Genomic DNA, 230,686 nt, shown 5'->3' on the forward strand with positions numbered 1-230,686 from the left:
GGAATACGTGTCCTAGGGAGACCCCGCAGGCGCAAGTGCGCCGAGGAGGCTCCCGGACCGCCCGCGGAAAGCGAGTGCCTGGAGTGGAAATCACCGTTCAATATCCCACCTCAAAAAAAACTGTGTCTACAGTCTGTAATCTGCCTATTGACTTCTCTCAGTTCGTAACCAAAAGAGGGTCTATCTAAATGATTAAAACAAGGTTGATTGGAACGGAGGGTACGAGACTCCTGCGGGAATACGTGTCCTAGGGAGACCCCGCAGGCGCAAGTGCGCCGAGGAGGCTCCCGGACCGCCCGCGGAAAGCGAGTGCCTGGAGTGGAAATCACCATTCAAATCTTACAATCAAAAAAACTGTAGACAAACTCAATTATCGAGTTCGTATACAGTCTGAAAAGCCCAGCCATCATATAGCTGGGCTTTTTATTTTCCTTTAAAGTGAGCGCAGCTCGATTTTAGCAGGACAATTATTTATTCTACAATCTTTTTTTCGAAACGATTGATGTCGGAATCTGCTCCAATGACGATTAAAATATCACCTTTATGAATTAAATCGCTCGCCTGTGGGGAGACATTTATTTCGTTCCCTCTTTTGATCGCGACGATATTCAGCCCATAGTGAGCACGGATATCAAGGTCAAATATCGAGTTTCCATTCATCTTTTGGCTGGCAACAATTTCGACGATGGAGTGTTCATCAGAAAGCTCCAAATAATCGAGGATATTATTGGAGACGATATTATGGGCAATCCTTCTTCCCATATCACGTTCGGGGTGCACGACAAAGTCGGCCCCGATTTTCCGGAGAACCTTCTCATGATAATCATTTTGCGCTTTAACCGTTACATTTCCGACACCTAATTCCTTAAGCATGAGGGTCGTCAATATACTAGCTTGAATATTCTCGCCAATCGCTACAATGACGTGATCAAAATTACGAATACCTATGTTTCTCAGCACATTTTCATCCGTCGTATCTCCTACAACGGCATGTGAAGCTATCCTGGCAAATTCATTCACTCGATCTTCGTCAGCATCGATGGCCAGAACCCCTAATCCTTCTTCAGCTAATGTCCTGACTATGCTGCCGCCAAAACGGCCAAGTCCAATCACCGCAAATTCTTTTTTCACAATAAGCCCTCCAACGTGATTCGTTCTCTTTTTAGAGCATGTTCTGTACTGAAAAGCATTTTTACGCTTCGCTTCCTTTAAACGTTATATATTCCGTTAAGTGATTGATCGCGAGTTCAATCGCTTTTTCATCAGGACTTAACTTGGCGTGGTGCAATCCGTATTCCGATGAAACCCCCAGCCAGAACATGAATCCTGGAATCTCTTTTAACATATATCCAAAATCTTCACCAGTCATCGCTTCAGTACAACAATGCAAATGAACAGCATTTGACTTCTCTGTAAATTCCATGAATTCCCGGGTCAACCGCTCTTCATTATATACCTGGTGATACATCGCTCCATAGTCGATATCAGCTGAGCACTCATATCCCACTTGTATACCATCCACAAGCGCTTTTATTCTTGACTTGACCTTTACCATCGATTCGGGGTTAAGGGTGCGTATTGTGCCTTCTAACCGCGCTGTCTCTGCAATAATGTTTTGAACGGTGCCTCCAGTAATCTTCCCAACTGTTATGACAGCTGAATCAAGTGGATTGACATTCCTAGAAACAATTGTTTGCAGCTGCCCTACAAGCGAGCAGGCCGCAATGACCATATCATTTGTTTCATGAGGATAGGCTGCATGCCCTCCTTTCCCCCTCAAATCGATGAATAATTCAGAGGTATTGGCAAATAGAAGCCCTTCTTTAACGGCAATCGTTCCAACTGGATACTCTGGAGCAATATGTAAGGCAAGGATCATATCCGGCTTCCATTTTTTCATGGTTTCCGATTTAAGCATAGGTTCAGCTCCTCCAGGCCCCTCTTCTGCAGGCTGGAAGATGAATAGCAAGTCATCATCAATCGGATTTTCAGTGAAATATGTCAATAACCCCAAACCTATGCTCATATGAAAATCATGACCGCAGGCATGCATATATTCCTCGTGGTTGGATGCGAACGGCAATCCGGTTTCCTCTTTTATCGGCAGACCGTCAATATCAGCCCGGTAGCCAATCGTTTTTCGCGGATTCCTTCCCTTCACTTTCACGAATATCCCAGTCCGCCAAGTTTCGATTTCCATGCGCTCCTGGGCTAGATTCGTTATGTAATTCAGTAGGTATTGCTGCGTCTTGAATTCCTTGAATCCTATCTCCGGTATTTGATGCAAATCACGCCGGATCTCGGCAAAAGGATTTATTTTCACATTATTCCCTCCCTATACAGAAAGCGTGGATATATTTATCCACGCTTCAGGCAATATTCACTAAAGAAATTAAAGTTGACGAAGTTCTTGCATGATTTCTGTTTTTGATTTTGTTTTTTCGTCAATTTGTTTAATGACCCTCGCCGGGATACCAGCAGCCACGGAGTATGGAGGAACGTCTTTCGTTACAACGGCACCAGCCGCCACAACGGAACCTTCACCGATTTTGACACCTTCTAGTACGACCGCATTGGCTCCGATTAACACATCATCTTCCAAAATGACCGGTTGTGCGGAAGGCGGCTCGATAACACCTGCTAAAACGGCACCTGCACCTACGTGACAGTTTTTGCCCACTGTTGCACGTCCGCCCAGTATTGCGTTCATGTCGATCATTGTACCTTCACCGATAACAGAACCAATATTGATTGATGCACCCATCATGATGACTGCGTTGTCTCCAATGGATACTTGGTCACGAATTATTGCGCCAGGCTCGATACGGGCTTTGATGCCTTTTAGGTCCAATAAAGGAATGGCGGAGTTACGACGATCATTTTCAACTACATAATCCTCGATTTTTGTTCCTGCTGCCTTGATTGCTTCTTCGACTTCAGACCACTCACCGAATACAACCCCTGTATTACCTGTAATGAAAGTTTTAGAAGTTGGACCAAAATCCATGCCTTCTAAATCACCTTTGACATATACCTTTACAGGTGTAGATTTTTTACTATTTGAGATAAAAGAAATAATTTCGTTTGCATCCATTTTATTCATTCCGGGTAAACCTCCTAAATATGTATCATTACTCGTTTTAAATTTACCAGACAACAGCCGGCAAGACAAGTTGAATGTCACTCTTATATATTATTCTGCCCTATTGACATTTTTGTAGGCTGACCTATAACATTCCTTGGTCGCGAATATGCTCTTTCACCACTTCCGTGAATGCCTGGACTTGCTTTAACTGAAAGGCAGATTCATAGCCGCAAAGCCATGTATCACGTTCGATTGAGTGGTTATGCCCATCCAGTAGAGGGATTTTGAATACATTCGTATCTTTATCATGTAAAGTGATGGCTGGCAGAATCGCATATCCTATACCATTAAACACCATTTGCTTGCATGTCTCGATTTGGTCCACGACTATGGTGTTTTTTGGTGTCGTTTTAAATTGCCGATGCCACCAGTCCTGGATTTCCTGGTAATAATTCGAATCGCTTTTAAACTGAATGAATGGCCGGTCCGTTTCGAACACTTGATTCAGTTCCTTCATTTCAGTATCCACCAAATAAAGCATATCCGTGAATAAGTGCTGTTTTACCCCTTTCCAATCCGGGGCCCCCCTTATGATGCCAATATGTACTTGCCCTTCATACAAAGACTTTAAAATCTCACTGCTCCAGCCAGTGATCAAGGAAATTTTGGCATACGGGTATTTTTGGACGAACTTTTTCAATACTTGCGGCAGCCAATTTTGACCGACAATCGAGGCGCAGGCTATTTTCAAAGTGCCATATACTTCATGGTCCATAGCTTGGATGCTTTCCCTGACCTTTTCTTCTTTTTCTATCACTTCATTGGCCAAACGAATTACCGCTTCACCTGCCGGCGTCAGTGACAGCCCTTTTTGTGAACGCAAAAACAGTTTCGAGCCCCAATCCTTTTCTATTGATTGTAAACGCTGAGATAAAGCCGGCTGGGAAACGAACAGCCGCTCAGCCGCTTTTCTCATATTCATTTCCTGAGCAAGCACGGATAATAAATGAAATTCTGAAAATGACATACACACCAACCTCTTGATAATCAAATCTTATCATGATGAATTAATTTATTTAAATTTTATTATCAACAAAGTCGGCTTATAATACAAGAGAAAAGAAACAGAGTGGTTAGCCTTTGCCAATCATTTTATTGCTTGCCATCAGTTTTACAGCATCCTTTGTCGGTACATTGGCCGGGAGCGGCGGTCTTATCGGCATGCCATCTCTTCTTCTGTTAATAGGTTTACCCATCCACCAGATTATTGGTTCAGTCAAGTTTTCCAATATGTTTTCTTCTTTTTCCAGTTTAATATATCACTCAAGAAGAAACAGTTAAAATTGAAGGATGCCTTCCAGTTAATCCCATTTACCCTTTTCGGTGGCTTTTCTGGCGGGCTGCTTGCTAATTCATTCTCTGAAAAGGCGATGAATCTATTGGCCATCTGTCTTTTGACTGTCGCTTTGATCATGAATTTCATAAACCGAAACCTTCCGACGAACTTGTGGCTCAAAAAATCTCCTCTCGACAATTGAAATTCATTTTACATTCGGTCACGATCGCCTTATTGATTCAATTGATCATCAGAGTCGCGTTTCCTTAAAAAAGGCAAACTCCATTTAAAGAGTCTGCCTTTTTTCCTATGCCTTCTTATTCTTTCTTAGTCGCGTAAGTAACAGGAAGCTTATTATAGAAAAGACTAGAACGATGAGATAAATGGTCTGCAGTGACAAGGTAAGTCCTTCCTGTAAAACCTTCACCACATTTTCAGGAAGCGACATGCGTTCTTCACTGTTCAACAGTTTGTTAGCCGTATTTATCGTCACTCCCGAGCCCGCAGGCGCATGCTCGTTCAAATAGGCTTGAAGTCTCATATTCATGATTCCTCCAAGTAATGCGGCACCTACCGTATTACCTAAATTACGCATGAACATATTGGAAGCTGTCGCAATACCCCTGCGTTCCCAGCTGACTGTTTTTTGAATGACGACAATGAATGAGGTAGAAGTCAACCCCATGCCTACACCGACAAAGAATGATCCCATGGCAGCAATCAGGGGCCCAGCCTCCGGCTTCATCCATACTAGGATCAAACTCCCAAGTACCAATGAGCACCCTCCAAGGAGCGAGGTTGATTTGAATCCTATTTTCATCAATAACCTCCCTGAGACCATTGATGCGATCGGCCAGCCAATCGACATGGCTGTCAATGTAAAACCAGCTACCGTGGGCGAGCGCTCCATCACGCCCTGAACGAATGTCGGGAGGAAACTAGATAATCCAATCATCATCACCCCTGTCGTCAGGGATACAAGGTTCGCAATAAGAATCGAACGCTCCTTCCAAATTTCAAATGGCATCATCGGTTCGGCCGCTTTCTTTTCTTGAAGGATGAATAAGATAAAAGTGATGATGGCCACTAATGCCAAGGATATGACCGGAGCTGAAGCCCATGACCATTTCACTCCTCCTTCTACGAGTATCACCATAAGAGTGGATATGGATAACGTCAATAGCGCTGCACCTAGGTAATCGATATCACGTTTTTTCTTTTCGATTTTTTCATGAAGGAAAAACCAAATCCCAATAAAAGATAACAAGCCCAAAGGAACATTAACCCAGAAGACAAGCTTCCACGTCAGGGATTCAACGAGCACGCCGCCCAAAGCGGGTCCCATTACCGCTGAAATGCCCCAAACGCTCGATAGATACCCTTGAACGCGGGCCCTCTCTTCATTTTTATAGATATCACCAACAATCGTCGAAGCTACAGGGGCTACAGCCCCCGCCCCGAAACCTTGTACAAAGCGATAAATGATGAGTTCCGTCATAGAATCGGCAAAGCCGCAAAGAATGGAGCCAATTAAAAAAACAACGATTCCAAACAATAGGACAGGTTTTCTCCCGAGAATATCCGATAGCTTACCATATATCAAGACTGTTACGGCGTTCATTAGCAAATAACTTGAAAACACCCAGCTGTAAAGTGAAAAACCACCTAAATCACTTACAATGGCTGGCATTGCCGTCGAAACGATCGTTCCTTCAATAGCATTCATAAACATAGCCAACATGATGGCAGCTAATATGAAGGGACGTTTCAACTTTTTATTCTGCACCTTCGCACTATTCACTTCTTGGCCCAATTTCAGCATCCTCCCCTAATAGACCCTAACTGTTTATAGGCTTTACCACTAGCTGGATCGAATATGTAAAAAACAAGAAAACTCGCCAACTGGCGAGTCTCGAGGTTAACCATCATTTTATGCCTTGCTTATTTATCAGGTGTATTTTGTTTAAATACCTTTTTCAAGATTGCCCTTCTCGTTAAGATACCTTCAAATACATGTTCGTCATTTTCTACACAGACAAACGGATGATCAATCAACAATTCCACACCTTTTGTCAATGTATCTTCAATATGAAGGCGAGGTATTTCTATATTCATTATTTCGGAAACTTTTTTATTCTCAAGATTATCAAATTCAATTCGTTCCAGTCCCAAGATTGAATCAAGAATGACTGGTGTGCTAATTAAACCATGCAGTTTATACATCGGATCTAACACAGGAATGGCCGTATAACCGCTCTTTGTTAATACCAATAGTGCATGTTCTAAATTATTGGTTACCTGCACGTGGGCCACGCGTTCAGAAGAAATCATTAAGTCTTTCACGCTGGATTCCAATAAATCCCCATCATGAGTACCGATCATGTTAAAACCCCTTACCATATGTTTTTATATACAGCTCTTTCTATAGTTTAACATATGTAAGCGGAAAAGGCTCTTTCCTAGACCAATAAAATCCCAAACGACGGGATTTCCGCAATAGACCCTTAGCCCTTACTTGTTTGGATGTTAACCTGTTTAAAACCGCATTCCGGGCATTGGTAAATCACATTTTGGTTCGATTGTGCCGTTAATACATTTTCCATTTCCCTTTCCTCACCGCATTCCGGGCATATTACCATTGGATTTTTCATTTACATCCCTCCAATTAATAAGATGTCGTAAAAATCACTACTTCATTCAAGTAAATATTGACCGGTTCACAATAAAAAAGCCGCTTCCAATGGAAGGCGGCTTTTTGTGATTTTTTTAAGATTGAAGAAGATCAAAGATTTCAATGGTAATCATATCAATATTATCGAATTGATATTTAGATGATTTCCCTTTATCACTGTATACTTCAAGCTCGAACATTTCTGTTTTGCTGAAATATGTAACCTGGCACTTTTTCACACCATCTATTTCAAAAAAACGTTGAGCAGATTCAGATTCCTTCGCTTGCTCTTGAAGACTTTTCAATCTGGTAAGGATGCCCTGTAATTGAGACATACTCCCTCTCCTTTCTGAATAAAACCTTTTCGATAGGTTTCACTATACCATACTTTTCTATCCAGTAGCCACGCTGAAATAAATTCAGAATAATTTAAAACTTCATTCTTTACATGGCACTATTAACAGAATAAAATAAGGAATGGAATTTGTACATGAAAAAATTTCTGGGGGTAGATTCTGTTGCAAAACATTAGTGAGCTTGGATATCGCATTTCATTGATTGATGGTTTTGATTTGGATAGAAGAAATCGTACAGGAACATATGTAATTGCCGATGAAGACATCACCTTAGTCGAAACTTCTGCCAGCCCTTCCATCCCCCACTTAATGAAGGGGCTCGAACATTTGGGAATCGCCCTCGAAGATATTACATATATCATTCTTACCCATATTCATTTGGACCATGCAGGCGGAGCTGGACTTTTTTTACAACATTGTCCGAATGCGAAAGTGATCGTCCACCCAAAAGGTACACGGCATCTAGAAGATCCAACACGTTTGATCGCTGGAGCTAAAGCAGTCTATGGTGAAGAATTCAACAAGCTTTTCGATCCGATATTACCTATTCCATTAGATAGAATCCTGACTAAACATGATAGGGAAACGCTAAAAACAAGTGAAAATTCCAAGTTGACCTTTTATGACACGCCAGGACACGCAAACCATCATTTAAGCATTTTCGATTCAGTTTCGAAAGGGATGTTTTCAGGTGACACCGTTGGCATCTATTATCGTGAACTTGATGAAGAAGGTTTGGAGTTTTACCTACCGTCCACATCGCCAAACCAATTTAATCCCGATGCGATGCTTGCTGCAGCGGATTTGTATGAAAGCATCGGCGTCGAACGTATATATTTTGGCCATTACGGGGTATCGGAAAACCCTAATGAAGTCTATAAACAACTTCATTACTGGCTGCCTAAATTCGTTGAGACTGCCAAATCGGCATATAGGGAATATGCTAGCTTCGAGGAACAAGTGGCAGCTACCAGTAAAAATATTTTCACGGAGGTCGCTGTTCATTTAGGTGAAAAAGGAATCACCGCCGATCATCCTGTTTTTGATATCATTGCCATGGACCTTAACGTTTGTTCCATGGGATTGATAGACTACCTGATAAAACAGGAAAAAGATCGGTAGAATGTTCCTTAAGGTTTTTTCCTATTCAAATGTCTTGGCATTCTTTATAATGAAAAAGTAAACCTTACCTAAAGCATACTTGGAGGAATGAAATGAAAGACGTTACGCTCTATACCCAACCTGATTGCCCTCCCTGCAAAATCATGAAAATGTTCTTTGATGATAATAACGTCGTATACAAAGAAAAAGATATTAAAGCAGATGGACACGCACGAAAAGAACTAATGAATAAATATGGCGCGTATTCCACACCGACGGTCGTCATCGATGAAAAAGCCATTATTGGTTTTGAACTGGACGAAATAAAGAAAGAACTGAATATATAACAAAAAGTCCTGGGAAGGCTGTAGCCTTCCCAGGACTTTTTCTTTTTAGCCTCCATACTTTTCAGCTTTGAAGGACTTTCCTCTAAATCACTTATTTCATTTTTCACTTCCATACTTAACTTCCGCTATTTTCCAAGTTCCATATTCCTTTTTCAAAGTAACTGATTCAACATGTTTTTCCATCGATACAGGTCCGTCCCCTGTGTCCTGGAATTCCTCCTGAACATAAATGAAATCACCGTTTTTGCCATATATAATTTCCGTATTTTTGTCGTAACTGAAAAATGGGATATAATATGGAGCGAAATCTGATCCAAATGCGGTATAACCGCCATCAACTTTCACTACATTCGCTTGGACGAACTTCTCGATGAAATCATCTGTAAAATGTTTATCCAACTTCCCTTCAATCGCTTCCTTAGTACGTACCTCCTCACTGATCGAGCCTTGATTCTCCATGGCATCCTGTACTAAGGATAGTATTTCCTCTCTATGTAAGCCCTCCGCTGAAGCAGTGAACCCTCCACTTAAAAATAGAATGATACTGGCAAGACATGCAACTAAATATTTACTCATTACAATCATCTCCTCGTTATAGAATTTCTCCTAATGATTCGGATTTGCCCATGTCTTTCAATACCCGTCCAGATCAAAGCCAAACTACAAAATCACATTCCCCGTTAGAACCAGAAACATTGCCCATCCTTTACAATAAAAAAGAAGATTCCATATATTGAAATCTTCTTCTTACAACTATCGAAAAGCATAGTAAAAAATAAAACCGGCAACCAAAATCGTCCCAACTAAAAGAGAAACGAATATCGGGTTCTTTAAATAAGGATGTTCTTTTACTGAATCATCGATAGTCGAATCATATTTGGCTTTCACTTTCTGTGCCCTTGCCACAGAATAAGTATAAAAGAGCAGATATAACGCCATGACTGTAACGATTATGATTAGAATCCAGATGTACGTGCTCAAAATATGTCTCCTCCAAGCGCATCATTTCTGCTTATCGTTACACATTTAAAGCGATTATATTCATGAATCGTTTTTTATAATAGAGCTTCATTTTCATATAAATAACTATAAGAAAGATCACAGAAAATGTATTCCTTATTATTCAGGGGATATGAAAAGGTCCGTATGGTTTCTCCCGTTTCGATATCACTGTATAAATCGGATAGTATTCCTGTTTTCCGATTACGCATCTTTACGATATTTTCGAGAAAATAAGGTCTCCAGCTCCAATTTTTATTCATATAGCTCGGTTGGACTAACCATTGCCCGTCCTTATGGAGGATATTGGGGGATTTTTGGTACCCTCCTTCATCACAAATATAAAGCCGGAAACATACGGAATCCAACTTTTTCGCCAAAACTCCGAGAAACTCTTCATGGGAGACGGCCCGCTTATGCTGTTTTAAGAAGTTTTGCATATTTTCGTTGAATTGCAAAGTCTTTTGATAAACTGCTTCAAGCTTCTTGGTCTCTAAAGAAATGAAAGATTGACATTCTTGATGGAATTTTTCACGAAGTAAATCTTTATTAATGAACTCGCCTTCCGGTTTCGCCAAAAAATACCCTTGATAATATCGTCCCCCATTCTTCCATGCGAAGCGAAGCTGGTATTCGGACTCAATGTTTTCAAATAGTAAATTGGCGCCGATTTTTCGTGCAAGCATGCTTAGAGAAAACAGGATGACCTGATAGGCATCTCCACCTGAAATGCGAAGCTGGTCCAGGTTAACTTTTAAAATATTCGGAGAAATCTGAGCGATTCGGTCCAATTGCGTATCTTCCCCTAAATGATCTAAAGCTATCTTAATCCCATATGTTTTAAAGTAAGCAAGCACATGCTGCAAAGGATCTAAGTTTTCCGGACTGATCGTATCTGATAATTCCAGCACGATCCGATGCATTTCCTCCGGTTGAAAATGACGATGTAAAATCTCCATGAATTCTTCGCCATGATCCAACATAAGCAAATTAGGATCTCTGTTGATAAAGATAAGAAAATCTTCACCATAGTCTTTTATTCTCTCCAAGGCAATTTCAAGTACGTAATTATCCACTTCCACCCTATACTCTTCCGGCACTGCAGAATCGTGAAAAAAAGGGCCAAGGCTTTTATATTCCGCTTGTTCCTCATAGCGCCCTAGAATTTCATACCCGATAACCTGATGTTGATCTGCACTGAAAATCGGTTGAAAGAATGGTGTCACTTTGTCTAAATTCTTTAATATCTTTTCTGTATCCATGATGCATCTTCCCCCTAATTACGAAAACACCAATATGCCAAAATTATACCATTAGTTTCTGGCATTGATAATAAATAATTTTAATTCCTACTGAACAACTCTTTTTTCAGAGCATTAAAATACCCGTTCATCTTATCTATTTGAAAAAAAATACATTGAAAAGGCATTGTCCATAAATGGAAACAATGCCTTAAGTCTGATCAAAATGGGAAGAACCACGGAATCGTGATCACCATGATAACACCAATGAAGATCTGTATGGATATCCCGATCATGATAAAATCTTTATGCTTGTAATCACCCGCCGTCATGACAAGCGCGTTGGTAGTGGCAACCCTTGGAGTGGATAACGCCAAACTGCCAGCAACGGCAAGGCATAGAAACACAGGAAGCGGATCGATTCCTTGATTCACCGCAGATGTCAGGGCAATGGGCGTCATGATTACCGTCGCGGCTCCATACGGGATGAATTGGCTCAGTATCAGTGTCAGGAGGTAAAAGACCGCCAACATGCCGTGTGCCCCGATATTACTGAATAAAACGGCCAGCCAATCACTTATCATTCTCACTCCACCCGTATTATCCAAAGCAGCCGTTATTCCGAACATGGCAGCAATCAAGAGAACAGGTTCCCAGTTAATCTTTTGGTAAGCATCCTCCATCGAACGGACACAGCCAGTGATCACCATCAACAAGGCTGCCGTCAATACCGATAGTACAGCAGGGACGGACTCCATCGATAAAAGAATGACCATCAATGCAGTGATTCCCAAGGCGATCCATGCTTTACCCCTGGAGTGGACCGGAGAGCCATCATCCGAGGTACTTCCAATAACGATGACATCTTGTAAATCCGAGGAAATCCTCTCAATGTTCTCCCATTCTCCATGTATCAGGATTGCATCTCCCGGTTTCAAGCGTTCCGTTCCGACATCCGCTTGAATATATTCGCCATTCCGATTGATTGCCAGCACATTACATTGGTATTTCTCACGAAAATGCACCTCTATCAAGGTTTGATTTTCATAATCCGAATTCGGGACGATCAATATTTCTGTCAATCCAAATCTACTGCTAAGAAAATGTTTCTTTATTTGTTCGGTATTGAAATGTTTAAACTCCAGTTCATAGTTAAGTGCCAATCTCTCAACTGCTTCCTCTTCTCCAAACACCAAAATGACATCTTCAGGATGAAGAACTTCATCCGCCCTGGCTGAAATCGTCAACTGCCTTTGCAGCAGCGGCAATTGTTTATCCTTTGGCTTCCGCTGGATTTCAATCAAAGTCAATTCATACTGAATGGGAAGCTGGAGGTCTGACAGCCTTTCTCCAACAATGTCGGAAGTAGCGGGTATATGCAGATAATGCAATCGGTCATATACTTTGTACATGCCGGCAAGCTCCCCTGCCGACAGTCCCTTGACACTGTTGTTCGCGGCAATCGTTTTCTCGGGAAGCAACAGGCGCCCGAGTGTCAACATGAAGAATAACCCTGCTGCAAAGGCGATTAAGCCAATAGGTGTAAAGTCAAAAAATTCCAAAGTGCCTATTCCGTTTTTCCGTAATACATCAGCAACGATCATATTTGAGGGAGTACCGGTAAGTGTTAATAGCCCCCCAATACTGCTTGCATAGGCAAGGGGCAATAAATACCTTGTCGGACTTGTTTTTTGTTGTAAGGCCATGCTCATAACGAGCGGAAGCAGTATGGAAACAATTCCTGTTCCGCTTAAAAATGCACTTAATATTCCTGCAGTCAGCATGACGATAAGCAGCGATTTCCATTCACTGCCCCCACATAACCGCAACAACTTATTCCCTGTTTTTTCCACAATCCCTGTATTTAACAGGCCGGCACCGACGATGAATAGCCCAGCCAGCATGATGACCACTTGATTCGCAAACCCGGCCACCAGTTCATCCAGGGTAAGAATCCCCAATAAACCCAGTATGGATAGTGCACTAAGTGCAATTAAATCAGCTCGAAATTTCCCTTGTATAAAAAGCGCAATCGCGCATAGAAGTATAATCAGTGTAATAAACATTGGTTCGGTCATCATGTTACCTCCGTATAGATGTTCAATTTCAAACCGGATACGGTTTCATCAAACCCCAGTTTACATGTTTTTCAAAGGCTCATAGAAGATATTTTCTTCAATTTATGTATATTGTTTGTTAGTATGAGGAAGTAACATTTTTATATTAGATAGGTTGATTAATTTGAATAAACCCATATCAAGAAGAACATTCTTAAAGAAAAGTCTTGGTACATTGGCTACCTTAACCGGTTTAGGTATTGGCGGAAACTATTATGCCCATAATTTGGAGCCGAAATGGTTAGAAACCAAGCATAAAATCATCAGCCACCCGCTTATCCCAAAAGGTTTTCATGGCATGAAAATGGTCCAATTCAGTGATACGCATTTAGGCTTTCAATTTCAGCTTAAAGATTTACAAGCAATTGTCAATAAGATAAATCAACTGGACCCTGATGTTATTTTATTTACCGGAGATTTAATGGACCAGCCTAATAAATACAAGGCTCATCAGAAAATCCCTCTCGTTTTGAATCAGCTCAAAGCGCCGCTTGGAAAGTTCAGCATCTACGGTAACCATGATCATGGGGGATATGGCTCAGAAATTTACAGCGATATCATGGAAAAATCCCATTTTACCATGTTGCAAAATACCTCAGCTAAGATAACCTTATTAACGGCTGAAGAAATAATCATTGCCGGGGTTGATGATGCCATGCTAGGAAAGCCGGATTTTGAAAAAGCCCTTTCCGGCATCCCGGAAGAAGTGTTCACCATTATGCTTTCACATGCCCCTGACCTTGCCGACATATCAAGGACTTACGACATCCAATATCAAATAAGCGGCCACAGTCATGGAGGCCAAGTACAAATTCCGTTTGCCGGTGCACTTGTAACTCCCCCATATGCTGAAAAGTACCGGGAAGGCACATATGAAATCGATTCATTAACGTTACATGTTAATAGAGGGCTTGGCACTACCCGTCTCCCCTATCGTTTTCTTTCACGTCCGGAGTTGACTGTTTACGAATTACAAGCCGAAAAATGAAAGAAAAAGAACACAGGGGAAAACCGCCAGACTTATTAACAAAACCTGTGCGGATAAAACTAGTTGCCATGTATCATTTGTAATGGACTCCTATGAATTATAGCATTAGAAGTATACCCGAGAAAACTAGGTTTTTTTTACCAGCATTAACGGCAATGCCATAAAGTTTATACCACACTTAAATAGCCACACAGGAAAGTGCCAATGCACCCTAAAACAGACACCGTTATATAGATCAGGCTATCTGTATAACGGTGTTTTCTAATAAGTTCAAGCGTTTCCATACTGAATGTCGAAAAGGTCGTAAAGGCACCCAGAAAACCTATCGTCAGAAAAACCTGCAAAGATAAAGCCCAGCTCTCTTTTTGCGGAATCACCAATCCCAGCCCAAAGGAACCTATAAGGTTAATCAGTAAAATGCTAATGGGTATAGAGACCGCTGGCAATAGCCTATTAAAAATAATCTGCAAGACATATCGAGAGGCCGCCCCAAAAAAGCCACCTATAAAAACTGAAAGAACCTCACTCAAAGGGTGTCACCTCTTTGTCTATTAAAAAGGCCCAGTCCGAGGAAACCAGCGACCAAACCAAATAAGAGCGTAGCTCCAAGATAGAGTCCCGCCAATGCCAGAGAAGTCTGCAGTAGATTCACCACTTCTTGGGAAAATGTGGACATCGTGGTGAAGCCGCCGCAAAACCCGCTGCCCAGCGCTAAAAAAACGAGCGACTTCTTTTTCGCGGCGAAATAGCCATTGATCATTCCAAGCAAAAAGCTGCCTACTATATTTATCAATAGGGTTCCAAACGGGAAGAAGGAATGGCCAGCAATCAAGATTACACAATATCGCAATATCGCTCCTGCCGCTCCTCCAAAACCGACTGCAAAAATGCTTTTAAATCGATCCATTAAGGTCCCCCCGAATTTTTCTCATAAGTAGACTCATTATAACAGATTAAGATGAAACAGGCTCTTTTCTTTAAAAAAACCATACTATGTAAAGAATTTGAGAAAAGGAGGCTAATTATGCAAACACAGTATTTTCCTTACTACCACTATCCACAGACCATGATGCTACAGAACGAATACAGAAATGTATATGGGAATGAATATGGACCTGGAAATTGGAATGACGAGCGCTTCTTTCCTTTCTTTCCTCTATTGGCGCCTGTAGCTTTTGTTGCAGGATTGGCAATTGGACCATTGCTATTCAATAACCGTCCACCTGTCTATCCTCCATATCCTCCTCCATACCCGCCCGCTTACCCTCCTTACCCTGCTTATCCAGCTTATCCTGCTTATCAAGGCTTTCAGGGTTACCAGCAACAACAATTCGGCGCACAGGCTGGAGTAACCGAAAATATCAATATATACACTCAATAAAGATTGCACAGAAGGCGACATTGAACGCCTTCTTTTTCTTGGACCAAAAGCCGTCAGATTGAATTTTACTTCCCTATATATTTGGAAGTGGTATAATATGAAAATGAATAGATGGTAAAGTGTTAGGAAATGATGGTCATACCCTAGAGATGCATGCATTGTTTTTCACTATTTCTGCCTGGTTGCATACACGTCTCTATTTCAACCAATATATAAGAACAGGTTTTGATTGAAGGACGTCTCTTTGTAACGTCCTTCTAACCTTATTAAGAAAAGGAGTTTCCATGATGAACCAAACGAAAGGACATTCTGAAAGGGATGAGTTTTCGATTAACTCCATTGCCCAAGCCGTGTTTATTGTCAATAAACATGCAAAGACCGCATTGGAGCCCAAAAATTTATATAATTTAAAACGGCTCGCATTAAGCAAGCTTATGCAAGAAGGAAAAGCGAAGAAGATTGGACTTCATTTCTCTGATAACCCTCGCTTTGCAGCACAACAATCCGACGTCATTGTCGAATGCGGATCATATGTTTTTCATTTACCTCCCACTAAGGAAGATTTGAAAAAACTACCCCACCTCGGCAGCAGGGCGGCCTCCATACGGAACCCTAAAGCCGCATTGTCATTATCCAAGGCAAAACAGATCCTGCAATCTTACGTTGGACAAGCAGGTGAAAAACCACCGAATCCTGCCAACACCGAGAAAAGGGCTCACGGGCGTGGGTCGGTCAAGCAACCTTTCCACAATCCATTCCCATCCTCCTTTTTAGGAAAAGGTTCCAAGTATTAATCATTGATAAACCAAACGGGCCGTGAGGTAATGCCTCACAGGCCCGTTTCCCATTCATAATACCAATCTGTCTATCAACTTTATTAGCTCTGCAATTTCAGGCTTGCTGATTTGTGCGTCAGCCCCTACGACTTGACCTTTATGACGCAGGCTATCCGTAATCAAAGAAGAGAAAATAATCACCGGCAATCCAGCGAGTTCCCCGTTTTCCTTTATTCTTCTAGTCAAATGATGCCCATCCATTTGAGGCATCTCAATATCGGTAATCACCAGTTGCACTTCTTCTTCAACCACTTTTCCTGATTCAATTAAATTCTCCAGATAATTAAATGCATCAAGTCCATTTTCATAAAACTCCAAGTACTTGAATCCAGCTTCTGACAATGTATCAAACAGCAGCTTTCTCAGTAATGGAGAATCCTCTGCTATCAGGATTCTCTTGTCTGAATTTTGCCGGATACCAAGCTTTTTAACCTGCTGGATGTTTATTCCTGATTCTGGATTGATTTCGACCACTATTTTTTCAAAATCGAGTAACAGTAACATTTCACTATTTAATTTTATTACTCCGATAATCTGACTTTCAAGGCCTTGATACATATCCGAAGGCTTTTCGATTTGTGACCAGGAAATACGGTGGATCTGTGTTACGGTATGGACATGGAAAACCACTTTTTGCTGATTGAATTCAGCCACTATGAATTTATCCTGCTCAGGAGTTTCAGATGGCGGAAATCCTAAAGCATCCGCCACATTCACAACTGGCAGGACTTCTCCGCGAAGCTCAATGATCCCCTCCACATTTGGATGCGAATGCGGGACAAGCGTGATGGGGACAGGATTGATGATTTCCTTCACCTTAATTACGTTAATGCCGAATTTATTCTTTCCGAGACCGAATTCCACGATCTCAAGCTCATTCGTTCCACTTTCAAGTAATATTCCTTTATTTGCTTCCATTGTTTCATCTCGCCCTTCTACTTTTTCATTTCATAATCCATAAATCATTTAACCGCTAGGAAAAATATCATGGTTTCATCAATGAACTCATACCTAATAATTCGGTTAAATATTTCTTTTGTTTAGAGCACAGATAAAAAAAGAATCAAGAAGTGACTATTTATCAATACCAAATAAAAAGGGACCCATCAGGGTCCCCTTTTTCCATTCTCATTTTTCACCACTGCCATTCCGGCCATCATATCGATCGTAAGGCTGTCTCTTCGATAAAAGTGATCAGCATATAACGCCTTGCGGCCCTTCCAAACCCACTTAAAAAGCAAGTCAGATGGGTCTTTTCACCTCCTTCGCGATCTTTTCTTTGGATTGAGCCAACCTTTTTTAACAAAGAATAAAAACATCATCAAGGCAATTCCGCCCATCATTCCGAGAATGAGGAAATAGCCATAATGCCAATTTAATTCCGGCATATATTCAAAATTCATCCCATATACGCCCACTATGAAGGTCAGCGGCATGAAAATGGTAGTGATGACAGTCAATGTCATCATCGTTGAATTCATATTATTAGAGTTCACAGACAAATAGCTATCTCGGATATCGGACGAAAAATCTCGATACGATTCAAGCATTTCAGTCAATTTAAGAAGATGATCGTACACATCATTAAAATAAAGGTGCTGATCTTTCAAGTAATTCAGACGCTCTGATGAAATCATTCTGTACAATAAATCACGCATCGGCAATATGGTCCGACGGAGCCTGGACATATCTGTACGTAAATCGAAAAGCTGATCCATCAATTCGTTAATCGTGTCATTTTCAGTATTTTCCTCAATGCTGCCCAATTCGCTTTCAATTTTATAAACAGGCGGGAAAAATTCATCGACGATCCTGTCAATTATCCTATGCATCAAGAAAAAGGGACTTTGCTTCAACATTTTATTACCAGCAATTTCTTCCCATACTTTTTCCAGTTCAAGCATATCTTCCTTATGAAAACTGACTATCCATTTTTCACCAACAAACATATCCAATTCCACTGCTTTAAATACCTTCTCCCTTAGAGCATGTATCACAAGAAATTGGTAGCCCTCATAAAAATCCATTTTGGGACGTTGGTTAAAATCATCCAGGCAGTCTTCGATTGCCAGCGGATGAAAGTGAAAATGATTGGTTAAAAGTTCGATTTCCTTGTTTGTGGGGTTGGAAAAATCCACCCAGAACCACTCGATATCCGGATTATTCATTTCGGTTAGCGGTAAACCAAAACTGACTTCATGATTAGAAGTTATTGCGCAAGTCCTTATCATATGTATCAACCCTCAAAATTTTCTTATCAAACATTATACCTTTAATTCATTAATCTCAAAAAGTTTTCTCCCCCCTCCAAACTAAATGATAAAATAGAATGAATGAGTCAAACATAGTACATAATTCATGAAGTTAGAAAAGGGAGGACATTCATAGATGGAACATTTAATTAACCCTCTAGTAAAAGACGTTAAAATATCAGGAATCCGTAAATTCTACAATATGGTAGCTGAACTCGAAGGCACCGTTTCCTTAACGATAGGACAGCCTGACTTTCCAACTCCGATGCATATTAAAGAAGCTGCAAAACAAGCCATCGATAATGATTATACCGTTTATACCCACAATGCGGGCTATTTGGAATTACGGGAAGCCGCTTCAAATTATGTAAAGGATAAATACAAGCTTAACTACGATCCGGCCAATGAAGTGATAGTGACCTCTGGTGCCAGCGAAGGCATAGACATTACCTTTCGGACGATCCTCATCCCAGGGAACGAAGTAATATTACCGGGTCCGGTATATCCGGGATACGAACCCATCATTAAGATGTGCGGGGCAACACCTGTTTATGCCGATACAACAAAAAACGGATTTCGTTTGACTGCAGATATCATTGAAAAATACGTAACGGAACATACTCGGTGCATCGTTCTGCCCTATCCATCGAATCCGACCGGGGTTACATTATCTGCCGAAGAATTATTGGACATTGCCGAACTTGTTAGGGGCAAGGACATCTTCATATTGGCTGATGAGATATACAGTGAACTGGTATTCGATCAGGAGCATGTCTCGATTGCCACTTTCTTAAGAGAACAAACCATCGTCCTGAACGGACTATCCAAGTCCCATTCCATGACCGGGTGGAGGATCGGCCTTCTGTTTGCGCCTGCAGCCATCTCTCAGCATCTTTTAAAGGTTCACCAATACAATGTGACCTGTGCCGCCTCGATATCGCAGAGAGCTGCCTTGGAAGCATTGACGGCAGGCAGAGATGATGCAATTCCCATGAAGACTGAGTATGCACGGAGACGGGACTACGTATTCAGCCGCTTACAAGCGATGAATCTGGAAGTAGTCAAACCAAACGGGGCCTTTTACTTCTTTATAAAGCTGCCTGAAGGCTATGCCACTTCGCTTGATTTTTGCCTAAAGCTTGTTCAACAGGAAAAAGTGGCAGTGGTTCCTGGAGATGCATTTTCTCCCCTTGGTGAAGGGTACTTCAGGATATCTTATGCCTATTCCATGGAAACCCTGGAAAAGGCTTTGGATCGTATTGAGGCTTTTTTAGCCATAAAGTAACCGAAAAAAAGTGGCCTTCAATTGAATGAACAATTGAAGGCCATTTTCCTTTTTTCAAAGATGTCCTCCCTACCGAAGGTTTCACCAAGTCAGTCAACTAATACAGCCTCCGTAAGAAACGAATTTCCCGATATCCCTCTTCCTTATTTGTCGTGGTAAGACTCACTTCAACGATTGACCCAAGTAAATCTGCCATCACTTCTTCAAATTCCTTTGCAGAGCGCGGCTTTGAAAAACCTAAACTCTTCAATTCGCGCATCAGGATCTGAAAACCGGCATTCGTTTCGATATGACTGAATTTCACCGGCAGTATCAGCGGACTTTCATTCATTAATTTCAGATCCCAACGAATAGGCTTTGTTTGATGAATGGTTTTTTCTCGCTTAAAACCTTCAATCCTTACAATATATCGACCATCTTCTAATTCCTGGAATTTCATATTGATATCATCGAATTCGCCCATAGCTTTCACTCCTTTTTGTAAAGGCTGTCGCTATCAGCTTATTCATGATATAGAAATGCTAGCACTTATTATAATGTTTATATAATGCCTGTGTACCGCTATTTTCCTCACCAGCTTCTGCCAGCCCCTCATATAGCGATTTGCTCAGGCTTAATCCAGGAGCGTCCATTCCCATTCTTTCCGCTTCATCAAGTGCAATCTTCATATCCTTGATAAAATGCTTGATATAAAAACCCGGCTCAAAATCCCCTTCAACCATTCGCGGTACAAGATTGGACAGTGACCAGCTTCCGGCAGATCCCGATGATATGCTCCTTAACACCCGGTCCGGATCCAACCCCGCCTTTTTGGCATAGGAAATCGCTTCAGTCACTCCGATCATATTGGATGCAATGGCGATTTGATTGCACATTTTCGTATGCTGTCCTGAGCCAGCCGGGCCTTGATGCACAACATTGCTGCCAATGATATCAAAAATGGGCAGGACAGCTTCAAATGCCTCACTAGACCCGCCGACCATGATCGTAAGCTTCGCATCACGAGCACCAATATCTCCTCCGGAAACCGGTGCATCCAATGATTCCATGCCTCTTTTATTGGCTTCCTCTGCTATTTTCACTGCCAAAGATGGAGTGGAGGTCGTCATATCGATTAAATGGGTTCCCTGTTTCCCGTTCTCGATAAGCCCATTTTCCCCAAGATAGATTTCTTCCACATCACTAGGGTATCCTACCATGGAAATGATCACATTAGCTTTCTGCGCAATTTCCTTTGGTGCAGATGCCCACTTCGCACCCTCTGAGAGCAGTTCACTTGCCTTATCTTTCGTCCTTGTATAAACAAACACCTCAAATCCCGCCTTAAGAAGATTTGCGGCCATGCTTTTTCCCATCACTCCTAAACCTATGAAGCCGATCACTTTGTTCGATTGCATCTTGCAGATTCCTCCCAATCATTTTATTTCAAAAATCCTTAAATGGACTTTATCATTCCTCCGTCAACTAAATACGACTGGCCCGTTAAATATGTATTAGCGCCTGAAACAAGGAAAGTAACGAATTTTGCAAATTCCTCGGGTTCCCCATAACGGCCAAGAGGGATTCTGTTAATCGATTGTTCAGTCACCTTCTCAGGAGTGATGCCTAGTTTCTCCGCATTCATTTCATCAAGGTGCTGAACGCGGTCTGTTGCGATTCTTCCTGGACCGACTGTATTGACCAAAATCCGGTCCGGTGCTAATTCTGAAGCTAACGTCTTTGACAATCCAACGATTGCCGTCCGGAATGTATTCGATAATACCAATCCTGGAATCGGTTCCTTAATAGATGAAGAAGCAATATTAACAATTTTCCCGCCCTGTTTTTTTAGATGTGGCAAGCTTTCACGGATCGTCCTTATGAAACTCAGTAAATTAAGTTCGAAGGATTGTTGCCATTCTTCATCATTGAAATCTGTAAATGAACCCCCTGGAGGACCTCCGGCGTTATTAATAAGGATGTCGATACCGCCGAATTCTTCAGCAGTTTTCCCAACCAGGCTTTTAATATCTTCAGCTTTTGTTATATCCGTTACCATATAAGAAACTTTACCCGTCCCAAGCTCGGATAATTCCCTTTGTACTGCGGCAAGCTTTTCTCCATCACGGCTTGCCAGCATGACATTTGCTCCTTCCTTAACCAATTCAGCTGCCATAGCCTTCCCCAACCCTTGACTTGAAGCTAAAATCAACGCATTTTTCTTTTCCAAATGTAATTCCATATTATATTTAACCTCCATTTTATTAAATCATAATTCCATTATATCGTCATAACCGCAAAGTGAAAAATCTGAATAATCATTATTTTGATTTTATTTGCAAAAAAATAGCCGGTTGGATAACCCAACCGGCGTCAAAGGGGGAAATGAGAATGTCAGCTGCCCTAATAGAGCTAAACAACTGTGCTTGCTCTTTATTTACCCCCATTTTAGTGCAATAAACATTTTTTCTTAAATGTTCAAGAAAAAATTACAGGAAATCACCCCATCCGAAAATTCTGTGGATGGGGTGCCGTTTTTCCTCATTTTTTTTATTTCTTCAAAGCGTTAATTACCGCTTCTTTCACATTATCATTCGTATCCAACCCTAAAACTTCCTGAGATAGGTTTTTCATCTCTTCAAGCGAAAGTTGGCTAATTAAAGAACGTGCTTTTAAAATCGAAGTGGCACTCATTGAGAATTCATCAAGACCCAATCCGATCAAAATCGGTATGGCAATTTCATCTCCAGCCATTTCCCCGCACATCCCGGCCCATTTCCCTTCTTTATGAGCTGCATCTATGACCATTTTAACCAGGCGTAGAATCGCTGGGTTATATGGTTGATATAAATAGGATACTCTCTCATTCATTCGGTCAGCGGCCATCGTATACTGAATCAAGTCATTAGTGCCTATGCTGAAGAAATCGACTTCCTTAGCAAATATATCCGCCATCACTGCAGTTGAAGGGATTTCAACCATGATTCCGACTTCAATTTTTTCAGCAACTTGAATACCATTGTCAAGCAATTCCTGCCTAACTTCAGCCAAGACGGCTTTAGCTTCACGGAATTCAGCTAGCGTGGCAATCATCGGGAACATGATTTTCAAATCTCCGTAAATGCTTGCACGAAGCAGGGCACGGAGCTGAGTCCGGAAAATCTCCTGTTCATTTAAGCAAAGGCGAATCGCGCGGTACCCAAGGAAAGGATTCATTTCCTTAGGAAGCTCTAAGTAAGGCAACTCCTTGTCCCCGCCTATGTCAAGCGTTCTGACGACTACAGGCTTGCCTGACATTCCTTCCAGCACCGCTTTGTATGCCTCGAACTGTTCTTCTTCACTTGGAAAGTCATTTCTGCCCATATAAAGAAATTCCGTACGATATAACCCGATGCCTTCACCGCCATTTTGATGTACGCCCTCCAGATCTTTAGGCGTACCAATATTGGCTGCCAATTCCACATGATGGCCATCATGTGTAACGGTTTTTTCATTAACCAGCTTCGCCCACTCAGCCTTTTGCCTACCATAGGCTTCCTGCTCCTCTTCGTAGCGTTTCACGAGTTCAGGAGTAGGATTGATGTGAACTTCACCCTTTAATCCGTCAATTATGACCAAGTCACCATTTTCAATGGAAGAGGTCACTGACTTCGCTCCAACGACTGCTGGAATTTCCAATGAACGTGCCATTATGGCTGAATGGGATGTACGTCCACCGATATCGGTCGTAAATCCTTTAACATATGCCGGATTCAACTGTGCTGTATCGGATGGAGTCAAATCCTCCGCAATGATGATCACTTCTTCAGCAATCATGCTCGGATTTGGAATATGAACACCTAAAAGATGCGACAGCACCCGTTTCGTGACGTCACGGATATCCGCTGCACGTTCCTTCATGTATTCATTATCCATTTGTTCAAACATCGTAATGAACATGCTTGCGGTTTCATTTAAGGAAAACTCAGCGTTGACGCCTTCTGATTGAATTTTATCCTGAATTGGAGTGATAAGTTCCGGATCAGCCAAAACAAGCAGGTGTGCGTCAAAGATAGCGGCCTTATCCGCCCCTAAATCCTTTTCGGCTTTATCCCTGATTATCTCCAATTCATTAGTTGACTTTTGAATAGCTTCCTTAAAACGGGATATTTCAGCCCCAACATCTTCTATGCTTCTTTTTTCGATTGATAAATCAGGCTCAGTCAGTCGATAGGCTTTAGCGATGGCTATTCCGTTTGAAGCTGCTATTCCACTAATCAAAGTGGACATTATTCTGCTAATCCTTCTCTATTCAACGTTTCAGCAAGTGTGTTTAGTGCATCATTTTCATCGCTTCCTTCAGCAGAAATCGTAATTTCCGCCCCTTTGCCAATACCTAGAGACATTACACCCATAATGGACTTAAGGTTCACTTTTTTCTCTTTATAAGCAAGGTTGATTTCTGAATCAAATTTTCCCGCAGCTTGTACAAGCAATGTAGCCGGACGAGCGTGAATTCCTGTTTCTGCAGTTACTGTAAATGTTTTTTCTACCATATAAATCAATCTCCTTTAAGATAAATTAACAAAAATAGGTTATGTAAGGGGTTTTCTCCATCCAATCAGAAAAGAAATGAAAAAAAGAAATGCCCTTTTCCTTATCAGGATAGCATTATCATTCCCAACAAACAAACCAAAACTATTGGTACCTACAAAATAGTACAAAAATATAGAAAGAACTGCAACTATTACTTTTCAGATTCTTCAATGATTAAATGGACAGCTGTGCATTTTTGGTAAAAAAAGCCCTGAAACTTAGCATAATGAAAAGGACCACCGTTAATGAAACACTTCCGAGAATCCCGATTAGTATCGCAATCTGGTACTCAATAGCGATTAGCGGGCTTATCCCCGACAGGATTTGCCCTGTCATCATTCCTGGAAGGAAGATAATCCCCATCCCGAGCATATTGTTCAAAGTCGGGAGAACTGCCGAGTCGAATGCAGCATCCACATATTTCTTCACAGCCCTCGCCGGAGTCGCTCCTAGCATCAACATCGCTTCTACCTTTTCACGATTACTGCTAATCCCATCATGGAGGTTTTTAAGCGCCAATGTCACTCCTGTCATCGCATTTCCCACGATCATTCCTGCAATTGGAATGAAATACCTTGGCTCATACCATGGAGTGAAATGGATCACGACCACATTAAAATAAACCAAGGCAGCCATGGGACCTGACAACATACTTAGGATAACCATCCTTTTGATTTTCTTATTAAGTGCTTGGGACACTTGCTTGAAAATATTATGGATGGAAAACAGGGACATTGCACATAAAAATCCTAAAGAAAGTAAAGGGTGGGGATTTTCAAAGATATATGTCAAAACATATCCGGCAAGAATGAGCTGGACCGTCATTCGCACCGTAGCGAGCATGATTTGCTTTTCCCGTGAAATTCCCCGCCACTTCACGATTATGAGCAGGATGACTACAAACACGTAGGCCGCACAAAGACGCCAGAACTCAATATCTATTATTCCATTCGCCTCCATTAATAGTCACCCTCCCTCGCCTTTTTCAGAACGATCCTCTTTTCAGCATAGGTGTCCGCAACCTGTTTTGAATGGGTTATCATGATGACCGTTCCTTTTTCCCGCTTTACTTCTTCTAAAAAACGGCTTATGACCGCCAGCTCTGCTTCCTCATCAAGAGCTGAGGTCGGCTCATCCAGTAAATACACCTCGGGTTTCAATAAAAGTAGCCTCGCCAGTGCCAGCCTCTGTTTCTCCCCGCCAGAAAGATTCTCCGCCCCCTCGTCTAAAGACTTCTGCAACTGGACAGTTTCAAGTGCTTTAACCAACTCGGATTTATCCTTATTTTCTTGTTCTGTCAATTCCAGGCCAATCTGAAGATTTTCTTCAATCGTACCCGGTAAAGTAAACGGTGCCTGGGAAAGCATTGTGACTTTACGCCGGAGCTCTATCGGGTTGAATTTATCCAGCAGCTGATCCTGATAATAGATTGAACCGCTATCCGGGTCATCCATCCTGTTCAATAATCGGAGCAGTGAGGTTTTTCCTGCACCGCTTTCTCCAGTCAAGCAAGTAACCATACAAGCGGGTATTTTCAAATCATCAATTTTCAAAATCCCCTTATACCTTATATTTTCAAGCCTAAATATCATTTTGCACGCCTGCCTCCCTTACTCCACCATATCATTATAAGAAACTATCATGATATGGGGTAGCGATGCATGTAAAAATTTTCATTTTCTTTCGCTTTTTTATGGGTTAGTATTAGTTCTGCCGAATATATCCATGACGGACGTGGAAAACACCTTAATAAATGGAGGGACTTATCATGAACGGAAATTCCTTGTTACATTCTTATCTGAATGTTTTTCTCCTGACTGCACTTTGCCTGATCACGCTGTCTGGCTGCCAGGCAGCATCAGATAACCAGATTAATCAATCCAAACAGGAAGATTCAATTTCAAATGAAGAAAAAGGCAAGACATTCACAGCCGAGATCATCAAAGTTGTTGACGGAGATACAGTAAAAATCAAAATGGCTAACGGAAATGAAGAAACGGTCAGGCTCCTTTTGGTAGATACTCCAGAAACCGTGCACCCATCCAAGCCCGTTCAGCCTTTTGGACCTGAAGCAAGCAAGTTCGCCAAGGAACTCATGCCTGCGGGCTCCGAAGTGGAAGTAGAAACCGGCATAGGTGAAAGGGATAAATATGGCCGGCTGCTGGCCTATTTTTATGTTGATGGTAAAATGGTGAATAAACTTCTCCTGGAAAAAGGACTGGCAAGGGTAGCTTATGTTTATGCACCGAACACGAAATATCTTGATGAATTGGAAGATATTCAGAAACAAGCCCAAAGAGACGAAATCGGTATTTGGTCTATTGAAAACTATGCAACTTCAAATGGGTTTGATGAGACCCAGTCAAAAGAAGTATCGGTGGAAAAGCCGACTGGATCTTGCAGTAACCCGCAAATTAAAGGGAATATAAACTCTAAAGGCAATAAAATATATCACATTCCTTCGGGCCAATATTACGAAATAACTAAACCAGAAGAAATGTTTTGTACCGAACAGGACGCCCAGGATGCCGGTTTCCGAAAATCGCAAAGTTAACATATACGGTTTTTATAAAAAAAGATCGAGTTGATTTCAGAAATCCGCTCCCTTTCCGCCGACTGTCTGAGGGGAAATCAACCACACCGCACTACTTGGTAAATAGCAGGAAATAGCAACAAAGTATTCGAAAACAGCCTTTCTTTTAAAACACAAAGTTGATTGGAACGGAAGGTACGAGACCCCTGCTTAGAAAAGCGAGTCCAAGGGAGACCCCACAGGCGCAAAGAGCGCCGAGGGGCTCCCTGAACGCCCGCGGAAAGCGAATGCCTGAAGTGGGAATCAACGTTGAACTATAAAATATATCCTTGTTTTAAATGAGGCCATTCCAAACTCCCTTGTCGACAACAGAACATCATATTTCCGCACATCCAATCTAAGGATGTGTTTTTATTTGGTCCCACACACTCAATATTTCCTTAATTATCCTTTTATCCTCAAAAAGGTTCTCTTTAGCTCCTTTAAAACCCACTTGTTATTACCGCCATTTTTCGGTTATGCCATTTGGCTTTATATGATCGATTTATTTATGGTAGAAGCACCCGGGAATACAGGAAAGTGCACTTTCTAAAGGTGACTTGCTTAATGGAAGATTTCTCAGCGCTGACGAAGGAATTCACCCCGATGATCCATCATATTATCCGCTCACTTTCCATCTATAAAAATAAGGAAGAATATTTTCAAGTAGGCTTGATTGCTTTATGGGAGTCATTGGGGAATTTCAATGAGGAATACGGAAAATTCTCCAACTATGCCTATACTGCAATCAAAGGCAAAATTCTGAACGAATTAAAGCATCATCATAAATATGAGAGTCGTACCGAACCCTTCGATTCCTTCATATTAGAGATTAAGGATCCTTTTACGATGCATGAAGAGGCCTTTGCCATCGATAATATCCTAACCTACACGGAAGGATTGACACTGAATCAGCAACGCTGGCTTTTACAGACATACCTCGAAAATAAAACGGTATCCGAAATAGCTGATATCTATCAAGTCACTGCAGCAGCAGTCAAATCATGGAGAAAGTCCACTTTAAATAAATTAAGGAAACAAGGGATTTTTCCATTGTAAATAATTAGGGGTGGCTCAAACATGAGCCACCCCTAATCATTTACATCGATTAACTTCTCGCTTCTTCTAAATACGTATAAATTATCACACCGTTATGTTGGGCATTTCCCCGAAAATGTTTAAAGTCTTCCCTTTTAACAAGAACCTCTCGAAAAGCTAAAAATTCTTCTTTTGTTATCCTGAATTCATCCATTTCCCGATTTGCCAGTTTATCGAGTACATCTTTTGCTTCATCTGCATTCATCATATTATCCTCCTTAATTATCAAATGTTCCATCATATTTAGATAGGAGAAATTCCGTTTTCATTTTAACATAAGCATGCCACTAAATATAAATCAGAATTTTTTGAAGCCCTCTTGCTATATTATTCTTTACGTATGCTTTAAAATAGTGCAAACTGTATAGTAAAATATCATATTGTAAAATGATTGGCATATTTTGTACATAGAATTACATACTGGTACGTATAACTGCGTTTTTAAGATATACCAAATTATGCCACTGCTCCATTTCAAAAATCGCACCTTTTTAAAAGTTTAGCTTACTGTACCGACATAAGGGATAACTAATTCTCTTACTAGCACTTCCCACGTCAAAATCTAAACGGCAAGATGTTCGAATAATCCAATTACTCCATAGTCACTTTTTGATCATTGGAAACAAAATGGGAAAGGATGATTACCATGAAGAAAGCGGAAGTTGGAAATATCATTGAATTTAGAGAAGGCTTAAAAGGAATCGTCGAGAAAGTGAACGAGAACTCAGTAATCGTGGACGTCACGTATATGGAAAATTATCGTGATTTGGAACTTGAACAGAAAACCGTCGTCAACCATAAAAATTATAAAATCATAGGTTAATTCAAAACGGGATGGTTTCTCAATACCATTCCGTTTTTCACTTTTTAGCAAGCGCACGAATTGATTCTCAATTATTTGTAACCATTTCCATTTTACTCCGTCTAATTCATTAAAGGGCAATACGCTTGTATGTGATGCAAAATATCAAAATTCAGATTGGAATTTCTATCAGAAAGATGAGGGAAACAAATGACTCGTTGGACATGTTTTATTGGCTGTGTCACATTCGCCGCTTTTCTGCTCACTGGCTGCGGTACGACCACAGACGAAAATGCAGGTGAGCCACAAGAAGGTTCAGTAGAAGAGGGGAACGAAGGCAATGCTTCTCAAGGAGATAATCGCAATAACAAAGTAAGACTGATGGAGCAAAACCTGCAATATTCAATTAACGGGGAAGCAAAGGAAAAAACAGCGTTCTTAAAAAAAAGTGATAATCAACCGTTCAGCCTTTATGTTTTACAACAATTCAGATTAAGTGCCGAAGAACCTGGAAAGGATATTGTGTTCCTGACTGAAGATGACTCCATTTTTATGAGAATAGAATTATTGAAGACGGATGTCAATTGGGATGAGGTGGAAAAAAATGTCCAATCCCAGTTGGAAAGCATTTCAGAAACGATTAGGGATCCTTCACTTGATATCGAGGGCGGCACGGGATTTGAAGTGGAAAGTGGGAATGATGTAATCACTTCCATATTGCTCAAGGATGAAAAAGCCCCCGTCCGCATAACTATGTTCACAAAAAAAGATCGAGATTACCGGGATGCTTTTTTAGAGATGGCTAAGACGCTGATGAAAGGATGAACATTGATTCCCTGTAACGGAGGGCTAAGTTCAGGCCCCCCGTTCTTCATCACTCCTTTCCCGCTTTGCTTTTCCAGACCAGCATTAAAAAAAGGAGGCTTATGTATCCAAAAACCGGATAAATATATCCTAGTAACCTTCCATATCCGAATTCACTAATAATCAAAGCTATTAAAAAAATGACCGCTATGATCAGCATGCTTGGCAATTTAATATAACTGCTGATTTGCCTCTGTAATCCATATATGTTTCCGATGACCGAAGTGAAAATCTCCCCGTAAATCACCAAAATGAACATCCAATATAACTGACTGGCTGCCGTTCTCATAATAACTGCTGAAGGAATTTCATAACCATTCACGTCAGGAAGTGTCATAAGTGAAAAATGCCCCGTCAATAAAATGATCGTTAGGAATATCCCACCAAGGATTGCACCTTGTTTAATGACCTTCTCATCTCGAACTTCATACGCAACCGGAACGAGCACAGCCTGAGCCAAAGCAAGGTTAAAGGCTGTATAGGCAAATGGTGACAAAATCATTTTCACGGTGATCACATCATCTGGAACCTTTGTAAGGGTCTTAAAGAAATCCCCATTACCCAAGGTAGAGAAAAAAAGGATTAAACTAAAACAGATCATGATTGGTACTACAAACGAGTTCACAGTGAAAACACCGCGCATGCCCATCATCAGGACCAAGGATGCCAGAATGATCGTAGACCAACTTCCTATACTTTTAGGCACGCCAAGTTGTTCTTCGAAAACGGCTCCTGAACCCGAAATCATGACAGCGGTCACCCCTAACAGCATGAAAAGGAAGAAGATGTTGATGATTCCTGCTATTTTCCTGCCAAAAAGAAATTGATTAAACTCTTCATAAGAAGATGCTCTGATCCTTGCGGAAATGAGCATGATTTTCGTTCCAGTGAAAATGAAAATATAACCTGCTATTAAAATCCCGATAAAGCCATAAAAGCCATATCGGGTAAAAAACTCGACAATCTCTTTTCCAGTTGCAAACCCTGCACCGACGACCGTGCCTACATAAACCGCTGCAATCTGAAAACTTCCTGACCACCTTGACAGCATACTCTCCCCTCCTCCCTACATTTATATGTAAGGAAGAGACATTTAAGACAAGCTGAGCAATATTCCTTCCGTCGGGTGTTTTTTTACTGCGCTAACATTCTCACATTCATGTAAACTGAACCCCCATATGCATTTCTTCTTGAGGCTTCAAACAGCATTTTTCATGCCCAACATTTCAAACGTATAGAAGATTTAAAAAAACGCTTGGAATGATCTCCAAGCGCTCTTTCTAGTATCCGTTTCGTATCATACAGCCTAATATTTCATAATGCCTTATCATCTACAGTGGAGAGCCATTCGTCTATCACCTTCACAACGGACTCTACAGTCCCGTCAACAAACGGGGATTTCAGATTAGCGGATTCAACGAGATCAAGGAAAGACTTGCTGCCTCCAAGTTGGCACAGTTTCAAATAATCCTCCCAAGCCGTTTCATCTTTTTCAGTCGACCTTTTCCAGAATTGGAAAGCACAAATCTGGGCCAATGTATAGTCGATATAATAAAAAGGTGATTGATAAATGTGGCTTTGCCGCTGCCAATACCCGCCATTCTCCAAGAATTCATTTTCTTCATAATCGCGATGAGGCAAATATTCCTTTTCGATCTTGCGCCAAGCCTGCCTTCTTTCAACTGGGGAGGCATCAGGATTTTCATAGACAAAATGCTGAAATTCATCAACAGCCACCCCATACGGAAGGAATATGAGGGCACCGCTTAAATGGGAAAACTTATACTTTTCCGTATCTTCCTTGAAAAATAGCTCCATCCATGGCCAAGTTAAAAATTCCATGCTCATCGAATGGATTTCACAGGCTTCATATGTGGGCCAATAATACTCAGGAATGTCAAGATCACGGCTGCGATACACTTGGAATGCATGGCCTGCCTCATGTGTCAAAACATCTATATCCCCGGAAGTACCGTTGAAATTGGAAAAGATGAATGGAGCCTTATAGTCTTCTATAAAAGTACAATAGCCTCCGCTCTCTTTTCCCTTCTTCGCCACAAGGTCCATCAGGTCATTATCTATCATATAGTTGAAAAACTGATGCGTTTCAGGCGAAAGCTCCTGGTACATCTTTTTCCCGTTCTCGATGATCCACTCGGCATCGCCTTTTGGAATGGCATTACCCGTTCTGAAATGAAAATTCTCATCATAATAGTTCAGGTTCTCCAATCCCAGACGTTCGCGCTGACGTCCCTTCAGCCGGGTGACAAGAGGTACCACTTCCTCTTTCACCTGCTTGCGGTATGCAGCAACCATTTCAGCATCATAATCAGTCCTTGTCATTCGATAATACCCAAGTTCCACGAAATTCCCATAACCGAGCGCTGTCGAAATTCCATGCCTCACCTTGACAAGTTCGTCGTATATACGATCCAATTCCTCCTGCTTTTCTTCAAAGAAACCGTAATATGCCTCACTTGCATTTTGCCTTAGTTCACGGTCCGGGGACTCCATAAAAGGCTGAAGCTGCGCTAGTGTTAATTCTTTGCCATCAAAGGGAATTTTTGCTGAGGCAATCAATTGTGAATATTCACTAGATAATTTATTTTCTTTTTGCAGCTGTGGTATGATTTCGGGCGAAAAAGTTTTGAGTTGGGCTTCTGCCAAGTCAAATAGTTGAGTTCCCCATTTCAACTCAAGCTCTTTGCGATATTTCGAGCGAACGAGTTCATTGTAAAATTTGGAGGTTAACTCTTCCATTTCAGGGGAGAAGTCATCTAAATAATCATTCTCCGCTTTATAAAAATCATCATTGGTATCAATGGAATGCCGTATATAGACCAAATTAAACATCGTACCTACATAATTTCGAATTCCATTTATTTCTTCCATGGCTTTTATTTGTGCATCGGCATTATCAGCGTCAGTAAATTTTCCCAAAGCTTTCATGAACCGGGTTTTAATTTCATCCATTTCAGGACGTTTATATTCATACTCATTAAATTTCATATGTACGCTCCTTTTCACGATATAAAAACATTTTTTCCTGTATAATCCAGAGTAACATTTTCCAATCCAGGTCACATTCATCATTATCGCGGTTATCGTAATATAATTAATTCGCCGCAGCGTTATTAAAAACCTCTATGTCCTCGAAACAAATTCAGGTTTTAACAGACATAAAAAACCAGCACCTGCGGATAAGTCCGGGTGCTGGTTCTTTAGCTAATTTTGAGCGGAATACCCAATTTTTTTAAGCAATTCGATCACGGTTGCCTTTTCATCTTGCGTAAGTACACTCATGATATCATCGATTCTTTTTTCATGCTCAGGAAATACTCCTTCAATGAAGGCCTTCCCTTTATCTGTTATTTTTGCAAACGTTACACGGCGATCCTCTTTACATGCTATTCGCTGCAGATATTCCTTTTGTTCAAGTTTATCCACGACATAGGTAATGCTGCCGCTAGCTAGCAAGATTTTTCCGCCTATTTGCTGAAGAGGCTGATCCCCTTTATGATAAAGTAATTCCAGTACGGCAAACTCAGTTGGATTCAGACCTTCTTCAGCTATATGTTTATTTACCACATCATTAATGGATCGATGAGCTCTAGACATCACAATGAACAGTTTCAAAGACTGTTGGATGTTATTATTCTCCATAACTTCACAACCTTAAAAATTTTTAATTAAAATATCTTGAATTAAAAGTTATTATATGACATAAAGGCTTTTTTGTCAATCTGCCCTGTTAGTATGCACTATTGTTTAATCAATCATTTTGATATACTTGAAAAAAAAGCTAAAGTAGTGACAATCATGAAAAAAAGGCATAAATTCACCACATATCTACTTATTGTTATTTTACCATTAATTTTTCTCTCTATCATTTATTGGATGCATTTAGAACGTTCCATTCAAAAAGAAAGACAGGAACAAGCTAAATGGGCGGGAACGTTTTATCAAGAATACATAGACCAAGTTATCAGTGAAACGAAGGAAAGCCTTGAGCTGCTTAGCCTTAGCAGCTCTGCTCTTTATATGGATGACAAAAAAAACGACCTTCTTTTGAAATGGATCAAAGATACAGATTCCAGGTATGCAGGAGTGTATTGGCTAAATCGCGACGGTGTATCCATTTCAGGGACGAATAAGAATTTCGATCATTACGATTTAATTGAACAGAATGATATTGAGCGTGCCGTAAAAACTCAAAAAGCGTTTGTTGCAGGAACAAAAGAGCTACATAACCGTAATTTAAATCATTTTTCCATTTTTGCTCCCATTCTGGATCAAGAAAGAAAAGTCCAAGGGTTTTTATTGGCACATATCAGGCTGGATCATTTGGAAAAAAGATTAAAGATCCTTAACCCCGGTCATACCTTTAAAGTAGAAACAAAGGACAAGATCCGAATTTTAGATATAAATGCCGAAGGATTCACTGGACATTCAACATGGGTGGATGTCCCTTTGACCGAAGCCGATTGGACACTGTCGGTCAAAGTCCCCGACAAGATTAACTCAAATAACATGAATGTTTTTTTAATGCTTGTCTTTTTCACCTTCTTTTTTACTCACATGATCTATATCATCGTGGAGGAACTGATCGTTCGCAGGAATACGAAAAACCAAAAGATACTAAACGAAAGCCAAAAAATAGAATTTGTCGGTACATTAGCTGCCAGTACTGCTCATGAAATAAAAAACCCACTTACTGGCATAAAGGGGCTAGTGCAATTATTGGTTGAAAAACACCCAGAAGAACAAGATCAGTTCTATTACTCTGTCATCATGAAGGAAATTGAACGGATCAATAGCATCGTCAGCGAATTTTTGATTTTAGGGAAGCCAATGGCCCAGACTTTATCCTTATATGATATTCGCAGTATCATGGCTGAATTGAGACCAATAATAGAATCAGAAGCACGTCACTTCAATATTGAAGTGGAATGGAATATCATAAAGGAGCCGATCCGGGTTCATTGTACAAAGGACCAACTCAAACAAGTCATTCTCAACATTGCCAAAAACGGTATCGAGGCCATGGAAGTTGGGAAAAAGTTAAGGATTCATATTCACCATGAAAATGAATGGGCTAAAATCATGATCATCGACACGAATTATTGAATCTTTTAACGGTACCATCAAGTTTTCAAGTAAACCTCAAAACGGTACAACCGTTACAATCAGCTTACCGCTGATAAAACATTCATAGACTTTGAAGGGTTTCATTTTTTATGAAGACTAGTAACGATTCCGATTTATTTTAAGATGTCATGCATACGGTGCATGCCTCTTGAATCTATTAATTGAATAGGTAAAAATCTCAATCAGGAAGAAGGAAATAAACAGATGGGAAGTATCGCTGCCATTAAAACAAAACCGCAAAAACAGGATATGACTCTTAAAATCATGATCATCATAGGCATATGCCATTTAATGAATGATTCTCTACAGGCCGTCGTACCGGCCATGTTCCCAATCCTCGAAAAATCAATGTCATTAACGTATACACAGCTGGGGATGATCGCATTCTGCCTGAATATCGTCTCATCGCTTCTGCAGCCGGCAGTTGGGTTCTATACGGATAAAAAGCCATTTCCATATGCATTGCCCATTGGGTTGACCAGTACTTTAATCGGGGTCATCATTCTTGCACTTGCCCCAAACTATACCATTATCCTTGGTGCAGTCATCTTGATGGGCTTAGGGTCAGCCATATTCCATCCGGAAGGTTCCAGGGTTGCCTACATGGCAGGCGGATCAAAGAGAGGCCTGGCACAATCAATTTATCAAGTCGGAGGGAATAGCGGGCAGGCACTTGCCCCGCTCATCACAGCCATCGTACTTGTTCCTTTTGGGCAACCAGGCGCGCTCTGGTTCGCCCTGGTTGCCTTAATGGCCGTTATCCTATTGCTGTATATTGCCAAGTGGTATTCCCAAAAATTAGTTCACTTCCAGCCTAAAAAGCGAGCTGCAAAAGTAATCAATAAAGAGCGGTCCCATAAAGTGGCAAAAGCCCTGGTACTGATTTTATTCATTATTTTTGCACGTTCTTGGTATGTATCTTGCATGACGAACTTTTACAGCTTTTATTTAATCGAGCAGTATTCATTCACGATAAAATCCGCACAATATTTCCTCTTTGCCTTTTTAGCCGCTGGTGCTGTAGGTACGTTTTTCGGAGGTCCGCTTGCTGATAGATTCGGTCGCAAAAATGTCATTTTCTTTTCTTTCGCTGCCAGCATGCCAATGACCGCACTTTTACCATTCGTACCTCCTACAGCCGCTTTTATCTTATTATTGATGGCGGGATTCATTATAATGAGCAGTTTTTCCGTCACTGTTATATACGCACAGGAATTGGTCCCGGGAAAAGTAGGGACGATGGCTGGCTTGACTGTTGGGTTGGCCTTTGGAATGGGTGCCATTGGATCCGTTTCATTGGGAGCCATTGCCGATATAATTGGAATCGAATCGATGATTAAACTAGTGGGATTCCTGCCATTGCTGGGAATCATAAGCATGTCGCTGCCGACTGATCAAACATTGAAAAAATGGTATGCAGAAGAGTAACTGCAAAATTGTTAATTTCTGGAACATATTTTTCATGTCTAAATACAATAAATTATTGTTTCACCCAAAAGTTTACAATGAGTAACGATAAGTACCATACAAAGGAGAAATTTATGAGTGGAGTTTTATTAGGCAGCATCCTATCTGCTATGTCTACAGGGTTTGGTGCGTTACCGATCTTGTTCATTCAAGGTTCAATCACACATCGATTCAGAGACACGCTTCTGGCATTCACCGCTGGAATCATGATGGCTGCTTCGTTATTGAGCCTGATCCCGGAGTCTCTGGCCACCGGAGGGTATATTCAGCTAGTCATCGGAGTGTTTCTCGGGGTAATGACACTAACGATCATGGAAAAAAACATTCCTCATATTGATCTCAGCCATACGAAAAGTGGCATTCAGTTCGATGAAAAGGCTTTGCTCATCATCACTGCCATTACACTTCATAATATTCCTGAGGGTCTTTCCGTCGGGGTCAGTTATGCCTCTGATACAGCTGATACAGGTAACTTGGTCGCTTTTGCCATCGGCCTGCAAAATGCACCGGAAGGCTTACTGGTAGCCTTGTTTTTAATTAATCAAAAAATCGGTAAAATCACATCGTTTCTGATAGCAACCTTAACCGGTACCATCGAAATAATTACGGGCTTATTAGGTTACTATTTAACCTCATACATTGGGTTCCTGGTTCCATACGGCCTAGCTTTCGCCGCCGGGGCCATGCTTTTCATCGTTTATAAGGAATTGATTCCTGAAAGCCATGGGGATGGTAATGAACGAACATCTACCTATTCCTTCATTATCGGCCTTTTGTTCATGGTAATATTATTGGAAGTTTTGTAATTTCCCCTACCTGCCATGGCTGGCTCCATCAAGTGAGTCAGCCCTTACTTTTTATATTATTCCACTCAGAAAAAGTAAGACCTCTAAACGAATCCCGATGCATGAAGGACACCTTCTGGTGGTCTCCCGCGTTATATTCCTCAAGTCCATGAAAAACACAAAGATATTTCTTGTATATATAAGTCTTTCTTTAATTGTTTTAAATGATTTGTTCATAAAGGTTCCTTCATGGGAAATCGCAAAAAGGGGATTATCTCCCTGCCTGCTTAAAAAGTCATGCATGCATTCAGTTCCCGCTAAAAAGTTATGTCATCATTAAAGGGCTGCTGCACTATAACAACCATTTCTTCCCGCTTATTTCTCACTTCCGATGAATGATGTTGAAGGATCAAATATTCATTTATTAGTTTATCAAGTTGCTCGCTTTGGCGCAGGGTATACTCATGACCTAGTCCATACATTTTGGCCAACTCCATCATTTCCCAACGCTTCATTCGAATCTCAGAACAAATTTCCATTGCACACCTAGAATTCATAACTACATTCACTACTCCTGCCCTTTTAAAGTTACATTATAATAAAGAAGTATTACAAAATATGCCTTATATGTAAATAGATTCGCAAAAAAAGACAAAACTTCTTAAATTGCGATAAAGCTTTACCCTCTAGCAGACAGGATATGACGGAAATTTCTAACCATAAAACCTTCTAATGATCAGAAAGAAATCATATGAATTCTGCTCGAAAAATGATTCGAAAGTTCCCCAATTTGAGGGCATTCTTCGTTTCCGCTTCCTTAATTCAGCAGCTTCCCATTAATGAAAGCACAACATTTTTAATGATCTTAATTGTGCTTCCAAAATAATAATGATGGAACAAAAAAAGGAATCCAATAAGGATTCCCCAGACTGTAGAAAATTCGAAGAAAAGCCAGTTTGTCTGCAGTTTATTAGTTTGTTTAATAAATTAGATAGAACCTTTCTTTACGAAAAACGTTTAGTTATTTTCAGAAATCCGCTCCCTTTCCCCCGACTGCCTGCCAAGTCTAATCTAACGGTGTCTCGGCTAGCCGGTAATTCGGCAGTAATGTCGCAAAAATCTTCTACTCGAAAGGCAAATAAATATGAAAGCATGTCCCTTTTCCTACTTCGCTTTCCACTTCTATATAGCCATTATGCTCTTCAATGATTTTATAGCTGACCATGAGCCCGAGCCCCGTTCCCCTATCCTTCGTCGTATAAAAAGGTTCACCCAATTTTTTTAGCATTTCCGTTGAAATCCCCATGCCTTTGTCAGTAATTGAAATGCAAACGTATTTCTCTGAAAATCGGCTTGTTTTAATGGAAACGGATCCCCCATCCGGCATGACTTCCAATGCATTTTTGATGATGTTAATGAACACTTGCTTTAACTGGTTCGCTTCACATAAAACGTTAAATTCCTCTTCTTCAAAGTCTGTCTCGAATTGAATATTTTCCAACAGTGCCTGAGCAGCCAGTAATTCCAGTGTCTCTCTCAATATGGTATGAACATCTTGTTTGAAAATTTTTAGCGCCTGCGGTTTTGCCAGTACTAAAAATTCCGTGATAATGGTTTCGATTCGCTTAATTTCGGAAGTAATTACATGAAAGTATGTGGAAAATTCCCCCTTGACACCATCCTCAAGCAACTGGATAAAACCTTTTAAGGCTGTCATTGGATTCCTGATTTCGTGAGCAATTCCGGCCGCAAGTTCACCAACGACATTCAAAGTATCCGATTTCCTGATCTGTTCCTGCATTTCGAGACTTTTACTCACATCTCGGAAAATGCTTAAATTCAGGTTCGAATATAAATTTTTCCTTGTCAAAAATTCAATATGCTTTAATCTTCCATCTTCGAATGTGATTGGAATGATGGATGAGTAGACCTCATGCTTATAAACATTTTCAATGTGAGCGTTCAAGACAGGAGCATTATCAGGGATTTTTTCGATGAATCCCTTAACAGATAAAGAAAGCAGTTTACGCTTTGAAATCTCCAATATTTTTTGACCCGCTTCATTAATATCCGTGAACCCTTCATGATTCCAGAGAATCAAGCCGTCTAATGTTCCCTCAAAAATCTTCCTGAACTTCTTCTCACTATCCCTTAATTCCTTCTCAATCAACCAGCGCTCACTGACATTTCGAAATATCGTTACGTTATACCCGTCACCTTCATGCTTTTTGGCAGTCAATTCAAGCAATTTAATTTGGTTATTAGGCATTTTATAAATCAGCTCATCCCGAACTTGGGTGTCTCTCGCAAACGTTTCCATCATCTGATCAAAATGGTGATTATTGCTGTACACGTATTTCCAGATATAACTGCCTATCAAATCCTCTCTGCTGGACTCGAATATTTTACATGCTGAATGATTGACCCGAAAAATGATTCCATCATCATTCCAGAATATGATCGCATCCATGGACTGGTCGAATAATTCCGCAAAAATCCGTTCGCTCGTCTCTAACTTTTTTTCTATTATATTAGAATCTGTGATTCTTCGAAGCACCGACATATATAATTCATTTCCTACCGTTGAACTTATGGAAAAAGTAAAGTGATGCAGTTCATCCCCAACCTTAATCTCTACCTCTCCTTTGAAGTTCGACTCATAAAAGGCTTTTTGTATGCTCTCATCCCAATATCCCCGATAATCAGGGGATATGAGGTCCCTCATATTCTTACCGACAATCTCTTTTTTCGGTATGCCCATGACATGGATGAAGGCATGGTTCACTTCCATGATTATTCCTGAACTGTCGAATAGAACGATACTTTCTATGGCTGTATCAAAAATGTCCAAAAACATCTGCCTTGACATCCTTGTTTCCCTTAACGAAGAAACATCCAATGTCACATCCCCCAAACGATAGAACTGCTGTCCTTCGGAAAGATCTCCCATACGCACAAACTCTATTTGCTTAAGGGCTCCGGTATGAAGCTGGATAATTTGCCTTTCAGATTCATTCGAGGTTTTTAGGGAACTTGACACTTCCTGATTATTTAAAGGGATGACATCGAGAAAATCAGTTATCTTCATGGACTCCAGCTGATCTTTCGATGATTCCAGCAGGGCACATGAGGCATCATTGGCAAAAGTGATACGCAGTTCCTCATCAACCCTAATATAAGGCTCTGACATTGAATTGAAAATATTCAAATACCCTTCGATTTGTTTATTCAATTTTATAATTTCCTGTTTATATCCCGTTTCATTCTCAAAACCGATATTCATATTAACCCCCTCATCAAGACCCCTACTTACCCACTTTATTCGACATCCATCTTGATTTTCCTCGGTATTTCCGAACCAAAATTACCCTATATATCAAATTATAGTATATTGAATACTATAAAACTTAGCGTTAAGCTTAATTTAAGATTTTTATAATAAATTTAATAAATATTGATTTCGTACAAGGTATTTAGGGTATAAAAAATAACAATGCTTTCTTTCTAGCTACCTTAAAAATTTATTAAATGGAGGCAATAATGAAACAACGTGATTTTTTCTTCGATAACGCCAAGTTTATTCTGATGGCTTTTGTCGTCTTTGGACATTTGCTGAATACGTATATACATGACAGTGAAACGATTTATGCATTATATAAAACCATTTATTCCTTTCATATGCCTGCCTTTATCCTGGTTTCAGGTTTCTTTGCGAAAGGTTTTTATCAAAAAGGGTATTTAGCTAAAATTACCAAAAAACTAATTTTACCTTACATCATTTTCCAATTGATATATACCGTTTACTATTATTTCTTATATGAACGCTCTGCCATCACCGTAGACCTGCTCGATCCCCAATGGTCGCTATGGTTCTTGATCAGTTTATTCTGCTGGAACATCATGCTGCTTGGTTTTTCAAAGCTAAAGCCATCAGTAGGCATAGGTTTATCTATTTTAATCGCATTAGTGATTGGATATATTGACAATATCTCCAATTACCTTAGTCTTTCCAGGACATTCGTTTTTTTCCCGATGTTCTTGATCGGATACCATTTAAGCAAGGACCATTTAAAAAAACTATTCACGCCCAAAGTTCGTTTGGCATCACTTAGTGTCATGTTAGTGATTTTTATCGGTTTTTATTTAAATACCGATATCAATTATAAATGGCTGCTCGGTTCGAAACCATATGCCGAACTCGAAGATGCGACAATCGTGTCCATGTTCAAACGCCTAGGATTTTATGGATTGAGCATCATTTCAGTGTTCAGCTTCCTTTCATTCATCCCACGCGGACAATATTTCTTTACAAATTGGGGTAAACAAACCCTTTATGTCTATCTGCTGCATGGTTTCTTCATTCGGTTTTTCCGTGAAAGCACCATACAGGAATACTTCAGCAATACAGAGAGCTTCATCATGCTCGCCGGTCTCTCTTTCTTGATTACGGTGCTTTTATCAAGTGAAATGATCGCTACGATGGCACAGCCGATCATCGAATTGAAGGCGACCAAAACAAAACGTTTCATGACTAAAACAAAAGAATATATTAAACAAGCTTTTTAAATATAACGGATGAAGCATTTTCTGCTTTATCCGTTTTTATTTCATATCAACCTTCAAGGTGTAAAGATTAATTACCCTTCAATACAATAACTCATTTTTCAAATGAAGCACGCTATGGTAAAATTACTCGTTAGTGCTTGTTGGCTTAAAAAGACATGTACACGAAAGGAGTCAGGCGTTTTTTTACGCCCTTTAACCATGAATATAATAATCAGTACTCTTAATGCAAAATATATCCATACATCGCTATCTATCCGATATTTAAAAGCTTATGCCCAGCCAGATTATGATGTACAGCTGGCAGAATATACAATAAAGGATCCGATTATGAACATAGTAGGTGACCTTCATTCCAAAAAACCTGACGTAATCGGGTTCAGCTGCTATATTTGGAACATCGAGGAAACAATGAAGGTCGTAGCCATGCTGAAGAAGATCAATCCAAAATTGGTTATCATCCTGGGCGGACCTGAAGTCACTTATGACGTTGGGGAATGGCTTGATCAGATTCCCGGGGCTGATTTCATCGTAATTGGGGAAGGTGAAGTCACCTTTAAGGCCCTTTTATCTGAAATCGAAGGTTCGAATGACTATAAGAAGGTCGGCGGCATTGCGTATCGGCAGGATGGGAAAAAAATCATCCAGCCTCAGAACGGCAAAGTAGATTTGAAATCCCTCCCTACTCCATATCGTTTGGAGGAAGACCGTGGCGACCTATCAAAACGTGTCACCTATATCGAAACTAGCCGAGGTTGCCCTTTTAGCTGCCAATTTTGCCTTTCATCGATTGAAGTGGGTGTCAGGTATTTTGATCGTGAAAAGATTAAAGAAGATATCAGGTACCTAATGTCTAATGGAGCAAAGACCATTAAGTTCGTTGACCGAACCTTCAATATCAGCAGAAGCTATGCCATGGAAATGTTTCAATTCTTAATTGATGAACATCTTCCCGGTGTGGTTTTCCAATTCGAGATCACGGCGGACATCATGCGTCCGGAAGTTATCCAGTTCTTGAACGATAATGCCCCTGCAGGTCTGTTCCGCTTTGAAATAGGCGTACAATCGACGAATGATCATACGAATGATCTAGTTATGAGAAGGCAGAATTTCGAAAAACTGACAAGGACCGTAACCATGGTAAAAGAAGGTCAGAAAATTGATCAGCATTTAGACCTAATTGCCGGTTTACCAGAAGAAGATTATCATTCTTTCAGAAAGACCTTCAATGATGTTTTCGAACTCAGACCCGAAGAGATGCAGCTTGGTTTCTTAAAGATGCTTCGAGGCACTGGCTTACGGATACGTGCCAATGAACACCAATATATATACAGCGAACATGCTCCCTATGAAATCCTGGGGAATAATGTTTTATCCTTCGATGACATTGTCCGCATTAAACAAGTTGAAGATGTCCTTGAAAAATACTGGAACGATCATAGAATGGACCATACAACGGAATATCTTGTCCAAACGGTATTTCAATCACCGTTCGACTTCTTTCAAGATTTCGGTACCTATTGGGATGAACAAGGGTGGTCACGAATCGGACATCAGCTTGAAGACTTGTTCAGACGTTTACAGCAGTTTTTGGCTTCCCGGGAATCTCCAGAACTGAAAAACATCATCGGACTCATGAAAATGGATTATTTCATGAATCAAAAATACAAACCACGTAAACCTTGGTGGGAAGCTTCATTAGATAAAAATGGGCGCAAAGAGATATATGAAGATATTCTGAATAACCCTGAACAGCTTGGTTCCTCTTTCACAGCTTTGGCCCTTAATGAAAAGGAAATACACAAACACACATTGCTCGAGGCACTTCCCTTTGATTTGGAAACGTATTTAGCTGAGGGAACAATCGTCGATAAACCATCGTTCATGCTTGCCTATTTTGATCCGAGTGGTAAGGGATCAACGATATTCCCTCTCTCAAAATCTGGCAGCATCATGCTTTAAGAATAAGGACGGACCCAAGAATTGGGTCCGTCCTTATTTACTTATCACTTTCCCGTTTTTTATTTTCTTTTGCCAAATTTTCATAAATTTTTGTTGCGTTCATATCGCCGCTGAATTCGATTCCAAATTCCGTTCGTACATGTTCTCCCAACTTTTCTTCGCTGTCCCGTTTTTCTTTATCCATTAACTTCTTCCTTTTCTGCCTTGCTTTGAATTACGGTTGGCACCTTTCATTGCGTTTTCCTCCATTGCGAACTCATTGGAAAATTCATTTTCAGCTTGGTTTCTTTTTGGTGTTTTACTTGCTTTGACAGCACCATCCACATTGGCTTTCCGTTTCATTTTTCATCCACCCTTTTTAATATAGTTTACATCATTAGAATGGGGTAAAAATGCCGGAAATTATTCAGGGATAATATAGGGACAGACGAGAAAAATAACCGTAAAACGGAAAGGGAGACACGACACTATATGAAAAAAAAATTGGATTCACCAATGATCGACGATACTCAACCACACCAAATTAACGCACCAAGCTTTAAAGGATCCGGCATAAAACCACAGGCTCCATTCGTTAATGATTATGGAGTCGTCATCGGCGACAGTAAATATGCATCCGAAAACTCACCACTCGAAAATTGGAGTGAAGATACAGATCCGGAAATCATGGCTGGAGACGAATGGATACACCCCACCAATGATATAGGCTGGAATTCAACCGAAAACCGTGAATTGTTAGAGTCTAAAAGAGCGCCGCAGCCGCCTTTCATGCATCCCGATAAAGATGTCAGCACCGATACGGATTGAATCGTTCTAGAAGGGCAAAAATCCCGTTATCATACAAGGGGGGCATCACACCCCTTCTTCTCATTTAACCTGCAAAATCAACTTCCCTTTTGTTTGACGGGCGTTCATTTCCTCATGGACGGCTGCTGCCTTTTCAATTGGATAGATGCCGCCGATGGTTAGCTTAAGTTCCCCAGACGCGACATATGCAAAAAGTTCTTGAATGCTGGGCAATAGTAAATCTGGGTGTTTCATGATCTGTGGCAGGAAAAAACCAACGACGGATTGATTGCGCCTCATTAATTGCTGCGGGTTCATCGTATAAGGCTTACGGCTGGCATTACCAAAAACAACTAGACGTCCAAATGGTGCCAGACATTTCAATGTTTTATTGAAAATATCCCCTCCAGCCATTTCCAGCGCCAAGTCTACTCCCTTGCCGGACGTGACCTCACGGACTTGCATTTCCCATCCTTCTTTCGTGTAATCGATGAGTTCATCTGCCCCCATCTCTTTAGCCAGCTCCAACTTTTCCGCTGTGCTGGCTGTGGCAATCACTTTTCCAGCCCCGAAGATTTTAGCTAGCTGGACAGCAATCGTTCCCACTCCACCTGCAGCAGCATGAACCAATACCGTATCCCCCTGTTGCATGCGTCCCATTGTCTTTAAAATATGATAGGCGCTCAGACCTTGAAGGGGCAGGGCAACAGCTTCATGGAAATGAATGGCATCAGGAAGCGGAATGGCCGAGAATTCATCAGATAGGGCGTACTCTGAATATCCCCCTGATTCAATTAAACTCACGACCCTTGCACCAGGTTTGATTTTAGTCACCTTTCCACCAACTTCCACCACAACCCCAGCCACTTCCGCACCTGGAATGAACGGAAGCGGCGTAGGTACTACATATTGCCCTTCCCTTCTGGCTGTATCTGCATAATTGACGCCGACACAATCGATTTCAATCAGAACTTCATGCCCAGTTGGCACTGGTCTTTCCATTTCAGTCAATTTCAGTACTTCCGGTCCGCCGTATTCTTCAAAATGAATGGCTCTCATCTTTATCCCTCCCTTATTAATTCCCTGTAAATTCCGGTTTTCTCTTTTCTTTGAATGCTGCAACTCCCTCCAGATGATCTTCTGTTGAAGCCATCAAGGTTTGCGTGATGCGCTCCTGTTCGAGTATTTCATCAAGTGTAGCCGTCAATGAATGACTAACGAGCCTTTTCATCATTCCATAAGCTTTTGTCGGTCCATTTGCCAGCTTTTCCGCAAGTTTCAATGATTCTTCTTCAAGTTGATTGAGTGGGTATATATAATTAATGACACCTAACTGGTATAAGCGCTCCGCAGAAATCGGTTCGGCAGAAAAGAAGAGCTGCTTTGCAAGGTGGGGCCCTACTAATTTAGGTAAAAAATAAGAACCCCCCCCATCAGAAATCAGGCCTACCTGTGAAAAACTCATGGCAAATTGACTATCATCGGAAGCCACAATCAAATCACAAGCGAGTGCCAAATTGAATCCTGCCCCTGCCGCAAATCCATGGACGGCAGCGATTACGGGAATCTCAGATGCATCCAAAGCCAATATACATTCGTTCATTCTTCCGACATGATCATACAATTGACCTGCCGAGGCCTTCCCCATCGACTTTACGTCTCCTCCTGCCGTGAACGACCTTCCCGCCCCTTTGATGATGACGGCCCTTATATGTGGTGTATGTTTTACATCCTTAATCGCTTTCGTTAAGCTTGCAATCATATCAGGACTAAACGCATTCAAGCTTTCAGGACGATTCAAAGTCAGAATCATTACATTATCAATTACTTCTGTCAATAAGTGTTCTTTTAACATGTACCCATCCCCTTTTTCTATTTGATCAACCAGCCGCCATCCACCAATAAATCCGTCCCAGTCATATAGGAAGCCTCTGGGGAAGCAGCGAACGTAATGACATTACTTATTTCTTCCGCTTTCCCCACTCTTTCCAGTGCTGTGTTCCGTTGAATGGACTTTACGAATTTTTCATTTTGCAATCCATTCTCCGTTAATGGAGTTTCAATGAATCCAGGTGATACGGAATTGACCCGAATGCCTACTGCAGCGAGTTCCAATGCCAATGATTTAGTTAAACTGATAACACCTGCTTTAGCAGAGCTGTAATGCGGGATGAATGCCCCTGCCTGATGCCCTGACAGTGAAGCCACATTCACGATTGCCCGATTGGCGGCGCCCTCATTTCCACTGCCCGCTCTTTCTTCCATCACTTTCCCCAAGTACTTGGAAACAAGAAAGACACTTTTCAAATTGACATGCTGAATCATATCCCAATCAGCTGCAGATGTATCTAAAAGCTTCGAGGATTTTGATCCACCTGCGTTATTGATTAAAATGTGAAGGTCACGATATTGTTCCTTTACATACATGGCCAGCTCTATTACATCCTCCTCGACGGTAACATCTGCAGGGAAAATGTCGGCCACGGGAATCGTATGCCTGGCATTGATTTCTGCAGCTGCTTCCTCAAGCTTTCCTTTCGTCCGCCCTACCAACAACACTTTAGCCCCTTCGTCCGATAGGCGCATCGCTGTAGCTTTCCCAATACCGGAGCCTGCACCTGTCACTACAGCTATTGATTGTGAAAACCTCATCCCCTTCACTCCTTATCTGGATTTTGAACTACGTTTCCTGCCTTTTCAATTCAGCTTCGATCCTTCCATCCACCAACTCCGGGACAAGATCGAACGAACCTTTTTGCGCTGCCAATTCCAAATCGGCGATCAAACTATGTTTGTCAAACAGCTGTCCGACATACGATGATTTCAGGATATCAAAGGCATTTTCGCTATTCGTACGATAAAGCGCATTGGCGGCCTTGGCCGCATCGTTGAGTATGAACGAGCCTTGCGATCCAGCAATCAAGCAATCTATCAAATGACCTGCACCGTAAAAATCCTCCAGACTGAATTCACCTGAGTTTCCCGAGCAAACGATGATGATCGATTCTGTTTTATGATGGTTTTTTATTTTTTCCGCAACCGACGGATTATTCAACAAAGAAGCGATATAAACCTTTTGGGCAGCGGCTGAATTTCTCAACGCAACCGTTCCATTAGTCGTGGAAAGTATTAATGTTTTGCCGCGTACCAACTTACTCAGTAGTGTCGGACTCGGATACATTAAACCTTCAACCGGTTTAGCTTTTAGTTCCCCTGCCACTACAACATCCCCATGGTCCAATTCCTTGCTTTTCACCAAGGCATCCACTGGATCCATGACAGGTATCACCTGGCGTGCTCCCTCATGAAGTGCTGAAATAATCGTAGTGGTCGCTAATAACACATCAAGTACGACAGCTACTTTCTCCCCTTCTTGAAGCTTTTTCCCATCTATCTCTTCTTTTTTTAGCAGCAAATGAATGTTTTGTATATAATCCATATATCAAACTTCCTTCGCAGCTACATTTGCTGCATGAGTGAGTAAGCTTTTAACCGTTTTTCCGAGATTGGAAAAACGGGGATCATTAGTCTGGCCCTTTTTATATCGATAATAGATTTGCTGAAGAATGACAGCCAACTTAAAGTAACCGAATGTTAAATAAAAATCGACGTATGAAACGTCCCTGCCGCTTCTAGCTGCATACATCTCGATAAATTCCCTTCGTGTCGGGAAACCAGGTAAAGTCGTGACGGACGCTTTACCCACACCGATTTTGATAAGTTCCGGATCGCCGCTTTCCGTCCAGTAGCTTAAAGCCACTCCTAGATCTGCTAACGGATCACCAACGGTGGACATTTCCCAATCAAATAAACCAACCATCTCTGTAAGGTCCTTGTTAAACATGGCATTATTGATCTTATAGTCATAATGGATAATAGAAGTCTGGCTATGTTTTGGGATATACTGTTGAAAATAATCGATAAGCGGTCGAATTTCCTTGATTTCATCAGTTTTTGCTCTCTCATAGCGGGAAATCCATCCGCGCACCTGTCTTTCAATGAACCCTTCAGGTTTGGAGATTTCCACCAACGCAGTTTTCTCATAAGGAATCGAGTGAAGATCAGCAAGCCGATTGACCATGATATGAGAAAGCTGCCGGCACTTTTCGACAGTTGGCTCGAGTTCCTCAGGAAATTCGGTATCTATTACAATTCCATGTTTCCTCTCCATTAGGAAAAAAGGGGCCCCGGCAATCGATTCGTCTTCCGAGAACAGAATAGGCTCGGGAGCCGCTTGAAAATATGGATGGATTGAGGAAAGGATATGATGTTCCCGCTTCATATCATGTGCCTTTGGAGCAACAGGACCAAGCGGTGGCCTTCTGAGAACAGCCTCCCACTCACCCATTTTCAGCTGATAGGTCAAATTGGAATAGCCCGTTGAAAATTGTTGCAATTCTAATGGTTCATTTGGAAGGTCCAATATATTTTTTCTTAGGAAACCTTCTAATGCATCAAGATTCAGTTCCTCCCCGGGCCGGACAGGAATCGTATCGTCAACCATGTTCTTCCACTCCTTCATTCTAATTATGAACAAGATGTGAAATGAGTTTTTCTTTAATCATTTCAGGAATAGGTTCACTTTTTTGATTCAAAAAATTAAAACAGACTAAAACTGCGCTTCCCTTAGCAATGATTTCCCCAGTTTGTGAGCAGAGGATTTCATGGGCCATTTCACAACTTTTCGTCCCTACCTTTTTTATAGATGAACGAATGGTCAAGAGTTGATTGAAATATCCCTGAGCAATAAAGTCGCATTTAGTGGAGGCTAACAAAAAGTTCCATGATTCAACATTCGTCGCTAGGCCCAAAGCTTCAAAAAATTTCATGCGCGCTTCTTCAAGGTAAATGAAATAGCTTGTGTTATTGATATGGCCCAAAGCATCTGTTTCGGAAAAACGGACGTCGACTTCCAATTCATGCATAAGACCCCTCCTTTTAGTTAACGATGTACAAAAGCAGGTTTACGTTTATCCAGGAAAGCGGAAACCCCTTCTTTAACATCTTCAGTTTGGAAGATTTCTTCAAAAAGATTCGTTTCAATCTCTAGACCTTGTTCAAGGGTGGCTTCACTTCCTTCATTAATCGCCTTCTTGATTCTCGAAAGTGCCTGAAGTGAGTGTCTCGTCATTCGTGAGGCCAAGATTTTCGCTTCCGATAAGCCGCAGCCTTGCTCGACAACTTTATTGACAAGCCCTATTTTTTCCGCTTCAATGGCACCTAGCGGGTCACCGGTAAATATAATCTCTTTTGCCTTTGCGTTTCCGACAAGTCTGGACAGACGCTGTGTACCGCCAGCTCCAGGAAATAAGCCTAATTTCACTTCCGGCAGACCAATTTGAACCTGTGTTTCAGCCACTCGCAAATCACAGGCCAGAGCGAGTTCACATCCGCCCCCCAAAGTCAGGCCATTTAATACAGCAATTGTAGGTTTAGGAAACTGGTCTATTTTGGTTAGGACGGCATGACCTTCCTTTACCACTCCTTTCATATTCGGGTTCCCCATCATGCTAGGGAATTCTTTTATATCAGCACCAGCCGCAAATGCGATATTGCCTGCACCTGTTATGAGGACCGCAACAGTGTCATTATCTTTTGAAAGTTCATCGAATGTTTCTCCCAAGTCTCTGAATACTTGTTTACTGATTACGTTTAATGGAGGATTATCGATGGTGATGACAGCAAGCTTATTTTCCTTAACCACTCTAATTAATTTTGTCATCGATTTTTCACTCCTTGATTTGGATAATCATACCAGCCTTTTCCTGTTTTCCTTCCTAAATGTCCCTTATTCACCTTTTCTGCTATACAAGCATTTGGCTTGTCTTCCGGATTTCCAGTTTCATTGAAGCGCTGCTGCATGACAAAATATCCCACATCAATACCTGATAGATCCATCAGTTCAAAAGGGCCGATGGGATGGCCTAAAGCTTTCCTGCAAATTAAATCGATATCCTTATAATCCACAATTCCTTCTTCATACAAATATAAGGCCTCACGCTGCAACGCTCCCAATATTCGATTGGCTACGAATCCCGATATCTCTTTCCTCAACAAAACTCCTGTCCTATTCATTTTCTCTGTCACTTCCATCGCAAGCTTGGCTGTTTCCTCCGATGTTTGTTCACTCATAACAACCTCAACGCAATCCATTACTAGAGGCGGAAAAAAGAAATGCATATTAATAAACTTATCCGGACGATTCGTTACACTCGCAAGCAGGCTATTGACGATCGTTGAACTATTCGTTGCAAAAATGGTTTCCGCGGGGGCGAATTCTTCAAGTTTAGCGAAGACCTCCTGTTTCACATCAAGTTTTTCAACTACCGCTTCAATGATCAGATCAGCTCCACTCGCAGCTTTCTCAAGATCGGTAGTATATTGAAGACGGCTAAATGCAGCCAATTTACGATCTTCAGACAATTTTCCTTTTTGAACCCATTTAGTCAAAATGACGTCCAATTTTTCTTTGGCTGTATTCAACGCGTTTTCCTGAACATCCTGAAGAATCGTTTCGTATCCTCCAAGTGCAGCAAGCATCGCAATTTGATGCCCCATCTGACCGGCCCCAATTACGGTTACCGATTGAATTTGCTTGTTGGCCATGCCTTCTATCTCCCTTCAACTAACTGGTTAGTATGTGACCTGGTCACGCTTCAATTCCCTGCAGAATCATTCCCATAAAAATGGAGGCAACTTCCCGTTCGGTTTTTTCACCTTCTGGGTCGAACCAATGATAGCTCCAATTGGCTACACCCAAAATAGCAAAAGAGATGATGGATGCATCGAGATTGGAACGCAATTCTCCGCTCTCGATGCCGCCAATCAGCACTTGCTCGATTTTATTACGGAATTCATCCCGCTTAGGAAGGATTTGTGCAAGTTTTTCGTCACTTAGATTTTTCATTTCACGGAAAAATACCGTTGCGCTCGATTTTTTGGTTTTAATGCTTTTTAAAAGCATATATACCATATCGAAAAGCTTATCCTTACAGCTTTTCCCTGGTTCCGAAATGATCGTTTCCTGCTCACTAAGCAACTCGTCTATATATGCGAGATGAATATCCATAAGCAATTGCTCTTTGCTCGTAAAGTAATAATAAAACGTTCCCTTCGTCACCCCGACCGATTCGACGATATCGGAAATCGACGTTTCACTAAAGCCTTTCTTTTCAAATAAGCGTATGCTATGTTCTGTCATTTTTTCTTTCATGTAAGCACCCTCGCAATCTGTTAAAATTTCAGCTGAATTGATATCATACGCTTTCGTACTATCAAAGCCCTCTTATTTCCTGGAAAGTTCTTCTCTTAAAGCCCGCCTTAAAATCTTTCCGACATTTGTTTTCGGTAACTCTTCACGAAATTCAACGAAATGCGGAACTTTATAGGCCGATAGGTTGGCACGGCAGTAATCGATGATTTCCCGATCATTTGCTTTTTTATTATTTTTAAGTACAAGCACCGCTTTTACCGACTCCCCTCGGTACGCATCCGGAACGCCGATGACAACCGCTTCCTGGACAGCAGGATGTTCATAAAGCACTTCCTCCACATCTCGCGGATATATATTATAGCCACTTGCGATGATCAAATCTTTTTTCCTATCGACAATATAGAGATACCCGTCTTCATCAACTTTGGCGATATCACCCGTATAAAGCCAACCATCCCTAAGGGTTACCGCCGTTTCCTCCGGCATATTCCAGTACCCTTTCATCACTTGGGGACCTTTGACGACCAATTCCCCCATTTCGCCAGTGGCCACTTCTTTTGTTCCGTCTCCAAGATCCATCACTTTATATTCAGTCGAAGGGAGACCGATCCCGACGCTCCCCGGCTTCCTTTTTGCAAATACCGGGTTACAATGTGTTGTTGGCGAAGCTTCCGTAAGACCGTAGCCTTCCAAAATCTTTGCACCTGATTTTCGTTCGAACTCACGCAGCAGTTCCACGGGCATCGGAGCACTTCCGCTGTTACAGACCTGAATTGAGCCCATTCCATATTCTTCTGCCTTCGGGTGATTCGTCAACGCTACATACATGGTAGGTACACCAGGAAAAGTGGTCGGCTGTTCACGCTTTATCGTTTCCAGCACTTCTTCTATTTCAAATCGCGGCAGCATGATCGAGTCACCCGCGATATACACGGATAAATTCATTGCGGACGTCATTCCAAAAACATGAAAAAGCGGGATGACCGACAGCGTTCTTTCAGAGCCCATTTTTAATTCATGCTTGAAGAATTCATACGATTGAACGACATTGGCCAGAATATTGCTGTGAGTCAGCATCGCCCCTTTTGAACGGCCAGTCGTCCCACCTGTGTACTGAAGAACGGCTATATCATTTTCCGGATCGATTGATACTGGATTGACTTTCCCGTCTCCTGTCTTCATGAATTGGGCAAAAGAAGCATCAGGTTTGAAATCTGCATCCGAAGGCTGAAGGCTTACGGCGATAATATTTTTCAGATTTGCATGTTGCTGAACACTTTTCACTTTCGGGTATAATCCGTCCAATACCACGATCGTTTCTGCACCGGAGTCCTGTAAAATATGCTGCAGCTCCCTTTCAACCAGCATTGGGTTGATTTGGGTGATAATGGCTCCAGTTGTCAACGAACCATAATACGCAATGACGTATTGCGGACAGTTAGGCAGCATGATGGCGACACGGTCGCCTTTTTGAACGCCTTTTTTTTGCAGGGCTGAAGCAAAGGCTTGCGACGCATGAAAAAGTTCCTGATAAGTTATCTTTCGGTCATAAAAAGTAATAGCTGTATTGTTTGGATAAGACTGACATGCATTTTGAAGGATTCTTTGCATCGGAAACTCAGGGACTTTTATTTCCTTTGAAATTGAATCAGGATAAACGGACAGCCATTTTTTTTCATTCATCATTTCATACCCTCCAGCTATATTTACTTACCTTTCATTACTTTGCATGTGAACCTCCATCGACAATCAAGATATTTCCAGTCACAAAATCAGATGCCTTCGAGGCCAGGAAAACCGCTGCCCCTTTTAAATCATCATCACTCCCTAATCTTTTTAGCGGGGTGGAATCCAAGATTGGATTCTTCCCTTGCTCAAGAACCCCTTTCGTCATTTTTGTCGGAAAGAATCCAGGTGCGATCGCATTTACATTGATATTATGCTGACCCCATTTAACAGCTAAATCCTTTGTTAAAGTAATGACCGCCCCTTTACTCGTATTATATCCGACCGTATCGAGCACCCTAGGGTCGGTCCCCCCTAATCCGGCGACGGAAGCGATGTTTATGATTTTCCCATGTCCCTGCTCAATCATGACCCTGCCTGCTGTCTGGCTCATGATGAAGGTTCCGGTTACATTGACATTCATCACCTTCTGCCACGCTTCAAGGGGCATGTCGATGGCCGGTGCCCCCCAGGATGCCCCGCTATTGTTTACTAAAATGTCGATGGCACCGAATTCACGGTACGTTTCGTTCACCACTTCCTGTACATCTGACGGATTGGTGATATCACACTTGAAGGAAAGCGCCTTGACTCCTAGCTTTTCGATTTGCGAAGCAACTTCGTCGCATGCCTCCTTATTCCTTGAACAAAGAACGACATTTGCCCCAGCTTCGGCAAAGCCGGTCGCTATTTGAGCTCCCAATCCTCTCCCTCCGCCGGTTATGATCGCCGTCTTTCCAGTCAGATCGAATAAGTCGGTCACTTTCATATTTTCACCTCATGCTTTTGTTGGTATTTTCGAAGTTCTAATTTAGCAACTTGTGAGCGGTGAACTTCATCGGGCCCATCAGCAAGCCTTAACGTCCGTGCATTCGCCCAATGTGCAGCAAAAGGAAAATCATCGGAAATCCCTGCAGCCCCAAAGCCTTGTATGGCCCTGTCCAGCACTTTCAATGCCATATTTGGTGCCACCACTTTTATCATGGCAATCTCCGCCTTCGCTTCCTTGTTCCCGACAGTATCCATCATATAAGCTGCTTTTAGGGTCAGAAGTCTCGCTTGTTCGATTTCAATCCGTGAATCGGCAACCCACTCCATGATCACACCTTGTCTCGCCAATGTTTTACCAAAAGCGACACGATTTTGAATGCGCTTACATAATTCTTCAAGTGCTCTTTCAGCAGCGCCGATCAGCCTCATGCAATGATGTATCCTTCCGGGTCCGAGTCGTCCTTGGGCAATTGCAAATCCTTTGCCTTCCCCCCATAGAATATTCGTTGCCGGTACCCTCACATTTTCAAAAGTGATTTCAGCATGGCCATGCGGGGCATGATCATAGCCAAACACAGGGAGCATTCTCTCGATTTTGACACCCGGTGTATCCAGCGGTACAAGAATCATTGACTGTTGTTCATGCTTGGACGCCTCAGGGTCTGTCTTCCCCATGACGATGGCAATTTTGCATCGAGGATCCCCTGCTCCCGAAGACCACCATTTTCGGCCGTTTATGACATACTCATTGCCCGTCTTTTCTATCCTGCATTCGATATTGGTCGCATCGGAAGACGCCACTTCCGGTTCCGTCATCGAGAAGCATGAGCGGATTTCCCCAGCAAGCAAGGGCTTCAGCCAGCGTTCTTTATGTTCATCAGAGCCGTACCTCACCAACACTTCCATATTACCAGTGTCCGGCGCATTACAGTTGAAGATTTCAGGTCCTATCGTGGACCTACCCATGATTTCACACAGCGGGGCATATTCTAGATTTGTTAAACCCGCCCCATAATCGCTATCAGGTAAAAATAAATTCCATAATCCTTCTTCCTTTGCTTTTGCCGTCAATTCAGATAATACCGGGGGTATTTCACTCCAGCGGCTCTTCTGTGCTTCGAGCTGCTTTTTGTATATTGATTCATTTGGGTAGGCGTGCTTTTCCATGAATTCCGTTAACTTCTTTTCCAAGTTTTTCACCTTTTGAGTATGTTCAAAGTTCAAATTGATTCCTCCTTTTAAACTTACTAACCGGTTAGTATGTTATTACTTTTAAAGTATATACACAACATTCTGATTTTTTCAACAATTAAACCATTTATTTTCTTATCATTCAAAGCCCTGTACATGGGCCTTTTGGTCCCCATTATTTTCCTTTTGCTGGACGGTGGGAAATATACAAACGATTTTCGTACCTTTTTTCAATTCACTTGTGATGAAAACTTTTCCGCCATGATTTTCGATGATTCTAAAACAAACGGAAAGACCCAATCCCGTTCCTGATGCTTTTGTAGTAAAAAATGGTTCTCCAACTTTTTGCAGGGAGTTTTCCGGAATACCCTCACCTTCGTCCAAAATGCTCAAAAAAACTTCCCCATTTTCCCCATTTATGCTCACAAAAATATTTCCGCCATTCGGCATCGATTCTATGGAATTTTTTATCATGTTTATTAGTACTTGCTTGATTTGGTTTTCATCAAAGTACATAAAAATAGGTTCTAAATCATAATTTTTATGAATTTGAATATCGTTCAGTACTGCGTTTGTCTCCAATAACGTCACGACGTGGTTACAGCTTTCCTTTAAATCCTTCTCAAGAAAAACCGCCTCAGCAGGTTTCGATAGCAGCAAGAGTTCATTCAGCACTTGCTCAATTCGATTTATTTCCGAAAAAATAATATCATAGTACTCCTGCTTTTCGGCACCTCCATCTTTAATCAACTTCACGAATCCCATTATGGCTGTCATCGGGTTTCTGACCTCATGTGCAATCCCTGCCGCAAGTTGGGCAGCCGTTGATAATTTGCTTGATGTGATGGCCAAATGTTCGTTTAGGCTCACAAGCTTTTCCTCCGCATGTTTACGTTCATTGATTTCCGATAATATGCCCGCCGTCCCGATGAATTTGCCAGCGTCATCATAAATAAGTTTAACGAATGCTTCAACCCAACTTGTTCCCTTTTTCGCATTTAGTTTTATGTCCGCACGAAAATATTTATTCCCTCGATGAAAGGTGTCTGCAAAGGCCTTTAAAACGTCTTGATAAGAATTGTTATCCATATGTTTAGAAAAGTGAAGCCCTAGGGATTCATTCACGGTTGCACCACTCATCGATTTCCATGCTGGGTTTAAGTACAGCCAATTTCCTTTATCATCCGTTTGGAAAATAACCTCATTGAAGCTATTGACCAGTTCTTTGGAGTAATTGGAGATAATGCGATAACGCCCTTCGCTATCCTGCAATAAAGCAATCGTTTTACGTTGATGATCAAAGATGGCACCCAAACACCAGGCTATGGTTAAAATTACGATTAAATATATTCCTGCAAAGGCGGAAAACCTCCGTTCTTCATAACCGATCCATCCTATATAGGGCAGTATCAATATAAAGAAAAGGGCAGGGACAAAGATTCTTCCTGTATATTTCTTCACTTCTTCCACCTCCTTACCAAATGATTTATACTTCATCCGATCGAATTCCAAGTAAGGGGCCAAATTAGCATATCTAAATAGAAATGGTGGAAAACTCAGTAACTCACTTATAGGTAAATTTCAACATTTTATCAAAGATTCCTGCAAACAACACAAAAAACCTTTCCACGTGTGGAAAGGTCACTGTTAAACTACAAATCATTTACCCAATGATGACACGTTCTTTTGGATAATGGAAATTTTCCGTTACTTCTTTATGGCCTATGATATATAGGAGGGAGGTTATCCCGACACGGCCAATGAACATAATGATCATAATTACAATTTTACCGGTATTACTGAGGTCAGGCGTGATTCCCATCGAAAGGCCGACTGAGCCGAAAGCCGAACATACCTCAAAAATGATTTGCATCAAAGTGAAATTTTCGGTAATTGATAAAATGAAGACCGCCATTATGCAAAGAAGGGATCCCATGATCATAACTGCTGTCGCTTTGCGGATATCATCAGGATGAATCTCCCGTTTGAACACTTTAATGGAACGCCTTCCTCTCATGAAATTCCATAAAAATAAAATCATGATGGCCAGTGTAGTTGTCCGGATTCCTCCCCCGACTGAACTTGGGGATGCCCCAATGAACATCAAAATGCTCATTAATAAAAGGGTCGGTTCCGAAAAGTCACTCACATTCATGGTTGCTAACCCGCCGCTTCGCGTATTGGAGGACATAAATAAAGAGTAAAAGAATGATTCATGCCAGCTCTTATTTTTAAAGAATCCATTTATTTCTAATAGATAAATCAGGATCGTTCCCCCTATGATAAGGGAAAAAAAAGTGACTGAGGTCAACTTCGTGAACAAAGTAAAATGAAACTTATAAGTACGGGCCCTATTGGACAAAAACTCTTTCAGCTCAATTAAAACAGGAAACCCAATGGCGCCAAGGGTAAGCAGGATAATTGTAATGAACTGTACAAAATAATCGTCTTTAAATGGAATCATCGATATACCGGTAATATCAAAACCAGCATTCGTGGTGGCACTTACGGCTAAAAATAAGCCATTTAAAAAGGCCTCTTTCCAGTCTGGAAAAAAGTTCAGAAAGTAAATGCCTAAAACGAGAGCTCCAATCATTTCAATTACGACAAATATCTGAATGATTTGGATCAATAACTTAACAAGGCCAGCGAGATTCGATTGGTTTTGATCAGTCATGATCAATTGCCTTTCCTTCAAACCGATTTTCTTGCCCACTATAAGCCAGAAAAAGGTTCCGAGTGTCATGATGCCAATACCGCCAAATTGGAGAACGAACATTAGAATGAAATAGCCTACCTCATTATACACTTCGGGCAAACTAACAACTGTCAGACCTGTCACACTAACTGCACTTACGGCTGTGAATAAAGCATCCATGAATTTAAATTCCACGCCTGGCTTCAGAGCAACCGGCAAACTCAACAGTATGGTCGAGATAGTGACGGCCAAAAAATAATAACCGACAATAAGCTGAGCTGGTGTTAACTTTGATAATATTTTTTTGATAGCAAACATAAAGAGTTTCCTTTCTTACTCCTATATAGTTATGTAAATCACATAACCATTAAAAATCTAGTTTACCCTTTTTTCATTCTTTTTTCCATTCTCTTTTAAAACTGACTTACTTACAACAAAAAGGCAGGATTACCAATAAGTTTGATGCTGCTCATATAAGTAAAACTCGCCATTCTACTTATACTATCATTACAGCGGCAAAAGCCGTTGAAAAAGTAAAGGGGAGATTCAAAAATGGCTAACAGCAGTAACAATCTTCTTGTTCCTGGAATCGAACAAGCATTAGAACAAATCAAATATGAAATAGCATCTGAATTCGGTGTACAATTAGGTTCTGATACTTCAGCACGTGCCAATGGTTCAGTTGGCGGAGAAATCACGAAACGTCTTGTACAACAAGCACAATCTCAGCTTAAAGGTCAATAATTCCTAACACAATTAAATATCCATGGCTAAGAGTCCAGCTGCATGCTGGACTCTTTTTAATGATTATGTCCATTTTCGTTTCCATTATTGCCTTTACCCTTTTTCGACTTATCCCAATCTTGCTTATCTTGTTTATTTTGCTTATTTTGCTTATTCTGTTTTGCTTGCTTATTCTGTTTTGCTTGCTTATTCTGTTTTGCTTGCTTATTCTGTTTTGCTTGCTTATTCTGTTTTGCTTGCTTAACCTGTTTTGCTTGCTTATCCTGTTTAGCCTGCTTCACTTGGTTAGCTTGTTTATTTTTATTTTCGTGCTTTAGATGATCATTATTATTGTTTTCTTTGGCTGATGAAACTTTTTTTTCATCGAACTTTTTATCATGTTTTTCATTTTTCTGCTTGTACTTTGATTGGTTGCTTTGGTCGCTATAGGGTTTTCCTTTTGACTCATTGCTTTTTTCCTTGTATCCATTTATTGCATTCCGTTTTCCAGTTGTATCTTCCCGTTCAGTTTGCTCTTTAATTTTGGTAACTTTCATACCCGCATTTTTCCGTTCAGATTCATTGGCCGGCTTTTCCTTTTTTTCCATTTCATTATTCTCTTTTTTCTTTTCTCCACCCGATTTGTTATCCGTACTCAGTGTTACGCTTTTCTCTTTCGGAATAACAACCTTTTCCTCGACTTTTCTATCTGGTGCTGGAGCTGGCTCCCTCTTATTGACTTTTACCTTATCTTTATCCTCATTCAACATCTTTTCGAGATACTTACCCGTGGATATGCCCTGTTCCCTTGCTTGCTTCCGATCGCTTTTTGTTGCCTGGATCACTTTCATTTTTGAGTTAGAAACATTATCCTGCTCAGAAATTTCTTTTATCTCTTCTTTTAAATTTTTACCCAGTTCTTTATCTTTTTCCAATATCGTTGTGGAAACGACAATTTGTTTATTTCCTTTCAAATAACCAAGTTTCTTCGTCGTTTCAACGATCCGGTTTGTAACAGTCTTTATATTCTTGCCTTTCCAGTCCTTCAGCTGACCAATCACAAGCTTGCCGTCTTCATTTAAACCGGTAAGTTTGAGAACTTCTAAATCATCGTCAAGCTCCAATTCAATGCTTGGATTCACATCTATTGTCATATATGCCGACACAGGATCGGAGAAATAAGAAGGAAGAATCGAAAAAAGAATCAAGAAGGTGGAGGCAATGCTTAGCACGGCCGTTTTTTTGAAAGATGAATGAAAATTGGAAAAGGCTAAAGTGAACTTTTGTTTAGCAGGTGAAAAAGTGATTTCCTCTCCCACTTCATATACCCGTTCCTGCCTTTTGGTTTTCAGAAATTCACCCTCGGGGGTCAATAGGGTTACAAATCGCTTATTAACTGAAAGAATAACTCCTTTTTTCATCCATCGATAGCCCCTTTTATATAATCATTCAAATACAAAAAATCTCCGTTTATTATGATTGCCACTGCAATGATGTACTTTCTGTTCCGTTCAATCGTTTTTCTGCTTACTTCCACTATTCCCTCAAGCTGTTTTACGGGCAGCCGCTTTTTTGCAAACAGGATTTCTTTCAGTTCGTCATCTTCCATTAACAATTTAGCGATCATAATAGCTCCCTTCCTGGCATCTGCATGTTTGGGAGAGTTTTCAACTAAATCCTCAAATGACAGACCAAAATCCTCTAGATGGCTTATATAAAGCAAAATTTCTTCTTTTCGTCTTTCCGATTCCTTCTGCTTCTCGTATTCATTGATGGAATTTTCATTATCGATATATATATGGCTTTGCTCATTATCATCATTCAGTGATAAATCCAATAGGACTTCTTTTTGTTTGGACTGGCTTCTTATATAATCTATAACCCTTCGTTTAACGAGGGTTTCGGCAAATGCCAATAAAGAACGGCCTTTTTCCGGGGAATATTTATCGATTGCCTCGTTAAAAGCAATCAGACCAATACTGAATTCATCATCTGATTCGTATATGTAACGTTTACAAACCGATGACACTGTTTTCGCAATAAAAGGTTTGAATGACTCTATGGTATCATTACGAAGGCTAATATCGCCTTGTTGAATTTTCAATACGGTTTCTTCTAAAGAACGCTTTTTTTTGAATGCTGTAAACAACAATCCAAGCATTTACTCACCTCGCTCCTGTTGAACATAAAATACGCATCAACATACTTATCTTAAGCGGAGGGAGTCTAAAAGACAGTACCAAAAGAACTATTTTTGCATTAAAATTGAAATCACACAATATATCAACATGATAAAATACTTAGTTTTTTCTCGTTTATTACAGTGCAATTACAGTAAGTTATCTTTTTCCTGATATTCGTCCAATACAATGGGACAATTGTCATTTTTATAACCGGAATTTAATATTCACATCTTTTAACATATCATTCGTAAACACCCCTGCGCTTTTGAGGGTCATCTCCATAAATACATGAAAAAGCAAAAAAAATAGGCGTGACCAGCACGCCTGTTTTTTAAGCTTCCTGTATTTTTTTCTCTTCTTTTTCTTTTTTTTCTTTTTTGCTTGAAATGATCCATGCACCTGCTGCAATTCCAATCAATACAACCCAGAAAATCGATTTCCAAAGAGTTGATTCAGGGAAATGATGATCGATGACAGCCAGTGAAGGGTGTGCGAGTGTGTGTACCGCCAACTTCACTCCGACCCAACCCACTATCAAAAATGCAGCCGTTTCTAGGGAAGGACGCTGATGAAGCAACTTCACGAACGCATTTGCAGCAAATCGCATAATGATCAATCCAATCATGCCGCCGAGGAACATTACAGCGAATTGCCCTCCGTCAATACCGCCGACTTTCATCCAGCCTGTTTCAGGAAGTGTAACAGCCAGTGCGACGGCTGCCAGCATTGAATCGATTGCGAAAGCTATATCAGCCGCTTCAACCTTTACCACGGTCATCCAGAAACCTGATTGCTTTTTAGGTTTCGTGATTTCCTTCGCACCTTTACCAGCGTATTTTTTGTAAATGTGCTGAAAAGCAATGAAAAGTAAGTAAATCGCACCGATTGCTTGAACTTGCCAAACCTCGACAAGAAAGGAAATAAGGAATAAACTTGCAAAGCGGAAAACAAAAGCTCCCATCAGACCATAAAACAAGGCTTTTCGCTGTTGTTCTTTTGGCAAATGCTTAACCATGACAGCCATGACGACTGCATTATCCGCAGCAAGTATCCCTTCTAATCCAACCAAGATAAGAAGGACCCAGCCATATTCCAATAATATTGATGCTTCCATGCATTCAACCTCCAATAGTTAGTATTTCCTTCCTACTGGCATTGGCAAAATAAAAAGACCTCTGCCATATAGGCAAAGGTCTTGCTGAACATGAAATCATGTCAACAAAGCCGATGAATGTTTAACATTCACGTAATGACGACTTTGTTTTAGGGCGAACCCTAACGCTACTCCCCTTTGAAAAGGAAAATCAGTTATTAAGTATATTAATAGTATACGCGCTCGTTATGAAAATAACAATCTTTTTTATAAATGAATCTCATTTTCTGGTGCCTTTGGATAATTTAATCAATCGCAAGTATTCTTTGCCGAAACGAATCCAGTTCGGTTTGGCAGAAAAGTAATTCTGAAACAGTGATAAAAAACTCGTGTATTTCCCTTCATATGGATACCATTGTATTTCTGTATTGTTTTTACCTTTATCGATCATGATCGCTTTTTCATGGCAGAAAATCTTCAATCCATGCTCGCCATGATAGCGGCCAACCCCGCTTTGTTTGGCACCGCCAAATGGTAAGTGATGATTAGCAACTGTTATCAGCACATCATTGATCGTCACCGCTCCTGTTACTAACCGAGACGCAATGTTGCTTGCTTTTTCCCTATCCATCGTCCAAACGCTGGAATTGAGTCCATATTCACTTTCATTTGCCAGGGCGATTACTTCTTCCTCCGTATCAAAAGGCACAACAGGCAATACTGGTCCGAACGTTTCTTCTTTCATGATTTTCATGGAATGATCGACATTGGACAGAATCGTCGGCGGAATGAAATGGGTCTGTCCCGTTTTCCACTCTTTCGGAGGTATTCCGGCTTCAAGTACGGCCCCCTTATTCAATGCATCCTCCAGTTGTCCAGCCACAATGTCAACTTGTGCCGGGAAAGTCATTGAACCGATATCATCCTGCAAATGCACCCCCTGCCTCATGGACTTCGTTTTTTCTTTAAGAAGCATAAGGAATTCCTTATAAACAGGACGTTCCACATAAACCCTTTCAACACTCATGCACACCTGCCCGCTGTTTGTGAAAGCCCCCCATAGGGCCCCGTTCACAGCTCGTTCCAGGTTGGCATCACGCAGAACGATCATTGGATCCTTCCCGCCAAGCTCCAAAGTAGTTGGGATCAGTTGTCTAGCTGCGACCTCACCTATCATTTTCCCAGTCCTTACAGATCCAGTAAAAAATATATAATCTGGCTTTTGCTCCGTTAACGCCGCACCCAATTCTTTTCCCCCATGGGCAAACTGTATAGCTCCGTCCGGGAAACCAGCTTCAAGAAACAGCTTTTCGATGCACACCCCAACTAAAGGAGTTACCTCTGAGGGCTTGGCGATGACTGTATTTCCCGCTGCTAGAGCATTAAGAATGGGTACCATGGAAAGCTGCAGCGGATAATTCCATGGTGAAATGACGAGAATCGTTCCACGGGGCATATAATGGATATAAGATTTTTTTCCAATTAACATGAGCGGAGTGGTGACCTTTTGCCCGGAAAGAGTCTTCACTGCATGTTTCTCGATATGCTTGATTGCATCAATGGTTGGCATGATATCAGCAACCAGTGCTTCAATTTTCACTTTTCCCGTATCTTTTGAAATGACTTCAGCTATTTCGTCCATTTTTTCAACCATCAATAAACGAAGCCGTTTTAAATAGTGCAGCCGTTCTTTGATGGGAGTATTCGACCATGCTTGGAACGCATGTCTTGATTTCTTATAAATATGAGGAATCGACTTCAATGGTGTTGGGACGATTTCTGCAATCTTCTCACCTGTTGCCGGAGAAAACACTTCCAGCTTGTCATGTATTTCTTCCATAACTACTCCCCTAGCTTTACCTTATTTTTATTGGTACTTCCTAACATTTGTATGCTTTTAATAAAGGCCTTTTCAAATTCACTAAACGTACGAGGTTTTTCGCGTTAACCCTCTTTATATAATGCCAGAGACGCAGCAGCCTGTATAATATAATCGATTGGAACCATGTTCACAACCGGATCACACTCTTCATAAAATCCCTGCCCGATACTGTGCCACATAACCGGTGCTAAATACCTCTTAAGATGGATTACTCTAACAAATTCGTTTACAGTATCCACTGCATCACAACAAGTTTTGCCACAAATAACCTTAAATAGTAATCTTCCAGACATAACAGCACCGCCAAATGGAATATATAGTAAATTTTTTCCGTTATTAAAAGGAGTATTTACGTTTGCTATCGAAGGTAATGTATAGGAATCCGAATTCGGCTATAAGCAAAATGTAAATCCGGCCGGCAAGTTTCTCGGTTTTAGTGTTTAATATTGGTTTATGGAGGATAAATTCATATTATCGAATAAAAATTATTATCTATATAACCGATTTTCCGTTACTATATAAGAAGGCGATTTTTTCGCGCATACATATTTGAGGTGAGCGCACAAGTGAAAAGAATAATTAAAGCATACGACTTCCCTATTTTCATCGCTGTCGTATTACTCTGTTTGTTTGGTTTAGTCATGATTTACAGTTCGAGCATGATTACTGCTGTTGCTCGATACGGCATGCCCATGGATTTCTTCTTTGAGAAACAAAAAACGGCCTTTCTCATTTCATTCGCGGCAATGATCGTCACGATGATTCTTCCTTATAAGATGTACAAAAACAAAATGTTCTTGATGTCTATGATGTTTGGAATGGCCGGTATCCTTTTGCTGCTCTTTATCTTCGGCCATACAGCAGGAAATGCCACAAGCTGGTTCAAATTAGGGACAAAATCGATCCAACCCGCTGAATTTTCCAAGTTAGCCATGATCATTTATCTGGCAGCCATTTACGGAAAAAGGCAGGATCGAATCAATAGTATTGATAAAGCCGTCATCCCGCCGATTTTCTTTCTCGTATTCATCTGCTTTTTAATCGGAATACAGCCTGACTATGGAACGGCAGCTGTCATTTTCTTGATTTCAAGTACCATGATCATATCATCCGGGATGTCTTTTAAGAGTATATTCAAACTCTCTTTGATTACTGCGATTTTCGTTGCCATATTTGCACTAGGAGTAATCGTGACAGGAAATTTCTCATCCGTTTTTTCTGAAAATAAGATTTCTCGTTTTACGGGGTTCGCAGATCCCTTCGGAACGGCAGGAGAAAGCGGATATCAACTCGTAAACTCATTATTCGCGATAGGATCCGGCGGCCTTACTGGAGTGGGTCTTGGTGACAGTGTACAAAAATACGGGTACCTGCCTGAATCACATACTGATTTCATCATGTCTGTCATTGCAGAAGAGCTCGGGATATTCGGTGTGGGGTTCGTTTTATTGACACTAGGTTTTATCGTTTTGAGGGGATATGTACTTTCAGCAAAATGCAAGGATCCTTTTGGAAGCCTTTTATTGATCGGCATCTCATCCATGATCGGCATTCAAGTCGGCATCAACGTTGGCGGAGTGACTGGACTTATCCCTATTACAGGGATCACGCTTCCATTCATCAGTTACGGAGGATCTTCCTTACTGCTGCTCATGCTTTCAATGGGCATATACCAAAATGTCGTTATGCGTATGAACTTGCTTGAACAGAAAGAAAAGGTCGTGTCCATCCCAAAAGATGAGATTGCGTCTTCAAAATAATCAATCAATGCCCCCTGACATTTCTGTTCATGTCAGGGGGTTCCCTTCTCTTTAAGGTTATAGAAGTTCCCATAAAAAAACAGGCAGTCGAGACCCGACCGCCTATTTTTTTCATTTATAATGGATACCGACTTTCGTAAAGCCAGAAATCAGACTGAGCAAAGGACAAAGCAGGCAAAAGAATGCAAATGGGGCATATTCAAGGGTTGATACACCCAAAACCTGTGTCAGGAATACACCGCAGACACCCCAAGGAACCAGAGGATTCACAACTGTTCCCGCATCTTCCAGTACCCTCGCAAGCGTTTTGGGCTGCAAGCCTAAATCTTCATATTTCTGCTGAAAGGCTTTCCCAGGCAGTATAACTGACAAATACTGTTCACCCACCAGGAAATTCACGCTGATTCCTGCAAATACAGTAGCGGAAATCACTTTTGCTACACTCGTCAATGAATCCTGGACCGCTTTTAAAATAGAAGGGATGACTCCCAATTCGAACAATAGTCCGCCCATGGCCAATGCCAACAACACCATCGAAACGGAGAACATCATACTTTCAATGCCGCCCCGTGATAAGATTGAGTCAAGTTGATCCATTCCACTTTTAAGTACAAATCCGCCGTATAAAATATCTGCCAGTTTTGCAACCGTCAAATTAGGCGTTTGAATGAAAGCGATGATGGCTGCCGAAATGATTCCTGCCGACAATGTCGGTATGGCTGACACCTTTTTTAAAGCCATGATCAGTACGATGACAAACGGAATCAAACTCCATATGCTTATATTCGTTTCCATTTCCAGGGCTTTCGTCATGGCTTCGATTTCCTCAACACGAGCCACTTTGACATTCGGTGAAAGGAAATAAAAGAGGATAAGTGATATTAAAAAACCTGGAATCGTAGTCCAAAGCATATTATTTATATGTTCAAATAATGGTGCTCCAACCGTTCCCGATGCAAGGTTGGTAGAGTCGGATAATGGAGACATTTTATCCCCAAGAAATGCACCGGAAATGATTGCACCCGCTGTAATCGCCAACGATAAATCCATCGCCGCCGCCATACCTATTAAAGCAACGCCGATTGTGGCTGATGTTGTAAGTGAACTCCCGATACAAAGCCCAATTAGCGAACACACCAGAAATGTGATCGCATAGAAATATTCACCAGAAATCCAATCAAACCCATAGTACATGATGGTAGGGATCGTCCCGCTTGCCATCCAGATGGAAATCAGCATTCCTATGAAAAAGAAAATATAAATGGCTCCCATACCAGTACCTGCACCTTTGACTATAGCCGCCTCCATAATTGAAAATGGCAGCTTCTTGATCTTCCCATAAACAAATAAGAAAAGGATTGCCGCTATTATTGGAATATGGGGGGCAAGTCCATAATGTATGATACCAGTTGCAATGATTAAGAATAGAATGGCCAAAACCCCAATTGCTTCACGTAAGGAGAGTTTTAGCTTTGCATCTTCAAGACGCATGATGTTTTTCCCCGCTTTCAATGTTGTATATTCTCTGAGGTAAGGATAGGACCTTTCACTCCTCACAATTACTGAAACGCTTTTAAGCACTAAAGTACTAGCTAAATATATAGGAGTTTCAGGAGATTGTCAAAGGAATATTTTAGTATACTACGATTATATCAGTGATACTTCTCTCCACTGATATAACGCAAACCATTACCAAGCTCCTTCCGATAGATTTATGTTCAATTCATTCCATCATAATGACGTTTATGTGTTTCGATAACTATTTAGGCTAATTGCAATGCCTTGGTTGTCTCATTGATTTTTACTAAATAATGAAACAGTTTTTCTCATAAGAATCAATCAGGACTTTGTAGCCTGTTTTTCCGAAAAAGGCAGAGCTTTTTCTATGACTGAAGAAATTACCTCCCATTCCCTATATGTATGGACACCCGAAAGGTACGCGATAGTTATAGCCATATGAAATTATGGTTTAAAAAATTCTCCAGACAAAAAAAGCCCGTGTTTTATACACCGGCTTCATTTTTTTAAACAAACTAAAATTTAAGACTAAGCTGATTGGAACGGAAGGTGCGAGACTCCTGCGGGGAAAACCCGTCCAAGGGAGACCCCACAGACGCAAAGGCGTCGAGGAGGCTCCCGGACCGCCCGCGGAAAGCGAGTGCGTGTAGTGGAAATCAATGTTCGAGTTTTTGCACACCAAAAAACTGTAGACAAGAGGGGTTCTTTCAAAAATTACTAAGCTGATTGGAACGGAAGGTGCGAGACTCCTGCGGGAAAAACACGTCCAAGGGAGACCCCAGAGACGCAAAAGCGTCGAGGAGGCTCCCGGACCGCCCGCGGAAAGCGAGTGCCTGTAGTGGAAATCCATGTTCGAGTTTTTGCACATAAAAAAACTGTAGACAAGAGGGGTTCTTTCAAAAATTACTAAGCTGATTGGAACGGAAGGTGCGAGACTCCTGCAGGAAAAACACGTCCAAGGGAGACCCCAGAGACGCAAAAGCGTCGAGGAGGCTCCCGGACCGCCCGCGGAAAGCGAGTGCGTGTAGTGGAAATCAATGTTCGAGTTTTTGCACACAAAAAAAACTGTAGACAAACTTGATTTTCATCAAGTTAGTCTACAGTCTGAAGCCCCTATATAACATGGGCTCCTCTATTATTTCAAATCCATTGGATTATATAATTCCACATCTGGATTTTTATCTTGGAACCAACGAAGAGCAAACTCATTTTCAAATAAGAATGCATATTTATCAAATCGGTCTTTAACAAGGATGCTTCTTGAACTATGAAGATTTTCATCAAGCTTTTCATCTTCAGCCCAGCGTGTAATCTTGCTGCCCATGCGCTCCATCACGACTTCAACATTGTACTCGTTCCTCATTCGATGCTCGAATACTTCGAATTGAAGTTGCCCAACCGCACCAAGCAGATATTCTTCCATCCGAACCGTTTTGAAGAGCTGAATTGCCCCTTCTTGTACAAGTTGGTTAATTCCTTTATGGAAATGTTTCTGTTTCATGACGTTTTTAGCTGTTACCCTCATGAATAGTTCCGGTGTAAACTGAGGCAGCCTTTCAAACTGATACATGTCTTTGCTTGTTGTAATCGTATCGCCAATTTGGTAGTTACCGGTATCATATAAACCGATGATATCTCCGCTTACCGCTTCATTTACGGTGTTCCGATCATCAGCCATGAATTGAGTAGAAGAAGAAAGGTTGATTGGTTTTCCTGTCCTGCTCAGGTTGACGCTCATCCCACGTTCGAACTTCCCGGAGCAAATTCGAAGGAAAGCGATCCGGTCACGGTGTTTTGGGTTCATATTCGCTTGGATCTTGAAAATGAAACCAGAAAAATCATTACTGACAGGGTCCATTTCACCTGACGTTGTCATCCGCGCTTGTGGAGCTGGTGCAAATTGCAGATAAGCATCCAAAAACGTCTGTACACCGAACGTAGTTAAAGCACTCCCGAAAAATACGGGACTAAGTTTTCCATTCGCAATGTTTTCTTCAGAGAATTGGTTACCCGCTTCTGTCAACAGCATGATTTCTTCCAAAGTTTGCTCATATAACTGGGAATCCTTAAGTTTATGATCCACTTCGAGTTCACCTTCGTCATTCAATGGAAGGAAACGCTCTTCCCCTTCCGTTTTGAACTGTTCAATCCGATTATTGAACCTGTCGTAAATGCCCACGAAGTCTTTTCCCATCCCAATCGGCCAGTTCATTGGATATGTTTCTATACCTAAAACCTCTTCGAGTTCGGCAAGCAATTCTAGCGGCGTTTTACCTTGTCGGTCCATTTTATTGATAAAAGTGAAAATCGGGATACCCCTCATCCGGCATACTTTGAATAATTTAACCGTCTGATCCTCGATACCTTTTGCCGAGTCGATGATCATCACAGCACTATCAACAGCCATCAGTGTACGATATGTGTCTTCACTGAAATCTTGGTGGCCTGGTGTATCGAGAATGTTGACACGAAAATCATCATAATCGAATTGCATGACTGAAGATGTAACCGAAATTCCCCGTTGCTTTTCAATCTCCATCCAGTCACTTGTTGCATACTTCCCTGTTTTTCTAGCTTTAACTGTTCCGGCATCACGGATCGCGCCGCCAAACAGCAATAATTTTTCTGTCAAAGTCGTTTTCCCGGCATCCGGGTGAGAGATGATTGCGAAGGTCCGTCGGGATTGAACCTCGTCTTTTAAAGTAGTCATAGAATGTTCCTTTCATTATTGGAGTCATCACTTAAAAAATTTATAGGGGGTTCATTTGTATTTTTCACATTGGAATGGCAACCTTTCTTTGTATGCAAAAATCCTGATCATACACAATATATGTAAGAAGAAATATATCATAAGGCTTAAACCTTGGCTACTCTGCATTCATTTCAATCAACCTTTCTATTTTAACACGATATGAAGGAAAGATGTAGAGGTGAATGAATCACCATTAGGGGATTTGTTTCCGATGGCAAAACAAAAGACGCTTAATCAGCGCCCCTTATCTTAATCCATATGGTTACCGTTCATTTATTCATGATTTAACTTATTTACCTTGCATGTTTAATCGCTTTTTGATTCTGCTTGTTCTTCCAGCGTTTTTTTACTTCCTTGAATATGATTGGAGCAGCAAAAATGAGGGCCCTTTTTAATAATTTCTTCATTTTACATCAGTCCTTTCTTTCTTATCCTATACCCGATTATTTTCGTGAAAAACTTTAATGCCAAATTGTTTTCCTAAACTCAACCATAAAGACTTTTCCTAGTGGCCCCTTCAAATTTCAATCAAGGAGACTCCTGTAAGACAATACCGTTATACTTCCCCGTGTAAAACCTGTCTAATATTATTTCCCCAAATTGGGAATGTATAAATTAATTCCACTTGTTTTATCCTTTATAAAGGTGGGTATATACTAAAAAACTGGAAATTGCCCCAAAAGGTTAGCGGGTTAATTTCCCCTGAAGGCTTTCACATATTATCAAGCATCTTCGTATGATAAATTTAACTTGAATGAGGGTGCAGGATAATGTGTGAAATTGATTTTCCATTACGGTAAAATCATCACCATTAATATTTTTTACTTTTTAGGAGGATTCATCGAATGACAGTAACAGGTAAAGTGAAATGGTTCAATAGTGACAAAGGATTTGGATTTATCGAAGTACCAAACGAAGACGATGTTTTCGTACATTTTTCCGCCATTCAAGGAGAAGGTTTCAAGAGCCTTGATGAAGGTCAAGAGGTTGAATTTGAAATCGAAGAAGGAAACCGCGGACCTCAAGCTAAAAACGTCGTAAAACTCTAAAGCATAGATACACAAACATATTGATAGGCAATGGAAAAAAGGATGCCGCCCAGATTGGGCGGCATCCTTTCCTTTATATCTACAAGCCGCATATTCACGTTATTTTTCATTAAAATGATCTAAAATGAAGCCGGGAACATGTTCGCCAGAAAAACTCTTGATGTCCACATCTCTGCTTTCTTTATAATAAAAGGCAGCTGAATACTCCCCGCCCCAATCGATTTGGGCATTATCAATGGCGGTCTCGATTTCCGAAGCGGTCTTAATTTTCAAGCGGTTTGGCTGTTGTTCAATCTGCTGTGCGATTTCACTTTCTGAATACGAATGATAAACTTTCGAATCGGTCTTCGCAACCAGGATATAAGAGACATCATCAGCCATTAACCTTGCTTTTTCCGATTGTCCGGTACTTTCCATCCATTTTGAAAACTGAGTAGATGAAGAGTCCCAATTCATATAAATGGTTTTGTCATTATGCAAGAGAATGTCGATGGAGGCATAATCACCAAAAGAAGATGTCATTTGGTCGAACGATTGATTATTCAGATCCTCCGACAATGCCTTTACGGCTGCTTCCAGCTGTTGACCGTCCGTGATTGTTAATGATTTGTCCACTTGTCCGCTCGCCGTTATCTTGATTTTAGTTACGTCTTCAGCAGAAACATTCAATAACTCATTAACCATTTTTTTATATTCATTCGACTCATAAATTTTCGCCAATAGCGGCTTATATGAGTCGTAGTTTTGCAAATGATACTCCCTTGCTAACCGTTTTCCATTCTTGAGATCATACATCAGGAATACGGATTGCCCATCATTCAATTCACCTATGGAAACCTTTTTACCCTTATCGATAATTTCCTGATGCAATAACCGTATAGCTTCTATATTTTCCTTCTCTTTTAGATAATTGGAAGCGTTATCCGATGTGTCACCATCTTCATTAAATAAAGGAGAATTGCCAATATAAATTTGGCTAATCATCTTTTCATCAGGAATTTTGGCCTTATACTGAAGGGGATCTATTTTTATAATGAGTGCAAGCACAATGATAGCCACTATAAATGCTGCATAACCTTTCAGGTTGACCCGTATTCGCCAAGTCTTTTGCAGGACCATTTCCCCTAAATAATATCCAAGCAAAGAACCGACGGTATACCCGAAGAAAATCCACCCAGGTTGGCCTGTCGTTTCACTAAAATACAGCCCTGTAAACAGCATCATGCATAATGTCAGGCCGAATTTAAATAATGGCTTAATCTTTGGATAAACAAATGCCTGCGATACATGCTCCAGCTTTCTCCTCTCATAGAGAAAAAGAGAACAAATCAAAAAAAATACGGTTAATATACTATAAATTAAAGTATTAACAGAAATAAAGTCTATTTTTTCCATATCCGTTGCTGCTAATAAGGGGGAGATGCCCTTCATATTGGAGCTTAGATAATAATCAGCAGAAAATCCTGCGATCAAATACTTCACATTGGCTGCAAACAAGACAAACAGCCCCACCGGTAAAGCAAGAAAAATATAGGTCAGCAGTCCTTGAAAGGCTGATAATCCCGTCACCATTCCAATTAAAACGGCAACAGAAAAGATCATAGCTTCCAAAATAAATGTATTCCCCATCCAAGACCATATATCAGGCATGGTATATAGCGTTTCTATATCAATTGCCGAGTGGAATAATATCAAAATTAAACCCGTAAATAATATCGGTAAACCCAAAAAGCCAATTCCCGTCCCAATCATATGAATGTAGATACTGCGTCTAGTAATCGGTAAACTATGAATAAAGTCAGAGGCTTGTTTCATTTGTAAAAACCGAAAAAGGAAGATGGCAAGTAATACTGGAATAACGATGACCAAGACGAACTGTATCATCTGCTGACAGGAAAAAAGGTTTTCGAATTCCACATATTCATTATTTTCATTCAAGATAATCGCTAACATTTCCAAAGGCAGCGCAAATATGAGGCCGACGAGATACAGGAAACCAATCCAGCCAGTGCTTCTGAAAATATAGATAATCAATTCCCTATTAAACCAGGGTATTCTGGATGACATAACCGATATCCCCCATTTCATAAATGAATATCTCCTCTAGAGTAAGGGGGAGAATATCTAATATTTCTGGCTGAAACTGATTAAAGTGCGATTTAATCATGGATTCTTTACCTTTAACGATGCAAACGATCACGCTGCCGCGTCTTTCCTTGTTTAGAATTTGAATTCCGCGGTATAAACCGTGGGGAATTTTATGTTTAAAGGCGATTTGCACTTTGTGTACATCCGCTTTTAAGTCATTCAAATCCTTTTGGATCACAAGCTCACCTTTATGTAAAATCCCTACATGATCGGCTAAATCTTCAATTTCCCGGAGATTATGGGACGAAAGTAAAATCGTCATATCCCTTTCCGATACATCCTGAATCAACAACTGCCTCACATTTTTACGCATGACCGGATCTAACCCATCAAACGGTTCATCCAGGATGAGGACTTCCGGCATCGTCGAGAGTGCGAGCCAAAAAGCAACCTGTCTTTGCATACCCTTCGATAGTTTATGTATTTTATTTTGGACGGGTATCGGAAATACTTCCTGTAATTGATAAAAACGTTCTTGATTCCATTCACTATAAATATGGCTATAAAAACCTGCCATTTGCATGATCGTATAGTTAGCCAGGAAATAAGGCGTATCAGGAAGGAAGAAACAACGATTTTTCACTTCACGGTTTTCAAACACATATGATCGATCAATAAGAACTTCTCCTGAATCCTGAATCAGATTTCCTGAAAGCATTTTTAATAAGGTCGTTTTCCCCGCTCCATTTGAACCTAATAACCCGAATATGGAGCCTTTTTGTATGACCAAGGTGACGTTTTTGATCGCTTCTTTTCCTTCATATAATTTACTCACCTGTTTTATTTCAATCATGAATCTCCCCCCTTTGCCAATGGACCGATTTCCTTTATCAATCTATAAATTTCCTGTTTATCGATTCCGATATAAAGAGCTTCTGCGAGTACCCTTGAAAGCTCGTTTCTGATCTTTTCTTCTTTTAATGAATTTTTCAAGGATTTAGGAGGAGCCACGAAATTCCCTTTGCCTGGTAATGTATATATAAACCCGTCAGATTCAAGCTGCTTGTACGCTTTCTGGATCGTATTTGGATTGATGGTCAGTTTCTGAGCCAATATTCGTATTGATGGGAGCTGATTATGTTCCTGTAAAACTTCATTGATCATTAGTTCCTTAAACTTATCCATCAATTGCTCATATATCGGCTTTCCATTTTGAACATCCAACTCAAACATCATAAACCCTCCTTGCAAATGGGTGTATTACATCTCCTAATACAGTACATTATAAAACAATATCTTCCAATTTAAAACCAATTTAAATCCATTTTCACACAATACTTTCCATAAACTCGCTTTCATTTTGTTTAACAAGGCCTACAGGAGGGAACTAATGATAGTAAGAATAAACAAAGGAGTTGTTTTACATTGAAACCATTATATACAGCTGCAGTTACCGTACATGGCGGTCGTGAGGGACATGTTAAATCAGAGGACGGGATTCTGGACTTCGATGTGAGATCACCTAAGGAATTAGGAGGTTCCGGCGAGCGCGCCACAAACCCTGAACAATTATTCGCAGCAGGTTACGCGGCTTGTTTTGACAGTGCCTTGAATCTTGTTCTGCAAAAAGAAAAGAAAAAAGTCGATACTTCCGTGACGGCAAATGTCACGATCGGTAAAGATGAGGAAGACGGCGGCTTTAAATTGGCTGTAAGATTGGACGTTTCCATTCCCGACCTAAGCAAGGAAGAGGCTGAAGACTTCACCAAAAAAGCACATATGATCTGCCCCTATTCAAAAGCTACTCGCGGGAACGTCGATGTCACCTTGATTTTGGTATAAGATTATACAAGGGAATGGATACGGCATTAAGGCCGGCTCCATTCCTTTTTTTCTTAGTTCACTTCTTCCAATCCCTTCAATTTTAAAAGAAAGCCCAGACCTATTACCGCCATGATAATCAATGACCCCAATGCCATCCTGCTCGCCAATGTACCGAGGTCATGGAATACCAACGTTATCGTTCCATATAAAAGCGGACCGATTATGGAAGAAACTTTTCCTGAGAAGGCAAATAGTCCAAAGAATTGCCCCCTCTTCTCATCCGGGGTCAATTCAATGATATATGTCCGTGATGTCACCCACATCGAACCTAGCGAAATGCCGAACATACTCCCTGCAACCCAGAACCATAAATCGGTTTGTGCAAAGACCGCTATAAATAAAGCAACCAAAAGCAGAACTCCCACATATGTCACAGCTAGCCGCGGCCCCTTCGACTGCGTGATGTATCCAAACAGAAACGATCCGGCAATACTCGATACTGTCGAAACCAAGTAAAGCAAAATGAATCCGCTTGAGGAAAATCCAACAACAGTCTTGGCATATACGGCCATCATGCCGATAGTGGTCGCAATCGCATCATTTAAAAAGAAATAAGCAATCATGAATGTAAAAACCGATCGATAGGATTGCATCTCTTTAAATGTGGATTTAATTTCCTTATAACCGGATAAAAAAGGTTGTTTCGCTTTTTGCTGTTTTGGAGACTCTTTTAAAAAAAAGAACAATGGAAGGGAAAAAACCAAAAATAAAATGGCCGTGGGAATAAAGGCTTCATGGGAACTCCCTTTACTTATGAATGGATAGATTGACAGGCCCACTAACGTTCCAAGGTAGCCTACCGCCACACCAAATCCTGATATAAGCGGCAATTGCTGTTTCGTGCCTAAATCACTCATCATCGTATCATAGAAAACAAGACTCGAATGATAGAAAAACTTTGCTATCACGAATAAAAGAATGACGATCGCTAAGGAAATTGGAATGCCTAGCAGCTTCCCATCGAACTTCGCCCCTCCAAATACCCCCATTAAAAATGTACATACAACAGAAATGAGTGTGAAAATCATAATGTATTTTTTCATTTTTCCCGTTCGATCGATCATGACACCGAACAGCGGGGAAAACAAAACAAGAAACAAACTGGCAATCGCATTTGCGTAGGAGATGAAGGTACTGGCAATCTGATCAAGAACGGCATTTTCCCCAATCTGTTCCTGAAGGAAGAATGGAAAGAAAATCGTATTGATATTAGAAGAAAAAATCGTATTGGCAAAATCGTAAAAAGCCCAAGAGAGAATGGGCAGGGAAAAATATAAACCAAAATTCCCCCTCCATTTTTTAGACTTCGGTTTCACCTGCAATTCCATCTGCTTTCCCCCCTTATTGATACTTAAATTATATGTATTCCATACCTTTCCAATAAATCCTTTAAGTTGGGATTATAACATTGTGTAAAACATGATTTTTCCCTGGCTAACATGTAAAATTGTGAAAGGAGGCTATCCTGAGAACTTCTTTTTATTCTTTTTAAAAATATTTAAGAATTTTAATTAATGTGCCTAATAGGAGTGTGAAAGATGATTGAATTTTTTCTTATTATCTTGGTAACCATACTTGTCCTGTTCGCCATCTATTCTAATCGAACAAAGGGTGTATTCCCTGAGGACTTCAAAATGCAGCATTCCCCTCTTAAAATTGGACATCGCGGTGCATCTGGATATTGCCCCGAGAATACAATGGCATCTTATAATAAAGCTATTGAATTGGGCGCTGATTTCCTGGAAGTGGATATCCATCTCAGTAAAGATGATGTACTTGTGGTTCATCATGACCCAACTCTGGATCGAACCACGAACGGCAAAGGGAACATCCGTGATTACTCGGCTGCCGAATTAAAGGAACTGGATGCAGGAAGCTGGTATCATTCCCGTTATAAAAACGAAAGGATTCCTTTACTAAGTGAGGTATTGGAGAATTTCGGGTCTAAAGTCGGAATCTTAATCGAATTAAAACATCCATCTGCTTATCCCGGCATTGAACAGAAACTTGCAGAGGAATTAGGAAAATTCCAGGAATATTCAACAAGTGAAAATAGGATAATGGTTCATTCGTTCGATATGGAATCCATGAAAAGGTTTCATCAATTAATGCCGGACATACAAGTGGGCGTTTTGATAAAACGGCGAATTACTGACCAAAAATTAAAGGAGATTGCCGAGTATGCATCATTTTTGAATCCAAAGCAAACGATTTTGAGTACGAAGCTGCAAATGCGAATCCAAAAGCACGGGATGAAAGTATATACATGGACCGTCAACAATAAAAAACAAATCCGCATGTTCAAAAAGATGCAGTTAGATGGGATCATTTCTGATTTTCCTGATTATTTTTTTGATTGAATCTTTGAAGGAATTTACCTTCTTTAATAATGTGACACCTGATTTTATAAATCCGCTCCCTTTCCCCGACTGTCTGCCAAGTCGCTTCAAAGCTATGGGAGTTTCGGTTAGCTATTCGGCAGGAGTCTCGCAAATTTCTTCAATCTAATAAGGGTTACAGTAAAAAAACATTAAGGATAATCTAGTCTCGATTTATAATCATGGTTCGGGGTGAGACCATTCCGAACCTCCTCCTTAAAAAAACTTTCCCGTTGTTTTCAGCCAGAGTCTTTTTTGGGGCCGTTCACGCATTTTCGACCCACACCGCACTTTATTCGACCGTTCACGCATTCTATTCGACCTACACCGCACTTTATTCGACCGTTCACGCATTCTATTCGACCCACACCGCACTTTATTCGACCGTTCACGCATTTTATTCGACCCACACCGCACTTTATTCGACCGTTCACGCATTTTATTCGACCCATCACCACACTTTATTCGACCGTTCACGCATATTCGACCCACACCACACTTTATTCGACCGTTCACGCATTCTATTCGACCCACACCGCACTTTATTCGACCGTTCACGCATTTTATTCGACCCACACCGCACTTTATTTAACCGTTCACGCATTATATTCGACCCACACCGCACTTTATTCGACCGTTCACGCATTTTTACGACCCACACCGCACTTTATTCGACCGTTCACGCATGTTCGACCCACACCGCACTTTATTCGACCGTTCACGCATTCTATTCGACCTACACTCAATTAGTTCGATTACAGCGTACTTTTTCGCCCCTTTTGTCCGTAACTGAACAATCCGCTAATGCGAATTTTAATAACAATGAAAGAATTGTATCTCATGCGCGTCCGTTCCATAATAGGCCCATCGCTGTTGACTTCGTCGCCATCGATAACCTGCCACGGCATTATAGCCAACATATGTGGGGTAAAACCAAAATGAGCGGCCATTTTTAAGCCAAACATACGTATGCTTGTATAAACACCCTTTCATTGAACCAGTGTCCATTGCCTTAGACATTCCATCGTGAAGTTGTGGAGTGAATAATGGCGGAGCTATATGAGGCGGGCCTCCTCCGTGCGGCGGCCGCGGGGGCGGCTGGTCCCCGTAGGACGGGCCAGGCGGGCCAGGAGGAGTCCTTACATCCATTATCTGATTTTCACATGAATATGGAGCTGCCAAGAAATCATTATCCTTTCGGAGATGTGCATTCTGATATTTATTTTCAGTACCGTTATGGTGGTTCTGTTGATTGAATGAATTGTATGGTTTCATACTTTTTCACCTCATAATTGAACTTCATTTATCCGTATGTAGACGAACGACCATATGTGCCTCTTCATTCCGAATTACTTGTCTTGACTCTGGTGTTCTATAGAATCTCTAATCGGAAATTTATGTACCAGTAAATATTCCCTGTTTATTTTTTGAAAAAATCCCTATATTTTTTGGCTTTCTTGTACTAGAATTTGATATAGTGTTCTTAATGATTTAAACTTATTTCAGTCCTTAAATCGTTTTTGGGGCCAACCGAACTACATTTTCTTATCTTAGAAAAAACGAGGGATTCCTATGTGGGAATTATTATTAGAATTCGATTATCAGACCGTTCGCCATGCGGTATGGGCAGGTTACTTATTTACCTTTGTCTTTCCACTGGCTGCGTTTTACTTCTTAAATAAAAAGCAATCGCTCTTGAACGACAAATATCAAGCTTCCGTTCATTCAGATAAAAGTAAATCCCCTGTTCAGAATGGCAGCACTTTTGACTGGCGCGGTGCACAGCGCTTTTTCACATTTATCCGGCAAAAGGATTCACCAGATGATTCCGATGAGCCAAGCCTCCTTCTTATTGTTTAAACAATAACAATTCGAGGAGGAAATTATATTGAAGAAGAAAAACATGTTACTAATTGCCGTCCTATTTCTGGCAACTACCCTTTTGACAGGTTGTTCAGCAGCAACGAGCGGTCCATTTCATACCGCTTTGGTTAACCCCATGACAAAAATGCTAGAATTTAATGCTAATTTATTTAATGGCAACTATGGTTTAAGCATCATCATGATGACATTTTTGATTCGCCTTGTCTTGCTTCCACTGACTGCCAAGCAATATAAAACACAGCTTAGCATGAAAACGAAGATGAATGGGCTGAAACCGGAAATGACTGCAATCCAGCAGAAAATCAAAGAGACGAAAGATCCAGCTAAACAAAAGGCCCTTCAACAGGAAATGATGCAGCTTTACCAAAAGCATGGAGTCAATCCTTTAAACATGGGCTGTTTGCCGCTCTTAATTCAAATGCCGATTCTAATGGGCTTTTATTATGCGATCCAAGGCTCCCATGAAATTGCGACCCATAATTTCCTTTGGTACAGCCTTGGTCAACCGAATATTGCCATGGCGATTATTGCTGGTGTCATTTATTACTTCCAATCGGTCATTTCCATGAGACAAATGCCGGAGGAACAGCAGAAACAAATGAAGATGATGAGCCTGCTCTCACCAGCAATGATTTTATTCATTTCTTTCTCTGCTCCTGCTGCTTTGCCGTTATATTGGTCAATCGGAGGTATATTCATGATCATTCAGTCCATCGTACTTAAGCGAATATATAAAAAAGATCATGCCGTTGTTCCGGCAGCAAATGAAACGGTTATGAAAAAAAGCTAATCCACTTGGATTAGCTTTTTTTTTCATACAGTGAAATTTTCGTGAGTAATGGCTAGCCTTGATGGAAAGTGGATTTTCAGTGCGACATCCACTTTTTTTATTTCTTCGGCAATGGATTTGTTGAAACCTTTTCGAAAAACTTCTCTACATATTCGAAATCCGTGTAAAAGAACAATAATAGGTCACCCGGTTGTGATGCTTCCCAGGCCTTTACGAAAGCATCCAATTCATTAGGTTCGATTATGGTCCGATCTTTTTGTAACCCTGCATCAATGGCAGCTTCCTGAAGCAGCCTGGCTACTTCTAACGGCTCCCTGCCCCGCAAATCATCGTCTTCTTTAATGATGAACAGGTCAGAATTCATGGCCGCCGCCTTGGAGAGCCTGGTAAGCTCTTCATCAATACGGTCCCCAGGTCCTGCCAAAACCGTGATAAGACGATTTTTGTTATAAGCACTGACCGTTTCGAATATGGCCTTCAATCCTGCTTCATTATGGGCATAGTCGATGATGATCGTGCGCTCTTTCAACTTCTTTAAATTAAAACGTCCTTTGGACAAATTCGTATCCGGCATAAATGTGGCAGCCTTCCTTCGTAGTTCCTCCATGGAAATGCCTTGAGTTTCGGCTGCAGCTAACGCCTGAAGTAAATTGGCGATATTATGTCGTGCCATGCCGGAAATCGTGATTGGAATTTTGGCGCAATCCATAAATTGATGGATGTCATTATCAGATGAATAACAGATTACACCTTGTTCATTGACGTACCAAACTTTACATCCCCCATTTATCGCAGCCTTCACGTGAGGCTGGGTGGCATCAGTAGAGGTGTAAATGACCTCTCCATCTGTATGAGCGTTCATGGCGGCTACATTCGGATCATCTGCATTCAGCACACAATAGCCTGTTTTCATTACGACTTCGGCTACAAGCCTCTTTAATTTAATGAGATCATCCAAAGTATCGATTCCATCACGGCCGAGGTGATCCTCGCTTACATTGGTAATGATCCCCACATCACATTTACGGAAAGCAAGACCTTCTCGAAGAATCCCTCCCCGGGCCGTTTCCAATACGGCTACATCAACTTCAGGATGGGCCAATACCATTCTTGCACTGACCGGACCACTGCAGTCACCTTGATCCAAAACCTCATCGCCGATATATACTCCATCAGAATTCGTCATACCCACTTTTGTATTTTCATTAGAAAGAAAATAATGAACCAATCGGGTCGTTGTCGTCTTTCCATTTGTTCCGGTCACTGCGATGATTGGTATAGCTGCCTCTTCCCGAGTCGGAAATAAATAATCGACAATGGCCTTGCCTACATTCCTTTTTTTCCCTTCGCTAGGATAATGATGCATTCGAATTCCCGGAGCAGCATTCACTTCAATAATCGCAGTCCGTGAATGTTCGATTGGTTTTGATATATCCTCACAGATAAAATCGATTCCAGCTATATCCAAACCGATCGCTTTCGCGGCAGCAACCGCCATATTCTTAATGGTTGGATGAACCTGATCCGTTACATCGATTGCCTTTCCACCAGTTGAAAGATTTGCATTGCCGACAACTTGAACCAATTCCCCTTGATCCGGAATGGTATCGAGCGTCCGATTCGATTTTTCCAAGTAACAGGTCACGGTATGTGTAAGTGGGATTTTTGACATCGGCTTCTCATGTCCTTCTCCCCGCAAATCATTATAATTTTCCTTTTCTATCAATTTACGAATTGATTCCTTACCGTTGCCAATAACATAGGGAGGAAGCCTCAAACTAGCGGCTATAAGTTCACCGTTGACTATCAGTAACCGATAATCATGTCCTTCAATATGCCGTTCGACTATGTACTTCTCCACATGCGACTCCAAACAATTGATTACATTGAATAGTTCATCCTTATTTTTGATATGGGTGATGACACCCTGCCCCTGCCTCCCATTATACGGTTTAATGACCAGCGGAAAACCCAGCCTGTCCGCCGAGGCAAAGATATCTTCGATGGAATGGGCAACTTCCCCTTCAGGTACAGGGAGGCCACACCCTCTTAAAATCGATTTGGTCAATGATTTGTCACATGAATTCTCAACGGCAATATTGGAAGTCTGGCTGGAAATTGTCGCCTGGACATACTTCTGCCTTGTACCGGTTCCTAAACGCAATAAGCTTTCATCACCCATCCGCTCGACAGGGATACCTTTTGCTTGTGCTGCCTTAAAAATGGCTTCAGTACTTGGCCCCAGTTTATTCTTATAATATAGCTGCTCTATTTGTTTTACATAAGATTGTACATTTATAAGCTTTTCACCATTCAGGATGGCTTCCGCTATATCTTTTGCTGCTAAAAAAGCTTGAAGACCTGAGTGAGGCTCTTCATAGTCAAAGGTCACATAATAAAAACCCTTCTTTTCCATCATTATCGTTTTTCCACGAATGGCTTCGATTCCGGCCAAGTTTTGAAGCTCAATCGTCATATGCTCCAATATATGTCCCATCCATGTTCCTTTTCTCAACCTCTCGGCAAAACCGCCTCGATACCCTTTTGAACATGTATGGCTTCCCAGGTTCGGGAGCAACTTTAACAATTTTTCATTGAATCCAGGTATTGAATCAGATGGTTTCTGTTCCAGTTCCCCTATATCCAATTCAATGCAAATCGTCGGTGTATAAGCAAAATAATTAGGTCCTTTTAAATAACGGACTCGATTGATTATCATTGTTGGATCCCCTTTTTCATCAACAATTTCCTTTTAAGCAGGTCAAAACGGTATCCCCTGGTTAGTGCATGAAGGTTAAATCCCGAAAGCGTCAACTCTTCACTGCCATTATCAGAAGATGTGATATTGATATAATCACTGGTGCTGCCATCAAGAACCAATACTTGATGTTGGCCAACTACTTCAAAATGACCGTCTTTAACTAAAATTGCTGTATTTTCATCAATGCCAATACCCATAATTTCCTTGTTCCCTGCTATCGCACTTAACAGGCGGTCAAAGCGGCCACGCTGAGAAAAATGTTGATCGATTATCAAACCGTCAAGGAAGCCGAAACCCAGCCCAATCTCAACCTTTAACTTATTGTCATTCAGCATCGTGTCAGCAGCAATGATCATATGCTTACCTAAAATGGAAGCGCCAGCACTTGTCCCTGCTATCACCATTCCTTTATGCCAGGCTTTAGAAAGGGCATCGTGGAATTTGGTTTTTCCAATCAGCTCAAACAATCGGCTTTGGTTTCCCCCTGAAATGAAGATGGCGGAAAAAGATTTCAGCTGTTCACAAATTGCCGGGTCATCTGCATCCTGCCTTGAATCCAGCTTGATCACTTCCACCCTGCCCACGCCTAAATCCCTGAAAATCTTGATATACTCTGTACTCACTTCCTCAGGAATTTCACTCGCTGTAGGCAATATTCCTATTCCGCCATCCCTATTACGGGTTGCAAGCTCGACAAATTTATTTAATACTTCACCTTCAAGGCACTTATCCTCTGCCCCGCCAATGATAAGTAATTCACCACAATTCATTTATCATACTCACCTTTACAAATGGATTAACATCATGAAATTGCTCAAAATAGAACACATAATGACTAGTATGGCAACTTCTATCAATCTTCATTCATAAAAATGGCAAACTGCAGAATTTTGTTTAACTTAATGAAAAGAGAGGAAAAGTAATAGAGTAAAAAAAATAAAAGGAGTGTGCAAAAATGAGCCAAAGCCAAATAAAAGAAAAAGTATTGAACATCATCCGTGATCATAAAATAGGAGTTTTATCCTCAGTTGAAAATAACAAACCACATTCACGCTATATGACATTCTTTAACGATGAGTTAACTTTATACACACCAACGAGTGGAAAGACGGAAAAAATTGAGGAAATTGAAAAGAATCCAAATGTTCATATCCTGATCGGCTATGATAATAATGGATTGGGCGATTCTTACCTGGAAATCTCAGGTACCTCGAAAATAAACGATTCTCAGGAGCTGAAGGATAAATTATGGAATGAGTCCTTTGAAGATTGGTTTGAAGGTCCGAAGGATCCGAATTATTTAATCCTGCAAATTAAGCCGGAAAGCATCCGGTTAATGAACAACAACGGTGAACCTCCACAAGAATTATCATTGTAAATCTTTATATTTTGTACTTACGTCAATTCACGAGTATTACGCTCAAACTCACGAGTAAATGGCCCAAACTTACGAGTAAAACGCCAAAACTCACGAGTATTTGATCAAAATTCACGAGTATTACGCCAAATCACGAATAAATGACCGAAATTCACGTGTATTACACTAAAACACAGTACTACACTAAAAATATCGCTAAAAAACAGTTAAAAGCCCGCACATGAGTGCGGGCTTTTTTCACAATTATACTAGCTCTGATTGGATATAGTGCAAAATCAGATTGGCTGTATGCTTTAATGAAGAGACATGTGTCCGCTCGAAGGCGTGTGAAGCATCGATTCCCGGTCCGATCAGACCATGTACGACATCATAGCCTGCCCGGATTGCAGCGGAAGCGTCCGATCCATAATATGGATAAATATCGACGCGGTAGTCGACGGCATTTGCTTGGGCAAGTGAAACTAAATGCTGACGCAGTTTATAATGATATGGACCTGAGGAGTCTTTTGCGCAAATGGAAACGCTGAATTCATCCGTCGTTTGTCCATCACCGATCGCGCCCATATCGACAGCTAGATATTCGACTGTTTTCTCAGGGATATTGGAATTTCCGCCATAGCCGATTTCTTCATTGTTGGAAATCAAGAAATGAGTCGTATATGCCAGTTTTATCTTTCCTGCGGAAATGAGGTCAATGATATGAAGGAGGATGCCAACGCTAGCTTTATCATCCAAATGCCTTGATTTCAAAAAGCCTGTATCCGTCACTTCCACTCTCGGTTCAAAGGAGACAAAATCTCCAACAGAAATGCCAATGGCCTCGGTTTCCGCTTTAGTTTTCACGACAGCATCTATCCGGACCTCTATTGTCTCATCATCACGCTTGGCATCGCCGGCATTTTTATATACGTGGACAGAGGTCTGATTGATTAAAATGGTCCCGGTGATAATAGCTCCGTCAGCTGTATGGATTTTACAATACTCCCCTTCCACTGAGTTCCAGCGGAAACCGCCGATCATCGTCAATTTGAGGCGGCCATTCGCTTTGATTTCCTTTACCATGGCTCCCAGAGTATCGACATGGGCAGTCAGCAAGCGATGTTTGCCATCATCTTCGCCCTTTAATGTAGCAACCAATGCTCCTTTATTCGTGATGTTGTAAGGAACCTTCCTCTGCTCCATGAAATCGGCAGCATATTTAATGGCTTGCTCAGTATAGCCGGAGGGGCTGGGTATGGACACCAATTCTTTTATGTAAGATACGATTTCTTTTTCTTCGATTACGCTCAAGCATATCTCTCCTTTCCTCTTTGTTCATTATATCTTTTCATGGCAACTTTTAACATATTAAAAGACCGCCAAAAGGCGGTCCTTTAATCGATTTAACTCATAAAAGCCAGGACAGGCAACATGGCCATAACTAATGTTGAAATTCCATATAACGCTAAATTCTCCATATTCACTTTCCTTTTCCACTTATCGCGCCATACTTTGTATCTGTCCATATCTTCGTTCCTCATAAAAAAAACCTCCTTCATGATGAAAGTTCAACTTACTTCAACTGTCTTTGTTTGTTGGACATTTCCTTCATATATTCTAAGAAGGCAATTCTCTTTTCGTCTGGATAGGCTACAATGTCTGCAATGATTTCCTCTTCGAGAGGATTCAGTAAACGGCCAACCGATTCAGTAAACAATATTTCTAACTCTCTCTTTGTTTCATTAGGATTTCTCACTTCCATCCATATCACCCTTCCAATTACTTACTATTATCTATATAACCTTTATCCTCTATATTGAAACTCAAAAAAATCGACCGCCCATAAAGGCAGTCGATTATCATCAATTAAATTATTTCGTTACCCCGACATTATGCCACTGATATTGGCGGCCTGCGAGATAATCATAACCTGTAACGCGTTCATTCACTCCAGCCAATTGATAACGGAATAATGTCGGAATGACCGGAACCTCTTCATGGATCAATTCCTGCCACTCATTATACGTATCGATTCGATATTGATCATCGAAGGCTTCCTCTGAAATCCCTTTAGCAAGGAGCTCATCATTTTTTTCACTTACCCAGCGGGTATAGTTAAATTCTGCAGATCTGGACCAAATTCCAGATGGATCAGGATCGGAAGCGACACCCCATGCAGCGGAATATACATCAACCTCGTCATTATCCTTTTTCAGCAGGTCATAGAATGAATTGAACTCATGCAGCCTTCCATCCTGCAATTCGACGTCCAAACCTACTTGTTCCCATTGCTGGATATAATACTTTGCTAGTGGCTCAGAAACATCGGAACCGCTCATGGAAGCAAAATTGATCTTGAACTCTTTTCCGTCTGCATCTTCACGAATGCCATCATTATTCGTATCTACAAAACCTGCTTCATCCAAAAGTTTTTTTGCTTTTTCAGGATTATATTCATATGCTTTTAAATCTTTATTATTATATTTAAAGTTCGGTGTAATGACAGAGTTGGCAGGGAAGCGAAGGCCCTTGAACATCTTTTCTCCAACTTCTTCATTATTGATGGCATATGCCATTGCCTGACGAAGGCGTTTATCACCGAATTTCGGGTTCTCATCCATAACGTTTTCTTCTTTTTCCTTATCATAATGGCCGAAGTTGAAGCCAATATAGGAATAAGCCAATTCAACTTTCCCCAATAATTCAATGTTATCCAATTCCTTGGCCTGATCATATTGCTCAGCCAGGACCTCCGCTACATCGAGGTCACCATTTTCAAGTGACTTGACAACAACGGCCGGATTTACGACTTTTAATGTGACACTGTCCAATTTAGGTTCACCGCGGTAATAATCTTTATTCGCTTCGAATTCAACCGCTTCCCCTTGAACGATTTTCTTCACTTTAAATGGTCCAAAGCCAATCGGATTTTTACGGATTTTATCCGAAGATTCCAAATCTGCAATCGGAACATCTTTTAAGTATTCTTTATGAAGCGGGTATGTCCATAATCCAGTCGTGACGGAAGGATTCGCTTTTTTGAAAGTGAAAGTGATTTTCTTGCCATCGACTTTAATGCCTGAAATCTTATCCGCTTTCCCTTCATGATACTCCTCCATACCCTCGATTAAAGCCATTTGCTCATCATAGCGTACACCTTTGTAATCTTTGCTTCCCATGACAAGGTATGCATATTCTAAATCAGCACCTGTCACCGGCTTTCCATCATGCCAATTCACATTATCCTTAATCGTCAGCGTAACCGTTTTATGATCATCCGAAATTTCATAGGAAGCGGCACCTTCATTTGTGAAAACATAGTTTTCGTCTGTATCCAATAAATCTTCATCAAAGAATGTGATAACTTGGTTATCAGGCTCGCCTTGATAGAAAACTTTGTTTAATATCCCTTCAAACGGGGTATCGGATACCAATCCATATGTCAAATGGCCGCCTTTAATCGGCTCTCCTTGATTCGTCGTCTTTGTCGGGAATTTAGAGGTATCGACCTGTTCGACATCTTTCCCTTTTTTCTCTTTCGTTGATGATTTCTCCGTATCATCCGAACATGCAGCAAGCAGTAGAGACGAAATGGCCAATGCACTTAATACCTTACTGTAGCTTTTGATTTTCATATCATACACTCCCCTTTTTTATCCTCTTCTTTGTCTTGCATCGGCTGCGCGTTTTAACGCTTGACCAACGAAATTTATACTCAGCATCAACACTAAAATCATGAGTGATGCGGGTACCCATATCCACCACTTGTTTTCCAGAACATCTGGATTTCGAGCATAACTGATGAGCGTCCCTAAACTCGGTGTGCTCTCCGGGAGACCGAATCCTAAGAAAGTCAAACTGGATTCTAGGCCAATATTGCCAGCAAGGTTCAAAATGAAGTTAACGATGATCAGTGAACTGACATTGGGCAGAAGCTGAAACAGAATGATTTTCCAATGTGGCGTCCCGAGTGTCTGTGAGGCGTGGATATAATCCAGCTCACGCTCTGACAAAGCCTTTGAACGAATCAGCCGGGCCTTGCCTGTCCATAAAAACATCGTCATGATTAAAATGAAAACATATACATTGAAGATCGGTACAATCACGACTACCACGATGATGAACATCAATTGCGGCAGGGCAATCACGAAGTCGATAATACGCATGATCACATTATCGGTTGCCCCGCCGAAGTAGCCAGCCAGAAGCCCTAATGATAAACCGATGATAGCGGTGAATAATGTTATGAATAAACTGATCGTGAATGAATTTCTCGTACCCACTATCAATTGTGCAAATACATCCCGGCCGCCATAATCGGTTCCAAGCCAATAGTCTGAAGATGGTTCCATATAAATGGAGAGAAAATCAACCTTGGCTATTTCCTTGGCGTCCATGAAGAGGGACGCACCGTAAACAAATATCAATATGGCTGCTAATATAATCAATGAGCCCATGGCAAGCTTATCCTTTTTGATTTCCTGCCAGATGATTTTGATTCCTGAAGGGCTCACATCTTTCACTTGTATGTTCTTTCCGGTTTCTACTTTCATTTCCATACGACTCACCCCGCTCCTATTCTATCCGTATGCGCGGATCGACCGCACTAAGTATGATGTCCGAAAGAAGAGTGCCAAGCAGAGTGGCAAATCCCGTCATCATGACGATGGCCGTGACAACACTGAAATCCCGCAGACTGACTGAACTAAGGAAAAGCTGCCCAAGTCCCGGATAACTGAAAATGGTCTCGATTATGACCGCACCGCCGATCAATCCAGTAATTTCATAACCTAAGAATGCCGCTATCGGTAAAAAGGAATTTCTCAGGATATGCCGTGAATATACTTTTGATTCAGGCACTCCCTTCGAACGCGCTGTCCTAACGAAATCCTTGATTTTATTATCGATGATTTCGTTTCGCAAATATTGGATCGTACTTGTTGTTGCAATTAAAGCTGTACTTAATGCTGGTAAAATCAAATGATTGATCTTGCTTACAACATAGGCGAATGTTCCTTCATCCACCTTTGAATCGACACTGCCGCCAGACGGGAACCAATCCAGGGCAAATCCGAAAACGAATAACATGATTAAAGCAAAAATGAAAATCGGCGTGCCAAATCCTACATAGCTATAACCCGTAACGGTTTTATCCACCCAGGTATCGTTATACCTTCCGCTAAGTATGCCTAATGGAATCGCAAGCATATATGTAAAGATAAGCGTGACCAACGCCAGGAACACCGTGTTCCAAAGCCTGTCTTCGATAACATCCATGACGGGCGTCTTATGTGTATAGGAAATACCGAAATCCCCCTGTACTGCATTGGATGCCCACCTTATATATTGTTGGTACCAAGGGTCATTCAAACCCAGTTCTTCCCTGATCCTATCAAGCTCGGCCGGGTTGGCCCTAGGATTGATTTCCTGACCTGACAGTGCATCTCCCGGCATTGCTTTTGCCATCATGAAAACGATGATGCTCAATAAAAAGAGCTGCGGGATCATAACTAATAAACGCCTTAGGATAAACTTCCACATATTCCTTACACCTCCTTATTGTAATGCGACTCTATGTGTCGATGAGATTGGCTTCAAATCGTAGGCACGTCCATCCTCATCGAAATATTTTGAGTAGGTAGACTCATATTCCGAGGTGAGTTTTTTTCTAAGCTGCACTTTATCTTCGCGAGCTTCCGGCTCTAAATCCGGAATGGCGGCAATCAGGCGCTTCGTGTATATATGTTGCGGATTTTCATAGATTTCCTCGCTTTTGCCTTCCTCTACCAATCTACCGCGATACATAACGCCCATCCGGTCACACATATGCCGGATTACACCTAAGTCATGACCCACAAATAAATAAGTCAAATTGAACTCCTGTTGGAGATCCTGAAGGAAATTCAATACCTGTGCCTGAACGGAAACATCCAGTGCTGACACCGGTTCATCCGCAATGATCAGTTTAGGTTTCAATGTCAAAGACCTGGCAATCCCAATCCGCTGGCGCTGCCCCCCCGAAAATTCATGAGGATACTTGTGAATCGATTCCGGACTGAGTCCGACTTTGTCCAAGAAGTCCTGGACGATTTTCTTTTCCTCTGAAGGTGATAAACGTTCAAAGTTCCTCAGCGGTTCGGCAATGATGTCCAGTACCCTCTTCTTGGGATTCAATGATGAATACGGGTCTTGGAAAATCATTTGGATATCTTTTCTAAATGGTTTAATTTCTTTTCTACTTAAGGATGCTAAATCCCTGCCTTCAAACAGGATTTGTCCGGATGTGACATCATTCAGCTTGACCACTGCCTTGCCTGTCGTGGACTTGCCGCTTCCGGATTCCCCGACCAAACCATATGTTTCCCCTTGCTGCAACTCAAAGGAAACACCGTCCACGGCCTTTACGTGATCAACCACCCTTCTGAAAAAACCGCCCCTTATTGGAAAATGCACTTTCAGATTATCTAATTTGAGTAATGTCATGGGCCGATGCATCTCCTTCAGCTTGAAAATAAAATTCTTTATAGCACGTACAGCGCACAAAATGATCGTTGCCCACTTCGTGAAGCCGGGGTGTCTCTTCATGCGCATGCTTAGGTATCCAAGGAATCCTATCTTGGAAGCGACATCCTATCCGATCCATTTTCGCTATCGATGGAACGATTCCCTCGATAACGTGCAACCGATTTTTCTCGTTTGCAGCCGAAGGAATCGAATTTAATAACGACCTTGTATATGGATGTAGCGGATTGTTGAATATCTCTTTAACACTTCCCGTTTCCACTACCTGACCTGCATACATGACAACGATCCTGTCAGCGACCTCTGCAACGACACTCAGATCATGTGTAATTAAGATGATCCCCATTTTTGTCCTGCTTTGGATATCCTTCAGCAGATCAAGTATTTGTGCTTGAATCGTAACATCCAGTGCCGTGGTGGGTTCATCGGCAATGATAAGTGCAGGGTTGCAAGCAATGGCAATCGATATCATTGCCCTTTGCCGCATTCCGCCCGAGAGCTCATGCGGATATTGCTTGTACGTCCGTTCAGGATATGGAATTCCCACTTGTGTCAAAAGTTCGATCGTCCTGTTCTTTTTTTCAGCACTGGAGAGTTCCGTATGGTAATCAAGATTCTCCTCGATCTGTTTTCCTATGGTCATGAGCGGGTTCAAAGCCGTTAATGGTTCCTGGAATATCATACCTAATTCCTTACCACGGACTTTATTCATTTGCACATCATTCAACTTTAGGAGATTTTGTCCTTTATAATTGATATTTCCTTCGGATTTCGTTCTCTGCTTATTATGTAATTGCATGATAGATAAGGCCAAGGCACTCTTTCCACAACCTGATTCTCCAACAACGGCTACAATTTCATTTTCATTCACCGTAAACGAAATATCATCCACCGCTGCATGATATTTGCTACCGATGCGAAATGAGGTAGTTAGGTTCTCTATTTGTAAAATAGCTTTCTTCATCCTTGCTCCCCCTAAACTATTTTATCGGGAAAATAATTAATCTTCTGATAATTAGTTAAAATTTTAATCAATTTTTTACATTTATACAATAGTTTTTATAGAAAATAATCACATTTTTTTCAAATTTTGTAACTTAAGGAATAATTTTCTGCAATAAAAAATCGTTTCCTTTACACCTGTTATACAGTAAAGTTTTGAAGTCCGATTAAATATATAGAATCAATAATTTTGAATTTATTATTTCAAGATATCTTTTTTGAAGATATTGCCCATTTATTAACCTTGACCTTTTACGTACCGCGGATTGGTTCCGAATGAAGTATTTTAATATTTCAGAAAAATTAGTATATTTGTAAGAATATCATAGAAAAGGTAATTACTTCATATATATTTCAATACTTTTAAAAAAACACCAAATTTTCACGTAATGCAATGAAACCTTTTTAAAACAGATTCGTAGAAAATGGTAGAAAAAAATGATGAGGTGATTGAATGTATTCACAAACTGTACAAACATATATGCCGTCCGTCATGCGGACGTTCGCTTTATCACTTGCCGTTTCCGTTTTAGGGATGGCTCTCGGCACTCTTGTACCGCCATCGTTGTTTCTTCCCTTGGCGATACTTGAGATCGCCATGTTGATTGGAGCATTCATATTGCGGAGGAAAAAAGCCATCGGCTACACATTTTTGTATAGTTTCACGTTGATTTCTGGAATTACAACCTATCCGATCATCGCACACTACCTAGCTGCTGCAGGGGCAAATGTGGTGATCCTGGCAGGTGTTACGACTACAGTCGTATTTGGAGGACTGGCGGTTTATGCTTCAACCACCAAAAGGGACCTTTCTTTCTTGGGAGGAATGTTATTTGCAGCCTTGCTAGCTTTAGTGGTCATTAGTATTTTCAACATTTTCTCTCCATTAAGCTCTACAGCCATGCTGGTCTTTTCCTTTATCGGGATTTTAGTTTTCAGTGGGTATATTTTATATGATTTCAATAGAATGAAGCATTACGGGGTAACAGCCGAAGAAGTACCGCTCATGGCCTTGAATCTTTATCTTGATTTCATTAACCTATTCATTAACATCTTGCGTTTCTTTGGTATTTTGGCAAGCGATGACTAAAGTGCTACTATCAAACCTAACAAGATAACATAAGAAAGACGCTTGGACTTATCCAAGCGTCTTTTCACATTTCTTTCCCATACGGTTAAGCAGTAAAATGTGAGTACCGATTTTCCCAAAACCCCTGGCGATGAATAAAAGACCAAATCACAATGAATTTGGTCTCAATCATTAATTAGAACAGCAGAAGGGGTGCGTATCTTATTTATATAATCCTGGATTTGATTGATCGGTCCATGGCAGTTTCACTCCGAAAGTGCTAGCAATGAACTGTGTATCTTCCCTTCGTTTTTTCCTTATTTGGGCCCGTTGTTTTGCTGATTCATTTAAATTCATTTCCATCTCTGTTTCAGGAACCAAACGCGGAACCGGAATTGGTTTACCTTCTTCATTAATGGCAACAAATGTCAAGAATGAAATAACACATAAATTCCGGGCTCCTGTAACTAAATCCTCTGCAATCACCTTTACGATGATTTCCATTGATGTTCTTCCTGTATACGTCACGAAGCTTTCAAGGCAAACTGCATTTCCTTCGTGAATAGGATGCAGGAAATCGACAGAATCAGTTGATGCAGTAACGACGTTGCTTCGCGCATGACGCATGGCTGATATAGCCGCTACATCATCAATGTATGCCATTAATTTGCCTCCGAACATCGTACCAATATTATTTGTATCCGGCGGGAGGACAAGGCTTGTTTTTATGACCAAAGAGTCCCGGCAATTTTTTGTTTCTTCCATGGTGACTGCACTCCTTTATGTCTGATTTCTCACTAGTCCACTTTATCGAATTCTTACCTGTAAAGCAATTCACATGCTTATTTTCCTGCTTTTAGTCAAAATTATGCGGCTTATGACGAAGCCAAACACTTTCATTGCCCTTTTGGCTGCTTGCCTTGCTGCAGCTCACGCAGACTCAAGCCAAATGTCATTTGTAAATGGGGATAATCCTTGAATCCTGCCCAATCCCCTCCCCAATCAAACCCTAACCCTTTAGCGATGGTTACGACTTCCATCCAATCCGACTTTCCATTATCGTTGCCGTCATAACTCATGTCCCAAATGGCCTCGCCTTGTTTGTTAAGGAGGGCAAAATCTATAGCCAAACCGAAATTATGCAGCGATTCGCCACCTCTTGCATTCGTTACGATGTTGCCCGAGTCTGATCTGCCCTTTTCATAGAGTTCATTTTGCTCGGCTAATGATCGGAACCCCGCCGTAATGATAACCGGGATGCCTTTGTCATTAGCCAGTTGAATGAGCTCTTCTTTTTTTTCGGCGACAATCGGATTCAGCTCGTCAGTCAGTTCGATTTTATTTAGATCAGGAGGAAGCATATACTTGAACAAGAGCCCCAGTAACAATCCAAAAAAGCCCAACACCAAACATGTCCTTACCCAAGTGGCTTTCACTGAAAAATCCTTCCTTTACGAATAACTGTCTGAAAGTGAAAAACTCAACCAAAGACGGATGAGTTTCTTCTATTATAACTTTGCTTTCAATTCTTCAATTTGCAATAAATGCCGTTTTTCATGTAGTCCCACGAACGGGATCCATTGCTTCAAGCTTAAATCTTTAAATAAAGGATGTGGAAAAGACTTTTGTTCGAGATCAATTTCCTTTGCATGGTCAACGACCTGTACAAAAGCTTTTCGGGAATTGGACAACTTTTCCTTAACCTCACTCAAAGTTTGGTATGATTCTGACGGAATGACAAATGGCGGGGCCTGGACCTTCACTTCACGATTTAAGGTAAGCTCGATCGGTTTATCCACAGTTGGAACGCTATCGTCGCTTTTCAATTTATCGGATATGCTCTTTGTTATGGCCATCTCCATTAAAAATAAATGATCCAAAACCTGGATGATGCTCCATCGTCCTGTTTCAGGATGGGCGTTCAGCTGTTCATCCGATAGTCCATTGACCGCATTTAAAAGCTCTTCCCTGATTTTTTCATTTTCATTCATTTTTAGCATCTCCTCTAATAAGCATCGCTAATCTCCTTTAATTATTCCATGTCCTATAGGAAAGTGTAAAATAATAATACTTTTTGACAGAAACGAACCGATTAAAAGTTGTCTATTTTTCGAAAAGCTCTATGATAGTCATTAAGGTAAATTTCAAAAGACTTTCTCAATACATCATGGATCGTCTAAATAGGAGTGATCGCTATGAGTGGAGGACATATTCCATTCAGCCACAAAGGCCGCAGTGCCATGCATGCAACACCCTCAAAAGGAAGCATCTGGTTGATGCTCAAACAAATGTTCAATCGGGTACCATCCAAATGGAAGTTTTGTGCTTTGATAGTAAGTATCATGCTCTTCATTTCATTGCTTGAGTTTTCCATCCCCCAGTTGACGCAGATTACGATTGATCAAGTCATTCCCGAAAAAAGATATGATTTGTTAATCTGGATTGGCACAGGAATTCTTTGTGCTAGCATCTTATTGGCTTTACTGAACTACTTTAACAGCTATATTGTTTCCAAGGTCGGTCAAAAGGCAATTATGGATATACGGAATAGCATGTATGACCACATTCAAACACTGGATATGAAATTCTTTGACAAAAACCGTACTGGTGACTTAATGTCCCGGTTGACCAATGATGTCAACTTACTGCAGCAGCTCATCTCTTCGAGCATGCTCCAAGTCTTGACAGACACGGTGACCTTCATTGCCGTGGCGGTATATATGCTTTTCATTAACTGGAAGCTGACCATTGTCCTTCTTTTTACATTCCCTTTCATGTTCTATATCACAAGGGTATTCGGGAAACGCATCAGGATGTCCTTTAGGTCTGTGCAAAGTTCCGCAGGAGATGTCAGCAATCAGTTACAGGATTCCATTTCAGGAATGCGGCTCATTCAATCCTTTACAAATGAAGAATTCGAATCAAGGCGGTTTGCCGAGCGTAATCAGGAAAATATGGCTGCAAACGTTAAGTCGGTTCGGCTACGTTCCATGTTCGGTCCGATTATTGATTTATTGAACAATATCGGTCTTGTAGCTGTCATTGTGTTCGGTGCTTGGCAAGTAATGGAAGGTGAATTCACAATAGGATTAATCGTGGCCTTCCTCGCCTATTTGAGGTTGCTGCAGAGTCCCGTTCGCAATTTTAGCCGTGTCATTAGCATTGTCCAGCAATCAGCCGCCGCCTTTGAGCGGATAACTGAAGTATTGGAAACACAACCTGAAATATGTGACAAGGGAAATGCCATTGAACTCCCTTCCATAAAAAAGCAAATTGAATTTCAATATGTTAATTTTTCTTATGATGAGAGTGTTCCTGTGCTCAGCAATTTAAACCTGACCATGAAAGCTGGTCAAGTAACCGCCCTGGTCGGCTCCTCTGGTGCAGGAAAATCGACCATCACGAGCCTTTTGATTCGATTTTATGATCCGCAAGATGGAACAATTAAAATGGATGGACATGATATCAAAAATGTATCACTGAAATCATTAAGGGGACAAATGGGAGTTGTCTCCCAGGATATCATTTTATTCAACGGATCCATCCGGGATAACATTGTGTATGGCAAACTTGATGCTACAGATGAGGAAATCATCGAATCCGCCAATGCGGCAAATGCGCATGACTTTATCAGTGGCTTTCCTGATGGGTATGATTCTCAAATTGGAGAGCGCGGAGTCAAGCTTTCCGGCGGACAAAAACAACGCATTGCCATTGCCAGAGCACTTTTGAAAAACCCGCAAATCATCATTCTCGATGAAGCAACGGCGGCCTTGGATACAGAATCCGAACATTTAATACAGGAAGCTTTGTCACGTTTATTGATAAACCGGACTTCAATCGTCATTGCACATCGTTTATCGACCATTCATGATGCCGATCAAATAATCGTTCTGGAAAAAGGGCAGGTTCATGAAAAAGGAACACATGAACAGTTATTGCAAAACAACGGCAGATATAAGCAGCTCCATGACTTGCAGTTCCCTCAACTAAATGCCATTTTTAATTCCTAGCAAGCAAAAATGCACAGAATGCCTTTCTGTGCATTTTTGCTTTCATTTGAAATCATAACTTTCCAAAACCCGATTCGCAATGAGCTGGTACCCTTTTTCATTCGGATGTAACTTATCACTGAAATACTCTGTTTTCTTTTTACCTTCAAAAAGATCATTCGTAGGAATGAATAACATCCTATTGTCTTTATCCGCTATTCCCTTTATTGACTGGTTATAATCGCGAATGTGATTTTCAAGTTTTCGATTTCCTTTATTTGGGTTATATAGTCCTACTACCAGAATATCCGCTTTATCATTTGCCTTTATCAGTGTTGACGTAATCTTTTGCAGATGGTTGATATACTCCCGTTTACCCTCATTGATTTTTCGATCACTGATTTTCTCCAAGTCCCCGCCATTACTATTGATCAAGTCATTCGTTCCAATATAAACGATGAAAGTATCGGCTTCATCAAGTTTCGTTTTAATGCGGTAATCATCAATCTGTTTCATCACCCCATCCGTTTCCTGGCCTTTTATACCGTAATTCCAAAAACTCACCTTTTGTTCCGATTCTGGGTTATTCAATTCATCCTCCAGGCCTTCTATATATCCTTCCCCGTCCTTATCCCCTTTTCCATAGGTTAACGAATCTCCAAAAGCCATCACCCTTTGCACATCTTTCGACTCCGAGGCCTGAAATTCATATGCAGCAAAACATATAACCAGTACTATAAACAAAAAAACTGTCAACTTTTTCATTTGGTTCTCCTCTGTCTTTTTACTAGAAGTATTTAATCCTTTACATACCCCAAAAATCTGCAGACGTAACATAAAAAAGAATTGTCAGATAAAGAGTAAAGAGTGTATGATAATAAAAACTTTCAATGGATTGGGTGTCATTCACCGTCCCTTAAACAAAAAACGGGATTACCCTTCATTCTGGAGATTGAATAAATGATAGTCAGGAGTTTAAATCATGGAAGAGCACATAGAGTTCAGAGAGGCAGAACTATCTGATCTACCCAAAATTGTTGAAATATATAATTCGACAATTGCTTCAAGAATGGTCACGGCGGATACGGAGCCTGTATCCGTCCAATCGAGGGTTAAATGGTTTGAGGAACATCATTCAGAAAGTAGACCGCTATATATCATTGCTATAGAAGGGAAAACTGCTGGATGGATGAGCTTTCAATCCTTCTATGGCCGACCGGCGTATAATTCCACTGCCGAAATCAGCATTTATATGGATGATTATTTCCGGGGAAAAGGAATCGGACAAATTTCGATTCAAAAGGCAATTGAATGGAGTCCAAAATTAGGTATTAAGACTTTATTGGGTTTCATTTTCGCCCACAATTTACCGAGCCTTAAGCTTTTTTCCAAATTCGGGTTTGAAGAATGGGCACATTTACCTCAAGTTGCCGAGCTGGATGGCATTGAGCGGGATTTGATCATTCTTGGTAAACGTGTCGATTTTTAAGATAATTCTTTAGAGCTATTGCCTTGAGCAGTAGCTTTTTCAAATTAATGCAGTTCGAATTGGCTAATTTAAAAATACCTATATGCTTTTTGGAGAGAAAAGTATTCAGACTCTCTTTTACTTGCTAACGCATTTAATAGCGTATCCAATTCTTGACTGGCTTGAACAGTTAGCAGACTTGTTAAGCCGTAACTTGCTGCCAATTTGATCATTTCCTGTCTCTTTTCTTCTACTTTTTCTATAGTTACCTTACGGCAAGGCATTATATGTCACCTCCCATTTATTCAATTTTTTTACACTTTCATCATAATGAAACCACTAGTTAAAATCAACTATTTTTTAGAAATAAAATGTGTAATTTTATAGGTTAAATGTGACAAAACACCTACTTTATTCTTTAATTATGTATATTTTATGTCATTTCCTATTAAACGCAAAAAAGCACCCACTGGTGTACTGTGAATGCTTAATCATATCCCCTATCCAAGAACCCAAAATATAGTCCATCGCTTACTAAGTCATCCATTCAGAAGGTGACTCGTTATTAGGTCTATTTATTACAATCTTATATTCATCTTCAAGCACTTTTAATGGGGCATCATAAAGGTGCCTTTCATCAGAAGTTTTGTATACTCCATTGGCCAATAGCTCTTCAATGAGCATTGCCTTCCTCTGTTCAATCCTCTTAAATAATTCTGCCATGTAAATGGCTCCTTTCCTAGTCATCCTAGAGCCTGCTTCTAGTTAGCTAACTTTATCAACTTATTTGATTTTCACCAAATTATATATACCTTTTCTATTATGTCACTAAACGTTATTTCCCAAAAATAAAAGCCCCTTCTAATTCAAGAAGAGGCTGACAATGTCCGTACGGCTCTTCTTATCTTCCAAGCATAAGCTTGTTGGATTTAGCACAGTTCCCAAAACGGGTCCGCTGCCGAGGTTTCTTAGGGCCAAGTCCCTCCACCTCTCTGGATAAGAATTCGATATATAATTGTTGTAGAAATGATTCTATCCTAATAATCATCAAAAGTCAATTACCTGGTTCTCCCTTTTTTCCTTGACATAAAGTTTATCCCTCTTTTAAATACGGGTTGCAATTTCTTGTCTTTCTGATATGATGTCAGTAATTACATACAATTCACACCACTAGGGGAGTCTTTTTTTAGACTGAGATGGAATTAATTCCGGACCCTTTGAACCTGAACCGGCTCATACCGGCGGAGGGAAGTGGATGATATCGTCCATTCACAGACTATATCCATCTACCCCGTTCCGTATTCAGGAACGGGGTTTTTCATTATCAAAGGGAACCATTATGAAGGAGGATGAACAATGGAGAATATTAAAACAAAAACATTCAGTGATAGACTTCATTCACGGGCAAAAGAGATTTGGAAAAGGAACCATTCACATCCCTTTGTCCAGGCAATTGGAAACGGCACGCTTCCTGAAAAGAAATTTGCCTATTACCTGAAGCAGGACTATATCTATCTCATGGATTATTCCAAGCTCTTCGCTTTAGGTGTCATCAAAGCTCATAACATCGAAACCATGGCAAAGTTTTCGAGTATTTTAAATGAAACCCTTCAAGTGGAAATGGATATCCATCGGCATTATGCTTCCGAATTCGGAATCAGTTCCAAAGAATTGGAAGATACAGAACCTACTCCCACCACTCTAGCCTATACAGGTTACATGCTAAATGCAGCTCAGCATGGGACTTTGGCAGACTTGATCGCCTGTCTCCTGCCCTGCGCTTGGGATTATTATGAAATCGGTTTGCTATTAAAAGAACAAAATGGAGCAGCATTGGAAAACAATCGCTACGCAGATTGGATAAGGTCCTATTCATCGCCTGAATTCGGGGAAGCACACAAGTGGCTGATCGCATTGTTGGAAGAATTGACGGAGGGCATGCCAGAAAAGGAACTTCTTAGATTAGAAAAGCACTTTTTGGTTACGTCCCGATATGAATATTTATTCTGGGATATGGTTCAAAATGAGCAGGATTGGCCGCTGTAGGTCGCAGACATGATGAATCCTATCAAGAAACTGACGTTGACTGCCATGATCACGGCTATTACGACGCTGACCAGTTCATTTATTTTCATCCCTGCAGGATTTGCAAAGGTCTTTCCTGTTCAGCATCTGGCAAATGTCCTCACGGCCGTTCTATTGGGGCCTGCTTATGCTGTGACACAAGCTTTCTTAGTTTCCATCATTAGAAACATGTCTGGTACCGGTTCAATATTCGCCTTTCCCGGCAGCATGATCGGTGCACTTTTGGCTGCCATCCTTTATCGAAAAACACAAAGCTTAAAATTCGCTTGTTTAGGTGAAGTGATCGGGACCGGCATTCTCGGTTCCCTGGCCTGTTATCCACTTGCCATCCTCCTATTGGGAGAAAAAGCTGCTCTTTTTGGTTTTTTACCGGCTTTTATGCTCAGTTCATTCGCAGGTTCGATTTTAGCTTTCATATTACTTAAAATACTTCTAAAAAATAATTATATGAAGGGGTTTTTTTATGAAAACAGCATTAACCATCGCCGGCTCTGATTCAGGGGGCGGTGCTGGAATACAAGCGGATTTAAAAACATTTTCTGCACATGGGGTCTTTGGAATGTCTGCCATCACAGCCGTAACCGCACAAAATACAATGGAAGTCCGTTCTGTACAGCCAATAGAAACAGCTATCATATCGGACCAAATTGCAGCTATATTTGAAGATATTCCTGTCGATGCAGTAAAAATAGGCATGCTCGGATCAAAAGAAATCGTGGAAACAGTCGCAGCGTCCCTTAAAACCTACATGCCTGCCATCGTTATCCTTGACCCTGTCATGATTTCCAAAAGCGGCCACCATTTGCTCGACGAAAAGGCTGTCTCCGCCTTAAAAGCGGATTTGCTTCCGCTTGCAACACTTGTAACACCAAATGTACCGGAAGCGGAAGTACTTACTGGCTTGTCGATACGGACGAAACAAGATTTCTATAGAGCATGCATTTCAATACAAGAAATGGGTCCCAAATCCGTTTTACTTAAAGGCGGCCATGCAGCGGGAAATCCAAATGATCTTTTTTATGATGGGACTGACTTCCACTGGATCAAGGGAGAGCGCATTCATACAAAAAACACTCATGGTACGGGCTGTACCTTATCATCCGCCATTACATCAAACCTGGCAAATGGACTGCCATTGCCAGAGTCGATCGAACAGGCCAAGACTTATATTTCTGAAGCGATACGCAAAAGTTTTTCAATCGGTAAAGGTCATGGACCTGTCCATCATTTTCATTCATATTCTAAAAAAGAACGGAGTGACACTTAACATGAAGGTTTCCGCAGCCGATTTATTCGTGAAGGTAAGAGAAAGCAAACCACTCGTTCATCAAATCACCAACTTTGTTACGGTCAACGACTGTGCAAATGCCACCCTTGCCATCGGTGGTTCACCAGTGATGACATCGAGCCCAAGAGAAGTGGCGGATATGGTCAAATTGGCGGATGCATTGGTCCTGAATTTCGGTACGATCGATGATAAAGCCTTGGAAGCAATGGAGATTGCCGGTTCGACTGCAAATGACCTGGATATCCCTGTCATTTTGGACCCGGTGGGAGTTGGTGCCACCGCCTATCGTACAGAGCAAGTGAAAGAGCTTCTAAGGAAGGTCACTTTCCGAATCATTCGCGGAAATGCAAGTGAGATTCTTTCATTGATGGGTGGGGATACCGTTACTCGCGGGGTGGATTCGGAGGAGCTTGCGGTCAGCAATGCAGAGCTGGCCGCTCAAGCGGCAAAAAAATTTAATTGCATCGTCGTGGTCAGCGGAGCGAAGGATGCGGTCAGCGATGGAACACATACGTCCATCATCGATAACGGGAACCTGCTTTTAACTAATGTTACAGGTACCGGTTGCATGTCCACAGCTCTTATCGGCACTTTTTCCGGAGTCACCGATGATTTCTATTCTGCGGCGATTGCCGGTATCTCAACCATGAGCATTTCAGGGGAACTAGCTGCCAAAAATCTTCAAAAGGATGAAGGAACAGGAACGTTTCGTGTGCGATTAATCGATGCAATATCAAGAATGGATAAGGAAATCTGGATGCATGAGGTGAAAATAAATGAAGAAGTCCCAAATTGATTTTAGCCTGTATTTAGTTACAGACGAGTCCCTGGCAATAGAAGAATTGACCAAAATCATTGCAGAATCGGTTTCAGGAGGAGTCTCGATCGTACAGCTTAGAGAGAAAAACAATTCCTCCCTCTCCTTTTATAATAAAGCTTTTGCATTAAAACAGTTATTGAACGAGCTGTCCATACCCCTTATTATCAATGACCGGGTTGATATAGCCCTTGCTGTTGCAGCGGATGGAATTCATATTGGGCAAGATGACCTACCACTGCCTGTCGTCAAAAAAGTGGTTCCCGAAGATATGATTGTCGGTGTATCTGTCTCCACTCTTGAGGAGGCTCTAGAAGCCGAACGAAATGGAGCGGATTATATCGGAGTCGGCTCCGTTTTCCCTACAAAGACCAAACAAGATGCAACCTTAATGGCCATTGGGGATCTGGAGGAAATTTGCCGCAGCGTATCCATTCCCGCCGTAGCCATCGGGGGTATAACGGCCGATAACATTTCCGACCTTTCTGCTAGCGGGCTGTCTGGTACCGCAGTCGTATCGGCCATCATGAATGCAGAAAGTCCAAAGACTGCCTCCGAATCCCTTTTAAAAATCATAAAAAACTTTAAATAACAAAAGGATGGGGACTGAATACAGTCCCCATCCTTTTGTTTATGTCAAAACGGTATTCTTTGTTTCCTTCCCAAACGCTACGGCAACTGCCCCCACTAAAATAGCCATTGTAAAAATGGTGAAAATCGATGAAATCGGGGTGCCGGCAGCTACTAAATAGCCTACAAGCAACGGTCCCAGGACACCGCCGATCCTGCCGATCCCTGCGGCTAAACCAGCACCTGTACCACGAACTGCTGTTGGATACTGCTCAGGAGTATACGCATAAAGTGCACCCCATGCACCTAGGTTGAAGAAAGATAGGAACATTCCGGAAACTATCAGCAGTGCCAGCCCCTCTGCTGATCCAAAGAAAAAGGCACTGACGGCCGTTCCGATTAAGTATGTGATTAAAACGAATTTACGTCCCAACTTCTCTATCAGCCATGCAGCTGAAAAATAGCCCGGAAGCTGTGCAAGCGTCATGATCAATACATATTCAAAGCTTTGAATCATGCTGAATCCTTTTAGGACCATCACACTTGGAAGCCATAAAAACATCCCATAATAAGAAAAGACGACGCAAAACCATAAAACCCACAACACAAGGGTCTGACGGGAGTATTCCTTTTTCCAGACACTTTTCATATTGCTTAATACAGATGGTCTCTGCTTTTTTTCAAGTTCCGTATACTTCGGTGAATCCGGCAGTTTCAAGCGCAGATACAGCGCATATAAAGCGGGTACGGCGCTCAATAACAAGGCAACCCGCCAACCATAAGCCGGTATGATGAAATAGGATATGAGTGCTGCCAAAATCCAGCCAACCGCCCAAAAGCTTTCAAGAAGGACGACGACCCTTCCCCTTTTACTCGCTTCAACACTTTCAGAGACCAATGTCGAGGCAACCGGAAGTTCTCCTCCCAGTCCCATTCCAATCAAAAATCGCAAGACCAAGAACAAGCTGAGTGTACTGACTGCTGCAGACAGGCCACTTGCGATTGAAAACAATAATAGTGTAATGATAAAAACATTCTTCCGTCCGACCCTGTCGGCCATCGCACCAAAGAATACAGCTCCAACAGCCATTCCTATGGAGTTTATGCTTCCAATCCAGCCAACCTGCTCACTGGTTAAGTTCCATTCCTGTCTTAAAGCAACTATAATGAAAGAAAGCATACCGACATCAAGTGCATCGAACATCCATCCAAGACCCGCAACACCAAGTAGCTTACGCTGCGATATCATTTTCGCATCATTTCCCATATATTCCTCCTGAAGAACTTTCGACCTTCTTGTTATTTTATCCTTATTCATTTTAACTATTAACTTTCATTTTTGCTATAGTAATTACAGATGTCATGACAAAAAAATACTTCATTTTTAAAATGATGAAGAATTCTTGGATATTCTGTCGAATGTTATAGATTGAATATTCCCTTTTTTTCATTTATCATAAAAATTGGCAATCATAGCGTTAACAATAAGTCATCATGTTTAGCCCAAGATAATTATTTTATTCAGGAGGGTAATTAATGACAAATCTAACGTTAGAAGTAAGTGGAAAGCTGCAAAAATTTTTAACAGGACCAAAAAAGCTCTATATTAATGGTCAGTTTGTAGAAAGTGCTTCAAAAAAAACCTTCTCCACTCCCAATCCTGCCACGGGACAAAAGCTTGCCGATGTTTATGAAGCGGATAAAGAAGATATTGACTTAGCCGTCAAAGCAGCTCGCAAAGCATTCGATGAAGGTCCTTGGTCAAGGATGAGCGCGGCTGCACGCAGTAGACTTATGTATAAACTAGCCGACTTAATGGAAGAAAATAAAACTGAACTTGCTCAATTGGAAACGTTGGATAATGGAAAACCAATCAATGAAACGACCAATGCCGACATTCCTTTAGCGATAGAACATATGAGATATTTTGCTGGCTGGTCCACCAAGATTGTCGGGCAGACCATTCCGGTAAGCGGAAATTATTTTAACTACACAAAACACGAGGCTGTTGGTGTTGTCGGCCAAATCATCCCATGGAACTTTCCGCTTCTTATGGCGATGTGGAAACTCGGAGCGGCACTTGCTACAGGTTGTACAGTCATATTAAAGCCTGCTGAGCAAACACCGCTTTCCGCTCTTTACCTGGCTGAATTATTGGCTGAGGCCGGTTTCCCTGATGGTGTCGTCAATATCGTACCCGGTTTTGGTGAAACCGCTGGACAAGCACTTGTCGACCATCCGCAAGTAAATAAAATCGCATTTACCGGTTCGACCGAAGTGGGAAAATTGATCATGCGCTCCGCTTCATACTCATTGAAACGGGTCACATTGGAACTTGGAGGGAAATCGCCAAACATCATCCTGCCTGATGCTGATTTCTCAAAAGCCATCCCTGGAGCTTTGAATGGGGTCATGTTTAACCAAGGTCAGGTATGCTGTGCCGGTTCAAGGGTTTATATTCAAAAGAAACATTATGATAATGTGGTTGCCGATATGGCCAGCCATGCAAAAAACATCAAACAAGGGATAGGTCTGGATCCAAGTACACAAATTGGACCGCTTGTTTCCGAGGAGCAGCAAAATCGGGTAATGGGTTATATTGAAAAGGGGAAAAACGAGGGTGCGGAAGTACTTGTCGGCGGAAATAAACCGGGTGAACAAGGCTACTTTGTTTCTCCTACTATATTCGCTGGTGTTGAAGAGGATATGACGATTGCCAAAGAAGAGATTTTCGGACCGGTCATAGCGGCCATGCCATTCGATGATTTAGATGATGTCATTAACCGTGCAAATGCCAGTGAATATGGATTGGCTGCCGGCTTATGGACAAGCGATATAGCCAATGCCCATTATGTTGCAGGGAAACTCCGTGCCGGTACAGTATGGGTGAACTGTTATAACGCGTTCGACGCAGCTTCCCCGTTCGGCGGCTACAAACAATCCGGAATCGGACGTGAAATGGGATCTTATGCACTGGACAACTATTCTGAAGTGAAAAGCGTCTGGATTAATTTGGGTAAATGATGTATTGACTATTAAGAAAGAGGGTCTCAAAGAGACCCTCTTTCTTTCAGTCCATTGATTCGCTGTACAGAATCATTGAATTATTCAACTAATCAAACCTTTTCAATAGTCTTTCCTTCTTTAGTTTTGGTAAAATGCATGATAGACAAAATAGCTGCTGGAGCAGCTCCTTGCCAGTTATGATGAACTCCTTCGTATACTATTAATTTTCACAATCGTTGTAAAAAGTTTCTTTTTTATATCACAAAAAGTACAATTATAAATGTAGAAAATGGAAAAGGAGATTTAAAATGATGAGTGATTTTCAAACGAATTTAGAAAAATATGCAGAACTTGCCGTAAAAGTCGGCGTAAACATCCAGCAAGACCAAACCTTGGTCGTAAACACAACATTAGATGGCGCTGAACTTGTGCGTCTCATTGTAAAAAAGGCATATGAGAACGGTGCGCGCAATGTCATCGTTAATTGGAATGACGATATCGTTTCACGTACCAAATATGAACTGGCTCCGGACGAGGTGTTCCACGAATATCCAAAATGGCGTGCAGAAGAAACGATCGAACTTGCAGAAAACGGAGCTGCCTATCTATCCGTCATCTCCTCCAGCCCGGACTTATTAAAAGGTGTAAAGCCTGAAAGGATTGCCAACTTCCAAAAAGCATCGGGGACGGCTCTGAAGAAGTGGCGTCAGTATATGCAATCCGATAAAGTGAGCTGGTCCATAGTTGCCGTCCCTTCAAAGGCTTGGGCTGATAAAGTATTCCCTGAAGAAGCAGAAGGTAAACGCGTTGACCTGCTATGGGATGCCATTTTCAAAGCAGTTCGTGTTGATGTGAAGGATCCTGTAGAGGCCTGGAAAAAACACGATGATACCCTTCATGAAAAGGTTGATTACTTAAATGATAAGCATTACCAAAAATTGCATTACACGGCACCTGGAACCGACTTGACAATTGAGTTACCCGACAAACATCTTTGGGTCGGAGCAGGAAGCGTTAACGTACAGGGCCATGAATTCATGGCTAACATGCCAACCGAAGAAGTGTTTACAGTTCCATTGAAAACAGGCGTTAACGGTACGGTTTCCAGTACGAAACCACTTAGTTACGGCGGCAACATCATCAATAATTTTTCCGTGACCTTTAAGGAAGGACGGATCATTGAAGTAAAAGCTGAAGAAGGGGAAGAAATCCTAAAGCAATTGGTTGAAACGGATGAAGGTTCACACTATCTTGGTGAAGTGGCACTTGTTCCATCCAACTCACCAATTTCCCAATCGAATGTTTTATTCTTCAATACATTATTCGATGAAAATGCATCAAACCATCTCGCTATCGGCAGCTCCTATGCTTTCTGTATTGAAGGCGGAAAAAACATGACACCAGAAGAGCTTGCAGAAAATGGACTGAATGAAAGCCTTACACATGTCGATTTCATGATTGGATCGGAGAAAATGAACATCGACGGCATCAAACAGGACGGCTCTTCAGAACCTGTCTTCCGTAACGGGGATTGGGCGTTTTAATTAAAGCGTTGATATAGAAGGCTTGAAGGTCTAAAACCTTGAGTGTACACAGAAATGGTCACTATTCATCAGCCACGTGTTTCTGCATACTAGGAAGCACGTGGCTATTCATATAACGTAATTTTGAATAGTTGTATAACCAGCCCGCTTAGAAAATATTCTTCTAGGGTTAATACAACATTTATTAAAGCTAATATAAGTTTTGATATGTACTACCGCTACAAATCGACAAATCTTGAATAAATTAATCAAAAGGTAATGTAATCGGATTAACACCAGCTAGAAATTCATTAAGATTATGTTCCGCTACCTACTTAAAAATCCTGTATTAGTTGATAAAACCGCCAATCTTAATGACTGGTGGTTTTTATGTATGTATAAAAAAGACAAAGTATTTTAAATCAAAATACTTTGTCCCCCCATTAATATCCTAGAATAAACGGATGAACACGGCAACTCCGTTTCGCCCGAAGTCAAGGTTCAATACTTGTACAAATCTATTTCCAAGTAAACAACGTACAGCAGCTCTGTAGGAATCACCACGCTCTAAATTGGCAGTACAAGGAGCAGCACTTCCAATCATTGTAGCTTGTACAATTGTACGCTGAGCTAAAGGTATTAACGTAGCTCTTTCCCAAAGAATCGTAACTACATCAACAGATCTAGAACCAGAACCAGACATATAATTCACCTCTTTTCATTGTTAATATATTTAATGCAATTTCAGACAGCTTGGTTCATTCTTTTGTCACGCTACACACAAAAAAGGCAAATTTACTATCTAATTATTCAAGAAAAATTCTAGCCACTTATTCAAAAGGAAACGAGCGCCAATAGGGAAATCCAGGAACACTTTGAAATCCACCAAGTCGTCGAAGCCACTGCCCAGATTATTGAGCAATACATCTGAAACCGAGCTGCGAATGAAACATGGCAGTACATTTGTCAAAGGACTCATAAACGATTTCAGAGATAGATTCCATTTAAGGAAATTAACAAGAAGAATCTATTGATGATAGAAACTGATACAATTCATTTCGATTTTCGCCGATTGAATTTCATAGTCCTGATGATTTAATGGAGATTGTGGCACGGATTAGTAAGAAGGCTTAGGTTATTTGGGGGTTGTGAATGAGAATATGACGTTATCAAGACGTTTTCGCCTATTTTAGTGACCGCTTTTGAAACCCAAAAACATGCGTTATTAAAGGAGTTGTGACCAAAGGTGTGACCGCTCCTGTAACGAAATAAATAAGACTAAAAAATCTGTCTGAAAGTTCGTGATTCCATTCATATAAAAAAGAAGTTCCAAAAATAAATGGAACTTCTTTTTTATATGAATTTTTGAATAAGCCAATATATAGATAGTAATCAGTTGTATAAACCTATTAAATAGCTTCCGTTTTTTTTGTAGCCAATTTGCCATATAGTCTATCAAAATCTGGATGGGACGTCATTACCAAGCTTAGCGAAAGCTTGACCCATTTTCTTTATACAATTGCTCTACCGCTTTTCGCTCTCCAATCCGCTCACCATATGGAGGATTCTCACCAGATTATTTCTTTTCCAATTGCTTCTACAATGGCTTTGGATAAAGAAATACAAATAAACCTCTCTCTAAGAATGGAAGAGGCTTATTATAACTGCACTTTCTCTGGTCACACAGTGGTCACATGTGGTCACAAAAAGCAGCTTTTTTTTATCCTCTTAATCAAAAAAATTCCAACGTTTCCAACCTACATCGACGGCACTTCCGAACTGACATGGCATGCCCCTTTATATCATTGGAATATCTTGAATACATCTTTCATCGCCAAATATGTTATACTATTATTAAAGAGGGTGGCTAAATTGAAAAGCAATAAGTATAATACTGGTGAAACAGTAACTATTCAGGATACTAATGAATCAGTAACCATTAATAAATGGGCATATGTAAAAAACATGAAGAGATATTCTTATACTGTAAAAGAACATCCGACTACTTTTTTCTTTGAAGAAGAATTAAAAAAAGCTTAATGACAAGTCACTAAAAACCTACTCAGTCAGAGTGGGATTTTTTTTTCATTTTTTAGCACAATAAAAAACAGACTCCCATCGAGGAAGTCTGTTCATATAGGTTACGATTTAATTTTAAAATTAAGCTTTTTGAACGTTAGCAGCTTGAGCTCCACGAGCACCTTGCTCAACGTCGAAAGTTACTTTTTGACCTTCGTCTAAAGACTTGAAGCCTTCGCTTTGGATAGCTGAGAAATGTACGAATACGTCGTCTCCGTTTTCACGTTCGATAAATCCAAAACCTTTTTCTGCATTAAACCATTTAACTGTACCTTGTTCCATTGTTGTTGCCTCCTAGTGCATAACACACATGTATTACTATTTTCAATCATTTGGAAAATAACGAGTATCCTCTGCCACAATCAAAAACAATTCTATATTAGATTAACATGAATTGATGCAGATAGCAAATTATCCAGTGATATTTTAAATGGGCTTCACATTTTTTTCTTTTTATTTTCTTTATTTATCCAATTTAATGATTCAGATAGTAATTAATGGGTATATCAGAGTAATAAGAAACCGTACGATTTTCACTTAAAGAAGGATCAACAAGGAGGTCACTTAATGAAATATTACAAAGTTTCTAATAGCGGTTTTGACCGTAAGGTTATTGTAGCCTATAGCGGGTATGAGGCACTCGGATATTATTTAATGGAAATCGATGATCAACTTGGTTTTGTTGATGATATAGATGTGGAAGAAGTGGATGCTGATGAACGGGTCGAGATTTCTTATACTGGGTACCCCGTTTATAAAACACTTAAGGAGCTTTATCAAGAGAAAGATTTTTGGGAAGTTCCTTATGTTGTCGTTGAAGTCGAATAATGAAAGCACCCCACATCTTTAAAATCATACACATTTACCTCCCAATCAACTCAATCGAATAGTATTTGATAATGGCCAGATATTCACGGATGTATGATTTCAATAATGACACTTTTGGTGTCTTTGCCGGCATTCCCTTCATGTCCAAGCCTTCTCTTTTTGCTATTTTGACTGCCCGGTAGATATGAAAGTCATTACTAACGATCAATCCTAAAGCTGCTGTATCAGGAATGAGGTCTTTTGAGAAAACAATATTTTTCGTGGGTTGTTGTAGATTCGTCTTCCATCATGATGCGTGCTTCTTCAATTCCTTGGGCGATTAGCCCCTGTTGCATTGCTTTTGCTTCCGATATTTCTTCTCCCGGTCCTTTGCCGCCAGATACAATGGCCACTGTATGTTTATTAGCCTATAGATATTCTGCGCTTTAATAATCCTGTATTATAAGGATATTGATGGCACCGAGCCTTTGACCCTTGCTCCAAGAATAATGAGATAATTGGCATTTTACGGAATTTTCTGGTGAATGATTTCTTGAATTTTCATGTGCAAAAAACCAAAATACCCCAGTACTGCAATGATACTAATTACACAAAATTTCTTTAAAGTTTTTCCCTGTTCTTTTCCCTTTCCTTATATAACATGCTTTCCCACTGACTCCCTCATAACTAAGATCGAAGAGCGGGAAATCATGAAAGACTTCCCGCTCTTCCAAAAGTATTTAAATAAACAGCTTATTCTGTAACCATATCATCATATATCAGTTTTCCAATTTTACTGATTACTTGACGGCTTTCTTCCTCTGATTTCATATCTTCAGTAAGAACTGCAGCATAAACAGTTTGTGTTTCTGACCGAATGATTGCGCAATCATGGGCAACTCCCCGAATTCCGCCCGTTTTGCTTGCGACCTTGACCCCTCTGCCCATCAGTGATGGAAGTTTATCCCTTAATTGCTGATTGTCAAATACACGCAAGATTCTTTCCTGGCTTTCTTTCGTTAAAAAATTGCCTGTATGTATGGCTTTTAAGCAGGTAATCGTATCTTCCGCCGATATGGTATTGTCGCGCCCTTCTTTTAGTGCCTTAAAATCCTGCATTTTTCGTTCAAGGACAGTATTTTTCAAACCAAGTTCCTTGATGCATTGATTGATTTCCTCAAAGCCGAGCAGGTTCATCATCATATTCGTGGATGTATTGTCGGAAACGGTTATCATCAATGTCAATAAATCCTCTACGGTTAAAAATACCTTGTTCGATAAGACATGCAGGACCCCGGATCCCCCTGTCACTTCATTAGGCGGGATGGTCACTGGTTGGTTCAAATAGATTTTCTTTTGTTCACTTTGACGATAACCTTCGATGATCATTGGTATTTTGATCAAACTCGCGGATTGAAAGGATTCATGCTCGTGATATCCAATCATGTCCCCAAGTCCATTCTCAATTTTATATGCGATTCTCCCATTATATGTTTCAACTAATGCCAAGATATCATGTTCTATAGTCTGTAAGGTCATCTATCCCCTGTTCCTCCCTTAAATATCATTTAATTCCTATAAAAAAATCCCTTATCCCCTAACTTATTCTACCATGTTAAAAGCAGTACAATCTTCTTATAAATTCCAAGTTGAATAAATTTTTGTATAAAAAAAGAGCCTTCATATTGAAGGGTACCCATTTTATACATGACCACGTGGCCATCTTCTTTACATTAATGACAGCGAAAGTAAGCATCGCTTGCATCGACAATTTTTTAAGTCCCCTTAAAGTAATCCAACGCATACCTTGCTTTTCTTTTGCATCTGCGAATACACGCTCAATCGTTTGTTTTTGCGTTTCGCATATATAGGTATTACATCTTGATGATGACGCAGATGATCTGCTCTCCCACATATGCTTGCCAGATATGCCGTGTCACTATTTTTTGATGGTCTTTGCTTTCTGTACACCGTGATAAATATGAGCATGTTTCACAAATTTGTTTTGGCGATTTGTACTCGCGATAGCCCTCTTTATTTGTTGTTGAGTACTTTAAAGTTTCTCCTGAAGGGCAAAGATAACAATCAAAGTGTTCATCTTAAACATATTCATGGTTGCAAAAGAATCCTTCTTTTTTCGAGGACGAGTATAGGGTAAAGCAGGTGTGATTTCTTTGTTAAATAGGTAGATTGTAATCGCTGGTGTTTTGTAAGCTGCTTATCCACCTTTCTCAATAACTTGCTCAACTAGTCGCTCCAAAATATGACTGTCATGTGTAATAACAGATGTTACAATCGTTCCCAATACAAATCCGTTGCGGTCTGCGGCCGCGTGGAATGAATAGGCAAACTGTTTTGTTGGTTCATCTTTCACATAGTAGCCCCTCTCAGGATCCGTAGTACTTTCTTTAATTGCTCTGGTTTCTTCCTTATCACATTTATCTGGTGGAAAAGGCTTCTTTCCATGGTTTTCACGACCTTGATTGATTTCATCTTGAAGACGTACTTGATATGCTCGTGTGCGAATAAGCGCAAATTTGAAAAGAAAATCGTACGGCAAAGAAAAATTTTAAACATAGTTGATTGGAACGGAAGGTACGAGACTCCTGCGGGAAAAGCGCGTCTAGGGGAGACCCCGCAGGCGAAAGCCGAGGAGGCTCCCCGACCGCCCGCGGAAAGCGAGTGCCTAGAGTGTAAATCAACGTCCAAATTGTACAAGCCATAAAAATAGACAAACTCGATTTTCATCGGGTTTGTCTACAGTCTGAGAGCCTTCCTATCGAAAGCTCCCTTAATAACAGATATTCACCTGGCATTAACTGTCCGGCTCTTCGCTAATGGAAATCGTTTCTTCTCGGTTGTATCCACCTGTGTGATTTTACCGTCATGCACGGTTATTAAAACTGATCCATATTGCAGATCGTCCAAGCTTGAAATGATATGCCTGATTTTCAATTCTTCTTTCTTTTCCATAATATCTCTCCCCTTCACTACTGGTAATAAAGCTTCGTTTCATGCCTAATGTTAAAAGTGATCGCATGAAAAGCGCAGGTGCTTCCCACTTTCAATGTTTTCTTGAGGAACTTGGTTTACCTATCATATCCTCATCACTTTACTTTCCGAATAAGAATAACCAGTTAATAGGAACTCCATATTCCCCTCCCTTCACTATAAAAAGTAAAAGGCACCCGCCATCTAATCAGATTAGATGTAAGGGTGCCTTTAGTTGACTAATCGGCAATATTCGGGAGTTGCTTATGTTATAGAAGAATACGATTCAAGCCACAAACCACATTATTCTTACCAACTAACTTGGTATTTACTAATATAATCCATTTTTCTCCTATTGTCAATCATCTGTTTAAATTTTCTGATTAGTCCGCGTTTTACATTTTACTTATTTACCACTTTACCAAACTAAACTATTTGAGATATACTATTTTAGTATAAGTTCTCGGTATAAACACACACTTTGTATATAAGAAAGGTTCGATATAAATGGTAAATAAAAAATGGGGTTTATTGATTTTGACCACTTTCGTAATTGGAAATATGGTCGGCGGCGGAATTTTCATGCTCCCTGCTCAATTAGCACAGGTATCCAGTCCATTAGGGGCCACATTGGCATGGATTGTTACTGGACTGGGAGTATTTCTAATAGCTTTGGTGTTTGGTAACCTGGCAGTCCGGAAACCGGATTTGAAGGCTGGACCGCAAAGTTATGCTCAATCATTATTTAAATCTCCTGCTAAAGGAAGGGTTTCAGGATATAGCATGGCTTGGGGCTATTGGGCTGCGAATTGGGCTGCGACAGCTTCTGTCATCATCTCATTTGCTGGTTACCTATCAACGTTTTTCCCGGTGATGCATAGTACGAAAGTGATTTATACAGCGGGTTCGTTTCAACTTGAACTAGGTAAAGCATTAACGTTTGCGGTATGTTCCATTGCCCTTTGGGGGATTCAGGCAATCTTGGTAAGAAGTTTTAACAGTGCTGGGAAAATGAATCTTTTTGCTACAGTTACCAAAGTGCTTGGATTCTTATTCTTCATCATTATCACGATATTCATCTTCGATACTTCCAATCTAGGAAACGGAGCTGAATTTTATGATAAAGCGGGTTCAGCCATCTCTTTAGGTGATCAAGTGAATGCTGCTGCAATTTCAACATTATGGGCCTTCATCGGTATTGAAGCTGCCGTCATGCTTTCAAACCGTGCCAAGTCACAAAATGATGTAAAGAAAGCGACGATTCTTGGTTTACTTATCGCTGTTGCCATTTATATCGGCATTACTTTATTGACGATGGGTGCCATCTCACAAGACGATTTGAAAATATCACAAAAACCGCTTGTTGACGCACTACAAGCAGTTGTTGGTTCAAGCGGCACGTATTTAATGGCTGCACTTGCCGTCATTTCCTTATTGGGATCGACAATCGGATGGATTGTCGTTGCATCTGAGGTTCCCTATCAGGCAGCGAAATCGGATCTGTTTCCGGCCTATTTTGCGAAAGCGAACAAAAATGGCACACCCGTCCGTTCTATGACAATAACAAATATCATGACACAGATATTCTTATTCTCCACTATTTCGGGTACGATTTTGGAGGCTTATAAATTTTCGATGATCGTCGCTACACTCGCTTACTTGATCCCGTATCTTGCATCCGTTCTGTATCAATTGAAACTGGTCATGACTGGGGAAACCTATGACATCATGAAAGGTTCAAGGGTACGTGATGGAATTATTACCATCCTGGCGTTAATCTACTCGATTTGGGTCATCAAGACAGGTACAGCCGATATGAATACATTCATACTTGGCATTGCCTTATATGTATTCGGAATCGTCCTATACCCAATCTGGATGAGAAAAAAAGCATAACCTTAAACACCTTGGCATCAATAAGTGCCAAGGTGTTTTTTTATATATCCTTTATTGACAATAAAGTTCTCAGCTGAACCGTTTCACCTGATCTTAACTCCCTCAATCCAGTCAATTTTGCTGACAAATCCAAATTAGGAGCATTCGTTACCCATGTATATGGTTCAGGACAGACGTACCCCTCCTGGTTGAATAATACCCAAAACTTAAACTGTGGATCAGCATGATAGATGACCTGTATGCCAGCCTCTTGGTCAGTGAGAATGCACTCGTTTTCGAGGGCTCTTTCCTCATCATAGCCAAATAGGTCATCAAACAGCCGGCCCTCCAAGCTAAAGCCGTTTTGGATTTCAAATGTATTGGCCGTTTCATGAATTGCACCAGTGGGCAATGACCTTTCATTCAACTCCCAATGTTTATTGACGGGAAGAGATATTCTGCAATGCTCCAATTTCCCCCCTCGTCCAAATGGAAAATTGAAAACTGTATGATAACCTGCCCCCCAAGGAAAGGGTTCAATGCCCTTGTTGGTGATTTCCAATTTTATATCCAATGTTTCAGCCCTTAAAGATAAAGACATATTCACAGTGATATCTTGTGGAAAGCTATCTTTTAGATCAAATTCGCTGCTTGAAAATTCAGTATTAATGACGATTTCTTTCCCGTTCACTTCCCTTTTGCAGACTTGCCAAGGCTTGTCATGTAAAAAACCATGTATATGATTGAATTTTTCCCTTTCATTGACCGGAAACCTATACTCAGTGCCCTTATATGTAAATTGACCATCTTCAATTCGATTAGGAGGAAACAGGATAGGCATTCCGTATAAAATGGGAGCCTTTTTATACTCTTCCAGACAAACTGGAGTTCTCAGCACCTCAATGTCCTTTTGCTTGTACTTAAACGAAAGCAGATTGCTTCCTAAAGATGGCGCAAGTATCGCTTCCACTTTTTCATTGCCGAATTTTAGGGCCTTTTCATTTAAAAAAGTGATATCTTCTATGTAACCTGTCACTTATTCTCCTCCTTTGACTTGAACATATACTAATCCTACTTCCACCGGCCATTTTTTGCAACAAATGGAAAATATAATTCATTATATTATATGTATGTTGGCAATCTAGCATTCGTACCGATCTGCTTATACCTTATTAAATAAAAAAAGGATGCCGTTAAGGCACCCTTTTTTACTTATCTATTACTTTCACTTACTAATGCCACTATTCCTTCTTCATCATCCAAAACAAGTTCAATACCCGAGTATGGATCTTTATTCATGTATTCATCCAGCCATAAACGTAGCGCTTCTATCAAGTTGATGGTAATTAACACTTGTTTCCGGCCATCGACAAACGCTTCCGCCGAAAAGCCATACTCATCATCATACATTAACTCCACTTCTACCTCATTGGGTTGTACCTGCTTTTTACGGGAAATGTAAACACAAACCGCATTGATGATATCTTGTTCGGAAATCTTTAGCCTCTCCATGGATTTGCATCCTCTTTCTTCTTCTTATCCTTGAAATATGTGAATATTTTACGGATTACAACGATTAATACCACAACCGCCAACACGTTGATTAATAGACCAAGTATAGAGCCAAGCATTCCCATATTGGCGAATAGGCTGCCAAAAAGTAAACCTGCCAGTCCACCTAACATAAGTCCTTTCATTAAGCCGCCTTTTGCAAATGTGTTTCCAGTCTTAGCTTTATTGGCAGTAGTAGCATCGGATTTCTTCGTTTGTTTATTTTGGAAATTCGAATTATTATTGTTGTTGCTGTTAAAGCTTCTTTTACCGGACTTGTAGCCCCTTGCATCGACAGACTCCGCATGATCCTGGAATACATAAGTGCCGACAGGCGAGAATGCTAGTGTAATTGTAAGTAATGCAGCCATAAGTTTTTTCATCATGTTTTTATTCCTCCGTTTAATAGTATGAAATGTTGTTTCTTATATGTTTTCCCAGATTTACTGAAAGTCCACATCACCTATCCTTGTTTTATCTTATAGTATTTACGTTGAAATTCAAAATAAGTTTCATTTTTTTTTGATTTTTTTCAAAAAAATAAGCAGGGGCATTTTCCCCCTGCTTATTTTTGAACTATTAGTTTACACGAACGACACGGCCGTTGTATACACCTGCCCAATATCCACTTTCCATATTGGCAATTGCAACACCTGTTGAACTTTGGGAACCGATAAACTTGCCGCCGCCGACATAAATTCCGACATGCCCATCAGTTTTATACGTATTGAAAAATACTAAATCTCCAGGTTGTTTTTGACTATCAGAAACTTGACGTCCTGCATTTTTCAATGCATCCGTACTTGCTGGAAGGTTCACACCAGCTTGTTTATAAGCCCATGCAACGAATGCTGAACAATCGAAAAGACCGTTAGCGATATCGGATGCCGTTCTTCCGCCACCAAATTTATATGTGGAGTTACCGATATATTTATAACCTGCTGTAATGGCAGATCCTGTATTTGCACTGCTTGGCTTGCTTGATGCTTCCGTTTTACTGGCTGCAGGTTTAGCAGCAGAACTGTTTTTAGCTGAATTTGAAGACGATTCAACTTTAGAAGAAGCTTTTGCCGAAGCTTCGCCTTTGGACGAACTTGATGATTCTTCGTTAGAAGAACTTGATGATTCTTCGTTAGAAGAGCTTGATGATTCTTCACTGGAAGAATTTGAAGTATTCACTTCTTCAGCAGCACGGTCAAGATCTGCTTTCTCTGCTGCTTTACGTTCTTCCTCTTTTTTGATATTTTCACGGATGGAAGCTATTTGTGCTTCTAAACCGGCATCTTTATTCTCTAAAGATTGTTTTAGCGCTTCTGTTTCCGATTCTTTCTTTTCAATCTTAGCCTTCATGTTGACAGTTTCAGCTTTTTGATCTTTAATTTGAGATTGCATGCCTTTAAGCTCTACTTCCATATCCTTAAGGCTTTGCAATTTTTTCTCAACGGTCGCTTGTTTTTTCTCTAAGTCAGCTTTATCCGCTTCTTGCTCGCTAAGAATCTGTTGGTCTGCTTCCACGATAGTGGCTACAGCTCCAACACGATTAACGAATTCACCAAAGCTTTTAGAGCCTAAAACAACCTCTAGGTACTCAACGTCCCCGCCGCTCTCTTGGAATGAAAGCGCGCGCTCTTTCAGGACTTCCTCGCGTTTTGCGATTCTTTCTTCCAACGCGTTAATTTCTTTCTTTAAAGAATCTATGTCTTTTTCGGTGTCTTTAATTTCTAGTTTAGTATCTTTGATTTTTTGATCGTTTTCTTTCATTGCCGATTCGATTTGGGCAATTTGGGCATTCATTTTCGATTGTTCTTTTTTCAATTGCTGAATAACTTGTTCCGCCTCTGAAATATCTGATTGTATTCCCGTACGTTGCGATTGAATGTCCGTGACGTCCGTGGCGGATTCAGCTTTTACAGACGGTATGGCAAAAGCGCTTCCTAATCCAAGCATAATTGTCGTGTTCAATACGATAAGTTTTTTCTTCAAACTCATTTCCCCTGCTTTCCTCCCCTTGCATTTCCATCGACCCACTTCTTTTTCTCTATGAAAAATACTTAGTCAAAACAAATTGCTGGGAACTCTTCTCTATTTTTTTTACTCATTATGTAATCTTCTAAGGTTGAGATAATATTAAATACATTTCTTAAACTCTACTATGTTTTCATCTAAATCGTAGTATATCATCACATTTTGTCAAATGCGTAATAACAATATTACAATTATATTTCAATTTTAACATTAAACATAAAAATTCGACTTTTCCATGTGATAAAACATCCAATATCTTACATAAATAACCTCGTAATTTGATGCAAGACTTTCTATCTAGTGTTTGGCACCAAGGGACCAGAGACTATTGGCAGGCAAAACTAACCACTTGCGAATGCATGGAAGCCCTTTTGTAACAGATTGCTGCTCCTTTACCTTTCGTATTGGCAGGTCCGCTGGCATTCCCATAAAAAAAACCGCTCATCAGCGGTTTTTTCGTCAATATTCGACCCATCCTTAAATTCCAGCCATAAAGTCGACAAAAACTTTCAATTCTTTCGGTCGGACGAATACCCTTTCTCCTTTGCTTATTTCCAGATTCAAATATTGTTCTTTCGTCAGTTCGATTTCCAGCGGTTCGTTTGTATCCTGACGAATGACTTCTATCCGGACGATTGGACCAATTGTATGAATGTGCTCAATTATGGATGCGATCGAATCCTTTTCTGTTGGTTCCCTTTCTATGATAAAGTTATGAGCCCTTACATAACCAGTGCCCGCTCCATCTTCACTGCCCGGGGCATTCATTTCCACATTCCCAGTTACCAATTTCCCTTGGTGGACGTTGCCCTTGAAAAGATTGACACTGCCGAGAAAATCATAAACGAATGGATTTTCCGGGTGATCATATACTTCTTCCGGAGTTCCAATCTGTTCAATTTTCCCTTCATTCATAATTACGACCCGATCAGCAACATCCATCGCCTCTTCCTGATCATGCGTCACGAATACACTTGTAACATTGAATTCATCGTGAAGTCTTCTTAGCCAACGCCGAAGTTCTTTGCGAACCTTGGCATCCAATGCCCCGAATGGTTCATCAAGCAAGAGGATATGCGGTTCAACGGCAAGTGCCCTTGCCAATGCGACACGCTGGCGCTGGCCGCCTGATAATTGCGCTGGATAACGATCTTTATATCCTTCCAGCTTGACGAGTTGAAGCAATTCGGTAACCTTTTGTGCAATAACTTCTTTACTGGGCCTTATTTTTCTAGGGCGTACCTTTAATCCATAGGCAATATTATCAAAAATGGTCATATTGCGAAAAAGGGCATAATGCTGAAAGACGAAACCAACATTTCGATCTTTTACATGTTTATGCGTGTAATTCTCTTCATTAAAAAGGATCTTTCCGTTCTCAGCCTGTTCAAGACCCGCGATGATACGCAGCAATGACGTTTTTCCTGATCCTGAAGGACCAAGCAGGGCAACAAGTTCACCGCTCTTTATTTCCAAATCGATGTTCCGGAGTGCTTGATAGGACCCGTAATATTTTGTAACATTTTCAATGATGATACTCATTTCATTCCTCCTATCTCGCTTTGGTTGATTTAAAGTCAGTTTTCCACTCAATGAAGCTTTTAATGATCAAGGTTATGATTGCAAAAATGGACATCAGGGATGCAACGGCAAAAGCGGCCGAAAATTGATATTCATTGTATAAGATTTCAATATGAAGCGGCATCGTATTGGTCATGCCCCGTATATGGCCCGATACGACCGATACAGCTCCAAACTCCCCAATTATCCTTGCATTGCAAAGGATGACTCCATATAGAAGTCCCCATTTTATATTGGGGAGCGTCACATACCAGAATGTCTTAAACCCTCCTGCACCGAGCGTGAGTGAGGCCTCTTCTTCAGACGTCCCCTGGCTTTGCATGAGCGGGATCAATTCGCGCGCAATGAATGGAAAGGTAATGAAAATGGAGGCGATGACAATCCCTGGTATTGAAAAGATTACTTTAATGTCCAGAGATTGCAGCAGCGGACCAAGTGTTCCATGCAAGCCGAACAGAAGGACAAAAATCAACCCGGCAATGACGGGTGAAACGGAAAAAGGCAAATCTATCAATGTTATTAAGAAGTTTTTTCCCTTGAAATCATATTTTGTTATGGTCCATGCGGCAACCACTCCAAATATGGCATTGAGTGGCAAGGTGATAAGGACAACGATCAATGTTAACTTAATCGCAGCCACGGCATCAGGATGCACAATGGCCGCAAAATATGCTTCGGCACCTTTTTCAAAGGCTTTTACAAAGATCGCGATTAATGGGACAACTAAAAACAAAGTGAGAAATAGCAATACAATGGAAATAAGGATCCACTGAATGGATCTAGGCTCTTTAGTTGCGTTTCTCGTAATCATGACTGGGTGATTCGCATTTGCAACAACGGAATTATCATGTTCCATCATATCCCTCCTACTTCCCTGAATATCTTTTGCCGGTCCACCATTGTAAGATATTGATGGTGAATAAGATTATAAATGTAATAATGAGCATGACAGCGGCAACTGCTGTAGCACCTTCATAATCATACTGTTCAAGCTTTGTCATGATGATCAGCGGGGAAATCTCCGTTTTAAACGGCATATTTCCGGCAATGAAGACAACGGATCCATACTCTCCAAGTGCCCGCGCAAAAGAAAGTGCAAAACCTGTCAATATCGCTGGAATCAATTCCGGGAAGATAATTTTAATGAATGTCTGCATTCGATTCGCCCCTAAAGAGGCAGATGCTTCTTCCATCCCTTTTTCAATATTTTCAAGCACCGGTTGAACCATCCGCACCACGAATGGCAGACCGATAAATATAAGGGCGATGATGATCCCGGCGGGAGTGAAAGCGACTTTAAAGCTGAAAAATTGCCCGATCCATCCGTTCGGTGAATACAAGGTGGTCAACGTAATCCCTGCCACGGCCGTCGGGAGGGCAAATGGCAAATCAACCAGTCCATCGATGATCCGTTTGCCGGGAAACTCATAACGAGTAAGCACCCAGGCTATTAACACACCAAAAACTGCGTTCACAAAGGCCGCAGTTAACGCTGTCATGAAACTCAATTTATAAGAAGCGAGAACCCTTGGTTCAGTTATGGTCGCCCAAAAATCCTGGAACCCCATTGAAAATGTGTTTAGAAAAACCATCGATAACGGGATCAAAACGATGATGGAGAGATACAGCAGCGTAAAACCCATCGTCAATCCAAAACCGGGTATGGTCCTCTTTTTCTTCTGTTTACCTTCTGTCACTATATTCATCGCTTCGCCCCAGCCCTTTTTCTGATTTATGAAGGAGAAGATGGTAAAGCCATCTTCTCCTTCATGCTTATTGCGGTTGATAAATCTCGTCAAATGTACCACCATCATTAAAATGTGTTTCCTGGGCTTTTTTCCAGCCGCCAAACGTATCATCAACTGTCACCATATCGATATTGGCGAATTGGTCTTCATATTCAGCAAGAATCTTCTCATCCCTTGGACGATAGAAGTTTTTCGCGGCAATTTCCTGACCGGCATCCGTATAGAGGTATTCCAGGTAAGCTTCAGCCACTTCCTTTGTTCCTTTTTTCTCGACCACTTCATCGACAACAGCTACTGGCGGCTCTGCTAATATACTGATTGAAGGATTGACGATTTCATATTTGTCATCACCGAATTCTTGCAGTGTTAAATAGGCTTCATTCTCCCAAGCGATTAGTACGTCACCAATTCCCCTTTCCACAAAAGTGGTCGTTGCACCGCGGGCCCCTGAATCCAGGACTTCAACATTCTGATAAAGTTTTTTCATGAAATCCTTCACTTTTGTTTCGTCATTATCGAAATTTTTCTCCGCATAAGCCCAGGCAGCCAGGTAATTCCACCTTGCCCCTCCGCTTGTCTTTGGATTTGGGGTAATGACGGATACATCCTTTTTAATCAGATCATCCCAATCTTTAATGCCTTTAGGGTTATCTTTTTTCACCAAAAACACAATGGTCGAAGTGTATGGTGTCGAGTTCTCCGGTAAACGTTTTTGCCAATCCTTCGCTAACAAATTACTAGCTTCATAAATGGCATCAATATCATAAGCCAATGCCAATGTAACGACATCAGCCTCCAATCCATCAATAACTGCCCTGCCCTGTTTACCAGATCCGCCATGTGATTGCTGAATCGTTACATCCTGACCAGTTTCTTCTTTCCAGTGCTTCACGAACGCTTCATTGAATTCCTGGTACAATTCCCTTGTCGGATCATATGACACATTCAAAAGCTCGACTGACTTGGATGTCCCGTCGCCTTCCGTTTTTTCCGAGTTGCATCCCGCAAGTACACCGAATGCTAAAATCAAACTTATCAATAACATTACCTTTTTCATGAGCTTCCCCCTTTTTTTACAACAAAAAAGGCATGCTATTTCCCTTTCAATTATTCAGGAGATAGTATGCCTTCAGTTCTCTGATCAGCAAGTATTTTTATTTTTTGTATATCATTACCATAAAGCAAAGTTAACCCAGTTGTCAACTAGGTTTTTCTCGTCCTTTTATTTAAATTCATTCACGTTTTGCAAGTAAAAAAATTCCACCAAACGAAAAGGGCTCGATCCAACGGGGAGATCGAGCCCTTTTTAATACCTTTTTATGAATTTGATGCTTTTTGATACAGCTTATTGTCCACGATATACTGATAACACTGATCAGGCAGTAAATATCTTGGTTCCCCGCCCATCGCGAATTCATCCCTTATATATGTAGAACTGATTTCCATGGAAAGACCTTTATCAATAAGGTGAAATGTATTGCCATCATCATAATTCCTTAGCAATGGACTTTTGGATATGATTTTCAGCATATCAATCCCATCCCGTGCCATGACGATGAATTTATGATTCGCAATCAGCTTTTCCCTGAATTTCCATCGTAAGTGCACCGGCAAATTCTGATTATCAATATCTTCAAGTAAATCTGCACCCATTATGAAGTAAACTTCGTCCTTTGGAAATCGTGATTTAAAATATTCCATCGTATACCAAGTATATTGTTTACTCGTTCCGGCACGTTCATTAATTTCATAATCACTGACTTCGAATAACGGGTTGCCCCCTATTGCCAGCTTGAGCATTTCCCAACGGTGTTCATTGCTCGTTTTCATCTGTTTATCGATACGGCCATTTGAGCAAGGTAAAAAAATCACCTTGTCAAGCTTAGCACGATGAGCAATGGTGGATGCTGTCCATAAATGCACATTCGTGATTGGATCGAAGGAAGATCCATAAACTCCAATTTTGCCCATTCTTATATCCCCCTCTTCAGCCTTTCTTTTTCACCACGGCCCTGACCGGCCGGCTTCTAATGCAAGCGGCCATGCAGCCAATTCGTACAGCCAAGACTCCCGGACCAGCCCTTCGTGGGTATGAATCCCACAGCCTGACAGTTTATTGCGGACAGGCAATTCTTTGCTGCCGAGACAAATGACGGAAGGTAAATCTTGCCCAAGGAGCCTACCCTTTATTGGCAAGGAAAAGAGCTAAATCTGATTCAACCGGTGGAACCCATTCCAGAAATCGGCTGAGGTCCTTCCATTGACCTGTTGCCAGCTACAACCGCCTGATTCCTGCCAATATGACGTATTTTCATTAAGACGCTGGGAAATATCTAACCATTGATTCATGATATTCCCCCCCTTCAAAGCTTACAGTTTGGTCCTTAAAGTCCAAAGCTCAGGAAAAAATGGCCGTTCAACCACTTTCTTCAGATAACTTACACCGGACGATCCGCCAGTTCCCTTTTTATTACCGATGATCCGTTCTACAGTGCTCATATGATTGAATCTCCAGAATTGTTGTTGACTTCCAATATCAACGAGTTTTTCGGCCAGCTCATACAAATCCCAGTAGTTATGCACATCACGGTAAACAGTCAGCCATGCTTTTTCAACACTTGCATTTTCCTGATAAATTAAAGACCAATCCCGCTTCAGGACCGATTGATCAATGGGAAGCCCTCTTGCAGCCAAAGCCCCTATAGCCGCATCATAAATACTTGGTTTATTCAAGGCTGCCATCATCGACTCATAAAGCTCGGGCTGATGACGGAAAACGGCCAATATTTGCGAATTTTTTTGACCCATCGCAAATTCTATCAACCTGTTCTGAAATGATTGAAACCCTGAAGAGTTTCCTAGTTTCTCGCGGAATTCCATATAATCGGATGGAGTCAAGGTCGAAAGCACATTCCAAGATTGAACCAGTTGCTGTTGAATCCTGGCCACTCTGGATAGCATCTTAAAGGAAGGCTCCAATTGTCCAGCCTCTATATGATCAGTTGCCGCAGTCAATTCATGGATGATCAATTTCATCCACAATTCACTTGTTTGGTGAATGATGATGAATAGCATTTCATCGTGATGGCCGGAAAGTCGATGCTGACTTGATAAAATTTGATTTAAATGCAGATAGTCCCCATAGGACATATCTTTTTCAAAATCAGTTACCATCCTTTCTTCCAAGCGATGTTCATCTCTTGGGCCCTTATCCATACTATCCCTCTTTCCCTTTACTTTCTTTTGAATTTCGACATCAATAAATAAACGATGCAAAGAAAGATCAGCCAAGGAACCCCGAACTGGAACACGATTTTAAATGGGCCAGTGAACCAGGTAGATACAGTCAAAGCAAACAAAAGAAATGCTCCAAGAATTGTTAAATATGGAAATCCATACATTTTAACCGGTAATTTGCGGCCCCCTGATTTCTCCCATCTCTTCCTGAAATATAAATGGGAAATGAACACCATAAACCAGGTTAAAATGGCTCCGAACATCGATATCCCCATCATGAATGCATATGAAGTATCCGGAAGCAGGACCTTTACTCCTGCAGCAAGAAATATTCCTAAAGTGGATATGAGAAGGGCCCTTACCGGGACACCTTTCCTGCTCACTTTTTGAAATAAGGCTGGAGCCTGCTTTTGCTCGGATAACGAAAATATCATTCTGGTGGAGGCATATAATTGACTATTCATAGCGGATAAAGCAGCGGTTAAAATAATGAAATTCATGATCCCCGATGCCCCGGGAACATTCAGGATTTCCATTACCTTAACAAATGGGCTTTTATCAATACCGGCAGATTGCCAGGGAACAATCATTAACATGATCCCGATAGTCAATACATAAAAAGTGGCAAGCCTGAAGACAGTTGCCTTCAAAGCTTTAGGGACGGCTATATCCGGGTCCTTTGCTTCTCCCGCCGTCACCGCAATCAACTCAGTTCCTAAAAAGCTGAAGAGCGAAATGAATATGGCGACCCAAAGCCCCCAAAATCCGAAAGGCATGAATCCTCCATCATTGGCATAGTTCTCTACACCGATCCCGCTTGAAGGTCCGGCACCAATCACTACATAGGCACCCAGTAGAATGAATATGACAATGGCGCTTATCTTGATCATTGAAAATACATACTCAAAATTCCCGAATGTATTGACACTTGTCGCATTTACATAGATTAGCAGTGCAGCAAAAAGAAAAATCCAAACACTTCCAGGTACAGCAGGGAACCAATATTTCATATAAACAGCGATGGCACTCACTTCGACACCGATGGCAAGAACATTCGCTATCCAATATGAATACCTCACAACAAAACCCGCAAATGGACTTATATATTTTTCAGCAATGGTTCCAAAGGATCCCGATGTTGGATAGGCTACAGTCATTTCAGCCAAACAGCCCATCAGCAGAAGGACAATGAATGCACCTATTGCATAGCTGATAAGTACACTTGGACCTGCCGTTGAAATCGCAAGGCCGCTGCCTAAAAATAACCCGGTGCCAATTGCACATCCCATGGCTATCATTGTGATTTGATTCGATGATAATTCACGATGCAGTTTATTTTTCTCCATATGTTGCTCCCATTCTAGGCAATGATTCCCCTTTTATTTTCATAGTTCTCATATAATCTGCCGTCCATGATCCTCTTAAGCACCTGTACAGTTTCATAGACATCCTGAAAAGAGGTATAAAGAGCAACAGGTGCTAAACGAATCATATTCGGTTCACGATAATCGGGTATGATGGCCTCTTGTTTCAATGCTTTACATATTCTTGCAGCTTCTGGATGTTCAAGGATGATATGACCGCCCCTTTTCGCTTCATGCCTTGGGCTCCCAATCTCAAATCCATATCCCGTTAATTCCGAATGTATTAAATCCATAAGATATTGAGTCAGCTTCAAGGATTTCTTCCGGACTTGTTCTATCCCCGCTTCCGCAAACATTTCAAGCGAGCCTAAAAGCGGAGCCATGCTTAATATATCGGGAGTTCCAATTTGAAAGGCACCTGCGGAATTCGCCTGGGTAAAGGCATGTTCCATATCAAACTGCTTATCTTTCCGCGAGCCAAACCATCCAGCCAACCCGGGCAGCCTTGCAAAATGCCTACGGTTCACATATAACCCCGCTACACATCCTGGTCCGCCATTCAAATGCTTATAATTACACCAAAACGCGAAATCCACTTCCCAGTTGTCAAACAAATGCGGGATGGCACCCACGGAATGACAGGCATCGAATCCTATGATGATTCCACGCGCATGCGCTTCCTTTGTTAACCTCTCCATATCAAGGATCTGACCGCTTCGATATAAAACCGTCGGAAGTACAATCAGCGCTATTTCCTCGTTCATCTCGGCAATGATATCAGCTTCTTTAAGGAAGTTACCATCTCGGCTTTTCACCTGAACCAAGTGTGCCGAAGGGTCAAGCCCATGCAATCGGAGCTGGCTTTGAAGTGCATAGATATCACTCGGGAAGGTTAATTCATCCGCCAAAATCTTATTCCTGCCAGCTCTCGGTTCAAAAAAAGTGGCGGCAAGCTGATGCAGATTAGCTGTAGTCGATCCTCCCATTATCACTTCATCCTCTAAAGCACCTACCAGGGGGCACTCAATTCACCCAATCTCTCAGAAAAGTAAAACCAGGGCTCGGTGCCTTTCGTCCACCCATCGATTCCAAACCTTTTCCAATCTTCCAATGACTTCATTAAACTTTTCTCAGCCCGCTTCGATAAAAGTCCCAATGAGTTGCCATCCATATAAATCATCCCGGGGTTTAAGTAGAATTCCTCTCTGTAAGAAACTAATGGATCTTCCTGATCCAAAGATTTCGCATACTCTTTCGTTGACATGAAATTATGGATATCCATGTTCTCCCCGCTTTCTTCCAAGCCGCTATTTTTCACTTGTAAATCCCTACCCCTTCCCATGCCAACCTTATCATTCCGTCAGGATCTTTTTCAATATAATCCTTTTTATCAAAAATCATTGTGTAGTGATTTCTTTCATCATATTTCGGCCAGATTTCGCCTTCCGGGGGATTGGGGTTTCCATGTTTCGCAAAGTTGATCCAATGGCCCTGCATTCTATGGGAAACCTTTAGGGCAGCTGACCTTGAACCATATGAAGTAATCCGTTTCCCAAATGCCGAGTCGAAAGTCTGGAAGGCAAAAGGAATTTCCATACCATGTGTCGCCCCTAATTTACTTATGCGCATTGCCGCCGTTTTATAATCAAAACGGTACATCCATGTTTTATCAAAGCGGCTGTATGCCTCCGCATACCAAACCGAGGGAATATGGAAAGTCGCATCACGGCCAATGCCAAGTGCAGCTTCCTTTTCTGGGTAGTTTACATAAGCATTCGTAATTCGCTCTTTCGCCTCTGGGTCAGTGTTTTCGAACATTTTCTGAATCATCGTCGCATTAGTTGGAATTAATGGGGGATCCATCTGGTCGAATAACGTCGCTTCGTCCCTATTTGTTCCTATAAGCAAGGGTATTCCCTTCGCTTTTCCGGATCGAATCGAATCTAGTGGATAATCGGGCAGGAAGTCACCATCTACGACAGGTGCAAATGATAGTGAGCCCGGCATGGCCTGTGAATTTTCCTGCAAGAGTTGGTAGGAGGCCGCGACAATTTCTTGAACAGGAAGTGTCTTTAAGCGGTGGATATCACTCTTTCCAATACCCAATATTTCAAGAAACCTTTCACTGAATTGGCGCGCAAATCCTTTTCCGTAAACGGATGTCGGAGCGGGACTTTCCGCAATGGCCTGTTTGAAAAGACCTCTTGCTGAAGGAACAGTAAGTAAAGTCGTCACCGCATTGCCACCAGCTGATTCACCAAATATCGTAACATTATCAGGGTCGCCCCCAAACGCTTCTATATTTTCTTTTACCCATTTCAGAGACGCAACCTGATCACGTAAACCTAAATTGGTTTCAAATATTTCCCCATCACCTGCCAACTCGGAAAAATCCAGATATCCCAGTGCCCCCAGCCTATAGTTGATGCTTACTACAACTACATCTCCATTCTTAGCCAGTAATTGTCCATTGTACATATCAAGGGATCCAGCTCCCGTTACATATGCCCCTCCAGGAATCCACACCATGACCGGGCGTTTTTTATCATCGGCTCTAGGCGACCAAATATTCAGGAACAAGCAATCCTCATCCATTTTTTCATTTCCGGCCATTCCTGTCCTTACCGCCCGATCCATCGGCTGCGGGGGAATCGGACCATAGTCCACTGCATCCAGGACACCGCTCCACTTATCAACCGGCTCCGGTGAGAGGAAACGCAGACTCCCAATCGGCGCTTTCGCATACCTGACTCCACGCCAAACGCATATATCATTTTCCATAGTACCTTGAAGATGCCCTTTTACCGTCGTAACTATCGACCCAATCATTCCCTTTCACCTCTTCATATAGTAGTAGATACTTATGTTCTTCTTTTTCCAATCACTTATATCCTTCATCTTTATTGAAAAAAGATCTATAGACTCCGTTCTTCCAAATTAAAGTACCGCTATCGTATATAAAGTAAGGTTCCCTCATGAGTTTGAAGTTTTCATTAAATGACCAGTTAACAAAAAAAGACCCAATCAGGTCTTTTTTTTGTTGAACTTGGCAAAAAGCTTAGGCGAGCATGGCAAGGATACTCAATAAAGAGCTGCCCCGAACGGAAAGCTGTTGTGCAGCATATGTTAATTGCTGTTCATCGAGCTGTTCCAATAAAGGCTTTAATTCTAGCAATTCATTCTCCAGTCCTTTAAGGTCTGTAGAAAGCTTGTCCACCATCAAGAGCACTTGCTCGGAATCAACAGTGGTTTCCGACCAGAGTTGTAACCGTTCCTTGATTTCAGTCAAAGGCATATTCTGTTCTTTATACCGATTTATCATTTGAAGACGATTTAAAGCATCTTCTGTGTAATACCGATATCTTGACCCAGTTTTTTCATAGTTCAGCATTCCTAATTGTGTGTAATAGTCAATGGTTCTTCTCGAAACATTCGCAAGTTCAGCAAGCTGGCCAATCCGATATACATTCACCCAGATAGTCACCTTCTTTTAAAAATCTACTGTTAACGATACTATAACATAACTATCCAAAAAGGTGACTTCGAGGATGAAACTATTAGACTACTTTATCCGAATTGCCCTTCAACTGCTTCTTGGCAAAATACAGCGCCTCTTCCTTCGATTTAAAAAAGTGCTGTTTATCTATTTTATGATACAACCCAGTGCTGAGTAACAATTCCTTTGGTTGCTGCTGAATTCCGGAAATGATTAATTTCCCCTTATATTTTCCGATGCGATTAACAATCGCCAATAGTGCTGCCTCTGCTGAAGTGTCCATATATGTTACTCGGCGCATGCTTAATACCAACACTTTCGTCTTATTATCCAAGTTCTCCAATATCGATGACTCAAGGACGTCTATCGAACCAAAGAAGAGGGGACCTTCCAAGTTATACACATTGATTTTTGAGTCCGAATTATCAATTGGAACAATCTCGGTAATTTCATGACTTCTTTCCCTGACTTTTAACGTGTGGCTCATTTTTGCAATGAAGGTGATGAAGGCAATCAATAAACCGATTCCCACTCCCATAATCAAATCAGTGAAGACTGTGACGAGGAAGGTGACTAGCAAAACCGCAGAATCTGCCGTCTTCGTTTTCAATACATGAGCAAATTCCTTTCTTTCACTCATATTCCAGGCAACAAACATCAATATGGGCGCCATGCTAGCCAAAGGTATATGCGCTGCATATGGAGAAAGCACCAGCAAAACCAGTAAAACGACAATTCCGTGAATGACTCCGGACATCGGGGAGACTGCCCCGCTTTTTATATTGGTAGCAGTCCTGGCAATGGCACCTGTTGCAGGTATCCCGCCGAAGAATGGGGTTGCGATGTTCGCGATTCCTTGCCCAACCAATTCCTTATTACTATCATGCTTGGTTCCCCCCATGTTATCGGCCACGGTAGCGGATAACAACGACTCGACACCGCCTAACAAGGCAATCGTAAAAGCAACGGGAAGGAGTGTGATAATGACTTCCACTGATAGCTCCGGCACTTGGAATTCCGGAAAACCTTTCTGAATCGCTCCATACGTGGAACCAATCGTAGCCACCTTATCGGGAAATAAAAAGTAAGCTGCAATTGTGGAAATCAGCAGACCCAGAAGCGGTCCTGGCACTCGTGGCAAAAGTCTAGGTGCTAGCAATATGACGACAAAACATAAAATCGCAACAATCACACTATATAGATTGATCGTGTCTGCTTTATTCACAAGTTCCATCATGTTATCCATGAACGCTTCATGTTTTTCCACTTTCATACCAAAGAAGTTGGCAATTTGTCCTGAAAAGATTATTATCGCAATTCCCGTTGTAAATCCAATGATGACGGGACGGGGAATGAACTTCATCAAATTGCCTAACTTAAGCAGACCCATCAGGACTAACATAATCCCCGCTAAAAACCCGGCAATAAGCAGGCTTTCATACCCATATTGCATAACGATTCCAAATAATAAAGGAACGAACGCCCCGGTTGGCCCCCCAATTTGATACTTGGAGCCACCTAAAATCGATATGAGGATTCCTGCGATGATGGTCGTATATAACCCGTATATCGGTTCGACGCCTGAAGCAATTGCAAAAGCCAATCCTAAAGGGATGGCTACAACACCTACGACCAATCCTGCCGTTACGTCCTTTTGAAAACCCTTCATATTATATCCTTGAAATCTAGAATCTTTTATCATCTTTTTAAAACTCACATCCTTAGTCGTTTTTTAGTTTGGATCTACCATCATCAGGAAAAATGGCATTCTTTCATTTTAGAGGGAGTTGCTTGATCGAAATGAATCTAACTATTGTAGGTTTTTTCAACGGGACAAACCATGCGGGGGGACTTTTCAAAGCTAAGAAATAATCGTCATATGCAACCTCCTTATGTTAAGTTATTTCACATGAACTCAACCACGCTTCAACATTATACAGTAAAACGTAAAGCTGTACATTATTAGTAACATTAACATTTGTTTACAACTTCTTTCATATTTTTACATTTACATTACAATCCGGGACCATACTTCCAGTCTAGTTAATTTGAGGCCGGAGATTCAGACTACGAATCAGGAGGTTTGAACTTTGGACTAATTCCCCATATCAGAAAACTTGATTAATGCCCAATAGAAAAAGCATGTTTTGAGATAGATCGCTCAAAACATGCTCTATATACGTTTTCTTTCAGTTTACAGCTCTTCTCCTCTCGTCTCGATTATATGCTTATACCAATGAAAAGACAGCTTCTTTTTCCGGTTTAATTGATCATGATGATCCACGTAAATAAATCCGTATTGCTTCTTATACCCGTTTAACCAACTTAATAGATCAATAACAGACCATGCGTAATATCCTTTTAAATGGATGCCTTCTTTGATTGCCCGCTTAATCACTTTTAAGTGCTCCTCAATATATTTAATACGGGGAACATCCACTATTTCACCATCGATAATCGGATCCTCATCACCAAGTCCGTTTTCTGTAACATACATTTTAATATCACCATAACGGTCTTTTAACATATGCAGCCCATCTAAAAATCCTTGAGGTGAGATTTCCCAGCCCCATTTTGTATATGTTTTATCTTCCATTTTTACGGTCCGATAAAATCCATCAAAAGAAGGGTTTCCTGGTGCTAGAGTAGATGTTTCTCTTGAATGCTCCATGTTTGAAATCGCTTCCCGGTTTTTTTCCACGCGAATGGGCTGGTAATAATTGAGTCCAATAAAATCATTTTTCCCCGCATTTCTTTTTAGCGTATCCAGTTCTTCTTCAGTCCAACTTGGCGTCCAGCCTTTTTCCTTTAATTGCTCAACCACATAAGCTGGATATTCACCTTTTAAAATTGGGTCATAATACCAAAATGTTTCATATTCATTGGCATGCCGAGCAGCTAATACATTCTCATGTTTGTCATCGATACTATATGCCGGCAGGAATACATGGGTAATCCCAATTTCACCGTAATGATTCAGTCCCTTGTATACCTCTACCGCTTTGGCATGTGCATAAAAAACGTAATGTGTCGCTTGGAAGTATTTATTTTCATCGTTCTGGATTCCAGGCGGGTGCGCTCCTTTTAGATACCCCAAACCGCAAAACATAACCGTTTCATTAAACGTGATCCAATGTTTGACGCGATCTCCGAATGCGCGAAAACAAATCTCCGCATACTTGACGAAAGCTTCAGCTGTTCGCTTATTCGTCCATCCCCCATCTTGTTCAAGCGTTAAAGGCAAATCCCAATGATACAGCGTAACAAATGGAACAATCCCATATTTTAAGCATTCATTAATAACATTATTATAAAATTCCAAACCTTTTTCATTGATTTCTCCGTCCCCGGTTGGCAAAATACGCGCCCATGAAATGGAAAACCGATATGATTCAAGTCCCATCTCTGCCATTAATTTAATATCTTCCTTGTAACGATGATAATGGTCGATCGCTACATCCCCGTTTGTACCTTCATATGTTTTCCCCGGAATCTTTGAGAAGACATCCCAATTCGTTATACCTTTACCATCTTCATCCCATGCTCCTTCTATTTGAAAAGAGGCGGAAGCTGCTCCGAATAAAAAATCGTGTGGAAACTTCAATTATAACCCTCCATTTCATACCCTCTTATTAAATTTATAATAATATATTTTATTTATTGGCACAAATATTAATTTTTAATTCAAGTAAAACATAAGCCTTCATGATATTATTTACTATCATGGAATGATTAAATCCAGATTCAAGAACACATACAAAAACCCGTCCACCTAAGGAGGACGGGTTACCATATATTCAAGATGTTACTCATTACCCTACAACCGGGAGCCAACCTTTTATCCCAATCAACTTTTCCCAAAGCGGATCTGGAATGACCAGTTCATCCTGATCTTTTTTTGAAAGGGTGGTCCGTATTTCCGCTTCTTTTCCAGACCTGATTTTCTCAATCCAATGCGGTTCCATAAGAAGTTCGCGGCCTAGGGCGATAAAAGGGACACCCGTTTCCATAGCTTCTGCAACTTCATCGGGTGTATGCAGTGATCCTACACCGACAACAGGGATACGATTACCTACTTTATCGTAAATTTTAACGATGCGCGACTTTGTCCTATCACTTTCGCGGAATGAGCCATTCCAGAAGTGGCCTACCGATATATGTAGATAATCCAGGTTTTGATTCGCTAATCTATCAACGAATTGAATCGTATCATCTAATGTGATTCCAGGATTGCTGCCTTCTTCAGGAGAAAGGCGGTAGCCGATGATAAACGGCTTTTTCGCATGCTCAGCAACCGTTTTCTCAACTTCATTCACAATGGTAAGCGGGAAAATCAATCGTTTTCCCAGTGTTCCACCCCAGTTATCCGTACGGCGGTTGGAGTGTGGCGAGAAGAATTGCTGCAGCAAGTACGTATTGGCACCATGGATTTCCACACCATCGAATCCTGCTTCGATTGCCCTTCTTGTTGCTTCTCCAAATGCTTTAATAATGTCTTGAATTTCATCTTCACTCATTTCCCGCGGTACAGGCGCTTCCTCGCTGGAAGCAATGGCACTTGCAGAAACAGGTTGGTTATCAGGCAATAATTCCGGCGGACTTTGCCGGCCTCCATGATATATTTGCAGGATCGCTTTTGAGCCGTTGGACTGAATCGTTTCGGCTAGTTTTCTCAAGGATGGGATAAAGAAATCGTCACCTGCACTAAGTTGGCCTGGGAATCCCTTGCCTCCAGCAGATACATAGGCACATGCCGTGACCACCGCACCTACACCAGCCGACCTTTCTGCGTAATAGGCCAGTTCATCATCGGTTACAACGCCTTGAGCATCCGAAGAATAAGTGGTCATAGGAGCCATCATGATACGATTTTTCACTTCGACACCTGATGGAAATATATATGGTTGAAAAATCTTTTCGTATTTTTGATTCATGCCAATCCTCCCCCTTTACTCTTAGTGGTGATGATGTCCGTGAGGTTCTTTAGAAGGATTTGTGATTTCAAAGCCTTCTTCAGGTACATAAAAATATTTAATCCAGACACCATCAAGAAATTCTTCACGTGAATCAAGCAAAATATCGATTTCTTTATCTGTTTTGACGATTTCATCATGCTCTGCCGGTGTATCCAGCTTCATTTCATAATGGGCATGATCGCCATGCATATGGGTGATATATACCCGAATCATTTTCCCTTCGGCTTCTTCAGTGCTCAGCATTTTTTGTAAGACTTTTGCTGCATTGCGATTTATTTTGCAATTCATGTCCATTCCTCCAACAATTAAATTATCCCTCTACTGAATTCTACCCAATTAAGGGTTATGAGTAACATCCATTTTTCCCCTTCATGATTGGCCATGACCTCGGTCTGAAGGAAAGACGATCCCAATTTGCTTTCTTGCTTCATCCATGATTTCCATAGTCAACAGTGAATTCGCATATGAATTTATATCGGATTCCATTTTCCCCTGCTGTATCAAGCCTACAAATTCTTTCGCTTCATAATACATGGAAGGCATATCCTGTTTAACAGAAATATTTTCAGTGGTTCCATCCCGATACTGAATATCCACCGCTTGCGGTCCTGAAATTTTCTGAATGATGATGGTTCCAAGTTCACCTTGAATTTCCGATGGCAAATTGGATTCAGTAATCTTGGAAAACATGATGACTGCCTCCATTTCATCATAAGAAAGCAGAATCGTCCCCTGCCCATCAACTCCTGATTCAAGCAACGTTCCTGATGCCTGCACCTTATTCGGTTTACCGAACAGTATAACAAGTGGATAGAGGACGTAAATGCCTAGATCCATTAAAGAGCCACTGGAGAATTCCGGATTGAATGCATTCAGCACAGTTCCTTTTTTATATGAATCATAGCGTGATGAATATTGGCAAAAGCTTCCCGAGAAACGCCTAATCTTCCCGATTTTATCCAGATTCCCTTTTATACTTTCGAAATTCGGCATGATGGTCGATTTCATCGCTTCCATCAATAGCACATCATTTTGTTTTGCTGCCTCAATCATTTCCCTTACTTCTGCCGCATTCGAGGCCATTGGTTTTTCACATAGTACATGTTTTTTATTTTGTAAAAACAACACGGCTTGCCTGCAATGATGAGAGTTAGGGCTTGCTATATATACAGCGTCGATTTCATCGCTGGCAGCCATTTCTTCTAAATTCGTAAAAGTGGTATGTACTTTGTATTTATTGGCAAATTCCTTGGCTTTCTCTTCTGTACGTGAATACACGGCGGTTAAAGATAACTCCTCTACATGCTTTGCAGCCTCCAAAAATCGTTCCGTGATCCAGTTTGTACCTATTACTCCTAATCTTATCAACATCCTATCCCCTTTCAAGCTAACTTAATTATGTCCTCAATATACAGACATTTCACTGAAAAACAAAGTATAATGAACACTCACAATTGTTTAAATTGGATTTTTTAGGCAATATTCGTTTATAATTTTTCTATATAACCACTGCCATGATGTTTCTACATACTCCCAAATTGGGAATAGAATACTTAAAAGGAGCGTGTGAAGTTTATGACAGAATTAATGAAAAACAAAGTTGCCATCATTACCGGTGGAGGATCGGGAATTGGCCGGGGCGCTGCACTGAAACTAGCTGAAAACGGTGCGAACATCATCTTTTTTGACCGTACAGTCGAAAATGCCGAAAAAGTGAAGGAAGAAGTGGAGAACCTTGGTCGAGAGGCTTTAATCATTAAAACGGATGTATCCAAGGCCGAGCAAGTTGAACATGCCTACAAGACGGCCTATGAACATTTTGGGAAAATTGATTTTGTATTTGCAAACGCAGGCATTAACGGAGTGATTGCCCCTATAGAAGACATAAAGCCAGAAGATTGGGATCAGACACATACAATTAACCTCAAAGGTACCTTTCTCACCATCAAATACGCCATTCCTTACATGAAGGAAACGGGTGGCAGCATCGTAATCAACAGCTCCATCAATGGAAACCGATATTTCAAGAATTTTGGTTTTTCCGCTTATAGTTCATCCAAGGCAGGTCAAGTCGCTTTCGGTAAAATGGCTGCACTCGAATTGGCAAGATATAAAATCAGGGTAAATACCATTTGTCCCGGCTCGATTGATACGAACATTCACGATAACACATTCCCGGAAGATGAAAACTTAAAAAAAATCACGATTCCCATTGAATATCCGCAAGGCTCCCAGCCCCTCGCGAGGAAAGCAGGGACTACCGAACAAGCTGGTGATCTCGTATTGTTCCTAGCATCAGACATGTCCTCCCATGTTACGGGCACGGAAGTTTATATCGATGGAGCAGAATCACTATTATGATTCATACTTACCCCTTAAAAGAAAAAGCTGAAATCCACATCAGGATTCCAGCTTTTTTCCTTTTTAAGCAACTCGCCTTAATCCGCGACGGGCAAGGAGTAAATAAGCGAACATGGCGATGACATGACAACTTACCATCACAATTCCCATCGGCAAGGGGGACTCACCTGAACCTAATCCCACCAGTGGAGCCATTAGTGATCCTAAAATGAATGGAAGCAGGCCAATTAAAGCCGAAGCACTGCCTGCAGTTTTTTTCTGATTTTGCATCGCTAAAGAAAAACTCGTTGTACCGACAATACCTACGCTGGAGACGGAGAGGAATAAAGCGACCAAAATTCCTGCCAACCCCATTTCAAGAAGGACTGAGGCAAGAAGTAATGTTCCCCCAAACAAAGCTAGACATAATCCCATTTGAAGCAGTTTTTCTTCTTTGACCTTCCCTGCCAGCTTCCCGGCAACTTGTGAAGCGATGATGATCCCGATTCCGTTTATTGCAAAAATCAGGCTAAAGGTCTGTGGGGAAACCCCATAAATGTTCTGGAGAACAAAAGGTGATCCGGAAATATAAGCGAACATAGCGGCACTTATGAATCCTTGTGAAAAAGCATAGCCCATAAACACACGATCCCTCAATAAGTTCCCAAATGTCCTGATTGTATCATTCACCCCACCGGCACTCCTGAAATTAGACGATAAAGTTTCCTTTATCCCAAAAAATGCAGCCGCAACCATCATGGTACCTAATACTGAAATGACAATGAAAACTCCCCGCCAAGAAGTGAACTGCAAAAGCTGACCGCCAAAAACCGGTGCCAATATCGGAGCCGCCCCATTCACCAGCATTAACATGGAGAAGAACTTGGTCAAATCCGTTCCTGAAAAAAGGTCACGAACTATGGCCCTTGAAATGACAATGCCTCCCGCTCCCGCAATACCTTGGATAAAACGTAATAATAAAAGCAATTCAATGGTTGGAGCAAAAGCGCATAACAGAGATGAAATGCAATAAATGGATAAAGATATGATTAACGGTGTCCGCCTTCCTTTTGCATCACTTAGAGGCCCTAAATAAATTTGGCCCAAAGCCAATCCTAATAAGCAGGCCGTCAAGCTCAGCTGCGCTAAAGACGTACTGCTATTCAGATCCTCTGCCAGTGTAGGGAGGCCAGGTAAATACATATCAAGTGACAGTGGTCCAATCGCTGCAAAAGATCCCAGCATAAGAGCCATCAACAGCCTTTTGGATTTAGTCATTTCGTTGCCCGATGATATCGTTTCCTTCATTTCAATCATTATTACCCTATCCCTTTCAACTAATTGTTTCTCCTAAATAAAACCCGACTTTCTTTATTTTACAAAAGATTGGCATAATTTACGATAAGTATGCTTCACTTGAATTCGTTACTTCCTTTTCGCACTCAATTAAGCATTAATGTGAGGATAAAGGAAAACGTTTAAAGGTTAATACGATTCTTCGGATGCAAATCCTTTTGAGCATCATTTTCAGCTTCGGCTAAAAAAGCCAATAAAAAATGACCCCATTTTGGAGTCACTATATACTGTAGACAAACTCGAAGTAAAGTCAGCTTGCCTGCCGTTTTTCATTTGAAAAACGTTGCAGACGATTTCAGTTAGGATCATTTTTATTCAAAAATACTAAATTACGGGGAGTATCACCAGATAACCCCTCTATTAAGTTTTGTACAGCCAAAGCTGCCATTTTCAATCTTGTGGCAATGCTAGCACTGCCGATATGCGGCAATGTAACCACATTGGGCAATGTTAGCAGCGGGTGGTCCACAGGGACGGGCTCTTCTTCGAATACATCCAATCCAGCCGCCCAAATTCCTCGACTTTCCAGCGCCTGGTACAAAGCTTTTTCATCGATAATCCCGCCTCTTGCGGTATTTATGAGCACAGCCGTCCCTTTCATTAATGCAAGCTGCTCCTTGCCAATCATGTAATTGGTTTCCGGTGTGAGCGGAAGCATGACACAAACGAAATCCGAGATTTGGAGCAATTTTTCAAGAGGCTGATATTCGATTCCTAATTTTTTTTCCTGTTCATATTTACGGCTTCGATTAAAATAAACTATATTCATATCGAATCCCTTAGCTCTTTTGACAAGGGCTTCCCCAATCCTGCCTAACCCGATGATACCCAGCGTTGCACCGTATACATCTTGTCCGGTCAGCTGCATCGGCGACCAGGTTTCCCACTTTCCACTCCTTAAATAATCTTCAGCCTCCATCATCCTTCTCGCCGTTGCAAGCAGTAAGCCGAAGGTTAAATCCGCTGTCGTTTCCGTTAGAACCCCTGGGGTGTTCGTTACCATGATGCCCCTTTTTGTTGCACTTTGAACATCGATATTATTATGGCCCACTGCCATATTCGCGATGATTTTAAGATTAGCCGCCTGTTCAATCAGTGACTCATCGATTTGTTCCGTCAATAAGCACAGCAGCCCGTCGACTTCTTTTATTTCTTCTTCAAGGACTTCTCTAGGGACCGGTATATCCTCTTGTTCCCACATCCTGACTTCATAATTTTGACTAAGACCTTCGATGATTTGTTCTGGCAATTTCCTTGTAATATAAATTTTTCGCTTCAAACCATAAACCTCCTATACCGTTTCGTTCCATGAAACGCATTTTTGCACCTTTTGTCGCCTTCAGTTTTTCATTACACAAAAAAATCAAAAGAATATTGGCTAAATTACTGGCTTGTTTATTCAATTTTAAAATAAACTAGATAAATAGACCATTCATTTCCAATCAATCTTACTATTAAATTTCTCGATTGCCTGGAAGCTTCCGCTTGACAGTTTCAGTTCATTCAACTAATCATAGGATAATAACCCTTTAAATCTATTCGGTCATTAGTAATTTCCAGATGAAGTTTATCTCGATTTAGGAGGATATGGGACGTTCATGAAAATGAAAACGAATACAACATTTAAAATTTATCCAATTATAGCTCCAAGCGCTTTATCTTTAAAAAGTATAAACTTTTATTTAGTTAAACAGGATGAATCTTTAACATTAGTCGATGCAGGTATGAATGATGACGTCTGCTGGAATGCACTGCTGCAAACATTAAACGAAAATGGATTTACCCTTGGAGATATAACGGAAATTTTATTAACCCATCACCATGGAGACCATGTTGGTTTGGTCAACCGGATTACCGAACACCATCCGATTCCCGTTTATGCCCATTCTAAATCCATTCCCCGTTTAAAAAGGGACCCTGACTTCTTAAGTATGAGAATTGAATTTTATAAGCAACTTTACCATGAGATGGGCTGTGGTGAACTTGGAGATAAACAAGTGGCTTACCTATTCAACGCGGTCGATAATAATAAAGATCAAAAACTGAATGGCGACATCATCGCAATCACGGAAAAGCAATGGCTGAATTTTGAAGTGATCGAATTTCCAGGACATGCCCCTGATCAAATTGCATTCCTTGACCAAGAAGGGAAACGGCTTCTTGCCGGTGATTTATTGATTGAACATCTATCAAGCAATGCCTTGATCGAACCTGATGAAAACGGTAATAGAATGCTGACTCTTGTAGATCATATTGATTCATTAAAAAGATGTTTAGCATTACGGGTGAATCTCCTCTTTCCTGGTCATGGTAACTTCATTGAACAACCTGGTCATACGATTGAAAAAAGACTCAACAGCATAGAGAGAAAATCACAAAAAATACTAGCCTTGATAGAATCCGGAATTTCTACAGGCAATGAACTGGCAAAGGAGTTTTACAAACATAAGTATATAACGGAATTCCCGCTCGTCATGTCAGAAATTATCGGCCATTTGGATTATTTAGAATATCAGGGGAAGGTCACGAAAAAACTCGTTGAACACGTCGTTCATTATCAAGCTAAATGACATCAAAAAAGGCTGAAAATAAAATCGTCCCCACTTAGTGGGGGCTTTACTTTTCACGGAAAAATATACTAAATAATTGAAACTGAAATACATAGGCCTTTTTGGGTGTATTAATTAATCTAATAGGAAATCGATTAGCAAGTGAAGAATTCATTATCTGAATATTAAATATTTTCAGAACAGGAGAATGGATATGAAAAGAAAATTTTTAAAGGTTTTATGTTCAACAGTAGTAGCGGCAGCATTACTTGGCCCAAATGTCAGCTTAGCTGAACGAGGACCAAATACTACAGGCGGAACGAACCTTTCCACCGAAGCATTCCTAAGTCATGATGAACTTGTAAAAAAATTAAACCAACTTGAGCAAGTGAGTGCAGGGAAAGTCAATGTAGAAGTGGCTGGACAAACAAATCAGGGTCGTTCCATTCAAAAAGTGACTGTCGGTCATGGTGACAAAGTCATTCTTATTCAAAGTGAAATTCATGGAAATGAAAAAACAGGAACTGTTGCGTTATTGAACATTCTTAAAAACCTTGGTCAAAGTAACTCGCCTGAGGTAAAGAAGGTCCTTGATGAACTAACAATTGTTGCTATTCCTATGATGAACGTAGACGGCTCAGAGCTTGATCGTCGTGGAAATGAAATGACATGGTCTGAGGTTGTAGGGAAATTCCCCCAGCTTTCTAATGTGAAACCTACTTGGAACTATTACACCACTCCGAGATCAGGAGACGACTATGCTAGCAAACCGGGGTTTGATGTTAATCGTGACTTTAATCCTAATCTAAACTATGTACCGAAGCCCGAAGACTTCCCGGGGGCATCTGAAAAGCCGGGCTGGTTTATTACGCCTGAAGCGCAAACGGTACGTGACACATATAAAGAGTTAAAGTCGAAATTCGGGAAAGTGGATGTTTTTATCGACCTTCATCATCAAGGGTTTCCATATATCGAAGGAACTGATGAGCGTGCAACTATGTCAATATCAGGAAAATTCGTTCCTAACCCAAGCACTCCCGAAGGGGCTAAATATGCAGAGTATGCAGATCATTTTAAATATGATTTCTCCCGTCAGTTGACACTTGCTGCGTATAACTCACTGCAAGCAAAAGGAAATTCCGTGTTTACAGATATTTCATTATACGATCAATCTATCAACCTGCCAGGAACTGCTTTAGGGACGTTTGCTTTAAACGGAAGTGGGACGGTTCTATTTGAAGTTAGTGGTCAAACACAAAACTTTGGGCAAAAAGAGAATGGCCAGCTCGTAAAAACGGTTGAAACGGGGCTAATGGGTATTATCGATGGAGTAACAGATGGATCGGTTCATAATCTTAATCCATCAGACTATGAAAATATTCCTGAAAGTTCATCTACACCGGGAATCTAGTCAAGTTTGAAATGTAATTGTAAAGGGGGCTTGTCCGCCATACGGCAAGGGTTTAATATCGAGCCAGATGGCGGACAAGCGTTTTTTAGTTGTCAACTTGACAGGGTAAGTCCATATCGATTAAAGATTTCAGCCTTTTCTTGCTGAAGAAACTCACACACACACTACAATCTCTCTGGAAAAAATGCCTTTCCTGGCTACACAGCGATCGGTGATTTCAAATCCTGCTTCTTCAATCATATGATCCATCGTGTCGATCGTTACGACGACGACCTTGTCAGCAAAGCTCCTGGCATGTTTAAGGATCGATAGCTGATCTTCCGGTGTCGCATGTGTATATAAATTGTAGGGCATATCAATAATCGCTACATCATATTTATTGGTGACCTCCGAAATCGGACCTGTAGTTACATCACCTTCGAGTCCGAAATAAGCAATGTTCTCCCTGGAACCGTCGGTAACAAGCGGGTTGATATCCCTGCCGACAATATTGATTCCCATCGACAGTGCTTCTACCAATACCGTTCCAATTCCGCAGCATGGATCAATTGCCTTCACCCCATCCGGATGCGGAACGGCTATATTGGCAATGGCCCTCGCCACTCTTGTGCTAAGCGCTGTTGAATATTCACGGGGCTTTTTCAAATGTTTTAACCAAACCGCTTCAGGTTTGACATACTTCCCAAAAAACCAACGTCCTCCAAGGGTCACGATCCCAAAGACCTGATCAGGATTACGCACATCGGCATTTCCCTGAATGTGCCAGCCAATCTCTCGTTCAATTTCACGCTGTCCATCATAATCTATTTTTGCTTCTTTATTCAAATCGTTAATTTTCACGAATAATACTTTGAACGTCGAATCTGGCAAATGAATATCCTTCACTTGCTCAACGATTTCGGATATGCTTTCCCCTTCAAACATGACGTCGACCCGCCCTTTTATGAAAGGGCTCCTGCTCGGTTCAATTGCGATATCACTTTTCAAAATATCCCCTGAAGTCTCAAAGCCAAAGAACGAGCGCATCTCCATTTTAGATAATGAGCGTTCGTCAGGGGTGCACGTAAACGTATATATATATGCCGGTTTGCGGCTATGATTAGTCAATCCATTCCCATCCTTCATTACTTTAGATTATATCTTTCTATCAAACATAGCTGTAATAGTTGAGAAAAGCAAATGGAATCATGCAGAAAAAAGCAGGAGTGCTTTTCTTTCAACACTCCTGCTATTATATTTTCCAAGGTCCCATCACTAAAGGGTAGGAATTATTAATCCAATTTATGCAGACGGCTATTAATAAACTTTGCACGGGCCTCAATGAATTTCAGGATGAATTCTGGCTCATTATCAAATTTCTCAATATTTTCCTTAATATATGGATCTTTTAAAACATAAGGTCTTATTTGATCATGCATTTCCTGAATGATAGGTTTCATATAGCCCACGTTAAAATGATTGATCAAAATTTCCTTAAGAAGTTCTTGGTACCGGACACGAAATCCCCTTACATCAAGGATTCTGGCAGTCAATGTATTGAATCCCTCGATTCCCACATAATCCTCTTCCATCACTTTCCCGTTAACATCCCTGCCCCATGTCGCATCATAATCCCATGGAATCATTTCAAAGAGTCCAGTATCTCCATTTCGATACAAGGCATAGTTATGAACGAACCCATCATAGTTTTGCGTAAATATGACACCGGCCAGCCAGCGCAGGTATTTTTCGACATCGACATATTTTACGATTTCCTTTTCAAAATCCACTCTTGAAATTGTATTGATTTGAAGAATCAGTTCTTGTAAATATAATTCATCCTTTGCTGTCCCGCATTTTTTTTGATAGCCCATCTCCAATGATTTTTTGATTCCTTTATCCAAATCGCTCATCAATGAGAAATTGGCATCACCATCCACTGCATAGAAAATGGCACCCTTGGGCAGCCCCCTTGTCTTCAAATAATATTCATCCACCGATTCCAATTCCAGGTATACCCCTTCGTCCTTTCCGTTCAGATTCAGGAAAATGAACTGGGAGTTCGGTGATAATGTGCCTATATCCGCAAAAAAGTCTAAAGATAATTTATTTCTTAGTAAAGATTTATCTTTAAATTCGGCATTTAAATGAACTTCCTTGGCATTCTTAAAAGTTTTAGGTTTATAAAAGACAACATTATAGGATTTTTTGCGAAAACCGCGAATATGGGAGCCACGGTAAACAATATCAATATCAAGTTTTTTTCTGTTAAGTGTTAACTTTGCCGGTAAAGGATCATTGCACCATATATCTCTGCGAAGTTCCATTAAATTAACTGGCGGAATAAAAAGCTGGTACACGGGCAGCTTCTTATCAGAATTCATATAACCCTTCCCTTCCCTTTCACTTTCCTATTAAATTATGGAAAAAAGCGAAGGGCGTCACCCCCAAAAATTTTTAATAAAAATGTGCTATTATCTCTGGCATATTACGTACAAGCGAATAGTTTAACGTATAGAAAGGAGATAAATAAATATGTCTGACATCATTCGAAATATACAAAATGCGGTGGATAGAGCCAATTCCTTCGGGTTAAGCGATTTCATGCATAATGACCCATGTTCAAGAGGCCGTTCTTCACGTAAAAACAACAATAACAGGCGAACTACCCGCAGAAGCACTAAACGTTGCACGAGCAGGAGGAGGTCCACTTCCGGCACGCAAAGGCACTCTTGCTGGAAACGGAGATCTACATGCAGCACTCAAAGGCGCACGAGCAGGAGGAGGTCCACTTGCAGCACCCAAAGGCGCACGAGCAGGAGGAGGTCCACTTGCAGCACCCAGAGGCGCACGAGCAGGAGAAGGTCCACTTGCAGCACCCGAAGGCGCACGTGCAGAAATCGGTGTTCTTTTCACAACTGCAGATGCCGCGGCTGCAACAGAAACTTCCGTAGGAATTGGAATTGGGGCTTCTAGGTTCATGAACCCTTTTAATGTATTTGTACAAAAATATATTGAAGGTCAAAGAGGTGTTTTCTTCAACACCTCCTTTTTATATCCCTAAATCGTTACAACAAAAATAAATGATTATTTAAGATCCACAAAAAAAAGATCCTACCCTTTTACATACGATAGGATCCTTCCAGTTTCACTTATTATTTAACGGAGACCAATTCGAACTGTGCATACACATCCTTCAGCCCTGCTTGAACGGCTTGACTAGCCTTCCCACGATAATGCATTTGCACACGATCAATCAATTCTTCGATACCATCTTTCAGGTAATAGCCCCGCAGGAGCTGCCGAATGAACTCCCTGCCATGTTCTGTGGCAAGTGTGCAGGAAGCTTCGACTATTACACCATATTTAAAGTCAAGCTCTACCGTGATGGTGATGGAATCATATAGATTTCTCGCTGCCATCCCTTGTGGAAGTTTTGCATGCCCTGCAATAAAATATGTGTTCATCATCTGATCTCCTCAATCTATAGTTAATGTACGGAAACCTGCTCGAAGGGCCATGCAGGCAATTGCTTACGAAGCTCTTTATCTTGTCTGTAGCCAAGTGCGTATTCCCCCTGCATTACAGTATGAATCTCACGGGTTCCTTCGTAAATGACCGGAGCTTTTGAATTCCGCAGAAAACGTTCCACTGGATATTCATCCGAGTAGCCATAGGCACCATGAATTTGAACAGCATCATTGGCAGCTTCGTTTGCAGCATTACATGATATCCACTTGGCAAGCGATGTTTCCTTCGTATTCCGTTTTCCTTGATTTTTTAACGTACCCGCTTTAAAGACGAGCAATCTGGAAATCTCTAAATTTGCGGTCATCTTGGCAATCATCTGTTGAACGAGCTGATGCCTGCCAATCTCTTTTCCGAATGTGCTTCTTTCATGGCAATACTTCAAGCTTGCTTCCAGGCTTGCTTCAATTAACCCTACAGCACCTGCGGCCACTGTAAACCGACCGCTGTCCAATGCCGACATGGAAATTTTAAAGCCCTCACCTTCTTCACCAAGCCTATTCTCCACTGGAACTTTTACATCCGTTAAAAAGATTTCGCCTGTATTCCCGGCACGAATTCCCAATTTCCCTTTAATGGCTTTCGACTCCACTCCATCGAAAGTCCGTTCCACAATAAAAGCAGTGATTCCCCTTGAACCGGCATCATGATCCGTCTTGGCGAAAATGAGGAAATGATCTGCATAATCACAGAGCGAAATCCATGTTTTTGACCCGTTCAAGATATAATGGTCCCCAACACGTTTTGCCGTTGATTTCATTGCCGCAACATCCGACCCTGCATTCGGTTCAGTCAACCCAAAAGCGCCAATCTTGATCCCTTTTGCCTGAGGTACTAAATATTTCTGTTTTTGCTCTTCCGTTCCCCATTGCAGCAGGGTCATGCTATTCAACCCTGTATGTACCGAAACTGCAGTTCGGTAAGCCGTATCGCCTCGCTCCAGCTCTTCACAAACGATGGCCAGGGTATTATAATCCATTCCTACTCCGCCATACTCTTCTGGTATACAAACGCCCATCAACTGCAATTCCGCTAATCTTTTTAAAATATGTGACTGGAATTGACCTTGCCTATCCCACTCTTGAATGTAAGGGATAATTTCCTTATCGACAAATTTCCTTACCACTTTCTTCACACTTTGCTGCTCTTCTGTTAATTCGAAATTCATCATTAAAATTCCTCCTAAATAATTTTATTTTCCTTGAATTTGCTTATTTGATCTGGACTATATCCAATATCAGCCAAAATGGAATCGGTGTGCTCACCATAGAGCGGCGGATGCTTTCTCATCGCAACCGGCGTTTTGGAAAGGTTCAGGGGCGATCCCGTCACTCTAAGATCTTCGATTGTGGGATGCTCCATGCTCACCAACATGTCTCTTGCGATGATTTGCGGATCCTCGAACATCTCTGCTATATCATTGATCGGACCATTGGGTATCCCTGCATCATCAAACAACCTTTTCCATTCCTTCTTTGTCTTTCCTTTAAACAAATCCTCTATTATCGGTATTAATACTTCCTTGTTTTGCAAACGTTTTTCATTATGCTTAAACTGTTCCTGCTGGGCTAAATCAGGTCTGCCTATAACGGTTGAAAATCTCCTGAACTGATCATCATTTCCTACTGCCACGACAAGCTCTCCATCGCTTGTCCGGAATGTCTGGTATGGAACAATATTGGGATGCTGGTTTCCCATTCTTTCAGGGGTCAAGCCACTGAATAAATAGTTGCTGGCGACATTCACCAATGAAGAAACCTGACAATCCATTAACGAAATATCAATTTCCTGACCTTCCCCCGCTTTATCCCTATGATGTAAAGCGGATAAAATGCCAATGCATGTATACAGGCCAGTCAATATGTCAGCAATGGCCACCCCGACCTTCACGGGACTCCCATCTTTTGCTCCTGTGATGCTCATCAAACCACTCATCGCTTGAATGATATAATCATAGCCAGGCAAATCCTTATAAGGTCCGGTTAAACCAAATCCCGTAATCGAGGCCATGATCAGTTTGGGATTGAATTCCTTTAAATCCTCATATCCCAGCCCCATTTTTTCCAATGTGCCCGTCTTGAAATTTTGAATCACGATATCCCCTGAAGACACCAACTTCCGGAAGATCTCTTTCCCTTGTTCCGACTTTAAATTCAAGGTCATGCTTTGCTTATTTCGATTGGCACATAAATAGTAAGCGCTTTCCCCTTGGGCGAATGGCGGACCCCATCCTCTCGTTTCATCCCCTGATTCATGATGCTCGATTTTAATAACATCGGCACCCAAATCACCGAGAATCATTGAACAAAAAGGCCCCGCCAAAACACGGGATACATCGATAATCCTGACTTTCTCCAAAGCTCCATTCATATCATCACCCCTTTCAAACTGTCGGGATACACAAAAAAGAGCCAGTAAAACCAACAATGTCATTACATTGAATGTTTCACTGACCCTTATCCACGAACTGTCTTCCTGCAAAGGAAGATCAAGTGAACCAAGTCAATTTTTATGGATTCCAGTTTTATAACAAGCCGGCCATGCAACAAGGTAACTTGTTGTCATCGGTTTGGTAAATTAAGTATAATTCCATTTTTTGAATTTTGCAATAATTTTGTTTGGGTGTTTTTATTACTTTCACTGAAATACTCTGTAGTATACCTCCCGTTAACATCAAAATACTTCCAGTAGTAATCGGAATTGCCTTTATTCGTGAGGCATGTGATGATTGAATATACATAACTGTCAATATATGAATTATACATACTATCAATTATAGCTCGACAGACAAGGGAAAATTAAAAGGGAGATGGCGATATGGACAATAAAAAAACGGAAATAATCGAAGCGATCAAGAAATACCACACAATCATCATTCATCGCCATGTTAATCCGGATCCGGATGCATTGGGATCACAAATCGGTTTAAAGAAGCTATTGAAGCATTCCTACCCTTCCAAAGAAGTCTATGCGGTAGGCGAAGAAGTGGATAAGCTTCTATTCATTGGTGATATGGATGTCATTTCCGATAACAAATACAAAGGTGCCTTAGTGATTGTTTGTGATACGGCCAACATTTCACGGATTAGTGATTCCCGCTATGATCAAGGGGACATGCTCGTCAAAATTGACCACCACCCTGAATATGAACCATTCGGTGATCTTTCTTGGGTCGACCCCTCTTATAGCTCCGCAAGTGAAATGCTTGTTGATTTATTCTTGGAATTTCCGGTGGGATTTATCATGAATAAAGATGCGGCTAAATCATTTTATGCAGGAATACTTAGTGATACCGGGAATTTCATGAATGGGAATACCTCACCGAGGACATTAAAAATGGTTTCATACTTAAGAACTTATCATATTCAGCCAGAAAGAATCCATAACAGTCTTAATGTAAAGAAAAAAAACGCTTCAAGACTTCAAAAAGACATTCTCATAAGCTTCAAGGTAACCGATAAAGGTGTAGCTTACTTCATTATTACGGAGGAACTTTTAAATATGTATGGTGTGGATCGAATCGAAGCTTCGAATCTAGTCAATACGCTAAGTGCCAGGGGAAATAAAATCTGGGCTTTCTTCATCGAATATCCTACTGAAATCCGTGTCAGGATACGTTCACGGAATATTCCCATCGCTTCAGTCGCACGTCAATTCAATGGAGGAGGACATTCACTGGCTTCAGGAGCTACCATCCATTCCTGGGAAGAGGTTGATCATGTTATCCAAGCATTGGATCAAGTCTGTCCATAACAGGGAGTTCATGAACTGCGGTGTTTATATGTATGATATTATTCCAGGCCATTAAAACGGATTAATTCGATCTATGACGGATTACAGAACTTAGCACCAGACCAAGAATGGCTGAGGAGCTTCAGTCCGTAGACAAATTTGAAGAAAGCGGGTTGCCTAAGTTTTTTTCTTTAAGAAGTTCAAGTTGATTTCAGAAATCCGCTCCCTTTCCGCCGACTGCCTGCCAATTCTCCTCGACGCAAGCGTCTGCGGGGTCTCGGCTAGCCAGTTATTCGGCAGGAGTGTCGCAAATTTCTTCAATCGTTTAGGGTGATACCAATCCGAACTCCCCTTTTTCGACAAACTGAAGCGCCAAAGCCAAGATGGCTGAGGCGCTTGCTTGTTTCAAGTTATTTGGACACTTCTTGAAGAATTGATAAATCGATCATGCCTTTTATATCATTGCTAGGGATATAACCAGCTTCTTTGCTTATATCGGCCATTTCCTGAATGACTTGCTCATTAACTTCGGTTGTCACTTCAAGGCGTGAAAATGCTGAAGCCACTTCTTCTTTACTTAATTCTTTTCCAGTCAGTTTCTTCAAATGCTTAATAACCAGTTCTTGGCTTTCTTCAGGGTTGTCTTTTATAAACTTCACCGCTTTTTCATGCGCTTTCAAATAGGAAGCAGCGAGCCCCTTTTTATCCAAGAACTTCTGGCTTGCAGCCACTACCGTGTTAGGTGAATCTTTCCCCCATGCAAATTGATCCCAGTCAAGCAGTAACTTTCCTTTTGCCTGGTTTTCCAAAACATACCCCCATGGTTCCTGGGTGGCTGCTGCATCGACTGATTTTTGGACAAAAAGGGCGGTTGTGTCTGCAGGTGCTGCAGCATACAGCTCAACTGTGCCCCCATTTGTAGTCGGTTTTAAGTCAACATCTTGAAGGGCCTTCCTAAGCATGACATCCTGTGTGCTTCCAATGACGGGAATCGCTACCTTTTTACCGCCCAAATCTTTTAAATCCGTAACCTTGCTGCCCTCGCTGGCAACAAGTACGGCACCTCCATTAACAGCCCCGGAGATCAAGTGGTATTCAGGGTTTTTTACGTAAAAGTTAAGCAACGGACCAGGACCGACCGTTCCGACATCAATGGCGTTTGTAGCCATCGCTTCCATGAATAATCCGCCATTGGCTACTGTTTTGGTTTCAATTTTAACATCTTTACCAAACTCTTCTTCGAAAAAGCCTTTTTCAAGCGCAATGATCGTTGCACTGTGGGTTAAGTTAGGAAAATACCCAATTTTCACGGATTTCCCCCCGGACCCTTCTCCTTCTTCATCATTACTGCTGGATTGAGTGCATCCGCTTACTATTCCGATTAACAATACAGACAGTATAAGGGCAAAAAATGATTTTTTCAGCATATTTCTCTCTCCTTTTTACTATTATTTTATTAAACTACCGTTACTTCACTCCCCATTTCAGTTGAACATTGCGTTCAAGACGGGAGAAGACGACATTATCCACGATTGTTCCGATGATAGCGATGATGATCATCACGGAGATGACCAAATCCATTTGTCCCAGTGATCTGCCCATTTCCAGCAACTGTCCAAGACCGCCTCCCCCGCCAAGTAATTCACCGGCCATCAATGCACGCCAGGAAAAGGCCCATGCGATACGGAGCCCGGATATTATTTGCGGGACGGATGCTGGTAAAATCACGGTGCGAAGAAAATGTAACCCGGTCGATCCATATGTTTTTGCAACCCGCTGATATAACTGTGGCACATTTCGGAAGCCACTCGTTGCATTAACCGTCATCGTCCAAGTTGCGCCGATGGTGACGATGAAGAGGATCGAAAAATCATTCAATCCAAACCAAATGATCGCTAAAGGGAACCACACGATACTCGGGATGGACTGTAATGCCGTCACGACGAACCCTAAAGTGTCTTCGACCAATTTAAAGCGCCAAATGAAATATCCTAATATCAGACCTACTATAATGGCAATCATAAAGCCAATCAGGATACGGCCAAGGCTTTTTCCGATGGCTTCGGTTATTTGTCCGCTCATCAGTCCATTAAACAGAGTTTCCAAAACCTGAGTCAGGCTTGGGAACATGAAATCCGGAAGACTGGAAAGTCTAGATGTGACTTCCCATATCCCCGCTATCATCGCGATGAATATGATTCGTCTTAAAGCTGTAATCATTCCCCATTTCCTCCTTCAGCACTTTTTCAATTTCCTCCTGCAAAATCGATAGAACCCTTTGTTCTGTATGCAAAGTTACACTATCCGGCATAACTCCATCTTTCATGGAAGGGACGGAAATCGTCTCTTTGATTTTCCCGGGACGGGTAGCAAAGACGATAATTTTTTCGGAGAGCTGAACAGCCTCACGAATATTATGGGTTACGAAAAAGATCGTCACTTTAGTTTTTCTCCAGATTTCAAGCAGCTCTTTATGCAAGACCATCCTCGTTTGCTCATCAAGCGCGGAGAATGGCTCATCCATCAATAGGATATCCGGTTCCATCACCAACGCTCTTGCGATGGCTACCCTCTGTTTCATGCCCCCTGAGAGTTGATGTGGATAGGAGTCAACATATCGACTGAGGTGAACCATCTTTAAAATGTCCAATGCCTTGGCTTTAGCCTCTTCATTGGGAATTTTCTTTAACTTCAATCCGTATGTAACATTTTCAAGTACCGTCAACCAAGGGAATAATCCCGCCTCTTGAAACACTACAACTCTTTCCGGACCTGGCTTCACCACTTTTTTCCCAGCTACACGTATTTCACCTGTATCTGCCTTATCAAGGCCGGCAATCAGATAAAGGAGCGTAGATTTACCACATCCAGAAGGACCGACAATCGAAACGAAGCTTCCTTTCTCGACCTCTATATTTATCTTATCGAGCACCTTTATGCTTTCTTTCTTTTCATTCTTAAAACTTTTTTCAATTCCATCTATTGTTAAATACATAAAGTCACCCCACTTTTAAATCGCATCAATTTACTAAACATTATTTCTTAATAATGATTAATCCAATGGTTTTTGTCAACTATAAAAATGCAAAAATTCTAATTTATCGGTATCTTTCTATTTAATTGTCAATGTATTGATAAATATTCCAGCCTTACACAAAAATACATATGGACAAATCGCAAATAAAAAAACCTGAGCCCTTTGTAAGGGTTCAGGCTAATTTTATTATCCATCTTTTAAAAAATCCTGCTTCCATACAATTTATCCTTCATCTTTTGTGTCCTTGCATGCAGAGGCTTTTTCAAAATGATACCTAAGATGAGTGTGAATATTAAAAAGAGTATCAAGATAAAAATGTCCTTGCCCGCTACGCTCCAAGTTATTCCTCCAACAGATTCACGAAGTAAACCCACAGCATAGGTGAACGGCAAGAACGGGTTAATATGCTGAAAAAAGGGCGGTGTGACCTGAATCGGGAAGGTGCCTCCTGAACTTGATATTTGAAGGACCATCAAGACGACACTTATCCCTTTTCCAACATTTCCAAGAACGGAAACGAAGGTGTAGACAATGAGTGTAAATACTGTACTTATCAGAACGGAAAACAGGATGTACTCAAATTTATCCGCTACATAAACACCGATAAGGACGATATTCCCAATGGAAACACTAAGAGCCTGCATTACCCCAATGATGAAAAATATAAGATACCGCCCGATATAAATTTGATACTGGCTGTAGACTTTTTGAGAAACACCCACGCTAAGCATGGAAATCAAAATTGTGCCGCCTACCCAAAGGGATAGCGCCGTAAAAAAAGGAGACATGGCGGATCCATAGTTCGGAATCGGAAAGAGACTGTGTTTATTGAGCAGCACTGGTTCTGAAAAAAATTCACTTTCTTCTTCAATATCATTCCTTAGGAAATCGATCACTTCTTCCATATTATAAGACTTATCGAATTCCCGCATTTTAGAAGCTAGAGCCTTTATTTTCGTTTCGATTTCCGGAAACTTATTCTGTAACTTATCGATATCCCCTGTACGTGTTTCCAATGTTCGATTGGTCCCATTCAACAGCGTTCTCACCTCAGGAAGGACCTTGGCGCCCTCCTCCATCGTAAGCTGGACATTATTCAATATTGCTTCCGTTTCATTCCAGATTTCAGTGAATTTTGGCCCTGTTTCCTTTGAATAGCTCTCCTGGAATCTTGCCAAGACTTTATCATTGTTCCCAGCAAGTTCGATAAGGTTGCCAAAGGCTCGGTTATTCAGCGCTTGAAGCTGGTTCGAAGCATTATCCCTTAGTTCATCAACCAGCCGTATTTCTGGCTGAAGCAAATTTTGCTCATTAAATTGATTGACCCTCACCAATAAATTATACATACTGTCCAAAAGATACAGCTCTTTGCTTATCCTCGTTTTCCCTTGTTCCACTAGCTGATCATACTCATTGCCAGGCAAACCCTGACCCGTTAACCGGTTCGCCAGCACTATAACGGAGTCATTATCGCTCCTGATGTTCACAATATCATTTTTCAAAAGGGGATTGATTTCTGCGAATGCCTGCCTTGTTGAATCTACATAACTAGAAACGTCCGATACCAATTTGTCCTTCTGCGATGTTATTCCTTCTATTGAATCCAGGCCATCATGAACCTTCTTAATGATATCTTCAGCCTGTTTGACATGTGTTTGAACGGTTTTGATATTTTGCTCAAGCTCAGGCAGTTCACCCTCTAATAAATACACCATATTCTTCATTTTTTGAATCGTCGGCAACTCGTTTTGCAAGGTGATTCCAAGTTCATTAAAGATTGTAAGGATACTGCCACTGGCTGATTTGATAAAGGTTTTGCTCACATTGTCCACAATGCTGTTGGCACCCGCTGCCGTTATTTTAGGAGCAATGGAATTGATCTTTTCATTAACATAGTAATCAATTTCCGCCTTCTTAGGTTCATCGGTCATGATCGTCGCAATATGTTCGGAAAAGTTCTCCGGAATGATGATGGATGCATAATAATCACCCTTTTCCACCTTTTCTATCACTTCTTTTTCCGATGTGAATCTCCAGCCCAGATGCTTATTTTCCTTTAGCCCTTCCATTACTTCCTTGCCTATGTTCACGGCTTCGCCATTTAACTCCGCCCCTTTATCATTATTGGCAACACCGACAAGGATTCCTTCCGTATTTCCATATGGGTCCCAAGATGCGACAATATTAAACCACGCATAAATGGAAGGGATGAACATGAGAAAAACAACTACGATACAAACAAAGAAATTTTTATAAATGCTTTTTAAATCGTCAATGAATATTTCCTGAATATTTCTCAAAACATACCCCCGTGCAAAGTATTTTGATACTATTATTCGAAGAAATTTCTTTAACGATACAAGTAAACATATCCATCGTTTTTTTTAGACTAAATAAAAGAAACCAAGTAACGAACTGCTTGCTTCCTGAGATTTCACGAATCTTGATTTCTTGGTTATTAAGGTGGCCCCCAATTCAAGGACGTTTCCTTGTCTTTTTCCTTTTTTAGTTACATAAACGGCAAGGTGTAAGAACATACTATCACAAACGAACTGTCGGGAGTTTTGCAAGGGAGAAATAGTCATGTCAGAATCTGTTGAAATCATCTTTCGAACATTGACCTCTTTTATTTTATTATGGGTATTTGTCCATCTCCTCGGTAAACAGACGATTGCCCAGAGGACCTATCACCTTTATATCGCTTCTATTACGATGGGGACAATTGCAGGGAATCTAGCATTCAATATAAAAATTAAATTCCTGTATTTTATCATTGCAATTATTATTATGGGTACCGTCGTTTATATGCTGAACCTTCTATCGATTCGACATCCGCGCTTCGGGAAATGGATCGCTGGAGAACCTGCTACCTTCATTCAAAAAGGACAAATTCTCGAAGAGTCAATGGAACGAATGGGGTATTCACTGGATTCTCTTAAACAGGCCTTGCGAGGAAAAGATATCTTCAACATTGAAGAAGTGGAATGTGCCATGTTAGAGACAAATGGCTCCCTCTCTGTATTAAAAAAAGAACAATACCAAAATGCCGCCAAGCAGGATTTACCTTTACTTTCCTCAGCAGCAACTGTACCGATAGAACTGGTCTACGACGGAAAGATTCTATATGAAAACTTATCCAAACATACCTACGATTACGAATCGTTAATCGCTGAACTCAAAAAAAGAAACCTTGCTGTTTTTGATATCTCGTACGCTGTTGTAGGAACAAAAGGAAATTTGTATATTGATTCGATTAAGGATCAATCAAGGGAATAATCTTTTGGTTTTACAATAATCCGACCCATATCATGATTTGACCGGCCATACCCTCTCCATTTGATTTAATAAAATTAAACTGGATTAAATGAGTGAAGATACTCTTTTTCATTTTAATAGTTCATAAATAAAAAGTGGTTTTTCCAGAAGGAAAAACCACTTTTTCTGCCTAACTCTTTTCAATCACGTTTATCAATTCCCTTAAATAATCCGGTAGATCAGGCGGACGCCTGCTTGATACAAGGTTTCCATCTACTACGACGGGCTTATCTATCCAAGTTGCCCCCGCATTTTCCATATCATCCTTAATGCCCGGTGTACTCGTTACATTCTTCCCCTGTAAAATTTTAGCGGAGATCAATACCCAACCAGCGTGACAAATTTGCCCGATCGGTTTTTTACTTTTTTCCATGCTTTGGATAAGTGATATCACTTCAGGAAACCGGCGAATTTTATCTGGTGCCCAACCCCCCGGTACAAGAATGGCATCATATTCTTCTGCTTTAATACTGCCATAGTCATAATCAGATATGGCTGGTACACCATATTTTCCAATGTATGTTTCATTCGCATTTTCTCCTGCAAGGTGAACAATCGCTCCTTCTTCTTTTAATCGTAAAATCGGATACCAGAGCTCTAAATCTTCAAAATCATGGTGCACAAGACTGATTATTTTCTTTCCTGCTAATCTCATGAAAAACCTCTCCTTCTTTCGTTCTATTGCCCTTTACCATTCTTCCCTATTACTTCCCTTTTTCTACTGCCTGTACACTTTACATGCATTAACCGATCATCAATATTTGACCTAAAAATCAACCTTTACCAAGTACAACCCAGCTGCCTCCGCCATACGGCCCGTCTGGATTCTTTCTTTTGACTCTAAAATACTTGGTATATTTTCAGCATCTATTTCATTTAACCCTACTTCTATCAACGTCCCGACAATCTTCCTAACCATATTATAAAGAAATCCATCGCCTCGCACCGTAATTTGGATGAAGCCGGCATTTTCTTCTATATCAATGGAATATATCTCACGCACCATGGATTTTTTCTTGGACTTTGCATTTGAAAAAGCAGTGAAGTCATGTTCACCTATAAAAAATTGACATGCTTTTTTCATTCTTGTGATATCCAGCTTTTTCTCTACATGCATACTGTACTTTCGCATGAAAGGATTTGTATATTGCTCGTTCCAGATCTTATACAAATAGGTTTTATCCTTAGCATTATAACGGGCATGAAAACGTTCAGGAACTAGCCTAACCTCGACAACGCTGATATCTCGGGGTAAATATCTATTCAAATAATTCATGATTTCAGCTTCAGTCAGATTTTCACCAAGCTTAAAATTGGCGACTTGAGCAAGGGCATGTACACCGGCATCCGTTCTGCTGCAACCGATGATTTCAATTTTTTCCCCTGCCATTTCCGTTAATACATTTTCTATTTTCCCTTGAATCGTATCATCACTATTACCTAGTCGCTGCCAGCCTTTATAGCGCCCGCCATCATATTGAATGGTCAATTTATAATTGTACATTGCGTCCTCCTTATTTTATTCCTGTTAAGTCATCTAAACAGAAAATTCTTGATAAAATACAAGCCCCCATACAACTCCTGCTGTATGAGGGAATAGATGGTCCTTTCTTAGAAAAACACTTAAATTGTTAAGTTGTTAATGGGTTTTGTAACGGCCCCACAAGTCTACAGTAAAACGATTTCCATTTTTTAAGGGTTCGTTTAGGATACCCCCCACAGCCTCATGGTACAGATTTATGTAAAGAGCCTGCAGCTCATCCATGCAATTCGATAGTAAATACCAGCAATCAAACTAAAAAAGCACTTCTGCATAGTGTACCAAAGTGGCCAACTTCATGCAACGAACGAACCGGCGTCACATATCCAGTTCCGTGCAATGCAGAATCACACAGAAATAATAAATGGAAATCAAAAAAAACTATAAACGAACAAAAGCTCTATAAAAGACAGAAAAAAATTCTTTCCTAAATAAGTTCAGGATAAAGAAACTCTAATAAATAGCATCGTTGATTTTTGAACGCACCCGTTAATCCACAAGGTTTACTAGAAGCTATATTTGGTATTCAAAGTAGTATTAATTTTGACATATCAAATAACTCCTTTATAAGTTGAAAGTCGGTTTTAAAAAAGGAATTTGGGATACATTAAAACCCTTTTTTTTCGTTGCATTCATACTGAAGATTATCGAAAATCACTTCCTCCACCCCATAATTCCCGACCGCCAGTATGTGCAGTATTAGCGTGAATATCTTGATTTACTAGTTGTAATACTCCTGGTTCTTCATTATGGTGCCACGTAAAGCCATCAGGAGTATCGCCGTGGGATAGTCCAGCAACTTCTTGGGAAGATAGTCCTAAAACGTCTGCTAATTCAGGTTCAGCTTGAATATGATCGTATAGTTCCTGATTTGCATAACTGAATTGTACATAGTCAGTTTGCAGGTATAAACTTTCATCGATATTAACTTCATATTCATCATTAAATGAAGGAAACACACCGGTTATATCTTGTCCATTCGGCAACTCAACTGTTCTTTCAGTGAATGGAACACCGGTTTCAGGGTGTTCAGAACCAACTAAATGGTCATTTGTAGTCTCAATTCTTACAGATTCTTCAACATCTAAGTTGTTAAGGTTAGTATGAGTTGTATCTGCCGCTTCAGCTGTATCGGCTCCATCCACCCCGTCAATGAAATCAACCACACCAACCGCAAGTGCTCCGATTGCGACGGTTTTTACTAGAGACGTTGCTCCTTTTTTAACTCTATCGTTATCCCCATCTATCATTCCGACAATTACATCTCCACCATTTTGTATTGTGTTCTTTGCTGTCACAACTACTCCCTTTGCAGTCCTCGTTACAGCAGTACCCATTTCTCCAATTCCCTTGTCACGCTTTGTAGAATCATCATTAATAATGCCTGATACAGTATCAACCGCTCCGGCTGCAACTTGCCCAACTGTATCACCCGCGAATTCAGAAGCATTCCTAACACCTTTTCCTATGTCCTCTATTATCTCAACCCCTGTTAATTCTCCGACAAATTGAATCGGCTTACCTACTACGAACCCAGCGGCTTTTCCCGCAAATTTTCCTACACCCCTTATTAAACTCATAGTGCCCACTCCTCCTATTTTCCTATCATCCAGTATATTGAATTTATCGGAGATTTCCCCATAACTGTTTAGAATAATGAGGAGTGAAATGTTACGTTAGATCTGGCAGTTAAGCATGCGTACATTTTTTTAGTATCTTTCTAATTCAAGCTTGTTGAAGGATTTCCAAATAATAGCGGAGTAGACCAAACCTATCTAAATTATAAAAAAATAACATACTTGAAAGTTAATATTCTAAAAAATTTTCCTTAAAAAGGAAAGAAAAAATACGATATAATAAGGATATTAATAAGTTGATAAATCAAGAAGGAACTCAGATAGACATTGTGTCACTGGGGTCATCTGTTTTGCCATTTACTCTAGGAGGTACATTTTGAAAGAATCTAAATTGAATAAAGGATGGTTAAGTTTGGGGGCAATCGGATTATTTTTCCTAGGAAAAATGAAATGGTTGTTTGCGCTATTGAAAATAGCAAAAGTAGGTTCTCTGATTTCTATTTTCGTTTCTTTAGGAGCGTATGCCTTGGTTTACGGTTGGAAATTTGCCGTAGCCCTAGTCTATCTAATTTACATCCATGAAATGGGACATTTATTAGCTGCTAAGAGAAAAGGCATCAAAACATCCAATGCCATTTTCATCCCTTTTGTCGGAGCATTAATTGCCCTTAAAGAAGAACCCAAGAATGCAAACCAAGAAGCTTATCTTGCTTTCGGAGGTCCTTTACTAGGTACATTAGCATTTCTACCAGCCATCCCCCTATTTATGATGACGGAAAATCCATTTTGGCTTTTAGTTATTACACTTGGAGCCATGATTAACCTATTTAATCTAATGCCTGTGCATCCTCTTGATGGAGGACGTATAGTGGGAGTCATCTCCACAAAGCTTTGGGTATTAGGGATTATCGGGATGGTTGTATATTTGTTTCTTCATCCAAATCCATTTTTAATTCTTTTCTTATTATTGGGTATTTCTAAGTGGTGGAAAGAATTCCGTAGCGAGACAACCAGAAATCAAAGAGACAACATCATTGAATTGAATCAATTTGGTTTAAGGCAACTAGAACAATTTGCAGGTGCAACAGATGAAGAGAAAATTCGCCTGGTTAATATTTGGAATATGGAATTTAGCCAACTACATGAAAAGTTTAACAACATGAAGAGTTGGCATATCCCGCTATTTGATGATAATAAGCTAAAAGAAAAACAGCTGACCGAGGCAAAATTAAATATTTATAGATCCTTAATGGATGCTGCTAATTCGAATGAATACCAGTACGGACAGACCGATTTTGACAATATAGGTGCGTATGAACGAATAAAGACAACATTCTTTATGGAAGTGCAAGAACAAACTGAAATTAGGGATAAAGAGAAATCCTATTATTCATCGAGTCTCAAAACAAAAATCATCTGGTTCACATTATACATTGGGCTAGCCATCTTCTTAATGATAACAAGCTTGTATGCAGGTGATTTAATGGAACAATATAAAACTTTATTACCGTAATACATTATGAAAAAGGGACCTCAATTTATGAAGGTCCCTTTTGTTTGTCCCATTTATCATAGTTTAGGATACTAATCAAAATAATTCTGCCATTCCCTACAACGTGTGTACATTGTTCATTGATGGAAGTTCTATCCCCATTTTCGTTTATGTAATAATATTATTGTTCACAGTACCGTAGCCCATATCTTTTGTCCAAGTAAAATACACGCCATATTGATGGATTTCGGTACCTTCCAATGCCTTTAAATATTCTAATTTCACTCGAATAGTTTTTTGGAACATCATAAAAAGCTATCTTCGATATGGAAATACATTATGTATCATCGAAAATGAGAAAGACAATTAGACGCGAATCACCAGCTTTGGACTGAGATCTTTTAATTTGTATGATCGTTAATCCATTTTCTGCTCTTGCCGCTCGTATTTGGCTACTCTTTGCAATTTATCTAAATCCACCTTGCGATCCCATACTTTTTTTGCATTTTCATTGATTAAATTCAGTGGATTTCTTACTAAATCGATATTCCGGATATTCTTAATTTAAACTGTACCTTTCTTCGACTTAATCGTACCATTTTCACCTTGTACTATCATTCTTTTACAAATCTGCCCTGTGTTTTAATATGAAAGAATCGCACTATATAGATAATTAACGAAGTGAATTAGTGGTCTTTTTTTTAACTCCTTTAATTGTTGTATAAATAGGATATAACAATAACAAACTTCCAAGTAGCCATATCCCATATTCTTTTCTAGGAAGATATTTATCCAATAAATCATTCAAAAATAGATTTCCTGTTATGATGAAGATTAGCCCTGTTGTGAAAAATGTTAAAGACATTTTGAAAAAACTTTTTCTTTTTAAATTTCTTGTCCTTAAAACCATTGATTAAACCTAAACCCACAGAAAAAATAAGTAAATCAGTGACATTCATACGCCTTAACCTTTTTTTTATTTTCAGCATAAGCGAAAAAAATCCTATTTCATATATGAAATTATTTCCACATTATTGAACGATCCTGCCCCTTTAGCTTAACAAGATTTCCTCCCAATTTATTAAAACTTTAAAAAAATCACAGCCTCTAGAGGTTGGTAATTTTGCTTACACCGTTTTACCATATATTTGAATTAACAATTGAACTTCCGGGTCGCAAAAATAAAAGAACCGCCGCAGCGATCCTTTGATGTTATATATGCTGTTTGAGTAATACGAGTCACCTATGATAATGGTTCGCACTGCTCGACTACTTTTTAACTAACTTACCCATTATAGAAGAACCAATTACCTAATATCTTGTAAAGCTTGTTGAAGTGTGGCATAAGTTTTAATATTCGAAAAATTGATGTCTGAGTTGATAATTCTTGATACTAAATCCGTTCTAATCCCTGTAAATACCGCATTGATTCCTAGCAACCTAAGAACATCATATATTGTAAAGATTCGAGCCGCAATTTCGGTATCGATAGAGGCGATGGCTGAGAAGTCAATAATAACGCATTCAATTTTCAACTCAGTGACTCTGGGTATGACTCTATTCATAATAAATTCACTTTTTTCTACATCAATATCTCCAATTATCGGGAGAACCGCCATGCCATTTTGTATAGGGATTATGGGTGAAGATAGTTCTGTGATCTTTTGGTTCTGCTTTTCTTCGGTTTTCTTTGTTTTTCTTTCTCGCTTAAGGATCGTTTCAGTAATACTTATATCGAGAAAATAACTTAATCTACTGGTAACATTGATAACTTCCTCAGTAGTTAGTCCATGGTCCATGCATAATTGAGATAAAATTTTTATTAATAGCTGTCTAGTATCCGCATAGGGTTTTATAAGACTCGATAATTCCTCTATATATTGAGCATCTTCCGGAGTTTCCTGTTTGATGAGCCATTCAATGTATCTAGGTTCAACCTCTTCATTCGAAAATTCAAGCGTACTCCCTAAAAATTTAAGAAATTCAGCATTAGTATCAATTGATTTATCTATTATTTCTTGTGGGAATGCTATTTCTATCTTACTCACACTATAATTAACAATTTCCCTGCTTATTGATTCAGCATTCTTACTTAAATATTGTGCAAATTCTTCAATTGTATTTACCTTTTCAAATCCCATAGAGCAATACTCCTAAGTGTCTATATTTTCTTTAAGTATATTGGTTGCAAGCACACTTGTCTATCAACGATAAACATCAGAAAAAAATAACTCCGGTTAACGAATTGGAATGCAAATATAAGCATGGCGGTTGTATTAAAAGTGTGCAGTTCTTCTTAGTTAAACTAACGCTCCCTTACGATCATATTCATCCTGAAAAATAAGGCAAGATTTCTACAATAAATACTTCTAGCGAAGGCTGCTTCAGCAGCCTCCAATACTTTAACTAATGCACCCGTTATTGATTAAGGATTAATTAAAAGATAAATAATCTAATAATAATTTTTGAGCTTTTTCATTATTTATATACTCTTCATAAAATGTTGGATAATCCGCCATTTTTTCTTCTAAAAAGCGATATTGATGAAATATATCAAAGAAAGATAAATGAAGCCATTCTAATTGATCCTGGGGAATTCTTTTTGAATTTCCTCTCAAGACATAGCTCAGGCTTCCTGCAATATTCGTCCAATATGTGTTTAAATCACCTGTCAGACAATCCTCCTCGGAAAGTTCCTTATTGAAATCTTCTTGTATTTTATCAGTATCTCTGTATGTAAAAGGGTTATATAGACTTGCCTCTAAATTTTTCAATTCTTCATATTTTTTCAATTTATCTATGTTTAACACCACCAAGTAAAAATGATTTTATTATATTTTATTTTACCATTCTTTCTTCAACTATCCTGCCCCTTTAGTTTAAGTTCATTCTTTCACAATCTCAATAGTGTAGAGCCTTTACCCTTCATTGATAGAAGATTCAGTTACAAATCCGCAGGGATCCAAATGAGTTCGAGGAAAGACTTAAAGGTACGCCCTACCACTTTCATAAAAAATCACTTTTTTACCTATAATAACGTGTGAAGGTCAGGATTCTATGAACGTCCCAGAACGCGGTTTGACCGTGAACTTTAAAAATCTAAATCTTTACATTTTCAAAGGAAAAAACACATAAAAAAATGTTATGTTATGGAATATCCCAGAAGGAGGAATGGTTAAATGAAATATCATTATAATTTTATAATTGATGGAAAGCTCATCGAAGTTGAGGAAAGAAATTATGAACGTGCTAAACAGCGTGCCAAAGAAATTCTGGAAGAAATGAATCAGATAAAAAACAAAAAGTAAAAGCCTAATCGAGACTGAAAATCTTGGTTAGGCTTTTTTTTCTTCCAAAATGGATCTTAATCTTTTAATGGATTGGCAATGGCGGCTTACATAATCATACTTTAATCCAGACGGTTTCCTTTAGATCTATTTTTTTGTATACATAAACACGCCCTTGTCCTTAATTGGATTGGGGTGTTTATGTATGCCAACTATTAGCTCGAGCAATGTGGAATTGTTGGGCAATATCTACGCCAACAACAAGATGCCGAACAGAAATTCTTACTATTAGTTGATTTTGTTTATCTTGCAATTTAAACTTCATATTAGGGTTCCTCCTACGGTTTTGAGTTAGATTGGTGACTTACTCATATCTTACTGAGGAGCCCTATTTTTTTCAAAGCCGATAATGAACGCTCTACAGGAATGCTATCCTGCCCCGATAGTTGCATAAAGAAATAGGCTGCCTTAGCAACCTGCCTTATTGAAGTAAACCACCCGTTAGTTCATTAAGAAAAGCGATTCTTATTAAAGAATCGCGCCCAATTGTGGAATACACTCTGTTAGATTTCAAGAATATACTTATTTCTCTTGCTTTATTTTTTACGACCAATAAATTTCGGTTGCTAAAAACCTCCTCCTAACTTCAACGTTAATGATAGTTTGTATTATCATGTAACTTTTTAAGCTTGGAATTGTTTTTTCTGAATATCTTTTTGAACGTTTATTCTTCTCACGATAAAGATGAGGACAAATGCACCCAATAAGCAGGTTGCTCCTCCTGCTCCTATCAAGACGAAAGAAACTCCAAGCCATTTGGCAAGAAGGGAGCCCACAGCAGGTGCAATAAGCATAGAGCAGGTTTGTAATGATGTGGCTGCAGCAGATACTCTGCCCATCATTTGCTTGGGTGTCTCCGATTGTAAGGTAAATCCATAAGGGACCGACTCACCGGAGCCCATGAAACCAAGGAAAAATGCGCCAATCACCCAGGCTAATGCAGAAAGATTTACAATCTCCATACTACCAAGCCCCATTACAATGATTAATGAACCGCTAAAAAGTAATGCACTTGACATAAAGTGAATAGGTTTTCTTTTCCAGTGTGTCCAGTTGCCCATTAAAAGAGAGCCTACCACGCTTCCTAGACCTACAGCACTAATCAGTAACCCAAAATTCCCTTCCGTGAAGCCAAGGTTTTGAGCAATAAATACGAATAGTCCATCGTACAGGAAAATGATAAAAAACGCTACAGAGGATAGGATAATTGAGATTTTTAATAATGGGGTATATGAAATGTGCTTAATACCATCTAATAGTTCTTTCCAATAGTTACCGTTATCCCTATTTTTCTTTTCAGATTTAATGTCAGCATTCATTTCTTTTTCATCCATGTTGGGAAGAGTAAGTAAAATTAATATAGCAATGAAAAAACCTGCAGCTTCAAATAAAAATGGACTTTTTGCTCCAAATAAAGCTATGACACCTCCACCAAGTGCAGGACCAATAATTTTCATCGTATTAACAGAAAGCTGGCTAAGTGTTACCGCCTCAGGAAGGTGGTTATCACGGACCGTAAACCTAATCATACTTTGTCTTGCTGGGTCGTAAATTGCTGAGACTGTTCCCTTCAAAAACACAAACAATAAAAGGATATAAAGGTTAGGAGCAAAAAACAGTCCTCCTACAAACATGATCCTTAAAAATAAACAAATGATCATCATTTTCTTTTTGGGAAGTCGATCCACGAATACACTTGCAAAGGGACCTATGATGACCCAAGGTAGCCCAATTACAATGATCACTGAGGCAATGGCTGTTTCATCTAGCCCCCAATGATAAGCAACAATAACCTGTAAAGCAATAAAATCGAGCCAATTACCCAGATCAGAAAATAGCTGCGCGCCAAATAATGAACGAAATGGACGGAATTTTAAAGGCTCAAATATTCCAACTCTCATGAGTTATTTCTCCTTTTCTCCTTGGGTTGCCTCTCTTCGTCTTGCTAGCAGTTTTTCTGTATTCCCATTTGAATCCTGCCCTTTTGGAAGTTGATTATTTTCCAATGCATTTATCGATTCTTCAATCCATTTCAACTCAGCCTCCAGTCGCAATTCGGCATAGCGGATGGTTAGCATACCCACTTTACTGATGTAAGAGATTCCGTTTGTTGGCCAGTCTTTTACAAATTCAAGTAAATCTTCGGTTGTCTCTTTTCTTTTTAGTAGATGACTTATTAATACAGAGCTTTCCATATCTTCGTGCCAAGTGGACATCTTCATTAATAATTCGTCTCTAATAATTGGATAGGCAGGAGGGATTCGAAGCCAGTTTTCAAATTCCTCCCACCCTTTTGGGGTAAGTTCATAAAGTTTCTTTTTACGCCCCTCTTCCTCTTGTTCAATAGGATAAACTAATCCTTCTTCTTCAAGCTTCTTTAATTTCGGATAAATACTCCCATAACTCATTCCCCAGTATAAGCCGGCAGCTTTATGCTCAAACTCTGCTTTAATATTGTATCCAGTACTGGGCCAAAAGCTTAAAATAGCTAGAATAGAACTTTCAATTGACAATGTAACATTCCCCTTCCACACATAATGATATATCAAATTGATATATCATTATGATATGTGTAGGAACAGGAAATAACAACCATAAATTAATAAATATTCCATAATTTAGAAAGTTATTTTTCAGTGATTCAATTTTTTAGAGTTATTGTTTATAATCCGGCCCTATTGTTGATTTAAAATTCAAACAGCACAGTTCGAGCTGCTCGGTCACGGACATGGTCACGATCAATGGGGTCTAAGATGTAGGAGAGTATGGGTTCATGGATTTGGATGGACATGGATTTACAAGTGAAAATAAGACAGCTAAATGCTTTTTTTAAATTCTTGGCTCTGTTAAAGGAAGTTGAAAAACTTGTACCCATATACTCCTTCATATGAAAAGACTTATTGACAACTATTAATAAAGAATGTATAGTTTCTATAGATATAATTGATAATGATTTTCATTACTGATTATAAAAATTATTTTTACATAACAAGGGATACTTTTCATTCCATAGGGGGCCTTTATGAAAAGCAAGTTAGTTACGACTTTTTTAATTTTACTCACAGCTTTTGTCATTTTACCAATACACAGTTTTGCAGCTAATGCATCCGATGATATGAAAAAAGCAAATGAGATAATTATAGAAACTATCCAATCTGTGAATAAGGGCGACACAAAGGCAGCTTTTAAGCAATACAAAACCTTTACATCTACTTGGATTTCAATTGAAGATGGAGTGAAAAACCATTCTCAGCTCGCCTATCATGATATTGAAGATAACATGGGTCAAGCTCAGTTTGCTTTTGCTCAGCAGCCTGTGGATAATGAGAAATTAAAAAATGCACTTAGTAGATTAAAAGAGACCAACCAAAAGTTTATAGAGGGTAAGTATTCATCTTCATCTAAAAGTGATAAAAATACAGGTACCACTGGAAATATAGCAGAACTTGTGACACTGCTCAATCAGTCTCTTTCCAAGATTAATGATAATGATATTGAAGGCGCAAGAAGGGACATAGAGAAGTTCCGAAAATCATGGTTGAATGTCGAGGGAATTGTCCTTACTCAGTCCTCAAAGTTATATGGTAAAGCAGAAAGGGATATGGTTGCTAGCTACGCCCTGCTATCCTCCAATCCCCCAGATGTGCTAGGTGCAAAAAAAACGATTGAAGGTATGCGTGATTACCTCTCTCCACTGGTAGCTAAGACAAGTTATACGATGCTGGATGCAACGACCATTCTTCTTCGCGAAGGATTGGAAGGATTGCTTGTAGTGGTTGCTTTGCTTGGATTTTTGAGAAAAGCAGGCCATGAAGCGAAAAGTAAATGGATCTGGTACGGAGTAGGATCCGGACTTGGAGTAAGCCTTGTACTTGGCGTAATTGTAAACCTATTATTTTCTGCTGGTACATTCGGAAGTAACAATTTCTTGATATCCGGTTGGACAGGGATATTTGCAGCAGTGATGCTTCTATATATGAGTTATTGGCTTCACAGTAAATCAAGTCTTGCTGAATGGCAACGATATATTCGGACACAAAGTACAAAAGCACTTGATACCGGTAGCTTGTTCTCCCTAGCCATTCTTTCGTTCCTTGCTGTTTTCCGTGAAGGAACAGAGACTGTCCTATTCTTTATCGGGATGGCTGCTTCCATTAAGTTAGCATCGCTTTTACTAGGGATTGCCATTGGGCTGCTCATCCTTGTAATTGTTTCATACCTCATACTCAAAGTAGGTTTAAAAATTCCAATGCGTCCATTCTTCCTCGTATCAAGCATTTTGATGTTCTACCTATGCATTAAGTTTGCTGGCATGGGGATTCATGGGTTGCAGCTTGCCGGGTTATTACCCGCGACTCAAGCACCCATCCCTAGCATTGACTTTTTCGGTGTATATTCAACCTGGGAAAGTTTTATCCCTCAGGTGATCTTACTTGTAATCGCTGTTATTACAGCATTTTTAAATAAAAGAAAAGCTAGTAAAATAAAAGTAAATACTGGAGGTAACAAAATTGAAATCTCGTAAATTACTAGTCCCTATCCTCGTAGTAGCTGCTTTAAGCTTAACTGCTTGCGGAACCAATAATGAAAAGACAGCAGAGGAAACCAAGAAAACAGAACAGTCCTCTCCAAAATCAGTTTCCATTAGTGATGGCGCGAAGGATATGAAACAAACGATTGCTGACCTAAATGCACAACTAAAAGCCAAGGATGCTACAAAAGTAAAAGAAAGTGGATCGAAGCTTGAGGAATCTTGGCAAACGTTTGAAGACGACGTGAAAGCTAAAAACCCTGAACTATATGGTAAGGTCGAAACTCCCCTTTCCACAATTGAAGCTGGTGCAACGTCTTCACCACTTGATACACCAACACTTACTAAGGCTGCAAAAGAGTTAGATGGTGTTTTATCTGACGTTCAAAATATAAAATAACAGGTAATTCATTTTATATTAGTTAAACTTCAGTAGACCCTACACCTAAACAATAGTGCTTCAGTAAACTCCCATTTACAATGTATGAATATTTACTTTAAAATTAGGGTATGTTATCCTTATATTAACATAAACTAAAAACACCCCCATGCTGGTAACATGAGGGTGACAACTAGCAAGAGTGAGCGATCACTTTTCTAACAATTTAATCTTGGTCAGAAGAAGAACCACTACTATCTTGTGAGGATGGGTGGTTCTTTTTCCGTTTCTTGGCGAACGCAGACAGGATAAGACTGGTTGCTACAGCAACAAATATCTCTTTACCCATATCTGTAATTAAGTTCAATAAGAAATGTATCATGCGGTCACCTCCTTCCCCATCTATAATTAGATGGGGAAGCAAAACTCTTCTCAATCGAATGTAAAGGCATCTAAAGAAAAGACTTCTAAAGAAGAAACTGAACTAAACGATCCCGCAGACGTTATTTATCAAACAAACAAAAACAACAACAAACAAACAGTGATACTTGAATTCGAGTCGAAATAATATTAAAAAGAGCGACTGCATTTAATAAGCAATCGCTCTTTTTGTTTATTTACCTGGTCTCATAGTAGTTTTCAGCTGTGTAAATGGGCCAGTCCCAAAACACTACGCCTTGTGAAATAATATAGCGGTCTAAGAAAATTTCGAAATTAAGATTTGGAGATGCAAGTTCTGTAAACTCCAAAATATTAAGGTAATTTGGATCCCCAACCTTTAGTTTTTCTGTATCTATTATGAGATAACAATCACCCAATAAATGCCCAATCGGAATCCCTAATCCCTCCATTAACTCAAGCTCTTGAGCTTCCTTTACTTCATCTAAACTAAATAAATGAAGTCCGCCACCTATGTTAATATCGTCTTCTGCGATCAATTCATATATTCCTGCCCCATTATGGAGTGTTAAGAAGGCCTTATAGTCTTCAGGAAGCTTAATGTTATTTTCGCGTTCAAACATTTCAATTTCAGTTGTTTGTATTGGAGTATTAAAAGAACAAGAAACGATACCAACTTCACCTTCGTGTGATATTGTCTTCATTCGATTGTTGTTATTCAACAATTTTTTAAGTCCAGATAGGGTGTTATGCACGAAATGACTCACTCTACTTATCCCTCCAAATTTAATTAATATGATCTCCACCAAGGAGATGCTGTTTTTCGATGGAGATCTTCTGTCAACGGAAAGACATTGGACATCGAATTCGTACCGCCATATTCTAATGGTAACTCATGATGTGCTTCAAAAAAGAAACGCTCAAAGAAACTTTAGATACTAAACACTAATTCCTATGTCCAATTATGTGTAAAACTGAAATTTTACGCAAAGATAAATTGCTACCATCTCCCAAATTATCTAGGTGTACTCATCCGTACAACCTCCTAGGGCCGATAAGTTGTTTCAAACAAAAAAGGAGACCGACATTCCCCATTGCAAGTTAACTATTTTGTTCGCTAATCAACTGATGATTTAAAAGTAATGAGTTAAGAGCAAGCGTTTAGCATTCAGAAAGCCAAAGCCGGATTCAGCAATGAATCCGGCTTTGGCTTTTCTACTATTTTTCGAAAATTGCATTTGATAGAAGACGGAACAAGTAATCCGGGTGGTCGCGGAAACCTGCTTCTAACCCAATAAGAATTACATCTTTATTCTGTTCTTTTACGATTACAGCTTGGCCTTTGGCGGTTATGTTATTTTTCCAGTGACCAGCTACGAAGAAATTATCTGAATCTGCAAGGGTCGCGACGACTTCATCATTATCCGTACCAGTGAACCATGTTGGACGATAGACAAAGCCGATATCATCCTCTCCATATCCCGCTGTTAAACCATTTCCCTCATAATCGACTTTTACGATACCATTACTGTTGGAACCTCCTACATTAATGATGTCGTCTGTAAGACCGAGTGTTTTAGTTGCTCTAGATGCACCAGCACCTACAGCTATATATTTGCCTCCTTCATTTAAGAAGCTTGTCACATTGTCTTTAAACTCATTAAGTTGCCCGGCGTTTTGTAACCCAAATTCTTTATTAGCTTCAGATAGGTTGGTAGAGATGAGACTTTCCGTTCCACTATAGACAAAAATATCAAAACCGTTAAGGGTATTTTTAGCCACTTCGACTGGCGTAACTTCTGTCACATCAAAACCTAGTCTTTTCAAAGCGAGCTTTGTTCCTGCGTGTGATTTCTGTTTACCCATACCTCCATCCTTTAATATAGCCACTTTTAAAGACGTAATACCCACTGCATCTGCTGGTACCTCAGCAGTTCCTATCTGTAACCCAGATTCTTTCACCGCTGCTGATACCTGATTAGCTACTGCTTTTGCAAAGAAGTTGCCTTGTGCATCACGCACTATAGGTATTCCTTGCTTAAGCAATGCATTTACTAAATTTACCGATTGGACAGAGCTGTTCGGAATCAGAAACGGTCCTTTTCCTGAAACCGTTCCTTGACCTGTAATCTGGTTTACTTTCTTTGTATTGACTTTAATAGGATTTTGTGTAGCTACTGCCTCGAATCCCCAAAGCTCCGGTAAACTCCATGCAGAAATGTCGTACATTGCTGGGGTATCGTTCGTGATGTCTTCCCCATCCCAGAGCATCGTGTTTGCTAATCCTGCCTTCGCCTGATCCATCTCAACGAGATACGTTCCTTTTGGATAAGACACTCCATCCGCTTCAAATGCATTCACGGCTTGAACAACTTCAATATCATTATTGATCAAATGATTTACAGCCTTATTCGTAACAGTCGGATCCTTAGAGTCTAGTGGAAGTACGTAGGCTTTTGGAAATAACCCTTCCTGATGAAAAGGATGGTCAAAGTTAATTCCTCTTTTAAAAACTTCAATTTGATCAGTAATCATGGATTGCTTGTTAGCTGTTGCAAATTTCAGTGCCCCCATAATCGAATTATACATCCATCGTACGCCATCCCAATCATTTGTTGGAGCTTCTAATGTATGACCGTAAGCACCATGATACATCGCATACATTGGTGTGAAAATTGGTGGGTAATCATCCCAGCCAGCGGAGTCATCGCGCAGCGGAATATATGTACCTTTCATGTTTTGATACAAGGATCCTGAATAGTTCTCATGATCCTTCATTATTTCCGCTTCCATCGCTTCTGCCTGTTTATAGGCCCATTTTCCGTATAAGTCATACTCGTAATTAGGATTATGCGGTGGCGTACAAGGCTCAATTAACCCCTGCAGATTTGGCTGATAATTCTTCACATAACCATGAGTATCAAGGAACACCATCGGGTTCCATTCTTTAATGAGCTCAACCATCTCTTTTGTTTCTGGCTGTGATTGGGTGATAAAGTCACGATTTATGTCAATTCCTTCGCCATTAAAACGGGTGGCATCAATACGTCCATCAGGGTTTTGTACGACATTGAAAATAAGAATATTATTCTCTAAAACGTCTTTGGTCGTTGCATCATTTTGGGTAGCAAAACGTTCAATTAATTGAAGAATTGCATCGCTTCCGACAAATTCAGTCCCATGAATAGAACCATTAATCATGATTGGAACTTTAAAGTCAGGATTATTGGCAACCCATTCTTGAGCTTTGCCTGGATTCTTAAACATTTGCTTTCTAAGTGCCTTCACTTTTCCGAACTTCCCTTGCGTTGTTGGGTCAGCAATCGTGACAACGTAGAGCGGGTTTCCATCAGCTGATGTTCCACGGACTTCAACTTTCACACGGTTTGAAAGTTTTTCAATCTCTTTTAATTTGGAACCAATTTGTGAGAATTTCACAAAGTCATAGTTTTCGCTATTAAACTTGCTTCCGTCCTGTTCCTCATATGTATTCACATTTGTCCATTGAGGTTTCTCAGCATGTCCAGAACTCAACGGAATTACTGTTAGTAAACTTACAGCCATCAGGCCGGATAATGCTTTTTTCTTTTTCATCCCAAAACCTCCAGTATGTGTATATAGTGATTTTTTGTATAAATCCCACCAAGTCTTTCAATGTTTATTTTATTGGAATTCGCTCCTTTTGTAGCACTAGGTTTCGGAAGATCAACGTTATTTAGCGTTACTTGCTGGGGGAGCTTATCAAATTTTATAAAGAATATTTTAACGATGTGGTTTGTTCAACGTTATAAAATAGGATTTGTTCAGCCCTTTATTAGGAAGTCATTTCATGTTGTATTCAATTAAAATAGGTATTAATTAATTAACGCAAAACATAAACCCGCATTCCCAGTGGCTACTGTAGCTGATTAAATTCCTTTCTAGACTAATAAATTTCTTCTTTTCTGCACCGTACTAATATTTTAAATTTCCATACATGTTTAAGAGAATCGCCAAGAAAAAGTAACCCCACAAACTTAGATAACTGTTTTATAATATTATACACCGAATTAAGAATTTTCAGTTAATAATAACTGGATTTTTATCCTATTTTCATTACTTCAGAAGCATAAAAGTATTTACAAATAATTTCTATACGCTAAATTGGTAAAAATCTCGTTTAACTGTTTTGTAGTTTGTCCACAACGGTCAGTTACATGGAAAAATTCAATTGACCTGTACCCAATGAATGGCTTCTTTTCTGGTTTCACGACTGGTTCCAGGTATATCATATATATCTAGCAAAGGCATATCCATTACAACTATATCTGCTTGAATATTTTTCGTGATGTCATTCGATTCCTGAAGGATCTCTTCTTTGTTTCGGCCAAAGCGATCGAGTGAATGAATATATAGGACATCCCCTTTCCGAATCATGCGTTTTAATAGTTGATATTGTTCTCGGTCAAAGTTTTTCCCACTTTGTTTATCTAGAAAGATATCTCGTTCATCTAATCCTTTTTCTTTCATGGCCTGAAGTTGACGTCCTTCATTTTGATCTTTGCTACTCACTCTTATGTATCCAAATTTACGGACATCCTTTTTTTACTCCTTCTTCTACTTTTTTCTCTCTTATTTTATCAAAAACGTTCGTAAAAGTGTATGCAAAATCACGAACGTTCATAAAGTGTTTTCAGACTTTAACGAACGTTAAAACAAGGTAATTCTGCATAAAAAAGAACCGTTCGTAAAAGTGTACTTTTACGAACGGGATTTAAAATGATTATTTTGAGTAGAAAGAAGAGATTTTGCAGGAATTGAATGATAGTTCGAAAAACATGTCGAGTAATTAAAATCAATTTGAATATCAATAATGACAAAGGTCTGGCGTTTTTGAAACGCCCAATGTACGAAACTGGAAAATTCTAATCCTCCTCTACCTATATCACGCCCGTTGAGTAGAAATAAAGTTTAATACATGTCGTTTTCCAGGTGCTGCCTGAATAGCTCCTTTTACGGAAGCAGTGAGTGCTCCACTTGCATTTGCAAAAGTAAGTAAACGTTGATGATTTTCACTCACTCTTTCACATAGATTTTCATTAGATACTTCAAGTGACACTAGTTCGGATAAGAAACCTCCCATAAATGCATCACCTGCCCCTGTTGTATCCGAAACAATTACTTTAAATCCTTTGTCTTCATATTCCTCTCCATTTTCCAAATAAATTTTTGCGCCATCGCTTCCTTTTGTATATACGACTACTTTCACGTTACCGACAAAAAGGGATTTAATCGCTTCTTTTTCCTTACTAATATTTGTTATAAAATATAATTCTTCATCGGATACTTTTACAATATCAGCTAGAGGCAAGAAGTTTAGTATGGTACGCCGACAGCTTTCTTCATCAGGCCATAAAGGAAGCCGGACATTAGGGTCAAAACTTACAATTCCACCTATTTTATTAAACCTGTCTATCACTTTTATATGAGTTTGTTTCATTGGACTTTCAACTAAATCCACTGAGCAAAAGTGAAGAAGATCTCCTTGATTAAACCACTCTGACTTCACCTCTTCTGGTGAAAGTAATAAATCAGCTGTATTCTTTCGATAAAAATTAAAACTTCTTTCTCCGAAATTATCTACAGATACAAATGCTAATCCAGTTTCTCCTTCATCGCTTCGAATAATATAGGAAGTGTCTACATTATTTCCTCGAAGCACGTCCATTAAATAATCACCAAAATTATCATTAGCTATCTTGGTTAGTATGGCTGAATTTCCACCATATTTTGCAATTGCAATCGCAACGTTCATAGGAGCTCCACCGGCAACACGTTCAAAACCAGTAACCTCTTTTAATGATTTTTCTTTTTGAATAGGAATAAAATCAATCAATGTCTCACCAAGACAAAAAACCTTTTTCAATGTATTCACCCCTAAACAAGGAACAAGTGCTAGACACTTGTTCCTTGTTATTTTATTTCCAAATGTCTTTTAGGTTCCAATAAGTTATTTCCTTGACTTGTACATCACCCTTCTCAGTAAATAACTCAATACCTAGTCTATCTTCATTCGGATAGATCCGACTTGTCATGGTCGTTTGTCCATCATTCGCAAAGATTTCAATGGAAGATCGATCAATAAAAACACGTAGGGAAAGCTCTTGATTTGTCTCAAGTATTGTGTTTCTAACACCATCTTCCACTTTTCCTGACTTGGAGCAATCAAGTGTTAGCTGTTGTTTATCTAAGTGATACGTTAATACTGTTTCTTCTTGGTTAACTCCACGAATCTTTAGACCTACAGATTGAGCACTACAATTAGTTAAGTCAAACACAGCTTTCACTTCAAGTAAATCCTCTTTCGTTTCTACCAAATAGCTTTCAGAAATGGACTGATTTGAACACTCATTGTGTTCAGAATCACGTAATAAGATTAATTCCTCAACAGGATTCATTAAAATCTTGTTATGATCCCCTAGCGTTAATTCGCGTGGTAATGTTAAGGCACCACACCATCCATCTGCTTTTGTTGGCATGTTTGACTCCCACATATCCATCCAACCAATCGCAATTCGACGGCCTTTATCATCTAATAGTGTTTGAACTGCATAAAAGTCATGTCCATTATCCAGTTCAGTAAATGATCCATGAACAAACTCGTTTGTTTCGTAATTATAATCCCCAACCAAATAACCTGTTTGGAATAGATTATTATATAAATCTCCATTTGATTTAATACCTTGAGGAGAGATCATTAGAATATATTTTTCATCTAATTCAAAGAAGTCCGGACACTCCCACATATATCCAAGCGAGCCATCACTTTGTGCAAGAACACCAATGTATTCCCACTTCAATAGATCAGAAGAACGGTATAAAATAACTCTTCCGACATTCTCCTTCGTCGAATTTCCTAAAACCATGTACCAGGCATCATTGTGTTTCCACACCTTTGGGTCACGGAAGTGATGTGCACTATCTACTGGTGGTTTAGCAATAACCGGATTTTCTCCAACTTTCTCAAATGTAATGCCATCGGTACTGACCGCAATATTTTGATTTTGATAGAAGAGATCTTTTTCCTTATCTGTATAGTGATGTCCTGTATAGATTAGGGTTAGTTCACCATTATTATCAACGGCACTTCCTGAGAAACATCCATCTGTATCACAAGCATCCCCAGGAGCTAAAGCAACAGGCAAATGCTCCCAATGAATGAGATCTTTACTTTTAACATGGCCCCAATGCATAGGCCCCCAATTTGCATCATATGGATGGCATTGATAAAATGCATGATATTCCCCTTTATACTGCGTGAAACCATTCGGGTCATTAACCCAGTTAGCTGGAGCCATGATATGGTAACCTAATCGATAACGATTATTTATTTTTTTCTTTGCATTCTTCAGTGCCTCTTCAGCCTGTTTAATTCTATTAATTGTTAACATCCTAACATCCTCCTATATTATCTTTCGTAACCTTTCCACATTGCTATTTAAGCCTTTTCTTTTTTTAGAACCTTTTAAAGTAAAGATTGAAATAATGGTAAAACAAAAAACCATGATTCCCATGATGAGATAGGTATGACGAAATCCTACACTGTCATATAATCCACCTGCAAGTGGTGAAAGAATAGATGCACCTACCTGAGAGGCAAATTGAAAACCAACTAGATAAAGCACAGAAGATAAACGGGTATCGAAATTCGCTGCTAAATATTTAAAAATAGCAATTAGCATAATAGGCAATTCTAGAGCATGAATTAATTTCATCGAAGAAATCCCGATTGGCCCAACAACAATTCCAGAACCGATGATTCGGAAGGCCATTAAAAATCCTGCTAGAATTAAACTATTCTTTACACCAAACTTATTTACGATAAACGGAGCAAGAAACATCATTCCAGCCTCTAAAAATACTTGGAACGAGTTTAGATATCCAAATACTTGATTGCCTAAAGATTCAGTCGGAAATAAAGATGCGTAATAAATAGGAAATTGCTGATCATAAACACTGTAGACGCATGTCACCCCTATAATGTACATCATGAAAAACCAGAAATCTTTTAATAAAAAAAGTTGTCCAACGTCTTTTAATTTAATAGAATCGGCTCTATTCATATCTTGATCCGTCATTTCTATTTTCACAGACATAATAATGACCACTAATATGATTGCTGAAACAGATGCAACCCAGAAATTGATATTTGGATTAATATTAAACAGCTGTCCTGCAAAAAATGTAGCTGCGGCCCACCCTAGAGAGCCCCACATTCTCGATTTTCCATACTCGAAATCATATTTACGGCTAATCTTCTCAATATATGATTCGATCGCTCCAATACCAGCTAGAAAAGCAACTGCTAAATAGATTCCTCCAACAATCGCGCCCCAAAAGACATTGTATTTTAATAATGGTCCATAGATGAAAATATAAAATGGTCCTACAAATACGAGTAGCAAACTAATGAAAGATAATATTTTTTTCTTTAAACCTATTTTGTCAGATATATAACCATATAGTGGCTGCATACATAAGGCGAAGATAGCGTTTACAGAAAAGATAATACCTGTAGCTGATCCACTTAAATTTATTTCTTGTCCTAACCAAATGGAAAATAGAGAGTAACTAGAAGACCAAGTAAAAAAGAAAAAGAAAAAATACGCACTTAACATCCAATACAGATTTTTTGAAACTTTCAATTTAATTACTCCTTTTACTAGACATGTGAAAAGAAATGAATAACTAGTTAACGATTTGAAAAAGAAGAAATAGAAATGTGAATTTAAGTCCATACATGGTTGTTAATGATGTTACACTCTCTATTTAATGCCTGTACCTGAACCACCAATCCCCTCTAAAATATAACGTTGAGCCACAATATAGATAATTATCAATGGAACGGTGGATATCGTCAGTACAGCCATGACTTGGTTAGTATAAACCGGATCCGTACTATTAATTGCTGTAATCGCTACTTGGATCGGAAATTTCGACTTGTCTGTCAAGACCATCAGAGGCCAGATATAGTCATTCCAACTTCCGATAAATGCCAATGTCCCAACAGTGGCAACGGCTGGTTTAGACATCGGTAGCATGACCCGCCAGAATACTTGCCATGTATTTGCCCCATCCAATTTAGCCGATTCAATAATCTCTGTTGGAATAGCCATAAAAAAGTTCCGGAACAAATAGATATTAAATGCCCCTGCCAACGCTGGCAAAATAACCGCAAGACGTGTATCCACTAATCCAATTTTATGAATAATGGTAAATTGAGAGATTAAGATGGTTTCAAAAGGCACGATCAAAATAGCCAATAAAAGACCAAACAGCACTTTTTTTCCACTAAAATTAAGTTTAGCAAATGCATAGCCCGCCATCCCATTGATAATTATGGAACCAACTGCTACACACAAACCATAAAACAAACTGTTGCCGATATAACCTATTAAATGAAATCGTAACAGAACTTGCTTGTAGGATACAAACCAATCTGATGGATGAAATGATGGCAGGAAAGCCTTAATGTTGCTCATATCGTTATAAATTTCCGCTTCTGGTTTCATCGAGGATGCGACCATCCAAAACAGCGGAAAAATGAATAGCACTGCGAGCAAAACCAGGCAAATGTATTCTAAAATCGTTAGAGGCCCGAATTTCCGTCTCATCAGTCTTCATCCTCCTTCACCAGTTTACGTTGCGTAATCGTAACCAGTCCGATAATCGTTCCAAACAAGAGAGCAATTGAGCTGGCATAACCAACCATGCGGTCCGTAAAACCAGTTTGATAAATATAATAGACAACCGTCATGGTCGAATTCACTGGTCCGCCCTGCGTCATAACCATTGGTTGAACCAACAGCTTGAATGCGCCAATTAATGTGGTAATAAATATAAAAATTGAAGTTGGTTTCAACAAAGGTAACGTAATGTAAATAAATCGTTGCCATTTATTCATCCCGTCTAACTGTGCCGCCTCATAAACATCACCAGGGATATTCTGCAGTCCTGCTAGAAAAATCAGCATCTGAAAGCCAGCTCCTTGCCAAGCTGAAACCACAACAATTGTAAATATCGCCTGCTTAGGACTTGTCAAAAACGGTTGCGCTGAAATGCCGAAGTAAGTGAGTACGTTGTTAATCATCCCTTCATTTGGATTCAACAAATACAACCATAGAACAGAGATAACGACAAGTGACATGACAACTGGACTAAAGTAAGCTATTTTAAAAAACGTGTTTGCTTTACGTTGTTTATTTAACAGGAGGGCCAGCCCAATAGCTGCCCCTATCTGTAACGGAATCACCCAAACGACAAATACCAGTGTGTTCACCAAGCTTTTCAGAAAAATTGGGTCCTGGAATAGATTAATAAAATTGTCCAATCCGACAAATGTACGCATATCGGGTGTCAATAAATAATAATCCGTAAACGAATAATAGACTGACATAATAGACGGAATAACAAGGAAAATCGATAAAAGTAACAACGCCGGTCCCAAAAACATATATGCAATTACATTTTCTTTCCACCGAATTTCATTCTTGATTCTTCCCTCTGGTCTCAGAAATGTATAGACATTCCTATTTTCTTTCCATCCAATTTTACTCATAGTTCCTCCTTCTAATTGGCCTTATCGATAGCTGATTGCATTTCTTTCGCATGTGTTTCCAATACTTTTTGGATATCTTTATTTTGATCATAGAAGCTGATGTCATCGATTGTTTGTTGGAAAGCACGCGTGACTTGCGGATAAGCCGGTGTAACGGGACGTGCGTGTCCTGTTTCTTTCAATTGCTTCAGGAAGACATTCATTTGAACTGAAAACTCTTTTTCCATCACTTTTTCAGAAGAGTATCGGACTGGTAGTGCTGCAATTGTACGGCTCAGTTCCACATTCGAATCTTTGTTTGTCATCCAGTCAACTAATTTTGCAGCCCATTCTTTATTTTCGGATGTTTGTGTCATCGCAAATTGCCAACTACCTGAAGGTGAAACTAGTTTCTTTGTTTTTGGTGATACAGGATATGGCATAACGCCATAATCTACCTTTGGGTAGTTTGTTTTCATATCAGTTACTGTCCATACTCCACTAAACTTCATTGAATATTTTTCCGTTTCAAACGCTTGTTTAACTGGCGTTCGTGTCGTATAACCTTCTTTCAACATTGTTTGAATAAAAGTCATCGCTTCAACAGTAGGTTTTTTATTGAAGACACCATCTGCTTTCTTTCCATCTTTCGAGATGATATCCCCATCAGCTGACCAGACAAAAGGAGTTAGCGCATACGTCAACATTTCGTCTTTCGACTGTAATTGCATATCAATAGCTGGTTTGTCGTATTTTACTTTCAACGTTTTACAAAGAGCAAGGAATTGGTCCCATGTCCAGGGATTGTCAACTGTTGGTAGCGTATTCAAATCTACGCCCGCCTCTTGTAACATTCTTTTATTGTAGTAAATCCCCACAGATGATTCACTAACACCAATTGCATACAGCTTGTCTTTATAAGTTCCTTGTTGCTTAATACTTGGCAGTAAATCCTCTTGATCTTTTACATACTCATCCAATGGTGCAATGACACCAGATTTCGCATAAGCAGCTGTATTGGGTCCGTCCAAAGTAATAACATCCGGCAACGTGCTGGTTGTAAGGGCCGCGTTTACTTTGTCTTCATAACCACCGCCATTTCCGCTACGTGGAATAAATTCAATTTTAGCTTTGATATTGTCAGAAGAATACTTCTTATTGAAGGCTTCAACCCGTTTTTTATATACTTTTCCTTCTTCATTATCATCAGACATGTGTACCCACATCGTAATCGTCTTTTTACCATCACTATTTACGCTTTCGCTTTTGCTGCAGCCCACCGCAGCGAACATCAGTAATAAAGATATACTTACTACTAGCCATTTTTTCATACCTTTCACTTCCCCCTCATATGTCGTTCGTCTAATAAAAACTTATAAAAGCGCTTTCAACAGTAGTTTATGTCAACCGGTTACGTATGTCAACCGGTTGACAGTTATTTTTTGAAAAATCAGACATTAATTTTGTGTATTTGACTCTAACTCTTGCACATATTAGTACTTTTCACTAAAATAGGTGCGTGATCAGACTAATCTGAAATTATTTTATTATAGGGTTTTCCTAGTAGGTGACAGATTATGATATGCTATTAAACAGTTTATTATTGAATTTTTCATTTTTATCACCTTTGCTCTTTATACAATATTGATTCCAATGTTTAATATCTCTGTGAACCAACTGAGAAAAATTCAGTATTCAATCAATGGACAAAAATATGTAAACTTTATTCAAATGAGTAGTTAAAAAAGTTAAATAAAATGGATGTTTCTTAATAAGGTAGGAGGACATGAAATGAAGCCTAACATTCACGATGTGGCAAAAATAGCAGGTGTTTCATCAACAACAGTTTCCCGTGTATTAAATAACCGCGGTTACATAAGTGAAAAAACAAAAGAAAAGGTTTATAAAGCGATGGAAGAGATTAATTATTTTCCAAACGATTTAGCCCGTTCTCTATTTAATAAACGAACTAATTTAATAGGACTAATTATTCCAAATTCAAGTAACCCATTTTACGGTGAACTAGCCTTTCATATTGAAAGCATTTGCGCTTCATTAGGCTATAAATTGTTACTTTGTAACAGCTTAAACCGTATAGATAAAGAAGAAAAATATTTAGAAATGCTCATACGTAATCAGGTAGATGGAGTAGTCGTTGTGACATATAATCGAGGTATACTAAATTATGAGAAGCAGAATCTTTCTGTTGTAGCGATCGACCACTATTTATCGAAAAACATCCCTGTTGTTGGTTCTGACAATTATGGCGGAGGAAAACAAGCTACAGAATTATTATTAATGAAAGGTTGTCAGTATATTGTTCATATAAATGGACCAATTGAGCTTCAAACACCAGCAAACTTAAGACGAATAGCGTATGAGGATGTTATGAAAGAACAGAGTAGACTTCCAATTACATATGAAGTTTCACCTCGTCAAAGTCATCAAGAAGTAATCTCTAAGCTTTTTGATGAACATCCAGAAGTAGATGGAATCTTTGCAAGTGATGATTTAATCGCGGCATCTGTTATAGCTGAATCTAAAAAACGCGGAAAAGTTATACCAACGCAATTAAAGGTTGTCGGTTATGATGGAACAGAAGCCGTTCAAGTTTTACTGCCAGAATTGACAACCATACAACAACCAATTGATTTAATTGCCAAGACAGCAATTGATATTTTATTAAAAGAAATAAAAGGTGATTTTAACGATTTTCCGTTGGAGACATATCTGCCTGTTAAACTTTTAGAAGGTGGAACGACTTAAGTTCACTAATAATTGGAATCAGAATGGAACGATGAATAACCCGGTCGTCATTCGTTTCAAATCTTGAACCCTGCGGACCGATCCACTCCATCGATCAAGTAGTCAACCACCCCCATGTGAAGGCTAGGGAGATGATTCTGGAGGTCGAACATCCAAAAGTCAACAATTTAAAGATGCCAGGATTCCCCGTAAAATTGTCTGACACACCAGCAAGTTTGAGAAAATATCCTCTTCTGCTTGGGGAACATACGGATGAGATTCTAAATGAAACGGGGGTCCTCAACTGCACAGATTGAAGGGCTAAAATTAAGCGCGTAATCGGTAAATTCGATAAGAAGTCATACTGTTTGTTCTAAAATTTCGGTTCATCATTACAGTCTTCATAATTTTAGATGTTTCTTATTCTGAAAACCACAAATATTTATTTGGTTTCTAAACTACAAAGGCGATCTCTTTAGCTTTTTTAAGTGAAGTAAAAAAATATGGTTCTGGTATGAAAATATATTACTAGAAACTGAAATGAACCCAAAAAGTTAGACACTTTATTTAATTAGGCAACCTTGAGGGCATGAACCCGGTAATCTACTGGGCTCATGCCATTTAATTTCACTTTGATTCGTCGGTGATTATAATATTGGATATAATCTTCTAGGGGTACCATCAGGAAAATGCGGTTTTACAACGATAAGGAAATCCAATACTAAAAAGCCCAACTTCTCTGTGAATTATAGAGAAATTGGGCTTTTTCATTACTTCATTAAAGCGCCTTTTATTGAAGATCGTTTAGCAATGATTTTAATTAATTAGCAGTCATTGATAAAGCCATTATAAAAATTGGCGTTCACCGGTTTGAGCTGCTTTTTCCACTGTCTCCAGAAGCTGATGAAGCTTCACCGCATCCTCAAAAGTAGGCATTCTGGAGGTTCCTTCTTGTATATCTTTAGCAAACTTACTGTGCGCCTGAGCGACATTCAGAACAAACCCTGCATCGTTTTTTAGGGAATCCGGTACACAGTAATAAGCATCTGGGATTGATAATTCATGAAGCTCTTTATCAGTAGGTCCTGCACCCCTTAATTGGTGTGATCAAAATTGAATGGAAGCAGGTGCATTGAGTACGATTGTTCCCTTGTCTCCGAAAATTTCATGAGTAAGCCCCGTTTGATGCTTAACTCCCCCTTGTATATGAACGCTAGCTGTTGCGCCGTTGGTCAATTTCCCTGTAATCAGCATTTGATCATCTGTCGTTTTTTCCATGACTTTATGGATATCCAATAATTCGACTTCAGGGAATTGTTGCACTGTGACGGCTGAAAGTTCCTTAAACTCTCCAAGCATGTAGGTAAATGCAAAAAAGGCTGCCTCAGCAACCTCTGTCATTGAAGTAAGTAAAGTACCTGTTAGTTTAAGCTCTTTTTATCGTGCCTTTGATGGCTTTTTTGCCATAATGAACGATAAAATTGCAAAACAAATTAAAAAGACAGAGAGAATCCCATAAGCCGCCCCTTCAAACCCCCTTATGTTTACGTAACCAATGTAAAATAGAATAATAGCAGCTATAACTGTTAAGAATCCTGGTAGAATTCGCACAAATAGGGGAAGGTTTAATTTTTTAAACCACCACGTAACTAACAATATAATGACTCCAATCACAAAAGCTACAAGAAATGGTACAAAAATCATTATTTGCCTCACCACCTTTTTATGAATGAAATTTAATAAATGCTCTTTTAATTATTACTCTATATGTCTATTTAACTTTAGCATAACCACTGATGAATTGGGTGATGTTTCCATTTTCTTGTGGAACTATCCTGTCCCGTTAGTTGAACAAGTAAAAATACACACTAGAGTCATTTAATGCTTTCATAACACAAAACCACAATTACGCAATAATAAAATGTCACAATTAAAAAGTGTAAATAAAAAAAGACACTTTCCAAACTTCGGAAATTCCCTTTGATATTTAACGGCTACTAAAACAAAAAAAGAACCTCTAAAGAGATTCATTAAGGTATATCCACTAATTTATCCACTACATTTCCATTTTCATCAAAAAGGTAAAGATATGGAGGCCAAGTCATCCAATCTTCGGATGCAGGAATCAAAAAATATGCACAGATAAGGATTAACGATAACTTTGATAAAATTTTCATTTACACCCCCCTATTTAATTTTTTCCTATATTTTACTATATACTAAAAAAACTTCCGGCAGGGAGCTTTCTAATACCAAAACAAAAAAAATCCAATCTTTCAAAATCCACGTTTTCCTTCCATCTCTAAACCTTACTATGTAATATTGATCATTTCCGATACCAACGATTATTCCTACTGCGAAACTGTTCCACCTGTTCTTAGTCTTGCCAACATAAATTTTCATATTTAACATTTAAATTCCCCCTCTTACTTAATGGAAGTGGAGTATATTCTATTAAATTAAACTCCCCTTACTTATTCAGGTGGAATTTATTCTATTAGGGGTACCACTAGCAAAACGCGGATTTACAACGTTAAGAATATTCCAATATTAAAAATCCCAATCTCTCAGCGATCAAATGAGAAATTGGGATATAATTATTCAACAAGGGGTAGCGTCAGGAAAAATGCGGATTTACAACGTTAAGGAAATTTCAATATTAAAAAGCCTAATTTCTCAATTTAATGATAAGAAATTAGGCTTTTTTCATTGCTCCATTAAAGACCCTGTTTGCTGAGTAAAGGTTTTACATTCATTTCATGAGATTATCCATTACTTACTAATATTGAATCTTTTTATTAAAGGTAACTTTGTTGCACAATATGTAAGTGGTTTTTAATCATTTACCTTTAAACGTTTTTTGATAGCGTTTTTAATTCTAAAGATTTTTTACCCTTATCCTCTGTTTTTTTTTCAAGAGTTTTATCAGCCTTAAATAAATTACTTTTAAAGAACCCAAAAGTTAACGTAACGGTGATGATAAATGTTATGGCCATCCCAATGAAATAGACGCTCCATTGTTCCGGATAAACAGAAAGGAAAGATAGAACTCCTCCCACTCCGACAGAAGTAGCTTTCACACCTTGTGCTGCTAGATACGCACTTCCGAATGCACTTCCTACCATAACGGCAATGAAAGGATACCTGAATCGAAGATTGATCCCGTAAATCGCTGGTTCAGTAACCCCAAGCCATGCGGATAACGTTGCAGTAAGTGACACACCTCTTAATTTTTGATTTTGCTTCAGAATAAAGAACATAGTCAACGCAGCAGCGCCTTGAGCTAGTGTAACCGTTTCCCCTATCGGCCATAAAGTAACATAGCCAAGTGTACCGGCCATTTGCAAATTCACTCCTAAGAAGATGTGGTGCATTCCAGTAATGACAAGAGGACCGGAAATAAATCCATACACGCCTCCGGCAAACGCAGGGGATACTTCAAACAGATAAAGAATACCATCCGTAATCCAGTTTGAACCTGTCATCGTAATCGGCCCGATGACTCCGAATGTTAATAGGCCAGCGAAGACTAATGAAATCGGTGCCACAAATAACATTTGTAAATTATCTGGAATGAAGCTTTTCAAACGTTTCTCAGACCATGTTAAAACCCATGTCGCAAAAATAACAGGAAGAACCTGTCCTTGATAACCGATTTTGGCAATGTCCCATCCAAATAGACTCCAGTATTCCACTTCACTTGGATTTTCTGCATACGCATAAGCAGACATTAATGAAGGATGCACTAATAATAGACCTAACACGATTCCTAATAATGGATTCCCACCAAATTTCTTAGCAGCAGACCACGCGATGAGTACAGGAAGGAATGTAAATGCCGTATTGGCAATGACATTGATAAATTCTGCAAATCCTGTCCAGCCCGTATACACATCCAACAAGGATTTTTCGTCATAGAAAATACCAGAGTTTGCCAGAAGGTTATTTAATCCTAATAAAAGACCTGCAGCAACGATTGCCGGTAGGATCGGAATGAAGATGTCTGCCAAGACCCGGACACCTTTTTGAATGATGTTCCCTTTTTCACTAGTAATCTTCTTCATTTCATCTTTACTTACTTCTTCTGTACCGGTCTGATTTACAAACTCATTGTACACTTTCTCTACTAGCCCTGGACCAATAATGACTTGAAACTGGCCATTCACTGAGAAAGTCCCCTTCACCAGTTCATTTTCCTCTAACTCCTCTTTATTGATCAGGCTTTCATTTACTAATACCAGGCGTAGCCTTGTCACGCAGTGGGATGCATTAATGACGTTTTTTGACCCGCCGATATTATTTATGATGCTGGATACATGATCTTTAAAATCCATTTGATAACCTCCTCTACTTAAGCGTTTACATAATTTTTTTAACTTGTTTAAACAAGTTTATTTTAGTACAGTATAAATTGTCAAGAAAAATTGTAAAAAGGAGTGCTCACTTTGGATATACGAATCACACCTATGAGTCATTTTGGTTCTTACATGGCTCTCACTTACCAAGAAAGCCAGACCCCAGAGAAAAATGGGCTCTATATTAATTCAGTAAGAGGCAAATCAAAACAGCATCAAAATGCTCTTAAAATCATCCCAACAATAAATGGGACTCCAGTTGAGTACACCTATGAAGCCGATGAATTTAAGATTGTCCTGACATTTAATGGTGGGGAAATCTTTGTATGCTTTGAAGATGCTGAAAGAATCTTTGTAAAAGGCCGAGGGAAAAAAGTAGGTCTAACACTTGATTCCCAGCCAATCTTCAATTTCGAATATAACTATCTTTTGGGAAAAACCGGTGAAGACTACTGCATTGTCAATAGCTACAAGAATCTGACCAAATACATGATTTTTGCACCTCAAGGATCAGTCATGCTTCAACAAAACGTATTTATGGATACGACAGGCAGCACAAACAAAGCAAATAACCTGTCGAGTATCCAAATCACCTCAACGGATGAGTCAGATAAATTTTTATGTGTCATTGAAGACATTCCTACAAGTGGGGCAATTCCAGTAAAAAGGGAGTATAAATTTGAAGAAGCATTGGATAAGAGCACGAATCATTTTCTAGAATTCTTATCTAAACAGCCTGCTGTTCCCGAAAGGTATCAAAAAACCCTAAGGGAAGCTGCTTATCTGAATTGGACATGTATTGTGAATGAACAAGGGCTGTTGAAGAGAAAAGCCTTGTATATGTCGAATACAAATTTCCCAGGTGTTTGGAGTTGGGATAATGCCTTCAACGCATTAGCACTTGCTGGTGTTGATAATGAGCTCGCATGGGATCAAATTCAGTTATTATTCGATTATCAGGACGTAAACGGACAAATTCCAGGTTCCCTCAGCGATTCGACCATCCGTTGGAATTTCTCCAAGCCTCCCGTACAAGGGTTATTCGTGTTGAAAATGATGAAAAAAATGACATTGACTACTGAACAATTAAAGAGAATATATACTCAAATCAAGAGACATGTAGAATTTTATCTTCAGTACAAAGATTTCAATGGCGACGGGATTTGCGAGTACCATCACGGGAATGATTCCGGACAGGATAACAGCACGGTGTTCAGAGATGCAAACATCATCGACTCACCAGACTTAACAGCATTCTTGATTAAGTCGATGGATATGCTGGCTGTTGTGGCAGAAAAACTTGATAAAGTAGAAGATAAGAAATATTGGGAAGAACAATCCACAAAATACATGCAGAAATTTTGCGACTATTTCCTCATTGAGGACCTTCCATTTGCTCGCTTTACAAGAGACGGTAAAGTAATTGAGAGCCAAGGAATACTGCCTTTAATGTCAATTATCTTGGGAAACAAACTTCCTGAAGCTGCTAAAAAAAACATCCTCAATCTTCTAAAGAGCGAAAAGTATTTAACAAAGTGGGGGATTGCGTCGGAAGCCATCGACAGTCCTTATTATGAGGAGGACGCTTACTGGAGGGGACCAATATGGGCTCCTACCACTCTCTTGTTTATAGAGGCATTTGAAGAATGCGGCGAACAACAATTAGCAAATGAAGTAACCGAGAAGTTCCTAGAGCTTTGTAAACATGGAGGGTTTGCGGAAAACTTCCATGCTGAAACGGGGGAAGGATTGCGAGACCTTGCCCATACGTGGACGTCCAGCGTGTTTATCCATTTAGCATCAAAACTGGCAAATTAATTAAAAAAGTGTATGAGAACTTCATCTCATACACTTTTATTATTTTCGCTGTGTTTGATCAAAGAACACAAAGTTACCCGGAGTATGCCTTGATTGAGTATGTTCAAACATCACTCCATCCGCATTAAAAACATGACTGGTCACAACGACAACACTATTAAATCCATCTAATTTTAAATATTTCTCATCCATCTCAGTAGTTCTTTCTACCACCATTTTCCGCTTTGCAGTGACCGCCCGTTGGTTCAGCTCTCTATCTAAGTATTCATAAATGGAATCCTCTGCTACCTCATTCGTTAATCCTTTAGCAATATCTTTCCTAAAATAATTATAATCCATAATTACGGGATTACCTTCTAAATAACGGACACGCTTCAGGTGATACACTTCAACACCGATTGGAAACCTGGTATGCTCATTAATGCCTTCATCTACAACCAATTCCTCAAAGACGGTGACGTCTGTCCGATGTTTCTTATTGTTTCGAATAGCAAACTCCTTAAACGTTTCCGTCTCACCAAACATATATTCATTTCCCTTAAAATCTTGATAAATCACGCGGGCACCTTTCCCATGCTTGGTTTGTACATACCCTTCGTTTACAAGATTTCCGATTGCTCTTCGTAATGTGTTTCTTGAGCAGTCATACTCTATGATTAATGTATTCTCTGAAGGAAGGAGTTGTTGATACTGATAATCATTCTGTTCAATTTTCTTTTTTAAATCTTCATATATTTCTACGTACTTTGTTCTTGGCATGACAACCTCCTATGCCCTATTTGTATGTAGTAAGTTTGGAGTACACATAATATCTCCCCACTTTCCTTTTTTAAGTATATCATTAAAACTTTATACATTACTTTTCTTAAGTTAATGATGCCTGTTTATTCAATAAACCTTATTTAATTAATTGGCCCTGATCTACAGTATCAGCTCAAAAAAGTTGAAAGCTCCATTGGTATGGGAGCATATCAACTTTCTTGGAGAGTATCGTTTTGACCCAAAAGGAGTTACTACCATAGAGTCAAAATAAAATTTAGAGATCTCTTTAGAGGTTCTTTTTTTGTTCATAATTAAAAATTTTATAGGCTAGACCCTAGAAACGTTTTAGTTTAATAGGGGTACCACCAGCAAAACCCGGATTTACTACGTTAAGGGAGTTCGGATACAATAATAGCCGGTTTTCACCACGATAAAGTGTAACCGGCTGATAGCTATCATTGGTTTAACTGTCGTAAATTATAGGGCGTACCTTTCTTACTAAATCTGTAATGTCATTTTCTCCGTTGTAAACAACACTAACAATTTGAAAGTCGCCTGGATAGCGAACAGATCTTTTTATCTTTTGTATCCACTCATAAGCTGATACAGCAGCTGCCCATTTCGGTTCTTTTCTAAAGTCAGTTGTAATTACTGAACAACTGCCAGACTGTAAGAACTTAGCACCATTCGCAAACAATTGAACCTCAATCTGAATTTCCATTTGTATACTCCTTAATCTCTGTGCCTTTTCCTTCCTGAATTTAAAAAGGACTTTATTTAATCCTCAACGATCACACTAATAATTTCATTAAATTTAATTTTCTCGAAGGAACTATCTTTCTTCTGAATACTTAACTCTTTCGTGACAGGATCAATATACACACAGTATCCATGCAGTTCAATTGGATTTCCCTCGTTATGCAATCTAAAGCTTATCGGTAAATGATATTCCATTGCATAATGAATGTTGTTTTCAAATTCTTCAACCTGGTATTCATCAAGGACAGGTTTTTTATTTTAGAAATAATCGTTCTTATCCTTTTTTTATTTAATGCTTTATGTTCTGGTAGAATCAATGCTGCTTGCCATTTAATGATTCCTCTATCACGAATTGTACCCATTAGAAAGATCTCTCCTTTTTATTTATTATATACGAACTAATATTCCTATAAAAGACAGAAAAAAATACCTATTCCAGAGAAGGTCTTTTACTTTTAGTGATCCTTAATGAACTAACGCACCCTTTTGAGAAACATTCAAAATACCTCTAAATTAGGCTTTATAATGCCTCATAAGATGCTTATCGTTGTTAAGTACGCATTTTCCTGACTCTCCCCTATAAGCACTATTAAGTATTTCTCCCTCGGTTCTAAAAGAAAAAGCGATTACCTGGTATAGGTACCGCCTTCATTCGCTCTCAACTATCTTCGCAAAGTCATCAAGAGTAGTTGAATACTTGATATAAATTCTTGGTAAAAGATAAAGTTCGTCTTTAATGCCCTTCTCAGAAAATTGTTCAGGAGTTGTCGTAAGTCCATACAAATAATATTTCTTCGTTTCTGCTACGACTATGTCATTAAATTTTCCGTATGGATACGCAAGAGCATTAACTGGTTTGCCTGTTATTTTTTGAATGTTATCTTTGGACCCTTTCAGTTCATATTCATAATTTTCTATTTTCGTCAAATCAGGATGTGTAGCAGTATGAGACTGGATCGAGATTATACCCGAATCAGCCATCATTTTTAAATCCGATTTCGATAATCTGTTTGAGCGACCGATAAAGTCAGAAATAACAAAAATGGTGCCACTTGGTTTAAAACGTTCGTTTTTAAGTTTTTGAAAGATAGCAAAGGCATTCAGATTGTTTTTGTATCCGTCATCAAAGGTAATGAAAATGGGTTTGTTTTCTTTATAAATGTCATGCCACCGATCAAAAGTTAATAATGTGTAGCCATGGTCTTTTAAATAAATCATTTGTTTCTCGAAATTCTTCGGGGTTACATATAGCTCCTTAGAACCCTGCCCAGTAAACTCGTCAATCGAATGATAAATTAAAATAGGTACTTTTCGTTGAGCAAAAACTTGTGATGGAAGTATTAAGATAAGAAGACATAGGAAAAACATAGTAACCTTTTTCATAAAACCCCTCGCTTTGTATCCTTTTTATTCTTTTCAATTTATTGTGCCTCAAAAGTATAGTTCTATTATGATTTCTCCCATAGACTTGGCTTAAAGGAAATGATGATTTTATCAAGGGCAACATTATTAGTCGGTGTTCTACTCACCTAATCATCATTTATGATTAAGCTTTTCTTATATGAATGAACAACAATTAACTCAGGGTGTGACAGCCATTTGTAACCTCCTTCAATCTGCAATTGAGTTAAAAATAAAACAGAATAGCTTGCCACATTTTTGAATAAAGACTGTGGAGCTAAAAAATAAAACCCCATTTAGTAAAATGGGGTTCGGTATTTCTCATCAAATATTACTGTGTTTATTCAACTAACCTGCCCCGATAGTTGCATTAGAAAAAGCTGCCTTAAAGACAGCTCTGATCTTCAGCTAACTCACCCGTTAGTTGAACAAGACTTCTCTTTTTTACACATTATTTTCGAATGGTGTCGATTTATTTTTCGACATATTCTTTTCTTGAAAGGAATTAACACTTAGAAAAGCGAATATAGGTATTTAAGTTTATTAGAAGGGGTGATTCAAGTGAGTATTAACATGGCTGAACACAGACTTGTCAAAGAAATAGCGATTTCAATCATCTCTACCCGTTTAGAAAAAAGCTTGGATGAAATAGAAAATTTATTTGGTGTTATTCTCGATACTGAACCGGCAGATGTACTGGCTACAAAAGCTAAACAGTTAGCCACTGCTACAACTGTAGAACAATGCATTGATATTTTTATATAGAAGATTGAAACATAAAAGGCATAACAAAAAAAGGTACTCACTATTGTTGTGAGTACCTTTTTGCCTAAAATTTTTGCTTCAAAAAATGAACATGAAACGATTATTTCACTTCCATAATCCATTTTGCTTTGCTACCCGTAATATAATCTGTGTAGAAGATTTCATAAGGTGCATTACCGGTTACTTCGAAAGCAGCAGGTCCGTTAACGTGCTTACCAGCTTGAACACTCTCGGTTAATGTATCGAGAGCATATACCTCCATCTTTTCACCTTTGCTGTCATACACTTCAAAATCTCCCGCGCTTACTACTTGTTCTTCTTTTGTCCCATTTTGGTATTCAATATCAAATCCCAATACTTCTTTGGGCTGTGTTTCTTCAAATTCGTTTCTTTCCTTTGTATAATGTGCATTTGTTAATGTAATGATATGACCTTCTACATTTACCTTTTCACATAGTTTAAAGGTTCCAAGCTCTTTAGGTTTTTGTTCGGAATCCTCACCATCTTCTTCGAATTCAATTGGCTTCTTGTTTTCCGCAACAACTGTATTGCTCAAATCAACGGTACGGATAGTTGGTTCTTTTTTATCATCATAGAGCTCAGAGTTTCCCCCTGTATGGTGTCTCTTTAGCACGGTTTATTATCTCTTGTAACAACATATTAATCCATAGTTGTTTTTACAAATGAAAACAGGAAAGGTAAATAAAAGTGGGAAGTACAGATTTCAAGAATCATATAGTAGATTGTTTGGTGGATGTAATTTAATGTAAACGTATACATTGTAAAGAAAACGATATTTGGTTAAGAAATTGAAAAGAAAATCGATGGCGATATGATTTTTTCACAACCTATGGGACCCGCTTTTTAGGCAAAGGAAATAATAAAAATTAGTCGTCTACCAAATGGAGGATTAGACGTCGTTCTCTATCAGAAGAATGATTAGAATTGTAAGCAGCAGCTTCTTTTTGTGTTAAAAGTGAAGCAGTTCTATTTAGGCTAGTGTACCAACATTATTGTTTAATAGAATATACAAAAAAGAAACGGTAATACTCAGAGAAGTATTACCGATGTTGATAGTATCTTTGATTAATTAGCTTACCTTCATTGTTTTACTTTTACTCTTGTTACCTGATTTATCTTGAGCGTATACCTTTATAATAGATCCCTTCTTTTGTGCCTTGATTTTCACTTTATAATTTCCCCGGCTATCTACTACACCTTGCCCAATTTTCTTACTTCCGTTATACATTAAAATCGATGCACTCTTTTCACTCTTACCGGTAACCGTTACGGTCTTGCTCGTTATTTTATTAACCGTTGGGACAGGTGGGGCTGTTTTATCGATTACCTTAACGATTCTGTTGGAGCTTTTATTCCCTGAAGCATCTTTGGCATAAACGGCAATGGATGTTCCGGCTTTTTGCTTCGAAATCTTAAAAGTATACGAACCGCTTTTAGATGTGGCTTCTCCTATTTTATTGCTTCCCACCATCGCATATACTTTTGCATTCGTTTCCGCTTTACCCGAAATAGTCGTCGCATTATCATAAACTGGACTAACACTTGGGGTAGTTGGAGCTGTTTTATCGATTACTTTAACTGACTTACTTGCACTCTTATTTCCTGCTACATCAACCGCATAAACAAGTATGGATGTACCGGCTTTCTGTTTTGCAACCTTCATGGAATAAGCACTGTTTTTCGCTGTTGCTTCCCCGATTTTATTTCTTCCCGCCATCGCATATACTTTTGCATTCGTTTCCGCTTTTCCTGTAATAACCGTAGCATGATCATAGACGGCATTCACGGTCGGTGTGGATGGAGCTGTAACATCTTTAACCGTCATCTCCTTTGCTGCACTTGTGTTTCCAGCATCGTCTGTTGCTGTCACGGTTACTTTTGTTCCGGCTTTTTGTTTGGATATTCGGACGGTGAATTTACCATCGGCACTTGTTGTAGTATGCCCTATTACTGGTGTACCGGCTTTAACCATAAGGATGGAACCAGGTTCGCTTTCCCCTATTATATTCGTCGTTTTATCTGTTACTTCATTCACTTTTGGTAATGCAGGAGCTGCGTTATCTACAGGTGGTGTCCAAGACGAATCTCTCTTTTTAATATAAGCAGAGGAAATATAACCAGTTGATTTCCCATCTTTCGTTTTAACATGAAACCAGACAAACTGATTTGCATTTGCTGTTTCCTCTGTTTTTAAGGTATATGCCAATTCTCCTGTGATTTCCAATAAAGTATTTTTTGGAGCTATATAATTTATCTCACTGGAAGCAGCAGGCTTTGCTCTTAAATACCGATTCCCTCCTGTTACGACTACATCTTGCCCGTTTTTTACAAAGTAGACAGAAGTATGCAATGGGTCCACTAGTGTAAAGGTTTTCTGTAAAAAATTAATATTGTTGGTTTTAGGGTCGTATGAGAAGTGCTCTTTCTTAAATGGAAATTGTGCTAATTGAGTATCTTTTAAGAAACTGTCATTTTCAATAGAAGAAAAGACTATTTCTTGATAAGCTTTTGTATTTTTCGTCCCATCGCTTTGGTATACAGGACCGTTAATAGATACTGTTCCATTGTATGCCATGATAGGGAAATACCAATTTTCTATTTCCTGTCTCCCCGCACCTTGTATTTTTGGAAGAGTATTGTTATCGAGATAATCGTACTTTTCGTTGAGGATTTTGACGCCCTCCTCGATATTGAAAGTAATATCGTATGATAATTTCTCTACATATTTTAATTTCTCTTCCTTGCTGTAGTCCTCTGGTATATCTGTAACCTGCATGATACCGATTCCATCATCAAAGGAAATTTTAGGTTTGCCCGGCGCTATGAATTGCACCCAATCACTTTCTTTCCAAGCCACAGCCTTTACTACTTCAGGAGGGATTTCTGCATCCAAAGCTGCATTCGTCAGTAAACAGTTAATATGCTGAAAAGAGGGATTTTCATTTTCCTTAATTACACCAAACAACGGTAAACATTTGGAGGACCATTCTGACGCGGCGGAGGTTTCATCATAAACCAAACCGAGTAATAAACACGTTAATAATCCCGCCCTTAAAAAGATAGATTTCATTATTCCATTCTCCAATTCTACTTAGTTATTAATCCATCTACATTTTACCATAATTAGTTTTTATTAATAGATTCTCCAATGTTATTTAAATAATAGAATGAAGACTTGAAACGAAAGACACAACAACCAGGGTTGCATTAATAGAATTCTAGTTAAAACCGAACAAAAAAGAGTTAATACTCATACAAGTATTAACTCTCGAATGTAAAGCCTATTAATTGTTGGTCCTACACTATCCAAATATTAAACCCAACTCACTTTTACCTTTTTACTCGTACTCTTGTTGCCTGATTTGTCTTGACAAACCCTTCTTTTGTGCCTTGATTTTCACTTTATAGTTTCCTCTACAATCCACTAATCCTTGTCCTATCTTCTTACTTCCATTGTAAATATAAAGATGCGCCATTTTTACTCTTACCCGTTACTGTTACTGTTACTGTTACTGTCTTATTTGTTATTTTATTGACTGTTGGAACTGATCGTGCTGTTTTATCGATAACTTTGACTGATTTGCTTCCCCTTTTATTTCCTGCTGGATCAACCACATAACCCACAATGGATGTGCCTGCTTTTTGTATAGCAATGTTAATGGAATAAACGTTGTTTTTTGCTGTTGCTTCCCCGGTTTTCTTGTATTTATGGGGTAAATAGGCAGTAGATTGCTGCCTATTTTTATTGATTCGGGCTTCAAGTAAGAGAGGTTACAAGTGACTTCAATAAATTCTCTACCTACTTAATAGGACTTTTTCACGAGAACAGGTCAGGTATTTTCGGGAAACATCATTAAAATATCCTACATCAATAATTGATGCATTTTCTCCTTTATCCGGGCATTGAATATGCTTAAGCTGAAGTGATTCATTGATTATTACCAAGTCTATTGCACCCAATTCTTTTTTGCACCAAGAACATTTTACAGGTAGTAAGTTTTCTTTTCCCATTAAAGAAGCCCCCTTTTTGATAAATAGGTATTCTCTATGTCTAGTTGCTAATCCTACCTGTTCACATAACTGTCAAAAATCCCTTTTTTCATTACATAGTCAGATGGTGTCTACATCGCTTGTTTAGCTAACCTATTAATTTATTAGCATTTTATCTAATTCACGAACTTTATCATATGACTCCAATAGTTGTTCAGGTATTAATGTTCTCCCATAATCCCAAGCATTAGTTTCTATTTCGGATTTTAGCTTTTCTATTTCTTCTTCGTGACCATACATTAAAATCCTTAAATCATGTTTGTTTTTCTTAAAATCCAAATAATAACCAATCATACGATAAAGAATAATTTTAACAAAGTCTTCCTCTGTCTCTTTAATTCTAATTTTCCCTTTATACCCGTTAACTTGAAGGTAATTGAATTTTATAGTATTGGTCGATACGTTATAACTCATAGGTGCACTTAGATTATTGTCAAATTCATAAATAATATCCAAATTGTGCTCATTTAATGTGTTATTAATTATCTTTTGGATATCGCTTATATAAAGCATTTAACTATCACTTCCCTTTTAAAGACTGACTTCATTATAGTAGTAGATTAAGTTATTCTTCCTTTATCAATATCATAAACTGTTGCGATCTTAAAATCACACATTTAAAAATGAAGGAAATATTTACTATATTGATGGTAAATCAGACGAGAAGTGTGATTAATCCCCTAATAGAACCCTAATAGGAAAGGAATTTACTTTTCATTACTCTTCCATACTTTCCTCCTTCTATTTTATTCCACTTTATAACTTTCTATCATTGGTGATAATTCTTCTTCTTGATTTTGTTCCCATCATTTCAAGTGAAGGCATTGTATTATACTTTTCAGGCCAAGAAACGTAATGAAGTGCAACATTATGCGCAATATCAAAGTAGGGGGACAGGTTCGTTGTAACCACTCTCTCTGTGAGCTGAAAATTCATCTCTGAAGTCTTTTATCGTTTGCCGATATTTTGCTCTTCATGCGTCATGTTCAGAGCTCCCAAGAAGTATTCCCGTGCAGAATATGATTATGTACCTTTTATAGTAAAGCCAAAAATACGGTCTTATTTTTACCCTCCATCGTGAGCTGAATAAGCAAAAAGCTTTACCCACGGTTCCTTGAAATATTAATTATTACAAATAAATTGTCCTGTAATGCGTTTTAATCCTTCTCTATCCGCCACCAATTGAGTAAATCATACATAATGAACTATATCTTTAAAAACAAAAAAAAGGCCCAAATCCTTGTTATATCAAGGATTTAAGCCTTTGTTAGTTGATGACCTGTGAGGGATTTGAACCCACGACCCCTTCCCTGTCAATTTTGTTTCATATAATCAAACTGGCTTAACTGCTTTAAATAAGTGTAAAGAAGGGTGATTTCTCAAGGTTTTTTAATGTCTTTATATCAGCTCAGTAAAATAAATAAAGCTCAATGAAATAATTATGTTAGCAAATGTGTGAGCATTTTGGTTAGCAAGTGGTCTATTATAATTAGCTTATACATTACCTACTTTTTTAAGTTGGATTCATTTTTTAATAACCGGTCAGATAGGATATTAAACACTTTATGTTTTTACTACGCTTTTAATGAGCACACATTCAATTTGTGTGGACTGTAATTGACAACACAATAGATGTTGGTGGGTTTATCAACACACATATTTTAATACACAGTCCACAAAATTATTGTTGCGTAATTGACCAGGTAGAGACTCTTAATATTTCATTATTGTCTCCCAAAGAATTACATCCTTAAAACCTTTTTGCCTTTCCACTTTTCAACGCAAACGCAGGATTGAAACTAAAATAAGTAAAATAGACTATCCATCCATATTAATTTTTGGGTCTTAATTGTAGTTTTCTATATACTTCTAAGCACTCGTACAAGTATAATTCTTCATCATTGCTCACGGTTAGAGTGGATTCATTGCTGACTTGACTTTTTTCTATATCTACTGGAAGAAACATTTTTATAATTTCATCTTGAGTCATTTCATCGTAGACGCTTCTCATACTTTCATAATTTATAAATTGCAAAACACCCTCTCTATTCCCCTCGATTGAGTCATCAATGTGTTTCATATACTCGTAAAACTCTTCTCTGTAGATATCTACAATAGTGCTTATTAAGCCAAACAGTAAATTTGAAAAAACATTAATAAAACTTTCTTCACCCTTTGTTTCATTCTCTCTAAAAGATTCTACCAGGGGAGTAAGAATTAATCTAACAGGATCACCCCCAATTATCTCTGCTAGTGCAACACTAACCTCTGGTGAGGGAGGATCAGTTTTTCCATTTTGAAGATTACTTAGGTAGGATTTGTTTTTATTAAACCCTTTTTTGCGTAATTCTGTTTCTATCTCACTTAGACTTAGGTTAGATTGTTGTATGTATTCTTTAAGAATTTCAGAGTATTTACCCACTACGTTCGCCCTCTTTATAATATTTTATAACAATTGTTATTGTTTTTTATAACGAAAATTATTATAATTAATTGTAACAAACGTTGTTTATTTTTACAACACAACATAAGATGAATAGGAGGAATAAAAAATGAAAGGTTCATTTATTAACCCTGAGACAGGTAAAAGAGTTTCTGGGGGTGCTGCTCAGTTAATGATTATCAAGCATAACGGAGGGTGGGAGAAGCATCATCAGAAATATACAGAGAAAGTGACAGAGATTATTTTGAAAGATTTTGAAAATGATTTCAGGAGATCTGGAATACGAAGAGTTAAATAAATTAGAGTAAAAAATTATGTTTTTGATTAAAGTACAAATTATTAGTACAATTATCGATTAGAAACATAGGGCGGTTCTTGCGTATCATTCAAGAATCGAATCATTTCAATAAGTAACTTCTCTATACTAAAAAGCCTTATCCGCCAAGGATAAGGCTTTCATATTTTTATACACCTACAATTTTCTCAAAGCCTCATAGTGTGTGGAATGTAATTGACAACACAATGGATGTTGGTGGGTTTATCAACATTCTTAAGACCTTTTCTCTCAAAAGACACACTCACTAACACAACAATATAGTTTAAATACAATTCTTCACACTAAATAATTTTAAATTATATTGCTTGAATAAGTTCTTGCGTTTGTTGAACAAAATATCTTAATTCACCTTCACTAAATATATCTGATTCATATGGAGAATCACTATGATGAAAACGCTTTGAATAATCATTGACATCTTCGAGAGATTTCAAATTATTTTTTAGCCTATAAAATGCGGAACCTTCACCGGCATCTCTTATATATTCTATGAAGTTGCCTAACCAATCAGTAGATTTAATTTGATTATAAAACTTAATGCGGAATAGTCCTTCTAGAGTTGGTCTAATACAGCGAGCTATTTGAAAACGTGAAGTTTATTTCAATACTCACAGTGACATTTGGTTAAAGCAAAAAAGAGCGTTAACCCTTCGTGGATTAACGCTAACTTTAGCTTAAAAGCTCTCCTCACTTACTGAAACTAACTCTAAAGTCAAACCATTTGCTTTGTTGCATTACAAGTCTTGTTTCCTCTTGATAATACCAATCCTCTAATGGAGCATCATCTGGAACAAATGGGAGTTGGCCCAACATTTCGATTACTAGTAACAAAACTAGTTTTGAATATTCATTAAATCATTCCAAGTACCGATGCTTCGATCTTTAAACGAATGAATTGCATTTCGATAATCTCTAATCTTTTGAAGTTCCTTTTTCTCATAAATACTCCCGTTATAAATTACCTCTTCAGAAAAGTAAAAATCAATTAAATTTGAAAGTGTAATATCGGCTAATTTGGGCATTACAGCCTTTTCTTGTATAAGTTGTTGTACTTTCTCCAAAAAGCGTTTTCTCCTTTTCCCATTTAAACCACCATCGTCAGAAACTTGATTACTAGTGACTACTTGCTTCAGTTTATCATTAAATACAACTAGTGATTCTTCTAGTTGCCTTATCGTTTTTTCATCCCATTTGCCCCAATTACTTTTTAAAAAGTCTTCGTGATAGAATGCTAAAAACATTTGTAGCGTACTTTCCAATAAGGAACCTAAAGAAGACCAGCTTTGTATTAATAATCCCTGTTCAACAGAATTAATTTCTTCTTTAGGATTTTCAAATTGTTCACCGACAGGAACATACCTGCGAAAATTTTCAATTGGAAAAGAAAGTGAAAGGGCTAATCCCTTATAACGTCTAAAAGTCTCATCTGTTAAATAATCTACATTACTTAGTCCTTTATACTGCTTAAGCATCTCAATTATTTTTGCCATATGAATACAGTATTGACCTAACCATTTTATTGTCTCATTAAGTTCCATTTTTGAAAAATCAGCTTTTTGTTCTTTTAATAAAACTGTTTTAATTTTTTCTCTTGAATCCATCTTAAGACCTCCAGGATTTTAACGTTATATCGTATTTCGTCCAACCTTACACTAAATGTGATCACAGAAGAGTTACCATATTTTGTTTAAAGTACTAATGTCCTTTTACTCCACTATTCTGCCATACTATCTTTAATAGCAGAAAGAACTGAAACTCTTACAACCGTCAGTTCAATAAGAAAAGCTGACACATTGGCAACTCGATTTCAATATCAGTAATCGGCGATTCCTTGCATAGCCATTCTGGCAACCCACATCTTTTCAGCAATTTTTTCAGGATGATCGTCATATTCCATTAGGGATCCGTAAATTTCTTTGATTACTTTTACATTCAATCTTGTTTTCTCATTAATTCCATTAGTAGAATTCCTTTGCAATGTCATATAAATTAATATTTTGGCCATCATTAGCTGTCAATGACAACAAGTTTATTACATTTCCATAATCTTCATCATATAAATCATAATCAAAACCTGGCTCCCTGTCTATTAATCAATGAGTAAATTTTATTTTTGAGTCCCTAAACTCGCCATAATTATATTATTGATCCATTGATGAAATTGTTTAACTCCTTTACGTATAATTCCTGATCTTCTGTCATCTTTATCCTCCTACTTTATTAGCTGAATAACCCACAAAATTACCTTAATCCTTAACTGCTTACTGTTTACAGTTTTCTTTGTAACATCAAGCGTTTTTGTAACATTCTCAATATCCAAGAGGATTTCACTGACCTCTACCCAGCAAATTGGGTAATTTCTACAATCTTCTTAACAAAAAGAGTCTCCCCAACTGGAAAGACTTCTTGTGATATATATTCAACAAATGACGGAATTCTTAAACCCTACTTTAAATTTCATAACTCCAGCAGGCTTGATTAGGCCGTTCTCCTCAATACCTAATAAAAGCCCACCCCTTGGAGGACTACTCCCTCTAATCTATGCTGCTGGATTAAATCAAAATATGCTTTACCGTTGCCTTGGATCCACTGAGCTTTCACAATATAATAATCATCTACCAAGAAAGAAGCCAATAATTCCTTACGCTCCAACATTGGAAGATGCACAACCTTCTTTCCTGCATAATAAATAACACCAAATACGCAGAATTGCACCTAATGCATCGATTTCTTAGAATGAAATCTTTCCATCATAGCCTCAAAATCCTGCTTTCCGTCCTGGTCGGAGACAATTAACTCACCGTCAAGAATAGTACCGTCAGAAATGTCTATAGCACAGTTCCGGAAACATTGCAGTTACCTCATTATTACCGTATATCTTTATTTGATCATTAAATTTAGACAGGATAAGCCGAATACCATTCAATTTCAATTTCGTAATAAATTCATTATCATAAAAAGGCTGCTCAGATTTATGCATTGGAGTTAAAAACAAAAACACAACCTCAATATAAATAGTAACACGGTTAGCGTGTAATGGCACATAGCCGTTACCTATTTAGATGGTGGTATTTAGCGTTGATATAAGAACAGTTATGTTTGTCCTTATTTTCCGGTATCTTTACTACTAATATCCCGTTAATTCTTTGTATTTTCTATGTTTTCGCTTAATATCTTTTCAAGCAAACCTTGTTGAAAGATTATACTTTTTACTTTTATTACTACTTCTCTGGTTGATGTTCCAGTATGGGCACTTCCATTACGAATATTAATTACCTCACTTAAATATCCCAACAACCAGCTAACCCCTACTAATTTACCTTTTTCCAATTGGTGTTTAATTTGTCCAAGTGTTAACTCTTTTTTATTTCCCCACTCCATCCTTTTAAGAAGACGGTTTAATTCAACTTCTATAGACTTTGAATATGAAACTATAATTGGAGCAAAATCAATTTCACTAGTAGAGTGTAAACTAAATAAGTATTCACCAGTAGACAAAAATTCTAAGCTTTTTTTGCTTAAATTAGGAAACATTTGAATAAGTGAATTTTTTACTTCTTGAAAACCTAATTCTTTTATATTAGATTCAGATTTCATCAAATCTGAGATATGTTGCATTTGAATCGAAAAAGATTCCCAGTTTTTCTCATCATCCAATAAATTACTTTCATCTAAAGAGCTTTTATTCTGTAGTTTTAATAATTCCAAAGCCCATTTCTGAATTTTATTTATATCTTTCTGGTGTTTTTCCCTTTGTGCATTTATTTCTTTCTTGAGTTCCTGTAATTTTGTGTGGGTTTCTTTATCACTTAACTCATATTCAGAAAAAAGCTCAATATTTCTATCTAGTTGAATTACCTGCTCTTCATAAGGCCACTTTGCTTTTATCTCGTGTAATACAGCTTTTGCCATCGAAAACTGTCGTAAAGCAATATAACAATTGACTAGAGTAATGTAAATAGACTTACGAGAAAAAGGTATATCAAGATTAATAGATCGAAGTGTTTTTTTATTGTGTTCAACGAAAGTTATAGGAGAATCTACTTCATCTATAAAAGCAGCAGCTTTAAGGAAATAATTTAATGCTTGTTCGTACTGCTTTTTAGCGTAATAAATACTACCCTTTAATACAAAGCCCATTTCATCTTTTGATATATATAATGCTTTATTAATTTGTTTAATGGCATCATCATATTTACCTAATTTATAAAAAGCACTAGAAAGATTTTGATAGTCGGTATTACTTGGATTCCTTTTTATTTTTGGCTCTAAAAGCTTTATTGCCTCAAAATATTGGTCGCTCATTAAATAAGAGGCAGCTAGATTAGACTCTAAAAGTTCCAATTTATCGTAGTTTCTTTTTCTGCTCTTTGTGCCCATCTTAAAAAAACTATCTAATCCCTGTTTTGCAAACTTTGCTCCTTCTAATGGACTTTTCAAGAGAAACGTACATTCATAAGAAAAATTAATACAATCATCAATTCTTAATTTAACGGGAACATCAAAAGAGCTTAATTCATCCATAATGTAGTAAGCCTTTTTAAACTCCTGTTTTGAGGCATATATTCGGATTAATATATGGCCTAACTCGTGATGTGTTTTTTTATCCCGATCATAAATATTCTCCAAAAAATGAGCATTGTCAGATAGTATGGCTGGATTTTCCATAGAAAGTCTATGAAGTTCATTGTATACCCATTCATCAAAATTATATTCGTTATATTTTTGTGAAATAGGGTGGTCTAATTGTGAAAAGTATTTAAGGCAGGTCTCATAGTCTCTGCGAAACAAGGCAATTAATGATCCTATATATAAAGCAACTTGATTAGTCGGCTTAATTTCTAGTGCTTTTTTGATATAGTTTAATGCTTCAAGTTGAATTTGGTCATCTTTAGGATTTGGATTCCAAATACATTGAGCTAGATTAACATAAGCACCAGTCTCAAAATATGTACCTTTTATTTGTACTACTTTTTTAAAAATATCCGCGGCTTTTTTATATTTTCCACTTGCAGAATATGAATTCCCCTCATAGTACAGCTTCTCTGCTTCTTCTTCCGATAGTAATGTTTCTCTCGACATTAATTCCCCACCATTCTTGTTGTTATATATAAGAATATCGGAATTATTTAGGAAATGGTTTAGCAGATAACAGAAAATATTTTGTTCTTAACAAGATTATCCTTCCTTATATAAAAGGCTTGTCTTATTAGCAATTTTATTTTTACAATTTGTATTTGATAATTTAATATTGATTTACCGAAACTATGACAAATTTATGTTTTTGAAGATTCTTATGAGACATTTTTTTTGATTTAGACTTTTGGTTGTTTTACTAAACTAATACTTTATTTTGTATAAGAAAATACTTTCCTCGTTAATTCAGCAATGCATTCATTTACTTTAAAAAATTTATGATTACATATAAAATAAATGATAATAGAGACAAATTATTTATAGGCCTTTTAAATTAAATGATATTGGAGTTAACTCTTTTTTTGCATATAGTGGATGCTTGGGTTGACCGCACTTTAAAATATCCAAACAGTAAACAGGTATATTTGCAACCTTAAACAATTTTAAGACTTCTATATGTCGATTCCTATATATCCCCTTTTCTCCCCAGGCAATAACTACTAAACTAGCATTCCTCACAGCATTGAGTAAGTACTTATCATTTTCAATCCCAATGGGATTATCAAAATTTTTTAACATATCAAAATCCGTTGAACGATATGAAAACAAATTTACCATTTCCAGCGATCCGTATTTACCGTTATGCCATCTTTTAGCAAAATTAATACATCTCTTTAATGTTGGGTCATCCTTTACCTCGTCAGCCGTACTTGGATTTAATCCGATAAAGACTACCTTTTCTTTTTTGGAATCCCATATTCTCGTTAGGGAATACCGAAAGGTTCTAGTTTCATCAAAACTGGCTCCATTTATTGGTTCAGACAGAATAACAATCTTATTTCTTAACCAATTTTCCGCTTGCTTGGCTATGTATCTTTCGAATTCCGTTTCCCCAATCTTTGTTAGTTTTCTGAAAGCTTTAAGAATATCGAACCAAGTAAATATACCGATACCTTTGAGATTGTTTAAGGAATCAATTCGATTCGTAAGACCCCTTTTTACGCAATTAAAAGAATTCCTATATGAGCTTGTGATAGAAAAGCCTTTTGAAGAGTGTTTTTCATCCAAAATTAGCAATGCAAAATAAAAGTCTCTACCGTTAGCATAATCTAAACCAACATCTATATTTCGAATCACCTGATTTCGTGATAGATCATTTGAAGTACTTAAACTAATATCACTCTTATATTTGGCTTCAATACACCATATAAATTCTTTGGATTCAATTATGATATCTACTTCCGTTGATCCTTCTTTTATAGAAAGATTTGAAGGCGGGTTAAGTTTTTTCCACAAACGTAAATCTATAGCATCTAATGGATAGGAAAATTCTTTTTGAAACGATTTTTTGAATAAACTAGGCAACCAAAAAACCGGGTTGATTTGCTTTAAGGTCCTAAATACATTCCAAGTCATTGCATCTTCACTGTTTTGACTTTTTAAATGTTCTAATTTTTTACCTCTCCACTGTTGAAATTCGGAATCGTATTTATCAATTATCAGTGCATCTCTAAAATTTTGATGTAGTAAAACTCCACTTTTGGACATTTCTTTCATTTTTTCCCTCCTATAACCAATTAAATTTGTTCCTATCTCTAACTTCAAAAATAAAGGTTCTTTGCTATTTTCATTTCACTTCATCTTTTAAAAATATTGCACTATTTTGAATTGTGTATTATTAGAAGTAGAATTTTCAAAATTCAGAGATTAATTCACAGAATGTTTGACTAGTTTATAATCCAAGAACCGTTTCGTCTAATATATGCCTTCTTTAAACAGTTACGTTAGTTCAAAAAAAGTCACAAATCAGCTCTTTAATTAACTTTTGCGAAAGCCGGTAGCACAATCATACCGGTAAACCTGAAGCTGTCTTATGGACCTCAAATATTTGCCAAGATACACCTGGAGTTAAACTTCATATCAATAACCCCAAAAATCCTTTTACATTGCTATATTATCACTAAACAACTCAGTAACGATTCCTAGAAGCAATTATAACTATTCATTTGTAATCTCTACTTCTTCCATAGTAGCTCCAACTTCTGCTAATGCTTGCTGATCCTCTGTTGCTACTTCGGTTCCAACTATTTTTTTGGTTTGAATAAGTTCTATTTGATAATCACCCATCATCATATCGAAATGAGCTTTATGATCTTGAATATAAAAAATCTTCTTAAAAACATCGAAGTATCTATCCGCTACGTCTTCGTTATCTTCTACATACAAGTCTTCGCTTATATAATGTGATCCGTCATTTATCCACGAAATCAAGGAGCGACATATCACTTTTTCTTCATATTCAAATTTATCTTCTAGATCATCAATATTTATATTTCCGAAGAACTTAAAATAATTTTCTAGAATTCTCCGCATAACATTTTGAATTGAGACTATACTTTGGTTCTCTCTAATTTTTAATTCCTTCCAAAGCAGTTCATATGAGGTCTTTATCGGGTTTTCTTGATACCTTTGAATGTAGGATTTATTATTTCTCTTTCTAACAATCCAGAAGCTTCCTTCACCGTAACTTTTCTTTCCTTGATTAAAAGTAATTTCTTTATGGAAATAAATATTGTGGGTAAAAATAAATAATTGCTTAATATCTATGGAGTCATTTTTTATATCGAACATTATTTGTCTGACTAAGCTGCTCACCATAAAGAGAACGTTACTGTCTAGACTGGAAATAGGATCATCAATAACGACTACTTTATCTGTAACAATATCTTCTTTATTATTACTACCTTTCAAAAGTTGGTAAAAATATAGGAATGTTATAAATGTCTTTTCCCCTTCACTTAATGTATCTTTAACATCTTCACCATCTTCTCTTACAATTTTATAATTTCCTTTTTCAGAGGTTGTTGCCAGTTTAAAGTTTTTAAAGCCAAAAGATTTCAGGATATTATTTATCTCATTGACTGAGTGCTCAACACTAGTGACTTGCTCTTGATATTTTAGTAGTTCGTCCTCAAATTGTCTCTTATAACCATTTTTTGTTTCCCGGCTACGCTCCAAACCAGTCATAGCCTTTTCAATCCTGGACTTTTTCCGGTTAAAATCATCAATGTTTGGTTTATTTTTTTCCACAATATAACGCCACATATCATTAATTAGGTTTTCTTTTTCTACCTTTACATTCTCAATCAAACGATTATATTCATTAATTTTATTATTTGCATATGTTATCTCTGTATTTACCTCTTTTAAAAAACTTGATAATTCGACAAGCTCAATCGATCTACTTGGTTCCTTCTTCTTTTGCTGGATTAAGAGCTTATTTTCTTCATACTTAGATTGAATTAAACTAAGTAATTGTTGAATTTTGTCTTTATTAATAAACGAATTTTGTTGGTCAGCTAATACACTTATCTCTGCTAATATGGATTCGATTCTCTGTTGATATTTCTCAGAAACATTTGTTAAAACTTCCATTTGTTTTATGTAAGTTTGATCAAAATAACTATTTATTTTTTCTTCAAATACACTAGGAAGCGTTTGTTGACAAAAAGGGCATATCCCTTCTGTCTCTTTTAAAATCATACTTCCTTGTTGAACCCAGTCACTGATGTTTAATTTAGATATTAAGCCCGCAATATCAACATCCTCCTTACCTATAATCCTTTGTTTTAAAATGGAGTTATTTTCCAATTCCTCATCATAAGAAATACTTTTTAATAATTGCACTTTTTCAACCGGCCGATCAAAAATAGACTCCTTCTTTAGTTTAATCTCTTCGATTGTTTTTAACTCTTTATACATATTGCTAGATTCCTTTAAACACTTTTGCATAAATCTATCTTTAGAATTTCTATACCCCTCAATTAAATCTTTAAATTCCGTATCTAATTCTCTTTTTATATCCCAACATTTTTCTCTGAATCCATCTATTACACCTTCTTTTTCCCTTTTCTTTTCATCATATAAATCACTTAATCTTTTTATATCCTCCAGGTGACTACGTACCTTTTCCTTTAAATCATCTATTTTTGTTTTTAAATCGACCGAGTCCTTACCAAGCGTGAATATTCCTTTAATTGGATTATCTAAGCGGAAATTCTCATTTACAAAATTACGGTTATAAACATACGTAACCATACTTTCATCTTTCCATTCTAATGAGCAGTTTGGAAAATTTTCTTGGTTACGAATAAACTCAGTAATTGTTGTTTTACCGGTGCCATTGTTACCGTATATAAAATTTATCTTCTTTAAATTATCTAGATTAGCACCGTCTTCATCGTAAGTGGCAACGTTTTTTAAACTAATTCTACTGATCATTTTTTCACTCCCTAATCCTACTAGAAAATATAAGTCTCTCATATACTAATTAAACATTACCATAAAATGCCACACAAAGACTGTGGTTTTATTATAATTTAAAGAATATAATCCATTTGAAAAATTTAAGTAAAGAATTTAGAAAGTAATTTAACCAATAATTAAACACTTACATATAAGAATCAGTATTGAGCTTTAGTTACTTCCTATATTCTGCTATATAAATCACTAATACAAGGAGAGAGAGTTTTGAAAGTCATCCGCTACTACGATTCACAAGATAATGCACTTAATGCAAGAACTATTCTCCAAGATTTATTAGTTTCTGAATTAGAAAGAATGATAGATCAATCAGCTAAAGAGAAAAATCTAGATAAGAATAAAGAGTTAGGAAGTGAATGTGCTTGAGACATAGAGATCAAGATTTTCCATTAAGGAGATTAGAACATAACAACTTCTCAGAAAAATTAGTAAGGCTTCAGGAGGAAGGCTATTTATCACCATTCCTAATAGAGAAATTTCTAACCTGTAAATACGGGAGGATAAATAATGAAAGAAAATAACATTAAATCTTTCCCCGGTCAGGAGAGAGGAATTATCCAAATACTTATTAAGCACACAGATACAGAAGAATCTGTACAGTTAAGATTTGATTGGGAATTTGACGAGCAAGGTACTAGCAAAAGTGATGTTTACTTAACCGTATAAAACACACCTATGAATTTTGACGGCATTCATTACTGCATAGATATTAAGCTCGAAGAACGATATCCGTTTCACTTCTCAATAATTTCTAATCAATTATCGCTTTCATTTGACCGATTATTAAAACCATAAAATAAAGAGATTAACTTTACTATTAGAGGAAAACAATACAAATGAAGAATATTATGTAACAAAAATTTCTGTGCATTTGAGAGACCACTGACTTGTGAGGTATTGAAACTTTCTAGTTTCTCGAAGGTGACTTTACTTTCTTTATTTGAGATGTTGTAATCGTAGTTAGGTAAATTGATTATTTATTTTCTCCTTGTGGAATCCTTAATCAGTACGTGTGGACTGTAATTGACAACACAATAGATGTTTGTGGATTTATCAGCACTAATTTCCTTGTAAAGAGGGGATATCTGTCCTAATTATAATATGTATTTATTTAATAAAGCTTGTATGTTCCTTTCATTTTTTCACCTCACCTCACCTCACTTCACAACAACAGCTTGTAGGGAGAGGAATTCTACAATTGACTTTTTAATTCATAGATGCAGCATATTCACTTTAATATAAATAAAGTTATATTAAATTACATATACAGTAATTTTATAAAGGGAGCAATAATTATATTATGCGTATTACAGAAGCAATGCTGCGTGGTTATTTATTAGAAGAAGCTTTATCTAAATTAGTTGAAAATAGTGGTTATAATTTGATTACTACAAATGTCTTAAATAACCCCAATTTGAATCCTGAATTCACTTTACGTGGAAATGGTTTAAATATTAAAGGTCGAGGGGGAATACATCAAGCTGATGTTTTGGGACAATTTTCATTTTCATTACCTTTCACATATCCAGTTCGTCTATTTTTAGAAGCTAAATTTAAGAGTAATAAAACAGGGATTGATGTTGTTCGATCTGGGATTGGGATTCTACAAGATTTAAATTCTAATTATCAAACTATAGACTTAAATGGTGAAGACTTATTAGCACAACGATATAACTATCAATACGCTATTTTTTCAACAAGCGGGTTTTCAAACAACGCTATTAAATTAGCTATTGCACACAAAATTCATTTAATAGACTTAAGCGGTTATGAATATGAAGATTTACGATTTGTGATTAGCGAAACTGCATCTCGAATTAATAGAGCATTTAAAAAATATTCATTAAATGAAATAAGACAAATCATTCGTAAAGAATTCTTTGGGTTAAATCTAAATAGAAGCGATGAGCAAAATCGAGAAATGCGTAATATACTAGAAGAATATTTTATGTTTATTCGTAAGTTTGGCGATCTATATTTAGCTTCTACAAATTCACCTTTTACTATTTTATTAAAGCCATTTTCTAGCGAATACTTTAAATATTTATTATTTGATACTAGAAAAACAACATTTGATGTAAATATCACTTGGAATTATGCCGCAAATAAAAATTACTGGTATATTACTATTGATGACACTATTGATTATTCAGATAATATAACCTTTTCATTCGTCCTACCAACACTATTAGCCGAATATATTTTTAATCAACAAACTAGAGATCTTCAACTCTCATCAGCTTTAAATGCTAAAAAACGATATTTTAATAACATAATTTTTTATTTGAAGGATATGGAGCAATTTATTACTTTAAAATATATAATGCCAGATTTGAATCAGAAGGATTCATAAAACTTAATTTACCTGGAGAATTCAAGATAAAAATTTCTAAAAGAATTTCTAATATACTATGGAAAATTAATAAAGGGAAAAATCCAACTTCAGTATACCCTCTAAAATAGGGTATACTGAAGTACACGTGTTTATAAAATAATTGATATCACAGAAGATGTTTTGATTAATTAAACTTCATAATTATTCCTTAAAAATCTATGTTGCCTTTCATCTTCAGCACTTTGAATTAATTGTTCTATTCTAGTTGCTACGAATTTTTTTATAGGTATTAATTTTATTCCTAAATCGATTTGATTTATTATATCTAAGATATGTCTCCACTCAGTAGCCTCTACATCGCTTACTAACTGAACTCCACTAAAACTTCTACTTCTTTTTATCCACCAAATCTTCTCACTTCAACTGTTTTGTGTATGGAGTGTAATTGACAACACAAGAGATGTTGACCGGTTAATCAACTTCCTATTTTTTAAGATTAAGATTTCACCATAGAGGTATAATATTTGTCATTATCCAAGAAGAGTGAACAGTTGCAATTTTTATAGCATCACCAATATCCCTCTAATATTTTTATTTCCAATGCTTAATGTTTTTGGAAACAATCATTTCTTCATTAACATAAATAAAATCTATGATATTTGTTTTATCTTTTATCTTTTCATAATTAAGAACAGTAATATTGTATCCTCCATTAAATCGAACACTAGGATAACGTATGGCTTCAAACCCAGCAGACATTGCTACATCTGCGACAAACCTTGTAAAAACATAATGGGGTTTAAACAAACCATCTCCTTCATCTGGGGAACTCAGTAAGGATGAAAGCTTTATCGCTTGAATAATGCTATTTTCCTCCAAATTTTCGTCCAATAAGTTCAGAGTTTTCAAACGTTCCGTAATTTCGATTTTTGCGAGCATAATCCCGTCTTTAGGATTTCTCATTTCAAAAAAACAAGTTGATTCATCCTCTGCTAAATAGAGGACCTGCCTGCCTGCGTGGTTGTACCTTCCTTCTTTTATATCTTTCTTATTTGGAGCTAAGAAGTCACCTTCATTATAAGAATTTCCTCTTTTGTAGACTCTCGCTCGAAATAAAGGGTTGCTAAGCTTTGATTTATTAATTGTTTTTGATAACTCACTTATTTCGTTATAGACTTGTTTAGCGAAGGGGTGACTTAACAATAGGAAAGGTGTCTTCTCTGCAAGTAACGCAATATCATTTAAATAATTTTTAAAATTATCCGGGACATCAAAACTCATATCGTAAGGCCATATATTACCAGAAACTTTATCACCACAATTTGGACATTCCATATCTCTAAGTAGATCTAAAAACTCTTCTTTTGTGAAAAAATCATTTAAACGGCTACCGTCAAAAAATGTATCAAGTGGTATGGAATTTCTCTGGAAATTCTCATCCCAGCTATATATACCTGGCCACTGTCTTATAAAATCATCAACACAACTGTCACAATAGAAAGTACTTGAGTTGAACCAAGAATCCAAATCGCGATAGAAAAGTTCATCTAGAGCGTCAAGCAGCTCAACTCTTGTTAGTCCTTCTTTCCAATCAACCATTTTCCTAATCCCCTTTTATTTTTATAATATTCTGTAATTAACTATCGCAAATTTTCTAGCAGATATAGAAAGTCCTGCCCAAACTAATTTGAAAAATGAATTTATTTTAAATCTTAATGAAAGAATAATCAACAATGAAGAACTAAGTGTGTTACCTATTTCAAATTTTGATGAAAGAAAAAATGTATTATTTGAATATAATTTAGATCAAATTCCAGTAGGATTGAATATCTTAGAAGAACTCCAAAGAACAGAAGATTTCCCTCTTTTTTCGTTTAAAAATGATCGTTTAGATGATATTACTGGAATAATATTCCTTATACATTATAACGACAGTACATTAATATCCTATAAAAGGAACTATCCAATAAATTTACATAAAAGAGATAGAAATGGTATTCCTTTAATAAAATGGGGAAATGAAACTCGATTTAAAGAAATGCCGGATGATATTTTAAGAATATATACAGATTTTGATCTCTTTCGTTTAAATGATGTGTTATTTATAAGAAATATTAATATGTTAGAGAAATTTTTTAGTTTTCACGAGATAATAAAGGCCACTGCGATTAGAGCATTAGGTGAAATTGGCTCTGCAAATTTAATCGAAGATATTAATTCACTTGGAGAAATGATAGAAGACATTACTTTTGCTCGTAAACTTACTAAAGTCGGCTCACATTCTCCAGTTCTTAATAGAATTCCTTCTAATACGATCATTGAATTTGTTAAAACCTATCCAACATTAAAAGGTAAATTTGGATTTAATAATGATAATTCAAAGATTAAATTATCAACAAAAAAATCAAAAAAACTATTTTTAAAATTACTAAATGATGACTTTCTTCAATCTCGATTAACTGAACTTCACTATGATAGTCTAGCAAAAGAAGAAGTTGAGATATAGTTATCAACAACTTTTTCACTAAAAAAGGCCTTGATAATATTCAAGGCTTTAAATATTTCATTATGTTAGGTTAAATGAAAAAACTAATTTTATATTAATAATTTTTTTCTTCCTTTACTTATCTATACTTTTAATTGTTAATGAGTAATAGGTATTTAAATTTATATAATAAAGAGACAACATCAAAAAAATTATAAATAGTCTACAATCAAAGAAAAAGTTATATAGGATAAAATATATATTTATTAGTTGGAAGAATAATCTTTATAAAACATTCCTTCTTCCGCTAAGGTTCTAACCTTCCACCATATCATTTCTTTTATATCAATATTTCGTTCCAAACAAATTACAAGCTCTTGAATGGTCATTAAAACGATATTTACATTTCTCCCTTTATCAAAGGTAGTAAGTGCTTCCTTTGTATATCCTGCATAGCTAATAAATAATCCTCTTGTAAACCTAGATTTAGATCCTACTTTATCATTAAAATTTACTAAATCAGGCTTAGATATTCGCTTATCAGTCCATTTTGCCTCTAAAAGGTAAATCTCATTATACAAAGTAAAACTACCATCAATTTGTTCTCCTTCTAATTTAAAACTCCCTCGAGGGTCCATTCCACATTCTAAAAATAAATTTTTTAAATATTTTTCAAATGCAAATCCTCTTTTTTGAGGATTGGAATAAGATATAAGTTCAATTAATTCTTTTAAAAACCTTTCACTATCAAATATTTTTTTTGATAGCGGGCGATCATTTTTATTATAATTTTCTTTAGGTTTTGTTGATTGATATTTAATAGATTTTCCAATTAATCTATTACCTATTTCAGCACATTTTCTAAAGGTTTCTTCATTTTCGCTATTTATCATTTTATTTAATCGCATATAACTAAGTAATTCTAATAGCAATTTTCCGACGATGTTATTATTGTGAATTTTTATAATTTCCCTAAGTATTTTAGCTTTGGATAATCCTGAATAAGTTTTATATATATCAATTTGAATAGCGTCATATACGAATTCCTGAAATTGTCTATTAGTAAAGTCTAAAACATAGCCCGACTGCATATTAAATAAATCTTCAAAATAACTTTGTTCAACATAATTTAAGGTAGACATTATTACCTCCATCGTTTGTAAATAAAACTCAAAATCAATGTACATATTATACCATCACTTATATATTTTCACACTTTTTGTAGTTAGTTACAGTTGACAAGAGGCATTTTCAAAATACCCTCATCCTCCACAATCATCATAAATCCTTTCCTCCACCCATTATTGTATTTACATATACATAGCCAGTACTATCGCAAGTCTCACAAACTTTTACAGTATTTTTTTCCTCCCCACTTATATTTATACAATGAATAATATTCTCTTATGTCCTTTATATTCCTTCTCAAATAGGGTTCCGGACATATCTTCTTTTGGAAATATAGCTTAGTCAAAGTCTTTAGTATTAATACCTATTTCAAGAAAAATGGACCACCTTAGCTATGGTTTTTCTATTGGTAAATTTCCTTCAAAGACTAAACTAATATCTCAGCTTACTTTTTCTGTTCATTATCATCATCTAGTATTTTTTATACCTAAGATACGTAAACTGTTCGATCACGATTAGGGATTTATAAAACCACCTGTACAGCATATTTCCCAGACTTTTTCTTACTTTGTGCTTTAATTCTCCGGTAATCATCTATGCACCTCATTCAAAATAAAAATCATAAAACTTAAAATGCACCTAGATTATTCTATATTTTTATAGGAAATAAGTTAGAAATAAAAAAAATTAAATACCCCTATTTAATACTTTCTCTTTCTTCAGCAATGAATATTTTAAAAAAATTTTATATTTTTTCTTTATAACCTTGTTTTTTTAAAATTTTAACGAATATAATTCGTTGGTAAAAATTCAAGACGAAAAAATTGTAAATAATTAGACGAATAAGATAGCTCTTATCCCAATGATTATTTTCCTCTTATTAAATATAAACAAAGGAGAGTACATAATTGAAAGTTATTCGTTGCTACGCTTCATCGGAAAATGCAGTTAATATTCAAAATGTCATCCACGACCTCTTAGTAGCAGAACTAGATGGCTTAATAAATACTACCAGCAAAAAGTAAATAAAGAACTTCCTAATCAGAGTAAAGGTCGTGAGAGTGCTTGATTTTTAAAAATTCAACCAAAGAGATATTCATAAGTACGTTACATCCCGATCAGCCTACAAACTTAGTTGAGAAAATTAAGAAGCTTGAATTAGAAGGGCATTTGTCACCATTCCTTGTTCATAGTTTCCTAGAACATCTACAAAGGAGCGACGATTATGAAAGAAAAGGAGCGTGAGGATTTTCCTGGACAGGAAAAGGGGATAATTAAAATTTTCATCAAGAATTCAGTGGAAGAAGAATCTGTTCAATTACGATTTGAATTAGATTCGGAGGAACGTAATTCCAATACATAAGGAGATAAATGATTACATTTTGTATAAAATACCCCTCCTAACGTCAATGCTGAAAAACGGAGGTGTACATTTATGCGTAGAAAAATTAATTTACATACCGGATCAGATGTTAATTCTGTTACGGATGTATGGTTTGAACATCTTATTCAACGGATCATTGTAGAGCAATTAGATATTCCTTATCGTCTTAAAGCTAAATTGCTCCATCAAACATTACTAAAAAAAAGTGAGGGTAAGTAAATTGCTACAAAATAAATATAAAGATTTTTTTAGGAGAGTAAGTTCAATTAGTCAAGATTTAGCTATGCAACAATCTGCGGATGCAATATACCGTAAACAATATCTTTCCAAAGAGATCGTCATTATTGATGAGAACGCAATTTCTGCTAACAAATTATCAATGGTAAATCGGCCAAATATGATGAAAATCATCCATATGATTGAAAATAACCAAGTTGATATAATTTATGCTTTTGACCGAACACGTTTATTCCGTGACTTTTATGAAGCAAATTATTTCGTCTCGTTATGTAGAAAGAAAGAAGTTCAAATTATCTATACTTCTACTGGTAATGGTCATCAACAGTCCACAGGTAACATTCTCTTAGAGGGAGTAATGAACATTGTAGGAGATTTTGAAGGGAAAAATATCGCTAGAAGATCGGAGGAAGCAAGAAGAAGATATCCGGCTCAAAAGTTAGGCTATGTTAAAGATAAACAAACAAAACAATTTCATAAGGATCCAATAAAAAAAGAGACCCTTATTCATTTCTTCTTAGATCTCTCAAAAGTACAAACATATATCGAGTTGGAAAAGTTATTGAAGACCTATCAAAAAAAAATTGGAACAAAAAAAACTCAACTCCTTAGGGTAGCCAGGGATCCATTTTATGCCGGTTATGATCTTAGCAAAGGAAAAAATAAACTGAGTCACGTTGAGCCCTACCTAACTTTAAGTGAATTTAGTGATTTACAAGATAAAAATGCGATTGTAGAAAAGTATTTGGAGAAGGATCAACACCTTCAAGAACAAAATATTTTCCAGGTTTACTGCGGAATCTGCGGAAAATCACTTATTTTTCATTGGGATATAGTAAAAGGAGCTGCTTGGTATTCTTGTGCAAGAAAGCATCCAAAAATTCAAATCTTGACGGATAGTCTTACTTCTATTATTGATTGCACCCTTGAACAGATTGTTAACCATCTTGACATAGATCGGCTATTGTTTGATTCATCGTTTTATTTTCGGAATATTAGACAATCATTTATACATAATCTTGACATTCTTAAAAAAGATAAGAATCAAATTCTTCAGAATATCATTATGGAGGATGATAACTTACAGAATTGGCGAAAGCATCCGCTTTACGAAGAGCTTTCTATTTTAGAAGAAAAACAGGAGCAGTTATCAGCTGAAACTCTTGCCAAAGAAGAACTCTTATTAGCTAATAAGCAGCTATCAAAGCTGGTAAAGGAATATCTAAATAGTACACGTACTACAAATTCATTTTTTCTTAGTTCATTACTCATTCAAAGCCTATCCATTCATCCAAACGAGGTAAATATTGAAGTCAACAAATTTGATTATATTCACGATATTCAAACTCATTTTATATTTGAAGGAGATGAATTTCAATGAGGTTAGCCTTTGGCTATATCCGGCGTTCTTCCTATAAACAACAAAAAAATAATAGTGTAGAAATTCAAAAACAACATATTCTTGAATTTGCGAAACGGAACCAACTCAATGTACCAGATGAATTTATCTTTATTGAAGATGTTACAAGTGCATTCTCCAAAAGAGCCAACCAACGTAAAGAACTAATGCGAGTTGGACAAAAAATGCTTGAAATGCAGGTGCCAATTCTCATTTTTTACGATGTATCTCGAATGGATCGGACAGGCTACTCATTTACCATTGACTTTTATCGACCTATGCTTGAAAAATTACCAAATCTTGAAGTCTATACAACTGAATCCAATAAGCCAATAAACCCTGAAAATATGAATATGAAAATCAATTTTCTCTTGCAACAATATGAATCAGTACTTAAGTCAGAACGAGCGATAGGTAGTTTAACTACTGATTTGGAACAGGAAACCAAAATACGTCCCGGCTCTCGAACTCCATACGGTTATAACCAAATAAATAAGCAATTGACTCCAAACGAAAATGCTGAAATTGTCTCATTTATCTTCTTTTTATATAGCTGGGGGCAATCTTTAAAAAAGATTGCTTTTCTGTTAAATGAAGCAAATATCCCTTCACCTAAAGGTAAAGAATGGCGTTCTAGTACCATTGAAAACATTTTGAAAAACCCTGTTTACACGGGAGATTTAAATTGGAACGTTCATAAAGGAGAAGAAGGTCCAAAAACATTTTTGTTTAAGGAGACTCACGATCCAATTATTAATGAATTTCAGCTTCTATTTCATAAACAGAACAAACACCTTTTAGAGTCATTTGGACGATTTGATACACCTTTTTTATTTCTTAACAAAATCAAATGTTGCAATTGCCAAAAGATCTTAGCCACACAGAATGGTTCAACCAAACGCAATGGGGTGTCTTACCAATACCATTACTATGTATGTAAGATTTGTCATTACAAAGTTAACACAGAAGAAGTTCACGAAAAGCTTTTCCCTAACATCTTAAAACGTGTTCAACAGCTTAGTTCAACAGAACAAACAAAGCTACAAACTATTCAATACTTAAATCAAATGACCAACACTATTGAAGAACTTATCTCGAAGGTAGGAAATATGATCGAAGTTTTCACTAAAAAGTTAACAATCGCAAAAGACAATGGTGATCGTGAATTAGAACTTCAAATAGCAGAATTTCTTGAAAGCCACCGGCATACATTACGTCAATATCTTGAGTGCCTTGAGTATATAAATGAATCTTATCAATCAGTAATGAGCGATCAATTCTTTACTCATTTTAGTGACATTTTGTTGTATCAACTAGGTGATTCAGAAAAAAGACTTATTCTTTTATATTTTGTTGACTATATCCTTATATCACCGGAGTATCACACACAAATTCTGTATAAGACCAATATATTTAATGGTTTATTACCATTTTCAAATGGATTAATTACCGAACAATAAGTTCACTAATTGGATATAAAACCGAACATCAGATATCTGTACCTACTTCAAATGGAAAGATGTGAGGTAAACCCCTTGTTATGAGGGACTTCTTCTGGATCTCGTTCGGTTATATGTCCATAATGGGATACCAATTTGGATATATTACCGAAAAATTATTATTAGTATGGACAAACTACCGAATATTATACATACCTCGAAAGTGCACTTTTACTACTACTTTATAACCTTTTACTGCTCGACTTATTTTAACCGGTAAATATTCTCCAATTGTTCCAGTATTGGTTGAAACAGCAAATAACTTCCGCTTTATCGCCTTTATAGGTAAAGCTCTTATTGGGTAAAATTACGAGATCCATTGGTATGTTACCGATTACGAGTCACCCAAATTCGATTACGAGACAGGGGCGGCATAGTAAGTTGATTTGCGAGTAAATCCCCCTTTCCGACACCGGTTGGTTTTTCTTTTGCTCTCTCCCAGTAAAGACCTTTAAACCAAGAGGCAAAATACCTTTCTTAAGGGTTATAATGGTACTAATCTCATTATGAGCCATCTTAATAAACTATCAAATCCTTAGCAACTTTCTTAATCCACTTTTATTTTTAACATTATCTAAAAGCAAATGAGATAGCTTCCCTAACATTTCTGTTAATTCGATTTCAAATTCAATGGTGTTATCATCTGTTCCTGTAAATGCGTGCACAAGTTCGTGTATAAGTGTGCCGGCAAATGCTTGTATACTGCTCAGTTGGCTTCGTTTAATAAGAATACGTTTATTGGATTCGTCCCATAAACCCAAGGCGTCTCCACCACTATAATTATCCGGCCGCATCGTTTCAGAAATCACTATACTCTTCAGAACACCCTTTTTGTTGGGGAACCAACCCACAATGGTATCTTTATAAGCGAATATTTCTTTCTCTTTTTTGCTCAAATTTTTAACATCCACAATTTGAAACTCGAAATTTTCATTCCATTCTACCGCATAGGTTTCTAAATTTCTAAAAGTATTTCCATTTAAATCTTTATTACTCTGTAATTTGGTGGCCAGGTTGTCAGGGATAGTAACAATTCGCATTCCTTCATCTTTTGCATAACTGAGGTATTTGCCTCCATCCATCAAATCATATGCTGTTAAAAACATTACTTTTTCCTGACTGTTTAATATTTTACAAGCGTGTAGCTGAACGTCAACCCATTGCAATTCGTCGTGAGCATTTCCCGTTTGGATCCTTTGCAAATCATCTACTAATTTCCCCGCAGAAACCGGACTGGAGCATTCTAATAAAATCGATTTCACTCGATCAGAGTACGCACTTCTTCCTACATTTGTCCGCTCTCTATTCAGGGACTGGAGCAGCTTCTTCGTCATAGAGGTAATATTATAAGAAAACAACCAATTATCTTCTTCTGCTACACATATTCCGTTCACATAAATTCTAGCCGGTTTCTCTTTATTTTCGATGAGAGAACCATACTTTGTTTCTTCTATAACTTTCTCTCCTGAATACAATAAAAAGAAATCTTTGGCCTTTTCAATATCATCATCCTCAAGTCCCATAAATATAAAATCTGTTCCTATTGCGTTTGGGATTGATGGTTTATTAACAATAGCGTGTAGGGTAACTACATCATCAAAATCACCTTTAGGTAACTTTTTGATCGTAATATCACTGAATTTAGATTGAATGATGATCTCTATTTTTCTTCTATCGAACGTAGCCAGAGCATCTTTTAATCCCACTCCAAACTTCCCTATTACTTTATTAGGGTTTTGGGTTTTCTCTATATTTTCATTTTGAGTTAAATGCTCATACTTTAAACCTCTTCCAAAGTCTTTGATATGCCACTTACCTTCTTCATCTTTGAAAATAATGGGTTCCTCAGTTCCGGACAGATTCGATTCATCTAAAGCATTTGCAATGATCTCCCGCAATGCGTGCGGAACGGTCCAGTGCTCCAAAACCTTTTCAATATTTAGGTCGAATTTTTTCATTGGTATAGAACCCCCTTTATAAAAAATAGATATATTTGTGTTTAATTGAATTTTAAACCATTTTAATAAATAAATAAAAAGAATCTTTTCAATTGTATGTATACATCTTTATGCCCATATTTGAATTGCATACCTAGTATTGAAAAAACGGTAAATCCCGTATAAGATATTTTGTTGATGAATGAAGTTTTATTATGTTTAGTGCATTAAAAAAGAGCAACTCATAATAAAATTGCTCTTCATTCCACTATCTTGGCTATTCGAACAGCTCTTTGAGATGTACTTGTTAGTTCAACAATAGGTGATTGGGATTACAGTGATTCTAATCCTCCAATTTTAAATATTCTTGAATTTCTTAGAATGAAATTCATTTTTTTGTGTATTGCGTTAACTGACTCTTCTATATCTTCCACATCATCGTTGTCAACAGTATGGAAGTTGATGTCTATCCCCCCACCATCCTTTAGAGCTTTAATAACCATAGTAAATTGTTTACCTAAATCCTGATCATTCACTAACGACTCCCACTCATAATCATTAATTTGAGTGTTTCTTTGAGATCTAAACCTTCCTTCAAATAAAGTGCTTACCAATTTTTTTACTTCCTTCCCTACCTCTTCTGTTTCTATCCTGAATTGTTCGCTCATTTCCTATCCTCCCTTTTATAACTTAAACTACATATATTAGATTCGAGAGGTTAGTGTTTTAGAACAAACAAATTAGTTTATCTAAAAGGACATCATTCAATCAATACATATTTAACGACATTCTAATTTAATTTTCAGGTCGGTTGGAAAGCAATCGCAATAAGGTTACATAATAAGCTGCACTTTGCGGTTTATAAACATAAGTATTAAAGTCATTTTAAACTTCATCAGCCCTCTTAAAAAAATTCATTTTATCTTTTAAAGCTTTTTGAGATGGATAATATCTTTTTTCTTTTGGTAAATTTATTTTCTTTCCATTAAATGATTTATAGTAATCAGATTTTAGTAGAGAACTCACTCGCACTATATAATTTTCATCAATGATTATATAACCATCATCAAATAATTTATGTATATCAGCTCTGAGCAATAAACCATTCTGAATATGATTGCTTTCTTCCTTAACGTAAGGTTGTATGTGACACCCTTCTAGGACACCGGAAAAACTTTCATCTGTGATTACACATTTATCATAAATCTTGATTAACGAATCCTTAAAAGCAGGACCATCAATTCTTTTCTTTCTTTCAATTGTTTCAACATCACTTTTATCGTTCTCTACTAATTCAAAATCTTTAACTTTATAATCCACTAACTCTCCATATAAATCCTTAACATCTTCACTATTTATATTGTCTGTTACACCTTTATATATCCCTTTATAGTGATTTACGTTAAATCTCTCGGCCACTTTAGACCAATGATCCTTATGATTAAATTTTTCCACCGGAACGTTATTTGCCGCACTAATATCGACTGCCAATTTTACCATTCCACTGTATCGTAATGTAGCAGGAGTTACTTTACTATATTTAAAAACTTCTTTTATGATAGCTACCCTTCTGGATACTAAAAATTTACGATATCTATCCTTTATTTCTACATTTCTTAATCCAGGATCTACACCTCTTATAACATAGTCACTTTCTATAAGTGGACGTTTTTTAATATACCCTTTAGATTTACCATTCTTATCAAAATAATTTTTTTCCTTGATTGCTCTTTTTAACAAATCTATACACTTTCCAGATACTTTTAATTCTCTTTCGCCTACTCCATCGTTTAAATACAGTGAATTTTTTTCCCAATTAATATCATTTTCTTTCAAATTTAACAATTCGCTATATGCAGGTCCTTCACCTCTCCATAAGCCTTCAAATAGTAACCTAAAAGTAAGTGCGTCCTGAGCATTAACACACTGCTCTATAATTTTATCTAGCTCTGTTTCTGTTAAAATACTTCGTTCAGTTTTATCAACAAACTGCTCGTGCCAATTAGGTTCAACCAATAAAAAAGGATTGCTTTTGTCTGCCCTAAAATGTTTATAAAAATTAATATAGTTAAACATCACATAATATTTAGTTCTAGAAGCATTCACGGTTGTTGTACCCAATTGTCCCATTAATTTACCTAAATCCACTAAATTGAAATCATACATATCCTTTCCCAATTCTTCTTCCATAGGAGAACTGGCAGCAAAAATACTACGACTTTGCCCTCCATAACTATTTTTCATATGCTCTATAAAATCCGTTTTAACTTTGTCGTTATAAAACATCAAATCCCCCCAATTTTAATTCTTCATTACAACTAAAAGGCTCCCAATTATTAAGTATACATAGACTTTCGAACCCATTGGTTTGCTTTACAGAGTATTTACCAGCCTTACGATACCTTGTCTGCTCCCATCATTTCATATCATTCATATGGTGAAAATTATACTTTCCGGACCCGAAGCGATCATACATAAAATTTCATTCAATCGATTCTTTCACCGTTTAAAGTTTTATTGATAAATGCCATCATATAAGCTCCTTACCCTTGGTTTAGCATTGCAAATAAAGCTTGAACAATTTCAGGTAACCAACGATATTGCTGATAAGCAATAACAAAAAGGCTCGCCCCACAAACAACTAAAGCACCTACCTTGATTTGCTCCAGTAATTCGGGATCAATATTTAATTTCTTCAATAAAAACAGCTCCCTATCCCCTTTATTTGTATATTTTAACAAATACCACAAAATTGAAGCAGTACGTTAAATAAGAGATTGGGGGCAGAATCCAAGTCTCTATCTTTTTACGCAAATCCAAAGCCTATCTTAGATAAATAGTCCATAAAACCCATTATATGACGTACCAATCCGAAGTATAATAGGTTAGAAGAATCACGACTATTTTACAATAAGAAGAAAATGCCAACCATAACTAAGTGATTATACCCAAAATGGATAATTTCATTTCGGTTTATAACGGTTTCAAAGAAAAGCAGGATAATTAATTCTTTTTTACTAGATAGATATGAAGTAGCTGAGGATGAAAAAAGACTCTTGCCAATAGACTTTGGAATCGCATATCGGTTAAGCATTGGATCTATAGGAGGGTCTTAAAAAATGAAGAGGATATTGTATAGCCTGATCGGTCTTGTTGTTCTTATTATTCTTTTGGTGCCAACTAGCGGTATGGCGGCAGCAGATACCAAAAAACCAACGATTTCAGGTGCTGCCAATACTACGGTTTATTTGAATCAAACTTTCAATCCAAAAAAAGGGGTCACAGCCAAGGATAACGTTGATGGAAATATCACCAGTTTGATTGGAATTTCAGGTAAGGTGGATACAAAAAAAATAGGGAAATACACGCTAACATATAAAGTAACCGACTCAGCGAAGAATACAACTACTACAAAGCGAGTTGTTACCGTCAAAAAAGACACGACCGTTCCAACTATCACTGGGGCCACTAATAAAACAGCCTATCTTGGATATTCCTTTGACGCGAAATCCGGTGTGAAGGCAACGGATAACGCAGACGGTACCATTACTTCTAAAGTCAAGATTACCGGACAGGTCAACACAAAAAAAGAAGGAACCTACAAGTTGAAATATTCTGTGACGGACAAAGGAAAGAATACAAGAACGGTCACTCGTGTCATTACGGTTAAGAAGGATAAAGAAAAACCAAAAATCACAGGAGCTACCAATAAAACTGTTTATAAGGGATATTCATTTAACACCAAAACAAGTGTATCAGCTACAGACAATGTTGATGGAAACATTACGAGCAAAATCACCGTCAGTGGTAAAGTAAATGTTAACGAAGTGGGAATTTACAAGCTCCAGTATACCGCAAAAGACAAAACCGGTAATAAGACGACCGTGACACGTACCATTACAGTTAAAACAGATACGACCAAACCACAAATTACCGGTGCAGGAGATGCTACCATTAATTATGGTACGTCCTTTAATTCAAGGACCGGTGTGAAAGCTACGGATAATTTAGATGGAACGATCACCAGTAAGATGACGTTAACCGGAAGCGTAAATGTGCTGAAGGTTGGAACTTATAAGCTGGTTTACAGTGTAAAGGACAAGACAGGCAATACAACAACTGTAACACGCACTATTAATGTAGTCGATAAAGTAAAGCCTACGCTGATGGGTACAGGACTTAAGGATACAACGTTTGCAATCGGTAGTTATGATTATTTCCCCCTTTTATACGGAATCACATCTTATGATAATGCCGACGGGAACCTTACCTCAGAAATCAAAGTAGAGGGTACAGTGAACGTTGATAAGGCTGGAATCTATACTTTAATTTATTCCGTCACTGATAAATCAGGGAACAAGACGACCGCTGAACGTAAGGTTACGGTTATAGACAATATCGCTCCAAAAATTAGTGGAGTCGCTGACCGAAAAGTCTTATATTTTGATCATTTTGATCCGATGGAAGGGGTCACTTCTTCAGATAATAATGATGGAGATCTCACCTCCAAAGTGGTTGTTAAAGCTATCGGCGAGAAGTTAAATACTTCAGATTTATCTCTTTCGGGCACTTTCACATATGAGTACTCTGTGTCTGATGAAGCTGGCAATACCACAACCGTAAAGCGTCAAGTAATTTTAACGTATCGACAAGCGGAGTTTTTTGGAACAGATGATGTGAAAATAAATATAGGTGAAACGTTCAACCCGTTAAAAGGAGTAACTGCTACAGATTACGCGAGTGGAGAAGATGTCACCTCTTTAATTAAAGTGAGTGGAGATGTAGATGTAAACTACATAGGTATCTATACAATAATCTACAATATTTCAGAGAAAGGAATAAGATCGGGAATTTACCGCAGAGTAACGGTCGTTGATAACATCCCTCCAGTTATTACCGGGGTACAGGATTGGACAGTTGATCAAAATTCTAGTCTGCCAAATTTACTAAAATGGGTTGAGGCAAATGACAACATTGATGGGGATTTGACAAGAAAAATCACTGTTGATACGCAAAATGTGGATACTAAAATCGAAGGAGAATATATCGTTACGTATTCTGTTACGGATAAAATGGGGAATAAGGCAGAAGTTCAATCTACCATTACTGTCAAGAAGGTTCCAGTGACAGAAGTAAAGATTTCTGATATTGATTACATCGTAAAACCAGGAGCTGCATTTTACCTGCATATCGATGCCTACCCAAAAAACGCTAGCTTTCCAGAGGTAACTTCTTGGGAATCTTCTGATGAAACTATTGCTACTGTTGATGAAGAAGGCTACGTAAAACCCTTAGCGGACGGAACAGTTACGCTTACCGCTACAGTGGATGGTGTCAAAGACTCAATCACAATTACTGTTTCCGGGAGACCCGATCTCCGTTTCTTTACCGGGGGGTGGGAAGCCGATCCTAGTACTAGGTATCTGCGAATTGACAAAATGGATTTCGATGCTATTAATGATGGCGAAGTACCAGTCACTATAGATAGCGTTAAAGTTTATGATCCTAACGGTTCTTCTCCAGAGGAGTTAGTTAAGTTGGATTTTGTTACCAACCTTGCACCGTCATCCAGGACGAATGTGAGTATCGATTTTGAAGAAGGGAAAGGCCCCCTTATAAAGGACGGTAGGCTTTCTATTTTTGCTACAATACCAAACGGCAACACCTATGAATATTCAATAAAGTTTAGAGACTAAATGTCAAAGCATTTCAACAAGAAGGAGCAACAGATTGTATATCTGTTGTTCTTTTTATATTGTTTGGACCTACTGCAAAATGGAGATGCTGATCTTCAGCTAGCGGACCCGTTTGTTCTATAAAGAGATTTGTAACTGTTTATTTAAAAATACAATAAATACTCTTTGAGATTTTCCCTTTTTTATAATTCTTTTTACACGTAGTGTACTTTGTAAATATTGCCTAACATTTCTATTTACAAAAAACAATCGATGATATTTTTCATCTTCGTATATATCTTTAAACCAAGTATGATTCTTCAGCATTTCTATATTTCGATCAATTTTTCGAGTATCCAAAGAATTATCACCGAATCCTGCGGAAAGAACCCCTAAAAGAAAATCTAACATAGCTTAATTATCCCCCTAAATATATTTAACTACTTGTACAAGTAATACATAGCACACCCCCTTAACGGTTCATTCGATTGTAGGGTGTTAAATCTATCTCTTCAGCAATTCGTTTAAATATCACCCTATTATCCTCGATTCGATCCCATTGAAAAATACCGACAAATTGATACTTATAAGTTCCAAATACGGGGTCTTTAACCTTCATAAAAGTAATTCGATTTCTTTGGGTACCCTCAGGGAGATTATAAGGTGTATAATCACTTTCCATTCTTTTTTCTTCAATTTCTGTCCAATTTTGATTAAAAACGTTAATCCAACCCCGAGCATTTGAAACTTTCCCTTTCCCAGTATCAAAAGAAAGCTGGGGGAACCACATCATATACTGTTCATTAAACTTCCAATAAGCTCTTTGTATACCCTTATAATTCTTCCCTAGGCAACGCATTGCCTCAGTAATTGTACTGAATGTGTACTCATCATAAATGGATAATACCCCATTCTTGATCGCTAACTCTGCATAATCTACATCTTCAGACCAAGAAATAATCTTGCTGTTAGAAGCCATTTTATTGATTAGTTGAACGATTTCTTCAATTTTTGTATGTATCGCTTCTATTGATTCGGTAGCATCTACTCGTTCGATTCTGATTTCATTTTCCTTAACTGCTTGATACATTTTCCCAATTTCTAAAGTTCGGATTTCATCATTAAGTTCGTTCCTTATGTGAAATCCCTCGTCACATTCAATCCCTAAATGAATCTGTGGAAAATATAGATCAATCAAAGCATATTTACCATCAGCCCTTTTTATATATTGTTGCGTGACAGGTTTTAAATCTAAGCGATTTAACCTATTCCAAATTCTGTTTAAAATATAATTCTCATAGTCTTTTCTTTTAGTTCTGGAAAATGTTCGAACTAAATATTCTCTTTTCGCAACCATCATTTTCCCCCACGTTGTTCATTCTAGTTTGTTTGTATCAGACATTTGATAAACCTTAATGGAATCTCCTAAATTGCACACCGGAAAAATAAAAGAGATCGTTTACCGGCATCATATCACCACAAAATACACTTTTCCCTTTAGTCTCTCAGAAAAAAAGAACCTGAAAAGCTGCAAATATTGAAGAAAAGCCCTACAAGTTATAACCATTTTTCCTCTAAATGACTGTTATTTTTAGTATATCAGTCATTCTTCAACTAGTCTGTTCCCTTAGTTTAAAAAAAAAATCTACAGCATTCTTTTACAAAGCCGTACATAAATAAATTGGACTGAGTTACAATCCTTCCTTTTTTGCTTAATCTGATTTATATACGAAAAAGAAAAACCACCCCGCGTCGCAAGCACAGGTGGTTAATCTCGCTAAAGTCTTTATTTTTATTATATCCTATTTTTCCCCACGCTATAAACTAACTGTTTTAAGAAGCTGTAGTACGGATCATTCGATCTTGATTTGGAGATAGCTAAGACCACCTACCTTATTACTTAGCTCGATAAATTTCCCCTTCCAACTCATAACATTAATTCAATCTTAATAACGTTTTTTCGGATAACCCTTGAAAACGGAAAATCTAAAAAAATATAATGTCTCTGAATTAAATAAGTTAATCTCAAATAAATGAATATTAAACTAATAACTTAAAATTAAGGAGAAATAAAGTATTCCTAAAAAACATCGAATTATTTTTAAATACCTTACACTTATCTGCAATCTATATTCCGAGACAATAACCGGCAGTTTTTTCACTTTTTTATTTTTTTAGAGTCTCCTCTTGAAAAAGACAGTTTTTTAAAAATATAATGTGTCCGAATTAAATAAGTAAGTTCAAATTAATTACTATTAAACTAATATATTAGAACTAAGAGGAGAAAAAAATTATGCCTAAAAACATCGAAGATTATCCAATGATTCTAACAGCCGTACATTTATCTGAAATTTTGATGGTATCTAAGCCAACCGCTTATGAGTTAATGGAACAAAAATCATTTCCACTTATTAAATTAGGCCGCAGCAAACGTGTGCTCCGTGATGAGTTTTTTAATTGGCTGACCCAACAACAAGTGAGCAGCTTATAAAACTGTAAGTGCGTAGTCATATCACCGAACTACCTACTTCCCTTACATAATTTTTATCAAACATTTACGGAGGTTAGCATAATGAGAGGTAGCTCAAAAAAGAGCGAAAACTCTTGAACATATAGTAGATTTTGAGAAAAATTCGCTAACGGGTGAATGTAGACAAAAAAGATAAAGCAGACTCACACGCCAAAAAGATGCACAAGCAGCACTATTCAAGCTGCTATCTGAAAACTAGAGGAAAAGAGTGGCTTATAGAACCGAAAGTAAGTGGTCAAACTGATATTAGACCACTTGCTTTCCATTGTTCTAACACGAACTACAATAGGATATGGGGGCAAGCAATATGAAAGGCACTGTTAAAAAAAGGGGAAATACTTGGTCATATATTGTAGACATAGGAAGAGACCCTATTACAGGTAAACGTAGACAAAAAACGAAGGGTGGTTTTCCTCGTCAAAAAGATGCAGATGCTGCTCTTCGAAAGATTCTAAATGAGCTGGATGCAAATCGATATCTGGAACCGAGCAAAGAATCATTTTCATCCTATATGGATTTTTGGTTTACGTCACATTATCAAAAAAGGATTAAAGAAACAACGGCATCAAGCAGAAAGTATTTGATGGATAAGCACTTAATACGAGAAAATCCTTTTGCCAACAAAATGCTTTCAAAAATTACGACCGAAGATATCGATGTTTTTTATAACCTCAAATTAGATGAGGAGTATAGTACGAGTACCATA

223 protein-coding genes, 6 pseudogenes and 2 riboswitches (1 of these 231 cut by a window edge) are annotated in these 230,686 nt (G+C 38.9%); of the genes and pseudogenes, 65 read left to right on the plus strand and 164 right to left on the minus strand.

From position 1 onward, the window contains the following. Positions 1-471 precede the first annotated feature (471 nt). The 4 genes from ACFVS1_RS14225 to ACFVS1_RS14240 form a co-directional block, all read right to left on the minus strand. Positions 472-1,134 carry a potassium channel family protein gene (locus ACFVS1_RS14225; RefSeq protein ID WP_284702805.1) on the minus strand — a complete coding sequence of 221 codons (663 nt, stop codon included), beginning with the start codon at positions 1,132-1,134 and terminating at the stop codon, positions 472-474. A gap of 58 nt (positions 1,135-1,192) precedes the next feature. Continuing rightward, positions 1,193-2,317: an N-acetyldiaminopimelate deacetylase gene (locus tag ACFVS1_RS14230; RefSeq protein ID WP_387549359.1), complete on the minus strand. Its 1,125-nt coding sequence runs from the start codon at positions 2,315-2,317 to the stop codon at positions 1,193-1,195. A 75-nt stretch (positions 2,318-2,392) separates the two neighbouring features. After that, complete coding sequence (gene dapD / locus ACFVS1_RS14235; protein ID WP_101224529.1) at positions 2,393-3,103, minus strand: 2,3,4,5-tetrahydropyridine-2,6-dicarboxylate N-acetyltransferase; 711 nt, start codon at positions 3,101-3,103, stop codon at positions 2,393-2,395. A 124-nt stretch (positions 3,104-3,227) separates the two neighbouring features. Next, entirely contained in the window at positions 3,228-4,112 is an 885-nt protein-coding gene (locus ACFVS1_RS14240) for a transcriptional regulator CcpC (RefSeq protein WP_063231999.1), read from the minus strand. 167 nt (positions 4,113-4,279) lie between these two features. On the opposite strand from ACFVS1_RS14240, the gene ACFVS1_RS14245 reads away from it, so the two are divergent. After that, positions 4,280-4,426, plus strand: a complete 147-nt coding sequence (locus ACFVS1_RS14245; protein ID WP_352922631.1) for a hypothetical protein — start codon at positions 4,280-4,282, stop codon at positions 4,424-4,426. Here ACFVS1_RS14245 and ACFVS1_RS14250 read toward each other — a convergent pair. The 5 genes from ACFVS1_RS14250 to ACFVS1_RS14270 all read right to left on the minus strand — a co-directional run bounded on the left by ACFVS1_RS14250 (position 4,362) and on the right by ACFVS1_RS14270 (position 7,427). Next, positions 4,362-4,568 carry a hypothetical protein gene (locus ACFVS1_RS14250; protein WP_387549430.1) on the minus strand — a complete coding sequence of 69 codons (207 nt, stop codon included), beginning with the start codon at positions 4,566-4,568 and terminating at the stop codon, positions 4,362-4,364. The genes ACFVS1_RS14245 and ACFVS1_RS14250 overlap by 65 nt on opposite strands. 160 nt (positions 4,569-4,728) lie before the next feature. Beyond that, positions 4,729-6,162 (minus strand): MDR family MFS transporter, encoded by a 1,434-nt coding sequence (locus ACFVS1_RS14255; RefSeq protein WP_387549361.1) that lies wholly within the window; start codon positions 6,160-6,162, stop codon positions 4,729-4,731. 200 nt (positions 6,163-6,362) lie between these two features. Further along, the gene (gene cbpB / locus ACFVS1_RS14260) at positions 6,363-6,803 is read right to left on the minus strand and encodes a cyclic-di-AMP-binding protein CbpB (protein WP_063232001.1); all 441 of its coding nucleotides are present in this window, start codon (positions 6,801-6,803) and stop codon (positions 6,363-6,365) included. Positions 6,804-6,925: 122 nt separating this feature from the next. Then, a complete protein-coding gene (locus tag ACFVS1_RS14265; protein WP_241590437.1) occupies positions 6,926-7,072 on the minus strand; it encodes a hypothetical protein in 147 nt (48 codons plus the stop codon). Positions 7,073-7,187: 115 nt separating this feature from the next. Beyond that, entirely contained in the window at positions 7,188-7,427 is a 240-nt protein-coding gene (locus ACFVS1_RS14270; protein ID WP_034314086.1) for a YkuJ family protein, read from the minus strand. A gap of 183 nt (positions 7,428-7,610) precedes the next feature. On the opposite strand from ACFVS1_RS14270, the gene ACFVS1_RS14275 reads away from it, so the two are divergent. Both ACFVS1_RS14275 and ACFVS1_RS14280 read left to right on the plus strand, forming a co-directional pair. Further along, positions 7,611-8,570 carry an MBL fold metallo-hydrolase gene (locus tag ACFVS1_RS14275; protein WP_387548230.1) on the plus strand — a complete coding sequence of 320 codons (960 nt, stop codon included), beginning with the start codon at positions 7,611-7,613 and terminating at the stop codon, positions 8,568-8,570. A gap of 92 nt (positions 8,571-8,662) precedes the next feature. After that, positions 8,663-8,896, plus strand: coding sequence for a glutaredoxin family protein (locus ACFVS1_RS14280; protein ID WP_352921658.1), 234 nt, complete (start codon positions 8,663-8,665; stop codon positions 8,894-8,896). A gap of 96 nt (positions 8,897-8,992) precedes the next feature. On the opposite strand, the gene ACFVS1_RS14285 is transcribed toward ACFVS1_RS14280, so the two are convergent. The 4 genes from ACFVS1_RS14285 to ACFVS1_RS14300 form a co-directional block, all read right to left on the minus strand. Further along, positions 8,993-9,472, minus strand: coding sequence for a DUF3993 domain-containing protein (locus ACFVS1_RS14285; RefSeq protein WP_387548233.1), 480 nt, complete (start codon positions 9,470-9,472; stop codon positions 8,993-8,995). A gap of 177 nt (positions 9,473-9,649) precedes the next feature. Beyond that, positions 9,650-9,877 (minus strand): hypothetical protein, encoded by a 228-nt coding sequence (locus ACFVS1_RS14290; protein ID WP_241590441.1) that lies wholly within the window; start codon positions 9,875-9,877, stop codon positions 9,650-9,652. A gap of 74 nt (positions 9,878-9,951) precedes the next feature. After that, positions 9,952-11,157, minus strand: coding sequence for an EAL domain-containing protein (locus tag ACFVS1_RS14295; protein WP_352921661.1), 1,206 nt, complete (start codon positions 11,155-11,157; stop codon positions 9,952-9,954). A 200-nt stretch (positions 11,158-11,357) separates the two neighbouring features. Next, positions 11,358-13,214 carry an SLC13 family permease gene (locus ACFVS1_RS14300; RefSeq protein WP_387548237.1) on the minus strand — a complete coding sequence of 619 codons (1,857 nt, stop codon included), beginning with the start codon at positions 13,212-13,214 and terminating at the stop codon, positions 11,358-11,360. 163 nt (positions 13,215-13,377) lie between these two features. Between ACFVS1_RS14300 and ACFVS1_RS14305 the strand changes: the two genes are divergently transcribed. Further along, positions 13,378-14,241: a metallophosphoesterase gene (locus ACFVS1_RS14305; RefSeq protein WP_387548240.1), complete on the plus strand. Its 864-nt coding sequence runs from the start codon at positions 13,378-13,380 to the stop codon at positions 14,239-14,241. Between the two features lie 167 nt (positions 14,242-14,408). Here the strand turns inward: ACFVS1_RS14305 and crcB are convergent, their stop codons facing one another. Both crcB and ACFVS1_RS14315 read right to left on the minus strand, forming a co-directional pair. Continuing rightward, complete coding sequence (gene crcB, locus ACFVS1_RS14310) at positions 14,409-14,771, minus strand: fluoride efflux transporter CrcB (RefSeq protein WP_387548243.1); 363 nt, start codon at positions 14,769-14,771, stop codon at positions 14,409-14,411. After that, positions 14,768-15,148, minus strand: coding sequence for a fluoride efflux transporter FluC (locus ACFVS1_RS14315; RefSeq protein ID WP_387548246.1), 381 nt, complete (start codon positions 15,146-15,148; stop codon positions 14,768-14,770). The genes crcB and ACFVS1_RS14315 overlap by 4 nt, the downstream gene beginning before the upstream one ends. 162 nt (positions 15,149-15,310) lie before the next feature. Here ACFVS1_RS14315 and ACFVS1_RS14320 point away from each other — a divergent pair, with 162 nt between their 5' ends. Together ACFVS1_RS14320 and ACFVS1_RS14325 are read left to right on the plus strand one after the other, a co-directional pair. Next, positions 15,311-15,622: a hypothetical protein gene (locus tag ACFVS1_RS14320; RefSeq protein WP_387549363.1), complete on the plus strand. Its 312-nt coding sequence runs from the start codon at positions 15,311-15,313 to the stop codon at positions 15,620-15,622. A 287-nt stretch (positions 15,623-15,909) separates the two neighbouring features. Beyond that, complete coding sequence (locus tag ACFVS1_RS14325) at positions 15,910-16,416, plus strand: YkyB family protein (protein ID WP_352921672.1); 507 nt, start codon at positions 15,910-15,912, stop codon at positions 16,414-16,416. A gap of 54 nt (positions 16,417-16,470) precedes the next feature. Here ACFVS1_RS14325 and ACFVS1_RS14330 read toward each other — a convergent pair whose 3' ends face one another. Both ACFVS1_RS14330 and corA read right to left on the minus strand, forming a co-directional pair. Further along, a complete protein-coding gene (locus ACFVS1_RS14330; RefSeq protein ID WP_323599437.1) occupies positions 16,471-17,376 on the minus strand; it encodes a chemotaxis protein in 906 nt (301 codons plus the stop codon). Positions 17,377-17,714: 338 nt separating this feature from the next. Continuing rightward, on the minus strand, positions 17,715-18,689 hold the full coding sequence (corA, locus tag ACFVS1_RS14335; RefSeq protein ID WP_352921673.1) for a magnesium/cobalt transporter CorA: 975 nt from the start codon (positions 18,687-18,689) through the stop codon (positions 17,715-17,717). Between the two features lie 157 nt (positions 18,690-18,846). Here corA and ACFVS1_RS14340 point away from each other — a divergent pair, with 157 nt between their 5' ends. Then, positions 18,847-19,995 carry an aminotransferase A gene (locus ACFVS1_RS14340; RefSeq protein ID WP_387548251.1) on the plus strand — a complete coding sequence of 383 codons (1,149 nt, stop codon included), beginning with the start codon at positions 18,847-18,849 and terminating at the stop codon, positions 19,993-19,995. 97 nt (positions 19,996-20,092) lie between these two features. On the opposite strand, the gene ACFVS1_RS14345 is transcribed toward ACFVS1_RS14340, so the two are convergent. The 7 genes from ACFVS1_RS14345 to ACFVS1_RS14375 form a co-directional block, all read right to left on the minus strand. Further along, positions 20,093-20,458, minus strand: a complete 366-nt coding sequence (locus ACFVS1_RS14345) for a hypothetical protein (RefSeq protein ID WP_034314117.1) — start codon at positions 20,456-20,458, stop codon at positions 20,093-20,095. Positions 20,459-20,516: 58 nt separating this feature from the next. Beyond that, the gene (locus ACFVS1_RS14350; RefSeq protein WP_352921677.1) at positions 20,517-21,392 is read right to left on the minus strand and encodes an NAD(P)-dependent oxidoreductase; all 876 of its coding nucleotides are present in this window, start codon (positions 21,390-21,392) and stop codon (positions 20,517-20,519) included. Positions 21,393-21,430: 38 nt separating this feature from the next. Then, positions 21,431-22,216, minus strand: a complete 786-nt coding sequence (locus ACFVS1_RS14355) for an SDR family oxidoreductase (RefSeq protein ID WP_387548254.1) — start codon at positions 22,214-22,216, stop codon at positions 21,431-21,433. 308 nt (positions 22,217-22,524) lie between these two features. Next, the gene (gene ptsP, locus ACFVS1_RS14360) at positions 22,525-24,243 is read right to left on the minus strand and encodes a phosphoenolpyruvate--protein phosphotransferase (RefSeq protein ID WP_192203870.1); all 1,719 of its coding nucleotides are present in this window, start codon (positions 24,241-24,243) and stop codon (positions 22,525-22,527) included. Further along, positions 24,243-24,509: a phosphocarrier protein HPr gene (locus ACFVS1_RS14365; RefSeq protein WP_034314127.1), complete on the minus strand. Its 267-nt coding sequence runs from the start codon at positions 24,507-24,509 to the stop codon at positions 24,243-24,245. Before ACFVS1_RS14365 ends, ptsP begins: the two co-directional genes overlap by 1 nt. 214 nt (positions 24,510-24,723) lie before the next feature. Next, the gene (locus ACFVS1_RS14370) at positions 24,724-25,509 is read right to left on the minus strand and encodes an ABC transporter permease (protein WP_352921679.1); all 786 of its coding nucleotides are present in this window, start codon (positions 25,507-25,509) and stop codon (positions 24,724-24,726) included. Then, a complete protein-coding gene (locus ACFVS1_RS14375) occupies positions 25,509-26,141 on the minus strand; it encodes an ABC transporter ATP-binding protein (RefSeq protein ID WP_352921681.1) in 633 nt (210 codons plus the stop codon). Before ACFVS1_RS14375 ends, ACFVS1_RS14370 begins: the two co-directional genes overlap by 1 nt. A gap of 176 nt (positions 26,142-26,317) precedes the next feature. On the opposite strand from ACFVS1_RS14375, the gene ACFVS1_RS14380 reads away from it, so the two are divergent. Then, positions 26,318-27,103 (plus strand): thermonuclease family protein, encoded by a 786-nt coding sequence (locus ACFVS1_RS14380; protein WP_352921683.1) that lies wholly within the window; start codon positions 26,318-26,320, stop codon positions 27,101-27,103. 585 nt (positions 27,104-27,688) lie between these two features. Continuing rightward, positions 27,689-28,180: a sigma-70 family RNA polymerase sigma factor gene (locus ACFVS1_RS14385; protein ID WP_387548260.1), complete on the plus strand. Its 492-nt coding sequence runs from the start codon at positions 27,689-27,691 to the stop codon at positions 28,178-28,180. Positions 28,181-28,229: 49 nt separating this feature from the next. Here the strand turns inward: ACFVS1_RS14385 and ACFVS1_RS14390 are convergent, their stop codons facing one another. Next, positions 28,230-28,424 (minus strand): hypothetical protein, encoded by a 195-nt coding sequence (locus ACFVS1_RS14390; RefSeq protein WP_352921687.1) that lies wholly within the window; start codon positions 28,422-28,424, stop codon positions 28,230-28,232. 441 nt (positions 28,425-28,865) lie between these two features. Between ACFVS1_RS14390 and ACFVS1_RS14395 the strand changes: the two genes are divergently transcribed. Both ACFVS1_RS14395 and ACFVS1_RS14400 read left to right on the plus strand, forming a co-directional pair. After that, a complete protein-coding gene (locus tag ACFVS1_RS14395; RefSeq protein WP_064505160.1) occupies positions 28,866-29,042 on the plus strand; it encodes a YkvS family protein in 177 nt (58 codons plus the stop codon). A gap of 189 nt (positions 29,043-29,231) precedes the next feature. Then, positions 29,232-29,846: a hypothetical protein gene (locus ACFVS1_RS14400; RefSeq protein WP_387548264.1), complete on the plus strand. Its 615-nt coding sequence runs from the start codon at positions 29,232-29,234 to the stop codon at positions 29,844-29,846. A gap of 49 nt (positions 29,847-29,895) precedes the next feature. On the opposite strand, the gene ACFVS1_RS14405 is transcribed toward ACFVS1_RS14400, so the two are convergent. From ACFVS1_RS14405 to ACFVS1_RS14415, 3 genes are all read right to left on the minus strand, one after another. Beyond that, entirely contained in the window at positions 29,896-30,936 is a 1,041-nt protein-coding gene (locus tag ACFVS1_RS14405; RefSeq protein WP_387548267.1) for a YkvI family membrane protein, read from the minus strand. A 263-nt stretch (positions 30,937-31,199) separates the two neighbouring features. Further along, positions 31,200-32,894, minus strand: a complete 1,695-nt coding sequence (locus ACFVS1_RS14410; protein ID WP_387548269.1) for a M3 family oligoendopeptidase — start codon at positions 32,892-32,894, stop codon at positions 31,200-31,202. Between the two features lie 216 nt (positions 32,895-33,110). After that, on the minus strand, positions 33,111-33,548 hold the full coding sequence (locus ACFVS1_RS14415) for a MarR family winged helix-turn-helix transcriptional regulator (protein WP_034314147.1): 438 nt from the start codon (positions 33,546-33,548) through the stop codon (positions 33,111-33,113). A 156-nt stretch (positions 33,549-33,704) separates the two neighbouring features. On the opposite strand from ACFVS1_RS14415, the gene ACFVS1_RS14420 reads away from it, so the two are divergent. From ACFVS1_RS14420 to ACFVS1_RS14430, 3 genes are all read left to right on the plus strand, one after another. Further along, positions 33,705-35,012 carry a histidine kinase dimerization/phospho-acceptor domain-containing protein gene (locus ACFVS1_RS14420; protein WP_387548273.1) on the plus strand — a complete coding sequence of 436 codons (1,308 nt, stop codon included), beginning with the start codon at positions 33,705-33,707 and terminating at the stop codon, positions 35,010-35,012. Between the two features lie 225 nt (positions 35,013-35,237). Beyond that, a complete protein-coding gene (locus ACFVS1_RS14425) occupies positions 35,238-36,461 on the plus strand; it encodes an MFS transporter (protein WP_387548276.1) in 1,224 nt (407 codons plus the stop codon). 113 nt (positions 36,462-36,574) lie between these two features. Further along, positions 36,575-37,306, plus strand: a complete 732-nt coding sequence (locus ACFVS1_RS14430; protein ID WP_387548279.1) for a ZIP family metal transporter — start codon at positions 36,575-36,577, stop codon at positions 37,304-37,306. A 296-nt stretch (positions 37,307-37,602) separates the two neighbouring features. Here ACFVS1_RS14430 and ACFVS1_RS14435 read toward each other — a convergent pair whose 3' ends face one another. Together ACFVS1_RS14435 and ACFVS1_RS14440 are read right to left on the minus strand one after the other, a co-directional pair. Continuing rightward, positions 37,603-37,842 (minus strand): aspartyl-phosphate phosphatase Spo0E family protein, encoded by a 240-nt coding sequence (locus tag ACFVS1_RS14435; RefSeq protein WP_101224501.1) that lies wholly within the window; start codon positions 37,840-37,842, stop codon positions 37,603-37,605. A gap of 566 nt (positions 37,843-38,408) precedes the next feature. After that, positions 38,409-40,568: a PAS domain S-box protein gene (locus ACFVS1_RS14440; protein WP_387548282.1), complete on the minus strand. Its 2,160-nt coding sequence runs from the start codon at positions 40,566-40,568 to the stop codon at positions 38,409-38,411. Between the two features lie 257 nt (positions 40,569-40,825). Here ACFVS1_RS14440 and ACFVS1_RS14445 point away from each other — a divergent pair, with 257 nt between their 5' ends. Together ACFVS1_RS14445 and ACFVS1_RS14450 are read left to right on the plus strand one after the other, a co-directional pair. After that, a complete protein-coding gene (locus ACFVS1_RS14445; protein WP_241590467.1) occupies positions 40,826-41,851 on the plus strand; it encodes an acyltransferase family protein in 1,026 nt (341 codons plus the stop codon). 198 nt (positions 41,852-42,049) lie between these two features. Then, positions 42,050-43,810, plus strand: coding sequence for a B12-binding domain-containing radical SAM protein (locus ACFVS1_RS14450; RefSeq protein WP_352922634.1), 1,761 nt, complete (start codon positions 42,050-42,052; stop codon positions 43,808-43,810). Between the two features lie 37 nt (positions 43,811-43,847). Here the strand turns inward: ACFVS1_RS14450 and ACFVS1_RS14455 are convergent, their stop codons facing one another. Next, positions 43,848-43,994: a hypothetical protein gene (locus tag ACFVS1_RS14455; RefSeq protein ID WP_387548284.1), complete on the minus strand. Its 147-nt coding sequence runs from the start codon at positions 43,992-43,994 to the stop codon at positions 43,848-43,850. Continuing rightward, positions 43,994-44,152, minus strand: a complete 159-nt coding sequence (locus ACFVS1_RS14460; RefSeq protein ID WP_094246584.1) for a hypothetical protein — start codon at positions 44,150-44,152, stop codon at positions 43,994-43,996. Before ACFVS1_RS14460 ends, ACFVS1_RS14455 begins: the two co-directional genes overlap by 1 nt. Positions 44,153-44,281: 129 nt before the next feature. Between ACFVS1_RS14460 and ACFVS1_RS14465 the strand changes: the two genes are divergently transcribed. After that, on the plus strand, positions 44,282-44,617 hold the full coding sequence (locus ACFVS1_RS14465) for a DUF3905 domain-containing protein (RefSeq protein WP_352921705.1): 336 nt from the start codon (positions 44,282-44,284) through the stop codon (positions 44,615-44,617). 60 nt (positions 44,618-44,677) lie between these two features. Here ACFVS1_RS14465 and ACFVS1_RS14470 read toward each other — a convergent pair whose 3' ends face one another. The 14 genes from ACFVS1_RS14470 to ACFVS1_RS14535 all read right to left on the minus strand — a co-directional run bounded on the left by ACFVS1_RS14470 (position 44,678) and on the right by ACFVS1_RS14535 (position 58,512). Next, positions 44,678-45,655 carry a quinone oxidoreductase family protein gene (locus ACFVS1_RS14470; RefSeq protein ID WP_387548287.1) on the minus strand — a complete coding sequence of 326 codons (978 nt, stop codon included), beginning with the start codon at positions 45,653-45,655 and terminating at the stop codon, positions 44,678-44,680. A 16-nt stretch (positions 45,656-45,671) separates the two neighbouring features. Then, entirely contained in the window at positions 45,672-46,451 is a 780-nt protein-coding gene (locus ACFVS1_RS14475; RefSeq protein ID WP_387548290.1) for an enoyl-CoA hydratase/isomerase family protein, read from the minus strand. A gap of 17 nt (positions 46,452-46,468) precedes the next feature. Next, a complete protein-coding gene (locus ACFVS1_RS14480) occupies positions 46,469-47,248 on the minus strand; it encodes an SDR family NAD(P)-dependent oxidoreductase (RefSeq protein WP_387548292.1) in 780 nt (259 codons plus the stop codon). Between the two features lie 28 nt (positions 47,249-47,276). Next, complete coding sequence (locus ACFVS1_RS14485; RefSeq protein WP_387548295.1) at positions 47,277-48,035, minus strand: 2-phosphosulfolactate phosphatase; 759 nt, start codon at positions 48,033-48,035, stop codon at positions 47,277-47,279. 3 nt (positions 48,036-48,038) lie between these two features. Next, positions 48,039-49,100, minus strand: coding sequence for a phosphotransferase family protein (locus tag ACFVS1_RS14490; protein WP_387548297.1), 1,062 nt, complete (start codon positions 49,098-49,100; stop codon positions 48,039-48,041). A 19-nt stretch (positions 49,101-49,119) separates the two neighbouring features. Further along, positions 49,120-49,521 (minus strand): acyl-CoA thioesterase, encoded by a 402-nt coding sequence (locus tag ACFVS1_RS14495; RefSeq protein WP_387548299.1) that lies wholly within the window; start codon positions 49,519-49,521, stop codon positions 49,120-49,122. A gap of 17 nt (positions 49,522-49,538) precedes the next feature. Further along, a complete protein-coding gene (locus tag ACFVS1_RS14500; protein ID WP_352921719.1) occupies positions 49,539-50,318 on the minus strand; it encodes an enoyl-CoA hydratase in 780 nt (259 codons plus the stop codon). Beyond that, complete coding sequence (locus tag ACFVS1_RS14505; RefSeq protein ID WP_387548303.1) at positions 50,315-51,202, minus strand: 3-hydroxyacyl-CoA dehydrogenase family protein; 888 nt, start codon at positions 51,200-51,202, stop codon at positions 50,315-50,317. The genes ACFVS1_RS14500 and ACFVS1_RS14505 overlap by 4 nt, the downstream gene beginning before the upstream one ends. 43 nt (positions 51,203-51,245) lie before the next feature. Further along, a complete protein-coding gene (locus ACFVS1_RS14510) occupies positions 51,246-51,809 on the minus strand; it encodes a TetR/AcrR family transcriptional regulator (protein ID WP_387548305.1) in 564 nt (187 codons plus the stop codon). A gap of 72 nt (positions 51,810-51,881) precedes the next feature. Further along, positions 51,882-53,492 carry a long-chain-fatty-acid--CoA ligase gene (locus ACFVS1_RS14515; protein ID WP_387549366.1) on the minus strand — a complete coding sequence of 537 codons (1,611 nt, stop codon included), beginning with the start codon at positions 53,490-53,492 and terminating at the stop codon, positions 51,882-51,884. A 37-nt stretch (positions 53,493-53,529) separates the two neighbouring features. After that, complete coding sequence (locus ACFVS1_RS14520; protein WP_387548307.1) at positions 53,530-54,303, minus strand: SDR family oxidoreductase; 774 nt, start codon at positions 54,301-54,303, stop codon at positions 53,530-53,532. Then, entirely contained in the window at positions 54,300-55,529 is a 1,230-nt protein-coding gene (locus ACFVS1_RS14525) for an acyl-CoA dehydrogenase family protein (protein WP_387548310.1), read from the minus strand. Before ACFVS1_RS14525 ends, ACFVS1_RS14520 begins: the two co-directional genes overlap by 4 nt. 105 nt (positions 55,530-55,634) lie before the next feature. After that, complete coding sequence (locus ACFVS1_RS14530) at positions 55,635-56,957, minus strand: ATP-binding protein (protein WP_387548312.1); 1,323 nt, start codon at positions 56,955-56,957, stop codon at positions 55,635-55,637. A gap of 202 nt (positions 56,958-57,159) precedes the next feature. Continuing rightward, entirely contained in the window at positions 57,160-58,512 is a 1,353-nt protein-coding gene (locus ACFVS1_RS14535; RefSeq protein WP_352921731.1) for a TrkH family potassium uptake protein, read from the minus strand. A 234-nt stretch (positions 58,513-58,746) separates the two neighbouring features. On the opposite strand from ACFVS1_RS14535, the gene ACFVS1_RS14540 reads away from it, so the two are divergent. After that, positions 58,747-58,938, plus strand: a complete 192-nt coding sequence (locus ACFVS1_RS14540) for an alpha/beta-type small acid-soluble spore protein (protein ID WP_034314196.1) — start codon at positions 58,747-58,749, stop codon at positions 58,936-58,938. 56 nt (positions 58,939-58,994) lie between these two features. Here the strand turns inward: ACFVS1_RS14540 and ACFVS1_RS14545 are convergent, their stop codons facing one another. The 5 genes from ACFVS1_RS14545 to ACFVS1_RS14565 all read right to left on the minus strand — a co-directional run bounded on the left by ACFVS1_RS14545 (position 58,995) and on the right by ACFVS1_RS14565 (position 64,368). Continuing rightward, positions 58,995-60,338, minus strand: coding sequence for an anti-sigma factor domain-containing protein (locus ACFVS1_RS14545; protein WP_387548315.1), 1,344 nt, complete (start codon positions 60,336-60,338; stop codon positions 58,995-58,997). Continuing rightward, a complete protein-coding gene (gene sigI, locus ACFVS1_RS14550) occupies positions 60,335-61,078 on the minus strand; it encodes an RNA polymerase sigma factor SigI (protein ID WP_387548317.1) in 744 nt (247 codons plus the stop codon). Before sigI ends, ACFVS1_RS14545 begins: the two co-directional genes overlap by 4 nt. 353 nt (positions 61,079-61,431) lie before the next feature. Further along, a complete protein-coding gene (locus ACFVS1_RS14555) occupies positions 61,432-62,214 on the minus strand; it encodes a TerC family protein (protein ID WP_352921736.1) in 783 nt (260 codons plus the stop codon). A 259-nt stretch (positions 62,215-62,473) separates the two neighbouring features. Beyond that, positions 62,474-64,033: an aldehyde dehydrogenase family protein gene (locus tag ACFVS1_RS14560; RefSeq protein ID WP_352921738.1), complete on the minus strand. Its 1,560-nt coding sequence runs from the start codon at positions 64,031-64,033 to the stop codon at positions 62,474-62,476. Positions 64,034-64,137: 104 nt separating this feature from the next. Further along, positions 64,138-64,368 (minus strand): hypothetical protein, encoded by a 231-nt coding sequence (locus tag ACFVS1_RS14565; protein WP_387548321.1) that lies wholly within the window; start codon positions 64,366-64,368, stop codon positions 64,138-64,140. Between the two features lie 273 nt (positions 64,369-64,641). On the opposite strand from ACFVS1_RS14565, the gene ACFVS1_RS14570 reads away from it, so the two are divergent. Then, positions 64,642-65,835 carry an FtsW/RodA/SpoVE family cell cycle protein gene (locus tag ACFVS1_RS14570; RefSeq protein WP_387548324.1) on the plus strand — a complete coding sequence of 398 codons (1,194 nt, stop codon included), beginning with the start codon at positions 64,642-64,644 and terminating at the stop codon, positions 65,833-65,835. A 111-nt stretch (positions 65,836-65,946) separates the two neighbouring features. Here the strand turns inward: ACFVS1_RS14570 and nhaC are convergent, their stop codons facing one another. Both nhaC and ACFVS1_RS14580 read right to left on the minus strand, forming a co-directional pair. Continuing rightward, the gene (nhaC, locus tag ACFVS1_RS14575) at positions 65,947-67,326 is read right to left on the minus strand and encodes a Na+/H+ antiporter NhaC (protein WP_387548327.1); all 1,380 of its coding nucleotides are present in this window, start codon (positions 67,324-67,326) and stop codon (positions 65,947-65,949) included. Between the two features lie 1,162 nt (positions 67,327-68,488). Then, the gene (locus ACFVS1_RS14580; protein ID WP_352921744.1) at positions 68,489-70,063 is read right to left on the minus strand and encodes a peptide chain release factor 3; all 1,575 of its coding nucleotides are present in this window, start codon (positions 70,061-70,063) and stop codon (positions 68,489-68,491) included. 887 nt (positions 70,064-70,950) lie between these two features. Between ACFVS1_RS14580 and ACFVS1_RS14585 the strand changes: the two genes are divergently transcribed. Then, the gene (locus ACFVS1_RS14585; protein WP_061462203.1) at positions 70,951-71,154 is read left to right on the plus strand and encodes a cold-shock protein; all 204 of its coding nucleotides are present in this window, start codon (positions 70,951-70,953) and stop codon (positions 71,152-71,154) included. Positions 71,155-71,253: 99 nt separating this feature from the next. On the opposite strand, the gene ACFVS1_RS14590 is transcribed toward ACFVS1_RS14585, so the two are convergent. From ACFVS1_RS14590 to ACFVS1_RS14600, 3 genes are read right to left on the minus strand one after another with little or no spacing between them, the layout of a single operon-like run. Further along, positions 71,254-73,221: a DUF6449 domain-containing protein gene (locus tag ACFVS1_RS14590; protein WP_387548330.1), complete on the minus strand. Its 1,968-nt coding sequence runs from the start codon at positions 73,219-73,221 to the stop codon at positions 71,254-71,256. After that, on the minus strand, positions 73,196-74,095 hold the full coding sequence (locus ACFVS1_RS14595; protein ID WP_352921749.1) for an ABC transporter ATP-binding protein: 900 nt from the start codon (positions 74,093-74,095) through the stop codon (positions 73,196-73,198). Before ACFVS1_RS14595 ends, ACFVS1_RS14590 begins: the two co-directional genes overlap by 26 nt. After that, entirely contained in the window at positions 74,092-74,475 is a 384-nt protein-coding gene (locus tag ACFVS1_RS14600) for a GntR family transcriptional regulator (protein ID WP_352921750.1), read from the minus strand. Before ACFVS1_RS14600 ends, ACFVS1_RS14595 begins: the two co-directional genes overlap by 4 nt. A 192-nt stretch (positions 74,476-74,667) precedes the next feature. On the opposite strand from ACFVS1_RS14600, the gene ACFVS1_RS14605 reads away from it, so the two are divergent. Further along, positions 74,668-75,084 carry an organic hydroperoxide resistance protein gene (locus tag ACFVS1_RS14605; protein ID WP_352921751.1) on the plus strand — a complete coding sequence of 139 codons (417 nt, stop codon included), beginning with the start codon at positions 74,668-74,670 and terminating at the stop codon, positions 75,082-75,084. Between the two features lie 53 nt (positions 75,085-75,137). Here ACFVS1_RS14605 and ACFVS1_RS14610 read toward each other — a convergent pair whose 3' ends face one another. Next, complete coding sequence (locus ACFVS1_RS14610; RefSeq protein ID WP_387548333.1) at positions 75,138-76,454, minus strand: MFS transporter; 1,317 nt, start codon at positions 76,452-76,454, stop codon at positions 75,138-75,140. A gap of 210 nt (positions 76,455-76,664) precedes the next feature. Here ACFVS1_RS14610 and ACFVS1_RS14615 point away from each other — a divergent pair, with 210 nt between their 5' ends. Then, the gene (locus ACFVS1_RS14615) at positions 76,665-77,486 is read left to right on the plus strand and encodes a glycerophosphodiester phosphodiesterase (protein ID WP_387548335.1); all 822 of its coding nucleotides are present in this window, start codon (positions 76,665-76,667) and stop codon (positions 77,484-77,486) included. 831 nt (positions 77,487-78,317) lie between these two features. Here ACFVS1_RS14615 and ACFVS1_RS14620 read toward each other — a convergent pair. Next, the gene (locus ACFVS1_RS14620; RefSeq protein WP_387548338.1) at positions 78,318-78,779 is read right to left on the minus strand and encodes a hypothetical protein; all 462 of its coding nucleotides are present in this window, start codon (positions 78,777-78,779) and stop codon (positions 78,318-78,320) included. Positions 78,780-79,076: 297 nt separating this feature from the next. Here ACFVS1_RS14620 and ACFVS1_RS14625 point away from each other — a divergent pair, with 297 nt between their 5' ends. Both ACFVS1_RS14625 and yidC read left to right on the plus strand, forming a co-directional pair. Beyond that, positions 79,077-79,364 carry a hypothetical protein gene (locus ACFVS1_RS14625; RefSeq protein WP_387548341.1) on the plus strand — a complete coding sequence of 96 codons (288 nt, stop codon included), beginning with the start codon at positions 79,077-79,079 and terminating at the stop codon, positions 79,362-79,364. A 28-nt stretch (positions 79,365-79,392) separates the two neighbouring features. Then, positions 79,393-80,178, plus strand: a complete 786-nt coding sequence (gene yidC / locus ACFVS1_RS14630; RefSeq protein WP_387548344.1) for a membrane protein insertase YidC — start codon at positions 79,393-79,395, stop codon at positions 80,176-80,178. Between the two features lie 97 nt (positions 80,179-80,275). Here the strand turns inward: yidC and cphA are convergent, their stop codons facing one another. Both cphA and ACFVS1_RS14640 read right to left on the minus strand, forming a co-directional pair. After that, a complete protein-coding gene (cphA, locus tag ACFVS1_RS14635) occupies positions 80,276-82,897 on the minus strand; it encodes a cyanophycin synthetase (RefSeq protein WP_387548347.1) in 2,622 nt (873 codons plus the stop codon). Beyond that, a complete protein-coding gene (locus ACFVS1_RS14640) occupies positions 82,894-83,709 on the minus strand; it encodes a cyanophycinase (RefSeq protein WP_352921763.1) in 816 nt (271 codons plus the stop codon). Before ACFVS1_RS14640 ends, cphA begins: the two co-directional genes overlap by 4 nt. 185 nt (positions 83,710-83,894) lie before the next feature. On the opposite strand from ACFVS1_RS14640, the gene ACFVS1_RS14645 reads away from it, so the two are divergent. Then, complete coding sequence (locus ACFVS1_RS14645) at positions 83,895-84,317, plus strand: pyridoxamine 5'-phosphate oxidase family protein (RefSeq protein ID WP_387548350.1); 423 nt, start codon at positions 83,895-83,897, stop codon at positions 84,315-84,317. A 243-nt stretch (positions 84,318-84,560) separates the two neighbouring features. Here the strand turns inward: ACFVS1_RS14645 and ACFVS1_RS14650 are convergent, their stop codons facing one another. The 8 genes from ACFVS1_RS14650 to ACFVS1_RS14685 form a co-directional block, all read right to left on the minus strand. Next, complete coding sequence (locus ACFVS1_RS14650) at positions 84,561-85,607, minus strand: M42 family metallopeptidase (RefSeq protein WP_387548353.1); 1,047 nt, start codon at positions 85,605-85,607, stop codon at positions 84,561-84,563. Between the two features lie 92 nt (positions 85,608-85,699). After that, complete coding sequence (locus ACFVS1_RS14655; protein WP_241590503.1) at positions 85,700-85,837, minus strand: hypothetical protein; 138 nt, start codon at positions 85,835-85,837, stop codon at positions 85,700-85,702. Between the two features lie 32 nt (positions 85,838-85,869). Then, positions 85,870-86,058, minus strand: a complete 189-nt coding sequence (locus ACFVS1_RS14660) for a hypothetical protein (RefSeq protein ID WP_352921767.1) — start codon at positions 86,056-86,058, stop codon at positions 85,870-85,872. Between the two features lie 109 nt (positions 86,059-86,167). Continuing rightward, positions 86,168-87,931, minus strand: a complete 1,764-nt coding sequence (opp4A, locus tag ACFVS1_RS14665) for an oligopeptide ABC transporter substrate-binding protein (RefSeq protein WP_352921769.1) — start codon at positions 87,929-87,931, stop codon at positions 86,168-86,170. Between the two features lie 18 nt (positions 87,932-87,949). After that, the gene (locus ACFVS1_RS14670; protein WP_387549368.1) at positions 87,950-88,849 is read right to left on the minus strand and encodes an ABC transporter permease; all 900 of its coding nucleotides are present in this window, start codon (positions 88,847-88,849) and stop codon (positions 87,950-87,952) included. Positions 88,850-88,871: 22 nt separating this feature from the next. Further along, entirely contained in the window at positions 88,872-89,837 is a 966-nt protein-coding gene (gene opp4B, locus ACFVS1_RS14675; RefSeq protein WP_137018948.1) for an oligopeptide ABC transporter permease, read from the minus strand. A 15-nt stretch (positions 89,838-89,852) separates the two neighbouring features. Next, on the minus strand, positions 89,853-90,779 hold the full coding sequence (locus ACFVS1_RS14680; protein WP_387548357.1) for an ABC transporter ATP-binding protein: 927 nt from the start codon (positions 90,777-90,779) through the stop codon (positions 89,853-89,855). Continuing rightward, on the minus strand, positions 90,757-91,782 hold the full coding sequence (locus ACFVS1_RS14685; RefSeq protein ID WP_387548360.1) for an ABC transporter ATP-binding protein: 1,026 nt from the start codon (positions 91,780-91,782) through the stop codon (positions 90,757-90,759). The genes ACFVS1_RS14680 and ACFVS1_RS14685 overlap by 23 nt, the downstream gene beginning before the upstream one ends. A 492-nt stretch (positions 91,783-92,274) precedes the next feature. Here ACFVS1_RS14685 and ACFVS1_RS14690 point away from each other — a divergent pair, with 492 nt between their 5' ends. After that, positions 92,275-92,910 carry a Bax inhibitor-1/YccA family protein gene (locus ACFVS1_RS14690; RefSeq protein ID WP_352921774.1) on the plus strand — a complete coding sequence of 212 codons (636 nt, stop codon included), beginning with the start codon at positions 92,275-92,277 and terminating at the stop codon, positions 92,908-92,910. A gap of 201 nt (positions 92,911-93,111) precedes the next feature. On the opposite strand, the gene ACFVS1_RS14695 is transcribed toward ACFVS1_RS14690, so the two are convergent. The 3 genes from ACFVS1_RS14695 to ACFVS1_RS14705 all read right to left on the minus strand — a co-directional run bounded on the left by ACFVS1_RS14695 (position 93,112) and on the right by ACFVS1_RS14705 (position 94,880). Beyond that, complete coding sequence (locus tag ACFVS1_RS14695; protein ID WP_034314279.1) at positions 93,112-93,654, minus strand: acyl-CoA thioesterase; 543 nt, start codon at positions 93,652-93,654, stop codon at positions 93,112-93,114. Between the two features lie 131 nt (positions 93,655-93,785). After that, the gene (locus ACFVS1_RS14700) at positions 93,786-94,325 is read right to left on the minus strand and encodes a M15 family metallopeptidase (RefSeq protein ID WP_387548364.1); all 540 of its coding nucleotides are present in this window, start codon (positions 94,323-94,325) and stop codon (positions 93,786-93,788) included. A 72-nt stretch (positions 94,326-94,397) separates the two neighbouring features. Then, entirely contained in the window at positions 94,398-94,880 is a 483-nt protein-coding gene (locus ACFVS1_RS14705) for a DinB family protein (protein ID WP_387548367.1), read from the minus strand. A 204-nt stretch (positions 94,881-95,084) separates the two neighbouring features. Here ACFVS1_RS14705 and ACFVS1_RS14710 point away from each other — a divergent pair, with 204 nt between their 5' ends. After that, the gene (locus ACFVS1_RS14710; protein WP_387548370.1) at positions 95,085-96,902 is read left to right on the plus strand and encodes an ABC transporter ATP-binding protein; all 1,818 of its coding nucleotides are present in this window, start codon (positions 95,085-95,087) and stop codon (positions 96,900-96,902) included. A gap of 42 nt (positions 96,903-96,944) precedes the next feature. On the opposite strand, the gene ACFVS1_RS14715 is transcribed toward ACFVS1_RS14710, so the two are convergent. Next, complete coding sequence (locus ACFVS1_RS14715; protein ID WP_387548373.1) at positions 96,945-97,646, minus strand: GDSL-type esterase/lipase family protein; 702 nt, start codon at positions 97,644-97,646, stop codon at positions 96,945-96,947. A gap of 217 nt (positions 97,647-97,863) precedes the next feature. On the opposite strand from ACFVS1_RS14715, the gene ACFVS1_RS14720 reads away from it, so the two are divergent. After that, positions 97,864-98,370, plus strand: coding sequence for a GNAT family N-acetyltransferase (locus ACFVS1_RS14720; RefSeq protein ID WP_387548375.1), 507 nt, complete (start codon positions 97,864-97,866; stop codon positions 98,368-98,370). A 68-nt stretch (positions 98,371-98,438) separates the two neighbouring features. On the opposite strand, the gene ACFVS1_RS14725 is transcribed toward ACFVS1_RS14720, so the two are convergent. Then, positions 98,439-98,633: a Spo0E family sporulation regulatory protein-aspartic acid phosphatase gene (locus ACFVS1_RS14725; protein WP_352921784.1), complete on the minus strand. Its 195-nt coding sequence runs from the start codon at positions 98,631-98,633 to the stop codon at positions 98,439-98,441. Positions 98,634-98,883: 250 nt separating this feature from the next. Then, on the minus strand, positions 98,884-99,072 hold the full coding sequence (locus ACFVS1_RS14730; RefSeq protein ID WP_207437698.1) for a Fur-regulated basic protein FbpA: 189 nt from the start codon (positions 99,070-99,072) through the stop codon (positions 98,884-98,886). 175 nt (positions 99,073-99,247) lie between these two features. Further along, a riboswitch (SAM riboswitch) is annotated at positions 99,248-99,352 on the minus strand. Between the two features lie 159 nt (positions 99,353-99,511). Further along, a riboswitch (TPP riboswitch) is annotated at positions 99,512-99,616 on the plus strand. Positions 99,617-99,705: 89 nt separating this feature from the next. Here ACFVS1_RS14730 and tenA point away from each other — a divergent pair. From tenA to thiE, 5 genes are read left to right on the plus strand one after another with little or no spacing between them, the layout of a single operon-like run. Then, positions 99,706-100,395, plus strand: coding sequence for a thiaminase II (tenA, locus tag ACFVS1_RS14735; protein ID WP_387548379.1), 690 nt, complete (start codon positions 99,706-99,708; stop codon positions 100,393-100,395). Positions 100,396-100,407: 12 nt separating this feature from the next. Next, positions 100,408-100,929, plus strand: a complete 522-nt coding sequence (gene thiW, locus ACFVS1_RS14740; protein WP_352922645.1) for an energy coupling factor transporter S component ThiW — start codon at positions 100,408-100,410, stop codon at positions 100,927-100,929. Beyond that, positions 100,898-101,701, plus strand: coding sequence for a bifunctional hydroxymethylpyrimidine kinase/phosphomethylpyrimidine kinase (thiD, locus tag ACFVS1_RS14745; RefSeq protein WP_387548382.1), 804 nt, complete (start codon positions 100,898-100,900; stop codon positions 101,699-101,701). The genes thiW and thiD overlap by 32 nt, the downstream gene beginning before the upstream one ends. A 1-nt stretch (position 101,702) precedes the next feature. Next, positions 101,703-102,518, plus strand: a complete 816-nt coding sequence (thiM, locus tag ACFVS1_RS14750; protein WP_387548384.1) for a hydroxyethylthiazole kinase — start codon at positions 101,703-101,705, stop codon at positions 102,516-102,518. Then, complete coding sequence (gene thiE, locus ACFVS1_RS14755; RefSeq protein ID WP_387548387.1) at positions 102,499-103,131, plus strand: thiamine phosphate synthase; 633 nt, start codon at positions 102,499-102,501, stop codon at positions 103,129-103,131. The genes thiM and thiE overlap by 20 nt, the downstream gene beginning before the upstream one ends. 39 nt (positions 103,132-103,170) lie before the next feature. Here the strand turns inward: thiE and ACFVS1_RS14760 are convergent, their stop codons facing one another. After that, positions 103,171-104,376 carry an MFS transporter gene (locus ACFVS1_RS14760; RefSeq protein WP_352921793.1) on the minus strand — a complete coding sequence of 402 codons (1,206 nt, stop codon included), beginning with the start codon at positions 104,374-104,376 and terminating at the stop codon, positions 103,171-103,173. A 269-nt stretch (positions 104,377-104,645) separates the two neighbouring features. On the opposite strand from ACFVS1_RS14760, the gene ACFVS1_RS14765 reads away from it, so the two are divergent. Together ACFVS1_RS14765 and ACFVS1_RS14770 are read left to right on the plus strand one after the other, a co-directional pair. Beyond that, a complete protein-coding gene (locus tag ACFVS1_RS14765) occupies positions 104,646-106,133 on the plus strand; it encodes an aldehyde dehydrogenase family protein (protein WP_352921795.1) in 1,488 nt (495 codons plus the stop codon). A gap of 293 nt (positions 106,134-106,426) precedes the next feature. Beyond that, a complete protein-coding gene (locus ACFVS1_RS14770) occupies positions 106,427-107,659 on the plus strand; it encodes an aminopeptidase (protein WP_387548390.1) in 1,233 nt (410 codons plus the stop codon). A 430-nt stretch (positions 107,660-108,089) separates the two neighbouring features. On the opposite strand, the gene ACFVS1_RS14775 is transcribed toward ACFVS1_RS14770, so the two are convergent. From ACFVS1_RS14775 to cspC, 3 genes are all read right to left on the minus strand, one after another. Continuing rightward, entirely contained in the window at positions 108,090-108,341 is a 252-nt protein-coding gene (locus ACFVS1_RS14775; protein ID WP_387548393.1) for a hypothetical protein, read from the minus strand. Between the two features lie 783 nt (positions 108,342-109,124). Continuing rightward, on the minus strand, positions 109,125-109,184 hold the full coding sequence (locus ACFVS1_RS14780; protein ID WP_387549371.1) for a hypothetical protein: 60 nt from the start codon (positions 109,182-109,184) through the stop codon (positions 109,125-109,127). Positions 109,185-109,798: 614 nt separating this feature from the next. Continuing rightward, positions 109,799-109,999 (minus strand): cold shock protein CspC, encoded by a 201-nt coding sequence (gene cspC, locus ACFVS1_RS14785; RefSeq protein WP_010331195.1) that lies wholly within the window; start codon positions 109,997-109,999, stop codon positions 109,799-109,801. A gap of 285 nt (positions 110,000-110,284) precedes the next feature. On the opposite strand from cspC, the gene ACFVS1_RS14790 reads away from it, so the two are divergent. Beyond that, a complete protein-coding gene (locus ACFVS1_RS14790; protein ID WP_387548396.1) occupies positions 110,285-110,545 on the plus strand; it encodes a hypothetical protein in 261 nt (86 codons plus the stop codon). A gap of 34 nt (positions 110,546-110,579) precedes the next feature. Here ACFVS1_RS14790 and ACFVS1_RS14795 read toward each other — a convergent pair whose 3' ends face one another. The 5 genes and pseudogenes from ACFVS1_RS14795 to ACFVS1_RS14815 form a co-directional block, all read right to left on the minus strand. Next, positions 110,580-110,753, minus strand: coding sequence for a hypothetical protein (locus ACFVS1_RS14795; protein ID WP_483878251.1), 174 nt, complete (start codon positions 110,751-110,753; stop codon positions 110,580-110,582). 16 nt (positions 110,754-110,769) lie between these two features. Beyond that, positions 110,770-110,880 carry a hypothetical protein gene (locus ACFVS1_RS14800; RefSeq protein WP_387549375.1) on the minus strand — a complete coding sequence of 37 codons (111 nt, stop codon included), beginning with the start codon at positions 110,878-110,880 and terminating at the stop codon, positions 110,770-110,772. A 397-nt stretch (positions 110,881-111,277) separates the two neighbouring features. Further along, positions 111,278-112,063 carry a serine hydrolase gene (locus ACFVS1_RS14805; protein WP_387548399.1) on the minus strand — a complete coding sequence of 262 codons (786 nt, stop codon included), beginning with the start codon at positions 112,061-112,063 and terminating at the stop codon, positions 111,278-111,280. Positions 112,064-112,232: 169 nt separating this feature from the next. Then, a pseudogene (locus ACFVS1_RS14810) lies at positions 112,233-113,045 on the minus strand (transposase); the annotation flags it as partial. Positions 113,046-113,329: 284 nt separating this feature from the next. Further along, a complete protein-coding gene (locus tag ACFVS1_RS14815; protein ID WP_352921805.1) occupies positions 113,330-113,497 on the minus strand; it encodes a YezD family protein in 168 nt (55 codons plus the stop codon). A 525-nt stretch (positions 113,498-114,022) separates the two neighbouring features. On the opposite strand from ACFVS1_RS14815, the gene ACFVS1_RS14820 reads away from it, so the two are divergent. Further along, positions 114,023-115,411, plus strand: coding sequence for an amino acid permease (locus ACFVS1_RS14820; protein ID WP_387548403.1), 1,389 nt, complete (start codon positions 114,023-114,025; stop codon positions 115,409-115,411). Between the two features lie 40 nt (positions 115,412-115,451). Here ACFVS1_RS14820 and ACFVS1_RS14825 read toward each other — a convergent pair whose 3' ends face one another. The 21 genes and pseudogenes from ACFVS1_RS14825 to ACFVS1_RS14925 form a co-directional block, all read right to left on the minus strand. Further along, the gene (locus ACFVS1_RS14825) at positions 115,452-116,426 is read right to left on the minus strand and encodes an aldose 1-epimerase (protein ID WP_387548405.1); all 975 of its coding nucleotides are present in this window, start codon (positions 116,424-116,426) and stop codon (positions 115,452-115,454) included. Positions 116,427-116,602: 176 nt separating this feature from the next. Further along, entirely contained in the window at positions 116,603-116,902 is a 300-nt protein-coding gene (locus tag ACFVS1_RS14830; protein ID WP_387548407.1) for a YxcD family protein, read from the minus strand. Further along, positions 116,890-117,324, minus strand: coding sequence for a hypothetical protein (locus ACFVS1_RS14835; RefSeq protein ID WP_352922651.1), 435 nt, complete (start codon positions 117,322-117,324; stop codon positions 116,890-116,892). The genes ACFVS1_RS14830 and ACFVS1_RS14835 overlap by 13 nt, the downstream gene beginning before the upstream one ends. A gap of 196 nt (positions 117,325-117,520) precedes the next feature. Beyond that, positions 117,521-118,930, minus strand: a complete 1,410-nt coding sequence (locus ACFVS1_RS14840; protein WP_387548410.1) for a C40 family peptidase — start codon at positions 118,928-118,930, stop codon at positions 117,521-117,523. Positions 118,931-119,291: 361 nt separating this feature from the next. Continuing rightward, the gene (locus ACFVS1_RS14845) at positions 119,292-119,429 is read right to left on the minus strand and encodes a hypothetical protein (RefSeq protein ID WP_387548413.1); all 138 of its coding nucleotides are present in this window, start codon (positions 119,427-119,429) and stop codon (positions 119,292-119,294) included. A gap of 14 nt (positions 119,430-119,443) precedes the next feature. Then, positions 119,444-120,508 (minus strand): sulfate/molybdate ABC transporter ATP-binding protein, encoded by a 1,065-nt coding sequence (locus ACFVS1_RS14850; RefSeq protein WP_387548415.1) that lies wholly within the window; start codon positions 120,506-120,508, stop codon positions 119,444-119,446. A 10-nt stretch (positions 120,509-120,518) separates the two neighbouring features. Next, a complete protein-coding gene (gene cysW, locus ACFVS1_RS14855; RefSeq protein WP_241590580.1) occupies positions 120,519-121,358 on the minus strand; it encodes a sulfate ABC transporter permease subunit CysW in 840 nt (279 codons plus the stop codon). A gap of 55 nt (positions 121,359-121,413) precedes the next feature. After that, positions 121,414-122,253 carry a sulfate ABC transporter permease subunit CysT gene (gene cysT, locus ACFVS1_RS14860; protein WP_387549378.1) on the minus strand — a complete coding sequence of 280 codons (840 nt, stop codon included), beginning with the start codon at positions 122,251-122,253 and terminating at the stop codon, positions 121,414-121,416. A 67-nt stretch (positions 122,254-122,320) separates the two neighbouring features. Continuing rightward, positions 122,321-123,352: a sulfate ABC transporter substrate-binding protein gene (locus tag ACFVS1_RS14865; RefSeq protein WP_352921818.1), complete on the minus strand. Its 1,032-nt coding sequence runs from the start codon at positions 123,350-123,352 to the stop codon at positions 122,321-122,323. A 260-nt stretch (positions 123,353-123,612) separates the two neighbouring features. Beyond that, positions 123,613-124,266 (minus strand): nicotinate (nicotinamide) nucleotide adenylyltransferase, encoded by a 654-nt coding sequence (gene nadD, locus ACFVS1_RS14870; protein ID WP_387548418.1) that lies wholly within the window; start codon positions 124,264-124,266, stop codon positions 123,613-123,615. Positions 124,267-124,500: 234 nt separating this feature from the next. After that, a complete protein-coding gene (locus ACFVS1_RS14875; protein ID WP_387548421.1) occupies positions 124,501-124,644 on the minus strand; it encodes a hypothetical protein in 144 nt (47 codons plus the stop codon). A 21-nt stretch (positions 124,645-124,665) separates the two neighbouring features. Beyond that, positions 124,666-125,511, minus strand: a complete 846-nt coding sequence (gene kynA, locus ACFVS1_RS14880) for a tryptophan 2,3-dioxygenase (protein ID WP_387548424.1) — start codon at positions 125,509-125,511, stop codon at positions 124,666-124,668. 17 nt (positions 125,512-125,528) lie between these two features. Beyond that, the gene (locus tag ACFVS1_RS14885; protein ID WP_387548427.1) at positions 125,529-126,878 is read right to left on the minus strand and encodes an amino acid permease; all 1,350 of its coding nucleotides are present in this window, start codon (positions 126,876-126,878) and stop codon (positions 125,529-125,531) included. Between the two features lie 14 nt (positions 126,879-126,892). Then, positions 126,893-128,178: pseudogene (kynU, locus tag ACFVS1_RS14890) on the minus strand (kynureninase). A 32-nt stretch (positions 128,179-128,210) separates the two neighbouring features. Further along, positions 128,211-129,725 carry a carboxylesterase/lipase family protein gene (locus ACFVS1_RS14895; RefSeq protein ID WP_387548429.1) on the minus strand — a complete coding sequence of 505 codons (1,515 nt, stop codon included), beginning with the start codon at positions 129,723-129,725 and terminating at the stop codon, positions 128,211-128,213. 229 nt (positions 129,726-129,954) lie between these two features. Continuing rightward, positions 129,955-130,368: a MerR family transcriptional regulator gene (locus tag ACFVS1_RS14900; protein WP_352921830.1), complete on the minus strand. Its 414-nt coding sequence runs from the start codon at positions 130,366-130,368 to the stop codon at positions 129,955-129,957. Between the two features lie 85 nt (positions 130,369-130,453). Beyond that, entirely contained in the window at positions 130,454-132,094 is a 1,641-nt protein-coding gene (locus ACFVS1_RS14905; RefSeq protein ID WP_387548433.1) for a SulP family inorganic anion transporter, read from the minus strand. A gap of 492 nt (positions 132,095-132,586) precedes the next feature. Further along, positions 132,587-133,996 (minus strand): glycoside hydrolase family 1 protein, encoded by a 1,410-nt coding sequence (locus ACFVS1_RS14910; RefSeq protein WP_387548436.1) that lies wholly within the window; start codon positions 133,994-133,996, stop codon positions 132,587-132,589. A 208-nt stretch (positions 133,997-134,204) separates the two neighbouring features. Beyond that, the gene (locus tag ACFVS1_RS14915) at positions 134,205-135,326 is read right to left on the minus strand and encodes an NADH-dependent flavin oxidoreductase (RefSeq protein ID WP_387548439.1); all 1,122 of its coding nucleotides are present in this window, start codon (positions 135,324-135,326) and stop codon (positions 134,205-134,207) included. A 21-nt stretch (positions 135,327-135,347) separates the two neighbouring features. Continuing rightward, positions 135,348-135,656: an iron-sulfur cluster assembly accessory protein gene (locus tag ACFVS1_RS14920; protein WP_352921835.1), complete on the minus strand. Its 309-nt coding sequence runs from the start codon at positions 135,654-135,656 to the stop codon at positions 135,348-135,350. 81 nt (positions 135,657-135,737) lie between these two features. Beyond that, the gene (locus tag ACFVS1_RS14925) at positions 135,738-136,736 is read right to left on the minus strand and encodes a Gfo/Idh/MocA family protein (RefSeq protein ID WP_387548442.1); all 999 of its coding nucleotides are present in this window, start codon (positions 136,734-136,736) and stop codon (positions 135,738-135,740) included. Between the two features lie 207 nt (positions 136,737-136,943). Here ACFVS1_RS14925 and ACFVS1_RS14930 point away from each other — a divergent pair, with 207 nt between their 5' ends. Further along, the gene (locus tag ACFVS1_RS14930; protein WP_350301801.1) at positions 136,944-137,729 is read left to right on the plus strand and encodes an SDR family oxidoreductase; all 786 of its coding nucleotides are present in this window, start codon (positions 136,944-136,946) and stop codon (positions 137,727-137,729) included. 63 nt (positions 137,730-137,792) lie between these two features. Here ACFVS1_RS14930 and ACFVS1_RS14935 read toward each other — a convergent pair whose 3' ends face one another. Continuing rightward, positions 137,793-139,025 carry a multidrug effflux MFS transporter gene (locus ACFVS1_RS14935; RefSeq protein ID WP_387548446.1) on the minus strand — a complete coding sequence of 411 codons (1,233 nt, stop codon included), beginning with the start codon at positions 139,023-139,025 and terminating at the stop codon, positions 137,793-137,795. 334 nt (positions 139,026-139,359) lie between these two features. Beyond that, positions 139,360-140,343 carry a 2-hydroxyacid dehydrogenase gene (locus ACFVS1_RS14940; RefSeq protein ID WP_387548449.1) on the minus strand — a complete coding sequence of 328 codons (984 nt, stop codon included), beginning with the start codon at positions 140,341-140,343 and terminating at the stop codon, positions 139,360-139,362. Positions 140,344-140,662: 319 nt separating this feature from the next. On the opposite strand from ACFVS1_RS14940, the gene ACFVS1_RS14945 reads away from it, so the two are divergent. After that, positions 140,663-141,634 (plus strand): MBL fold metallo-hydrolase, encoded by a 972-nt coding sequence (locus ACFVS1_RS14945; protein ID WP_387548452.1) that lies wholly within the window; start codon positions 140,663-140,665, stop codon positions 141,632-141,634. Positions 141,635-141,827: 193 nt separating this feature from the next. Beyond that, positions 141,828-143,024: a M14 family zinc carboxypeptidase gene (locus tag ACFVS1_RS14950; RefSeq protein WP_387548455.1), complete on the plus strand. Its 1,197-nt coding sequence runs from the start codon at positions 141,828-141,830 to the stop codon at positions 143,022-143,024. Positions 143,025-143,177: 153 nt separating this feature from the next. Here ACFVS1_RS14950 and ACFVS1_RS14955 read toward each other — a convergent pair whose 3' ends face one another. Both ACFVS1_RS14955 and ACFVS1_RS14960 read right to left on the minus strand, forming a co-directional pair. Further along, complete coding sequence (locus ACFVS1_RS14955) at positions 143,178-144,131, minus strand: TRM11 family SAM-dependent methyltransferase (protein WP_387548458.1); 954 nt, start codon at positions 144,129-144,131, stop codon at positions 143,178-143,180. A 164-nt stretch (positions 144,132-144,295) separates the two neighbouring features. Continuing rightward, positions 144,296-145,387 carry a CotH kinase family protein gene (locus ACFVS1_RS14960; RefSeq protein WP_387548461.1) on the minus strand — a complete coding sequence of 364 codons (1,092 nt, stop codon included), beginning with the start codon at positions 145,385-145,387 and terminating at the stop codon, positions 144,296-144,298. Between the two features lie 151 nt (positions 145,388-145,538). Between ACFVS1_RS14960 and ACFVS1_RS14965 the strand changes: the two are divergent. Next, positions 145,539-145,592 (plus strand): annotated as a pseudogene (locus ACFVS1_RS14965) (hypothetical protein); the annotation flags it as partial. A gap of 22 nt (positions 145,593-145,614) precedes the next feature. After that, the gene (locus tag ACFVS1_RS14970; protein ID WP_387549432.1) at positions 145,615-146,067 is read left to right on the plus strand and encodes a hypothetical protein; all 453 of its coding nucleotides are present in this window, start codon (positions 145,615-145,617) and stop codon (positions 146,065-146,067) included. A gap of 91 nt (positions 146,068-146,158) precedes the next feature. On the opposite strand, the gene ACFVS1_RS14975 is transcribed toward ACFVS1_RS14970, so the two are convergent. From ACFVS1_RS14975 to ACFVS1_RS14985, 3 genes are read right to left on the minus strand one after another with little or no spacing between them, the layout of a single operon-like run. After that, the gene (locus ACFVS1_RS14975) at positions 146,159-146,470 is read right to left on the minus strand and encodes a DUF3870 domain-containing protein (protein ID WP_387548464.1); all 312 of its coding nucleotides are present in this window, start codon (positions 146,468-146,470) and stop codon (positions 146,159-146,161) included. A 23-nt stretch (positions 146,471-146,493) separates the two neighbouring features. Further along, entirely contained in the window at positions 146,494-147,699 is a 1,206-nt protein-coding gene (locus ACFVS1_RS14980; protein ID WP_352922660.1) for an acyl-CoA dehydrogenase family protein, read from the minus strand. A 14-nt stretch (positions 147,700-147,713) separates the two neighbouring features. Then, positions 147,714-148,901: a CaiB/BaiF CoA transferase family protein gene (locus ACFVS1_RS14985; protein ID WP_352921852.1), complete on the minus strand. Its 1,188-nt coding sequence runs from the start codon at positions 148,899-148,901 to the stop codon at positions 147,714-147,716. Positions 148,902-149,348: 447 nt separating this feature from the next. Between ACFVS1_RS14985 and ACFVS1_RS14990 the strand changes: the two genes are divergently transcribed. Continuing rightward, a complete protein-coding gene (locus ACFVS1_RS14990; RefSeq protein ID WP_387548468.1) occupies positions 149,349-150,284 on the plus strand; it encodes a DHH family phosphoesterase in 936 nt (311 codons plus the stop codon). Between the two features lie 156 nt (positions 150,285-150,440). Here the strand turns inward: ACFVS1_RS14990 and ACFVS1_RS14995 are convergent, their stop codons facing one another. From ACFVS1_RS14995 to ACFVS1_RS15015, 5 genes are all read right to left on the minus strand, one after another. After that, on the minus strand, positions 150,441-150,626 hold the full coding sequence (locus ACFVS1_RS14995; RefSeq protein WP_387548471.1) for a hypothetical protein: 186 nt from the start codon (positions 150,624-150,626) through the stop codon (positions 150,441-150,443). 47 nt (positions 150,627-150,673) lie between these two features. Then, positions 150,674-151,690: an aliphatic sulfonate ABC transporter substrate-binding protein gene (locus tag ACFVS1_RS15000; RefSeq protein ID WP_352921858.1), complete on the minus strand. Its 1,017-nt coding sequence runs from the start codon at positions 151,688-151,690 to the stop codon at positions 150,674-150,676. Between the two features lie 40 nt (positions 151,691-151,730). After that, entirely contained in the window at positions 151,731-152,483 is a 753-nt protein-coding gene (locus ACFVS1_RS15005; protein WP_352921860.1) for an ABC transporter permease, read from the minus strand. Then, positions 152,416-153,258, minus strand: a complete 843-nt coding sequence (locus ACFVS1_RS15010) for an ABC transporter ATP-binding protein (RefSeq protein WP_101224077.1) — start codon at positions 153,256-153,258, stop codon at positions 152,416-152,418. The genes ACFVS1_RS15005 and ACFVS1_RS15010 overlap by 68 nt, the downstream gene beginning before the upstream one ends. 239 nt (positions 153,259-153,497) lie before the next feature. Further along, positions 153,498-155,600, minus strand: coding sequence for a YhgE/Pip domain-containing protein (locus ACFVS1_RS15015; protein ID WP_387548476.1), 2,103 nt, complete (start codon positions 155,598-155,600; stop codon positions 153,498-153,500). Between the two features lie 283 nt (positions 155,601-155,883). Here ACFVS1_RS15015 and ACFVS1_RS15020 point away from each other — a divergent pair, with 283 nt between their 5' ends. After that, positions 155,884-156,576, plus strand: a complete 693-nt coding sequence (locus ACFVS1_RS15020; protein WP_387548479.1) for a DUF421 domain-containing protein — start codon at positions 155,884-155,886, stop codon at positions 156,574-156,576. Between the two features lie 169 nt (positions 156,577-156,745). Here the strand turns inward: ACFVS1_RS15020 and ACFVS1_RS15025 are convergent, their stop codons facing one another. From ACFVS1_RS15025 to ACFVS1_RS15035, 3 genes are all read right to left on the minus strand, one after another. Further along, positions 156,746-157,270, minus strand: coding sequence for a type 1 glutamine amidotransferase domain-containing protein (locus ACFVS1_RS15025; RefSeq protein WP_387548482.1), 525 nt, complete (start codon positions 157,268-157,270; stop codon positions 156,746-156,748). A gap of 111 nt (positions 157,271-157,381) precedes the next feature. Continuing rightward, on the minus strand, positions 157,382-158,119 hold the full coding sequence (truA, locus tag ACFVS1_RS15030) for a tRNA pseudouridine(38-40) synthase TruA (protein WP_352921868.1): 738 nt from the start codon (positions 158,117-158,119) through the stop codon (positions 157,382-157,384). A 680-nt stretch (positions 158,120-158,799) separates the two neighbouring features. Next, positions 158,800-159,735, minus strand: coding sequence for an HNH endonuclease (locus ACFVS1_RS15035; protein WP_387548485.1), 936 nt, complete (start codon positions 159,733-159,735; stop codon positions 158,800-158,802). A 373-nt stretch (positions 159,736-160,108) separates the two neighbouring features. Between ACFVS1_RS15035 and ACFVS1_RS26900 the strand changes: the two are divergent. Both ACFVS1_RS26900 and ACFVS1_RS26905 read left to right on the plus strand, forming a co-directional pair. Then, a pseudogene (locus ACFVS1_RS26900) lies at positions 160,109-160,701 on the plus strand (site-2 protease family protein); the annotation flags it as partial. A 70-nt stretch (positions 160,702-160,771) separates the two neighbouring features. After that, complete coding sequence (locus tag ACFVS1_RS26905; protein ID WP_483878252.1) at positions 160,772-161,245, plus strand: hypothetical protein; 474 nt, start codon at positions 160,772-160,774, stop codon at positions 161,243-161,245. A gap of 1,286 nt (positions 161,246-162,531) precedes the next feature. Here the strand turns inward: ACFVS1_RS26905 and ACFVS1_RS15045 are convergent. Both ACFVS1_RS15045 and ACFVS1_RS15050 read right to left on the minus strand, forming a co-directional pair. Beyond that, positions 162,532-163,365 carry an STAS domain-containing protein gene (locus tag ACFVS1_RS15045; protein ID WP_352921875.1) on the minus strand — a complete coding sequence of 278 codons (834 nt, stop codon included), beginning with the start codon at positions 163,363-163,365 and terminating at the stop codon, positions 162,532-162,534. Between the two features lie 291 nt (positions 163,366-163,656). Continuing rightward, positions 163,657-164,016 carry a YxiJ family protein gene (locus tag ACFVS1_RS15050; protein ID WP_387548491.1) on the minus strand — a complete coding sequence of 120 codons (360 nt, stop codon included), beginning with the start codon at positions 164,014-164,016 and terminating at the stop codon, positions 163,657-163,659. A gap of 387 nt (positions 164,017-164,403) precedes the next feature. Between ACFVS1_RS15050 and ACFVS1_RS15055 the strand changes: the two genes are divergently transcribed. Beyond that, on the plus strand, positions 164,404-164,532 hold the full coding sequence (locus tag ACFVS1_RS15055) for a hypothetical protein (protein ID WP_387548494.1): 129 nt from the start codon (positions 164,404-164,406) through the stop codon (positions 164,530-164,532). Between the two features lie 178 nt (positions 164,533-164,710). On the opposite strand, the gene ACFVS1_RS15060 is transcribed toward ACFVS1_RS15055, so the two are convergent. From ACFVS1_RS15060 to ACFVS1_RS15070, 3 genes are all read right to left on the minus strand, one after another. Continuing rightward, positions 164,711-164,836, minus strand: a complete 126-nt coding sequence (locus ACFVS1_RS15060; protein ID WP_387549434.1) for a hypothetical protein — start codon at positions 164,834-164,836, stop codon at positions 164,711-164,713. Between the two features lie 358 nt (positions 164,837-165,194). Beyond that, positions 165,195-166,472: an MFS transporter gene (locus tag ACFVS1_RS15065; protein ID WP_387548496.1), complete on the minus strand. Its 1,278-nt coding sequence runs from the start codon at positions 166,470-166,472 to the stop codon at positions 165,195-165,197. Between the two features lie 3 nt (positions 166,473-166,475). Continuing rightward, positions 166,476-167,084, minus strand: a complete 609-nt coding sequence (locus ACFVS1_RS15070) for a PadR family transcriptional regulator (protein ID WP_387548498.1) — start codon at positions 167,082-167,084, stop codon at positions 166,476-166,478. A 509-nt stretch (positions 167,085-167,593) separates the two neighbouring features. Between ACFVS1_RS15070 and ACFVS1_RS15075 the strand changes: the two genes are divergently transcribed. Both ACFVS1_RS15075 and ACFVS1_RS15080 read left to right on the plus strand, forming a co-directional pair. Beyond that, a complete protein-coding gene (locus tag ACFVS1_RS15075) occupies positions 167,594-169,096 on the plus strand; it encodes an FTR1 family iron permease (protein WP_387548500.1) in 1,503 nt (500 codons plus the stop codon). After that, complete coding sequence (locus ACFVS1_RS15080) at positions 169,083-169,502, plus strand: hypothetical protein (RefSeq protein ID WP_387548502.1); 420 nt, start codon at positions 169,083-169,085, stop codon at positions 169,500-169,502. The genes ACFVS1_RS15075 and ACFVS1_RS15080 overlap by 14 nt, the downstream gene beginning before the upstream one ends. Positions 169,503-169,707: 205 nt before the next feature. Here the strand turns inward: ACFVS1_RS15080 and ACFVS1_RS15085 are convergent, their stop codons facing one another. The 10 genes and pseudogenes from ACFVS1_RS15085 to ACFVS1_RS15130 form a co-directional block, all read right to left on the minus strand. Continuing rightward, positions 169,708-169,863, minus strand: coding sequence for a hypothetical protein (locus ACFVS1_RS15085; protein WP_387548504.1), 156 nt, complete (start codon positions 169,861-169,863; stop codon positions 169,708-169,710). A gap of 235 nt (positions 169,864-170,098) precedes the next feature. After that, positions 170,099-170,647, minus strand: a complete 549-nt coding sequence (locus tag ACFVS1_RS15090) for an SMI1/KNR4 family protein (protein ID WP_387548506.1) — start codon at positions 170,645-170,647, stop codon at positions 170,099-170,101. Between the two features lie 451 nt (positions 170,648-171,098). Beyond that, the gene (locus ACFVS1_RS15095) at positions 171,099-173,474 is read right to left on the minus strand and encodes a M14 family zinc carboxypeptidase (RefSeq protein WP_387548508.1); all 2,376 of its coding nucleotides are present in this window, start codon (positions 173,472-173,474) and stop codon (positions 171,099-171,101) included. 681 nt (positions 173,475-174,155) lie between these two features. Beyond that, positions 174,156-174,437, minus strand: a pseudogene (locus ACFVS1_RS15100) (recombinase family protein); the annotation flags it as partial. Positions 174,438-174,804: 367 nt separating this feature from the next. Then, positions 174,805-175,785 carry a carbohydrate kinase family protein gene (locus ACFVS1_RS15105; RefSeq protein WP_352921899.1) on the minus strand — a complete coding sequence of 327 codons (981 nt, stop codon included), beginning with the start codon at positions 175,783-175,785 and terminating at the stop codon, positions 174,805-174,807. Between the two features lie 52 nt (positions 175,786-175,837). Beyond that, entirely contained in the window at positions 175,838-177,301 is a 1,464-nt protein-coding gene (locus ACFVS1_RS15110) for a glycoside hydrolase family 32 protein (protein WP_387549380.1), read from the minus strand. A gap of 21 nt (positions 177,302-177,322) precedes the next feature. Then, positions 177,323-178,564, minus strand: a complete 1,242-nt coding sequence (locus tag ACFVS1_RS15115; protein ID WP_352921901.1) for an MFS transporter — start codon at positions 178,562-178,564, stop codon at positions 177,323-177,325. Positions 178,565-178,684: 120 nt separating this feature from the next. Further along, positions 178,685-179,533: a carbohydrate ABC transporter permease gene (locus ACFVS1_RS15120; protein WP_387548510.1), complete on the minus strand. Its 849-nt coding sequence runs from the start codon at positions 179,531-179,533 to the stop codon at positions 178,685-178,687. Further along, positions 179,533-180,477 carry a carbohydrate ABC transporter permease gene (locus ACFVS1_RS15125; RefSeq protein ID WP_387548512.1) on the minus strand — a complete coding sequence of 315 codons (945 nt, stop codon included), beginning with the start codon at positions 180,475-180,477 and terminating at the stop codon, positions 179,533-179,535. Before ACFVS1_RS15125 ends, ACFVS1_RS15120 begins: the two co-directional genes overlap by 1 nt. Before the next feature lie 11 nt (positions 180,478-180,488). Further along, positions 180,489-181,787, minus strand: a complete 1,299-nt coding sequence (locus tag ACFVS1_RS15130) for an ABC transporter substrate-binding protein (RefSeq protein ID WP_387548514.1) — start codon at positions 181,785-181,787, stop codon at positions 180,489-180,491. 460 nt (positions 181,788-182,247) lie between these two features. On the opposite strand from ACFVS1_RS15130, the gene ACFVS1_RS15135 reads away from it, so the two are divergent. Both ACFVS1_RS15135 and ACFVS1_RS15140 read left to right on the plus strand, forming a co-directional pair. Beyond that, positions 182,248-183,222 (plus strand): LacI family DNA-binding transcriptional regulator, encoded by a 975-nt coding sequence (locus ACFVS1_RS15135; RefSeq protein ID WP_352921908.1) that lies wholly within the window; start codon positions 182,248-182,250, stop codon positions 183,220-183,222. 80 nt (positions 183,223-183,302) lie between these two features. Further along, positions 183,303-183,518: a CoA transferase gene (locus ACFVS1_RS15140; protein ID WP_387549382.1), complete on the plus strand. Its 216-nt coding sequence runs from the start codon at positions 183,303-183,305 to the stop codon at positions 183,516-183,518. A gap of 254 nt (positions 183,519-183,772) precedes the next feature. Here the strand turns inward: ACFVS1_RS15140 and ACFVS1_RS15145 are convergent. From ACFVS1_RS15145 to ACFVS1_RS15170, 6 genes and pseudogenes are all read right to left on the minus strand, one after another. Further along, positions 183,773-183,874, minus strand: a pseudogene (locus ACFVS1_RS15145) (IS3 family transposase); the annotation flags it as partial. Between the two features lie 434 nt (positions 183,875-184,308). After that, positions 184,309-184,602 (minus strand): Gfo/Idh/MocA family protein, encoded by a 294-nt coding sequence (locus tag ACFVS1_RS15150; RefSeq protein WP_387548516.1) that lies wholly within the window; start codon positions 184,600-184,602, stop codon positions 184,309-184,311. Between the two features lie 36 nt (positions 184,603-184,638). Continuing rightward, positions 184,639-184,905, minus strand: coding sequence for a YesK family protein (locus ACFVS1_RS15155; protein ID WP_387548518.1), 267 nt, complete (start codon positions 184,903-184,905; stop codon positions 184,639-184,641). Between the two features lie 326 nt (positions 184,906-185,231). Continuing rightward, entirely contained in the window at positions 185,232-185,378 is a 147-nt protein-coding gene (locus ACFVS1_RS15160; RefSeq protein ID WP_387548520.1) for a hypothetical protein, read from the minus strand. A 25-nt stretch (positions 185,379-185,403) separates the two neighbouring features. Beyond that, positions 185,404-185,613 (minus strand): hypothetical protein, encoded by a 210-nt coding sequence (locus tag ACFVS1_RS15165; protein WP_387548522.1) that lies wholly within the window; start codon positions 185,611-185,613, stop codon positions 185,404-185,406. A gap of 437 nt (positions 185,614-186,050) precedes the next feature. After that, on the minus strand, positions 186,051-187,535 hold the full coding sequence (locus ACFVS1_RS15170; protein WP_387548524.1) for a PTS transporter subunit EIIC: 1,485 nt from the start codon (positions 187,533-187,535) through the stop codon (positions 186,051-186,053). Positions 187,536-187,646: 111 nt separating this feature from the next. On the opposite strand from ACFVS1_RS15170, the gene ACFVS1_RS15175 reads away from it, so the two are divergent. Further along, positions 187,647-189,374 carry an amylo-alpha-1,6-glucosidase gene (locus ACFVS1_RS15175; RefSeq protein WP_387548526.1) on the plus strand — a complete coding sequence of 576 codons (1,728 nt, stop codon included), beginning with the start codon at positions 187,647-187,649 and terminating at the stop codon, positions 189,372-189,374. Between the two features lie 39 nt (positions 189,375-189,413). Here ACFVS1_RS15175 and ACFVS1_RS15180 read toward each other — a convergent pair whose 3' ends face one another. From ACFVS1_RS15180 to ACFVS1_RS15200, 5 genes are all read right to left on the minus strand, one after another. After that, a complete protein-coding gene (locus ACFVS1_RS15180) occupies positions 189,414-190,133 on the minus strand; it encodes a UTRA domain-containing protein (RefSeq protein ID WP_387548528.1) in 720 nt (239 codons plus the stop codon). 466 nt (positions 190,134-190,599) lie between these two features. Further along, positions 190,600-190,857 (minus strand): hypothetical protein, encoded by a 258-nt coding sequence (locus tag ACFVS1_RS15185; protein WP_387548530.1) that lies wholly within the window; start codon positions 190,855-190,857, stop codon positions 190,600-190,602. A 56-nt stretch (positions 190,858-190,913) separates the two neighbouring features. Further along, positions 190,914-191,090, minus strand: coding sequence for a YolD-like family protein (locus ACFVS1_RS15190; RefSeq protein WP_387548532.1), 177 nt, complete (start codon positions 191,088-191,090; stop codon positions 190,914-190,916). Further along, on the minus strand, positions 191,069-191,257 hold the full coding sequence (locus tag ACFVS1_RS15195; RefSeq protein WP_387549436.1) for a hypothetical protein: 189 nt from the start codon (positions 191,255-191,257) through the stop codon (positions 191,069-191,071). The genes ACFVS1_RS15190 and ACFVS1_RS15195 overlap by 22 nt, the downstream gene beginning before the upstream one ends. Before the next feature lie 286 nt (positions 191,258-191,543). Further along, the gene (locus ACFVS1_RS15200) at positions 191,544-192,278 is read right to left on the minus strand and encodes a polysaccharide deacetylase family protein (protein WP_387548534.1); all 735 of its coding nucleotides are present in this window, start codon (positions 192,276-192,278) and stop codon (positions 191,544-191,546) included. 579 nt (positions 192,279-192,857) lie between these two features. Here ACFVS1_RS15200 and ACFVS1_RS15205 point away from each other — a divergent pair. Beyond that, positions 192,858-193,061 carry a hypothetical protein gene (locus ACFVS1_RS15205; protein WP_352921918.1) on the plus strand — a complete coding sequence of 68 codons (204 nt, stop codon included), beginning with the start codon at positions 192,858-192,860 and terminating at the stop codon, positions 193,059-193,061. Positions 193,062-193,161: 100 nt separating this feature from the next. On the opposite strand, the gene ACFVS1_RS15210 is transcribed toward ACFVS1_RS15205, so the two are convergent. From ACFVS1_RS15210 to ACFVS1_RS15235, 6 genes are all read right to left on the minus strand, one after another. After that, entirely contained in the window at positions 193,162-193,695 is a 534-nt protein-coding gene (locus ACFVS1_RS15210; protein WP_387548536.1) for a hypothetical protein, read from the minus strand. A 456-nt stretch (positions 193,696-194,151) separates the two neighbouring features. Further along, entirely contained in the window at positions 194,152-196,152 is a 2,001-nt protein-coding gene (locus ACFVS1_RS15215) for an Ig-like domain-containing protein (RefSeq protein ID WP_387548538.1), read from the minus strand. Between the two features lie 374 nt (positions 196,153-196,526). Continuing rightward, entirely contained in the window at positions 196,527-196,706 is a 180-nt protein-coding gene (locus ACFVS1_RS15220) for a hypothetical protein (protein ID WP_387548540.1), read from the minus strand. Between the two features lie 171 nt (positions 196,707-196,877). After that, positions 196,878-197,093, minus strand: a complete 216-nt coding sequence (locus ACFVS1_RS15225) for a hypothetical protein (protein ID WP_387548542.1) — start codon at positions 197,091-197,093, stop codon at positions 196,878-196,880. Positions 197,094-197,228: 135 nt separating this feature from the next. Continuing rightward, complete coding sequence (locus ACFVS1_RS15230) at positions 197,229-197,645, minus strand: hypothetical protein (protein WP_387548544.1); 417 nt, start codon at positions 197,643-197,645, stop codon at positions 197,229-197,231. A gap of 1,318 nt (positions 197,646-198,963) precedes the next feature. Beyond that, the gene (locus tag ACFVS1_RS15235) at positions 198,964-199,554 is read right to left on the minus strand and encodes a hypothetical protein (RefSeq protein ID WP_387548546.1); all 591 of its coding nucleotides are present in this window, start codon (positions 199,552-199,554) and stop codon (positions 198,964-198,966) included. 130 nt (positions 199,555-199,684) lie between these two features. On the opposite strand from ACFVS1_RS15235, the gene ACFVS1_RS15240 reads away from it, so the two are divergent. Then, on the plus strand, positions 199,685-199,873 hold the full coding sequence (locus ACFVS1_RS15240; RefSeq protein ID WP_387548548.1) for a hypothetical protein: 189 nt from the start codon (positions 199,685-199,687) through the stop codon (positions 199,871-199,873). A gap of 872 nt (positions 199,874-200,745) precedes the next feature. Here the strand turns inward: ACFVS1_RS15240 and ACFVS1_RS15245 are convergent. The 5 genes from ACFVS1_RS15245 to ACFVS1_RS15265 form a co-directional block, all read right to left on the minus strand. Next, on the minus strand, positions 200,746-201,513 hold the full coding sequence (locus ACFVS1_RS15245) for a hypothetical protein (RefSeq protein ID WP_387548550.1): 768 nt from the start codon (positions 201,511-201,513) through the stop codon (positions 200,746-200,748). Positions 201,514-201,725: 212 nt separating this feature from the next. Next, positions 201,726-201,848 carry a hypothetical protein gene (locus ACFVS1_RS15250; protein WP_387548552.1) on the minus strand — a complete coding sequence of 41 codons (123 nt, stop codon included), beginning with the start codon at positions 201,846-201,848 and terminating at the stop codon, positions 201,726-201,728. Positions 201,849-203,050: 1,202 nt separating this feature from the next. Next, positions 203,051-204,994, minus strand: coding sequence for a tetratricopeptide repeat protein (locus tag ACFVS1_RS15255; RefSeq protein ID WP_387548554.1), 1,944 nt, complete (start codon positions 204,992-204,994; stop codon positions 203,051-203,053). A 372-nt stretch (positions 204,995-205,366) separates the two neighbouring features. Beyond that, entirely contained in the window at positions 205,367-206,605 is a 1,239-nt protein-coding gene (locus ACFVS1_RS15260) for a DUF1643 domain-containing protein (protein ID WP_387548556.1), read from the minus strand. 441 nt (positions 206,606-207,046) lie between these two features. Then, a complete protein-coding gene (locus ACFVS1_RS15265; protein WP_387548558.1) occupies positions 207,047-209,329 on the minus strand; it encodes an AAA family ATPase in 2,283 nt (760 codons plus the stop codon). A 249-nt stretch (positions 209,330-209,578) separates the two neighbouring features. Between ACFVS1_RS15265 and ACFVS1_RS15270 the strand changes: the two genes are divergently transcribed. From ACFVS1_RS15270 to ACFVS1_RS15280, 3 genes are all read left to right on the plus strand, one after another. Continuing rightward, positions 209,579-209,737, plus strand: a complete 159-nt coding sequence (locus ACFVS1_RS15270; protein ID WP_387548560.1) for a hypothetical protein — start codon at positions 209,579-209,581, stop codon at positions 209,735-209,737. Between the two features lie 141 nt (positions 209,738-209,878). Continuing rightward, the gene (locus ACFVS1_RS15275; RefSeq protein ID WP_387548562.1) at positions 209,879-210,037 is read left to right on the plus strand and encodes a hypothetical protein; all 159 of its coding nucleotides are present in this window, start codon (positions 209,879-209,881) and stop codon (positions 210,035-210,037) included. A 634-nt stretch (positions 210,038-210,671) separates the two neighbouring features. After that, on the plus strand, positions 210,672-211,724 hold the full coding sequence (locus tag ACFVS1_RS15280; RefSeq protein ID WP_387548564.1) for a hypothetical protein: 1,053 nt from the start codon (positions 210,672-210,674) through the stop codon (positions 211,722-211,724). A gap of 573 nt (positions 211,725-212,297) precedes the next feature. Here ACFVS1_RS15280 and ACFVS1_RS15285 read toward each other — a convergent pair. Further along, positions 212,298-213,305, minus strand: a complete 1,008-nt coding sequence (locus tag ACFVS1_RS15285; RefSeq protein ID WP_387548566.1) for an RES family NAD+ phosphorylase — start codon at positions 213,303-213,305, stop codon at positions 212,298-212,300. A 64-nt stretch (positions 213,306-213,369) separates the two neighbouring features. On the opposite strand from ACFVS1_RS15285, the gene kwaB reads away from it, so the two are divergent. Then, a complete protein-coding gene (gene kwaB / locus ACFVS1_RS15290) occupies positions 213,370-214,212 on the plus strand; it encodes an anti-phage protein KwaB (protein WP_387549384.1) in 843 nt (280 codons plus the stop codon). Positions 214,213-214,457: 245 nt separating this feature from the next. Here the strand turns inward: kwaB and ACFVS1_RS15295 are convergent, their stop codons facing one another. Next, complete coding sequence (locus tag ACFVS1_RS15295; protein ID WP_387548568.1) at positions 214,458-215,333, minus strand: restriction endonuclease; 876 nt, start codon at positions 215,331-215,333, stop codon at positions 214,458-214,460. A gap of 1,211 nt (positions 215,334-216,544) precedes the next feature. On the opposite strand from ACFVS1_RS15295, the gene ACFVS1_RS15300 reads away from it, so the two are divergent. The 4 genes from ACFVS1_RS15300 to ACFVS1_RS15315 all read left to right on the plus strand — a co-directional run bounded on the left by ACFVS1_RS15300 (position 216,545) and on the right by ACFVS1_RS15315 (position 219,799). Then, positions 216,545-216,682, plus strand: a complete 138-nt coding sequence (locus ACFVS1_RS15300) for a hypothetical protein (protein ID WP_387548570.1) — start codon at positions 216,545-216,547, stop codon at positions 216,680-216,682. 72 nt (positions 216,683-216,754) lie between these two features. Next, the gene (locus ACFVS1_RS15305) at positions 216,755-216,922 is read left to right on the plus strand and encodes a hypothetical protein (RefSeq protein WP_353871899.1); all 168 of its coding nucleotides are present in this window, start codon (positions 216,755-216,757) and stop codon (positions 216,920-216,922) included. A gap of 1 nt (position 216,923) precedes the next feature. Further along, positions 216,924-218,321, plus strand: a complete 1,398-nt coding sequence (locus ACFVS1_RS15310) for a recombinase family protein (RefSeq protein ID WP_387548571.1) — start codon at positions 216,924-216,926, stop codon at positions 218,319-218,321. Beyond that, entirely contained in the window at positions 218,318-219,799 is a 1,482-nt protein-coding gene (locus tag ACFVS1_RS15315) for a recombinase family protein (RefSeq protein WP_387548573.1), read from the plus strand. The genes ACFVS1_RS15310 and ACFVS1_RS15315 overlap by 4 nt, the downstream gene beginning before the upstream one ends. 566 nt (positions 219,800-220,365) lie before the next feature. Here ACFVS1_RS15315 and ACFVS1_RS15320 read toward each other — a convergent pair. The 4 genes from ACFVS1_RS15320 to ACFVS1_RS15335 all read right to left on the minus strand — a co-directional run bounded on the left by ACFVS1_RS15320 (position 220,366) and on the right by ACFVS1_RS15335 (position 224,474). Beyond that, complete coding sequence (locus ACFVS1_RS15320; RefSeq protein ID WP_387548575.1) at positions 220,366-221,796, minus strand: C2 domain-containing protein; 1,431 nt, start codon at positions 221,794-221,796, stop codon at positions 220,366-220,368. 311 nt (positions 221,797-222,107) lie between these two features. Continuing rightward, on the minus strand, positions 222,108-222,443 hold the full coding sequence (locus ACFVS1_RS15325; protein ID WP_387548576.1) for a hypothetical protein: 336 nt from the start codon (positions 222,441-222,443) through the stop codon (positions 222,108-222,110). Between the two features lie 217 nt (positions 222,444-222,660). Then, entirely contained in the window at positions 222,661-224,061 is a 1,401-nt protein-coding gene (locus ACFVS1_RS15330; protein WP_387548578.1) for a phage lytic cycle repressor MrpR family protein, read from the minus strand. A gap of 257 nt (positions 224,062-224,318) precedes the next feature. Beyond that, on the minus strand, positions 224,319-224,474 hold the full coding sequence (locus tag ACFVS1_RS15335; RefSeq protein WP_387548580.1) for a hypothetical protein: 156 nt from the start codon (positions 224,472-224,474) through the stop codon (positions 224,319-224,321). Between the two features lie 420 nt (positions 224,475-224,894). Here ACFVS1_RS15335 and ACFVS1_RS15340 point away from each other — a divergent pair, with 420 nt between their 5' ends. Next, positions 224,895-227,471 carry an immunoglobulin-like domain-containing protein gene (locus ACFVS1_RS15340; protein WP_387548582.1) on the plus strand — a complete coding sequence of 859 codons (2,577 nt, stop codon included), beginning with the start codon at positions 224,895-224,897 and terminating at the stop codon, positions 227,469-227,471. A gap of 117 nt (positions 227,472-227,588) precedes the next feature. On the opposite strand, the gene ACFVS1_RS15345 is transcribed toward ACFVS1_RS15340, so the two are convergent. Both ACFVS1_RS15345 and ACFVS1_RS15350 read right to left on the minus strand, forming a co-directional pair. After that, positions 227,589-227,861, minus strand: a complete 273-nt coding sequence (locus tag ACFVS1_RS15345) for a hypothetical protein (RefSeq protein WP_387548584.1) — start codon at positions 227,859-227,861, stop codon at positions 227,589-227,591. Between the two features lie 61 nt (positions 227,862-227,922). Continuing rightward, positions 227,923-228,807 (minus strand): AbaSI family restriction endonuclease, encoded by an 885-nt coding sequence (locus tag ACFVS1_RS15350; RefSeq protein ID WP_387548586.1) that lies wholly within the window; start codon positions 228,805-228,807, stop codon positions 227,923-227,925. 936 nt (positions 228,808-229,743) lie between these two features. Here ACFVS1_RS15350 and ACFVS1_RS15355 point away from each other — a divergent pair. Beyond that, the gene (locus ACFVS1_RS15355; RefSeq protein WP_100533856.1) at positions 229,744-229,941 is read left to right on the plus strand and encodes a helix-turn-helix domain-containing protein; all 198 of its coding nucleotides are present in this window, start codon (positions 229,744-229,746) and stop codon (positions 229,939-229,941) included. A 346-nt stretch (positions 229,942-230,287) separates the two neighbouring features. After that, positions 230,288-230,686 carry the 5' portion of a site-specific integrase gene (locus ACFVS1_RS15360; RefSeq protein WP_387548589.1) on the plus strand. Its footprint extends 735 nt past the window's final position, so 399 of the gene's 1,134 nt are visible here — the first part of the coding sequence; the start codon lies at positions 230,288-230,290; its stop codon lies beyond the right edge, outside the window.

Source organism: Peribacillus sp. NPDC058075 (assembly GCF_042885195.1).
Lineage (GTDB): Bacteria > Bacillota > Bacilli > Bacillales > DSM-1321 > Peribacillus.

Bases quoted from the DNA above. Each gene is read 5' to 3' on its own strand.
- dapD (WP_101224529.1), bottom strand. From the start codon at position 3,103: ATGAATAAAATGGATGCAAACGAAATTATTTCTTTTATCTCAAATAGT.
- ACFVS1_RS14240 (WP_063231999.1), bottom strand. From the start codon at position 4,112: ATGTCATTTTCAGAATTTCATTTATTATCCGTGCTTGCTCAGGAAATG.
- ACFVS1_RS14250 (WP_387549430.1), bottom strand. From the start codon at position 4,568: ATGAAATTCATGATCAAAGCGACAGTCAAAAGACAGATGGCCAATAGA.
- ACFVS1_RS14255 (WP_387549361.1), bottom strand. From the start codon at position 6,162: ATGTTGGCTATGTTTATGAATGCTATTGAAGGAACGATCGTTTCGACG.
- cbpB (WP_063232001.1), bottom strand. From the start codon at position 6,803: ATGATCGGTACTCATGATGGGGATTTATTGGAATCCAGCGTGAAAGAC.
- ACFVS1_RS14265 (WP_241590437.1), bottom strand. From the start codon at position 7,072: ATGAAAAATCCAATGGTAATATGCCCGGAATGCGGTGAGGAAAGGGAA.
- ACFVS1_RS14270 (WP_034314086.1), bottom strand. From the start codon at position 7,427: ATGTCTCAATTACAGGGCATCCTTACCAGATTGAAAAGTCTTCAAGAG.
- ACFVS1_RS14280 (WP_352921658.1), top strand. From the start codon at position 8,663: ATGAAAGACGTTACGCTCTATACCCAACCTGATTGCCCTCCCTGCAAA.
- ACFVS1_RS14285 (WP_387548233.1), bottom strand. From the start codon at position 9,472: ATGAGTAAATATTTAGTTGCATGTCTTGCCAGTATCATTCTATTTTTA.
- ACFVS1_RS14295 (WP_352921661.1), bottom strand. From the start codon at position 11,157: ATGGATACAGAAAAGATATTAAAGAATTTAGACAAAGTGACACCATTC.
- ACFVS1_RS14300 (WP_387548237.1), bottom strand. From the start codon at position 13,214: ATGACCGAACCAATGTTTATTACACTGATTATACTTCTATGCGCGATT.
- ACFVS1_RS14315 (WP_387548246.1), bottom strand. From the start codon at position 15,148: ATGGATCGATTTAAAAGCATTTTTGCAGTCGGTTTTGGAGGAGCGGCA.
- ACFVS1_RS14320 (WP_387549363.1), top strand. From the start codon at position 15,311: ATGCTACAGAACGAATACAGAAATGTATATGGGAATGAATATGGACCT.
- ACFVS1_RS14325 (WP_352921672.1), top strand. From the start codon at position 15,910: ATGAACCAAACGAAAGGACATTCTGAAAGGGATGAGTTTTCGATTAAC.
- ACFVS1_RS14330 (WP_323599437.1), bottom strand. From the start codon at position 17,376: ATGGAAGCAAATAAAGGAATATTACTTGAAAGTGGAACGAATGAGCTT.
- corA (WP_352921673.1), bottom strand. From the start codon at position 18,689: ATGATAAGGACTTGCGCAATAACTTCTAATCATGAAGTCAGTTTTGGT.
- ACFVS1_RS14340 (WP_387548251.1), top strand. From the start codon at position 18,847: ATGGAACATTTAATTAACCCTCTAGTAAAAGACGTTAAAATATCAGGA.
- ACFVS1_RS14345 (WP_034314117.1), bottom strand. From the start codon at position 20,458: ATGGGCGAATTCGATGATATCAATATGAAATTCCAGGAATTAGAAGAT.
- ACFVS1_RS14350 (WP_352921677.1), bottom strand. From the start codon at position 21,392: ATGCAATCGAACAAAGTGATCGGCTTCATAGGTTTAGGAGTGATGGGA.
- ACFVS1_RS14355 (WP_387548254.1), bottom strand. From the start codon at position 22,216: ATGGAATTACATTTGGAAAAGAAAAATGCGTTGATTTTAGCTTCAAGT.
- ptsP (WP_192203870.1), bottom strand. From the start codon at position 24,243: ATGTCCACTTTGATTAGTGGAATAGCAGCTTCAAACGGAATAGCCATC.
- ACFVS1_RS14365 (WP_034314127.1), bottom strand. From the start codon at position 24,509: ATGGTAGAAAAAACATTTACAGTAACTGCAGAAACAGGAATTCACGCT.
- ACFVS1_RS14370 (WP_352921679.1), bottom strand. From the start codon at position 25,509: ATGGAGGCGAATGGAATAATAGATATTGAGTTCTGGCGTCTTTGTGCG.
- ACFVS1_RS14375 (WP_352921681.1), bottom strand. From the start codon at position 26,141: ATGATATTTAGGCTTGAAAATATAAGGTATAAGGGGATTTTGAAAATT.
- ACFVS1_RS14380 (WP_352921683.1), top strand. From the start codon at position 26,318: ATGAACGGAAATTCCTTGTTACATTCTTATCTGAATGTTTTTCTCCTG.
- ACFVS1_RS14385 (WP_387548260.1), top strand. From the start codon at position 27,689: ATGGAAGATTTCTCAGCGCTGACGAAGGAATTCACCCCGATGATCCAT.
- ACFVS1_RS14390 (WP_352921687.1), bottom strand. From the start codon at position 28,424: ATGAATGCAGATGAAGCAAAAGATGTACTCGATAAACTGGCAAATCGG.
- ACFVS1_RS14395 (WP_064505160.1), top strand. From the start codon at position 28,866: ATGAAGAAAGCGGAAGTTGGAAATATCATTGAATTTAGAGAAGGCTTA.
- ACFVS1_RS14400 (WP_387548264.1), top strand. From the start codon at position 29,232: ATGACTCGTTGGACATGTTTTATTGGCTGTGTCACATTCGCCGCTTTT.
- ACFVS1_RS14405 (WP_387548267.1), bottom strand. From the start codon at position 30,936: ATGCTGTCAAGGTGGTCAGGAAGTTTTCAGATTGCAGCGGTTTATGTA.
- ACFVS1_RS14410 (WP_387548269.1), bottom strand. From the start codon at position 32,894: ATGAAATTTAATGAGTATGAATATAAACGTCCTGAAATGGATGAAATT.
- ACFVS1_RS14415 (WP_034314147.1), bottom strand. From the start codon at position 33,548: ATGGAGAATAATAACATCCAACAGTCTTTGAAACTGTTCATTGTGATG.
- ACFVS1_RS14420 (WP_387548273.1), top strand. From the start codon at position 33,705: ATGAAAAAAAGGCATAAATTCACCACATATCTACTTATTGTTATTTTA.
- ACFVS1_RS14425 (WP_387548276.1), top strand. From the start codon at position 35,238: ATGGGAAGTATCGCTGCCATTAAAACAAAACCGCAAAAACAGGATATG.
- ACFVS1_RS14430 (WP_387548279.1), top strand. From the start codon at position 36,575: ATGAGTGGAGTTTTATTAGGCAGCATCCTATCTGCTATGTCTACAGGG.
- ACFVS1_RS14435 (WP_101224501.1), bottom strand. From the start codon at position 37,842: ATGAATTCTAGGTGTGCAATGGAAATTTGTTCTGAGATTCGAATGAAG.
- ACFVS1_RS14440 (WP_387548282.1), bottom strand. From the start codon at position 40,568: ATGAATATCGGTTTTGAGAATGAAACGGGATATAAACAGGAAATTATA.
- ACFVS1_RS14445 (WP_241590467.1), top strand. From the start codon at position 40,826: ATGAAACAACGTGATTTTTTCTTCGATAACGCCAAGTTTATTCTGATG.
- ACFVS1_RS14450 (WP_352922634.1), top strand. From the start codon at position 42,050: ATGAATATAATAATCAGTACTCTTAATGCAAAATATATCCATACATCG.
- ACFVS1_RS14455 (WP_387548284.1), bottom strand. From the start codon at position 43,994: ATGGATAAAGAAAAACGGGACAGCGAAGAAAAGTTGGGAGAACATGTA.
- ACFVS1_RS14460 (WP_094246584.1), bottom strand. From the start codon at position 44,152: ATGAAACGGAAAGCCAATGTGGATGGTGCTGTCAAAGCAAGTAAAACA.
- ACFVS1_RS14465 (WP_352921705.1), top strand. From the start codon at position 44,282: ATGAAAAAAAAATTGGATTCACCAATGATCGACGATACTCAACCACAC.
- ACFVS1_RS14470 (WP_387548287.1), bottom strand. From the start codon at position 45,655: ATGAGAGCCATTCATTTTGAAGAATACGGCGGACCGGAAGTACTGAAA.
- ACFVS1_RS14475 (WP_387548290.1), bottom strand. From the start codon at position 46,451: ATGTTAAAAGAACACTTATTGACAGAAGTAATTGATAATGTAATGATT.
- ACFVS1_RS14480 (WP_387548292.1), bottom strand. From the start codon at position 47,248: ATGAGGTTTTCACAATCAATAGCTGTAGTGACAGGTGCAGGCTCCGGT.
- ACFVS1_RS14485 (WP_387548295.1), bottom strand. From the start codon at position 48,035: ATGGATTATATACAAAACATTCATTTGCTGCTAAAAAAAGAAGAGATA.
- ACFVS1_RS14490 (WP_387548297.1), bottom strand. From the start codon at position 49,100: ATGGTTGACGATACGATTCCTGTCCGGCCCGGGGAGGAACTGAATCTT.
- ACFVS1_RS14495 (WP_387548299.1), bottom strand. From the start codon at position 49,521: ATGCATGAATTGGAAGTCGACGTCCGTTTTTCCGAAACAGATGCTTTG.
- ACFVS1_RS14500 (WP_352921719.1), bottom strand. From the start codon at position 50,318: ATGACAAAATTAATTAGAGTGGTTAAGGAAAATAAGCTTGCTGTCATC.
- ACFVS1_RS14505 (WP_387548303.1), bottom strand. From the start codon at position 51,202: ATGGCCAACAAGCAAATTCAATCGGTAACCGTAATTGGGGCCGGTCAG.
- ACFVS1_RS14510 (WP_387548305.1), bottom strand. From the start codon at position 51,809: ATGAAAGAAAAAATGACAGAACATAGCATACGCTTATTTGAAAAGAAA.
- ACFVS1_RS14515 (WP_387549366.1), bottom strand. From the start codon at position 53,492: ATGAATGAAAAAAAATGGCTGTCCGTTTATCCTGATTCAATTTCAAAG.
- ACFVS1_RS14520 (WP_387548307.1), bottom strand. From the start codon at position 54,303: ATGAAAGTGACCGACTTATTCGATCTGACTGGAAAGACGGCGATCATA.
- ACFVS1_RS14535 (WP_352921731.1), bottom strand. From the start codon at position 58,512: ATGTTTGCTATCAAAAAAATATTATCAAAGTTAACACCAGCTCAGCTT.
- ACFVS1_RS14540 (WP_034314196.1), top strand. From the start codon at position 58,747: ATGGCTAACAGCAGTAACAATCTTCTTGTTCCTGGAATCGAACAAGCA.
- ACFVS1_RS14545 (WP_387548315.1), bottom strand. From the start codon at position 60,338: ATGAAAAAAGGAGTTATTCTTTCAGTTAATAAGCGATTTGTAACCCTA.
- sigI (WP_387548317.1), bottom strand. From the start codon at position 61,078: ATGCTTGGATTGTTGTTTACAGCATTCAAAAAAAAGCGTTCTTTAGAA.
- ACFVS1_RS14555 (WP_352921736.1), bottom strand. From the start codon at position 62,214: ATGGAAGCATCAATATTATTGGAATATGGCTGGGTCCTTCTTATCTTG.
- ACFVS1_RS14560 (WP_352921738.1), bottom strand. From the start codon at position 64,033: ATGGAAGAAATACATGACAAGCTGGAAGTGTTTTCTCCGGCAACAGGT.
- ACFVS1_RS14565 (WP_387548321.1), bottom strand. From the start codon at position 64,368: ATGTCTGGAAGATTACTATTTAAGGTTATTTGTGGCAAAACTTGTTGT.
- nhaC (WP_387548327.1), bottom strand. From the start codon at position 67,326: ATGCGTCTTGAAGATGCAAAGCTAAAACTCTCCTTACGTGAAGCAATT.
- ACFVS1_RS14580 (WP_352921744.1), bottom strand. From the start codon at position 70,063: ATGACTACTTTAAAAGACGAGGTTCAATCCCGACGGACCTTCGCAATC.
- ACFVS1_RS14585 (WP_061462203.1), top strand. From the start codon at position 70,951: ATGACAGTAACAGGTAAAGTGAAATGGTTCAATAGTGACAAAGGATTT.
- ACFVS1_RS14590 (WP_387548330.1), bottom strand. From the start codon at position 73,221: ATGTCATCCAGAATACCCTGGTTTAATAGGGAATTGATTATCTATATT.
- ACFVS1_RS14595 (WP_352921749.1), bottom strand. From the start codon at position 74,095: ATGATTGAAATAAAACAGGTGAGTAAATTATATGAAGGAAAAGAAGCG.
- ACFVS1_RS14600 (WP_352921750.1), bottom strand. From the start codon at position 74,475: ATGTTTGAGTTGGATGTTCAAAATGGAAAGCCGATATATGAGCAATTG.
- ACFVS1_RS14610 (WP_387548333.1), bottom strand. From the start codon at position 76,454: ATGGAATTGCAGGTGAAACCGAAGTCTAAAAAATGGAGGGGGAATTTT.
- ACFVS1_RS14615 (WP_387548335.1), top strand. From the start codon at position 76,665: ATGATTGAATTTTTTCTTATTATCTTGGTAACCATACTTGTCCTGTTC.
- ACFVS1_RS14620 (WP_387548338.1), bottom strand. From the start codon at position 78,779: ATGAAACCATACAATTCATTCAATCAACAGAACCACCATAACGGTACT.
- ACFVS1_RS14625 (WP_387548341.1), top strand. From the start codon at position 79,077: ATGTGGGAATTATTATTAGAATTCGATTATCAGACCGTTCGCCATGCG.
- cphA (WP_387548347.1), bottom strand. From the start codon at position 82,897: ATGATAATCAATCGAGTCCGTTATTTAAAAGGACCTAATTATTTTGCT.
- ACFVS1_RS14640 (WP_352921763.1), bottom strand. From the start codon at position 83,709: ATGAATTGTGGTGAATTACTTATCATTGGCGGGGCAGAGGATAAGTGC.
- ACFVS1_RS14645 (WP_387548350.1), top strand. From the start codon at position 83,895: ATGAGCCAAAGCCAAATAAAAGAAAAAGTATTGAACATCATCCGTGAT.
- ACFVS1_RS14655 (WP_241590503.1), bottom strand. From the start codon at position 85,837: ATGAGGAACGAAGATATGGACAGATACAAAGTATGGCGCGATAAGTGG.
- ACFVS1_RS14660 (WP_352921767.1), bottom strand. From the start codon at position 86,058: ATGGAAGTGAGAAATCCTAATGAAACAAAGAGAGAGTTAGAAATATTG.
- opp4A (WP_352921769.1), bottom strand. From the start codon at position 87,931: ATGAAAATCAAAAGCTACAGTAAGGTATTAAGTGCATTGGCCATTTCG.
- ACFVS1_RS14670 (WP_387549368.1), bottom strand. From the start codon at position 88,849: ATGAAAGTAGAAACCGGAAAGAACATACAAGTGAAAGATGTGAGCCCT.
- opp4B (WP_137018948.1), bottom strand. From the start codon at position 89,837: ATGTGGAAGTTTATCCTAAGGCGTTTATTAGTTATGATCCCGCAGCTC.
- ACFVS1_RS14680 (WP_387548357.1), bottom strand. From the start codon at position 90,779: ATGACATTACTCAAATTAGATAATCTGAAAGTGCATTTTCCAATAAGG.
- ACFVS1_RS14685 (WP_387548360.1), bottom strand. From the start codon at position 91,782: ATGAAGAAAGCTATTTTACAAATAGAGAACCTAACTACCTCATTTCGC.
- ACFVS1_RS14690 (WP_352921774.1), top strand. From the start codon at position 92,275: ATGTATTCACAAACTGTACAAACATATATGCCGTCCGTCATGCGGACG.
- ACFVS1_RS14695 (WP_034314279.1), bottom strand. From the start codon at position 93,654: ATGGAAGAAACAAAAAATTGCCGGGACTCTTTGGTCATAAAAACAAGC.
- ACFVS1_RS14705 (WP_387548367.1), bottom strand. From the start codon at position 94,880: ATGAATGAAAATGAAAAAATCAGGGAAGAGCTTTTAAATGCGGTCAAT.
- ACFVS1_RS14710 (WP_387548370.1), top strand. From the start codon at position 95,085: ATGAGTGGAGGACATATTCCATTCAGCCACAAAGGCCGCAGTGCCATG.
- ACFVS1_RS14715 (WP_387548373.1), bottom strand. From the start codon at position 97,646: ATGAAAAAGTTGACAGTTTTTTTGTTTATAGTACTGGTTATATGTTTT.
- ACFVS1_RS14720 (WP_387548375.1), top strand. From the start codon at position 97,864: ATGGAAGAGCACATAGAGTTCAGAGAGGCAGAACTATCTGATCTACCC.
- ACFVS1_RS14725 (WP_352921784.1), bottom strand. From the start codon at position 98,633: ATGCCTTGCCGTAAGGTAACTATAGAAAAAGTAGAAGAAAAGAGACAG.
- ACFVS1_RS14730 (WP_207437698.1), bottom strand. From the start codon at position 99,072: ATGGCAGAATTATTTAAGAGGATTGAACAGAGGAAGGCAATGCTCATT.
- tenA (WP_387548379.1), top strand. From the start codon at position 99,706: ATGGAGAATATTAAAACAAAAACATTCAGTGATAGACTTCATTCACGG.
- thiW (WP_352922645.1), top strand. From the start codon at position 100,408: ATGAATCCTATCAAGAAACTGACGTTGACTGCCATGATCACGGCTATT.
- thiD (WP_387548382.1), top strand. From the start codon at position 100,898: ATGAAAACAGCATTAACCATCGCCGGCTCTGATTCAGGGGGCGGTGCT.
- thiM (WP_387548384.1), top strand. From the start codon at position 101,703: ATGAAGGTTTCCGCAGCCGATTTATTCGTGAAGGTAAGAGAAAGCAAA.
- thiE (WP_387548387.1), top strand. From the start codon at position 102,499: ATGAAGAAGTCCCAAATTGATTTTAGCCTGTATTTAGTTACAGACGAG.
- ACFVS1_RS14760 (WP_352921793.1), bottom strand. From the start codon at position 104,376: ATGGGAAATGATGCGAAAATGATATCGCAGCGTAAGCTACTTGGTGTT.
- ACFVS1_RS14765 (WP_352921795.1), top strand. From the start codon at position 104,646: ATGACAAATCTAACGTTAGAAGTAAGTGGAAAGCTGCAAAAATTTTTA.
- ACFVS1_RS14770 (WP_387548390.1), top strand. From the start codon at position 106,427: ATGAGTGATTTTCAAACGAATTTAGAAAAATATGCAGAACTTGCCGTA.
- ACFVS1_RS14775 (WP_387548393.1), bottom strand. From the start codon at position 108,341: ATGTCTGGTTCTGGTTCTAGATCTGTTGATGTAGTTACGATTCTTTGG.
- cspC (WP_010331195.1), bottom strand. From the start codon at position 109,999: ATGGAACAAGGTACAGTTAAATGGTTTAATGCAGAAAAAGGTTTTGGA.
- ACFVS1_RS14790 (WP_387548396.1), top strand. From the start codon at position 110,285: ATGAAATATTACAAAGTTTCTAATAGCGGTTTTGACCGTAAGGTTATT.
- ACFVS1_RS14800 (WP_387549375.1), bottom strand. From the start codon at position 110,880: ATGCAACAGGGGCTAATCGCCCAAGGAATTGAAGAAGCACGCATCATG.
- ACFVS1_RS14805 (WP_387548399.1), bottom strand. From the start codon at position 112,063: ATGACCTTACAGACTATAGAACATGATATCTTGGCATTAGTTGAAACA.
- ACFVS1_RS14815 (WP_352921805.1), bottom strand. From the start codon at position 113,497: ATGGAAAAGAAAGAAGAATTGAAAATCAGGCATATCATTTCAAGCTTG.
- ACFVS1_RS14820 (WP_387548403.1), top strand. From the start codon at position 114,023: ATGGTAAATAAAAAATGGGGTTTATTGATTTTGACCACTTTCGTAATT.
- ACFVS1_RS14830 (WP_387548407.1), bottom strand. From the start codon at position 116,902: ATGGAGAGGCTAAAGATTTCCGAACAAGATATCATCAATGCGGTTTGT.
- ACFVS1_RS14835 (WP_352922651.1), bottom strand. From the start codon at position 117,324: ATGAAAAAACTTATGGCTGCATTACTTACAATTACACTAGCATTCTCG.
- ACFVS1_RS14840 (WP_387548410.1), bottom strand. From the start codon at position 118,930: ATGAGTTTGAAGAAAAAACTTATCGTATTGAACACGACAATTATGCTT.
- ACFVS1_RS14850 (WP_387548415.1), bottom strand. From the start codon at position 120,508: ATGAGTATCATCATTGAAAATGTTACAAAATATTACGGGTCCTATCAA.
- cysW (WP_241590580.1), bottom strand. From the start codon at position 121,358: ATGATTACGAGAAACGCAACTAAAGAGCCTAGATCCATTCAGTGGATC.
- cysT (WP_387549378.1), bottom strand. From the start codon at position 122,253: ATGAATATAGTGACAGAAGGTAAACAGAAGAAAAAGAGGACCATACCC.
- ACFVS1_RS14865 (WP_352921818.1), bottom strand. From the start codon at position 123,352: ATGAAAAAGGTAATGTTATTGATAAGTTTGATTTTAGCATTCGGTGTA.
- nadD (WP_387548418.1), bottom strand. From the start codon at position 124,266: ATGGGCAAAATTGGAGTTTATGGATCTTCCTTCGATCCAATCACGAAT.
- ACFVS1_RS14875 (WP_387548421.1), bottom strand. From the start codon at position 124,644: ATGAATCAATGGTTAGATATTTCCCAGCGTCTTAATGAAAATACGTCA.
- kynA (WP_387548424.1), bottom strand. From the start codon at position 125,511: ATGGATAAGGGCCCAAGAGATGAACATCGCTTGGAAGAAAGGATGGTA.
- ACFVS1_RS14885 (WP_387548427.1), bottom strand. From the start codon at position 126,878: ATGGAGAAAAATAAACTGCATCGTGAATTATCATCGAATCAAATCACA.
- ACFVS1_RS14895 (WP_387548429.1), bottom strand. From the start codon at position 129,725: ATGATTGGGTCGATAGTTACGACGGTAAAAGGGCATCTTCAAGGTACT.
- ACFVS1_RS14905 (WP_387548433.1), bottom strand. From the start codon at position 132,094: ATGATAAAAGATTCTAGATTTCAAGGATATAATATGAAGGGTTTTCAA.
- ACFVS1_RS14915 (WP_387548439.1), bottom strand. From the start codon at position 135,326: ATGAATCAAAAATACGAAAAGATTTTTCAACCATATATATTTCCATCA.
- ACFVS1_RS14920 (WP_352921835.1), bottom strand. From the start codon at position 135,656: ATGAATTGCAAAATAAATCGCAATGCAGCAAAAGTCTTACAAAAAATG.
- ACFVS1_RS14930 (WP_350301801.1), top strand. From the start codon at position 136,944: ATGACAGAATTAATGAAAAACAAAGTTGCCATCATTACCGGTGGAGGA.
- ACFVS1_RS14935 (WP_387548446.1), bottom strand. From the start codon at position 139,025: ATGATTGAAATGAAGGAAACGATATCATCGGGCAACGAAATGACTAAA.
- ACFVS1_RS14945 (WP_387548452.1), top strand. From the start codon at position 140,663: ATGAAAATGAAAACGAATACAACATTTAAAATTTATCCAATTATAGCT.
- ACFVS1_RS14950 (WP_387548455.1), top strand. From the start codon at position 141,828: ATGAAAAGAAAATTTTTAAAGGTTTTATGTTCAACAGTAGTAGCGGCA.
- ACFVS1_RS14960 (WP_387548461.1), bottom strand. From the start codon at position 145,387: ATGAATTCTGATAAGAAGCTGCCCGTGTACCAGCTTTTTATTCCGCCA.
- ACFVS1_RS14970 (WP_387549432.1), top strand. From the start codon at position 145,615: ATGACCCATGTTCAAGAGGCCGTTCTTCACGTAAAAACAACAATAACA.
- ACFVS1_RS14975 (WP_387548464.1), bottom strand. From the start codon at position 146,470: ATGAACACATATTTTATTGCAGGGCATGCAAAACTTCCACAAGGGATG.
- ACFVS1_RS14980 (WP_352922660.1), bottom strand. From the start codon at position 147,699: ATGAATTTCGAATTAACAGAAGAGCAGCAAAGTGTGAAGAAAGTGGTA.
- ACFVS1_RS14985 (WP_352921852.1), bottom strand. From the start codon at position 148,901: ATGAATGGAGCTTTGGAGAAAGTCAGGATTATCGATGTATCCCGTGTT.
- ACFVS1_RS14990 (WP_387548468.1), top strand. From the start codon at position 149,349: ATGGACAATAAAAAAACGGAAATAATCGAAGCGATCAAGAAATACCAC.
- ACFVS1_RS15000 (WP_352921858.1), bottom strand. From the start codon at position 151,690: ATGCTGAAAAAATCATTTTTTGCCCTTATACTGTCTGTATTGTTAATC.
- ACFVS1_RS15005 (WP_352921860.1), bottom strand. From the start codon at position 152,483: ATGATTACAGCTTTAAGACGAATCATATTCATCGCGATGATAGCGGGG.
- ACFVS1_RS15010 (WP_101224077.1), bottom strand. From the start codon at position 153,258: ATGTATTTAACAATAGATGGAATTGAAAAAAGTTTTAAGAATGAAAAG.
- ACFVS1_RS15020 (WP_387548479.1), top strand. From the start codon at position 155,884: ATGTCAGAATCTGTTGAAATCATCTTTCGAACATTGACCTCTTTTATT.
- ACFVS1_RS15025 (WP_387548482.1), bottom strand. From the start codon at position 157,270: ATGAGATTAGCAGGAAAGAAAATAATCAGTCTTGTGCACCATGATTTT.
- truA (WP_352921868.1), bottom strand. From the start codon at position 158,119: ATGTACAATTATAAATTGACCATTCAATATGATGGCGGGCGCTATAAA.
- ACFVS1_RS15035 (WP_387548485.1), bottom strand. From the start codon at position 159,735: ATGAGTTTAATAAGGGGTGTAGGAAAATTTGCGGGAAAAGCCGCTGGG.
- ACFVS1_RS15045 (WP_352921875.1), bottom strand. From the start codon at position 163,365: ATGGGATTTGAAAAGGTAAATACAATTGAAGAATTTGCACAATATTTA.
- ACFVS1_RS15055 (WP_387548494.1), top strand. From the start codon at position 164,404: ATGAAATATCATTATAATTTTATAATTGATGGAAAGCTCATCGAAGTT.
- ACFVS1_RS15060 (WP_387549434.1), bottom strand. From the start codon at position 164,836: ATGAAGTTTAAATTGCAAGATAAACAAAATCAACTAATAGTAAGAATT.
- ACFVS1_RS15065 (WP_387548496.1), bottom strand. From the start codon at position 166,472: ATGAGAGTTGGAATATTTGAGCCTTTAAAATTCCGTCCATTTCGTTCA.
- ACFVS1_RS15075 (WP_387548500.1), top strand. From the start codon at position 167,594: ATGAAAAGCAAGTTAGTTACGACTTTTTTAATTTTACTCACAGCTTTT.
- ACFVS1_RS15085 (WP_387548504.1), bottom strand. From the start codon at position 169,863: ATGATACATTTCTTATTGAACTTAATTACAGATATGGGTAAAGAGATA.
- ACFVS1_RS15095 (WP_387548508.1), bottom strand. From the start codon at position 173,474: ATGAAAAAGAAAAAAGCATTATCCGGCCTGATGGCTGTAAGTTTACTA.
- ACFVS1_RS15120 (WP_387548510.1), bottom strand. From the start codon at position 179,533: ATGAGACGGAAATTCGGGCCTCTAACGATTTTAGAATACATTTGCCTG.
- ACFVS1_RS15125 (WP_387548512.1), bottom strand. From the start codon at position 180,477: ATGAGTAAAATTGGATGGAAAGAAAATAGGAATGTCTATACATTTCTG.
- ACFVS1_RS15130 (WP_387548514.1), bottom strand. From the start codon at position 181,787: ATGAAAAAATGGCTAGTAGTAAGTATATCTTTATTACTGATGTTCGCT.
- ACFVS1_RS15135 (WP_352921908.1), top strand. From the start codon at position 182,248: ATGAAGCCTAACATTCACGATGTGGCAAAAATAGCAGGTGTTTCATCA.
- ACFVS1_RS15150 (WP_387548516.1), bottom strand. From the start codon at position 184,602: ATGACAGAGGTTGCTGAGGCAGCCTTTTTTGCATTTACCTACATGCTT.
- ACFVS1_RS15155 (WP_387548518.1), bottom strand. From the start codon at position 184,905: ATGATTTTTGTACCATTTCTTGTAGCTTTTGTGATTGGAGTCATTATA.
- ACFVS1_RS15160 (WP_387548520.1), bottom strand. From the start codon at position 185,378: ATGAAAATTTTATCAAAGTTATCGTTAATCCTTATCTGTGCATATTTT.
- ACFVS1_RS15165 (WP_387548522.1), bottom strand. From the start codon at position 185,613: ATGTTAAATATGAAAATTTATGTTGGCAAGACTAAGAACAGGTGGAAC.
- ACFVS1_RS15170 (WP_387548524.1), bottom strand. From the start codon at position 187,535: ATGGATTTTAAAGATCATGTATCCAGCATCATAAATAATATCGGCGGG.
- ACFVS1_RS15180 (WP_387548528.1), bottom strand. From the start codon at position 190,133: ATGCCAAGAACAAAGTACGTAGAAATATATGAAGATTTAAAAAAGAAA.
- ACFVS1_RS15185 (WP_387548530.1), bottom strand. From the start codon at position 190,857: ATGGAAATTCAGATTGAGGTTCAATTGTTTGCGAATGGTGCTAAGTTC.
- ACFVS1_RS15190 (WP_387548532.1), bottom strand. From the start codon at position 191,090: ATGGAATATCATTTACCGATAAGCTTTAGATTGCATAACGAGGGAAAT.
- ACFVS1_RS15195 (WP_387549436.1), bottom strand. From the start codon at position 191,257: ATGGGTACAATTCGTGATAGAGGAATCATTAAATGGCAAGCAGCATTG.
- ACFVS1_RS15200 (WP_387548534.1), bottom strand. From the start codon at position 192,278: ATGAAAAAGGTTACTATGTTTTTCCTATGTCTTCTTATCTTAATACTT.
- ACFVS1_RS15215 (WP_387548538.1), bottom strand. From the start codon at position 196,152: ATGAAATCTATCTTTTTAAGGGCGGGATTATTAACGTGTTTATTACTC.
- ACFVS1_RS15225 (WP_387548542.1), bottom strand. From the start codon at position 197,093: ATGGGAAAAGAAAACTTACTACCTGTAAAATGTTCTTGGTGCAAAAAA.
- ACFVS1_RS15230 (WP_387548544.1), bottom strand. From the start codon at position 197,645: ATGCTTTATATAAGCGATATCCAAAAGATAATTAATAACACATTAAAT.
- ACFVS1_RS15240 (WP_387548548.1), top strand. From the start codon at position 199,685: ATGAAAGGTTCATTTATTAACCCTGAGACAGGTAAAAGAGTTTCTGGG.
- ACFVS1_RS15245 (WP_387548550.1), bottom strand. From the start codon at position 201,513: ATGGATTCAAGAGAAAAAATTAAAACAGTTTTATTAAAAGAACAAAAA.
- ACFVS1_RS15255 (WP_387548554.1), bottom strand. From the start codon at position 204,994: ATGTCGAGAGAAACATTACTATCGGAAGAAGAAGCAGAGAAGCTGTAC.
- ACFVS1_RS15260 (WP_387548556.1), bottom strand. From the start codon at position 206,605: ATGAAAGAAATGTCCAAAAGTGGAGTTTTACTACATCAAAATTTTAGA.
- ACFVS1_RS15265 (WP_387548558.1), bottom strand. From the start codon at position 209,329: ATGATCAGTAGAATTAGTTTAAAAAACGTTGCCACTTACGATGAAGAC.
- ACFVS1_RS15275 (WP_387548562.1), top strand. From the start codon at position 209,879: ATGAAAGAAAATAACATTAAATCTTTCCCCGGTCAGGAGAGAGGAATT.
- ACFVS1_RS15280 (WP_387548564.1), top strand. From the start codon at position 210,672: ATGCGTATTACAGAAGCAATGCTGCGTGGTTATTTATTAGAAGAAGCT.
- ACFVS1_RS15285 (WP_387548566.1), bottom strand. From the start codon at position 213,305: ATGGTTGATTGGAAAGAAGGACTAACAAGAGTTGAGCTGCTTGACGCT.
- ACFVS1_RS15295 (WP_387548568.1), bottom strand. From the start codon at position 215,333: ATGTCTACCTTAAATTATGTTGAACAAAGTTATTTTGAAGATTTATTT.
- ACFVS1_RS15300 (WP_387548570.1), top strand. From the start codon at position 216,545: ATGAAAGAAAAGGAGCGTGAGGATTTTCCTGGACAGGAAAAGGGGATA.
- ACFVS1_RS15305 (WP_353871899.1), top strand. From the start codon at position 216,755: ATGCGTAGAAAAATTAATTTACATACCGGATCAGATGTTAATTCTGTT.
- ACFVS1_RS15315 (WP_387548573.1), top strand. From the start codon at position 218,318: ATGAGGTTAGCCTTTGGCTATATCCGGCGTTCTTCCTATAAACAACAA.
- ACFVS1_RS15320 (WP_387548575.1), bottom strand. From the start codon at position 221,796: ATGAAAAAATTCGACCTAAATATTGAAAAGGTTTTGGAGCACTGGACC.
- ACFVS1_RS15325 (WP_387548576.1), bottom strand. From the start codon at position 222,443: ATGAGCGAACAATTCAGGATAGAAACAGAAGAGGTAGGGAAGGAAGTA.
- ACFVS1_RS15330 (WP_387548578.1), bottom strand. From the start codon at position 224,061: ATGTTTTATAACGACAAAGTTAAAACGGATTTTATAGAGCATATGAAA.
- ACFVS1_RS15340 (WP_387548582.1), top strand. From the start codon at position 224,895: ATGAAGAGGATATTGTATAGCCTGATCGGTCTTGTTGTTCTTATTATT.
- ACFVS1_RS15345 (WP_387548584.1), bottom strand. From the start codon at position 227,861: ATGTTAGATTTTCTTTTAGGGGTTCTTTCCGCAGGATTCGGTGATAAT.
- ACFVS1_RS15350 (WP_387548586.1), bottom strand. From the start codon at position 228,807: ATGGTTGCGAAAAGAGAATATTTAGTTCGAACATTTTCCAGAACTAAA.
- ACFVS1_RS15355 (WP_100533856.1), top strand. From the start codon at position 229,744: ATGCCTAAAAACATCGAAGATTATCCAATGATTCTAACAGCCGTACAT.